The organism is Nitrosospira sp. NRS527, from assembly GCF_018406445.1.
Classification (GTDB): Bacteria; Pseudomonadota; Gammaproteobacteria; order Burkholderiales; family Nitrosomonadaceae; genus Nitrosospira; species Nitrosospira briensis.
On the sequence record NZ_AP024515.1, the window covers coordinates 1,440,958 to 1,671,643 of the forward strand.

The window sequence follows — 230,686 nt, forward strand, 5'->3', positions numbered from 1 at the left end:
GTCATACAAGGGCTAAGCCAGTATTTTCAATTTTGCCATATGAGCGGGAAAGAAGAAGTTTCGATGCCTTCCCGCGTGGTGGATTGCGCCTGGCACGAATTCATTCTGATCACACGATCTTACGAGCGTTTCTGCTGGAGTACCATGGGTCGTTTTCTCCATCATGTCCCTGCAAGCGAGGCAAGTTCGCCGACTTCCTTTGCCGAGGGCATAAGCAGAGCATGGCGATTGGCCTGTGATTGGGAGGGAATAAATCAGTACTCGCCTGAGCGGCTCCCACTTCTGTTCGCGATTGATAACACGCTGAAGATACCTGCCGGATTCAACCATGTCCTGGACAATGACTACGCCATCGGTGGCGAGCGGCATGATGATGCTTCAGAAGGTGGTTGCGGAGGTGATGGGGATGGTTGCTCAGGTGATGGAGGTGGTTGTGGAGGGGGTTGCGGAGGTGGTGGTTAAACAGGAACCGAGAGCCACCTCTGCATAGCTCCGAGTTCACGTTGTAGAAGGCGTTACGAACCTTTATAAGGCTGAAATAAAACTTATTGCAAGTACCTCGGCCCTTGGCGATGCGCAGGCGCGCGCTATTGCATGCGCCCTGACGCGGAGACACTCAATGGCAAGCGCGACCTGGTCACTCTCTCCACTTTGCTCTACCATGGCATCCGGCGCGCGGAGCTTGGCAAAACTGAAAGTGTAGGCGGTGGCGCATCTGCGGATCAGGGCCGCAAGATGCGCTTCATGCCCCCACCTATCTCGGCAGGCTTACGACGATCTATGACCACCGTAAGACCCTGCCGGAAGGTGGTTCGACATTTAAGGTGAGTTACTGAAACCACCCTTAATGTTGTCTCGACTTAAAATCTACCAATATCTACCAATATCTACCAATAGTGCGCTTAAAGTGCCGGGCTCTGATTTCCTGACGTCGCATGGTTTTCGTCGAGTTTTGAAGCCATTTGACGATGCAAAGCGGCTTCTTGCATATCTGCTGCGATAGTGCGCTCGTAATTCCGAATTAACGCTTCAGTATGGGCTTGCAAGTCTTGCGCCCGCCGACCATAGAGATAGCTTTTATTCTGATATTGTTCCAGCAACTCCTTTTGTTCCTTTACCTTTGCCTGCATCTGCGAAGCCGCGTCTTCATAATATATTGCTATGGCCTCATGATCGCTCCGGGTGGTGGCATTCTGAATCGCCGCACGGATTTCAGGAGTGTCGGCAGAATTATCAACTGCAGTAGCGGGGGCGCTTAGCGAAGCCAACAGCCCTATCATCGATATCGCGGCAAGGAACTTTCCAGATTTTGTTTTCATAATAGTAATGAACCCAAATAGATTAGTTGACCCTATCCTAGCTCGATTAGTACTATGAGTATATTGGGGAAACTCTGGTTTTATGCTAAGAGAAACTCTTAGGGGTCTCTTGACACGACAATTGCCTGCGCCAACTCGGGCGGTGGATAAGCCTGCAAGGTCGCAACCATACTAAAACCGTTTACGAATCTGAATACCCGGCCGGTTATGAGTCACTGGTCACGACGGCCTCATTATTCATGGCAAAGAATGCCTCCACCTCAGCCAGTTCTCGCGTGCGCTTCATCGGCGGCAGGCTTTGCCAGATCTTTTTTCCATACGATTTGGTTATAAGGCGCGGGTCGCAAATCATCAGTACGCCACGATCGGTTTCATCGCGGATCAATCTGCCCGCGCCTTGCTTGAGGTTGATGACCGCGCGGGGCAGTTGATATTCCATGAAGGCATTGCGTCCTTCCTTGTTGATTTTGTCTATGCGCGCGGCGAGCACCGGGTCGTCTGGCGGGGCAAAGGGCAGCTTGTCGATTATCACGACCGACAACGCCTCACCGCGTACATCCACGCCTTCCCAGAAGGATTGACTGCCGATAAGTATGGCATTGCCCATTTTACGGAAGCGTTCCAGCATATGGGAGCGCGAGCCCTGGCCTTGCAGCAGTATGGGATAGTCGAGTTTCTCCCGCTCGAATGCCTCCAGCAGCAGTTCGTGCGCGCGTTTCATTGCGCGCAGGCTGGTGCACAGGAAAAACGCACGGCCACGGCTGGCTTTCACTACCGGCAGTGCGGCTTTTATCACTTCTTCGGTATATTCCCGGCTGTTGGGTTCGGGCATGCCGGTGGGTACATAAAGCAGGGATTGGTTGGCAAAGTCGAATGGGCTCTCCCAGCAGGCTGACTGTGCGGGATTCAATTCCGTATCCAGGCCCATTTCGTTTTTGTAGTGCGAGAAATCGCCTTTTACCGAAAGCGTGGCGGAAGTGAATACCCATGCGCGGGGAGACCCGCTCAACTGTTTGTTGAAAATTTCCGCGATGGAAAGCGGCGTGGCGTTGAGCTGCAGCGCGTGACTGAACACTTCCACCCACCGCACAAACCCTTCGGCCTCTGCCTGGTCACGCCAGCGTTTTATGTTGCTGGAAATCTCTCGCGCACGTTGCCAGCAGTTCTCAAGTCCTTCTGAGCGCTCTGCCTGGCTTTCCAGCATATCTACCAGCGCATCGAGTTTTTTCAGCAGTTCATCCAGCGCACTGCCGAATTTGGCATTCTTCATCGTAGCGGCCAGCGGCAGGCGCGTATTCTCGCCCTCGATAGTCAGCCGAAAGTCGCGTGCCGCTTTTTCCATTGCCGCTATGGCCGGGGGCAGGGCGGTAAAATCTTTTGCGCCCCGTACCGCTTCCGCTTCGGAGTCGCGAGCAAGCTCCAGCAATTGACTGGTGCTTACCGATTCTCCAAAAAACAGGCTGGCGGTTTCCGGCAACTGGTGGGCTTCGTCGAATATTACTGTGTTGCAGGCGGGGAGCAGTTCCGTCAGGCCTTCATCGCGCAACATGACGTCTGCGAAGAACAGATGATGGTTGACTACGACCACATCCGCTGCAAGCGCCTGCTTGCGGGCTTCCATGACAAAGCAATTCTTGTGATGCGGGCATTCCGAACCGAGACAATTGTCGCGTGTGGAAGTCACCTGCTGCCAGACCGCGGCGTTTTCCGGCACTTCGCTCAATCCGCTTTTATCACCGCTTTTGGTGACGGCGGCGTAGCGTTCAATCAGCTTCAGATACTTCACCTCTTCACGGCTGGCAAGGATGGCGCGACCCTCCTGCACCGTGCGCTCCAGGTGGTAATGACAGACGTAGTTGGCTCGTCCTTTCAATAACGCCACGGTGACCGGGGCCTTGAGCGCCGTCCGCACGGTAGGAATGTCGCGGTTGAAGAGCTGATCTTGCAGGGTCTTGGTGCCGGTGGAGATAATCACTTTGCCGCCAGCCAGCAACGCCGGGACCAGATACGCAAAGGTTTTGCCTGTGCCTGTGCCTGCCTCGGCAACGAGAAGAGAATTTGCGGCGATGGTTTCCGCTATTGCCTGCGCCATTTCAAGTTGCTGCGCGCGCGCGCTGTAACCCGGCACGGTGCGGGCAAGCGCGCCAGCAGCGGAAAAGAAGGTTTCGATATCAGGCATGGAGGGGAGGTAAGTGAACTGCCGCCATGATAACGCAGTGCTTTGTATAAGGCACCGCTAAACCCTGATCGGTTGCTGGTTTAATTCCTGTCGTCGGTCCGATTGTTCAGCAAAGGTTGCATACTTCCCATACTTCCGGTTCAAACATCCTCATCCGCTCCTGTAAATAGCCGGGTGTCAGTATTTTGTTCGCCAGATGATTTAACGTTGGTCTAAACGCTTTTTTGCCTTTAACCGTTTTGATCTTTTCTGGTAGCGTGCTTTCGTGAGGCAAATCGTGGCCGGCATGATAGGTTTTTTTCCATAATGCCTCGGTGCACAACGGATCGCTGAAAAAATCCCTTTTCTGGGCGATATTCCTCGCCAGCCCGTTCAACGCAGCGATACTGATCAAGGTAAAGATAACAAGAATTACGAGCGGGAGGCACTTCTTTATCAATGACAGCAACGATGCTTCCCTGCATATTAGCCAGATTGATTTCATATTCATCGTTTAACGTCACCTTCTAATAGCCCTGATTCGGCTGCTATCGGCGACCTTGAATTGCGGGTCTACAAATATGGCAAAAACGGTCGCCTTGATACGTTTACCTCAATTGTTTTTCAGTAGTTTTAGGATTATTGGCGGGTGTTATCTGTTTGCCGGATAAAAGTACCATGATCATCCTGCTTGAGTTTTGCCGCCATTTGCCGGTGAGCCGCTGCTTTACTGAGGCTTGTCTTTGCCGCTTGTTCATACCGGTGCATTAAAGCCCAGGTATGCGATTTCCGGTCCTGCGCTTGTCTCCCGTAGAGATAGCTTTTTTCCTGATAATGCTCAAGTAATCTTTTCTGTTCCTCTGCTTTCATGCGCATTTCCTTGGCGAGATTTTCAAAACGCTTTGCCAAGGCATTGTGGTCGCCATATGTTCTGGCATTCTGAACGGCTTTAAGGATCGCGGGACTTTTAACCGCTTCATATCGGCTCATCGGTGCACAGGCAACCAATAAACCGAAAGTAGATATCATTGCCAGAGACCTGTTTATTATCATGCGAAAGCTGCGAAGAGTCTGAATTGACGCCGCGACATTCGCTGTATGCAAACCCGGCCACCAGGAGATAGAGTACTAACTGCATGGCACTTTGTCAACTTTGCTATGTTAAAAGTATCTCGGTTATCGCCAGAATATTTATTGTTGTAGCATATTCAGTGGTTTGTGAAAATTGAATGGGCCACCGCCTGGTGGGAACGCGGAAAACAGTAGTCCTTTCCGGTTCACCGCGCCAGCGGCGCAGTGGGATGTGGGTGATAGCGGCAAAATTACCGGCCGTGTTGATATATTCACGGTGTTGCCAGTGACATTGCGGTTAGCGCCGGCAAGCTCCAGAGTGCTGAGACGGTACTGCCAATTTGAGTTTGGTTTTCGTTACGAAGCCAGCAGGCCTTTCTCGATGGATGAGATCGCAAATGGGGTAACGATCTGCGGATCCGAAAGAATCAGCCGCTCGTCCTTGTCTGCGTAATCAAGCCGGCTGAGTATATCCTTGATGACGTTGAGCCGCGTCAGCGGTTTGTCGTCGGCATGCACAATTATCCATGGCGATATAAAACTGTGCGTGTTGGCCAGCATTTTGTCGCGCGCAAGGCTGTATTGATCCCACTTCTTTAGCGCATGCTTGTCTAGCCCGCTGATTTTCCATTGAGCGAGCGGATCTTTCTTGCGCTCATCCAACCGCTTTGCCTGTTCAGTTTTGCTGATGTCGAGGTAATACTTGAGGAGCTTGATGCCGGAACGGATCAGCATATGCTCGAAATCCAGCACCGAGTTCATGAACTCTTCATACTCGGCTTCAGTACAGAAACCCATTACCTTTTCCACACCCGCCCGGTTGTACCAGCTGCGGTTAAACAGCACGAGCTCTCGCGCTGCGGGCAGATATGGAACATAACGTTGAAAATACCAGGAACTCCGATCCCGATCCGAGGGGATGCCGAGGGCGACCACGCGTGTCTCGCGCGGACTCAGATGCTCAGTGATACGCTTGATCGTGCCATCCTTTCCGGCCGCATCCCGGCCCTCGAAGATGACCAGAATCCTGTCGTCACACTTGATGAAGTGCCGCTGCAGCTTGACGAGTTCAATCTGCAGTTTGTATAGCGTGTCCTCATAGGTTTTTTTGGATATATCGGACACGGACTTGTCCGTTTCTTTTTCTTTTTTGTCGGCTTTTTTGTTCATGGCTGGAAGACCTCGATTTTATAGCGCATACTTGCTCTACATGGAAGAAATACGCATACTAGATGACATGATGTTGCGGACACACACGTTTATACTGATTCTAATCATGTTGGCACTGCCGCTGCAAGGTGCGCTCGCTGCCATTATGCCGTTGTGTGCGCAAGCCAGGAATATGTCAGCCGGGCTTGAAGCTCACGTAGTTCAACTCTCTTCCGCCATTCCATCCGCGAGTCCCCAGTTTGCCTGCAGCCAGCATGGCGGCAGTAGTCATGAGCAACTGCATGGCGATTATGACGCCGAAAGTGAAGCGGGCTTCGTCCTTTCCTGCGATGGAGTTGTTTGCCACATCAGCGGCAACGGCCTGCCTTCGGCACCTGCGGCTCTGAATTTCGCCGGCGGATTTTCTTATGCTACCTCTTTTAATTCTCATTTTTTCTCCTTCAGTCTGCAGCAACCGCAGCGTCCTCCCCTCGCTTAATTCTTCAACAGAAGAAATCCGCCTGTTGCATCGGCAATCGTTTACCTAATTCATACTTAAGATTTTTTGCGGTAGCGCCTCATGGCGGTTGCAGTTGCCGAGAGCGCTAACGGAAACCGCTAGCCGATGTACTGCCTTATCGGCTGCTCTGCCACCATATGTTAAGGAAATCAGGATGAACCTCTCATTCCCTGTTGCATCGCAGCGACTCGGCGTTGAAAAACTCGGGGCGCTCCCAAAGGAAATGCCGTCCGCAGCCATTCAGATTCCAGTTACTCATGCTCAGCGGCGTCTTGCCGCGAGAAGCCTGTGCAAAATCGCAAAGAGCACTGGAAGCGCCAGATCAATAGATGCCGGAAAACCGGCCGGAATGATTCAAAGCGCGGCAACCGCCGCATTTTTTGCCATGGCTATATTTTCAGCGAATGTAAAAGCAGAAGCCCCCGTTAGCGCCGTTGTGCCAGAGAGTACCTCGACTACTTTTGGACCTGCCATGGAAGCATCCGCAACAAATGGCGCTACCGCTTTGGCTGCACTGATCGCGGAAGCAATGGAAAGCAATCCGGAAATCCGGTCTGCTTTGCGGGAGCACGAGGCCGCCAGCCAGAGAATAGCCCCGGCCGAAGCGCTCGACGACCCCATTCTCGAAGCAGGGGTGATCAATGCGCCGCTGGTATCATCAACTTTCAATCGCGATGACATGACCATGAAAATGATCGGTCTGTCCCAGCGCGTGCCGTTCCCCGGTAAGCGCGGTTTGCGCAAGGATGTCGCAATGCAGGACGCGCAGAGTGTTGGCCATGGTTACCAGGAAACCGTGAACCGTGTAGCACGCGATATCAAGGCAGCTTATTTCGAGCTGGGGCTCATCCTTGAAAAGACTCGGCTGGTCGAGAAAAACAAGCTGATCCTGGAAGATATGCGCCACATTGCCGAGCAACACTACGGGGTAGGCATGGGAAGCCAAGCCGATGCACTGAAGGCGCAGACGCAAGTATCCAGAATGCTGGACGAACTGCTCAAGCTCGGGCGTGAACGACCGACAGTTGAGGCCGAGCTCATTCGCGCACTAGGCCGCAATGCAATCCTTACATCACCTGTGCCTGAGCCGCCGCAATTGCGCGAAGAAACCTTGAGTCTGGAATCGTTGCGAGAAACTGCTCTTTCGCAGCGACCGCAATTGCTGGCGCTGCAAAGTATTGTGGCACGTAACGAAAAAGCGCTGGATCTTGCGCGCAAAAATTACTACCCCGACTTCGATGTACGCCTGGCGTACGGTCAGCGCGATAATATGCTGGACGGCAGTAGGCGCCCCGACATGATAACCCTGACTGTAGCAGTCAATCTGCCGGTGTGGCGCGAAAACAAGCTCGCGCCGCGCGTTGCGGAAGCCCTGGCGAAGCGCGATCAGGCCCAGAGCATGTACGAGGCGCAGCGCAATGAGGTAGCCGCCAGCCTGCGTCAGCAGATGGCGCTGGCCGAGCAAAACCTGCAATCGGCGCGGCTCTACCAGACCGCCATCCTGCCACAGGCCCGACTTACGGTTGAATCGGCAATGTCCGCGTACCAGGTCAACCGTGTCGACTTTCTCACGCTGCTCGATAGCCAGATGACGGTATTCAACTATGAGATCAGTCTGGCGACAGCCATGGCGGGTTATAACAAGGCGTTGGCGGAAATTGATTTACTCACCGGCAAACCGCCGTCACCAGGCCACCTGCCCATCCCGGCGGAGCCTCTGTGAAAACCATCACCAGATTGATAGCGGTTATCGCCTTGATCGCGGCGGCCTTGGCCGCAGGATATTGGTGGGGCAGCGCTAAATCCGTAACCCCTACGTCTACGGTTGAGTCGCAAAAGTCCGGGACGTCGACACCTAAGCCGAAGATTCTCTATTACCGCAATCCGATGGGACACCCTGACACATCGCCGGTACCGAAGAAAGACTCCATGGGCATGGACTACCTCCCGGTTTACGAGGGCGAAGAATCCCCATCTGATAGCTCCATGGTGAAGATCAGTACCGAAAAAATACAAAAGCTGGGCGTGAGAACCGAGATTGTCGCGCTGCGCGAACTCATCCGTACCGTGAGGGCGGTGGCAACGGTACAGGCGGATGAGCGGCGGCTATATACCGTGGCGCCCAAGTTCGAGGGCTGGATCCAGCGGCTTTATGTGAATACCACCGGCCAGGCGGTGAAAAAAGGCGAGGCGTTGATGGATGTGTACAGTCCTGAACTGATCACAGCACAACATGAATACCTTATTGCCAGGAAAGGGATGCGGTCGGTCGAGGGAAGCGGGCCGGAGGTTCGGGCGGGCATGCAGCGCCTGTCAGAGAATGCCTTGCAGAGGCTGCGCAACTGGGACATATCGGATTTCGACCTGCAAGCGCTGCAGGAAGAAGGCCGGATCAAACGGTATGTCACCTTGCGTTCCCCAGCCAGCGGCGCAGTGATCGAAAAACCCGCAATCCAGGGAAAGCGCTTCATGGCCGGCGAAGCACTGTACCAGATTGCCGATCTCTCCAAGGTATGGGTGCTGGCGGATGTGTTCGAACAGGATCTGGGAATAATGCAGCGGGGCCAGAGCGCCACCATCAGGATGGATGCGTATCCGGATAAAGTGTTCAACGGCGAGGTCACGTTCATCTATCCCACGGTAATGCCCGAAACCCGTACCGCAAAAGTACGTATCGAACTTTCCAACGTTCAGGGATTGCTCAAGCCTGCCATGTACGGCAGGGTGGAGTTAGCCTCGACTCACAGTAAAAACAAGGTGCTTACCGTGCCGGATTCGGCTGTGCTTGACAGCGGCACACGGCGGCTGGTGTTGGTTGATTTGGGCGAAGGCCGGTTTGAGCCGCGCACGGTAAAACTGGGCATCCACGCCGATGGCTATGTTGAAGTGCTGGGGGGATTGGAAGCTGGGGAAACGGTTGTGGTCAGCGCGAACTTTCTGATCGACGCGGAGAGTAACCTCAAGGCGGCGCTAGGCGGCTTCGGCCACCACCAGGGTTCCATACCCGGCGAGAACGGACAGGTCACGCCCGCCACATCCATGACCACACCGGGGGTCGCACCTGTGCCGGCGAGTCATCATGGCGTAGGCAGTATTAAAGAAATGGATTGGGCGCATGCGACAGTAACGATTGCACATGATCCGATCGTCAGCCTCGACTGGCCAGCGATGACCATGGATTTCCGTGCCGGGGATCCGGCATTGCTGCAGTCGCTGAAGCCCGGCCAGAAGGTCGATTTCGAGATAGTCGAGGAGTCGGCTGGCGAATATGTCATCGTTCGCATCCAGCCGCTGCATGCCAGCCCAACTGCCAGTCCCGCTGTCAGTCCCGCTGTCAACGATCAGCGGGGGCACTGACATGCTGGGCCGAATTATCGAATGGTCCGCACGCAACGTGTTCCTGGTGTTGCTGGGGACCGCGTTCGTGATCGGCCTGGGCATCTACGCCGTGATCCGCATGCCCCTGGACGCGATTCCGGATCTCTCGGACGTACAGGTCATCATCTACACGGAATACCCGGGGCAGGCGCCGCAGGTGGTCGAAGACCAGGTTACCTATCCCTTGAGCACGGCCATGCTGGCGGTGCCCAAATCCAAGGTGGTGCGGGGCCTGTCGGTGTTCGGCGCATCCTTTATCTACGTCATTTTCGAGGATCACACCGACATCTACTGGGCGCGCACACGGGTACTCGAATACCTTAATTTTGCATCGGGGCGCATGCCGCGCGGTGTTACCCCGACCTTGGGACCGGACGCTACCGGTGTCGGTTGGGTGTATCAATATGTTGTGGTGGCTGCCCAGCATACGCTCGCGGAACTGCGCACCATACAAGACTGGTTCGTGCGTTATCAACTTACCAAAGCCCAAGGTGTGGCCGAAGTGGCGAGCGTGGGCGGATTCGTCAAAACCTATCAGGTTACTGTGGAACCGCGCAAGCTGCAGGCCTATGGGATTTCCCTCAACCAGGTCGCAGCGGTGATCCGCGCGAGCAACCGCGACGTGGGCGGGCGGGTGATCGAGATGGCTGAGACCGAATATGTGGTGCGAGGCCGAGGGTACCTGCGCGGTATTTCCGATATCGAAAATCTCGTGGTCAAGGCTACGGAAGGCACGCCGGTGCTGATCCGCGACGTGGCGCGAGTCGAGTTGGCACCGGATGAGCGGCGCGGGATCGCCGAACTGAATGGTGAGGGCGAAGTGGTTTCCGGCATCGCCGTGGCGCGTTACGGCCAGAATGCGCTTGACGTCATTGACAACCTGAAAAGCAAGATCAAGGAAATCTCCAGCGGTTTGCCGGAAGGCGTGTCGCTACAGGCTGTTTATGACCGTTCGGACCTGATCCATCGCGCCATCGACAATCTGAAACGGGTCCTGATCGAGGAAAGTATCATTGTGGGGGTGGTCTGCATTGTATTTCTCATGCATGCAAGGAGTGCGCTCGTCGCCATCGTCATGCTGCCCATCGGCGTGCTCATCGCGCTCACCGCCATGCACATGCTGGGGCTCAATTCCAACATCATGAGCCTGGGGGGTATCGCCATTGCCATCGGCGCCATGGTAGATGCGGCCATCGTCATGATAGAGAATGCCCACAAGCATCTCGAGCGCGCGCCGCCCGGTGCGCCACGCCTTCAGATAGTGATTGACGCCTGTCGGGAAGTTGGACCCGCATTGTTCTTCAGCCTGCTCATCATCACCGTTTCCTTCCTGCCGGTATTTACGCTGGAAGCGCAGGAAGGACGGATGTTCGCGCCGCTCGCCTACACCAAAACTTTTGCGATGGCGGGCGCGGCACTATTGTCCATCACGCTGGTGCCGGTGCTGATGTTTCTGTTCATTCGCGGCAAGATCATGCCCGAGCAGAAAAATCCAATTAACCGCTTTCTGATATGGATCTACCGCCCCGTCATTGCCTGGGTCATGCGCTGGAAGAAACTCACCATAGCCATGGCGGTTATTACGCTCGCGCTTTCAGTATTCCCGGCGATGAAGCTGGGCAGTGAATTCATGCCCACGCTGAACGAGGGAAGCTTGTTGTTTATGCCGATCACTTTGCCGGCATTGTCGGTCACGAAATCCGCTGAGCTGTTGCAGACCCAGGACAGGATCATCAAGACCTTCCCCGAAGTCGAGTCAGTGTTCGGCAAGGCGGGACGCGCCAATACCGCCACCGACCCGGCCCCGCTGGAAATGGCGGAGACGATCATCAACCTGAAGCCGGAAAGTGAATGGCGTGCTGGCGTAACCATAGACAGTCTGATAGCAGAACTGGATCAGGCATTGCAAATACCGGGAGTCAGCAATGCCTGGACCATGCCGATCAAGAACAGGATCGACATGCTCGCCACCGGCATCCGCACACCGATCGGCATCAAGGTGTTTGGTAAGGACTTGGGCGAAATGGAGGAGCTCGCCAGGCAGATCGAGACTGTCGTCAAAACGGTGCCCGGAACGACCAGTGCCTACGCGGAACGCACGACCGGCGGGTACTACCTCGATATCGAACCCGACCGTATCGAGCTTGCGCGATACGGGTTATCGGTCGGCGACCTGCTGGAAGTGATTTCGGTGGCGCTTGGCAGCGAGATGCTGACAACCACGGTAGAGGGCCGCGAGCGTTTCGGTGTTACCGTACGCTATCCGCGCGAACTGCGGCAAGATCCTCTTACCATCGCCACTCAGGTCCTGGTGCCTCTCCCGAACGGCGGCATGATCCCATTGGGACAGGTGGCAAGCGTCAAGACGATCAAGGGGCCACCCAGCATTCGTACCGAAAACGCGCTGCTGTCAGCGTACATCTTCATCGATATTCGCAACCGCGATATCGGCGGTTACGTGACCGAGGCACAAAAGGCGGTGCGCGAGCAGGTGAAATTCCCGCCCGGATATTACGCGACCTGGAGCGGCCAGTTCGAATATATGGAACGCGCCAAGCAGAAGCTGAAGGTGGTCGTGCCGCTTACCCTGGCGATCATTTTTATGCTTCTCTACCTTAATTTCCGACGGTTCACCGAAACCTTCATCGTCATGCTGTCAGTCCCCTTTTCATTGGTGGGAGGTATCTGGCTGATATGGCTGCTTGGCTACAATCTCAGCGTTGCGGTAGCAGTGGGCTTCATTGCACTCGCGGGCGTTGCCGCAGAGACGGGCGTCGTGATGCTGATCTATCTTGATCACGCCTGGGATGCAATAAAGGCGAAACGTGCATCCACTGGCGACCGGCCGACGGTGACCGACCTCTATGCAGCAGTGATGGAAGGTGCGGTGGAGCGCGTGCGGCCAAAGATCATGACTGTGGTGGCGATCATGGCGGGCCTGTTGCCGATCATGTGGGGCACCGGCACCGGTTCGGAAGTGATGCGGCGCATTGCCGCGCCTATGGTCGGGGGCATGGTGTCGTCCACGCTGCTTACCTTGATCGTCATCCCCGCCATTTATGCAATTGTCAAAGAATGGAGCTTGCACAAACAAATAGATATATGACATTTAATTGATGCTGCTTTCACAAGGTCATAAATTGACCTACTTTACCAGGTGTTTCACTCGCAGAGTTCTCTTTAACTTTAATATATAATATTATGAAAATAATGATATATATACTATGGTCGATATGGATGAAGTGAAGCGTAATCCATCAAAGACCGGTTCGGTAGGGCGGGTTGAGCGAAGCGGAACCCGCCAAAACAGCTGATCATTTTTAACCAACCCACAAAGGAGAGTGCTGTGACATTCACCTTAGCTATCGCTTCGATTCTCGCCTAATGGCAGCCACCAAACCGGTAAGGGGCGAGCTAAGGATGCTCGTTCGGAAATGGACACACGCAATGAGATAGCCGGCGAGGTCATCGATTGGTATCAGGATGCATCGGAGTTCCGGGCCGAAACCCGGATCTACCGATGTTTCGAAAGCGACACTAACTGCCAGATTCAGGATCAGTTTTCATAAAAACGGGCCTCTCGCTGGAGCAGATCGTCGATTGTGATGCCTACCGGCAAAAAACCGTCGAATACCGTTCCCAACCTCTTCGTCTTGAAGAATTCCGTATCGGCTCTATAAGCTCTGGGGGGTAGCGGGAAATATTGGGCGCCTCTCACTAGGGCGGAGGCATTTTTGATATAGAACGTAACAAACTCCTTGACTTCAGGTTTCTCTGCTTTCTTCATGTTCACGTAGATAAAAATGGGCCGGGACAAAGGCCGATAGGTTCCATCTTCCACCGTTTCGACGGATGGAATGATTCCTTCGCCTCTACCATCGTCTATGGCGACAGCCCTGACTTTCTCCTGATTCTCTACATAGTATCCAAAACCGAAGAACCCCAACGCGTTCTTGTCGCTTGCCACACCCTGGACCAACACGTTGTCGTCCTCGGATGCCGTAAAGTCGCCGCGGATGGATCTTGCCTTGCCGACGATGGCCTGCGTAAAATAATCAAACGTGCCGGAATTCACACCGGCGCCGTAGAGCTTGAATGCCTCATCTGGCCATGCCGGATTTACCTGGCTCCATCTGGTGATTTTACCTTGAGCGGCGGGGCTCCATATTTTCTTCAATTCGGCCACAGTCATGGTTTTGGCCCAGTCATTCTTCGGATTTACCGCTACTGTTATTGCATCAAACGCCACCGGCAATTCGACATATTCCACGTCGGCCTTATTGCAAACCTTCATTTCCTTTCCCTGAATGGGACGGGAAGCATTGACGATGTCTATTTGACCGCGGCAGAATTTCATGAAGCCGCCACCCGTGCCGGAGACGCCGACCGCTACTTTGATCGCATTTTTTTGGGTTGCCTGGAAATTTTTAGCCACCGCTTCGGTAATGGGATACATGGTACTCGACCCGTCAATTTTTATGACCGCATCGGCGCCCGCAACGCCAGCAGTGGTTAATACACCCGATACAGCGGTCATGCCTAACACTTTAACGATACGTGATATCAACATTTTTTCCTCCACTCGGTTAACTCGGATTAGTCGCCACACATCACCGTCTAAGGCCCTTGTTACTCCGCCCAGCGTTTTCATACAGTTCATGTAAATGCATGAAGCGTATGAAATAGCTGGCGAGGCGCTTGTCAGCTGAAAAATATCAGCGTGACTTTCTCATCATGGCAGCGTTCGAGCAAAACGTCGAGAAATTCCTCCTGCCGCCGACGTAAACTCATCACAAGGTTCCGCTCGGAGTGCCCGATGCACGTAACTAACTGGCAACAGATAATTCCCCTTCAAATTATTCAAATATCAAAAATTGGCCTAATATGAATCAGGGCCGAGAAAAATTCGTTTATTCCGGTTTAATTCGGCACATTCTGCCAGCACCGCTTGGAAGCCTATTCCACTATCAGTGATGATTTCCAAGAATCAGCAATGAACACAGATCTGAAACATTCGCACCCGCCACACGCTCACGATCAGAATCATCAGGATTCTGCGCCCCCAGGTGTTAAAGCAGCAGCGGGAGCCCAATGGACGTGTCCGATGCATCCGGAGATCGTGCGCGGTGCACCCGGCGATTGCCCTATCTGCGGCATGGCGCTGGTGCACATTGCCGGTACAGGTGCGGGTGCGGGCGAAGCGGATGATTCCGAGTTGCATGATCTCGCACGGCGATTATGGGTCGGTGTCGCATTGTCATTTCCGCTGGTACTGGTCGCAATGTCGCCAATGATCGGCATTCGTGAACCGTTCGGACTCGAGCCGCATTCACGTGGGTGGATCGAATTCTTGCTGGGGACACCGGTTGTGTTGTGGGTTGGATGGCCGATCCTGCACAAATTCTGGTTGTCGCTTACCCAACGCGCGCTCAATATGTATACGCTGATCGGTCTGGGAGTGGGACTGGCTTATCTTTTCAGTCTGGCTGCCGTGCTTGCGCCAGGCTGGTTCCCGTCAGAGTTCCGCGGGCACGGCGGCGCGGTAAGTACCTATTTTGAGGCTGCGGCTGTTATTGTAACGCTGGTGATACTCGGCGAATATCTCCAGACGCGAGCGATGGGGCAGACCAGCCGGGCCATCCAGCAATTGCTGACGCTTGCGCCCAATCAAGCCTGGCGTCTGCGCGAAGATGGGATGGAAGAACAGGTGCCACTTGAGGCGGTGGCGGTGGGAAACCGGTTGCGTGTAAAGCCGGGAGAGAAAATTCCGGTCGATGGTACTGTGCTGGAAGGCGCCAGCCGAGTGGATGAGTCGATGATAACCGGCGAGCCCATGCCGGTAGCCAAGGCTGAGGGCGATAAAATCACCGCCGCGACTATGAACAGTAATGGCTCATTGGTCATCCGCGCTGAACGCATAGGCGCAGACACGCTGCTTGGGCGTATTGTTCGCATGGTTGGCGAGGCGCAGCGTACCCGTGCACCGATACAACGGCTTGCCGACACCATCGCGGGGTATTTTGTCCAAACCGTTATCGCTATTGCCATCGTTACCGCGCTTGCCTGGTGGTTTCTCGGCCCGGAGCCAAGATTCAGCTATGCGTTTATCAACGCCATTGCGGTCCTTATCATTGCCTGCCCGTGTGCCGTCGGTCTCGCTACGCCCATCTCGATGACAGTGGCGATGGGGCAGGGCGCCCGAGCGGGCATTCTGTTCCGTAATGCGGAAGCAATCGAACGCATGCGTGATATCGATACCGTCGTGGTGGACAAGACTGGTACGCTGACCCTGGGCCGGCCTACGTTAACGGATTTTGATGTGGAAGGCATTGCACATGACGAGGCGCTTGCGCTCATGGCAGGGGTGGAGCAGCTTTCCGAGCATCCAATAGGGCAAGCAATCGTCGAGGGCGCCAAGGCTCGCAACTTGAAACCCGGAGCCGCGGAAGCTTTCAATGCAGTCAATGGCCTCGGTGTGCAGGCCGATATCGATGGCAAGCGCGTGCTTGTCGGTAGCCGCAATTTTCTCGCACAGCACGATATTGATACGCAGCGCTGGGAAGAGTGGGGGGAAGCCTGGCGGATCGAAGCCAAGACGGTAGTGTTCCTTGCTATCGATGGCATCGCCGCCGGCATTGCCGCAGTTGCCGATCCGGTCAAGGATGGTACGCCTGCAGCCATCGCGACGCTTCGCAGCATGGGCGTGCATATCATAATGCTGACGGGCGATTCAAAACGCACAGCCGAGGCGATCGCCCGAAAACTCGGTATTGATGAGGTGCTGGCCGAAGTGCTTCCCGAGCACAAGGCCGATCACATAAAGCGGCTACAGGTGGAGGGGCATAAAGTGGCGATGGCGGGGGATGGCATCAATGATGCGCCTGCGCTGGCGCAAGCAGATGTGGGGATTGCAATGGGTACCGGCACCGATGTGGCCATGGAGAGCGCGGGCGTTACCCTTGTCAAGGGCGATCTGCGCGGTATCGCGCGTGCCATGGTGTTGTCGCGTGCCACCATGCGCAACATTCGCCAGAACCTTACCTTTGCATTTGGCTATAACGCCCTTGGCATCCCGCTTGCAGCCGGTGTGTTTTATCCCGCTTTCGGTCTGTTGCTATCACCGATGTTTGCCGGTGCAGCCATGGCGATGAGTTCGGTATCCGTGGTTACCAATGCCTTGCGGCTTGATCGCGTCAAACTATGAAAAAACGGGTCGCCAGATGGCCGAGCAGATGAAGAAATAGAATTTGATAACCAGCATGGAGACCATCATGAGATCACGCATATTTTTTGCCGTTCTGGTTGCTCTCGCACTGTCGGCCTGCGCGCATATCGATCCTCATCCGATGGATATGAGCAGCGCTGTCCGCAGCGCCAGGACCAAAGCAGACCATAACGCGCTGGCTAAACACTACGAAGCCGCAGCGGAAGCCATGCGTGCGCGAGCACAAGAACAGAAAAATGGTCTCGCGGAATACCGGGAGCATGGGTACTACTATGGTAGGCAAACTGAAGATCTGAAAGAGCATACCGAGGCTTTGGTGCGCTTGTATGAAGAAGCCGCAGAGGCAAACATGAGCATGGCGAAAGTTCATCGCGAGATGGCAGAGGAGGCGCGATGATGCCGGCAATAGGCTTTGCCTATCATCGGCCTGGCTCATGAATGAAACAGGAACAGTCCTGGATCCCGTACTGATGATTGAAATGCCAATTCTGGAGTCGATACTGACGTGCCCCTGCTGCGGGTACGTCAAACGCGAGATAATGCCGACGGACGCCTGCCAGTTCTATTATGAATGTGACGGCTGCCGATCCCTGCTGCGTCCCATCCCTGGCGATTGCTGTGTCTTTTGTTCTTTTGGGACTGCCAAATGCCCGCCGGTCCAGATGCAATCATGCCGCTGCGGATAACAAGCAGGGAACTCAATAAAAACCGGCAGGATCAGGCTGGATTGTTACAGGTATTTTGCTATTGGACGCAAGCCAGACGGCGATCGGATGCAAGTCTGAATGAGTTACAAGGCTCATGATCAATAACGCCCCATAACAGAATGGCTAGCGATGCCTGCCGAAGCAGATCATCGCTAGCCTATCGAAGCTGGCGACGGAGCTTGATGCCTCCCCCATGAAGGACTTCGCCAGCGCATCGACACCTACCCGTGTCATCGTAGCTTGTGCTTTATCATCACCTTAGCATATCCTGGCGCACTTTCCAGTAAAGCTCTACGATAACGCAGAATCCGTGATGTAAGCTTCTGCCTCGCTTTTGTCAGCTTCCTTGTTTGCCAGCTTCTTTGGCTGAGTCATATCTCATGTCATGTAACAGGAAACAATTTTCTTTTCCATTCCTGCTTTGCCGCCGAAATAGCCTAGGGGCGGCGGGACGCACGCCACTGCTTCATCCGCTTCGAGTGCATGACTTTATACCCGAGCAAGCTCAATAGAAGCACCACGATCAGTGGCCCTATCGCGGCACGAAAAGTTTTCGCATAATTAACCAGCTCTACGCGCAACGGATATTGATAACGCACAGGAGGTACCGCCTCCCCCGTAATGAATACCGTATATTCACCCTTATCCAGACTGGTCTCTCCCTTGATCACACCGTCAGGGTGGTAGGTCGGATGCAAATAGGTCACTGTTTCATCTTCTGTCTCGTGGCTACCTTTGACGATGCGCACACCAATCGGTATGTCACGGAGCGCGGGATCCACGAGGTCCACCACCAGAAAAGTGTCGCCCCCCTTCGGGATTTCGGTGCAGTACTGATCGCTGGGCTCGTACTGAGGCTGGTAGGCGCTTAGATGCACCATGCTGTTGTCGCCAAGCCGGCGCATGCACGTGTCTTCTTCCATGGAGACTCTTCCATGCGCAGCCACCACACCGCTGTAGAGCGCTGCGGCGAGCGCAAGAGTCGATACGCCGACCCGTATCACTTCCTTGATCATCATTGAATTACTCCTCTCTGTTTATGACGCTCGCCCCTGCAATGAACCCTTCTATGAGTTACGATTTAGCAGAGGCCAAGCCATTGTCTGGTGGAAGAAATCTCACTCGCACCAGCCATAATGATTTTTCCGGAAAAGCCCGGATAAAGTAAAATGCGCTTTGAATCCTTTACAGCAGCATTAGCTGCCTTGCCGGCTTGGCAGGATAATTTTAAGACGCTCTACATCTGCGAAAATTCGCCCCGCCGCCAAGTTTATTTTATCCTGTATATGAGTTGCGCAAGGAAAGTATAATTGATTAATTGCATAGTGCAACTAAAATAATACGCTGAGGTTGTCATGGTTAAACAAGATCAGATCAAACGCTCTTCCTGTCCGGTCAGTTGTGCGCTCGATATCTTGGGCGACAAGTGGACCCTGCTTGTCATTCGCGACATCATGTTTATGCGCAAGCAGTATTTTGGGGATTTTTTGACATCGCCGGAGAAGATCGCTTCCAACATACTTTCCGACCGGCTAAGAAAACTGGAAGAGTCCAATATCGTTTTGCGCCAGCGCGATCCCGGCAATGCGCGTAGAGTGATTTATACACTCACCGAGAAAGGCCATGATCTGTCGCCAGCAATCCTGGAGTTGTTGCGCTGGGGCTCCAAGCACGATCCCGCGAGTGATGCGCAAGAATTTTTGAGCCAGCACTCAAATGCGACCTCTCACAATTAGTAGTTGACGCAAGATCAAGCTCGCTATGGATTGCGTGGAAGAGGGCAGTCTGTGGCAGGGTCTTTGAGCGCGCACGTTATAAAACTTCGGTAAAAAATCATATCCGTTTTACTTGCCGATTTCTCGTTCCACGGGGGTAATTTATGACCCATCAGTCGGAAAAACACAAAATGCTCACCGGACAGTTGTACCGGTCCAGCGATGAGTTGCTGTGCAGGGAAAGAAGGCACGCCAAAAATTGCTGAAGACATTCAATGATACCTCGCCGGACGAGCTTGATAAGCGATCGATCATTCTGAGGGAGCTACTCAGTACGCTAGGCCAGCGTGCGGTGATTGAGCCGCCTTTTTTTTGCGATTACGGCTATAACATCCACATCGGCGATAACTTTTATGCCAATTTTAACTGTGTGGTGCTCGATTGCGCAGAAGTCACCATAGGCGATAACGTGTTTCTGGGTCCCGGTGTTCAGATCTATACCGCAACGCATCCGCTGGTGGCGGAAGAGCGTAATACCGGGCTGGAAGCGGCTAAACCCATTGTACTGGGAGATAGCGTCTGGATTGGCGGCGGTGCGATTATCAATCCTGGTTTGACGATTGGCCGAGGCACAACCATTGGATCGGGCAGCGTCGTAACCAAAAATATCCCGCCGAACGTTTTTGCTGCCGGGAACCCTTGCAAAGTAATACGGTATCTTGGTTAACCGGCATTTCCGCTGGATATACACGTCTGAAGCGCTTTTTCTTATAAACCGGAGAACCAGGAACAAGGTTGGGAGTTGCTGCAAGGGTAATACCGGGATTTTTATTTGCCACAGTCTAAAATTACCGGCGACCTCGTCGCCGCTTACCGCTCAGCTCACTATCGGGTTGACCAGCAGGTTGACCACCGGACAGGCCCCGGTGCGATTATCTTGCGCGTAGATCAGTATTCCGAGCCGCTATCGCAGCTTTTCTCTGCTTCGGGTCATCGATGTACTGCGTTCATCACTGCTTGCAATCCATTCGGCCAAATTCAGAGTCCTGAGACAAATCGGGAGGCTTGTGCGCATCTTTTCGGCAAACTGCGCAGCCTGGTCGGGCCCGGCCGGATTATCGAGGGTGAAGGCTTCGATCCCTCCGGGAAGTGGCCAGCGGAGAAAAGCTTTATTGCGCTTGGGCTGGATCTTGAGGCATCGTGTGCGCTTGGGAAAGAGTTTGGCCAGAACGCTATAGTATGGGCTGGCGCCGACGCCGTCCCCAGACTGATCTTGCTCCGATAATCTCCTCATAGGTTTTAATGATATTAGAATAAGTGATGATATCAAGAAAAAGCCTTCCAAACAAATCGTTGGAATGTTATTATCAGGTTGTTTCTATCTAGTCGAACCCAGATAAAACCCGAATGGAATAAAACAATGAATATAGAACAACTGAATGCCGAATACGGAATTGCCGACCAGGTCAAATTCATCGAAGGTGTGGGAGGATTCCCTTTCATCAAGATTGATAACGTCAAGGCAAGCGCTCTGATCTCTATCTATGGCGGCCAGGTCTTGTCCTTTCAGCCTGCCAATGAGCCGTATAACCTGATGTTTCTCAGCGACGCTGCATATTATCAGGCGGGTAAGAGCATCAAGGGCGGAGCGCCGATCTGCTGGCCCTGGTTCGGGCCGGACCCCGAGCAATTGGGGCGCCCAGCCCATGGTTTTGTGCGAAACCGGCTCTGGAGTGTGATGGAAACTGAAGTCACCACGAATGGGGAGTGCAAGATTACCCTGGGTCTGACAGATACACCCGAAACACAGGCGATATGGCCGCATTCATTCAAACTTTCGCTGGAAATTACTGTTGGGGAATCGCTGAACTTGGAATTGATTACGCACAACCCGACAGCCCATACATTTCACATAACTCAGGCGTTGCATACTTATTTCAAAGTAGGGCATATCGATCAGGTAGCGATATCGGGCCTGGAGGGGATCAAGTATATCGATAAAGTGGATAATGGCCTTCAAAAGTTCCAGGCAGGTTCGATAATAATCGATACGGAAGTCGACCGTATCTATCAGGGCATACATTGTGAGGTGCTGATTGATGACGCAGGCCTCGGCCGCCGGATACGAATTACATCCACAGGGAGCAAAACGGCGGTAGTGTGGAACCCTTGGGCAAAAATTTCCGCGGAAATGGGCGACTTGAAAGATGACGATTACGAACGCTTTGTGTGCGTAGAAACCGCCAATGCGGGCGTGGATATCATGCAAGTCGATCCAGGCATGGAAGTGCGATTGGCGGCAAACTATCGCATAGAACAGCATTTGACGGAGTTCGGAAGTGAATTTCCATCTGCCGCTTAGCTGAATACTGTCAAGGTACCGCGCCGATTCAAGCGCTTATTTCTTCCCACAGTTTCTGTAGCCGTTTAGCGGAAACGGGGTAGGGCGTTTTCAACTCCTGCGCAAATAGCGAGATGCGTAGCTCCTCGATTTGCCAGCGGAATCCGGCCAGGGCCGGATCGTGGATTCCGGCCTTGAGTTGCTTTTCAATACGCTGCTCATACTGGTTCCATAGCCCGGCAATAACCGCGCCGTGGCGTGCGTCACGCTCCGGGTTGGCCGCGTATTTGTCCAACCGCAAAACCATGCCTTTCAAATAACGCGGTAAATGTGCCAACTGCTCCCATGGGGTGGCATTTAAAAACCCGGGATAAACGAGGCTGCGCAGTTGAATGGAAAGCTTGTCCTTAAGCTTAGGAGTAGCCGATCCCGCTGTGGAAAGACTGCTCGACAATGCCTGGCATTCACCCGCGATACTTTGTACTGTCCGGATAACAGCTTCAGTCACGGCAGGTAGTCGTGCTCTCGCCCGTTGCCGCTGGGCAATAAACTCTTTTTCGCTACGCGGCAGCGCATCGTCGCCGATGAAAGCGCGGTCGGCGATAGCGTCTAGCATGTCTTCCCTGAGTAGTTGGGGGCTGATAAGGGTTTGCAATTGCAATACAGCCTGGTTCTGGTATCGATTTTGTCCTGATAAATCTTTTTCCAATCGCTTCATTTGCTCCTTGAGTTCGAAGCGCAGCAACTGCCGCATTCCTCCGCGCATATTTGCTTGTGCCGCATGGCGCGTATCGAACAAATGGATGGCTACTTTTTCCTCTTGCGTGACCAGCGCCGGATAGCCGGTCAGTTTCTTCCCATTCCGGATAAAAGTGATTTCTTCGGGCAGGTCACCAAAATCCCAGCGTTTCACATCGTCACGCTCGATGGGGCTGCGCTCGCCCGAATCGAGCTGGGCGAATGTCAGTTGCGCGGCTTGGCCAAGCTGTGCCTTGAGTTGCGCGAGATCACGACTCATCGCCAGTTCGCGCCCTGCATCGTCTACAACGTTATAATTCATCAGCAGATGCAGCGGGGGCTTTTCGTCGTGCCACCTATCCCGCGGAACGGTGATTCCTGTCTTGAACGAGATAAAATCCGCCAATGCTTCAGTCAGAGGCGTAGGTAAAGGCACAAGGGGGGAAGCTGTAACCGTTGACTCATGGCGTTCCAGAAACTGCGTCACGAAATCCGGTATCGGTACCAGGTGACGGCGTATCTGTTTGGGAAGGGCTTTCAAATACCAGGTTATTTTTTCGCGGATCAGCCCCGGGACGAGGCTGTCGAACCGGGCCGCCTGAAGCTTGTTAAGCAGCGGTAACGGCACGGTAATGGTGACGCCATCCAATAGATGCCCCGGCTCGAAGCGATAGGCAAACGGCAGCCGTACACTATCCACGACCGTGCTATCGGGAAAACGCGCTTCCGTAACGTTACCCGCCTCATGACGCATCAGGTATTCCCTGGTGAGATAGAGCAGGCGCGGGTTTTCGCGCTCAGCCTGCCTGCGCCATTTTTCAAACGTTGCGCCATTGCATATCCCGCCAGGGATGAGGTCGTCGTAAAACGCAACGATTTCCGCTTCATCCACGAGCACATCCGGGCGGCGTGTCTTGTGCTCCAGCGCTGCGACATCGGCGATGAGTTTGCGGTTATGCTGGTAAAACGGTGCCTGGGTCACGTATTCACCCGCCACCAGTGCCGAGCGTATAAAAATTTCGCGCGCTTCCTTCGGATTGATGGCGCCGTAATAAATCCGCCGCTTCGGCATGATCGTCAAACCGTACAGTGTTATGCGCTCGAATGCTGACACCTGTGCGGGTGTCTTCTCCCAATGGGGGTCGAAATAGTGCTTCTTGCACAACCCGCCTGCGATTTTTTCCACCCAAAGGGGGTCGATCCTGGCGACGCTACGTGCGTAGAGTTTTTTGGTTTCGGTCAGTTCGGCAGCCATGATCCATTTAGGTTTGGCTTTTTTGAGCACCGAACCCGGAAAAATAGAAAACTTGATTCCACGCGCTCCCAGATACTCGCCATCCTCGTCGGCCTTGAAGCCGATATTGCCGAGCAACCCCGCCAGAAGTGCGCGATGGATTTCGTCATAACTCGCGGGAATCTCGTTTGGTCTCAGCCCGAATTCGGCCACCAAGGTATGTAGCTGACCATGGATTTCACGCCACTCCCGCATTCTGCGGTGGGATATAAAATTTTCCTGGCACTGCTCCATCAGTTTTCGATTGGATTTTTTATGTTTCAACAATTCATCGAAGAAATCCCACAGCTTCAGGTAGCCGATGAAGTCGGATCGCTCATCCTGAAAGCGCTGATGCGCCCTGTCGGCGGCCTCTTGCCGCTCGAACGGCCGGTCGCGCGGATCTTGCATGCTCAAGCCGGACGCGATGATCAGCACTTCACTCAGGCAGTTCTCTTCTTTCCCAGCCAGGATCATACGTGCAATCTTAGGATCGATAGGAAACTTGGCCAATTGCCAGCCTATGCCGGTCAGCGAATTGCTGTCGTCAACAGCACCGAGTTCCGCCAGTAATTGGTAGCCATCCGCGATCATTCGGGGCAGGGGCGGATCGAGGAACGGAAAATTCTGTACTTCTCCAATTTTGAGAGACTTCATGCGCAAAATCACGGCTGCCAGCGATGAGCGCAGGATTTCCGGATCGGTAAATTCCGGACGCGCAAGGTAATCCTCTTCCGAATAAAGACGGATGCAGACGCCGCTCATCACGCGGCCACAGCGCCCCGCTCGCTGATTGGCGGAAGCACGTGAAATTTTCTCGACCTGTAATTGCTCCACTTTGTTGCGATAACTATAGCGATTGAGCCGCGCAAATCCTGTATCGATCACATAGCGAATACCGGGAACGGTGAGCGAAGTTTCCGCTACGTTGGTAGCCAGCACGACACGTCTCAAATTGCTGCCACCGGGTTTGAACACCCGCTCCTGCTCGGCATAGGACAATCGCGCGAACAAAGGCAGAATTTCCATACCGGATATGGCGGCGCCACGGGGGCCGGGCCTGCTCATGCCATGCTTGCGCAGTGCCTCGGCAGTCTCGCGGATTTCCCGCTCGCCGGGGAGGAATATCAACACGTCACCAGTACTGGAACCGGCGGAGCCGGTGATCTCATCCATTGCATCAAGGATGGATTGTTCAATATCGTCTTCTTCCTTATCCTCATTCTGGGCTTCATCCTTACTTCGGTTTTTCGCCTGATATTCAGGATCAATGGAATCGCGCGATCGGATGGGCCGGTAGCGCACTTCCACCGGATACACTCTGCCCGATACTTCAACCACTGGCGCATCATCGAAGTGGGCTGAAAAGCGTTGCGCGTTGATGGTGGCGGAAGTGACGATCAGTTTCAGATCGGGCCGCGCGGGTAGCAACTGCTTGAGATAGCCGAGCAGAAAGTCAATATTGAGGCTTCGTTCATGTGCCTCATCAATGATGATAGTGTCGTAGGCCAGCAGGAAGTGGTCACCTTGGGTTTCCGCCAGGAGAATTCCGTCGGTCATGAGTTTGATATAAGTTTCCGAACTCACTTTGTCGGAAAAACGCACCTTATAGCCTACCGCGTGCCCCAGCGGACTATTGAGTTCCGAAGCGATCCGGGCTGCCACTGTGCGTGCCGCGATGCGCCGAGGCTGCGTATGACCGATCATGCCGGCAACCCCACGCCCGAGTTCAAGGCAAATTTTGGGTAACTGCGTAGTCTTGCCCGAACCGGTCTCGCCGCACACAATTACCACCTGGTTTTCCCGGATTGCGCGCGTTATCTCGTGGCGCCGCGCAACCACAGGCAGATCTTCCGGATAGACCGGTTTAGGCAGATTGGCGAGGCGCCGCTCAGCATCGATCACAGAAATGGCAGGAAGTTTTTTCATCAACCGGTTATTCAAGAGAAGACACGTATTTTAACGCAGTGAAAGGGCCGGGTACGAAACGCGGGATCGGGCAGCGGAAAGCGATTTATTCTTGATTTCTCATTCTCGTCAGCTATGTTTAAAACGGTGGTGCGTCAATCGGCCGCACCCATTTGGATAATACGTAAATAAATATATGTCTGCGTTATACCGGGCAACTGGTTTGTGATGAGGCGACAGTCATGCCATTACCTGAACCGCTATAGATAAGGTAGCATGACTGAACATATTTACGCTTCGATAAACTACCCAAGGTTGGTCCAGGTTCCCGATGAGCTGGAGCTTCTTTTCGAACTGTCCGGGCTAGCCTGAAAAGATCAGCCGGCCGAACATGGAGCGCCGCCTTATCGACCTTATCGAAGCGAAGCCATGCTTATATAAGGCACTCATTTTTTATCCAGGAAAAATCCAATATGCGGGCTGCCATTCAGTTTATCCAACCGGACAGGAAACTGGCTATCCTTACGAAACTGCTGGGCATCATTCAAGGTATCGGCAGTTTGCGGCAGCATATACTGGCGCATGGCGTATTACTGGACAAATTGAATAAAAACGATCTGGAGATATTAAAAAAAGCGCTAACAAACCTGGGGTATTCGAGTTATATCGCCACAGACAGTACCATTCGCCTGCTTATCGCCAATGGTGAATTACGTACCCTGTTTGGGCTGGTGATGCCCATCGGACGTAGACAAAACGCTTTTGCGGAAATCTTTTGGGAACGTGGTTTTACAATTGAGAATCTTCCACCCGATCAAGCCGAGGACCTGAGAAAACGGCTCGAAACCATTGCTACCGTTATTACTGCACCGGACATCCCACAGCCATCTATTCATACAGTTTGCGGCCACGTCAGCCACCCAGACGGTACCCCGATCAGCACTATCGGCTTTACCGCGCGCGTTTTCGATGCGCTGTCGCCAACAAATCTTGTCCCACGCGGAAATACGGTTGCACTTCAGACCAATGGAAATTATCGCATCGATTTTGCCTGGCAGTCAGACAGCAGAAAAGGGCCCAATCTACTGGTTCATGTCTTTGATCCGCAAGGAAATGTCGTTGCGGAAGGTAGAAAAACCTCAGCGGCTATTCAGGAATTCCTCGACATTACGGTCCACCACTTCGAACCTGAAACCTATGCGTTGACAATAACGGTTAAAAACCATGCGACGGATGCTTCTTTGCCCAGGATACAGGTTGACGCCGTATTCCAGATTAACGGCCAGCAACTGATTCGCTCAGGCACGACAGATGCCGAAGGCATGACGCTTATCCCGGTTGATGAATCTTTTTTCGGCACAGGACATACTGTCGAGGTTCTGTTCCGTGTACATCAGGATGATCAAGCGCTCGATACCGATACCTTTATTGAAAACCTTCTACCTGGAAACCAGGCGGTGGAAATTCTGGTTACGGTGCCGAAAGCCGGGGGAGAACTGTGTATCGTCCGAGGCGCCGTTCGACAGACGGATGGCTTCCCTTTGCCGGATGTCATCGTGCAGGCATTCGACCGGGATATGCGGACAGAGACGTTGCTTGGACAGGCGGTGGCCGATACTCAAGGGTTCTATGAGATTGCCTATACCACCGGCCAGTTGCGGCGGCCGGAAAAAGCGCGGGCCGATCTGGTCATCCGCGCGTTCGAACCCCAAGGGAAGGGGGGTGAAATCGCTGTGTCAGGTATTATATTCAACGTTTCGCCGCAACAAACTGTCGATCTTGAGGTTGAACTGGAAAAATTTCGCGGGCCGTCGGAGTACGAGCGATATCTTGCCGAGCTGCAACCGCTGATCGAAAGCGTGCTAATTCACGAATTAACGAAGGAGGATTTGCATTTCCTGGGCGGCAAAACGGGCATTTCGTCCAAACAGCTCAATTATTTGCGGCTGGATGCGCAATGGTCATTTCAACATATGCTGTTATCCGCGGTACCCTACGCTCTTTTTCGCCAAGGGTTGCCGACAGATTTGCACTGTTTGCTGGCAGAAAAACCGTTACGCTTACAGGAAGCACTTAAGGCATCGCTGGCGCAGAACATCGTTCCGGCGGCAATAACTCCCCAAATTGATCAGGTTATTGAGCAGCTTTTATCCCTTGATGATTCGCTGAGCTTCGAACTGGAGCTGGAGGCGGAGGCCAGGCAAGGTGCAGTCAGCGGAGGATGACACCCAAGCTTCGGGCTTGCTTTACGAAACCATGGAAATGCATGTTTATTGCATACGCCTGGATTCCAGCATTCGTTGGAATGATGGCATTTTTCCGAGTGGGGTCTATAGTGATATCATCTTATCCACGATAGGTTTCCAAATCATGCCCAGAAATCGTCGCACTAAACGATTTTTATCCGTTTTGCTGCTTATACTTGGTGGCATGATGATGTTCCTGGCGCCGGAAAACATCTGGATCGGCGCCATTCTTTTCATGCTTGGTCTCGCCCTGGAAATAGCAGGGCTGGTGCTCAGGCGCGATAAATAACGAAACAACTAATAATATCTGGACTGCCAAGGCTAACGACATCCCGCAAAAAGTCATCCGAGCCCAATCGTCATTTAGTTCCAAACAGAATGACTCACTACACTAGGTCATCTTTTTTCCATTCCCTTAATGAATGATAAGGACGTTATCATTCATTAATGTGTATTTTAAAGTGGCCGAAATATTATTTCATATCCATGTTGGGGCTGGACAATCTCAATCTGAATGATTAGTATTGATTGAGATTGTTTCAATTGGATTAAATATGAATACACGTGTCGTCACCGCTCACATTCCTAATGAACTTGCGGAACAAATTGATCAACTCTCTGCTCGACTTGATCGTCCCAAGGGCTGGATCGTAAAACAAGCGTTGACCTCTTGGGTTGCTCTTGAAGTAAAACGCCACCAGCTTACCTTGGAAGGAATGGCAGATGTCGATGCCGGACGCTTGGTGGATCATGCTTCGATTGATGCTTGGGCTACGAGCCTCGACAAGCCGGCTTAATTCATGACGCTTAAATGGACGGTTAGTGCTGAGCGCGATCTTGCTCGCCTTCACGCCTTACTCGCTCCAGTAAATTCTAAAGTTGCGGCAAAAGTGGTGAAGCAACTGGTAGCAGGCGTGCAGCAGCTTCTTGCTTATCCGCAGATTGGAGTGCCGCTCGACGAATTTGCACCCCGTGATGTACGTCGAGTAATTGTGGGGGATTACGAAGTACGTTATGAAGTTGTCGACAGCATGATTTATATCCTTCGCCTCTGGCACGCTCGGGAAGATCAATGATGACACACGCGCCAACCTATCCGCTTCACGGATCAGTGGCACTGTCGGCGTTATTTTTCCCCACCCCGGATGCTGTCGCGTGTAAAACCCCTGCATGCGATCTGCGCTTCTATTGTAAGAATTTAAATCCGGGGAAATTTAGCGGTCATAAAAAAACCCGAAGACGGACGGGCCGGGTTCGGGTTTAGAGTTTCCACTTACAAAGGAGGGATCACTTATCCAACGACTACATGATAAAACTCCCAGAAATAAAGTCAAGCATTTTTGCGGCATATCCCAATCAGCGAAATCAGACCGGGGCATGCCGATTTATGTCGATCAGCCGATAAAAACCCGGGATCTTTCTCTTCCCTTCCTAAATCAAAGCGCGGCGTCGGATCAGCAGACCCAATACCCCAAGCCCAACGAGCATCATTGCATAGGTTGATGGCTCCGGAACCGGTGTCAGAACGCCAAATAACCCGTGGGCTTCGTCATTGGGCCCAGCGGTGAAATACAACAGGTGGCTGCTCCCGGCCAACGTATCGTTTCCAGGGGAAAGTGCCCATAATCCATCGACCGCCAGCGGTTTATTGCTGGCATCGAGCACTTGTCCAAGAAACGCATGAGTATTCGGGTCGTAAATGTTTATGTGCCCGTCGCCGAAATTACCCACCAGCAGGTCGCCCGCCATCGGGCCGAACGAAGATGGCGCGGTAGCTACCCCCCAAGGCGCGTTTAATGTTCCACCCGACGCAACGCGTCCCGCGAGGTCGCCGTTCAGGTTATATTTGTCGACAAAACCGAATCCCAAGCCTGCGACATCATCCTTCTTGGTTGCATCCTGCAAGGCATAGGTGACATAGAGCGAGCCATTGAGATTCTGAACATTGAAAGGAGCATATCCCGCGGGAAGGCTCGGGTCCGTGAATGAACCTGTCAACGCTGGGGCCGAGGTGGTGCCCTTGTAGACATCAATGGTGCCGGCTCTGAAGTTGGCTGCGTACAGGTAATCCTGTCCCGAAACGCTGCCGATGGCTGCGCCCTTGTAAACATTATTCGTTGAGGCCGGGGCGATGGTGTCGGCATTCACCAATCCTGTTGTACCCAGCGCCGGGCGCCAACCGGAAACGCTACCGTTTTCACTGACGAACAAAAAGCGATTGCCATTGAATGATGCGGTGCTGTTGAATACTTGCCCGGTAACGCCGCCGCCAGGGATTGAAATTGTCAGCGCTTGCTTGGCAGTGGCTTGTGTTGCAGGGTTCACGCTATATAAAGGCGATGTTCCAGTACCATTTGCGGAGACCCAGAACGGACCGGTTGGCGCGTATGACATCCCCCATGCATTCTGGAGGCCGGGATCGGTAAGTTGTGCGGGATTCGCCGCCTGGTCGTCGGTCACAAGACCGGTCGCTGTGAATGAAACAGCCCAAGCAGGGATAGAGAGCAGAGATACCACTATCCCTGCTGCGAGTGAAGGCAAAAAGGATCGAACTTGTCGCATGATATTTCCCCTAAGATAATTATAAGAACTCGATGCCACGCTAGTTTGTTCCCTCTCTATTCTTCTCTATCCCGTTCTGTCCCTTACTTTTTTCTCTTGAAAATAAAAGCTTGCGACCTGTAGAATCGACATTGCGTAAAATTGTCCATGACCGCTCGGGTGCAGGCTTTTCCGGGATGAGAAGCGTAGTTCTCATTTAACACAGCCCGTGTGATGAAATTATTGTTTTACTATAAAATTTTTGTGAAATTTCAATCCGGTCACTTTTCGAAAGGCGATTTCGGCGGGGTGGATTTCTCGCTGGAAAGCGGAAATTGATATATAACCTTCGTCTAGCCCTCGAGGTGCGAAAGCCTGTTCCAGGCATCAGAACTCTTGTCCGAAGGCCTCCACTATGGGCTTGAAAGTCTTTGTCACCGGAGCCGGCGGTTATCTCGGAAATGTGCTCGTTGCTCATCTGGCCGCTATGCCGGGGGTCGAGCGCGTAACCGGCCTGATTAACAACACATTGCCGCCAGCACCCCTGTCGGCTAAAGTAAATCTCGTCAAGATGGATATTCGCTCACCGGAACTGGCGAGCGTGATGGCCGGGCATGAGGTCGTTGTACACACTGCGTTCCTTGTCCAGTGGACATCCAGGATGCCAGCGGCAGTTCGCGATGACATCAATTTGAGAGGCACGCGGAATTTGGCTCGGGCGGCGATCGAAAGCCGTGCTCAAAAGTTTATCTATGCCAGCAGTATCTCGGCGTACGACCCCATCCTGGTGCAAGGAACAGATAACGTAAAGGAAGAATTTCCTACCGGAAAAGGCGATTCCTCCATGTATTACTGGAATAATAAGGCGATTGCGGAGAAGATACTGACAGAGATTCTGGAACCGTCCGGAATCGTGTTGACCTTGCTTCGCCTCAGCTACATCATTGGTCCGCGCAATCGCGTGACAGTGGCGGGGTTTCGCGAGAATGCAGCAAATTTCCCAGGCCGGGATCCACGCGCGCAATTTGTGCATGAAGAGGATGTGGCTGAAGCTTTTGGGCAGGCAGTGCGCACTGAAATGCCTGGCGCCTTTAACGCTGTTCCAGATGGCAACATCCGGCTCAGTGAGGTCTATAAAATTATCGGTGCGAAGCCCATACTCGCCCCATTATGGTTGGCGCACCTGATAACATTCGTTCGCTGGGAATATCTCGGTTCGCCCATACATCCATCCTGGATCCGGTCGGCTCTGGTGGATGCGACCTTGAGTAATGCAAAACTGAAAGCTACGGGATGGCGCCCGCGATATAGCAGCAGGGATGCCATCCTCGCCGCCATCGAAAAATAACGGATTTTCTCAATCATTCCATTTGGAAAACATCGAAGGGAACTTGTTCAGACCCTGAAGAACCATAACTGCGCGTACACGGTCAAAGTTTATAATAACCGAAGGAGGATCCCATGAATCGACGCGCCGTACTGCAAAGTCTCGCCACGCTGGCGGGGCTGCCGTTGATTTCGGCATGCTCAAGCAGCAAAACAGCGGTAAATACGCCAACTGCGATAACGGTAAAACCCCTGAACAAACCGCATGAAGACTGGCGAGGCCTGGTTTCGCCCGCCGCTTATAAGGTATTGTTTGAAGAAGATACGGAGCCTCCGGGCAGTAGCGCGTTGAATCGTGAAGACCGGGAAGGCACTTTTATTTGCGCCGCGTGCTATCTGCCGATGTTCGATAGTGCGAATAAATTTGAAAGCGGCACGGGATGGCCCAGTTTCACCCAGCCCATCGCAGGACATATGGAAACAAGGCGCGATTTCAAGATGATTCTGCCGCGCACGGAATACCATTGCGCGCGCTGCGGAGGTCACCAAGGCCATGTATTTAACGATGGGCCCCTTCCCAGGGGAGAGCGCTGGTGTAACAATGGCCTGGCCCTCCGATTCGTGCTGAAAGGTGAACAACTGCCGGCCCTCAGAGGTTGATTAACCCCCAGCCCCGGACTATGTTCAAGCCATTTATATTTTACGCCATGCCTCACGCCCATCCTGTCCGCCGGATGTTCGACGCTATGATGATGGGCGTGATGCTGATTATGTTAGCCGCATGCGAACCGCCGGGTGCACACATCAACGCCTCGGCCGCCAGCCCATCAGCGAGTCATGCCAACTCGCCCACCGCGTCTTCCGTTACGGATATCGCCATTTTCGCTGGCGGTTGCTTCTGGTGTACGGAAGCGGATTTTGACGAGGTGCCCGGCGTCATATCCACTACATCCGGTTATATCGGCGGCAAGGTGGCCAATCCAACTTATAAGCAGGTATCTTCAGGAAAAACCGGTCACATTGAAGCAGTGCAGGTGCGCTTCGATCCGGAAAAGACCAATTTCGCCAAGCTGCTGGCTGCATTCTGGCCGACGATCGACCCCCTCACTCCCAACGGTCAATTCTGTGATGAAGGCTCGCAATATCGCAGTGCAATCTTTTATTATGATGCCGGTCAAAAGCGGCAGGCCGAGGCATCCAAAGCCGAGCTCGAAGCCTCTGGTCGTTTTACACAGCCTATCGTGACCGAGATTTTACCCGCCACGAAGTTTTACCCGGCGGAGGAATACCATCAAGATTATTACATCAAAAATCCCCTCCGCTATTCCTATTACCGCAGCAGCTGTGGTCGCGATGCGCGTCTAGTCCAGGTATGGGGTATTCGCAAATAGCCGGGGAGGCGGTAGCTCTATCCTTTAACTCACTTTGAGACTCGGTTGTAGGCAGCGTGCCTGCAACCTTTTACCTCCCAGACCTCTCGAATAACTGGCAATTCTCCCCTTATTTTCCTATCCTGCTTTCGTGGGATCAGGTGTGAGTTTCTACAAGAGGTTGCACAAGATGTCTTAGTGCACAGCGTTCAAGGCTGGGCTCGATGCTGGGCTTGGAGTCAAGCCCGGATTCGAACGACCGCTCCCGTCGCGCCTTTCCCTGAGTTCCATGGTATCGATATCCATGATTCGGGGATCTTTAGCCGTATTATCGTCGGCCTCCAGATATTGCACCCCGGATTCTCTGGTTTTTACCTTTGTTCCCTTCTGGTCTTTCGCCTTCGAGGTCCTTAGCTTTGCAGGCTGCGTCTTTGCATCTTTACGGCCTTCGGCTGTATCCTGCGGATTCTTCGAAATGTCGGCGGTATCATGCCTGGCTTTGAGATTGGCGCTCATGGCCATATAGTTGCGATACTCATTCTGCATCTGGGAGTGCAATTGCGAATATTGACTGCTGTAGGAGCTCCGCGTGCTTTCCAATTGCTTTAGTTTTGTTTCCAACAGGCGCCGGTTATGGGAATTATCTTTTGCCTCGACAGTTTTTACCGCCAGCGAGACCTCCTGGATTTTTTGATTCAGTTGCTTGAACAACTGGGCCATACCATTGGCAGCATTGCTGTAGCGCCGGTGGTACAACTCCAGTTTCTCGAAATCGGTCAGCGGTTCTCCGATAGGACGTGAAGCGTCTTCGGGCACATCATTTGCCGACGGCTCCTGCTCTACCTGTTCTGCGAAAGCATTCGGCAAGGATAGCCCCAACGCCAGAGCAATCATAGCCGCGTATCGCGTCCATAAGCGCCTCATATGCCATGTCATGGATGAGCTCCTGAGTATGTTGTTTCGTCGAATATGATGGTATACCTGTTTAACGCGCGACTCCAATTTCTGGTGCTTATCGTTTAGCTTAGGGGTCGGCTTTGAGCTTGGTAAAATCAGGATATCAGACAAGGCTACTGCTGTTTGCGAGTATAAGTTAAACTGCGCGGAGAGTAACAATACGGGAAAAAAATGGAAAGCAGTCTTCTAATACACCGGTCATCCGCCTGATCAGCAATCCCGAGAATGACAGTTTCCAAATTATCCAAGAGTAAATTCATTACCCTGGAAGGCATAGACGGTGCAGGCAAGAGTACCCACCTTGGCTGGCTTGCGAACCTTTTGCGTAGCAGGGGAAAAAGCGTAGTTGTGACACGCGAGCCGGGCGGCACCCGTCTGGGTGAAGGTTTGCGCGAGCTTCTGCTTGACAGCGACCAGGCCATGCATGCGGAAACCGAGGCTCTGCTGATGTTCGCAGCACGGAGGGAGCACCTGGACAAGGTTATCTTCCCGGCCCTGGGTCGCGGCGATTGGGTGATTTCAGACCGGTTCACCGATGCCAGCTTCGCCTATCAGGGCGGTGGCAGGGGCCTGCCAACGGAGAAACTCGATAAGCTCGAGCATTGGGTGCAAGGAGAATTTCAACCTGATCTCACGCTTTATTTCGACGTAACAGTCGAATTAGGCAGGCAACGAATAGATGCCATCAAGCCGGCCGATCGGTTCGAAGCGGAGCAGGATGAGTTTTTCCGGAGAGTGCGAAATGCATACCTGGAGAGGGCCCGTCGGTTTCCGCGACGTATCTCTGTGATAGATGCAAACCAGCCTCTTGAGGAAGTTAAGAAATCAGTTGAAAAAATCATTTTATCCTTCTGTTAATGAATAACATCTATTCATGGCAAAAAGAAGCTTGGCGGAGATTGGCCCTGGACGTTCAAGGAAGCGGGAGGGCATCAGCCCATGCCTTGCTGCTGAGGGGCAGAAAGGGCTTGGGCAAACTTGCATTCGGCCGTTACCTGGCCAAATCCAGGCTCTGCGAGCATCCATCTGCTGAAGGCGAGGCATGCCAAACTTGTGCAAGCTGCCGATGGTTTGAACAAGGTAGTCATCCGGATTATCGCCTGATCGAGCCGGAAGCCATATCGGCGCCATCCACAATGGCGGGATCGCCCGATGATAACGGGGACGATGAAAGCAGCGATATCAGGCCGAGCTCCACGCCTGGGTCCACCTCGGGCGCTACAACAGAGGCCGGCGGCACGAAATCCAGGAAAAAACCAAGCAAACAGATCAGTGTCACGCAAATACGGGATCTGGCCGATTTCATCAATATATCCAGCCATCAGAACGGTTACAAGATCATCTTGCTTCATCCGGCGGAAACCATGAATGCAGCTGCTGCCAATGCGCTACTGAAGAACCTGGAAGAACCGCCGCCCCGAACACTTTTCATCCTCGTTACCCATCACGCGCAGTATTTGCTGCCGACCATACGCAGCCGGTGCCTGCAAGTTGCAATGCCCGTGCCTGATCCGGCAACCGCCATTGCCTGGCTTCAACAGCAGGGGATCAAGGATCCGGAAGCATGTCTGGCTTCCGCTGGATATGCGCCTTTGTTGGCACTGGAATTCAACGATGACGATTATCTGAAGCGGCATAGCAACTTTATCGGACAAATCAGTATGCCCACGGATATCAGTCCGATTGCGCTGGCAGAAGAGTTGCAAAAATCAGACTTGCCCACGGTGGTCAACTGGATGCAGAAATGGTGCTACGACTTGATGAGTTTTCGCACAACCGGCAAGGTTCGCTATCATCTGGATAGGCTGGCCGCCATAAAATTGCTGGCGTCAGGGATCGAGCCGCGTTCACTGGCAGCGTACTCGCGGACCCTGGCCGACGCGCAACTGCTGGCAAACCATCCCCTCAATACTCGATTATTCCTGGAAGAGTTGCTGTTTTCCTATGTCATTGCGCTATCAGCGGCATCACCATCATCTCAAGTGGAAGCATAAGCAGCCATACTTGACTTGGACTGGGGCAATATCCACGCCCAATGCGTTGCACTCCTCGGCATCGTAGACTAAGCTATCCCTTTCGTCGTACGCTTGCAATCACCCCGGGTTTGCGGCCAGCTACCGCCGATAGTCCACGGGAAGTACTTGTTCAGAGGTTCCATAGTCATGTTTGTTGATTCTCATTGCCATCTGGATTTTCCTGATCTGTCGAGCAACCTCAACGAGTTGCTGGAGAAAATGCGGGCGAACGATGTTAGCCATGCGCTCTGCGTGAGCGTTAACCTGGAAGACTTTCCTCGAGTGCTTGCGTTGGCGGAAGCCCATCCGAACCTGTTTGCCTCAGTGGGTGTTCATCCTGATTATGAAAATCTGGCCGAGCCACAAGCAGCGCAACTTGCATCCCTGGCCGAACATTCCCGAATAGTCGCCATCGGCGAGACGGGGCTGGATTACTTTCGCCTGAAGGGCGATCTGGAATGGCAGCGGGAACGCTTCCGCCAGCATATCCGCGCTGCCAGGCAGTGTGGTAAACCGCTCATCATTCATACACGCGAGGCAGCTGCCGATACGTTGCGTATCATGGCGGAGGAGGGCGCGGATAGTGTCGGCGGGGTGATGCATTGCTTCACGGAAAGCTGGGAAGTGGCCCAGCAGGCGATGGAAATGAATTTTTATATTTCTTTTTCCGGGATTGTCACTTTCAAGAATGCCGTTGCTTTAAAGGATGTGGCGAAGAGAATCAAACTGGAGAGAATGCTCATAGAAACAGATTCGCCATATCTCGCGCCGGTGCCGCATCGGGGCAAAATGAACCAGCCTGCCTTTGTGCGGCATGTGGCGGGGGAAATAGCCGCATTGCGCGGTATCAGCATCGACGAAGTGGGCACAGCCACGACCGAAAATTTTTTCAACTTATTCAAGGCGGCCTGAACGATGAGTTTACCAGGAAAATTCTTTTTTACTGCTGGTCTGGTGCTTGCTGTCAACTTGTGGCAGCAGCCGGTTGCTTTGGCAGGAGCCTATGAGGATTTACGTTGGGCGGCTGAAGACAACAACACCACAGACATGGCGAAGTTGCTTGTCAAGGGTGCCGACCCTAACACACCCGATGCGCAGGGAAACACGCTTTTGATGGTTGCAGTGCGCAACAAAAATGTCGAACTCGTTGATCTGCTGATAAAGGCTGGCGCAAAGCTCAATTTGCGCAATAAATATGGCGAAACCGCCATTATGCTCGCCAGCTATAACGGGCTTGGGAATATTGTCGAGAAACTGTATGTCAAGGGCGCGGAAATCAACCATAAGGGGTGGAATCCGCTGCTTTATGCCGCAATCGCTGGTCACACGAAAATCGTCCAATTATTGCTGGAAGGCGGCGCGGAAAGCAATTCGATATCCGACAACGGATCAACCCCATTAATGATGGCGGCCAGAGGCAATCATGTGGATACCGCAAAGGTACTCCTGGAAAACGGCGCCGATCCAAACATCAGGAACGAGTCGGGAAAAACGGCATTGGACTGGGCTTTGGGCAAAGATCATCAGAAAGTCGCTGAATTGTTGAAAACCAATGGAGCGAAGGAATAACCGAGTTCTCCCAGGTAAACCGGTAATTGTCAGGAACGACATGAGCACGATTGGATTCAATCATTATAATTTGCGCGGTCCGCGCGAGCTGATAGACGAGCTCAAGGATTTCTATTGCGAAATAGTGGGACTCGCGCAAGGGCAGCGTCCATCTTTTGAGAGCTTTGGGTATTGGCTTTACGCAGGCGAGCAATGTGTTCTCCACTTGAGCCAGGCACGCCCGGATGAAGTGCGCCTTATGCATATCGCCACCACCTTTGATCACGTGGCGTTTACCTGTACCGATCGCCCCGAAATGGAGGCGCGCCTGAAGCGGCACAATGTCGAATTCCGGAGAGGCCAGGTACCTTCTCTTGGCATCGCCCAGCTATTTTTCAAGGACCCGTCAGGGAACGGAATAGAATTAAGCTTTGCCGAAGACCAAGTCCAGCCTGACGGAATTAATCGCTAACTGATGCTGCGTTACAAGCGACAACACAGATAGCAGAGGCAGCGAAAACAAGTGCCACGCGCGGAACAGTGCCGTATTTGGCATTCACCCGGAAACACTGTAATGAAAAAACCGCTTCAGGATAAAGTTGCCATTGTCACCGGTTCGTCGCGGGGCATCGGCGCGGAAATTGCCCGCACGCTGGCTGGTGCGGGCGCAAAGGTCGTGGTTAATTTTGCCGCGAACCCGAGTGCCGCCGAAGCGGTATGCGCTGCGATAGCGCAAGCAGGCGGCGAATCGCTGGCGGTCAAGGCAGACATCAGTGACTCCGCTCAGGTTCGAATGTTGTTTGATACCACAATCGAACGTTTCAAACGCCTTGACATTCTTGTCAATAATGCGGGTGTGCTTCTGTCCAGGCAAATTGCCGACATCAGCGATGAAGAATTTGACCGCGTCCTGAACATCAACATAAAAGGCGTTTTTTATGCCCTGCGGGAGGCTGCCAGGCGAATCGCGGACGATGGACGCGTGGTCAGCCTCTCCAGCACTGTTACCCGGCTTATGCTGCCGAACTACGGTGCATATGCGGCGAGCAAGGGCGCTGTCGAGCAATTGACGCGCGTCTTTGCAAAGGAAATGGGAGAACGGGGCGTTACAGCCAATATCGTTTCACCGGGGCCGGTCAATACCGAAATGTTTATTTCGGGAAAAAATAAGGAAACGATCGAACGGATGGCCGCAATGTCCTTCCAGGGTCGCATCGGCGAACCGGAAGACATTGCGCGCCTGGTACTCTTTCTGGTCAGCGAAGAAGCGGGCTGGGTTACGGGGCAGAATATCAGCGCCAGCGGCGGAGCTGGATGATCTCCAGGGCAAGCTTATCAGTGCACCAGGCTAATGAATATAACGTCAAGCCAATTCCAGCTTTTGCACTCTCTCTTAGGTGTAACAGCCTGCATTTGAAACTGTCACCTTGCGTCGGCTACAGCAGATTCTGAAGGATGAAAATCGCGTGGCCGTCGCCAAATCGCTATCGGTGGAAAAGCATAGCATCAAGCTCGCGACCCTAATTACGGCACTCTTCTATAACTTGGCACAGGACAAGCTGGTACAGATTCCCAAGCAGGGCGAGCGACGCGAGCGCGAATTGCAGGAACTGCTGAAGAAGGGAAAATGCTCGGTAGCGCTGTTCGTTGATGAAGCGCATGACCTGAATGGGCACACGCTCATTGGCCCTAAAGCATTTTCGGATGGGCACGTCTGATACCGGTAGTGTGGACATAGCTGAATTGACGATTCCGGTAATTCCTAGACCCAACTGCCGATGAGTGAACTAAGTCAGTCGCACTTATTTCTGGTTCGCGAGAATCAAATGCAGGTGGCGGGGATAAATGCAGGTCATTTGCAGTTAATCCAGTTTGCGGGATGGATAGTCGCAGTTATTTCTGGTTCAAAATTGTGTTGAATGCTTGTTGACGCTGTTTCAAATGTAGGTCGTTACACCTGCCTGAATCTGCGGAGGGTGCTGACACGGTCGATCAATTATTTCTTGATAGGTTCAACCTTTTCTGCCGAACCAGATTGATCAGGCTGCCCGCCAGCACCATTTCCACTTGGCGCGGCGTCATCGGGTGCTCGGTCTCATAGGTCTCGTTCTTAGTCAGATTGATCACCCTCACCCGATTTCCTTTACGGATGGCATTTCGCACATCCGGGATGGAAAGCACATCGCCTTGAGCGATCTTTTTACAATCCTCCGGATCGACAAAGGTCAATGGCAGGATGCCAAAGTTGCTCAAATTCTGCAGGTGTATCCGGGCAAAACTTTTCGCAAGCACCGCCTTGAGGCCCAAATAGCGGGGTCCCAGGGCCGCGTGCTCGCGACTCGAACCCTGGCCATAATTGGCGCCGCCCACGACGAATGAGCCCCGCTTTTGACAGCCCATGGCTCTTGCGTAGTAGGTCTCGTCGATCTGGCTGAAAGCAAACTTGCTGAGTTCCGGGATATTGCTGCGGAGGGACAGCACCTTGGCTCCGGCTGGCATGATTCCGTCCGTGGAAATATTGTCCGCTACTTTCAATAGAACCGGCCCTTCGAGTTGATCGGGCAGGGGCTCCAGAGTCGGCAGCGGTTTTATATTGGGGCCCTTCTCCAGCTCATACGGCGCGCCTTCCGATGTGGGAGGAACCAGCATCTCGGTATTGAGTCGGTTGGTCTCCGGCTCCTTGAAGCGGGGGTACGCCATGTCCAGCATGCGCGGATCGGTGATGACGCCGGTCAGGGCCGAGGCGGCGGCGGTTTCCGGACTGCACAGATAAACCTGATCTTCCTTGGTGCCCGAGCGACCAGGGAAATTCCGCGGAACGGTGCGCAGGCTAATACGTCCGGTGGCTGGCGCCTGTCCCATGCCGATACAGCCGCCGCAACCTGCCTGGTGCAGACGCGCACCGGCACGGATGAGTTTTCCGAGAATTCCCAATTCGATCATGTTCTCTAAAATCTGCCGGGAGGTGGGGTTGACGTCGAAGGAAACGCGGTCGTGTACCTGTTTGCCATCCACGATGAAGGCGGCAATGGCAAAGTCCCGGAGCCCCGGATTGGCGGACGATCCGATGTAGGACTGGTAGATTTCCCTGCCTGCCACCTCGCGCACCGGCACCACATTACCCGGACTGCTGGGCAGCGCGATAAGCGGCTCAAGCTCTGATAGGTTGATTTCGGTGTGTTCGTCGTATGCCGCATTTTCGTCTGCGAGGATTTCCCGCCAGGCATCACCCCGTCCCTGGCTCTTCAGGAACTCCTTGACCGCCTCGTCCGATGGAAAGACTGTCGCGGTGGCGCCCAGTTCGGCCCCCATATTGGCGATCACGTGCCGGTCCATGGCGCTCAGGGCCATCAATCCGGGACCGTAATACTCGATGATCTTGCCGATCCCGCCATCCACATCGTGCCGGCGCAGCATTTCCAAGATCACATCCTTGGCGCTCACCCAGTCAGGAAGCTCCCCGACCAGCTTGACGCCCCAGATTTTCGGCATTTTGATGTGAAATGGCTCCCCCGCCATCGCCATCGCCACCTCCAGGCCGCCCGCCCCGATGGCGAGCATCCCTAACGAGCCGGCTGCACAGGTGTGGCTGTCCGAGCCCAATAAGGTTTTCCCCGGCACACCGAAGCGCTCCATATGTACGGGATGGCTCACGCCGTTACCGGGGCGGCTGTACCAAAGGCCGAACTTCTTGCAGGCGCTACGCAGAAACAGATGGTCGTCGGGATTCTTGAAGTCTTCCTGGAAGAGGTTATGGTCCACATACTGGGCGGAAAGCTCGGTCCGGACGCGCGGAATTCCCAGGGCTTCAAATTCCAGCATAACCAAGGTGCCGGTTGCGTCCTGGGTCAGTGTTTGATCGATTTTCAAACCGATCTCTTCGCCGACCCTCATACCGCCTTCAACCAAGTGACTTGCGATCAACTTCTGCGTTACGTTTTTGGCCATTGCCGGATACTCCCGTAGGTTGTATCAATAAACTGCTGTAAATTGCTGCGGAACCAGTTGGACGAGAGCATGGGCTGGGCATCAAGCTACGCAAGCGTTTTACGCCAAAACAAAATGGCAACGAAAGTGGCACCCAATTCTTCCCCAACCTCTATCACAATGTGATCCCCGGGTTGCCCGATCAAGCCTGGGTCGCTAATATTACGTTCGTCCGTATTCAGACGGGTTTCGTCTACGTGGCGGTGATCCTGGATGCCTGCAGCCGCAACAGTGGGCTATGCGATTTCGCGACAGATTGACACAGATCTGACACCGGCCGCGTTAAAAGCCGCTGTGCGAACTCGCCAACCGGCCCCAACAACGTGTATCCACCCTACAGACCGTGGAAGTCAATACGCCAGTTGGCGTTATCGCCAGGCGTTAAGCGAATACGGGCTGACGGATTTCATGAGTGCGCCTGGAAATCCCGATCACAACGCCCAAACCCCGAAAGCTTTATGAAAACCTTGAAAGTGGAGGAGGTATATTTGGCCGGCTACCGGACGTTTGCCGACGTCACGTCACGTCTACTGCGCTTTATTGAGGAAGTTTACAATGCCAGATGGGATGCACTCTGTCTTAGGCTATGTATCGCCAGAACAGTTTGAATCACAACTTGCCAGGCAAGCGGCTTAAATTCTTTATCGCAAGTCGTCCAGTTCCAAGGGTTTATTCCAAAAGTGTATCAGTTTTAAATCGGCGTTGACACTTCCCAACCCCCGATACAGGATCATTATGGCCCTGCTGAGGAAATTGAGGAAATCACGTCATGATCAAAGGTAAAACCACGCACGCCGGAAAAAAATTGCGTGCATTCCTGCCAGCGAATCCTTGACGATTAATGCCACTACCACTAGTCTAAAACAGCGTGGTTGCCTAGTTATGCCGCGGCAGCTATCGCGTCGCGTCGCGTCGCGTTGCGTGATTTTGTGTGGCGAAGGAGATCAGGTTTGACTGAACGGCAGACAACAGAACAAGCAGTAACCACGGAAGATGCGGCTGGCATTCTACTGGAAACCGTGCGGCAGCTAGCAGCCGAATCACACGTGCATTCCAGTGAAGAAATCTCGGCAACGCTGGACGACTCCCTGGAACGGGATCTGGGTTTTGACAGTCTCGGGCGCGTAGAACTGATCGCACGCACTGAGCACATCTTCGGAATCAGTCTACCGGAACAAGTGCTGGCCAATGCTGAAACGCCGCGCGATCTGCTGCAAGCGGTGTTGACTGCTGCGCCCTCAGCGGCGCCGCTGGGGGAAAAGCAGCGAAGCGAAGCCCCAGTTCGGGTGCAAGACGAGCCGTCAGATGCGCTTACTCTGCCGGAAGTTCTTGATTGGCACGTGCACGCCCATCCGCAACGGACGCATATTACGTTGCTGGACGAAGCGGGCAACGAAGCCGGAATCTCTTACGCCGATTTGCAGAAAAGCGCCGTGGAGATCGCATCGGGACTGCTGAAATATGGATTGCAGCCCGGGCAGTCCGTGGCAATCATGCTGCCGACCAGCCGCGACTATTTCTCCTGCTTCTTCGGGGCGCTGCTGGCGGGTGGAGTACCCGTGCCAATTTATCCGCCTGCTCGCGTCTCACAGATCGAGGATCATCTGCGTCGGCATGCTGGCATTCTGTCCAACGCACTCGCTGCAGTCCTGATTACGATGCCCGAGGCGAAGCCTGTGGCGAGGCTGCTCCAGGCACAAGTTGAGACATTGCGCGCAGTTACCACCGTGACCGAACTGTCCGTTCCCGGGCAGGCGCCGGGGTATCCTATCCAGCCCGGGCAGGTTGCGCTGCTCCAGTACACTTCCGGCAGTACTGCCAACCCGAAGGGCGTTACCCTGACACATACAAATCTACTGGCCAATATCCGCGCGATGGGACAGGTGACGCAGGTCACTTCCACGGACGTGTTTGTCAGTTGGTTGCCGCTGTACCATGACATGGGATTGATCGGCGCCTGGCTGGGCAGCCTGTACTATGCCTGCCCATTGGTAGTGATGTCGCCCATCACGTTTCTGGCGCGGCCGGAGCGCTGGCTGTGGGCAATCCATCAGCACCGCGGCACACTTTCGGCCTCCCCCAATTTCGGCTATGAGCTGTGCCTGCGCAAGATCCCGGACAATGTTCTCGACGGATTGGATCTGTCGAGTTGGCGTATGGCTTTCAACGGCGCCGAGCCGGTAAGTCCCGAGACCATCGTCAATTTCACGCAGCGCTTCGCCCGCTATGGGCTACATCCGGAAGCGATTGCACCGGTATACGGATTGGCGGAATGTTCAGTAGGACTGGCTTTTCCACCTCCAGGGCGCCGGCCGCTGATCGACCGTATTAAACGGAACAAATTCACGCGTTCCGGTCAGGCCGATCCGGCAGGCAGTGAGGAGGCGGATGCGCTACGCTTCGTGGCCTGCGGTCCGCCACTTCCCGGCCACCAGGTCAAAATCGTTGATGCCACGGGCAGTGAAGTGGGGGAGCGGGTGGAAGGCCGCTTGGAATTCAAAGGGCCGTCCGCTACTAGCGGTTACTTCCGTAACCCCGAGCAGAACCGCCAGTTATTCCACGACGGCTGGCTGGATTCTGGCGACTTCGCCTACATTGCTGCAGGTGATCTTTATCTGACCGGACGCGCAAAGGACATCATCATCCGCGCCGGGCGCAATATCTACCCCCATGAACTGGAGGAGGCTGTGGGCAATATTCCCGGCATTCGCAAGGGGTGCGTCGCGGTTTTTGGCAGTCCGGATCCAGTTTCCGGCACGGAGCGCTTGGTGGTGCTAGCCGAAGTACGCGATGACGATTCCGGGAAGCATGAGGAATTGCGTGGCCAGATTAATGCCCTGACTCTGGATATGCTGGAAACGCCAGCAGACGATATCGTGCTGGCGCCCGTTCATAGTGTGCTCAAAACTTCAAGTGGCAAGGTCCGCCGGGCGGCCTGCCGTGAGCTATATGAAAAGGGGGCGGCCCCCCCGCTCCCGGTGTGGTGGCAGTTGATCCGGTTGGCGTACACTGGCGTGCTGCCTCAGTTACGCCGCGGCAGCAGGGTGGCGTCCGACATTCTCTACGCCGCATATGTGTGGGTACTATTCTCCCTGCTGGCACCAGCAACCTGGCTGGCAACCGCGCTGTTTCCCCGTCCCGCCTGGGGTTGGGCGGTGAGCCGCGGGAGCGCACACCTCCTTACACGCCTGTCGGGAACGCCATTAGCAGTTCACGGATTGGAAAATCTGCCCCGTAAAACGCCTTGCGTGCTGGTGGCAAACCATGCCAGCTATCTTGATGGAATCGTGCTCGTCGCGGCCCTACCGGGCAAATTCAGTGCTAAGGGGTATTTCAGTTTTGTGGCCAAGCGTGAGCTGCTGAACGGCATCGTTTCGCGCCTGTATCTGCGGCATATCGGATCGGATTTCGTCGAGCGCTTTGATCCGGAACGCGGTGTGGAGGAATTGAAGCAGGTGGCACTCTCACTGCAGTCTGGCCGCTGTCCGATATTTTTCCCAGAGGGCACATTCAACCGGATGCCCGGCTTGTTACCGTTTCGCATGGGCGCATTTGTAGTTGCGGCCGAGGCGGGTGTACCCATAGTGCCTATAAACATTCGTGGCACCCGCTCCATCCTTGGCGCCGACCGCTGGTTTCCACGCCGCGGAGCTATCACCATCATGATCAGCAAGCCAATCGTGCCGGATGGAATGGACTGGGCTGCCGCCATTCGTTTGCGGGACGCAGCTCGCACGGAAATCTTACGTCTGTGCGGAGAGCCGGACCTCGCGCCGAGAGTTTAGGCCATGCACGCTTCGAATAAACAGCACATGTGGAAAAATAAGGGCATCAGGAAAAATAGGGTCAGACAGGGGTATCGCCCCGCTACCTATGCTCTTTCGTTCGCTGGCAGAGGCAGTTAAGGACGGATATCATTAAATAGCAGAGCTCAGCCGTTTAATAGCTGTAAAATCTTACAGGTGAGCTAAAGCTAGCCCGGCTGGTTCATGCAGCTTTTTTCGAGTGGAAACTTGATGGCCCCAAGCAGGGGATGGTTTAGCCAAGGATGGGCCTAGGCAAAAAAAAGAGGATTCCCAAGAATCCCCCTCGTGCATCGAGTAATTACCGGTAGATACCGCTACTGGCGGCCTCTACATCAATAGCCGGTCTACTTCCGTTATTGCAGCGTCCTCTATTCCCTTGATTCCGTGGGATTTGACTATATCCATCATCAAGCAGAAGTCCCTCATTTGCATGCAATCCAGTGCCCATTCTCCAGGTTCCGATTCGTATACCGCGTCTTCCATCGTCGATGCAGCGGCAGCCCAGTGACCATGTGCAATCTCCAGCATGGCAATCTTGCACCGCGTTACTTGCGTCGGCGGCGCTGCCATCAATATCTCATGCATTGTTTTCATGGCGATCTCCTTGCCAAAAAAATCTCACCTATACTGAATTTGACAGCATTACCTCGATCGAGTGCCACAGGTCGAAATTTTTTATACAATGGGTGTTGTCATGCCACTATTCGTTATCCAGTTATCACAAAAACAATTACTTTCAGAAGCTTAAAGGATAATCATCATCATTAGGATTAACAGCAGATATGATGCTTGACGGCACAGGCTGAAGGCTGTGACTATTCGCTCAGTTGGTTGTCCAGGATCACAATCGTGGAGTCCATTATGAACATCGATGGCGATTTCCTGATAATCGCCATGCATCTTGTCGCAGCGTTGGTGGCAGGAGGTGCCATCGGCATGGAAAGAAGCTTGCACGGTCATCCTGCCGGTTTCAGAACGCATGCGCTCGTCAGTCTCGCCTCCAGTTTGCTGATGCTGATCACCTTATATCAGTGGAAATGGCTCCCGAATGTTCCGATCGACGCCATCAGAATGGACCCGACCCGAATGGCTCAGGGAATTATGACGGGTATAGGTTTTCTGGGCGCGGGTGTGATTTTCAAGGAGGGTTTGAGCGTTCGCGGCCTGACCACCGCCGCTTCGATCTGGATCACGGCAGGCATCGGCATTTTGATGGGTATAGGATTTTTTCTTCCCGGTATTCTTGGAACCATCCTCACTCTCGGTATTCTGTCTTTGTTCCGCTTGATCGAGGACAGACTCCCCCGTCAGCTATATGCTCAATATCATGTCAGCTTTGATCGCAGCAACATCATGTCGGAAAGCGAAATCCGAAAACTCGTGGTTGACCACGGGTTTGAAATTGTCACCATGAGTTATCGCATCACTTCAGCGGCCTTGTTTGAATACCGCATGGATATTCGAACCACAGACCTTGGCAGAACTTCGGCACTTGCGGATGTGATGCGTGAAATGGAATCAGTCCGCGAATTCCGCATCTCGACGACCGGTAACTGATGGCATGCATGCTCACTCTCATTGGTGGGGAGCAAAAGGAACTGAGAACAATAAGCTGGATGAGATGCGCTGGATAATCTACCGTAATCAGAACGGAGGATGAGAATTGAGCATGTGCAAGAATACGTTTCGGTCTCGTTCAGCAGGAGAATGCCGAGTAATTGCTCGGCATCAGGCATGGCATTCAAAGTCGAGGCGATGCCAAGCTGGCCTTGAGGTAACCCTCGTTAAGTCTCACGCGATAGAGACTGAATCCGAAATTCGTCAACTCTAAATTAAATGGAGAAATTACCATGCAATTCATGATCTTGCTCAAGGCCGATAAAAATACCGAAGCGGGCGTTATGCCAGGCGAAAAACTCCTCGCCGAGATGAGCAAGTATAACGAAGAGCTCCTTGACGCTGGCGTGTTGCTTGCGGGCGAGGGGCTGCACCCAAGTTCGAAGGGTGCGCGCGTGAAATTCTCGGATGGGAAGAGAACCGTAATTGAAGGACCCTTTCCCGAGGTGAAAGAGCTGATTGCCGGCTTTTGGCTGCTCCAGGTAAAATCCAGGGAAGAGGCGATAGAGTGGGTTAAACGCTGTCCCAATCCCCTTGAAGGAGAGGCTGAGATAGAAATTCGTCAGATATTTGAAGCAAGCGACTTCGGTGCGGAGTTCACTCCCGAACTGAGGGAGCAGGAGGAGCGTATGCGAGCGCAGCTGGCGGGAAAGGCGAACTTGAAACCTGACGGAACCTCCCGCCCGGAATAACGCACATCGTGGCCGACGCGGCGCTACAAAAACCGGAGGCGGGCGCTTGCTGGATAATAATGGATTCAGCGCGATTTATCGAATCATCAACCACCCCTAAGGAGCGTTCTATGCAACTGAATCCTTATCTTATTTTCAACGGTCAATGCGAGGCAGCGTTCAAATTCTACGAGGAGCGTCTGGGCGGAAAAATCGTAGTAATGCTCACCCACGGAAGCTCACCAATGGCAGAACAAGGGCCACCCGAATGGCGCAACAAAATCATGCATGCTCGCCTAACGGTGGGAGATGCAGTATTGATGGGTTCCGACAGCCCACCCGATCACCATGAGGAGATGAAAGGTTTTTACGTAGCGCTGAATACCGAGGCTCCGGCAGATGCAGAACGTATTTTCCACGCATTGGCGGAAAATGGAACAGTGCGCATGCCGTTACAGGAAACTTTTTGGGCGGCCCGGTTTGGCATGCTTGTCGATCAATTCGGCGTGCCATGGATGATTAACTGCGAGTAAATCGGCAATGTAAATCGCGTGTAGCCAACGCATTTACTGAAGCAACGAATTGGCGAAAGCGGTTGACCGGGCGCAGTATGAGATATGGGAACAAGATGTTCGACGTTGGGGCTGCACTCGCGCAGGATTGACACCGCGCAGCCATATGATCAGCCTATCGCAGAGTGTATTCCACCTAACTTACTACAACGTGTAATTGGAGGAGAGGGCGATAATGTTGTGTTTGTCTGCCAGCTCTTTCAACTGGAACCAGGGCGAGCCCATCTTGATCCCAATTTCTTTCTACTCCAGATTATTTAGAATTGAAATGTTTATTTGCAAGTTCCCAGACTAAAGTGCATCTTTAGTATAGAACTTCAATTCAACATGATCATTAGACCTGGCCACCGCGCAGCCGTCATTGTTGGAGAGCACGACTACCAGCCGGTTTTCAAGGGTCGGATTGAACACCCGCTCGCAGCTGACGTAAAAATTATTGACGTCCACCAGCGCAAAAATCTGCTGGCTCGCAACTGGGGGCGTCCATGCATAATCTCGCCATTCAGGACGCTGCTAAGGAAGAGCGATATCGCTTGCATCCCTCCCTTTGACCGCTCGGATATCAATGAGCGCTCAAATTCAGCCAGGGCGCCCATGATGTGAAAACCTGCTTCCCGCCAGCGGTCGTGGTGTTGCTACCATCCGCGAGACTTTCAAATCCCGCTTGGTCTTTTCGTAACTTATCGATCAACTCTATTAGGAAACTCAGCGACCGGCCTAGCCGGTCGAGTTTCCACACCACCAGCACGTCACTTTTTCCGACCGCTGCAATCGCTTAGGACAGTCCCTCACGCTCGATAGTAGCCCCGCTGATACCCTGGTCGGTGAATATACGTTCACATCCTGCCTTGTTTAAAGCGTCCATCTGCAAGTCCAGATTTTGGTCATCGGTGGATACACGCGCATAGCCGATTTTCACGCTTGGTTTCTCCATTCTTTTCGCCATAGTCTTTCGCCACAGCCTTTCGCCACACTGCGAAGGCAAAAAACAACGCATTAGCATTGTCATTTTTACTGTAGCAAAAGGGAAGCCTTATGTTCAAAGAGGCATCATTGGAATTATTCGCTTGATCGAGAGCATATCTTCACATAAACTTCACAAAAATATCACACAAACTTCATATTTATTATGAAGTTTGTGAAAATAGAGGCGAATTAGCTTCTAGTTATTCATTATTGGATAGGAGGACACCATGGGAAGATTTGTCGGAACGTTATATATGTTTGCCATGGCAACAGCGCTGATGTCATCCGCTGGAGCGATGGCAGATATGCCTGCTCATGTCGCAAGCCAAAGTGTCATGACGCCATGCTGTCATGAGGAGCTGGTAAGTTTCTATGAAGATGCTGCCAGGGATCTGCAGACCAAAGCGCAGAAAAAAACGCAGTTGCTCGAGCAGTATCAAAACAAGAGCTATCTATATGGCAGGCAAGCACAGGATCTGCAGGCCCAAACCCATGCGTTGATTCGCAAGTACGAACAAGCCGCGAAGGTAAAAATGGGAAAAGCGGCAGAGCACCGACAAATGGCAGTCGAGCTTGAGGAAAACACCTATTGTGTTGCGCCCAAAAGGTTCGTGAACTGCTGATAAGATTCGGCATCATTCAAGGATGCGATGGAATCTTACGGACGAAGATCCGCATCCTTGAAACGGCTAGAATCGTCACCGGTGAATTTTTTTACACGGAAAATTAGTCCCAATCCAGGCTCATCTCACGCATGAGCCTTTTTGCATCTTCCCAGATTGAGCCCAATGCTCGACCGCATCCGGTCCAAAACGACGGGCCTTGCCTCTCTTTTCAATCGATTGAAGTAAGCTATGACGGCCAGGAAAGTCTCCGTACGCGGGTCGAATTGATCAAATCGGTGATGGGTGGTTCTTCGGATGCACTGCTCAAGGGGGAGGTGGATCTGGCAATTTCGCCGCAGCTGTCGCCCGGATTTCTAGGCGCATCTCCTGATGCGGATACGATTGATTGCGGTGGCGCATGCCAATCATCCCTTGCATCATCTCGGTCGGAATTTGACCTATTGGGACCTGCGAGCCTATTGCCATTTGGTGGTACGGGATTCAGGTGCCAAGCGCGATCAACATGTGGTAACCGTCGAGGTGGATCAGCGTTGGACGGTGAGCCAGGTCGCCACGTCGATCCAGGCAGTCTGCATGGGATATGGCTTTGCCTGGCTGCCGGAGGAGCATATTCGCTAGGAATTGTGGGCGGGGATGCTCCGGCCGTTGCCGTTGTGGGAAGGTGGGACGCGCGAGGTGACGCTCTACCTGGTTCTGGCCAATTCGGACTTTGCCGGTCCCGGGATAAAACGTCTGGTGGAGATCATCAGGAAGTCGGTAGAAGAGGAATAAGTATCGGAACAATCAGAATCCTCAGTATCTTAATGAGTAACCCCCCCGCACCATTACTGGCTTTGCATACCGTCACTTATTGCAGAGAATGAGCGAATTTCTTTGCGAGCAATGGTGATGAATACAGATTTTGGCCAGCTGGTTCTTGATGAAATGCCCGACGGAATTGTGATTACGACACTCGACGGCATTGTTGTTTACTGGAACAAAGGCGCGGAATCGGTATTCGGCTATACCGTTGCAGAGGCCTTGCGGCATTCGTTTGAGGAGCTTATCAGTACTCCCGATCATCAGTGGGGAATGCAAGATGAGATCAAGGATCTTTTGCAAACCGAGGTTTCTGTACACGAAGCATTGTGCCGGAAAAAAGACGGCGCTCTGATCCATGTAAACCTTTCATTCAAGGTTCTGTCACCCGAACAGCAGCAGGATAGATATGTATTGATCAGCAGTACAGACATCACCCACCTGAAAGCATTGCGTGATGCCAAGCTGATTGGGGCCAAATTCGGCAACCTGCTCGATTCGACCCCCGACGGAATAGTGATAGTGAATTCGACAGGTCGCATCGTGCTGGTCAACATGCAGGCCGAGAAGCTGTTCGGCTATCAAAAGCGAGAATTACAAGGTCAGACGATAGAAACGCTATTACCGCAGCGCTATCGCAGCCTTCATGTTGGACATCGCGCTAATTACTTTACCCAGCCCCGTACCCGCACCATGGGTGCCGGACTAGAGCTATACGGTTTGCACAAGGATGGCATCGAGTTTCCGGTCGAGATCAGCCTGAGTCCCATTGAAACGGACGAAGGGGTTTTTAGCATGAGTGCGATTCGCGATACCAGCGAACGCAAAAAAGCGGAACAGAAATTCCGTGACCTATTGGAAGCCGCACCGGACGCGATCGTGATCGTCAATAATAAAGGCGAGATCGTGTTGGTCAACTCGCAAACCGAAAAGCTTTTTGGCTATCCGCGCGAACAGCTTCTGGGCAACAAGATCGAGATGCTGATTCCCGCCCGTTACAGGGAGAAACATCCGGGTTTTCGCAACAATTTCGCTAGTGCGCCGCGAACACGGCCAATGGGGATTGGGCTGGAACTGTATGGACTGCGCCGGGATGGCACTGAATTTCCTGTTGAAATTAGCCTTAGTCCCCTTGAAACCGGAGAGGGCACTCTAATATCCAGCGCCATTCGCGATGTCACCGAACGCAAGCGGGTCAAGGAAATACAAACACAGCTCCGGCGCGATCTTACAGAACGCGAGATTGCCGAAAAAGCACTACATGAAGAGAAGGAGCGCCTGCGCGTAACGCTCAGCTGCATCGGTGACGCCGTTATCACGACCGATGTGACTGGAAAAGTGACTTATCTGAATCCTGTTGCAGAAACCATGACTGGCTGGACTTCGGAGGAAGCGAACGGTCTCCGGTTGTCCGACGTATGCCAAATAGTCAACGCGCAAGCCAATGAACCGGCTCACAACCCGATTGAACGAGTTCTCTGCGATAAGGAAACCCGCCACGATGCGCATACGCTTCTAATACAGCGAAACGGCAAAACTTTTCCGATTGAAAAATCTGTTGCCCCCATACGCGATCAACATGGGAAAATTATCGGCGCTGTGCTCGTGTTCCACGATGTTACCCATGCACAGAGAATGGCAACGCAGATGACATATCAGGCAACCCACGATGCGTTAACCGGCCTGATTAACAGGCATGAGTTTGAGCGCCGCCTGAAGCACGCACTGCGGACTGGTAAACAGGACGGCACCGAGCACACGTTACTCTATCTTGATCTTGATCAGTTCAAGATAGTAAATGATACTTGCGGCCACATCGCCGGCGACGAGCTGTTGAAACAACTCAGTGGCGTACTGCAAACCAGGCTCCGTAGGAACGACACCCTGGCGCGCCTTGGAGGAGACGAATTCGGCGTATTATTGGAGAGTTGCCCCACGAAGCCTGCGTTGATTCTGGCTGACCAGTTGAGGCAGACAGTGCGGGACTTTCGTTTTATTTGGGAAGACAGGATATTCCGGCTTGGTGCCAGTATCGGACTGGTTACATTCAGTGATGGCGAGGAAACTATTACAGATATTCTGCGCATGGCTGATTCAGCCTGTTTTCTTGCCAAGGACAAGGGACGCAACAAGATCCAGCTCTATACTTCCGAAGATGAAGGCCTTGAGAAACGCCGAGGCGAGATGGGGTGGGTCGGGCGTATTCACAAGGCACTGGAAGAACAACGGTTTGTGCTGTACTCGCAAAAAATACTAAGGCTCTCGGACAGTTCCGGAAATGGCAGTCACTATGAAATGCTGTTGCGCATGAAGGACGAAGACGGGATGTTGGTACCACCCATGGCATTTATCCCGGCTGCCGAACGCTACGGGGTCATGAACCAACTCGACAGGTGGGTAATCGCTACTGCCTTTGCACAATATGCGAAATGGCATCCGTCCGGTAATGCGAACAGCATATGCTTTATTAATCTCTCCGGCGTATCCATCTGCGACGAGCTTTTGTATGAATATATGGTGGAGCAATTAAATCTATATCAGATTCCACCTGGCGGAATTTGTTTCGAAATTACGGAAACCGCGGCAATTGCAAACTTGACGCAAGCCGCCGTGTTGATTCGCAAATTAAAAGCGCTGGGGTGCCGTTTTTCACTCGATGATTTTGGAAGCGGGATGTCCTCCTTTAATTATCTCAAGCATTTGCCGGTTGATTATTTGAAAATTGATGGTGGATTCGTGAAAGATATGATCGAAGATCCAATCGACCATGCCATGGTCAGGGCGATAAACAACATAGGACATGTCATGCATATAGAGACGATTGCCGAGTCGGTAGAGAACGATTCGATCCTTGAGGCACTACGAAGGATGGGCGTCGACTTCGCACAGGGATATGGAATTGAAAGACCGCATTTGAGCAGTCTATGATGTTCTATCATTGAAGTTGTAGCTAGAGCAAGGCATTATCTAGCAGGAACGAACCAGCAGTTCGATCGATAGTTGATGTTCTCCGTAGCCAATGATCATTTGCTCTCACAAGATTCAAGGACGATGTGATAGAGAGCCGATCATTAATCAAATAAATGTCTATTGATAGGATTTTGGGGGATTAAGTTATCTTTCACTAGGGCTAGCTCTAGTGAAAGATCTTTCGTGCCATCGAGTAGTCCGCTTGTGGCCCCAAGCGGACTACTCGACCCCTATCAGCGCTGAATCTGCTGGTTGAATTGCGATTACTAGTGCGCCAGCTTGAGTGTCACGACGCCGGCGACAATTAGCGCCACACCCACGTACCTGGCAAAGGACGCCGGGTCGCCGTAGTGCAGGACGCCAACGAGGAACGTTCCTGCAGCGCCGATACCCGTCCAGACCGCATAGGCAGTTCCAATCGGGATGTGTCGCTGCGCAAGCCATAGCAAGAAGCCGCTGACGGATATGAACCCAACAGCCACGATGATCCCGATCCAGCGCGTCTCCAACTCTTGGGCCATCTTCAGGCCGACCGGCCAGCCAATCTCGAACAGACCGGCGAGAACGAGGTACACCCAACTCATCTGTCCTTCTCCTATCTGTGAACGGTTATTGGTCAAGGGGACTTTATCACTCCCACATAAGCATTCACCAGCAGTATGGGGCATGTCATCCGGATTACACCCCGAGGTTCAGCTTTTCACTTCATTTATAGATGAGAAAAAAAGAAAACAAAGTAATGATGAGAGAGAGTTTCTTTCTCACTATTTACCCTTGATAACATATTTTATAATATGGTGAATTAGGATAAGCTCGGCCAGCATAGCCGGATAGATTACAACGCGGATTCCGCAGCTTTACACATGACTACCTGGTCAGTTCCAAAGTCAGTTCCAAGATCAGGGAAATGAATCTTTAGTTTCGCATGCGAAACTTTTAATGTTTGAGAGGTTCGCTGCACGAACACGGCTTAACCGGGTTGCGCTTCGCTCTATTCCTTCGGAACGGCTTTGCCGCCCAATTCTCTCTTCTTTACGGCTCAGGTTCACTCACCCGTAGCGTACTCCGTTCATAAGCACGTTTTATGGGATTATAATTCAAACGTATTGGCGCGATCATTCGCCGCCGCATTTTGCACGCAAGATATGCAGGGAAACAAGTAGCGGACACCGTTACCGATAATCTTCATGACTGCTATCGTCCATAAGACCGCACCACGCCACACGGGATGCGGTGTTCGTGTTCCCGTCTCCAGACGGGAATGGCGCCACGGTTTCCGCGGTGATGGGTGCCCGCATGGATGCGCCTCACCCAGGGTTGCTCACCTGGGACAGCGTATCTCCAGACATTGACGATGGCCATGTGGCACTTGCAGAAGGAGCTAAGGACAGGTCCGATTGGGGTGCTATGGCGCCTTCATGGGCCGTTAGTAGATAGGCGTTTTAAAACTCGGGGGGGTTCCCAGTAGTATGTTACTTGGTTGCGGCTTCTGGTGCATACGATCCATTACTATCTGACGGACGATCGCCTGCGCCTTTTCCTCCTGATGATTGCGTTCCGTTTTGCGCGTCTGCTCCCTTGGCATATCGTTGCCATTTTGCTGATCGGCTGGGTCAGAGTCATGTAACTGGGCGTTTGTGGCCATCGGAAAGGCTGCCTGAATACTTGCTACCCGCTGCTCTAACGCTTCAGCTTCGCTAACTCGGTTTGTTGCTCGATAGAGTCCCGCGAGATTGTTCAGGCTTTGGGCTACATCGGGATGACCGGGTCCAAGTGTGCCCTCCCTAATTGCCAATGATCGCTTATAGAGCGGCTCGGCTTGCGAGTATTCCCCTTGGTTGTCATACAGTAACGCGAGGTTGTTGAGGCTGGTGGCCACATTGGGATGATCGGGTCCGAGTGTTTTCTCCCTGATCCCCAGTGCTTGTTTATGGAGCGGCTCAGCCTGTGCGTATTGACCTTGGGCTCGATACAGTTCCGCGAGGTTGTTGAGGCTGGTGGCCACATCGGGATGATCGGATCCGAGTGTTTTCTCCCTGATTCCCAGCGATTGTTTATAGAGCGGCTCGGCCTGTGCGTACTGCCCCTGGTCGCTATACAGCGACGCGAGATTGTTGAGGATTAAGGCGACTTCAGGATGATCGGGTCCGAACACTTTTTCCTTAATTGCCAGTGATTGCTTATAGAGCGGCTCAGCCTGTGCGCGTTGCCCCTGGATATCATACAGAGACGCGAGGTTATTCAAGCTGGCTGCCACATTGGGATGATCGGGTCCGAGCGTCCTCTCCCAGATTCCCAGAGATCGCTTGTAGAGCGGCTCAGCCTGTGCGTATTGCCCTTGGGCTCGATACAGTTCCGCAAGGTTGTTCAGGCTTTCGGCCACATCGGGATGATCGGATCCAAGTGTTTTCTCCCTGATCGACAACGATTGCTTGAAGAGGGGTTCCGCTTTGGCATATTGGCCTTGAGAAGTGTACAGTGCCGCGAGGTTGCTCAGGCTTTGAGCCACATAGGGATGATCGGATCCAAGTGTTTTTTTTCTGATCGCCAATGATCGCTTATAGAGCGGCTCGGCCTGCGCGTATTGCCCTTGGACGCGATACAAAAACCCGAGGTTGTTCAGGCTCAAAGCCGCATTAGAATGATTGGATCCAAACGTTTTCTCCGCCACCGCAAGTGCCTTTTTGGCAACTATTGTCGCCTTGTCGTACTGGCCTTTTTGGTAAAGCAACCCTGCTTCATTCTCTAGTTTTACCCATTCGTTTGACTGTGCGCCTGCAATAGCACTGAATCCAAAAAGCAGGAGAAAAAGAATTACAAGATTTTTAATGGGTGTCATGTTATGGCTCATAGGAGAGTCGCGAGAGAGTAAAAAGCCAAGATGATTCGGGGTAGCGGGTTGGGTTAATAGTGATCTAGTCATCTGTCCAATAATTATCCCAAGACCTTTTTATCTTTTATGTTTCCTTCATATATCTTCTTCGGTTCGGGCATGGCGCATCCTGAGAGAAATAGCGCCATGAGAAAACCCGACACATCCGGTTAAAGACAAGATTCATGCGATCTGCTTGAGGAAAAGTAGACGGACGGGATTTTATCAGGATATTGCTGAGCTGGCGCATGGGCTGATATAGCTTCGCCACCTGCTCTCGCTCCGGCCACATTCCTTTCCCTGACAAACCTTGAGAGCTCGATGGTGGTGTACGGAAATGCAAGGGGAAGCGCTGACTAGCTTGCGATCGCTTAGTTGAATCGGCTTTATCGCCCCATCAGAAATCGCTGGACCGAATCGATATTCAGTTTTGCGCTTCCCTTTGACTCGTAAAAATGCTTGTAGCAGCCCTCGTGGCGGTAATGCCACCAATTAGCGGGATTAACTCCAAGGCAGCGCAAGAGAGAAGGGCAGTAACTTCAGGCCGATGTTCCAGAGCCATTTGCCTGCATGGCAGCGGTCGTCAAAACGAGTTTTCCAATATGTGTGCCGGATTCCATCAGCGTATGGGCCTCGGCTGCGTCCTCCAGCCTGAAGGTGCGGAAGATCAGGGGCTTCAGCTTTCCCTGATGCAACATCGGCCAGACTTGCTGTTCCAGTTCCTGCGCAATCTGCGCTTTCTCCAAAACGTTGCGGGATCGTAATGTGGAACCGGTATGCGTTAGCCGTTTTTTCAGCATGATCATGAGGTTCAGGTCTTTGGCAGGACCATTCTGGACGCCGATCTGGACAATACGGCCATTCAGCGCAGCCGCCTTATAGTTTCGGGCGACATAGTCACCGGCAATGATATCAACAATGACATCGACTCCTGCGCCAGCCGTGAATTTTTCAGCTTCCGCGACGAAATCATGCGTGCGGTAATTGATGGCCAGATCTGCGCCCAGCGCCAGACAGGCCTGTCGTTTCTCTTCCGAACCCGCCGTGACCAGCACGACGGCGCCGAATGCCTTGGCCAACATCGTCGCGGTGGTGCCGATACCCGATGTCCCGCCATGTATTAACACGGTTTCGCCGGCTTTGAGCTTGCCGCGCTGGAAGAGGTTGGTCCAGACCGTGAAGAAGGTTTCCGGCAAGGCCGCGGCTTCTATCATGCTGAGCCCTTGCGGCACCGGCAGCGCATTACTTTCGTGCACAGTGCAGTATTCGGCGTAACCCCCTCCTGCAATGAGTGCGCATACCTTGTCGCCTATCTCGAAGCACACGGTTCCTTTACCCAACGCAACAATCTCCCCGGCGATTTCGAGCCCTGGAATCTCGGAAGCCCCTGGCGGCGGTGGGTACAGTCCGCGCCGCTGTAGAATGTCCGGACGGTTGACCCCAGCCGCCTCGATTTTGATCAGGATCTCTCCACTCGCGGGTTGAGGAATAGGGTGTAACGCGCACATCAATACCTCCGGGCCTCCTGGATTCCGGATATCGATGGCCAGCATTGTCTGCTTGCTGCCGAGTTTGAAAGTCATGCCTATTCCTGTTATATGTAATACATGCTTGGTGGTGGGTCAGAGCGCCAAGGCGTTATCCGCTCGGCTCTCAAGATAGCTCAGAGATTCAGCTATTGTCGTTCCTGCTTGCGGCAAAGTCCTACAGGCTTGCCAACCCATGATGCGATGGCCTTCCGGCAAGTGAACTTGAAAAACTATACGCTTGAATTCTGACAGTCGCCAATCACGTCCTTGAGACCGTATTGTCTCTTGCTAATCGTCAGGGCGAGCGAAATATGAGCCAGCAGACGCTTTTGCAGCTGATTTCCTTTAAGTCCGGCAGATTGCTAGATCCTGCAGTTGGACGGAGCGGATTCAGGATAATGGCTTTCTAACCAGAAGGAGGTGTGTGATGAAGATTCTCATTGTTATGACATCCCACGATCAGCTTGGCAATACGGGAAAGAAAACAGGCCTCTGGCTGGAAGAGTTCGCCGCACCGTATTATTTACTGAAGGACGCTGGAGCATTGATCAAGCTGGCCTCGCCAAAAGGTGGCCAACCGCCGCTTGATCCAAAAAGCGAATTACCGGAAAACCAAACTCACGCGACAAAGCGTTTCCGGACAGACGGCGCCGCACAGGCTGAGTTGGCGAATACGGAAGAGCTGGTTTATCTTTTGGCAAGCGATTTTGACGCGGTATTTTATCCTGGCGGCCACGGCCCGATGTGGGACATGCCTGATAACGCGGCATCCATTGCGCTGATCGAAGATTTCGTAAAGGCCGGCAAACCCGTTGCAGCAGTGTGTCACGCGCCCGTCGCGCTGGTCAATGTGCGCGGGAAAGACGGCGAATATCTGGTTAAAGGAAAGCGCGTGACCGGGTTTTCAAATGCGGAGGAAGAGGCCGTGGGCTTGACCACGGTCGTGCCTTTCCTGCTGGAAGACCGGCTAAGGGAGTTGGGCGGAAACTACAGCAAGACCGGTAACTGGACGCCCTACGTCCAGGTGGACGGTAACCTGGTGACTGGTCAAAACCCCGCCTCTTCGGGACCCGCGGCGGAAGCGCTGTTGGAATTGCTTCGTCGCTCCACCGGAACCAGTGCATCCACGGGCAAAACCAGTCGTTAAAAACGCTAGTAGCCTGTCGGACTTGAAGAATCGCAGCGAAAAAGTGACTGGGTGAGGGCAGATTTTGAAGATTTTGAAGGTCAATAGTTATTCTATTGGCCGAAAAAGCGGCGAAATATGAACCGCACAGACGTTTTTGCAGCCGATTTCCTTTAAGTCCGACAGGCTGTTAGACCGGGAATATACGCGTTTGGGCCATTCGTGATGATGAAGAGCCCAAGCAGTCCAGTTATCCTGAGATGAAGCAAATCCCCTGAGGCAAGGATTCGGATTCAAAGGGGGCAGGGCGGAGTGTTCGACAATTTGTGGCGGGAACCAGCGACCCGGCACAGCAGCAGTGACATCGATGGAGCAATCAGCGTGGACAACAGCGAATGGTATTATCAAGTGGGGTACGTGGAGGTTTTGTACGCAGCAATGGTGGTGGGCATTATTATTGCCTTATATCTTTTTCGCCGTCTTGATCGCGTGTCTGCCTTAACAGCTAATCTGATGGGGGAGAGCGGCCGTCTGCTCGGCTTGCTTACGCTGGCCGTGATGCTTTTTGTGATTAACAGAGTGCTGGGAGATCTATGGTAATCCGGCCTATCCGTGACAGCCTGCATTTGAAATAACGTCCGATCCCATTCAGCGTGTTCGGGCAACCCGAGGTCCAAGCCGCGCATACATCATGCGCAGCACTTCAAACGCTTGCACCTGTTCAACCGCGTTTCCCGACAGGTTGCAGCCTGCTTAATTTCCACCCCATTTGCGCGTTGCCCAATTAGACAGGTCGTCCAGGTAGGAGTAGATCACCGGCACCACCAGCAGGGTCAGCAGCGTGGAGGTGACAAGGCCCCCGATGACGGCGTGGGCCATGGGCGAGCGTTGTTCGCCGCCTTCACCCAGGCCAAGGGCGAGCGGCAGCATGCCGAAGATCATTGCCATGGTGGTCATGAGGATGGGGCGAAGGCGCACGTTGCCGGATTCGATAATTGCCTCGTGGCGATCCTTGCCCGCCTTGACGGCCTGATTGATGAAATCGACCAGCAGAATGGCGTTCTTGGTAACCAGACCCATCAGCATGATGAAGCCGATGATGGAAAAAATATTGAGCGTACTGCCCGTGATCAGCAGCGCGAGAAATACGCCGATCAGCGAGAGCGGTAGCGAGACCATGATCGCCACGGGTTGAAGGAAGCTGCCGAACTGCGAAGCCAGGATCAGGTAAATGAAGATAACCGCCAAAGCGAGCGCGATAGCGGCGTAGCCCATGGTCTCCTGCAGATCCTTGTTCGCCCCGCCGATCACGAACCGATATCCCGGCGGCACCTCGATATCCTTTAGCGCAATACCGAGTTCCCGGCCCAGATCGCCCGGCGGCCGACCGGAGGGATTGGCGCCGATCAGGACTTCGCGATGCAAATCTTTGCGGTTGATCTGGGAGACGCCGAGCGTCGGCACGAACTCGGCAATCTGCCGCAGGGACACCATGCGCGGGCTGCCGTCGGCATCGACAAGCGTGCTGGTCAGATAGAGCCTGTCCAGGTTGGCTGCCCGTGCGCGCTCCTCGCGCGGCAGGCGCACCGTTACATCGTAGTTCTCCCCGTCCGGCGCTTTCCAGGCGCCGGCGATTTCACCGGCGACGAGCGGGCGCAGGGCATTGGCAATCTGTTCAACCCCGAGCCCCAGATCGCTGGCCAGTTCGCGATTGATGTCCACTGCCAGCGTCGGTTTCGCTGCCTCCAGACTGGAATCGATATCGACGAGACCGGGAATCCTGTGCATGGTCGCCATTACTGCTTGCGACAGCTTCTCCAGTTGCGCAATGTCGGCCCCTTGTATGCTTACCTGGATCGGCTTGCCGCCACCCAGACCACCCGGCGCGCCGACGCTGATCTCGATGCCGGCGATACGGTTCAGGCGCTCGCGGATCGGGTCCTGCAACTGCTTCTGGCTGCGGCTTCGCTGCTTATGATCGGTGAGATGCACATAAATGGTTGCTGAATTCTTTCCCACGGCACCGCCGCTGTTTACGGTAGCGTAGGAATATTCAACTTCCGGAAATTCGGCCAGTGCCGCCTGCGCCTGTTGCACCTTGGCTCGCGTGTATTCGATGGACGAACCGACGCGCGTCTTGATAGTGACCTGGGCTTCGCCGAGATCGGCTTGGGGCGCGAACTCGGAGCCGATCAGCGGCACCAGCGCGAAGCTGCCGAAGAAGGTGACGAAGGCCAGCGCCAAGATCCATAAGCGATGCCTCATCGCCCAGTGCAACAAAGTGCCGTACACGGCATGAATACCATCGAGCAGTGCGTCACGGCCGGCTTGCAACCGGCCCAGTACGGGTCGGGGCTTGCCTTCCTGGGTCGCCGGGTCGGGCCAGACGCTGGACAGCATCGGGTCGAGGGTGAAACTGACGAAAAGAGAGAGCAGCACCGCTGCGGAAACCGTGACGCCGAACTGGAAAAAGAAACGCCCTATAATGCCACCCATGAAAGCCACCGGCAGGAATACCGCGACAATGGTGAAGGTGGTGGCGAGCACCGCGAGACCGATTTCCTGCGTGCCTTCGAGTGCTGCCTGGCGATGATTCTTGCCCATCATGAGGTGGCGCACGATGTTTTCGCGCACTACGATGGCGTCGTCGATCAGCAATCCCACGCTGAGCGAGAGCGCCATCAAGGTCATGGTGTTAAGCGTGTAGCCGAATGCATACATGGCAAGAAACGTTCCAACCAGTGCGATCGGCAGGGTCAGGCCGGTGATCACTGTGCTGCGCCAGGAATTGAAGAATAAGAACACGATTGCGATGGTGAGCGCCGCCCCCTCGATCAGTGTCGCCTTGACATCCGCCACTGAATTGCGGATGCCGGTGGAACTGTCGCGCACAACACTGAGTTTTACATCGGGCGGCAGTATGCTGCGCAGTTCGGCCGCTGCCGCGCGCACGCCGTCGGCTACCACGATGGTATTGGATCCCCGTACTTTGACGATATCGATGCTCAGAGCGGGTTTGCCATCCACCAGGGCTACCGTGGTCATTTCCTGACGGCCGTCTTCGATGCTTGCCACCTGATCGAGGCGCACCGGCGCGCCGCCGCGCTGCGCCACGATCAGGCTGCCGAACTGGTGAGGTTCGGCGATGCGCCCGCGCACCTGGACCATGGTGTCCTCTCGGCCAGTAGAAATGCTGCCAGCGGGGAGTTCCTGGTTTTCTCGTTTTATGGTCTCGAGGATCTTGTCTACGCCGACGCCGAGTGCGCGCATCTGGTCGGGCTTGAGGTAGATCTTTACCTCGCGCATGATTCCGCCAACGAGCGTTGCCTGGCCCACGCCGCGAACGGTTTCCAGTCGCTTGCGGATGATGTGGTCGGCCAAAGTGGTGAGCTCGCGCAAGTTACGCGTACTGGAATCCAGCGCCAGGGAGATAATGGGCGTGTCGTCCGGGTTGAAACGGCTGATCTTGGGTTCCTTGACTTCACGCCGGAAGCCGGGGCGCACCAGGGCTATCTTGTCGCGCACGTCTTGTGCGGCCACTGCCGGGTCCGTGGTCAGGTCGAACTCCGCCATTACGCGCGAGCTGCCTTCGAAAGAGCGCGAACTGACGGTCTTGATGCCGCTGACCGTATTCACGGCTTCCTCGATCTTGCGCGTGACATCCGACTCCACCGTCTCGGGGGATGCGCCCGGATATTCCGTTTGCACGACAACGATTGGAAAACTGACATCCGGAAACTGGTCGACATTGAGGCGTTGGTAAGAAAACAGCCCGAGCACCAGCAGCGCCGCCATCATCATGGTGGCGAAAACAGGGTTATTGATACTGATGCGAGTGATCCACATGGCTATGCGCTGAAGGGTGCGTTATGGGTTTTATGAATGCTCAAGCAGCGATGGTTTTTTCGAAATTCGGGCTGCGGACGTCATTCGTCGGGGACATTCATAACGCGTACCGGTTGCCCCGTATGCAGGTTCACCAGGTTGCCTACCACCACCCTGGCGCCGGAAGAAAGGCCTGACCTGATTTCAATGGTGTCGGTCGCCGCATCTCGCATGCCGGTTTCCACGCGCTGTTCGGTCAGTGCGCCCGCCTCAATGCAAAAAACGGAGGCGTGGCCGCCTTGCTCGCGCACCGCGGCCTGTGGCACGACAATGGCGGAAACGATGCTCGACACACCCAACGTGCCTTGGGCGAACATTCCTCCCTTCAGTTGGCCGTCCGTGTTGTCGATCAGCAGGTGCACCATGATCGAGCGCGACCCTTGTTCGGTCGAAGGATTGATCCGGTCCACCTTTCCAATAAAAACGCGTTCGCCGAATCCCTCGATCAGTAATCGGGCCTCCTGTCCCACTTGTACCGAGGGAATGTCGCGAGCCGGGACCAGGGCTTCGATACTCATCAGGGAAAGATCGTGTACGGTGAAGAGTTTCGTGTGGACTGCGACCGCAAGACCCGGTTGCGCCACGCGTTCGGCGATTACGCCGGCAATCGGCGAGCGGATGACGGCATGAGCAAGCGCTTTGCGTGCCTGTTCAACCTGGGCCTGAAGCGAAACCAGCGTCGCTTCACCGATATGAAAACTGCTTTGTAAATTGTCGAAGGCGGTTTGAGAAATGAAATTACGCTCCAGCAGTAACTTATTAGCGTGGAGGTTCTTTCTGGCAAGCGCCAGCTGCGCTTTGCCCACGTCCAGCGCGCCGAGCTTGTCGCGCAGCTTGGCTTCGAGGTCTGTAGTGTCGAGCCGGGCGAGAACCTGTCCTTTTTCCACCGGCTCGCCCTCGCGAACCAGCACTTCCTGGATTTCGGCGGCCTGCTGCGATCTGATCTCCGTTTGATTCAGCGGCTGAATCGTGCCCGTGAGAGGAATAGTTCGCTGCAGTGCCTGTACCGTTGCCTCCGCGACGTCCCGCGGCAGCAATTCCAGCGCCGCAGCCGCTTTGGGGGCGGGAGCGGCGGAATTAGTCCCCACATAGCCGAAGATATGCAGTGCACCCGCGATGCACAGCAGCAGGATCAGCACGACGGCTACGATACGCGCAGCGCGACGCGCGCTGGATACTTTTTGCCGGGTGTCGCCCGGGAGAGGCCGTTCGCTGCCGGTATGGTCAATATCCATCATGGGAATCTGTGGTATGTCCGTTGGTCGTATTTGGACTATTGGTCATATAGATAAGAATGAAGCACTCTTCCGTCTACAGGCGCCGGTCCTGGTAGATCAGGCCCGTCAATATGAAGTTGGTAATTTCGTCGCAATACCTCGCCTTGTCGTGCTCGTTCAGATAGCCACTCCAGATCAGTTGAACCGCTCCCCAGAAAGCCGATTGCGCTCCGAACATCAGCATGTCCAGAGGCTTACGTGGAAACAGGCCTTCCTCGACGCCTTGCATGATAGCGGCATTAATCGCCTTGTTTGTCGCTGCCTCGACCGCCTTGAGTTCCTCGCTGATCCGCGCGGGCAGGTTTCGCCTGAACTCAGCACGCCCGCAGTAGAGCACTACACGGTGAAGTTCCTTGCTTGAAAGATGGGCCTCCCACGCAACCCGGGTCATTTCGCGAAAGCGCGCAATCACGGGCAATATATTCGTTTTCTGGATTTGCGCCAGCAACTTGCGATTGAATTCCAGTGCAAGCCGCGCATAAATTTCATCCTTACTCTCGAAGTGTTTGTAGATCGTGCCCTTGCCAACCTCGGCTTTTCGGGAGATTTCTTCAACCGTTACCAATTCCCAGTCGGCACGGCCGAAGAGGGCCAGCGCCGCGGTGAGGATTTCACTTTCCCGGCGATTGAATTCCCGTGCTTTTCGTTCCTGGATGCTCACGGTGTCGAAACTCCTATAAGTGACCGCTGGTCATTATACGACTGCTCGCCTGAATATCTCATAAATTGTGATTTCACCAAATTTGGTTTTTGGGTTGGAAGGGGGTTGTGTGGTGATTCTTACCCAGGACGTTATTTGTCCCAGCGTTACCTAAAACCGGCTTTTTGATTACCGCCAACAAGAAGAACAATGTGCTAGCAGCTTATCGTGCTTGAAGAATCGTAGCGAAAAAAGTGAATAGGTGAGGGCAGATTAAGGATAGATTTTGAGGATTTTGAAGGCCAGCAGTTATTCTATTGACTGAAAAAGCGGCGAGGTATAAACCGGCCAGACGCTTTTGCAGTCGATTTCCTTTAAGTCCGACAGACTGCTAGAGGGGGAGAACAGGCAGCGAAACGAATAATGGGGGGACAACATCAGCAGATCGATCGGGCGCAGGCCGGGCAGGCGAGTGGTCGATTTCTTCCTGGAGATCGCGGTGTGGGGCGCCAATCTTGTCAGTTGCAGTTGATCTTAGCTCAAAGTCGCGCTGGATGTGTCACGTTATTTCAACTGCAGGTTGCGAAGAACGATTGTTTTTTAACGCCGCCCGTCATACCAGACCGGTAACTGCTTTTTGTCTTGCAACGACCGGCGCGGGTGTAGCATAACGCGCAGGATCTGGCCGGTAATCTCTCCCGCGGAGTAAAGCTGCACCTTGCGCGGTGACGACTCCAGGGGATGTTTGGTCAAGATGACGAATTGAAGCCCGCGCTGTTGTCCCCATTTTCTGAGTTTCTGACTCAAGCCTATCTCGTCGGCAGCGTAAAGTTCCTGGTCGAAGCCGCCGACGTCGCGAAACGCATCGCTGCGGGATACGACCAGCGCCCCGGCCGCCCAGCCAAATAGAACCGATGTACCTGTCCAGAGCTTCAAAGTCGCGCTCGCCCACCACGGCAATCCCGGCATTTGTATCGTGCTGCCACAGCCCACGCTCTTGCCTTCTTCGATAAGCCGCAGGATATCGGCCAGCAGCCCAGTATTTAGATAACTATCCGCATCCACAAACAACAACCAGTCGCCTGTTGCCTCAGCCGCGCCGGTATTGCGTGCCCGGCCGATCTGATTGACCGGCTCAAACACAACCCGGGCGCCTGCCTGTCTTGCCAGATTGGCCGTGTTGTCAGTGGAGTTGTTGTCCACCACAATAATCTCCGATGTGAAACCGGGTTTGTAATTTGCGGCGAGTGATGTAGAAATGGATTGCAAACATTCTTCAATCAGACGCTCTTCATTAAAAGCCGGAATGATAATTGAGAGGTGCATGGAAGGATTATGATTTGTCCAGTTGGAACGCCCATTATCCCGCAAAATATCGCTCCATACGAAAAAGACACGGAAGATATTTGCGCAAAGAATGGAATGGGAGAGCTCGGGCGAGTTTGCCCATGAACCGGATTTTTCGGATTTTCCAGATTATTTAAGCGTATCTTTGGCTCAACAAGACCTGCTTTAAACGCTAATTATTGGGCACGGCGAGCTCGAGCGAGAAAATCAAAAACTTATGAATCTTCATCATCCTGAGATGAACAATTCGTTCGGAGGTCATCTGAGCGAATTCGGAGTTTTACAATGGCTGGGGTAGCACGAGGTTGTGCCACTAGTCGCCATTTGAATGAGTCGGTGTCGTTAAGTTGGCATAGGGCAGGCTTTCCGGGCTCGGTCAACTGAAAGAGTGGTTTCTTGTACTCGTTCCAGTGCCTTTTTATAGCAGGCTACCATCTTAATTCTCTGCCGGGGTCCATTATAGGTACGATGCTGACAGAACCTCCAGTAGTTGGATTTGTCAGACCGACTAATTGGAGCTGATCTTCGGTTGGGGTCAATTTGACCATAAGATCAACTGAGGCTGTTGCCCCTTCCAGGACATGAAAGGTGTACGGAAAAGTATTACCCACGAAGCTCACGATATCAGCATTGGCTTCAGGGGTGCCGATGTTTGGATTGCTGATATTTAGCGTATTGTTGATGCTCAGACTTGTGTGATAGGTAAAATTTCTGCTTGTGTCGTCAAAGTTGAGCGGGATATCTAACCCGATTCCGGTAACGTCTGTTCCTGAAATCGTTGCGCCGTTATGATAGGTTAATGTTCCTAATTTGAAAGTCTCTCCTGCCGAAGGAGAAAAACTATCTCCAACAAAGGTCAGGTTACCTTGTGAACCAAGAAGATCAGACGTAGGCTCACCCCAATTAAAAGAATTCATTTCTACCCCGCTACAAGTTGCAGGAGGGCATGACGGTGTCGGGTCGAGAAAAATTCCGACCGAGGTTCCGGCATCGGTCGCGTGTCCGTAAGCTGGCGCAAGCGCTACCACTATAATGAGACTTAACCACATTGATTTGCAACGATGTGACTTATCAAGTTTGAGGTTCATTATTCCTCCCCGTTTTTTTGACTCTAAACCATGGACCTATAGGTATACGACATGGAATTTTGGAGAAAAATACTCTGTTGTGAGTTGAACCCAGATATTCATTAGGCGACTCTACGAGCCTATGCGAGTGCTGGCGGTCAGTTTTCGGCCATTTTCGCCGCCATTTTTGCTACCTGCGCGGCGTCCATAGATCAAGCTATGGACTTCTCTCAACCGAAAAGCTGTCTCGCAACCTGCCTCATCATCATCTTGCGTCCTAATGGATTATCTGGGTTGAAATGACTTACATTGTTTATAGCTAAAAAAACGGGAAAGACAAGAAATCTTTCCGCGACACGAACCAGCCGATCAGGCCGTTCATTTACCAGGAGCGGAAGGCACCTGAATGTGTCTCACAAACCAGCATCAGCGCGGATGGGGTTTTCAGCCGCAAGAAGTTCAAGTTCGTGCCGGAAGCATAAGAGGATTAGTTAATTTAACATAATATACATTATGCGCAAATTAAATAAAATTATCTTCGCGGGTGTGGTCTGTATATAAATTATTCACTTATGTGCGGTTGGGAACAGAGGGATTAAAGCCGATTGAGCAAACTATCATCAGACGTCTACTTTTTTCTCCCTCTTGTAGTAGGCGTCTCTGGCCCGGCAAGGCCAACTACTCCTTGCCGGGCCTTTTTCTGGGCAACGCTTCAGCATGAGGGTTTTCATTCTTGAATATTCAGACTTGCAATGTAAAAGTTGGCTGGATCGACAAGCATTTAGCGCGATTCTAAGCAAGGAATAACTGCGACCTAGAGCTGTTCCCAATCGTTGAACAACGATCTGAGTATTTTAAGTGGAATCTCATATGCGAAAACATGCTCCGGATCGGTTGGTCTGGCTGACGAGGCCGTCAACCGGTAAGTGAGGTGGTTTTCCTGTTCTATTCCTCAATTTGATTTTGGCTCTGAATTGGTAGCCTCCATGAACCAGGCGGTTGGACAACCATTAAAGATGGGCATCCAGACTGGGCTGTAAGTTCCACGCTTGGAATTAACTAAAAAGGAAAATAAGGTGGCTACCGCTCATGAAAATTTTGTATTTTTTGATATAAACGGCATGAAAGCTTTTAGTTTTACAGAAACAAGCCACTCGATAACATCGGGGCAGCCATATTACGGCGTTACATCCGGCATAAAAAAGGAGGATGGCCATGATCAAGCCTACATCATGGTTAATGCTGGGAGAAAGAAAACGACTGCCGTTGCAAACTGGTTTAAATCAGCAACCGGTAATGGCCAGACTGTAGTATGCGATAGCGCTGGAACTTACCCCAATGAACTGAACTTTGCCGTGCAAGGCACCATGAAGATCACGAATCAATCCAACCAGGTAATAGTTGTTGAGAATTTTATTGTTGCCCAGGGACATTTTGTTTTGACCAATAACTGGTGGATCTCAAGCCCCACTATGCAGGGTATTCATGTATCCATCTCAGGGGCGGCCACGCAAGTGTGCTCCATGGAAGATAGTGTTATACCGGTAATAGTGACTTTTAGTCCAAAGACGCCCTGCGTCAATCATTTCAGCATCGGCATATAGAAACCAAGACGACTTTTCGGAGTGCAGGTCAATTCCGTGATCCTGAATTTTCGCATATATGTTCTCTTTCCTCTTGCCGCTACAGATCCGGATAAGAGTCTGTAGCGGCAAGTTTTAAGATTATTCCTGTGGTGCCTGCACATCGAGATTACCCGCGGTAACCAGTGCAAGCCAGATAATTTTGCATTCGCCAACTCGACCAGTTCACCCTTTTTGATCTTCGTTAGCGTCTGCGCTACTTGAGGATAAACCACCTCTCCCACCACCTCAAGAATCCGGTCTTTGGACATGCGCGAAAGTAGTTCTCCGGCGTGGTTCCCACCAGCCAGCCGTGCCCAGATTTGACGCATTCACGAATGCCGACACGTCTTTCGATGGCGCGTTCTCATGGCTTGAAACGGTATTGACCGAAAACCGCCACACATAAAGCCAATAAGTCCATTCGTGCGATTTGGATCCGACTTGAAACCGTTCGGCTGTCTTTATTCTTTCACTTTTCAACTTGTTGAAAACGGCTTATGATTGAACGAGTAAATAAGCGTTACAAATTTTTTAGGGCGCCGTCTTATAATTCTCAAACTCCATTCATTGAAAGGAGAAAACATGAAACTTATAGTTCTGGCTATTTTTACCGCGATCATTTCAACCGTCGCATTAGCGGCGGATACGCCTCCGATATTTGAAAAGCCGGACCCCCAAAGCAAGTTCAAGGACGCACAGCTTCACGTGAAAGAACTGATGAAAGCAGGTCAGTACAAAGAAGCGTCTGAATATATGGCTGTCTATCAAAGATTGAGCTGTGAAGCGGCGGAGCAGAAAGCAGGAACCAGCATAGAGGAAGGAACTGCAATTTGCGCGCGTAAATACCATCAGGCGGGTGTCAACGCCATCAGTGCCCAGTCTGCGACAGACTCGCTGTCTTCAAGTACGCTTGCCCCTGGCATCATGGTGATGCCTCGTACCCTGCCTGGTTCGCCGACGGCGCTGGATGGTGGTTCCACACCCTCCCTTTTTGTCTTTGATCCTCGATCTACCCCTGGGCAAGCGGGTCCTCCGCCTGATCGCAAGGTTGATCCCTGGACTGGAAGCCCTTGATTTTCTTTCTTCTCAGCAAAAAATAAGCATCTGAAGCAGTACGCTCCCCAAGCGAGACAATTTTTTCGGTTGGAACCTCAGGAATTGAGGTGTATGATTTCGTCCTGCCAATATTATCGATTCTGGAGACAATTTTGAGAATATCCCACCTAACGGTAGCTTTTTCCATCGGACTCATGCTGCTGAGCCCGTTACATGTGCTGGCGGAAACAGCAGGTACCAGTACTGCGAGCGCGGCCGCGGGAATGCCGAGCAATGAAGGCAAAGTGCTTTCTACGCTGGATGCGCCAGGTTATACCTATATGGAGTTGGCCAATACTGAAAAACGTTTCTGGATCGCCGCTCCGACTACTCGAGTAAAGGTAGGTGATCGTGTTCGTTTTGAACAGAGCCTGGTTATGAAGAATTTCAATAGCAAAACGCTCAACCGAACGTTTGATCAAGTTATTTTCGTCAATTCAGCCACAATAGTGAATTAGCTTGAAACAACATTAATATTGAGAGGTAAGCGACTGATTTTCAGCGCATGTTATGCGCCCTTCCGTATTTTTTGATGTTTAATTATTTTTTCCGGATCTTTCCCGGATTCTGGTTCAATAAACCCCACGAAGAGCTTGTTTTTTAGCTTTTTTAGCTCATCCCGATATTCTGCCGCTTTTTCGAATTCCAGGTTCTTTGCGGCATCGTGCATCTGCTTCTCGAACGCCTTGATTTCCCTGGCCAGTTGCGCTTCGCTCATCGAGTCGTAGCGCGCTTGCACTTGCGCTGCCTTGAGATGCTGCTGGGCGGTTTCAATGTTGTAAACCCCATCAATCAAATCCTTCACACGCTTGTGTACGCTCCGCGGTGTAATGCCGTGTTCCTGGTTAAACAACGTTTGTTTATTGCGGCGGCGCTCGGTTTCGTCCATCGCCAGGCGCATGGAATTGGTGATCCGGTCGGCATATAAAATCGCGGTGCCATTAATGTGACGTGCGGCACGGCCGATGGTCTGTATCAGGGAACGTTCGGAACGCAGGAATCCTTCCTTGTCGGCGTCCAGTATGGCTACCAGCGATACTTCGGGTATATCCAGACCCTCTCGTAGCAAGTTGATCCCCACCAGCACGTCGAATTTACCAAGCCGCAGGTCGCGAATGATCTCCACCCGTTCCACTGTATCGATGTCCGAGTGAAGGTAGCGTACTTTGATACCGTGATCGGAAAAATAATCTGTCAAATCCTCGGACATGCGTTTGGTCAGTGTCGTTACCAAGACCCGTTCGCCTTTGGCCGTGCGCAGGCTGACTTCCGACATGAGATTATCGACCTGGGTTGTAGCGGGACGAACCTCGATCTGCGGATCCACCAGGCCGGTGGGCCGTACCACCTGCTCCACGACTTGCCCGCTGTGCACCCGTTCAAACTCCGCGGGGGTCGCGGAAACAAACACCGTTTGAGGCATCATCTTCCTGAATTCGTCAAACCGCAGTGGGCGGTTGTCCAGCGCAGAAGGCAGGCGGAAGCCGTATTCCACCAGATTTTCCTTACGTGAACGGTCTCCCTTGTACATGCCTCCTATCTGAGGGACTGTGACGTGGCTCTCGTCGATTACCATCAATGTATTGGGCGGCAGGTAGTCCAGCAACGTAGGCGGAGGTTCACCCTCTTTTTTTCCGGACAAATGCCGCGAATAGTTCTCAATGCCTTTGCAGAAACCCAATTCGTTAAGCATCTCCAGGTCGAAACGAGTGCGCTGTTCGATACGCTGGAGCTCCACCAATTTGTTGTGCAGGTGAAAATAATCTATGCGTTCCCGCAATTCGGCCTTGATCGTTTCGATCGCGCGTAATGTGGTACTTCGTGGCGTTACATAATGGCTGGACGGATAAACCGTATAACGAGACACTTTTTTCAACGTATGCCCGGTGAGCGGATCAAACAGCGTCATACTTTCCACTTCGTCATCGAATAGCGATACGCGCACTGCGGTTTCCGAACTTTCAGCGGGAAATATGTCGAGTACGTCTCCCCTCACCCTGAAGGTTCCACGCGCGAACTCAAAGTCGTTGCGTTCGTACTGCATTTCGATCAAACGCTGTATGGCCTGGCGCTGGGTAATTTTTTCGTGTTCGCGCAAATGCAGGATCATGCCGTGGTAATCCACCGGATCGCCGATACCATATATACATGAAACCGAGGCGATGATTATGGTGTCGTTTCGCTCAAGCAGCGCCTTGGTCGCGGACAAACGCATTTGCTCGATGTGCTCATTGATCGCGGAATCCTTTTCGATAAACAGATCACGCGAAGGAACATAGGCCTCCGGCTGATAATAGTCGTAATAGGATACGAAGTACTCAACGGCGTTTTCCGGAAAGAATTCGCGCATTTCCGCATAAAGCTGAGCTGCGAGTGTTTTATTGGGTGCCATGATAATCGCGGGACGCCCCAGCAGAGCGATTACATGGGCCATGGTGAAGGTCTTGCCGGAACCCGTTACACCTAGCAATGTCTGGAACGCGAGGCCGTCCTCGATCCCTTCCACCAGCTTGTCGATCGCTTCAGGCTGATCGCCGGCAGGCTTGAACAACTGATGCAGTTTGTAAGGACTATTGGGGAAGGTCTGGATCACAGGTATAATCGCGGGCTCAGTTATTTCGGATCATTCTCCGGCTATCCAACTAATTTTACCATGCGGGCGCAGCCGGCATCAGCGTAAGGACATTATCGTGGAACTTTCAAAGCGCGTTCAGGCCATCAAGCCCTCCCCTACCTTGGCGGTCACCGCCCGGGCTGCACGGCTCAAGGCAGAGGGCAAGGACATCATCGGGCTGGGTGCCGGCGAGCCGGATTTCGATACCCCGCAGCATATCAAGGATGCCGCCATAGCCGCCATCAACAGGGGTTTTACAAAGTATACGGCAGTAGGCGGCACTCCCGGCCTCAAGAATGCGATCGTTGCCAAATTCAAGCGCGACAACGGTTTTGACTATACTGCCCGCCAGATCCTGGTTTCGTGCGGCGGAAAGCAGAGCTTTTTCAATCTGGTGCTTTCCGTCATCAACCCCGGCGATGAAGTCATCATACCCGCGCCCTACTGGGTGTCCTATCCCGACATTATTCTTATCGCAGAAGGCAAACCGGTAATCGTCGAAGCCGGCATCGAGCAGGATTTCAAGATAACCGCGGCGCAACTGGAAAAAGCCATCACGCCCAGAACCCGGATGTTCGTCATCAACAGCCCCAGCAACCCTTCGGGCGGGGTTTATACGCTGGATGAGCTCAAAGCCCTGGGCGAAGTTCTGCTCAGGCATCCCGATATTCTTGTGGCCACCGACGATATGTACGAACATATTCTGCTTTCCGGCGGAAAATTCGTAAATATACTCAACGCATGCCCCGAGCTATATCCGCGCGCCATCGTGCTCAATGGCGTATCCAAGGCCTACGCCATGACGGGCTGGCGCATCGGCTACTGCGCGGGAGCGGCACATATCATTACCGCCATGGAGAACATTCAGTCGCAGAGTACGTCCAACCCCACTTCCATTTCGCAGGTCGCTGCGGAAACAGCCCTTAACGGTGATCAAGCCTGCATTCAACCCATGGTGGCCGCGTTCAGGGAACGTAACCGGTTCGTCACCGACGCGCTCAACGCCATTCCCGGTATCAAGTGCCTTTTGTCCGAGGGCGCATTCTACGCTTTCGCCGATGTCCGGAAGGCGATAAGTGAATTGCATGCCAAAGGCGATATCAAGGATGGCAGCGATATCGCCTTCAGCGAATATCTTCTGGAACACGGTGGCGTGGCGGTGGTGCCGGGTTCAGCGTTTGGAAGCGAAGGATATATTCGTCTTTCCTTCGCCACTACCATGGCCAACCTGGAAAACGCACTCGGACGCATCGCGAAAGTGCTCGCCTGAAAAAACGCGGGTGATAGTGAGGGTGAAGGTGCCTCATCAATTCCGGGAAGCAGGGGGAGGCTCTTCAGGGAGGTGTACAAGCTCAGGATATTTTTCCAGTGCTCGCTTGCGGTCGTACCTCAGAAGGTCTTTCGCAGCTGCGCTGAAAGCCTGCTGACTATCGGTCTGCGGATCAAGCTGCGGTGCCTGCGCTGTCGTGCTGGAAATCGTCTCCTGTGGCGGTGGCGGGATGTCGGTCCTTGGTTGGGCAAGTGAATCGGCGAGTACCTGCGACACGCTTTGTATCCCCAGTTTTCTCCTTCGCGCGACCTCATCGTTATAGTCCGGCGTGCCGGCGAACTTCTCGGACAGTAATTGCAGGATCGATGTGTGATCCATCGATCCCTTGAAAACAGTACCCGGCCGGATCCATGGTGATGCGATAAGCGCCGGAACCCTCGGGCCAGTGCTCCCAAACGCGGTTGAGAATAGCGAATGAGGCGGAACCACGGCAGGGATCGCGAGCGGCGGAACATGATCGAAGAATCCGCCATGCTCATCATGCATAGTGATCAACAGCGTACGGTTCCATTTTGCACTGTCCCGAGTCAGCAGGCTGTAAATATCCCGCAGGAAGTTTTCGCCAGGTCCGATAGGCGTGGGAGGATGGTTGTCGTTGGGTATCCAACCGAAATGGACAGGAGAATCAGTATACTCAGGCTCGATGAATATCACGCTCGGCATCTCCGAGACTGATTCCGACTCGAAATCTGCCGGAAAATGCCTGAAGCTGCGGAAATCAGGCCCAAGTACCTCTTCATGAAAACGATCGAAAAGAGTGAAGAATGAAACCCCGCAGTGATAGACGCGCCAACTGACATTGCGGGAATTCAGCCACTCAAAAATAAAACTTCCCTTCACTGTTGGGATGGGGCGCGGTTTCGTGTCGTCGATCATGCTGTAGCCGCTGTACGCCACTGAACGATTCGGCTGAGTATCCGTCGGAAGCGGAGCAAACCAGTTATCGCACACGGCATACTGCGTCGCAAGAAAATTCGATATCGGCGTATCGCCAGGCGATAGAAATCCCAATGATGGTGGGTCCTTGATCTTGCTGCCTGTCGCCTGGAAATAGGCATCGGCAAAACCGCTCATTGTGAAACGCGAACCGGCCTTTGCCAGTTGAGTTGCTACACGAGCCCTGCTGTGAGGCAGGTCATGCAACAGAGGTCCATCCTTCAATTCGAAAGGTTGATAACCCTGGCCGTCCAGGAAATTGGTATAGTCGAGGTTCGTTTCGGGATCAATCAACCCTTCCACGTCCTTCCGATTGCCAAAGCGAGCCATGCTGAGGTGCCCGAGAACGTGATCGAAGGATCGGTTTTCCATCATTACGATCACGATGGTCTGAAACTGGTCAAGGGCCGCCATTAGGTCTCTCCTCGCAGCTCATCTGCGTTCTGATGGTTAATCGGCCCCGTACCGCGTCGAGCGCATTATCGCAAGTTTCATCCGGAGCCAATGGGGTACGAACCGTCCATGTACCGATAACGGACGCATTCTTGAAGCGATCTGTCGTACCATTCGGTGGTATCTCCACTTCAATGTCTTCCTTGCTGACAGCCAACTGCCGATTATAGTTATTTGCAATCGACACGGCTCGGACCTGTGAAGAGGTGTCTTTTTGCTGCAGTGTGAACGATGTCGATACGGATTGGGGACTGCCGCCACACTGGGCAACGCCTCCCAGCAGTCCGGTACTCTGGCTGGGTATCACCTGGACATCCCACTCGCGCTGAGCGCCCTTGAGCAGGCCTGGAACCTTGATCGTAAACCGGGTATTCTCCGTTGGAGCGAAAGATCGCGAGCCTTCCGTGGGCCCTTCCCCTGTCCCCTCCAATGGAGGTGCCGCATCCAGGGCGATTTTGTCTGAAGCCTTCCAGTCGATCTCGACAGTTTCCCCAGGGCATACAATGCTCGGGGTTACGGAAAAAGATTTGATCTGAGCACATCCTGCGACCAGCGGCGCAATAAGCAACGTGGTCAATACTAGAAATCTGTCATGCATTTGCTATCTCCCCGAGACGACCTGCGCTGTCCGCCAAACGTGTCCATGTTCTTTCCCTTTATGCTTTAGCGTTTCAAGCGAACAGATCATCAGACCCAGTGCCCAGTGGGATAGCAACAGTTGGGGCGTGCTGATTAAGTCCGGCTTCCCGCATCCAGCCTCTTGGCGGCCTTACCAATATCCCGGCGGCACCAGGTAAAGTCCCGTGTCCCATTTCCATTGCCGGACGGGGTTCTCGGTCATCGCGTCTTTGTCATCAGGCTGCGCAGTCCAATGAAAATCGCACACGCTCCCTTTGTGCCCTACGAACGTATGTATGCCGCCATTCGCGACACCGACGAAGAAAGGTATATTTTCCAGTTTTTCCAGCATCATCAAGGTATTGCGATCCGGCGTGACGCCGCGGTAGCCCGTAATGACTGCATCGCAGTGCACGCCATTCGATCCTGGAATCGGTGATTTCCATACGCGCGTGCCCGCCTTCGCCATATTAAGCGCGCCCAACTTCTCGCGCTCGTTTGAATCCGCCAGGTCTTCGGCGGTTCTCGGGCAATAAAAAATGGCGGTCCAGCCGTCTTTCTGCAATTCCTCGCAGAGCACGGTACCGCGCAGATCGGCGTCCTTTACTCTGCTGTTGATCTCGGCGAAACGCCCGCCATAGCCGCCCCCCTCGTAGGCTGCTCTCACGTTTTCCATTACCCAGCCGATACACGAACTTTCCTTAAGCCGCGCAGCCTGTCCGGATGTACTTTCTATAATAACCGATCCAGGCTCGATCGATCCCATTTGCCAATTTCCCATGCTCATGGCATCTATTTCCGTTCGCAGGGCTGGCCGGTCGCCTCTCAGGATAGCATCATGGAAAGGTGAGTGGTCGCCGTAGTAGAGGCCGATACCGGTATTGTCGATAGCGGCCTTATGCGCATTGCTATTGTCGGTGATACTCTTGTCACCCAGTTCCGCAACCTTCTTCCAGCTCAACGCCTCGTTTCTTCCCGGCGCGAGGCTCCCCGTTTTTGAGAACAACCATTGAGCAATGGCCAAGGCCGGCGGGTCAGAGATTGTATTAACGTTGCCGTCATGGTCATAATTATCGATGACCTCCCACAACTTCTCAAGGTTTTGGGTCGTGCCCTCGATAACCCCGTTACTGGATATACGCCGCACATTCAAATCCGGGTGAGCACTTTGAAGCTCGGCGGTATTGATGAATTTTCCCCTCAAGCGATTAACGAAGGTGTTGTGGTCGAGTATGGGCATTTCGTAGCTCCTAGCGATAACCGGACAAGATCGAAATGGCGGAGATTTCAGCTTCCAGTTTTCCTCGCCCTATAAATTCACTTTAGCAGCAATTGCGAAAAGTTCAATTTCCTTCAAGTCGGAATCAGTGCTGCTCTACCGGTTAAGGCGCTGTCTATATGGATCATATGAGCCATATGAGTATATTGTCATGGGAGACGCGGGTGTATAAGGATTGAATGTTTCAGAGCTTGTTCGGCATTAATAGGAGATTGAGTAGCCTCAGCTCGGGCTCATGCATATAAGCCTTGTGCTGGCACCCAATAGAGCCCGCCAAGCCGACAAGTTGGAAGCCCGCATGAAGTACGAGCCACATCGTATTGAATATGTTTGGTAATTTTGGTTGACGCAGAAGGTCAGGCATTATAAATTTGCGCTGGGACAAGCTTACATTTCAGTTGACTACCGAAATTCTGACGCGTTGTGCTTACTGCTCACTTGAAAGGAGTTAACTTGAAAACAGTCAGTTCAAATTTAATCATGCACTTCACGGCATCCGCTTTGGCAATCGCATCTGTTGTTGCGCCGTTGACTGCCGAGAGCGCGCTGTTGTTGATTAGTGGAATCACGCACGAACAAACAGGGTATAGACCCAATTGCGCTTCGGGTTTCGGTGGCACGACTACGGGTGCCGGGGTCAGTTCGCTCCTGGGAGCAGTTTCCCTTAAGGCTAACGATTGCATCACTCCTGTTGCAACTTACTTTTCTTTTACCGGAGAAATGGTATTTACGGTATCGGGTGGAGATGAACTGTTTGCCGACTATAGTGGTTCCTTCACTCCGACGGCTTTCCCATCCATTTTTTCGTTAACTGATTCTATCTTCAAGATAACGGGGGGTACGGGAAATTTCTTGCGAGCAACGGGGGGTGGAACATTGCAGGGGGTTCAGAACATCGCGAACGGTTGGGGAGTAATGCAGCTCACGGGGCAGATAGCCAATATCAAGAAAGATGGGGGTAAATCACAGTCTTTATTTTATCAACATGCCAGCGATAGCCCGGACGATTTGGCAATGATTTATACCGGTTCCGATAACAGTTTGTTTCCAGGTTCGACTACGCTCGGTGATTATTTTTATCAGGATCAGAATGGACAGCTACTCGCCATAAATTTGCTACCCGCATCCGGCTCATTGAGCTTACTGGCTGTCGGCCTCTTCAGTTTCATAGTCATGCGCCGCCGCAAGATATCAAATTCGTGAAATAGCTTTAGTAACCGTATCTTGCCGGCGATGCGGTATATTAACTGTAGAGCGCGCCGAGCCGGTTTTGAGCGCTGCGCGTAGCGTTGCACTTGGGAAGCGATCAGGATGGGGGCGATCCTCCCGGTGACGGAGGGCGGGCATCATGCGCTATCCGCAGCATGGTTTCCAGTCCTTCCGTGATCAAATGTTCGATCACTGGTATAAAGTAAGGCAGCGACAGCATCAATATTACCATTCCTACCATCAGCGTGATCGGGAAGCCGACAGCAAAAACATTGAGCTGGGGTGAGGCACGCGTCAGGATACCAAGCGCCAGATTGACAATCAGCAATGCTGCAACGACCGGCAGCGCAAGCTGTAGGCCTGCCAGGAAAATAGTGCCTCCCCACTCGGCGAGCCTTCTCCATCCCCCGGCTGAAAAGGGTTCGGCCGAGATGGGAAATGCGCTGAAACTTTCGGCCAGCACAGACAGCATCAGCAGATGACCATTTAACGACAGGAACACAAGCGTCGCCAGCAGCCCGAGAAATTTGCCCACTACCAGCGTACTGCCATCGCTGTGCGGTGTGAAGAAGGTGGCGAAACCCAGGCCCATCTGCAAACCCGCAATCTCTCCCGCCAATTCCACGGCACTGAACACGATACGCATGGCAAAGCCCATCGCCAGTCCGATTACGACCTGCTGGCTCAGCACCAGCAGTCCTGCGGGCGAGGCCGGCTTTAGGCCTGGAAGCGGTCCTATGGCAGGCGCCAGGATCAATGTAATGAAAACGCCCAATCCGATCTTCACCCGCATGGGTATGGCCGTATTGCCGAGTACCGGCGCAGCTGCCAACAGCGCCAGGATGCGGACAAGCGGCCATAGGAACGAGGTCATCCAAGCGTCAAGATTGGCAGAACTGAAGGTAATCACTAGGGGTATCTTTAACTTGAATCCGGTAGTTGAACGGCGCTATTCAATCCGTCCCCCAGGGAGCTCACCAAAAAGGTGAAGCTCACGGAGTACGAAAAATTCTTTTTGGTGATAGCGCTTGGTTGACAAATAAGCGGTCGCCTGCCGGATTCAGGCTCAAGGATGCGCTTCGTTCATTGTCGCCGGGCAAGCTGCAAGCCAGCATGGATTGCTAGCTCACCAATGCTGGAATTCCCTCAAATACCTGCCGCATGTAGTCGAGCATCACCGAGAGCATCCATGGCCCAGCCAGTACTAGGGCCGTAAATAGCGCCACCAGCTTTGGAATGAAGGATAAGGTCATCTCGTTAATCTGCGTGGCGGCCTGGAAGATGCTTACCAGCAGCCCGGTCGCCAGGGCAACCAGCAATAGCGGAGCAGAAATCATCAGTGTTACCTCCATGGCTTTCTGGCCCAGGGTCATTACGCTTTCAGGGGTCATCGTTTCATCCTTAAAGGTCGATATGGCGCGAATTGACCTACTAACCGCCACAAATATTTTTGCTCGATCATTTCTCACCGATCGGAGAAGATTTCAAAACAGGTTACCTGCCGACCGTAAAGCCATACTCCACCGTCATTGGTAGAAGCTCTCCGCAAGCGAGCCGATCAGCATGTGCCAGCCGTCGACCAGCACGAACAGCATGATCTTGAACGGCAATGCCACAAGGGCGGGTGATACCATCATCATGCCCATGGACATGAGCACCGACGCCACAACCATATCGATAATGAGAAAGGGAATAAATACCGCAAAGCCGATCTGGAAGGCAGTTTTCAGTTCGCTTGTGACAAAGGCCGGGACGAGTACGCGCAATGGCACGTCTTCCGGGCCGTTCAGTTGCTGGCCGCCGGAGAGCTTGACGAACAGCGCCAAATCCGCTTCCCGCGTCTGCTTCATCATGAACGCCTTGAGCGGTGAAGCGCCCCTGTCCAAGGCCTCCGACATTGTTATCTTATTGCTGGTATAGGGTTCGTAGGCATTCTCGTAGATTTTGTCGAAAACCGGTCCCATGACGAAAAAGGTAAGAAACAGCGCAAGCCCGACGAGTACCTGGTTTGGCGGCGAAGACTGCGTGCCGAGTGCCTGGCGCAGCAGCGAGAGCACGATGATGATACGGGTAAAGCCGGTCATCATCAGCAGCCCCGCCGGCAGAAAGGTGAGCGATGTCAGCAGCAGCAGGGTTTGCAGGCTCAGGGTATAATTTTGTCCTCCGCCTAGGGTTGGTGTGCTGGTGAATGCGGGCAAACCGGGATTCTGCGCCAGCGCGAGTAAGGGCGCGACCAATAGCACTGTTCCGAGCGCGATCCCCGGCACGGCGCGTGTCGCGGACGAAAAGTTGTTATTTGCCATGCTGCTCACCATCACGTTTCGCCGTCACCTGCCGGAACCAGGCGGAGAAATGGTGATCCGTGCTGGCGCCGCCGACGATATCGGCAGTGCCGGTAGTGATCTCGCCCTTGGGCATGCTATGCAATGCGGTGACATGACCCGGCGCGACGCCTATCACCAGCCAGGTATCAGCGACTTCCACCAGCACCACCCGCTCGCGCTGACCGACAGCCGAGCTGCCGATTACCTTGATACCGCCACCGGGCCTACGCTGGAGGCCGCCAAAACGCCTCAGCAGCCATGCGGAACCCGCCATTACGGCGAGTACCAATCCCAGGCCAAGTATGACCTGAAGCATGCTGCCGCCGGAAGCGGCACCCGTTGTATCTGTTGCTACGGTTTGTGCCATGGTAGTCACTGGCAATGTCCACAATATCAATGACAACGGAGCCAGAAAAGGTATCGGTCCAGCCGAAAAGCCTTTGGGGTGGCGCGCGAGGTCAACGCGATAGGGTGAGTTTATAAAACATGCGCACTTGCCATGAAAATGCGCAAATATGCTGTTGCGGATGCCGCCGGTTTTCATCTCATCCATACCTGAATTCGTGGTCTTTGAACCTAGCAACCTGTCGGACTTAAAGGAAGTCGGCTGCAAAAGCGTCTGGCCGGTTCATATTTCGCCGCTTTTTCGGCCAATAGAATAACTTTTGGCCTTAAAAATCGTCAAAATCTGCCCTCGCCCAGTCACTTTTTCGCTGCGATTCTGCAAGTCCGACGGGCTGCTAGCGGTTTAATTTACGGATACGCTCGCTCGGCGTGATGATATCGGTCAAGCGAATACCAAATTTCTCGTTGACCACTACAACCTCGCCTTGGGCGATCAAATAACCATTGACCAGCACGTCCATCGGCTCGCCTGCCAGGCCGTCCAGCTCTACGACCGAACCTTGTGCCAGTTGAAGCAGATTCTTGATGGCTATTTTGGTACGCCCCAATTGCACGGTGAGTTGAACGGGTATATCCATGATCATGTCGATGTCATTATGAATCTGCATCTTCTGACCGGGGGTAAACTCCTCGAAAATTGGAGGTGGAGCGCCTTCTGCCACAGCGGCTGCAGCAGTTTCCTGCTCAGTCATTCGTGATTCGGAATTGGCTTGATTTGCGTGCACGTTCATCTCCTCGGATTTATTCGTAAAGGGTCGCCTGGACAGATCGCGGCGTTCATCGGAGCTCATTCGTTGCTCGCGGAGCCAAGCATTTTTTCCATGCGCAGCGCGTACCTGCCGTTTGAAACGCCATAACGGCATTCCATTACCGGTACGCTGTCGACGCTGGCGGTGACAAACTCGGGGATATCCAACGGAATTACATCACCTACCTGCATATTGAGTATTTGATCGAGGGTAACGTGCACATGCGCCAGGTCCACCAGCATCGTCACCTCAGCCGACTGTACCTGTTTTGACAGGCGGCCAACCCACCGCTTGTCGACCTCCAGCGCCTCACCCTGCATGCTGCTGGAAAGCAGGTCACGTATCGGCTCAAGAATGGAATATGGGATGCAAATATGCATCTCTCCTGCGATGGTGCCGAAGTTGACCTCGAACGTAGTGGCGACAACCACTTCATTGGGTGTCGCCACGTTGGCGAACTGCGTGTTCGTCTCGGCACGCACATATTCGAACTCGATTGGATATACGGGATGCCAGGACTTTCCGTAGCTGTCGAACACCAGATTGAGCAGGCGCTGGATGATGCGCTGCTCGGTTTGGGTGAAGTCGCGCCCTTCCGCCGTGGGAAGAAGACGGCCATCGCCGCCGAACAGGTTGTCGACCACCAGAAACACCAGGGTAGGATCGAACACGAATAGCGATGTACCACGTAGCGGCTTGACGTGCACGAGGTTCAGATTGCTCGGCACTACCAGGTTGCGCACGAATTCGCTGAATTTGATGACCCGGACCGGGCCTGCAGTGACATTTGCGCTCCGGCGCATGAAATTGAACAGGCCAAGCCGTAAAAGCCGGGCAAAACGCTCGTTGATAATTTCAAGCGTAGGCATGCGCCCACGCACGATACGCTCTTGAGTCGCCAGGTTATATGGACGGAAACCTGAAGGTCGGGCCTCCTGCCGAGTTTCGTCCGCACCGCCTCTGATCCCTTTGAGCAGCGCATCCACTTCTTCCTGCGAGAGAAAGTCGTTACTCATGAGGCATTCACTGGATCACGAAAGAAGTAAAAAGTACGCTTTCGACGACTTTTCCCGTGTTTTCTTCATCGAACGGCTGATTGATCTCGGCGAGCAATTCGGCGGCAAGCTCTTTTTTGCCGTCTGTGGCAATAATTTGTGAAGCCGCCTTGCTGGAAAGGAGCAGCAAAATCCGGTTGCGCACCTCCGGCATATGCAGCTTGATCAAGCCTACCGCTTCGATATTTTCAACCTTCAAGGTCAGATTGGTCTGAAGGTGCTGCTCGCTGTGCTCGGGCTGCAGATTGACGGTAAACGTGTCCAGGCTGACGAATACAGGCGGCTTCTTTACAGGAGTTGCCCCGTCCTGGATCTGGCTGAAATACCATGCTGCACCACCGGCACCGGCGCCGAGCAGCAGTACGGCCGAAGCAATTATCAGGATCAACTTATTGCCTTTGGGCTTTTGCTTCGGATCGACGACAGCGGACTCGCGATATTCTCTTTCCTGTTTGTTCAGCCTGGTTGCCATGACTCGTCCTGTTCCTAAGTATGAATACCGTTACAAAGTATAAATACCATTATCACAGTAGTAGTGTTGCGGCAGCACGGCGAACAGAAGGACAAAAACCGGCCATCTCGGAATTTGATGTGTGGGACTAAATCCACCAGCGATTAAACTAAATCCGGTAGTTGACCGCTCTTTCAAGAAAAGGCTCGATGATGGTTACGCTCCGCTAGTAGGTCGGGCTATGCCCGACATCATTTTTACGATCGTCGGGCGCAGCCCGACCTACCTTGGCATAATCCTATAAATAATCAGTGTCCTGATTAACAACAATATTTCATATTATTTGGTGCTCACCTTCCAGGTGAGGTCGCTTCGGGGTCGCACCATCCTGCGGAAGGCGCTGCTTCGCCCTGCACGGTCACATTTCGCGTCGTTGCGCCTTGTCCTGCACCCCAAAAACCGTACACTTCACCCCGTCCAACTACCAGATTTAGGTTGATCCTGAATCCGGACGTCCAACTATCGGATTCAGGTTGAAGGAGCGACGAAAATAAGGCGCGAAAAATTCTGCCAGTTGCGGCTTTGCACTTTTACAAGCTAAGCGAACGTATCCACCAGACTGTTTCCCCGGGAACGAATAGGGTTTGCACCCGCATCCATCCCCGGCATGGTCATTTGACCGCTGCCCTTACCGTATCGTGCACCTGAATGGTTTTGCTGTTCAGACTCTGCCTGTTGCCGGGTAGAATCGGCACTCACGGTCGTATTGCTTAGATTGATCCCACTGTCCGCCATCATTTCCTTGAGTCGCGGAAGTGCAGCTTCCAGCGCTTGCCGCACATCAGCCTGTTGCGAAATGAACATTGCGCTGACCTGGTCATCGGAGATGGATAGTACGACTTGCAAGGGGCCCAGATCGGGCGGGTTGAGGCTCAGCTCCGCAACCTGCTGCTGATTGGAAACCATCCAGACGACTTTTTGACCCAGCGCATTATCCCAGCCGGCAGCACCGAGGCGGGGTTCCAGCCTAGGCGTGGCGTGAACAGGCGTGCCTGCCGCGGCCTCCGAAGCTGCGGATATGGCTGCCGATATGGAACCGCGCTCAGGTACGGCTACTGCCGCCCCCGCCTCTGCCTGTGCGGCGGACAAGTTGTGCTGTGCAACTTCGAGCATGGATTTTTCGAGTTGTTGGGTTTCACCCACCAAGCTGAATTTCGGCAAGCCGAACTCCCGTTGCGGTACAGTGCTCTGTCTCCCATCCTGGGATGGCTTGATTGGGGCATCATCATTAGTAACGGAAGCCTTGGTAACCAAAGTCTCGTCCGGAATAACCGGATCGCCATCACCGCCCTGCCCCGCTTTGGTTGCTATCCTGGCTATTACGCCAGACGCGACGGTAGTGAGCGCGTCAGATGGTAATCTTGCGTTCCGGGACGTGCCCGCATCGGCGGCGGCCGTGGCCGCCCTCGTGCCAATGTCGATGCCGGTGCTGTCTGAAATTCCGGCCGACCGTGCGGTAACCGGGCTGAACTGCGAAACCATCAACCCTGCATGCTGCGCCGCAGCAGTGGCGAGCTCGGCCGGGGACATGCTGGCCAGGGTATCGGCGGGGTCATTGTGCTGGTGCTGGGTATCGGCCTGGACATCGGCTCGCGCATCGATTCCAGCATCGGTTCGGGAACTCAGCGTGCAAGCGGCCGCCAGACCGGGCAATATTTCCGTCATATTCACGGGCTGAAGCGCCGCAGCAATCACAACTACAACCACATTACTTTCCTTTTCCTTTATATTTTTCTTTACTTCCGCATTTCGCGCTTCCATTTCCCCCGCGCTGATGACCCTGCCATCGGGATCTTTGCCTGGGGCTGTTTTCTCATCGGGTAGCCCAACATCGGCGCGGCCCTTTCCGCTCATTTCTTGCGCAAGCACTTCGCTAAAACCAGCAGTAGCGGCTGCTTGCCCCGCCTCCTGTGCATCAGTAACGTGAGCAAGATTCTTGAGCGGAGATACGGCGGATGAAGGCGTATTTTGGAGTGCGGACAAGGTCAGCATAATGTTGGTCCCGATATTTTTCGATGGTGATGGTTAAGAAGGAAGCGATTAGCGCGATGGATTCTGGCGGGCGGCGGCGTTGACCGTATGCTCGTCGGTTTCACGCTGTTCGCGCTTTGTGGCACGCAGCAATTCCGCGCGAGCCTGGCGTTGCGCGAGCGTGTCATAAGAATTGAAAGTGCGCTTGGCCGACTGCCACGCAACTTTGCCCGCTGCGACGCGCTGCTGCGCCGAGGCCAGGGTTTCGCGCTGTTGGGTGATTGCGGCGTCGAGCTTGTCAATAAACTCCTGGTAGTTGCGCCAGTCGGATGCCGTTAGCCCTTGCCGCATCGACACCTGAAAGCGAGCACAGTAGTCATCCCGATATTGCAGCAGCAACTGGAGCTTGGCTTCTACCTGCACACCTTGTTTGCACAGCATCCCCAAGCGTTTTGCCGCATCGTCCGTGCGTGTCTGCGCCAGTTCGATCAATGTATCCAAAGCAGATGGTTTCGCCATTTTCTTCTTTTCCGGTCAGAGGGTTGGTTAGGGCCAAGTTTGGGCTAATTCAGTCAGATCACGCTAAGCCGGACCAGGTCAGGTTGGCCGGGGCTGTTCGCCGAGCAGCACGCCCAGTTTAGCGGCACTGTCCGCATAATCCGCACGCTCAAACATGCCTTGCTGAAGGAATGCTTCCAGTTGAGGATATAGCGTGATCGCACGGTCCAGCAGCGGGTCGCTCCCGGACGAGTAAGCCCCTACGCTTATCAGATCGCGTGAACGTTGATAACGCGAATAGAGTTGCTTGAAGCCACGTACCTGCTCGAAATATTGCGGCGAAATCAATCCGGTCATGGCCCGGCTGATCGAAGCTTCTATATCGATGGCGGGATAATGCCCCGCTTCCGCAAGGTGGCGCGACAGCACGATATGCCCGTCGAGGATTGCACGGGCTGCATCCGCGATGGGGTCCTGCTGGTCGTCCCCCTCGGTCAACACGGTGTAGAACGCGGTAATCGAACCTCCTCCCTTGATGCCGTTGCCGGCCCGTTCTACCAGTTGCGGCAATCGGGCGAACACGGAAGGCGGATAACCTTTCGTTGCGGGCGGCTCTCCAATTGCCAGCGCTATTTCTCGCTGCGCCATGGCATAGCGCGTAAGCGAATCCATGATCAGCAGGACATTCTTGCCCTGATCCCGAAAATATTCGGCGATGGACGTGGCATAGGAAGCGCCTTGTAATCGCATCAACGGCCAGGTATCGGCCGGGGCGGCCACCACCACTGAGCGGGCCAGCCCTTCTGGACCCAGGATTTGTTCGATAAATTCCTTGACCTCGCGGCCTCGCTCACCGATCAGACCCACCACAATCACATCGGCGCTGGTGTAGCGCGCCATCATGCCGAGCAGGACGCTCTTGCCCACCCCGGAACCGGCAAACAGGCCCATGCGCTGGCCGCGTCCAACAGTAAGCAGCGCATTGATGGCGCGTACTCCGACATCCAGTGTCTGATTTATCGGATCTCGATCGAGCGGATTGAGCGGTTTGTTGACGAGCGGCGCGCCATGCTCCGCCTGCAGCGGTCCCAAACCATCCAGCGGCCGTCCGGCGCCGTCCAGCACGCGCCCCAGTAACCCGTTTCCCACCGGGAAACGCTTGAGTCGGTCGGAGGCGCGACGTCGTGGCTGGCCAGCGTCATCCAGCACCGGCAATGCGCCTGTGTTGCTCCAGGGGATCACCTTCGCGCCGGGTGTCAGGCCAAACACATCGGTGTTGGGCATCAGATAAAGCCGGTCGCCTTGAAAGCCTACTACCTCCGCCTCTACCCTGTTGCCATTGGGCGTCAGCACAGTGCAACCGCTTCCCACTGCAAGTTTGAGCCCTACTGCTTCCATTACCAGTCCCGTAACCCGAGTAAGACTACCGGAAACCTGGAAGGGCTGAGCGTTGACGGCCATATCACCGCAGCTCTTAAGAAACTTGCGCCACTGGTCTGTGTGAGGGTCTGTGTGAGAGGAAGCTTGCATGGGTTTGTCCTGAAATCTGCCTAACGAACTATCAAAAAGGTGAAGGTCAAGCGTTCCATCAGTTCCAGCAAGTCATCACCTGGCTGAAAAATGAGCGGTAAACCGTGGGCTCGGGTTACTCCAGCCAATTGCTGCTTTGCCCCAGCGTTTGAACCATGCGCTGCCAACGCGTCGCCAGGGTGGCGTCGATCTGGCCACTGCCCGTCTTGATCCGGCAACTGCCGCGGTCCAGGCTGGAATCAACGCAAACCGTGCAATCATTGAGTTCGTGGTGCAGATGTTCGCGCACCAGCGCGGCATCATCCGGATGCAAAAATAGTTGTAGCGGTTGGCTGAATGCGGCATCATTTTGCAGGCAATCGCGCACCACCCCGAGCATGAGCTCCGGCCTCACCTTCAAGGCTTCACGCAACATTTGCCTGGCGAGGCATAGGGCCAGAGTGAGCAAGTTATCAGAGATGGTCTGATCGGCATTTGTCAATTCCCGCTGGAAATTATGCAGCAGCGCCTGCAATTTGCCGACCTCCGCCGTGCCTAGCGCACTGGCTGCCTGATAGCCGGCCTCTTGGCCCGTGGCAAAGCCGGCTTCATATCCAGCGGCGTAGCCTTCCTGCCGTGCTTGCTGATGAATCTGTTCAATCTGCTCGACCGTAGGCAGAATTACTGCCGTGCTGGAGTTATCCGCACTCTCGTGCTTTCCTTTGCCAGGTTCGGGTGTCGATACCCCGGCAGGCTCGAAAGTATCCATTTCCCAACGCTGATAGGCAGCAAGACGTTCCTTATGAATAATCCGGCTGGCCATGGTCCTCATTCATCCTTTTTTCACCTTATCTATCCGGCTGAGCGCGTGAGCGAAAGCGGCGCCCAGGTATTGCTGCGGGATAAATTAGAAATACATCAGCGCTCGCTCATTGCGTATTTGACAGCCAAAAAGTTTCAGTAATGCAGGTATCGCAATATCGGATTTTGAGATTCCGTTTACCTGACAGCCTGTCGGATTTGAAGGGAATAGGCTGCGATTCTTCAAGTCCGGTAGACAGTTAGATATAACTTTCTTCTTTCTTGCTGCCGAATACGATCCGGCCTTCGTCGGCAAGCCGGCGAACAACTTGCAATATTTGCTTCTGCTGGGCTTCTACCTCACTCACCCTCACCGGACCCATGACTTCCAGGTCTTCACGCAGCGTTTCTGAAGCCCTGTTTGACATGTTTCTGAATATTTTTTCGCGAAGTTCCTCCGCCGCGCCCTTCAGCGCGATGACGAGAGATCCCGAATCGGTTTCACGCAGTACGAGTTGAATGCCACGGTCGTCTATGTCCATCAGGTTCTCGAAGACGATCATCTGGTCCATTATTTTTTGCGCCAGATCCTCGTCGAACTCGCGTAAATTGCCAAGCACGGAAGTCTCGGCTGCGCTACCCATGAAGTTGATGATTTCGGCTGCCGTCCGGATTCCCCCTACAGGGCTTTTGTTGATATTTTCGCTCCCAGAGAGCAGGTCGGTCAGCACATCGTTGAGTTCGCGCAATGCGTAGGGTTGAATGCCCTCGAGCGTGGCGATACGGAGTAATACATCATTACGCAGTTGCTCGGTGAGCTGGCCCAGGATATCGCTTGCCTGATTGCGATCCAGATGCACCAGGATGGTGGCAATGATTTGTGGATGCTCGCCCTTGATCAGCTCCGCGACCGATTGTGAATCGATCCATTTGAGCCCCTCTATACCGCTGGTGTCGTTACCTTCCAGAATACGGCTGATAATGTCCGTGGACTTGTCCTCGCCCAACGCCCTTTCAAGTACCGCTCGGGTATAACTTTCGGAGTCGAGATCCATAAGAAGGTTTTCACCGTGGGCGCGGCTGCAAAAATCGCTGAGCACAGCATTGATTTGCTCCTGACTCACGTTTTTGACTTTTGCCATTGCGATGCCCAGCTTCTGCACCTCAAGGGGGTTCAGATGCTTAAGTACCTTCACTGCCTCATCCTCGCCAAGCGATAGAAGCAGGATCGCGCCCTTGCTGATGCCCTCCTCATTCATTGCCTGTCACCCACTGTTTGACAATACCCGCCACCAGCTTCGGGTCATCCTTGGCCAATTGCCGGGCAAGCGCCAGGTTTTGCTCATAAGCGGAGAATCGCGCCGCGGTAGCCAGAGCCGGAGCGGGTTGTTGCCCGATTTTATCCTCGTTATTCTCGGTGGAATCCGTCAGCAAGGGGGGCTGCGGCTGATTTGCGCGCTTCAGCATCGGTCGCAATACGCCCAGTACCAGGTATAGAATCAGTGCCCCGATCAGCAAATTCTTCCCGATCTGCTGGGCAAGATCAATCATTTCAGGCTGTTTCCAGAGCGGCAGCTCGGGCAAAACATCCTGCTCGATGTCCGTAAATGGACTGTTGACCACATTCAGTGTGTCGCCACGCTCATTGCTGAAGCCCATGGCTTCCTTCACCAGATCCGTGATCTGTACCTTTTGAGCATCGCTGAGCGGCTGGTTGCTGACCGATCCATTCTGATCCGTCACCTTGCGGTGGTTGACAACTACCGCTACGGACAGGCGTTTTATGCCACCCACCGGCCTGCGCACATGCTGGATCCTCTTGTCCACCTCATAGTTGATGGTGGCGTCCTTGCGGGTGTTGGTACTGGTTTGAACAGGAGGCGTTACAGGCTGCGTGGCACCGGTCGTGGGCGTCTGGCTGAGGGGCGAGCCGGGCGGTGTCGTGATCGGAGCCGTTGCCGGCATGGGAGGCTGATTGGAAAGAGCTCCCGGCACGCCTCCCTCCTGGCCCGTCCCATTGGCTGATTCCGAGGTCTGCTGGCTGCGTACCGTGGAACTGCCCGGGTCCTGGTTGGGTTTATAAATCTCATCCATTTGCTCGGAGTGCGCAAAATCGACATCGGCGGTAACCTGGGCGCGAACGTTTTCCTTTCCCACGATGGGCGCGATGATAGCTTCGATACGCTTGATATAGCTTTGCTCCAACGCCAGCAAATACTTCAACTGGTTGGGGTTCAAGCCCGTACTGGTGTCCGATTCCTCAATTTTGCTCAACAGGTTGCCCTGCTGGTCCACAACCGTGACATTGCTGACAGGCAGGTTCGGGACGCTGCTGGAAACCAAGTGTATGATTGCGTTTACCTGCTGCTGGTCGAGCACGCGGCCGGGGTAGAGATTTACCAAAACCGAGGCGCTTGGTTTTTGTTGTTCGCGCATGAACACCGATTGCTTCCCGATGGCCAGATGGACCCGCGCGCTATCGACTGCTGAAACTGCCTGGATCGAGCGGGCAAGCTCCCCTTCCAGCGCCCGCTGGAAGTTGACCTGCTCTAGAAACTGGCTGGTGCCGAACTTCTGGTTTTCCATCAGCTCGAAGCCGACCAGGCCGCCCTTGGGCAAGCCCTGCGCAGCGAGTTTGAGGCGGACGTCGTGAACCTGATTGGCAGGTACGAGAATCGCTCCACCTCCATCGGCAAACTTGTGGGGTACATTCATTTGCTGCAGGGACGCAATGATGGCTCCGCCGTCACGGTCGGATACGTTGCTGAACAGCACTTTGTAGTCGGGAACCTGACTCCACATCCAGCCGCCTGCCAGCAAAGCGACAATGGCCGAGACAGCCAGCATCAGGCCCATTTTCTGCTGACTGGACATCCGCGCCAAAAAACCCTGCGCGAAAGTCTGAACTCCGCCCGGTGCAGTGGCTTCCGCAACTACCGACATGGTGTCTCCAGCGATTCGATATGCATAGAATAGGTTTTTTTATTGTTCGTCATATAAGCCCAACTTGGCATTCAACCTGAATCCGACGGCTGTAGTGAGATAGCAAAGTAGTAAGTTCACCAGGAAGGTGAGGCTAAGCGACGCGGGAAATCTTTATGGGTCATAGGTGCTGAATTTAAAAATGCGCTGTCAGCTACTGGATTTGGGTTTAGGCGAATTCGAGCATTATCAACATGCACACAGGTTTTAAAACAAGGAATAGAAGCAGGTTTTACAGCCTTTTCAGCGAACGGATCCGAGGTAGCGCCGTGTTATCGTGCACACTTTCCAGAAAAGCATAAAAAACGGGGATCAGATGGATGTATCGAAAATAGACGCAATGCTCGCCCAATTGCAAACCGGTGCTGCGCTCGCGGCGGGGAAGCCGGCGTCGGCAATAGCCGGCGCTCACGGTGGCGGCGGTGAAGGTATGGGTGTCGATTTCACCACCGTATTCAGGAAATCGCTGGATCAGGTGAATAACATCCAGCAGCATGCGGCAAAGCTTGCGCGGGATTTCGAACTAGGCGCGCCCGATGCAAATCTTACCGAGGCAATGATATCGATGCAGAAGGCCTCCATCTCATTCCAATATACTCTGCAAGTACGCAACAAGATGGTATCGGCGTATCAAGATATCATGAACATGCCGGTATGAATGTCAACTTGGATACCGGGCCTTTATCCGCTTTGCCCTAATTGAATTGCTGCCGCCATTCATCCTCGCATCGGCCTGTATAACTATCTTGTCGATCTGATGGCATCTGATGGCATCTGATGGCGAAGGGCAGACCACGCGTTTAACGGGATGAACGAGATATCGGATCGGGTCGGGCAAGTGCCGAGATTTCCGTTCCGGTCTCCATTCCAGCTTCCATCTTATAAAGCCAGGCGAGCAGTTCCGCTACCGCGCGGTAGAGCTGCGGTGGGATATACTGGTCCAGATCTACCTGCATCAGCAGGGATACCAGGTCGGCTGATTCGTGCACGTAAATACCATGGGCTCGTGCTTCGCTGATGATGGTTTCGGCGATGAGCCCACGGCCTTTTGCGACAATTTGCGGCGCAGTCCGGCCGGCGCGATAAGCCAGCGCCACTGCCACCCCCTGCACCTTGGACGGATCGGGTTTATTCATCCAGTTCGACCCTCATTCCGCGCAGATTGATGCCGGCGGAATCCAGGCCGTTCGCGAGCGGCGTCGCACCCGCTCGTAGCATGAACGCCGTAACAGGGCTCGCCGTGGTAAGCCGTACTTCGACCCCACGCGCGTCAAAGCGCAGGTTGGCCGAGACTTGACCCAAATTAGGCATGGTCAGATTCAGGCGCGTTTGCCAGGCGGCGTGGGCATTGCCGGGTTCATCGGATTCATCAAACTCGCCGGGTTCGCCGGTATCCGCGGGTTTTTCCTCGAAAATCTCCCATTCGATCTTCTGGCCAGGCCAAGCCACGCCCTGCCAGGTGATATGGCGTGTTTCGAAAACTTCCAGTTGCTGCCGCACCAGGGCTAAAGTATCGGAATGAACCGGCACATTCGCATCGGCAGCATTATCGCGTGCCATACCGGTCATTACGGACGCGTTGGACTGCGCGGCTGAATCAGGCAGACGTGCTCTCAACCCGAATAGCGGCGCCTGCGGCTCCAGCAGCAATTCCGCCAGCGGCCTTTCACCTGCTACCCATTGAGCCTGATGAGACTCGTAGAACAGGCCGCTTTGGCCCAGCGTGCGGGCCAGAATCGCAGCCAATTGAATACCGTCTGCGGGCGGCGCTACAAGTAGCGGAGAAGTGCCGGATAACGTTGTGAGGCTGCCCGGAGGGGTCGAGCGGCTTAACAAATCGCTGATGAAACGTCCGGTCTCACTGAGCGGTGCGGAAACCGCGGCTGAAGAAGACTCGGCCATGAGCATGAATGTGGGCCGGGGATTTCGTGAGACGAAAACCAGGTTCACCGCGTCGCCCGGGCGTATATCCGCAGGCAACCTCATGTGTAATAGTTGGGCATCCGCCGTGTCTTTTGCACCTACCGTCACCAGAAACTCGCCGTTCGGAAGACGGGATTGTACTGAAGCTCGCAGATGCCGGCCTGCTTCGAGTCCCGCCAGGAACGCGGTATACCCTGGCTGCCTGTGGAAGGATGAACCACTGGCGTGGACTTGAACCACTTCGTTAAGCGGATTGATCGCGGACATATCGAGGTTTTCTCCCCTGGCCTTTATTTTTTATGTCTCTATATGATCTGGCAGAGGTAGGTCGGGCTCTGCCCGACGATTAAATTGTATCGGGTAGGTCGGGCTATGCCCGACGATCGTAAAAATGATGTCGGGCAGAGCCCGACCTACTAGCGAAGCGTCACCATCATCGAGCCTTTTCTTGCTCCATATCTTGATGGGTTGCGCTTTGCTCATCCATCCTGCAAAAGCCACAAAAGCTGTGCATATTTCGGTGGAACAGAAGAAATAATAAAGCAGGCCGAGCTATGCCCGGCATCACTTTTTGATCATCGGGCGCAGCCTCATTCACTTTGGGGCCATCTCCATAAACGCTGCGGCATCTCTGTAAAGGTTGGGTACTATGCTCATCCTTTCGTGAAAGAGGTGGTGGCAATCTGGAGCATGTTCAATTCCAGCGTGCATTCTCCAACCACCGGGCCTGGCCGTCTCTACGTATGGGTGTCGTACGCTTGATGTACCCGCCGGGCCATTCCGGCATTGCCAAGCAAAGTCTGAACGCTTTTCATCCAGGGCTCGGTGTGCGTTCGTATCTCCGCATCGTCGGCCAGTATCTTGTGGATCAGCTCTACTTTTTGTTGTTGCATATCGGCTGTAAGCCGAACCGGTGGCGCCGCTCGGAGTTGCGTCACCACGGTGGCGCAGCGATGCTCCAGCATTTCCAGTTTTTCCCAGTCGCTGGCGCGGGCAGCTTTCACCATTTCGCCGGTAAGATTGGAAATCGATTGATACGCGGCGATTTTTTCTGCGCTGTTCATCACGCTTGACCGAAATCGTTGGCGGCTCTGGAACCTGGCGGAACCGAGGAATTGATCTGTTCGGCACTCTCATCGGGCGGTATGCGCGAACCAATCGCTTCCCAGGCCTCACTCAACTCGCCAAGGAGGCGGGCCACTTCTTCGATGTATTCAGGTTTGTTATGCAGATTGGCCTCCAACAGGCGGCGGCTCATATACTCATACAGCGCATTCAGCTGTTGGGCCAGTTCGCCGCCGGCCTCAACATCGAGACTGGCTTGCAGGCCGGAACTGATAATAGCGATTGCCTTGGAAACGGCCTCTCCCTTGGCAGTGATCTGGCCGGTTTTCATATGCGCAAGGGCAGAAGACAATGCAACGTGCGCGCCCTGAAACAGCATCAGGATGAGTTTGTGCGGATTGGCTGCGATGACTCCGGTCTCGAGGCCAACGCGGGCATAGGCGTTTACGCCGCAGCGGGATGCTGAATACATATCGAATGGCTCCTTCGGCAATTATTTTTCGTTCAGGAATTGTTTTTTGGCAAAGTGGCCAGTTGCTGGGTTAGAAACTGGCTGGTCTGATTCAGACTGCTAAGCATCGTGTCCAGCGCGGTGAATTGCGCCCGATAACGCGCCTCGATCGTAGCCATGCGCCGATGGAATACTTCCTGGCGGCGATCAATAGTCTTGATGCTCCCGGCGAGCCCATCGACACGGCTTGCAAGGATGCCATCGGCGGTCAGCAGGTCTCCCGCAAGTTTGTTCAAGCGGTCGGCGGAACCGCGTGAGAAGTCCACCACTCCACGTGTACCCAACAGGCCGCCTTTGATGATAAGGCTCAAGCCTTCCGATGCCGTGCCAGCCATGGACGTGAGTGTCTGCCCTGTTCCGAGAGCGGCCACGCCATTGATGGTGCCGGCTACATCCGCGCCTACTGTGGTTATCGGACTTGCGCCCAGAAGATTGCCGGCGCCATTGCCGCCGGTGACAGTGACACTGGATGCGGAACCGTAGCGTGCCGAGGAGATGGCAAGCACGCCGCCGGATTGCGAAACTACAACCGAACTGCCTGCCGCTGTCAGGCTGGCGGCGCCATTCAACTTGCTTTGCACCTCGGCCGCCAGCGCATCGGCCGATGCGTAAATTCCCGCCGCAAGCGTAATGCTGGCAGCCACCCCATCGGCCGTGATATCGATTCGATCATTGATGCCGGCGGTAATGGTCAGCCCTGCTGCCTGGCTCCCGGTGAGGCTACCCGTGGTAGCCAACTGGGCGATTGTTACGGCGTAGTTTCCGGCCGCTGTCTTGCCGGTCGCGCCACTATAGGCGATCAGACTATCGGTCGATTTGCCATTCGCGGCGAAGAGGCTGGCGATCTGGTCGAAGCCGGCATCCATTGCAGCTTGGAGCCGGGTAGAATCCAGCGCCAGGCTACCGTCTTTCTGGAAGGCGACACCAATTTGCGACAATGAGGTAAAACTGCCTGCCGCGCCGCTCGTGCTTCCCGTTGCGGCCGATACCGTGGCGCGGAGCCAGCGCTGGATGGACAACGCTGCCGAATCTCCCTGCAACGCCCCACCCTTGTTGGCCACCGTGTTGTACGAACTGAGGTCTGCGAGCGTCTGATTAACAGCATTGAACGATTTGACGAATGCGTCCACCGACGCCTTGACGCCCGTTGTGTTGCGCGCCACATCAAGTATGGTTGGCGTGCCCGCGTTGTTCTTGAGCAGGTTGAGTGTCACACCCTCGATCGCATCGGTAATCGTGTTCGAGTTCTTGCTGATGGCGATTCCGTCGATCTGGAACTTGGCGTCCTGCGCCGCCTGGACTTGCGTCAGATTCTTGCCTGAGCCCGCGGCAGCTGTGGGGTCGAAGGCAAGCTGAGACAGGCCGGCATTATCCAGGTCAACCCCGTCGTCGTCGCTCGCGATGATCTTGATGCTGCTGGCTGCACCGGCATCCTTGGCCGTCAATACCAGCCGGTTGCTGCTGCCATCGTTAATGATTGTCGCGCTAACGCCGATATTGGCTGCATTAATTGCGTCGCGCACCCCCGAAAGCGTATTGTTGGCGGGGTCGATGGTCAGCGTCTGTGCGGGTTTTGCGTTGTTCAGCGTAAAAGTGTTCAGGCCGCTATCATAGTTGCCATATTGAATGGTCAGGGTGCCGCTACCAACCGTACTGTTGGTGCTGGCAAATCCCTCCGAGCGGATTTTCTGTTGTTGCGCCAGTTGCTGCACTTCCACCGAGTAACTGCCCGGTACAGCCTTACCCATACTATTAGTAGCAGCAGTCAGTATGGAAGTATCCGCCACACTGGTTGTGGCAGCCTGGAATCTGGCGGGATCAGCGAGCCCTTGCATTGCGGTCTGGAATGCAGCCAATGCACCCTTCAGCGTCCCATAGGCAGACAGCTTGGCCTGATAATCGGCTTCGCGGCGGTCCAGCAGCGCAAGGGGTTGCCGTTCGACCGCCATCAGTTGGCTGACAATGCTGTTCACATCCAGATTCGAGCCCATGCCTGGCGCGGTGATACCCATATATGCCTCCCGTTTTGTGCTGTTAGTCAAATTCTGGCCTCGGAGGCCGGTTAAACTTTCGTGTTCAACAACAGGCCTTTTAAACGGCCCAGTGCCTTGGCCAGAGCCAGCATCTCCTCCATGGGAATCTGCCGCACTAATTCCCGCGTTGTGCTATCGATGATCTTTACCACCACCTTGTCGCTCTCGGCGTCAATGCTGAATTCCAGTGTCGCGGTAGCTGGCTGGCTGATTTCCTGCGCCGGTTGCACACTTGCCGGCGATGGCGCACGGTCCAAGCGGTTTTGTACGTCATCGGACGCCGGCATCAGGTTGCGTTCCAGCAAATTTACGGAGATAACCGCGGCTTGACTGCCAGCTCCAATGTGCTTGATTTCCATGGGGGATTCCGGAAGGGATTGAAAAAGGAAACCCGGGGCGCCGCCCCGGATTCCTTATTGCAACAAACTTTGAGTCAATTTCGCTGATCGAAAATCTGATAATTCCTGTTAGCCTCTCAGCAGCGCGAGCACGCTCTGCGGAAGTGCATTGGCCTGGGCCAGCATCGCCGTACCTGCTTGCTGCAGTACCTGGTTCCGCGAAAGAATAGCGGTTTCAGCGGCAAAATCGGTATCGACGATACGGCTGCGGGAAGCAGACAGATTTTCTGCAGTGGTTTGCAGGTTCGAAACCGCCGATGAGAAGCGGTTCTGATAGGCACCCAGGTCGGCACGGGCCGCATTAAGCGCGCTCAGTGCGGAATCCATCGAGGAAATGGCATTTTGAGCCCCCGCAGTGGTGCTGACGTTCACTCCCGCAAAACCAACGACGCTGGCGGTCGTGACTGCCGTAGTGGCGGCTGTCAGGCCAGTCCGCGCCGTCGTGGCTGTGCCGCTCATGGTCACAACTGTGGTGCTACCTGAAGTGTTGGTCAGCGTCACCAGGCCAGCAGCATCGGCTGTGGCGGTAACGTTGCTTGTACCCGACACCAGGTTGATGGCCGCCGCGACGGCTGCTCCCTGAAGGGGGGCAGTGCCACCAGCGGTAATGGCGCCCACATCTACACCGTTGATTTTGAGGGCGCCCGCGGCGATGTCATCCGTTGTAGCCGTGAACGCGGTTGCGGCAATGCCGGTTACATTGGCGGTGGTAGTGGTGCTGGTACCCAAGGACGCGCTTTGTGCATTGACCAAGCCGCTGATGGTAATGGTCTCACCCACGTTGGCACCAACCTGGAATGCCTGATTGGTAAAGGTGCCATCAAGTAGTTTGATGCCGTTGAACGCGGTCGTTGAAGCCACCCGGTCAATTTCAGCTTTGAGCTGCTGTACTTCATTGTTGAGCGCGGTACGGTCGCTTACGCTGTTGCTCGCATTGCCCGATTGCACGGCCAGCTCGCGGATGCGTTGCAGGTTATTGCCGATCTCGCCCAGTGCGCCTTCGGCGGTCTGCGACATCGAGATACCGTCGTTGGCATTGCGGACAGCCTGGTTCAGGCCACGGATCTGCGACGTCATGCGCTCGGAAATCGCCAATCCTGCGGCGTCGTCCTTGGCGCTGTTGATACGCAGGCCCGAGGACAAACGTTGCAGTGTCGTGGCAAGCGCGTTTTGTGAACTGTTGAGATTGCGTTGCGCATTCAATGCAATCACGTTGGTGTTGATAATTGCAGCCATGTGAATCTCCTTGACTAGACTAGTGTTATGGATTACGCCGTATGGCGTTAACTTTGGTTTGCCTCGCTTACACGAGGCTGATCAACCGCTGTTATGCTTATTAACGGAGGGTCACGAAAAACATTTAGCCGGTTCGTCAAGTTTTTCTTGGCGCGATATTTTTATTCCTGTGGATAGATTTAGAGTGAAAAAATGGATAGCCATTTTTCCCTGGGCAAGTCATTACAATCAAGGAGCGAGCGAGTCTTTCGGTATAGTCTTTCGCAAGCAGGAATCCACTGCCGAATTACACATGATAAGTGGAGGAGAGCGTGCGCGATTCGCCGATCAACGGCTGATCTATGTCTTATATCGAAACTTTACCCTGCGAGTGCAGTGTTCGGGGCGCTATAAGTCCTGATACGATGGGAGCGAGGAGCCCTATGATAAATAGACTGGCAGAGGGGACAGGTGGGCCGGGAAAAATACACCTCCTGAATCCAGCCCGGATTCAGGCCAGGCCATTCTTGATTGCGTAGTGAGTCAACTCGGCGTTGTTCTTGAGTTTCATCTTTTCCAGCAGGCGGCTGCGATACACGCTGACAGTCTTGACAGACAGGCACATTTCATCAGCCGCATCGGTAAGGCTTTTACCTGAGGCGATCAGGCATAGCGTCTGGTATTCCCTGTCGGACAAGGCTTCATGAGGCGGCCGGTCGTGGTCGGCGCCGAGGTTGTCCGCCATCGCCTCGGCCAAGCTTGTCGTAAGATATTTGCGCCCCCTCGAGACCTGGTGAATAGCAGCCATCAACTCGCTCGGGGCGCTTTGCTTGGTGATATAGCCGGATGCACCCGCCTTTAGCGCCCGAATGGCATATAAACCTTCCTCATGCATGCTGAGCATGAGTACGCGAGTTTCAGGATGTTCCTTCTTGATGTGCTTCAGGACTTCGATGCCATTCCTGTCTGGCAGCGATATATCCAGTACGACAACGTTCCAGTCGCCCTCGCGTACTTGCCGCATGGCCTCCGAGCCGCAATCCGCTTCCCCGATAAGCATGACCTTCTCGCTCTCCAGCAGGATCTGCCGCAGACCCTGACGTACGATGGCGTGGTCATCGACAATCAGTACATTCATGGCTGCCGCGCCTTTGATAGCAGGATGACTGATTCCGCCACCGGGTCGCCTGGTTCCGGCACGAGCGGAATTGATAAAAGCACCGTCGTACCTTGTTTCTGTCCCCCGCCAACCGTCAGTTTTCCGTCGAGAAGGCGGGCACGCTCGATCATGCCGCGAATGCCGAACGAGTCAAGCTTCATGCGATCCGGCAGCATAATGCCGCAACCGTTATCGCGCACCTCCAGTTCCAGTTGCCCCTGAGCTGCATGCAGGTTTACCCAGACACATGAAGCATGCGCATGCTTGCTGATATTGGTGAGGGCTTCCTGAAAAATACGGAACACGGCAACCGCGATATCCGGCTCCAGGTCGATATCCTGTTCAGCGCACACCACCTCGCACGGGATGCCGAGCCGTTTGGCAAATTCGCCCGATTCCCATTCGATCGCTGCAACAATGCCGAAATCCATGATACCGGGGCGCAAATCACGACAGATGCGCTGTATCGAATGCATCGTACGATCCACCATGTGAGATACGGTACGGACTTTTGCCTGTAAGGCCGCACCTTCCTTACTGCCGTCGCTGCTGCCCTCCCCTGCATGTCGCGCCAGCCAATCGAGGTCGATCTTGATAGCGGTGAGATTGCCGCCCAGGTCATCATGAATTTCACGGGCGATGCGGATGCGCTCGTGTTCCCGTACCGCCATGACGTGGGATGATACTTCCTTCAGGCGTTCGTGCGATTCCTTGAGTTCCGTCTCCCTGCGCCTGCTTTGGGTAACGTTGATGATGATTCCTTCCCAGATTACACCGACTCCCGGTTCCCGGCGCGGGCTGGCTCGCAGGCTGACCCATTTTGTATCGCGGTACGACTCGATCCACAGGCGGCCTTCCCAGTTCCATGTCGTCAGGCTGGCGGCTGAGTGCGCCCTTGATTGGCGCAGGCTCTCGCGGTCCTCGTCCGGCAGCACAAGATCCAGCAGCAGCGCGGGGTTCGCTTGCAATTCCTTGACTGCGATATCAAGCAGATTCACACACTGGTCGCTTACGAATGGCATTGAGTGATTGCCATCCTCATGCAGAACATATTGGAATACCATGCCTGGGGCATTTGAAATGACAGCCGGCGGATACGCTTCTCCCCTTCCTGCCTGCCCCGATCCCTCTGGCCTCTTCCCTTGTACAACCTGACCGCCGATTTCGCCAGTGAAGTGCCTGGTGATATCGTTGGCAAGAATGATAAGCAACGATTTGCCGGCGCCTTGCCATAAGTGCAAACGTACCGCTACCGGAAAAATAGTGCCGTCCTTGCGCCTGAAGTATGTCTTGCCCTTCACCTCCTGCTTTTCACCTGCATGCAACGGAGACTGCATGGACCACAGGCTTTCCGCTGCGAAGCCCGGGATATCATCGCGCGGCATGAGCTCGCATAATTCAGCCATCGAATATTGCAAATCTCGCTGGGCCGCTACATTGGCGTATTCGCATCTGAGCGTATCGGCATCGAGCAGATACACTGCGGCGTCGAGATGGGAAAACCGGGAAATGGGAGGACTCATGCTTGAATCAGGTTTAGAAACAGGAAGAGTGTTTAGCTGAATTATTCAAGCGTTATGGGAGCTTATCACTATGCGGAAAGGAAAAAAATGGAATATATACCGCCACAAACTTCGGACAGGATGGGTCAAGCGTAGCGCAACCCATCAAAATGGAGTAACCCTCGGTATTTTTTAGATTGAAGCGAGCTGTAAGCTTACAGCTTTTATCAACATTGATGGGTTGCGCTACGCTTGACCCATCCTGCTCAATACAAATACAGCCTGTTCCCGTCTGAATACCAGGTTACTCCTGTCGTGGTGCGGACGACCGCATGCACCCAGGAAAGCAGGCTTCACGATACTTTATCGAGATCATCCAGGGCTTTGCTGATCGCGGCAGAATCGACAGGCCGAACCAGGCGGGCAATCTCCTTCCCGTGGTGCAAAAAGATCAGGGTTGGCCAGAGCTTCACTCTAAAGGAACGCCCAAGCGGACGACCCTTGCCATCTTCGATCTTGATATGGCGTATGGAAGGATGGTTGGAGAAGGCTGAAGCAATCAGCGGTTGGGCGGCACGGCAGTATCCGCACCACGGAGCGCCAAACTCCATGAGAACGGGCGCTTCGAGTGAATCAATCTCGGCACGCGGCGGCTCAATGGCTGCATAGGCGTTAATCATACCCATATTATAGTCCGCTTCAGGTGCACAGACCGTCTGCCGCGCTGGATGATGCCCGGTCATCGCTACGGCAATGGCAGCTCATTATCATGAATCGAATGCGTAAGCACGGCATATCAATTGTGCCTGATCCTCTGCCATTCTTGTGATTCTTGTAATTGGTATGAATTCTTCACCTTGCATAAATTCTTCACACAACAATGACAATTTTATCACGCCCGGCATGCTAGATTACTGTGTAATTCTGCTGTCACTGTTTCAAATTTCAGCGTCATGTTTCTTAAGCGACCCAAGGATCAGACATTAACGCCGACAATTATAAAATTCAAGCCGCAGCGAGTTTTCCAGCGCACCCGGATCTTTCCCGGTGAGCTAGGCCAGGCAAAAGGACGGTTCGGGATTTCCATTCACTACTGTGGAGGTTCATATGCTTACCGAGACTCGTCACCTGCAACCACATTCGTTGGAAATTGCGGCGGGAAGGAGGCGGCGGCACCCGCCGCTACAAGGTAGTGAAGGTAGCGAGGGCTGTAAAGGCAGCGGTCATGCTCTTGCGCAAGAGCATCGTCATGGGGCGAAATTCAACTGGCTGCGCGCCGCTCACTCCCGAGTTAAACACCATTTTCGCTTAGGGCGCACAAGCCCATCCACACTGCCCGTTGCCCCTATCGAATCTCGGCTTGAGATTTTGAGGGCGGATGGCCGTACCACTTTCCGTTTGCCCCATGCGTCGCCGATATGTGCTGCCGGCACTCTTTCTCTTCGTCCCTCCTCGCATAGCCGCCTTGATGTCGACGAGCTGCTGATCAAGGGCATCCGTCGAGACGGCTCGACTTTTCGCCCTAGCGACTGGGCTGAACGGTTGTGCGGCGTGGCAGCGATATTGCATTCGGATGCGATAGCGCTCTCACGCGAGCATTATGCCGCCCGCCCCTGTTTCGACTGTTCTCTCCTTGTCCGGCCCGCTATCATTTGCGGTGTCCTTTGTGTAATCGTCGACCTGGGGTTGCGCAACCTCGAGCCTTGCGCCTGGAATTTCGTCAGCGGTTTTGCGCGCGACAACGACCTCGTCACCTTGGAGGTACTATCAAGTTGCCGAGGAAACTGAGTTCGAAAGAATAAAAAAGGATAAAAAAAGAGAGAAGAGAACAGAGAGAAGCACAGGGTCAGGAACCAGATTGGATCTATTGATATGCTATCTCTTCAAATTGCAGGCACTCCTGCTGCGAATGCCGCATTAAGTCAGACTGGTTGCCGATTTACAGAAGCCGGTACTGATATTTTTGCGTCAGGGCGTTCGCTCAGAGTGGAAGCGGTATTGCCTTCAGCTTGCGGAATTCGGGGAAGCGCTACCTGGGCTTCGCCAGCGCCAGGAGCGGCATAATCCCGCCGAGCTCCATTGTTCGATTAACCCTACCGAATATAATCAAACAGCGACAACCCCTGCACTTTCAAAAACGCTTTCTGCGTCGCTTCCAGATAAGTCTGCTGCTGCGTCAAATCGCTGATGACTTTGGCGTAATCGACTCCCCGCAGGTCGGATAGCTGTTGTTTGTACTGAATATCCAATTCCTCGCCGCTGTTGTTGAGCGTATCCACTTCTTTCATGCGCGTGCCTACCGACGCGTGGACTCGCAGCACATTGTCTAGCGCGTTGGAGAGGTTGTTTTGGGCAGTGCTCAAGCCGTTGGCGAGCGCGGTCTTGCTGGCGTCATCGGTCACGGGGGTTTCAAGCACATCGATCAGGTCGGAGAGTGTCTTGAACATGCTCTGGTACCCTCCCCCGTCGGCCGGAATTCGCTCGAATACTTCTCGTCCCGATTCGTTCACGGCAAGCTGGCGGGATGAGCTGGCCTGGATCATGCGGAGGCCTTCGTCGCCGTGATACTGTATGCCGCTGCCCGTGTCGGTGAATGGCTTGGTAGCGCCCTGGAAGCCGGAAAAAAGGTATTGCCCGTTCCCGTCGGTGCGATTTGCAAGGCCCTGCAGTTCTTCAAGATTCCCGCGTAATTCCGTTGCGATGGCGCTGCGTCCGCTGTCGGTAAGGGTGCCGTTAACCGCATACACGGCCAGTCCCTGCGCGTTCTGCAATAAATTCGTTACATCTCCGAGAGTCGCTTCCAGCATCCCGAAACTGGCGGCGGCGTTCTGCCGGTTTATCGCGTATTGCATATTGGCTGAATCGGCCTGGGATACTTCAAGCGCCCGGACATAGGCCGCGGGATTCTCGGAAGGCGTCAGTGCGCGCTGTCCGCTGCTTATCTGTTGCAGGGCTTTTACCTGCGCGGCCTGCTGCCGGTTGAGGGCGGCGATGCCAAGTTCATAGCTGGTGTTACTGCTGATACGCATGAGGACTCCTTTTTGGTGATTCTATCTCTATCCGGCCTTATCGCAGGTTATCCATCAGTCCGATGGCGCATGCCTGTATCCGCTCGTTACCTTGTAATATCAAGCAGCGCGTCGAACATCTGGTTGGCCGTCTGTATCACCTTGCTGGCGGCGAGATACGCCTGCTGGTAGCGCATCAGATTGGCGGCTTCTTCATCCAGATTCACGCCCGATTCGGATTGCTGCAAAGCTTGTGCCTGGCTCAGGAGTGCCGACTGGGCGCTACTGGTGACGTCCAGTTCACGGGTCTTGTTACCTATCAGGCTGACCACCTGACTATAGGCGCCCTGATAATTCGCCGTACCACCCGCTAAAGTGCGGCTACTCTGCAATGCACCCAGCAGCAACCCATTGCGATTGTCCGTCGTCACGTTGTCGTTGGGGCCGATGCTGAACGTATCTCCCGGTTTGGGTATTCCCGTGAGGGTCACGGTCCATCCGTTGAAACTGATCGGGCTGCCGGAAGTGAACGCAATACCGGTCGGGTTACCGGTTCCGTTCCCGCTCACGTCGAAGGTCGTAGCGCTGGTGAAGGTAAAGGTGACCGGTTCTTTAAGATTGGGGTTGGGCGGCGGCGGGGCATCGACACTGCCGGCGCTGATGCGTCCGGTGCCGGCGTTGGCAAGCGGAGTGTCGGTCCGGATCGGTGCGGCCACGGCGATCAGATCGGTATCCTGGATGGCCACCTCAATTTGCCCCGCGCCGTTTATCGTGGGCCGGATCAGAAATTCATCGCCTGCAACAGCAGTGCCGAAAGCAATATTCAAACGCACGCCATCCACAGTCTGCGGGAGTGTTGCAAAGGTTTGGGCGACGCCGTCGTTAAGCCGCATGAGGGTGTAGTTGGTGCCATCGTACCGCAGCCGATAATCGCTGGTGGTAAGGGCGTTGTAGCCCGTGATATCAGCGGCAACGACCGCGCTGCCGGTATTCTTTGCCGATGCCGCGACCGATGGGCTCGGTATCGTAAAGAATTCGCCACCCAGGTTGCCGTGCACATCCTGCCCCAGCCGATGCTGGTCGTTGAATGTGCCCGCCAGACCGATAGCAACGCGCCCCAGGCCGTTGCGGGCTGCATTGAGTTCGCCGTTGCGAAATTGCAGCAGCCCGCCCAGCTTGCCCCCATCCAGGCTCGATTCCTTGATTGGTAAAGTATTACCACCGGTAACATAACCTATTTCGAGGCGTTGCGGATCCACTGGAGAAGCTGTCGTAGCGAGCTGGAAAGCGGTTGAACCCACGACCAGGGACTGGCCCGTGCCGATGAAGATGCTATAGCTGCCATCGCTCTGTTCAACGACCTTGGCGCGAACTTCATTGTTGAGCTGCATGACCAGTTCGTCGCGCTGGTCTCGCAAGTCATTTGCCGGTTGGCCGCCTGCGCTGCCCTCGGCCAGGCTGATGGTTGCATTCAACTCGCCAATTTTCGCACCCAGCGTATTGATGAGCGAGACACTATTCTCGATCTGTGCGTTCACCCCATCCTGGATTTTATCCAGGCTGTCGTTCAGCGACTGGAAACGCCGTACCAGCACCTCGGCGTTGGACAGCATGGATTGCCGGGAAGCGATGTCGGATGGACTGGTGGCAACGTCTTGCACGCCACCGAAAAAATCTTGCAGCGCCGGCGCCAGGCCCAGCCGGCCGGTCGGGTCCGCCAGTAGCGTATCTATCTGGCCCATCTGCGCAAAGTAGGTGTCGAGCTGGGCCGATTCCGTTTTTGCCTGTGCAACCTGGCTTACCAGCAACTGGTTATATACGCGCTTAACCGTATCGACCTGCACCCCACGCCCGATGAAGCCGCTGCCGGTGGCTTGCGCGCCGCTCGCCGACTGTACGGTTTGCTGGCGAGTGTAGCCGGGCGTGGCTGCATTGCTGACGTTGTGGCCGGAAACGAGCAACCCTTGCTGAGCCGCGTTGAGCGCGCTGAGACCGATACCAAAAATGCCGTTAGCCATATTGTCTCCAGATCTTCTTGTCCGTATTCATGCGATATTAACGACTCAGGATCAAAAATATTTAGTCCGTTTAGTCCAACTTGGCAGTGTGCAGGACAGCGAGGGGAAATATCGGCAGTGGCGCTTACAGCGGTGCTTCGCCGGACCACTGGGTGGTCCTGATGATCTGGCTCAGCTTGTCCGCATAATCCGGGTCGGTTGCATATCCCGCCTGTTGCAGGCCTTGCGCGAAACTTTCTGCATCAAGGCCTTGCACCGCCTGTGCCAGCACTTGCGCATAGCGCGGGTTGCTGCGCAGAAGATTGGCATAGTCGCCGAAGGCATCCGCATAAGAACTGTAAGCCCGGAATTTTTCCACGCCCTTGCGAGCCACGCCGTTGACGTATTCCGTCGTTACGGATTCCACTACAGGGCCTTTCCAGTTGGCGCCGGCCTTTACGCCGAACAGGTTGTAGCTGGGTGTGCCATCTAACCCGCGAAGCTCGCGTTTGCCCCATCCGCTTTCCAGTGCAGCCTGCCCCAGCATGAACAGCGCGGGTATGCCAGTCGCCTGGCTGGCCTGCTGCGCGTACGGCATCAGCTTGGCCTGAAACTCCATCACATGTGAGTGCGCTCCGGGTTGAGCCACTACCGGAGTGAGCGATTCCGCTCTCGGGTTTGCCGGTGGTGCCAATGGACTCGATGGACTCGACAGCCTCTGTTCGGCTGCGGAGGCCGGTGGCTGCGCACGTTGCTGGGTAATCGGGTTTGATTTTAATCGCACCAGGGACGAAATATCCCCGGCAGGCCGGTGACCCTCGATGGCGGAAGCCGGTCCAGATGTTTCCTGTTTCGGTTCCGGCGGCAATCCGCCACGCAGTTGCCGTATCATGACATCGGCCAGACCCACGCCACGGGAGGCCATGCTCTGCGAGAGCTGCTGGTCGAGCATCGACGTGTAAAGGCGGCTCTGCTCGCTGTCCATCAAGTCATCCTGCGGTGTGGCGTCGCGCATGGCTTTCAGCATCATGTTCATGAACAGGGCTTCAAACTGCCGGGCTGCGGCTTCAAGACCGGCCTGACCATCTTTTTTTGACGCAATGCGTAACTCATCGACCGCCTGCACATCCAGGGCGAATTTGGTAGACAGATCAGCCGAGGCAACCATCAGATGACCTCCAGTTCCGCCCTTAGCGCGCCAGCCGACTTCATCGCCTGAAGAATCGACAGCAGATCCTGCGGCGTCGCGCCGATAGCATTCAATGCCTTCACCACTTCGGCCAGCGATGCACCTTCAACCATTGTCAGCATCCCCGACTCCTGCTTGATCTCGATCGTCGAGCGCTGCGCCTGCACCGTTTGCCCGCTGGAAAACGGTCCGGGCTGGCTGATCACCGGTTCGGTGCTGATGACTACCGATAAATTCCCGTGGGCAATGGCGCAGGCATCAACCGTGGCCGACTGGTTCATGACCACCGAGCCGGTGCGGCTGTTGACGATAACTCTTGCCTGAGCCGGCGCAGGACTAATATTCATGCTTTCCACTTCCGCGATAAATGCCACGCGCTGGTCGCTGCCCTCGGGTGCTCGCACCTGAATCGCCCGGCCATCCATTGCCAAGGCGGTGCCCTCACCGAAGCGGCCGTTGATCGCCTCCACTATCCGCCTGGTCGTGGAAAAATCGGTAGTGTTAAGGTCGAGCCGTATGCCATTGCCCTGAGTCAGCACTACAGGTACCGCCCGTTCGACCGTTGCACCGCCAGAGATACGTCCGGCATTCAAATGGTTGACCTGTACCTTGCTGCCGCTGGCGGCAGCACCGATTCCGCCAACCAGCAAGTTGCCCTGAGCCATCCCATAGACTTCGCCGTCAGCACCCTTGAGCGGCGTCATCAGCAATGTGCCGCCGCGCAGGCTTCTGGCATTGCCCATGCTGGAGACCGTCACGTCGATAATCTGGCCGGGCTGAGCAAACGACGGCAGCACGGCCGTTACCATTACGGCAGCCACGTTTCTCAAGCGCATGTTGGTGCCGGGCGGTACGTTGATGCCCATCTGCATCAGCATGCTGTTGAGCGTCTGTATGGTAAATGGCGTCTGGATAGTCTGATCGCCCGTGCCGTCCAGTCCCACAACCAGTCCGTAGCCGACAAGCTGGTTTGTGCGCATCCCCTGGACCGAGGCAAGATCCTTGATGCGCTCGGCGTGTGCCGGGCCCGCCATGGCGCAGCATCCGATCCACAGAATAGATAGTAAGTGAACGACAGACTTGAAGAATGGAGGGATCATGGAATCGCTGGGACCACGGTAATCATTCAATTTTTAGCGCAATAATTCATGCGTTTATTAAAACGGTGAGACAGTCAGGAAAAAGCGCGAGAGCCAGCCCATGGTCTGTGCCTCATCGATGTAGCCGTTGGCCTTGTACTCGATTTTTGCGTCAGCCACCTGCACGGACGAAACCATGTTGTTGATGACGGTCTCGGGACGGACCACGCCGGAGAAACGGATGTACTCGGTGCCCTGCGTCATGGATAGTTGCTTTTCGCCGCTTACCACCAGGTTGCGGTTCGGCAGCACTTCAAGCACGGTAACGGTAATCGTGCCGGTAAAATTGTTGGCGGAAGCCGCTTCGCCTTTACCTGCAAAATCATTGGCGGTAGAGGCGCCCATGTCCACTTTTTTAGTGATGGGAACACCAAATACAATAGGCGGGATACCCACATTTACCTCGCCGTTTTTATTGACACTACTATTGGATTTCTTGCTTGCGTTGGTTTTTTCGTTGAGGACGATCACTATCGTATCGCCCACCTGGCGCGCACGGCGATCTTCAAATAACGGCCGGTGCTGAATGCCCGCCTGATAAATCGCTCCATTGGCCGGCGGTATCCCTGCCTGCGCCGCGCGGGAAGATAGCGGCTGCTGCACGATCGATGCGGGGGCCGGGAGGGTTATGCACCCTGACAGCCCGAACAGAATGGCAACCATAAGCACGAGAGATGCCGCCAACTGTTCGCTTCGTGCGGCGAAAATATTTGCAGTCATCGGGCTGCCCGCATGCTCACGGCATATGGCCGCTCGCCAGTCATTGTTTCTATAATTTGCCACATTACATTTGTGACAGGCGCTGCAGCATCTGATCCGAGGTCTGGACCGCCTTGCTGTTAATCTCATAGGCACGCTGGGTCTGTATCATGTTTACCAGCTCCTCCACTACGTTGACGTTGGAAGTTTCCACGTAGCCCTGGTTCAGCAATCCGGTGCCATCCGCACCCGGCGTGTTGAGGTTGGGGGTGCCGCTGGAACCGGTTTCGATAAAGAGATTCTCACCGACAGCCTGCAAACCCACCGGATTGATGAAAGTAACAAGCTGCAGCGAACCTACCTGGGCCGGGAGAGGAGCATTCTGCTGGGTTATGGTGACAACGCCATCGCGGCCAATGGTAACGCTCTGAGCATTGGGAGGAATGGTGATGGCGGGCTGAATCTGATACCCGCTCGACGTGACGAGCTGCCCCTCGGCATCAATCTGGAACGAACCATCACGCGTGTAGGCTGTCGAGCCATCCGGCCGCAATACCTGGAAGAATCCCTGGCCGTTGATCGCCACATCCTTCCAGTTGCCGGTCTGCTGCAAGTTGCCCTGGGTATACACGCGCTCCGTGGCGACCGGCCTTACGCCGGTACCGATCTGCAGGCCGGATGGCAATTGCGTCTGCTGCGATGATTGCGCGCCAGGCTGGCGCAACGTCTGGTATATCAGGTCCTCGAACACGGCGCGCGAGCGCTTGAACCCATTAGTGCTGACATTTGCCAGATTGTTGGCGATGACATCCATCTGGGTCTGTTGTGCATCCAGACCGGTCTTTGAAATCCAGAGTGAGCGAATCAAGTGGTTCTCCTGAAGGTTAAGCGGTAAGGGCGCTGTGCAGCCACTAACCGAGGTGCGATATTTGCGACATCGTATAACAGCGCCGAGATGGCCAGCGCGTGGAAAAGAGGGTCAATTCCGTGTTTCTTCCCGGTTTCATCTTGATTCGATACGACGAAATCGTCCTGTGCATAACGCAAATTGATCGATGTTGGATTAGGCGTAATGCGCTATGCGCAAGTAGGTCGGGCTCCGCCCGACAATCAAAAACGATGTCGGGCGGAGCCCGACCTACTTGTGGATTATTGCAAGGATTACAGTGGAGTCTGGCGTTCGGGTATCAGCCGTTTACCGACAGGAGGACACTGGCGCGTTGAGCATTACCCTCGGCATTCTTGAGCATCTTCATGTGCATTTCAAACTGGCGCGAAAGCGAGATCATGTCGACCAAAGCCTCGACTACATTGACGTTGCTGCCCTCCAGCGCGCCGCTGCTGAGCGTGACCTCGACATCGGCCTCGGACTCGCCGCCACCCACTAGTCGGAACAGCCCATCCAGGCCACGCGTGAGTTGGGCCTCGGGAGGATTGACCAGCTTGATGCGGCCAATTGTGGAGGAGATACTCGGTTCATTCGCGCCTGCGCCTGCCGGCACGGTGGAGACCGTCCCGTCCCTCCCCATCGTGACGACGGTATTTGGGGGAATGGAAATCGGTCCGCCGTCGCCCTGTATATTCAGGCCGTTGCGAGTCTGCAATATCCCGCTGGAGCTGATATGCAGGCTGCCGTTGCGTGTGTACGCTTCGCTCCCATCTTCCAGTTGCACGGCGATCCATCCCGGTCCCTGTATTGCTACGTCGAGTTCACGCCCGGTATGCTGCTCGGTACCGGGGCGAAAATCCGCGCCAGCGCTGGAATCCACCACGAATGCCCGTGTTGCCAGCGTATTACCGAGGATCGGCACGGCCCGTAACACACTGGTCTCGGCACGGTAGCCAGTCGTGTTTGCGTTCGCCAGATTGTGCGACATGGCGGCCTGTTGCCCCAGCGTATGCTTTGCGCCGGTCATGGAAACATAGATCATTCGATCCATGATTACTCCTGTGGTAGGTGGATTTTTTAAGTAGGGTTAGAAACCCATGTGGCAGGTTGAGCAGCCTCTGAAACGAACCTCGATTGCAGATATCGCCGTGCATCACGTTTTCGCAACGGTGAAATACGAAATCGAGGTCTAGCGGCCTGTCGGGCTTAAAGGAAATCGGCTGCTAGCAGTTGCGGTCGCTTATGCCCTCATGCTTACCATCATTTCAGATTCACTATCGTCTGTAATAGCTGGTCTTGTGTCTTGATGGTTTGGGCATTGGCCTGGTAGATTCGCTGGGCAGTAATCATATTGACGAGCTCCGAGGTAAGCTCCACGTTCGAATCCTCAACTGCGCCGGATTGCAATACACCCAACCCTCCAGTATTGGGTACGCCCACCAATGCAGCGCCAGAGGCGGCGCTTTCTTTCCAGGTATTATTACCGCGCAATTCCAGACCCTGGGGATTGGCGAAATTGGCTAGCGCCACCTGTCCCAGGGTTAAAAATTTTCCGCTCGAATAGCTGCCGCGGATTATGCCGTCGGCCCCGACGGCAAACCCGGTGAGCCGACCTGAGGTATAACCGTCCTGCTCCAGCGCGTTGATGCCGAAGCTGGATCCAAACTGGGTCGTGCCGGTGAAATCAAGATTGAAAGCCAGAGGATTGGCACCGGTGCTGACCGGCGCCGCTACACTGAATATACTGGAACTTAGCGGGTCGAGCGCGCCGTTGGACAAGAAATTCAACGCGCCCACCGATGCGCCGCCATTGAGCAAAGCGCCATCATTGGCCGCAAAGACATCCCAACTATTGGTGCCTGTCTTGAGGAAATAGGCCGACAGTGTGCTCGGGTTGCCCAGGCTGTCGTGAATCGGCAGAAAGGTTGAACCATGGTACGTTGTCGGATCAACCAGGTTGAAGGCAGCGGAACTGAGTGTCGGTTCGCGCGAATCCAGGTTAACAAGGGCGCTCACCAGCGTGGTTGCCGCGGGCGGCAGGTCGGCCGTCGAGATCTGCAAATCGGTTGGCGCGGCGGTACTGACCACGCCGGTTGCGTTCGCCGTATACCCGGTGAGGCGCTGGCCGCTGCTGTTAACGATGAACCCATCCTTATCCGGATGGAATTGACCGTTGCGCGAATAGTTGATGGTGCCCTGATCGCTCAGGCGAAAAAAGCCGCCGCCGTTGATCGCAACATCGAGCGGATTGCTGGATGCGGTAATGCTGCCCTGATTGAACTGCTGCGCGATTGCGGCAACCTTGACGCCGATGCCGGACTGAACGCTGCTGCCGCCCGAAAGTGAATTGGCGAACACATCCGCAAACTGGGCCTGAGACTGCTTGAACCCCACCGTATTGGCATTAGCCACGTTGTTGCCGATCACATCCAGGTTTTTCGATGCTGCGTTCAAACCACTTAAGCCTTGCTGGAAACTCATGATAACTCCTTGGATAGCGCCTCATCCATGAGGCGGAATACTCGATAATGCCCGGTTTAAAAAATCTGTTTGATATCGGTCAACCCCACCATTCCAAGCGTTCCGACATTCAGCCGGACGCCTTCATTTCCCTGGGAAACGCCCTGAACAGAGCCGAAGGCCAGCGGTTGCGCATCGATCTTCTGGTCACCGCGCGACGCTGCTACGCTGAAGCTGTACGTACCATCGGCGGCCTGGACACCCTCGGTGGTCTTGCCGTCCCATGCCAAGGCCAAGGGACCGGCTGGCAGCGCATCCAGATCCATAACCCGGATTGCGCGGCCTGAGGCATCGTGTATCGTTACTTTCACCTGATCCGCCGCTTGCGCCAGTTCCACGCCGAATATTCCGCCGCCACCCGCCAACCTTAGATCGGACCCGGGCACGAGCACGTCTTTACCGATCATGGTGGCAGCCTGCAGAGATTGTCCCGCGTTAAAGTTGCTCGCCATGGCCTGGATAGTGGCATTAAGCTTTTCGATACCGTTGACCGTACTGATTTGCGCCAGTTGCGAAGTCACTTGAGCGTTATCAAGTGGGTTGAGAGGATCCTGATTCTTCATCTGCGTAACCAGCAGCTTGAGAAACCGGTCCTGGGGATCATCCGCCGCCGGTTTGGCCGTATTTTTTGCACCATACGTTGCAAAAAGATTTGAGGCCGATTGTGTATCCTGGATTGTGCTCATGGTTTTTCCTTGTTGTGCGATTGCTTATTGCCCGATGCTTAGAGTCTTCAGCAGCAGGGTCTTTGCGGTATTCATCATATCCACATTATTCTGATACGAACGCGAGGCGGAGATCATATCGACCATTTCCTCCACCACATTCACATTCGGCATGGTCACGAAACCTTCCTCGTTTGCCATCGGATGGCTGGGTTCGTATATCAGCTTCATCGGTGATTGATCCTCGACTACCCCCGACACCTTTACCCCATTGGATGCGTTGTTGGGATCGGCGCCGGCTACTGACGGGATACTCATGAACAGCACCTGTTTGGCCCTGTATGGCTGGCCATTGGAACTCACCGCGCTATCGGCGTTGGCGAGGTTGCTCGCCACCACGTTCAGGCGTTGATTCTGGGCTGTCATCGCCGAACCGGCGACGGTAAAAATATTGAACAGGGACATGATGCAATCTCTCCTTAACCTTGAATGGCAGCCCGCATGATTTTGATCTGGTCGCTGATGAATGTGAGGTTGGCCTCGTAGTGGATAGCGTTGTCAGCAAACTGACTGCGCTCGATATCCATATCTACCGTATTGCCATCCACGCTTCCCTGTATGGCGGCGCGATACATCAACGGCGCGCCGGCTGCGGCTGCCCCGCCGCCACTGCTTGGCGACGCAATATGATTCGGAACATTTGTTGCCAGTTTGACGACCTTGTTGCCGCCGGTATTCTCCAGCGCGTCCTTGAAACTGATGTCGCGCGCCTTAAAGTTCGGCGTATCCACGTTGGCGATGTTGGACGCGATCAATTGCTGGCGATGGGCCCGCAGATTGGCGGCATCCTCGTAAAAGCGAAATGTCGCGTCAAGTTTGTTTATCATGAATTCTCCTCAAGTACATGCTTCCGATACCGGTATTGATTGGAAATTGCGCTGCTGCCATGGTATTTCACTCCTGATCGGTCCAAAAGAAAGATCAGCAGGGTTAAAACCCTTTATCTTCGGGTTTAAGCGATCTTTCGCTTTCTAAGTCCTTTCCAGTAATGGGCCTTCCCCTGTGATGCGAGGCTGCCTCGCCAACTATTCCGCAGCCACAGGACCACAAATCCAGTCTGCTTGTCGAAAGGAAGAAATGGGAGGAGGCAATCAATGCCGTTTTCCTGCAGGATCAAGAGGTCCGGATCAGGTTGATTGCGTTAAACATGATGCGTTGTCATGCATGCGGGCAATTCATCAAATAACGGCCCAAACCCGCCTCAGTTCGACATGCTGCCGAGGTGGCCCGCAGACTAGAATTGCGGCCAACCCCGGTTCACCCTGATCCAGGACATTTTTTTGAGGAATTCGCCATGCCCATCGTGTCTCGCCATGTACTTTCCTGCGGCCTGAGCTTTGTCGCCCTTCTCTCCCTGTCCGCTGCGGCATTGGGCTCGGCTTCGGCATCGGCGAACGCTAGGCAGGATCCGCGTCTTGTCCAGGATATTGTCTTGAACTTCCTGCATACCCAGTCGGCCGGTCTGCCCGGTCAGCCTGAAATTACGCTGGGTGCAATCGATCCCCGGATCAACCTGCCCGCCTGCGCCGCACTTGAGCCGTCCTTGCCGCCCGGCAGCCGGCCGTGGGGCAATACCACTGTGATAGTGCGTTGCACCGTGCCATATCAATGGACGATTTACATACGCGCCATGGTAAAAGTCATTGCGGATTATGTTGTCAGCGCCAAGCCTCTGACGCAAGGACATATGCTTACCGCGGCGGATCTGGCCACCCGCAGCGGCGATCTGGCGCAGCTTCCGCCGGGTGTTGTCACTGACCCGAATCTGGCTTTGGGTAGAACGCTCTCCGGCAGCATTTCTTTCGGAAGCCCGTTACGCCAGGACATGCTGCGCGCACGAGCGGCAGTGATGCAGAATCAAAATGTGAAACTGGTCTCCAGCGGACGTGGATTCAGCGTAACGGCGGATGGTAGAGCGCTCAATAACGCCGCTGAGGGACAGCTGGTGCAGGTTCGTATTGCTTCGGGTTCGGTGGTGAGCGGGACCGCCCGGGCCGGAGCAATAGTGGAAGTAAGTTATTGATGGACCGCAGACTGTAGACTGTAGGGCCGTAGGATGGGTGGAGCAGAGCGCAACCCATCACGTTCGTTTCATGAAAGCAACTTTCCAGCCGTGATAAATTGCATTATCGGCTCAGCCATGGGTTTGCCATATGGGGCCAGACGCAAATTCTGATGGGTTATGCTCTGCTCCACCCATCCTACGAACTATTGCACCCATCCTGTGAACTATTGATGGATCGTAGAACTGCAATGAGAATTTGGTCAAATGTGTGATGGTTTTTGCCACTGATATAAAAGGCTTTTCAGGTTGAACCTGTTGTGCCACAGATTTTGGCAAAAAAACTCAAGTTTCTTCCGAGGTCTCCGTTACACTGCTTACAATCAATTGTAGGAGCAAATCCGTGCAGATAGAAAATAACATCAAAACCAACGCTACCAAGCCCATCGGCGAGGCGAGCGCTGGCAAACCCGGGCAAATGGCAGTGGGCAGCGTGCCTTCAAAAAGCCAGAATGCTTCAGTGGGCGGAAAAGATAGCGTTCAACTGAGCATACAATTGCAAAGCATCGAAAAAAAATTGGGGGATGTCGAAGTTTTCGACGCCGTCAGGGTAGAGGAAATCAAACGGGCAATCAGCGAGGGCCACTTCACCGTAAACCCCGGCAAGGTCGCCGATGGTTTGCTCGACACAGTGCGCGACCTGATCCATAGGGGGAAGGGTTAACTTGACCAACAGTATTTTCGATCCCGTTGCCTGCATCAGCCGCGAGCGCGACGCAACGCGGGACTTCATCGATATTTTGCGCCGGGAGCAAGCTGCATTACAGCAGCCGGGCGCATCTCTGCTGCTGTTGATCGCCAACGAAAAAGCGCATCAGGCCCAACAATTGGCTCAACTGTCGGATGCGCGCAACTACTGGTTGAGAAAGCTCGGCTATACTCAAGACCACATCGGCATGGAACGCGGTTTACGCGATAGCCCCGCTGCTGTCGGTGCGTGGGAGGAATTGCTTCAATTGGCGGAAACAGCCAGTCAGCTCAACAAGATCAACGGCATCCTTGTCGGTCAGCGCCTGCGCTACATCCAGCAGGCGATATCGGTATTACAGACCTCGACCCATGGCGGGCAAAGCGCGAGGCTGTATTGTTCGGATGGCCAACCCCAGCCGTTTTTCGGTGGTCGCCAGCTTGGCGAGGGCTGAGTCGATCAGTAAGCTTTCCGATACGGCGCAGTGTGCCAGGCCAACGTACCCAATCAGGTGTCTATCAAGGTAGCAGGTACGGTATTGGATAGGCCGGGTATCGCATCAGGTGAAGCCCCGGTTGAAGTGTCGGATGAACCCTCAGATGAATTCCCGGATAAAATCCCGGCTGAGATATCGGGAAGGCTGGACAGGATCATGATTGTGACTCGCCGGTTTCGCATACGGCCCTCCTCCGTGTCGTTCGGTCCGACAGGGCGATTTTCGCCATATCCCGCTGCCGTAAGCCGCGTGGCATCCACGCCATTGCCGATCATCAACCTCACCACGCTGCTGGCACGCACGGCCGACAGTTCCCAGTTGGAGGGAAATTTTTCGGTGATGATCGGTATATTGTCGGTATGGCCTTCCACCTGAATCGCATGGCTGTCGTTCTTCAACACCTGCGCCACCGCCTCGATCACTCTGCTGGAATCTTGCTGCAATAGCGCCTGGCCGGGCGAAAATAATACGCTGGCATTGATCTCCACTCCCAGGCCCAGGTTGCTGTGAATTACCCTTACCTGCCCATCTTCCACCAGCGAACCGAATACGGCCGTGATTTCGCGGGCGATGATATCCATTTGGTCCTTCTGCTGGCGTTGCGCTTCCACAAATCGACGTGCTTTTTTTACCGCAAGCTCATCGTCCGGCGTTGGAAGGGTCGAAGCGGTAATCGGAGTAGTTTTCGGTGCACGTTTCGGCAATATGACGTCAGGCGTCAGGACTGCCTTATCGCGCCCGTCCGGTTGTGCACCGAACGCACTGACGAACGACCCCGTCAGCACCTGGTCATACTGGCCGTCATTCAAGCGGGAGGCTGCATACATCACAACAAACAGCGCAAGCAGCAGGGTAATGAAGTCGGCGTAGGATACCAGCCACCGCTCGTGATTTTCACGCTCTTCCGATCTGTGTCTGCGCGGCATTTAAGGATTCAAGTGTGGGGTTATGGATGAGTGGTGTTCCGTTCTAGCAGCCTGTCGGACTTAAAGAATCGCAGCGAAAAAGTGACTGGTGAGGGCAGATTTTGGGGATTTTGAAGGCCAATAGTTGTTCTATTGGTCGAAAAGCACCGATATGAAACAGTCAGACACTTTTTCAGCCGATTTCCTTTAAATCTGACAGGCTGCTAGGCCTTGGCGCCCTTTCCTTTATCGGTCGCCCGTCGCCCTGCTATCCGGCGATTCGGATTGCGCCTGTCAGGATTGTTCGCTCCTGGGCTATTCGGGTCGCGACGTTCTGCACCAAGCCGTCTTTCCCCCTGCCGCCTCTCTGGACGCTCCATATCTTTCAATGGCGCTCCCTGGTCATCATCCGGGTTAACTGAATCCTCGATTCTGCTTGTTGTCGTGGTGCGGTGATCTTCTTTCATTATTGCCTTTTGAATGTGTATAAAAATTTGTGTTGCCGTTGGGTATTGCCTTTGGGTGTTACCCTTCTTGCAGCAATAATATTCATTAATGTTTTAGGGTCACGCCAAGTACCCGTTGAGGCGTCCAGTGATCAACCTCGGGTTCTCGCCTTTGGCAATACCGACCAACCCGTCCACCAGCATTTCGCGCATCAGTACCTGACGGCCGATGAGCGTTTTCAGTTTGTTGGCGATGGGCAGGAATGCCAGATTTGCGAGCCCCACGCCATAAATAGTGGCCACGAACGCCACGGCGATCCCATTGCCCAGATGGGCAGGGTCCGACAAATTCTCCATCACCTGTATAAGACCTATCACGGCACCCAGAATGCCGATGGTCGGCGCGTAGCCGCCTGCGGCTTCCCATACTCTTGCGCCTTGGTGATGAAAGTCTTCGAATGTATCGATCTCTACTTCCAGCATGCGCTTCAATACCAGCGGCTCCGTACCGTCCAGCACCAGTTGCAATCCTTTTTTTACGAAAGGATCATCAATACCTTCCACATGCGTATCGAGCGACAGTAAGCCCTCCTTGCGGACAGTGGTGCTCCATATGGCGATATGCTCTACCAATATACCCGCGTCGAGTACCGGTGGAACAAATACCCAGCGGCTCATCTTCATGCCGAGTACGAACTGGCGCACCGGGCTTTGCAACAGTACCGCTCCCAATGTACCCCCCAGCACGATAAGAAGCGGGGTAAACTGGACAAGTGAGCCGAGATGGCCGCCTTCCAGCGCTTGCCCGCCAAAGATGGCAATCAAAGCGACGGCAATTCCGATTATGCTGTTGAAGTCCATGCGCATTCCTTGAGTTTGGCGCGTAAACGCGCAACTGCCTGGCTATGTATCTGACATACCCTGGATTCGGATACGCCGAGAACCGCGCCGATCTCCTTGAAATTCAGCTCCTGCTCATAGTAGAGCCCCATCAATGTTTTTTCTCGATCCGGCAAGCCGCTTATGGCGCCGATCAGCACTTGCCTCAGGTCGCCGTTCAACAGGCTCGCCAGTGGATCACCGCTGGTGTCGACGCAGTTGCGCTCCAGGAAATCGTCATTTTCGCTATCGGAGAAATCTTCATAATGGATCAGCTGCGCACCCCGCGCATCGAGCAGCATTTCGTGGTAGCCTTCGATTGGCACCTCGAGTTCCTTGGCTATTTCCGGTTCCGTGGGCGCACGGCCGAGGCGTTGCTGCAGTGCGTTGATTGCTGTTTCGATTTGACGCATATTCCTGCGCGCCCCCCGCGGCAGCCAATCCATCTGGCGTAATTCGTCCAGCATGGCGCCGCGTATGCGCTGCTGCGCATATGTCGCAAACTGCGCCCCCGGTATTTCCTGGTAGCGATTCAGCGCATCCATCAAACCCATCATGCCGACCTGGATGAGGTCATCCGCTTCCACGCTACCCGGCAGCCTGGACATCATGTGATGCGCGATGCGTTTGACGAGTGGGGCAAACTCGGCAAGATGCTGCTGTTTATCGATTACGCCGGCTGAGGTATACATCATCTGGCTCATCTCGCACCTGCGGCGGTGGCGGTGACGGCGGCATCGGCACTGTTGTTCTGGCTGCTTAGCAGCAGGCATTCCATGAAGCGTTCCAGGCCTGTCTCCTCGTCATCCGGGCAGGGCCAGTCAGCCAGTGATTCCGCTATCCGGCTGAATGCGGCGGCTGAAGCCGTAGCGGGAATGGCGCCGGTTACACGCCGGCCGAGGCAGAGCTTGCCGTCTTGCGGCACAAAACCCATGAAATCGAGTGAAACCGAGAGATGACGCCTGGCTACGTCAGCCATGTTGTCGAAAATCATCTTCGCCTGGGTCTCGGTTCCAGCCTTGTTGACCATTACGTGAAAATGCTGTTTATCCTGATGATGACTACAGGTATGCTTGATCAACGCATAGGCCGCGGTAATCGAAGCGGGCTCGGGGGAAACGACGACCACGATTTCATGAATGGAATGGGCAAGCGTAAGCATCTGGCTGGATCGGCCCGGTGCGGCATCGATGAGTATTACGTCGATCGGTTGAGCAAGTTGCGCGAAACAGCTGATCACATGAGCCTGGTCGGCCGCGCTCAGCTTTCCTAGAACACGCATACCGCGCCCAGCCGGCAGGATGAAAAACCCTCCGGGGCCAGGAATGATCACTTCATCCAGCGTCTTGTCGCGCCGGATTACATCGAGCAAATCACGATGGGCGCTGATACCCAGCGTAGCGCTGACGTTATTGGCGCCCGCATTTTCATCGATTACCAGTACATGCTTGCCGCTGCGTGCAAGGGCGGCCGCCAGACTGATTACCGTAGTTGTCTTGCCTGTGCCCGTGCCACCGGAAGTGATGGTGAGAACATTAAGAAAATTCTGTACCAGCAAGCGACGGAGTCCCTCTGCCTGGTCATGGATGGGCTCAGCCAAGACGGGCCTCGCTTTTATCCGGGTTGCCCGCGCCGATATTGTGGTCCATCACGATCGAGGGGAACGCATCTTCCGACATAGCGCAGGAAGATTCGTCAGGTAGATTATCCAGCGCGCGATTCACCAGAGCCCGGGAGTCAGCCATTTCAAGATCTTCCGGAACGCGCTGGCCGCCCGCTACATAATAAAGCGGCAAGCGATGACGGATTGCGGTGTCGAGCGCGCAGCCAATGGTGACCGCTTCATCCAGTTTGGTGATGATTGCACCCGCCAGGCCGTCCCCCTGATAGGCGTGAGCCACCTCGTCGAGTGTATGCCGGTTGGAAGCGGCATTGAGCAGCAGCAGCCGTTTGACCGGGGTGCCGCAACCTGCCAGCATCGCAACCTGTTCGGCCACCATCTGGTCGCGCTGACCCATGCCCACGGTGTCGATCAGAACCATATGCTTGCCCCGCAACTCAGCCAAGGCGAGGCTCAGGTCCTGCGCGTCCCTCACGGCAAGCACGGTAACCCCAAGGATCTTGCCATAAATCCGCAATTGCTCATGCCCGCCAATGCGGTAACTGTCGGTAGTGAGCAGCGCAAGCTTGTCTGCGCCGTGGCGCACCACGCAACGCGCCGCCAGTTTTGCGGTAGTCGTCGTCTTGCCCACCCCGGTAGGACCCACCAGTGCATAAACACCGCCCTTCTCCAGAATTTCGCGCTCGTCGCCAATGCTCCGGAGATTGGAAGTCAGCACGTTTTTTATCCAGTTCATCGTGTCTTTTTCGCCTTTTCCGGTATTTTCCGCAGGCAGTTGTTCCAGCAGGCTGTGCGCGAGGGAACGGCTGAAGCCTGCCGCCAATACCTGGCGCAGCAGTCCTCCGTGGACCGGGTCGCGTTTTTCCTGATTATTCCAGTTCAGCGCGGAGAATTGCTGTTCCATAGTGCCGCGCAGCGACCTGATCTCTTTGAGCACACTCGCGGCCACCGCGTCTGCCATTTGAAGGGGATCGATTACAGGCGGATTCTTTTTACTGGAAGTATTCTCATCCGGAATAATTTTGCCGGGTGCTTTACGGGTATTTCGGCCCCGTTTTGCGGAACCGGAAACGGAAACCTCCGGCACGGCGGCCTCATTCGTCACGCGTGCCGGCTGGCCGGAATCAATTGTAGAGTGGTTTGTTTTTCTGCCGATTGCCGGGTCCGGTATTGGTTGTGCTACCGGTGCCGTCATTTGAGGGGTTTCAGCAGCCGGAATCGGGGTTACCCTGTCGTTTTCAATTACCGCCGCGCCTGCCCATTGCGCTTGTTTTTCATTAGAAAGACCCGTATCAGGTCGAGCCAGGTTCTTGAAGTCTGTATCAGCTTCAAGGGCATACTTCAGAGCGTTTTTCCTGGCGGAAGGAAGAAGCGCCTGCTTGTGACACCAGAACTCGTCTGCCTCCTGTTCCCGATGTACTTGTGGTGCCGATTCTGCTTTTTCAGACTCGGGCGGCGGTATCATGGCCGTCATGTCATTATTGCTCAAGGCCAATATCTCGACGCCGCCATCCGCCGCACGGTTGGATAGAATTACCCCATCGGAACCAAGTGCATCGCGAACCTTGCGCAATGCCTCACTGGTCGTTTTACCAAAAAATCGTTTGATGCTCATGCTCGGGCTCCCAGAATAGACGTGACTTTAATGTTGCTGGAATCGGGTACTTCGGCGTGTGACAATATCTTGAGCTGCGGAACGGTACGGCGCAGGAACCGGGCCAGCAGTGTTCGCAGCGGTGCGGGCACCAGCAGTACCGGCACGAGGCCTACCTGTTCCTGGCGACGGCTAGCGCCGGAGGCTTCGCGTAGCAGCGTATCGGCCAGGCCTGGCTCTATGCCGACTCCGTTCGGGCTGGCTTGCAAAGCTTGTGTCAGCAGCCTTTCAAGCCCGGAATCCAAGGCGATGACCTGCAAATCGCCCGGCTGCGGCCAAATCTGCTGGACAATCGCCCGACCTAAAGCGATGCGAACCAGCGCGGTCAGTTCGTGCGGGTCCTGAATCCGGACGGCGTGCTCCGCCAGCGCGTCGACGATAGTCCGCATATCGCGGATGTGCACATTCTCTTCGAGCAGATTCTGCAGGATCTTCTGAAGGGTGGAGAGCGGCAGCAGCTTCGGGATCAGATCTTCTACCAGCTTGGGCGAATCCTTCGCGAGACGGTCCAGTAATTGCTGTACCTCCATGCGGCCCAGCAGTTCCGCCGAATGGCCATGTACCAGATGGTTAAGATGCGTTGCGACGACTGTGCCGGCATCCACCACGGTATAACCCAGGGTCTGGGCATACTCGCGCTGACTGGCGTCGATCCAGACCGAGGGCAATCCAAATGCGGGATCGCTGGTCAGGAGGCCAGGCAAACTGGCGGATACCGTACCCGGATTGATCGCCAGGTATTGACCGACGTTGACCTCGCCCGCGCCAATCACAACGCCTTTGAGCGTGAGCCGGTAACCATTGGGCCGCAGTTCCAGATTGTCGCGAATGTGTACCGGTGGCGGAAGGTACCCGATTTCCTGGGCGAATTTCTTGCGTACGCCCTTGATCCGCCGCAGCAGTTCTCCGTCCTGCGCGTTGTCTACCAGCGGGATCAGCCGGTACCCGACCTCGAGCCCCAGGATATCCACGGGCATTACGTCATCCCAACTCGCATCCTGGATTTCCGGCTGTGCAGCGGGCGCGGCCGCGGCGGGAACCGCCGCCTGCCTGTTGCGCTGAATCAGCAGGTAGGCTCCGCCACCCAGCACAGCCGCCAGCAGCAGAAAGGCAATGTGGGGCATACCCGGTATCATGCCCATCAGGCCGATGATCGTCGCGGTCAGGATCAGCACCTGCGGCCTTGAAAAGAGCTGGCCCGCCAGTTGGGTGCTGATATTCTCGTCGGTACCCACGCGGCTTACCACCAGGCCGGCCGCGGTGGAGATGATGAGCGCGGGAATTTGTGCGACCAGCCCATCTCCAATGGCGAGCAGGGTATAGTTTTTAGCCGCGGTAGCAAGGTCCAGGTCGTGCTGCAGCGTGCCGATGATCAATCCACCGACCACGTTGATGATCAGGATCAGGATGCCCGCGATTGCATCCCCCCTCACGAATTTGCTCGCGCCGTCCATCGAACCATAGAATTCTGCTTCCTGAGCGATGGTGGTGCGACGCTTGCCGGCTTCTTCCTCACCGATGAGGCCGGCATTCAGGTCCGCGTCAATCGCCATCTGCTTGCCGGGCATGGCATCCAAGGTGAAGCGCGCGGCAACCTCGGCGATGCGCCCTGCCCCCTTGGTAATCACGATAAAATTGATCACCACGAGAATGATGAACACCACGATCCCTACCGTGTAGTTGCCGCCGACCAGATAGTGGCCAAATGCTTCGATTACCTTTCCCGCCGCATCGGGTCCGGTATGGCCTTCCATCAGTACGATGCGGGTGGATGCCACGTTGAGCGACAGCCGCAATAGCGTTGAAAGCAGCAAAACCGTGGGAAATACCGCGAAATCAAGCGGCTTGAGCGTATGGATGCTGACCAGCAATACCATGATGGAAAGCGCGATGTTGAAGGTAAACATCATGTCCAGCAGGAAGGCGGGCAGCGGCAGCACCATCATGCCAAGAATCATTAATATCAGCAGTGGCCCGGCCAGGCTGTGCACGCTCACGCCACTAAAGAGGTAAGTCAGTTTCTTGATCGAATTCATGGTTTATTCAGGTTTTTCTCATGTTTCTGGGAGGCGGTATTTTCCGGGTCCATTTCAGCCGGTACTGGCAGCGCATCGGGCGGGAGCGGAGCCTTGCCGCCGGATTGGCCGTATGCTTGGTGGCGGCGCAACTGGTAAATATAGGCCAGCACTTCAGCAACGGCGTTATACAGCGCTTGCGGAATTTCATCTCCCAGCTCGGCGTGATGATATAAAGCGCGGGCGAGCGGCGGCGCTTCGAGCAGCGGCACGTGATTCTGCTCACCAATATCGCGGATCTTCTGTGCCAACAGGTGCGCACCCTTGGCAACGACTTTAGGCGCACGCATCTTGCCGTCTTCGTACCTCAACGCAACCGCATAATGGGTCGGATTCGTCACGATCACGTCAGCCTTGGGAATCTCGCTCATCATGCGTTTTCTGGCCATGGCGTGCTGCTGGGCACGGATGCGGGATTTGACGTGCGGGTCGCCTTCTGTTTCCTTGTTTTCCTGGCGCAGCTCTTCCTTGGTCATCTTGAGCTTGCGGTAGTGATCCCAGAGCTTGAATGGTACGTCTACCGCTGCGATCAGCACCATCGTTCCCGCGATGGCCATAAAACTCATGATGGTCAGTTCAGCTATGTGACCGGCGCTTGCCGCAAGCGGCGCTGAAATCAGTGACAGCACTGCTTCTTTTTGATGCCAAACGGTCCAGATCGCCATCGTGCCGATCAACGTGGCTTTAAGGAGCGCCTTGACCAGCTCGACCAGACTGTTCAGCGAAAACATGCGAACCAGGCCTTTCATAGGATTAAGCCGGCTGGGGTCGGGGGTAAGGGACTTCCAGGTAAAAAGCCAGCCGGAGAGCAGCATGGGCGCGAGCAGCGCCACGAGGAACATCAGAATCAGAAATGGGGACAATGCAAAGAGGGCGTGCAAAGACTGGTCGAGCATACGCTCGGTGAGCAAGCCGGAATTGAAGCCGATCTCAGGCGGCACCATCATCCCGTCTTTCATCAGGCTCGCAAGCTCTCGCCCAAGATGACCACCCATCAGCAACAGGCCAGCGCCGGCGGCGATCAAGGCCATGAATGTGGACAGTTCCGTGGAGCGCGGTACTTGTCCATCGTCGCGGGCTTTCTCAAGCCGCTTCTGCGACGCAGGTTCCGTCCGTTCAAGATCGCTATCTTCGCTCACCGCTGACTCCCTGAGGCACATCCATAATCGTGCATATGCCAATTATCGGGTGCTTCAGGAATAGGTCATCGGCGGAAAAGAGCGAACTTCCGCCCGCAATTCCGTTTTAACCTGAATCCAGGCGTCGCCTGGAGTCAGGTTAAAGTATTTGAACGGCTTTTATTAGCGTCGGACCTGGAGGTCTTTAACTGCTATCGGCCAAGCGTAGCGCTTGCGAATTCACTACCGTGCCGCTTTTGATTTTTTTGGTTTCACCACCTTCCTTGTCAAGAGCCGCCGTGGCTTTTTTACTCATTACGATAATGCTGATGCGGCGGTTGATGGGATTAACCGGGTCATCCTTATCGAAAAGCGCAGCGGAACTTAAACCGACCACCCGCATGATCTTTTGCTCGCTCATGCCGCCCGCGACAAGTTCACGCCGCGAGGCATTGGCCCGGTCCGCCGACAGTTCCCAATTGCTGTAGTGCTTCTCGCCGCTCGCATAGGGCGTTGCGTCCGTATGACCCGAGAGGCTGACCTTGTTCGGCATCTCGTTCAGCACGTCGCCGAGCTTTTGCAGGATATCCCTGGTATGAGGTTCCAGTTCAGCCCTGGCGAGCGCGAACATGGGGCGGTTCCGGTCGTCGACAATCTGGATACGCAGCCCTTCAGTGGTAATATCCACCAGCAACTGCTTCCTGAACTGGCGCATGGTCGGGTTGGATTCTATCAACCGTTCCAGCCGGTCCTTCAAATCCTCGAGTCTGAGCTTATCGAGGCGCTCCAGTTCAGCCTGCGCGGCCTTGAGATTGAGAGGCTTCGTGTCAGCGTCGGAAGGGTATCTTTTGAGCTGCCCCTTCTGTTTCGCCAGATCCTGGCCTCCTCCCTGAATGATGCTTGTGCCATCGTGAGTGCCATGGCCTCTCGAGGGCATGACCTGCAGCGGCGTCTGAAAATACTCGGAAATGCCTTGCAGTTCGGCCTTGCTGGAGGTGCTGAGTAACCACATGAGCAGGAAAAATGCCATCATTGCGGTGACGAAATCCGCGTATGCAATCTTCCATTGGCCGCCGTGATGGACACTACGCCTTGTAATTTTTTTGATTACAATGGGACGAATCTGGTTAGCCATGGGTGCTTCCGGTCATCTGACTTTAGCCTGTCTGACACAATCTTCCAGCTCGCTGAAGCTGGGCCGTTCGGTCGAATAGAGTACCTTGCGGCCAAATTCAACCGCCAACGCCGGCGCATAGCCGTTAATACTCGAAAGCAGCGTAACCCGGATACATTGCAACATCTTGGTGGACTCTCCGAGCTTCTGCTCCAGCACTGAGGCAAGCGGCCCCACCAAGCCGTAGCCCAGCAGGATGCCGAGAAAGGTGCCGACTAGCGCCTGGGCAATCAATATGCCTAACTCGGACGGGGGAAGGCCCACCGAGGCCATGGTGTGCACCACGCCCATCACAGCCGCAACAATGCCGAAGGCCGGCATGCTGTCGGCCATTTTGTTGATGCATTGCACCGGTATTTCACCTTCCTGATGATGAGTCTCGATCTCGTTATCCATCAGGTTTTCAAGCTCGAACGCGTTGAGATTGCCGCCCACCATCAGGCGCAGATAGTCTGTCATGAACTCCAGCACCTGCTGATCCGCCAGGATATTCGGATAATTCGCAAAAATGGCGCTTTCGTGCGGTTCATCCACATCGTGTTCTATTGACATCAACCCTTCCTTGCGCGCTCTGGCAAGAAGATCGTAGAGGAGAGCCATGAGATCCATATACATGGCTTTGGTGTACTTGGGACGCTCCATGATTTTCGGCAGCGCCTTGAGCGTGGCTTTCTGCGCCTTGCCTGTATTGCCCAGTACAAAGGCGCCCAATGCGGCGCCACCGATAATCAGCAGTTCGACCGGTTGGAACAGTGCGGCAAGGTGTCCGCCCGCAAGAGCATACCCGCCGAACACTGATCCGAGAACGACGAGAGTTCCGATTATTATTAGCATATCTCCGACACTTCCCCAGTTCGAATTGTTGTGCTGATTGCATAATCAGCGTTGCTGGTATTGGCAGCCATTGCCCAGCCATTGCCGGTTATTGCGTGCAGTATGCAGCCTGATTCACCAGCATTGGAGCAACGGCAATTCCACTGAAATACCCCACCTTTGTAACGGCCGGAACCCGGTAAACTTTAGGAGAGGAAGTAGCGAAAAACGGGGAGAGAAACGAGAGAGAAGTGTCGGGAAAGAAAAGATTCCAACCAGAAGGGGAAAGAACCTCCCGGATCGATGACGCCGGGAGGTTGGCCGGCAGCAGCCTGTCGAACTTAAAGGAAATCGGCTGGCCGGTTCATTTTTTGCTGCGATTCTTCAATCGCCCGGCAGCCTGCTAGGCGAGCACCTCAGTGAACATTTGCGCCCGTGGTTTATTGGTTTTGCCGGCGCGTGACGGCGTGTTGCATAATCCGCACACGTAGCGGTGATGAAGGTCATTGGCATGTACGACGAAGTGTCCGCTGCACTGCATGCACGGCGCGGTTTGCAGAATATTTCCCTCGAAGAAGCGCACCAGTGTCCAGGCACGAGTCAGGCTCAACACCGGTTCCATTTCGCTTATCTCGCAATGCTCCAGGTAGAGTTTGTAGCTTTTGATGATGGCTTTGATACCACGGCAATCGGCATGCGTGATCAGGTAGCGGTAAATATCGGCAAATACGGAAGAGTGAATGTTGGGCTGCCAGGTCAGAAACCAGTCGGCGGAAAAGGGCAGCATCCCTTTAGGAGGGGAAACGCCTTTCAATTCCTTGTAGAGCTTGATAAGACGCTCCCGGCTCAGGCTGGTTTCGCTCTCCAGCAATTGCAGGCGCGCACCCAGGTCGATCATCTCGATTGAGGCCTGAATCTCGCGGGCTTCCGATATGACGCTCTTTTTACGCATGATGACGCTCCAATGTCCAGTATCCGGTAATTCGGGAAATATGTTCGATCGGGGAATTTTCCTGATGCCAGGAATCGAACCGATGTCAGGAAATTTCTTCTACAGGCTGACCTGCCAACAGAATCGCCGCATGGGACTGGGCCATGGTCTTGCCTTTACTGTAATTGGCAAGCATGCCGAAGATCAGGCTGTCATCGAAACGTATACGGCACAGCATCATATTGGAATTGGAGAGCTTGAGTATCTGTCCGGGTGTCAAAACCTCCAGTATTTCAGCGATATCCTTGCTTATCCCCAACCGGAAGATCGCCATATCCTTATCCGCGATGACCATCTGCTGGGCCAGCATCAGGTAGGTCAGGTTGAGCTCCTTGATTTCGGATGTCAGTTCGTAAGCTTTCATTTTTCCTCCATCGTTGTAATGCCTGAATTGTGCAGGGTTGCACGATGCGGAAAAACCCGAATCCATCCGATTTACGTGTAGGAAACTGCTGGGGATCCATGTAGGAAATTTTCCTACATGGATATTTGACAGCCCGGTATTTCCGGGCCGAGCGGAACGGCAATAGTGCTGAAATCCTGACGGTGCTTTTTTTAACGCCGAGTCTGAGTCAACGGGCGTCCTGTGCAAAACTTTAGTCGCAACAGAAATATTTTTTTACTGGCTAGGGTTAATTACCGAAAATTTCTATCCAACGCATTGTAAAAAGATTTGATCTGTTCTTTTATGCTTCTTGCTCCACTTTGATCTTCGTTGGCTAAATTATCCACCAGAGCCTCGATACCAGAGCGTTTTTCCTTGAACTCGGCCACGACCACGGAAATATCTGCCGGCTTGTAAAAATTGTTATCGAAACTGGGCAATTCCGGAGGAGAGTTATCCAACTTCACCCATGCGGCCAAATCATAATCATAAGGAAAAACGATCCACTTATGGTCGGCTTCGACAACTTTAATATTCCAGAGGCTACCGGAGTCATCGGAATCATCACGAGAAATACGCAAATGCCAATCGTAATTTCCGACCAGAGCCTGGAACAACATGATACGGATGATAGCTTTAGGATCAATAGGACCGATCACCGAACCGGCAGCACGCGCATCTCTTGGAGCATCGACAATGCTCGTGAAAATGTATGGCTTGTCCGGATCTTTAAAGCGGGAGTCTGCGGACCGAATTTCCTTCCCATCCGCATACTTCACAAAAGTATTGATATTCTCCAGAAAAAAAGCGGGCATCGGGCGGTTCACGGCAAATCCGCTGGGCTGCGGCTCCACCGGTCCCCTGCCGGTGTTGCGGTCGATATAGCTGAAGGTTGTCGCTGAAGCTTGATAACCTGGGATGGAAAGGAGTTCCTGTGCTTTATATACCAGGGCTTCCCGATGCGGGGACTGCCCTCCCCACACGCGGCGGAATCGCACCGAAGCGCCGGGTTTGCCGCCACAATGCGTGCCAATTCCGATAGACTTCAGACCATCGAACAGCGTCCCTTTCGAGACTCTTTCGTCTGTCGCCCGATCTTTTTCAAAATTTAGGGTCATTTTTGGGAAAGGGCACTGCAATTCAGACTGGCTGGTGTTGCCTCGCAATTGCACGAGTACCGGAAGATCATGCTTGCCGGTCCTGTCTTCCCAAGTCAGGCGTCCGGGCGTTTCAAACTCTTTTATTTCCTCTGGCACCTCTGCGTTGGCGGGTGCGCGGTGCTTCCATAAATCAACAAAGTCCGTTTCCAGATTAAAGACGATTTTTTCCTTGTTTGAAAAAATCGGGGCCTTGCTATGGCCGATAGCTGAATTCGCAGCCGTGTCGGCCAGTGCCGGATAAGAAGACCAAACGGCTAAAGCGACGAACACAACCCAGTTGATGAGATATTTTTTCATGCAACCTCCCCGGAAATATTAGCCAAAAACGGTAAAGAGCCAGCTATTGCAGAACTCGCCGACAACGGCAAGGTCAACTGCCGATTCATAGGTGGCTGATTGCTCAGTCACCGGTTGAGCCGTTGGGATCCGAGCATGCGGTGCAAGCGTAAGACTGATAGAAGAAATATAGACGAGAATTACAAGAGATGCGTCAACAGGAGAAAATGCGGGCGAGAATTACAACAAATCGTTTATTCCCAATTTTGATTCGATGCCTGCTCTTGGCGGTTCCCCGCCCGGTATTCATCTACTGGGCAGTAAATTATTGGCAAATGGCAAATAATTTTGCAGAAAATATAAAAAAAATGAATGGGGAGATAAAGCCATCTGGTATCGCCGGTTGCACCGGCGGCATCTGGTTCGGCAATCTCGAGTAAGTGCCCGCATGAAAAAGTATGCTCCATGGGTCTTGGGTACGATAATTGCTTGATGCTTATTGCAAAGACGGTCTGCTTGCGTGCTGAAAAATTCAAAAAGGAGTGATAAAAGGAGCGATATTAAGGATGGTTTTGAGGCGGCAATGGATGGCCTTTAGCAATTCCCTATTTTTTAGAAGCAGCCGATATGCCTGCCTATTCCTGAGCTCGGTGCGTGGTTTATGCGATGTAACGCACAGATGCAATTGGGAAAAATCAAAATGATGACGTTTTGATCGACCTCAGAAGGAGGGGCAGACCATGGAGAAGAAAAATCAAAATAATGACGTTTTGATCGACCTTCAGAAGAACGGGCAGACCATGGAGAAGAAAGAGGTGCAGACCGTGGAGAAGAAAGAGGTGCAGACCGTGGAGAAGAAAGAGGTGCAGACCATGGAGAAGATTTTATTATTTTGTTACAACTCTATTCTTTTATACTGGACTGGTTGGGTAGCATACGGACTGGCAACCAATCTGGCAACCTATCTGGGACCTTAAAAAACAGTATACGCAGGGCAATAAAAGCCCGAGGAAGTCGGTTTTTGGATTGGCCATCAGAGGTGTGTAATACGCTTTAGCTATAGCAAAGTTTTAATGTAAGGTGTTTCCCGGTTCCTGCGTTAATTTATTGGGCCTTGCTGAGCCCAACGCTAATAACGGTTGCCGCGTGGCCGGCCATCTGACGGGATGGTCAAGTGCCGGGCGCATTATCTCCTTCAGAAACAACCTCCACGGAAAGCAGAGAGCGTCGGCCAGATTAAGAAACATCCCCACGGGCGTGGGCTTCGAAGATAATGACTATTGGACTTTGGGGTACACCTATCAGACTAGGTGTGTAAGGATAATGTTGACTTGCGAGCTAAACTGGTGGAGTAGGAGGCTTGATTTTGCTACGCGGGAGGAACGCGCAAGGTAAGGCTCTAATTCATACTCAAGGCAACCGATAAAATCAACACTTGAAACGGTAGCCGAGAGGATCATTTTCTGGATGTAGTTGAAGCAAACCCAGTCGATACAATGATTTTTGGGTGTGATAAAATCAACCCCGTTTTCAGCTGAAGACTTTCCTTTTGCATTGCTTTATTGCCGGACGCAGGGAAGTCAACCGAACTTTGTCTGAAAATAATGAATAAGATCAATTGCCCGGATGGTGAAATTGGTAGACACAAGGGACTTAAAATCCCTCGGGCTTAATCGCCCATGCCGGTTCGATTCCGGCTCCGGGCACCAATCGCTTGTTCCAAACAGGTCCAGGTAGCACCAAATACTGTTGTAAATCATAAGGTTATAACAAAAACCTAACCCATGATGTTCTACACGGGTCTCAACAAATCCCAACATTGCGTGTACCTAATGTGTACCCTAGACTGGATGTACCTTGATTTTTTTCTTAGGGGTACACACGATGGGATTCCTGACCGACTTAAAGATCCGCACCGCCGTGCCACGTGGCAAAGAATACTTGATTGCCGATGGCGACGGCCTCTACTTGCGTATCCGCGAGACACGCAAAAACTGGCTCTATCGTTACAAGACCGGCACAAAACAGTTCAAGATCGGGTTTGGCGTCTACCCCATCGTCACGCTGGCTATGGCGCGCGACAAAGCCAGGGAAGCGAATACGCTGCCTTTCGCTGAGGCTGTGTGAAAACACGGCTATAGCTTATTTCCATGGGTGCTCTTACCATTCCCGAGCACGAGATAATTGAATGTCGAGCGTTCTGGTGCGTCAATTTTTTCAAGCGTGGTTCATTTCTGCGTTTTGACACAGCCTCGACCCAAGCAGAAGTTTGGTCTCGCTGTTGTGATGATGGTGTTGCAGCGTGTCGACGTCGGTAGATGTGCTCGGCTGCATTTGCAGTCTGGCCACTTGACGGTATCCGCTGGTGCGGGCGGCAGCGCGCAAACCCAAGTTCGAATTACTGGTAAGAATTTCCTCGTCTGTGCGCCTTGAGGTTAGTTGATATTTCCTGTTTTTGAACCTCAACATGAGGTATACTTTCCGGAAATTTGAAAGGAAAGTGCCATGCGGAACTTTAAGCTAACTGCCTCCAACGCTCTCGCTCGCCGAGCAACGATCATCGATGATCCTGCGCACGTGGAAGCACGACTGCGGGAACTGCATCCGGACCTGAAGATATCTCTGTTTCGCGATGCTATCATGGGCGGACTCGGTGGGCGTAATGAAGTCACACGTGCTTCAGCTCCGACCGCGGGTGGTGTGCAGCAATGGTTCAAAACCGTGGAGGACCTGCGTACCTTGTTGGCGACAGTCCAATGGCACATCCATGAGCAACAGAACTGCCCCTTTATCAGTTCGCCTGATCGTGCCATTTCCATTGTGGTGATGACCGGCAACATCGAAACTGGCAAAAATGGCTTTGAGGATCCCACCAATCAAGCCGAGAAAGGTGCGGTCGCTGAAAATTTCGTTCAAAAAAATATCCAGCTTGAACTATTCAATCGCAAATCGTTTAAGCTCGCCAAAGAAAATAAGAAAGAAACCCAGGTTTGGGTATTGCTCTACCACTACGACAAGGCGCTCAAGGAGGTTCGCTTTGAACTGTCCTTGCCGACCGGTTTCGACAATAAGAAAATCACCGAATGGGAAGAGCGTCTTGTCTTGGGCAGTATCCCCAACAATCCTGCTGACTTCACGATTCGAAAGGACGAACCCAACGCCCCTGCTACTGTAGATGTAGAGCCTAAGACAGGCACCTTTTGAGTAAGTAACCATGTCCGAAATCAACCCCAAGCAAATCACATTTGCCAGGGTGCGAAGGCGCTTAACCAAAGCGCAGTTAGCCAAGGAGTTGGGTGTCACCAGCCGTAGCCTGCAAAACTACGAAACTGGAGCATCCGCTCCTGATCTAGAAACTCTGGCAAAAATTGCAAAACTGCTGCATTTTCCTCAGCAGTTTTTTTTTATTGACGAGGACATGCCAGAGATAAAAGAGCATGCGGTAAGTTTTCGCAAACTCTCAAAAATGACAGATGCAATGAAGGCCTGCACCTTTGCGGCTGGTGCCATTGCCTTCAAGGTCAACCAATGGGTCGAGGAACGGTTCAGCCTGCCACAGGCAGACTTGCCCGATCTGAGCGACCTTGAACCTGAAGAGGCTGCGGCCACGCTACGCCGTGTGTGGGGCTTGGGCAATGCTCCCATTCCTAACATGATTCACTTGCTGGAGTCCAAAGGCATACGCGTCTTTTCCTTGACCGAGGAAACCCGAGAGGTGGATGCTTTCTGCACGTGGTACGAAGGAAAGCCCTTTGTCTTCCTTAATACCATCAAATCCGCTGAGCGCAGCCGTTTCGATACGGCGCATGAGCTCGGCCACCTGGTGCGCGACGTATACACCATGCAGCACGGCCAGGCCCACGGTCCTGAAATAGAGCGACAGGCCGACGCATTTGCCGCAGCCTTTCTGATGCCCAAGGAAAGCGTGGCCGCTAACCAGCCGCCCGCCTACACCATCAAGTACCTGATGAAGCTTAAGCACTATTGGGGGGTATCGCTGGCCGCGCTGGCATATCGATTTAATTCGCTAGGGTTAGTCAGCGAGTGGAATTACCGCAGCCTGTGTATAGAGATTGCCAAAAGCGGCTACCGCACTAATGAGCCGGAGCCAATGGAGCGAGAAACTTCGCAACTGCTGACGAAAGTGCTGGACATCCTACATAGCCGAAAGCAAGGGCGCCGTGAAATTGCAGAGAGTCTGAGCCTTAGTGTGGATGAAATTAATGCCCTTACGTTCCAGCTAACTAGATTGTCAGTGGTGTCTGGGAATGCATCTACCGACTCGAAATTCAGAGATCCACCAAAGTTACGGCTGATATAGAAAAAAGCTTCAACGAAATAGAGCTGGGTCTGTCTGAATGAACACTCTGAGAGAAATCTGGCTGCAAGGGCCGCTCTTGGCCGAGGCTGTGTCAAAACGCAGAAATAAACCACGCTTGAAAAAATTGACGCACCAGAACGCTCGACATTCAATTATCTCGTGCTCGGGAATGGTAAAAGCACCCATGGAAATAAGCTATAGCTGTGTTTTCACACAACATGATCACAATTGAAGCGACAAAAAACGAACGCCAGCCAAAATATTCGGCGATCAGCCCAGAGAACGTTCGTGCCAACAGGATGCCGATGACCAAGCCGCTCATGACAGTGCCTATGGCATGACCACGTTGGGCGGGTGGCGCAAGCTCTGCCGCGAAGGGGCCAACCTGCTGAGGACTTGAAAATCAATATTTAGTGAGCTGACTATATCTCAAGCCTCTAATTTACAATCCTGCACCACGGCAAACCAAAATGGTAACATGCAGCAACTATACGAAACGATTGAAACCCTTACGATAAGTCAGAGTCACTGGAAGAAGCTAGGTAGGGAATTAACACATCGGACTGTTGACCCTTAGAACCACCCTTAAAGCAGTAGTCAATGGTGGATAAAATGGATCATTTCTCTTCCTCGGCCGCCCCTGCGCTTGGGTATTATTAGCGGTGCTTCCTTTCCCCTACGTCATTCTTGACCTGGAAACCACGGGCACCACGCCCCTGCATGACCGCATTATCGAAATTGCGCTCATCCGCTTCGAAGAGGGGATGGAAAGCGACCGCTGGGAAACGCTGGTCAATCCAGGCATGCCCATTCCACCTTTCATCACTCGCCTGACCGGCATCAGCAATGGAATGGTGCAGGATGCGCCGTCATTTGAAGAAGTCGCGCACAAACTCTACAGTTTTCTTGAGGGGGCGGTGCTGGCCGCGCATAATGTGCGCTTCGACTACGGTTTCCTCAAGAACGAATACCGGCGCATAGGCGCCCTGCTCCAGCATCGGGTGCTATGCACCGTCCGGCTCTCGCGCAAGCTCTATCCCCAACACAAGGGTCACGGGCTTGATGCCATTGTGCAGCGTCATGGGCTCCATACCGATGTGCGCCACCGGGCGATGGGTGATGTGGAACTGGTGGTGGCCTATTTGGAGGTAGCCCGGCGCGAACTGGGTTCAAGGCAGTTGCTTGACGCGGCCAGTGCGCTGCTGAAAGATCCCAGCCTACCGGCAAGACTGGATGCGGCGGTGGTTGACCGTATTCCCGACAGCCCCGGCGTCTATTTCTTCTACGGCAAAAATGACCTTCCGCTCTATATCGGCAAGAGCGTTACGCTAAGATCCCGGGTGATGTCCCATTTCAGCAATGATCATGCCTCTTCCGGCGATATGCGCATTGCTCAGGAGGTCGAGCGGGTCGAATGGACGGAAACAGCCGGAGAGCTGGGGGCCCTTCTCCTGGAATCAAGATTGATCAAGGAACACCAGCCGATACACAACAAACGGCTGCGACGTTCCTGCACGCTCTTTTCCCTGGCGGTGGCCGATGGGCCGGGCAAGATCCCGCTGGTCAATATCGTAACGGAAGAGGACATCTGCCCAGAAGTGTTCGAACATTTGTATGGACTGTTCCGCTCGAAAACGAAGGCGGTCGATGCGCTACGCGAAATTATCCGGGAAAACAGGCTGTGTCCCCGGCTCGTAGGCCTGGAAAAAGGGCATGGGGCCTGTTTTTCCCATCAGCTCAAACGCTGCAACGGAGTCTGCGCCGGCAGAGAGGCGCCTGAGCTGCATTTTCTGCGGCTGAAACAGGCGCTGATTCCGCTCAGGCTCAAGTCATGGCCTTATCCGGGACAGATCGGCATTCGCGAATACTGCAAATCGTCCGGACGCGCGCAACTGCATGTCTTTAACTACTGGTGCCACCTGGGAACAGTGGACAACGAATGCGATCTGGATGAGATGCTGAATGTCCGCTCCGCCATGAAGTTCGATCTGGATACCTACAAATTGCTGCTAAAGACCCTGGGGAAGCAAGTCAGCGTCATTTTGCTTGGGCCGCAAGCAAATTAATTCATGAGTTAGAGATATTTACATTTTACGGAGGTGAAGATCCGACCCGGCAAAACTTTATGACCTCATGGAAAGGATGGGCCGAGTGGAAAGGATGGGCCGAGCCCGACTGTTTCTGCAGACGATACAAGCACGCGAATCTCGGACTCCCAGTCTTTGAGTTTCTTCATGGCATGTTTTCGCTGTGCTGCGGTCGTCGTGTTATGGAGATTTGCCACAAAGGCGCAGTTATAAACCCACACTTGCTCTGCGTACTTCCTGTAGTCATCACTCGGCGAGCTATAAATACGTTCCACATAAGCCCGGAGCGCCATTTGTGCCTTATCCTGGCTCGACTTATCCGCGTTCAACCGCCGCAGTAGCTGCACAAGATCTTGCTGGCGCCGATGGCGCTCGGTATTCCAGATATTGACTTCATAGGGTGAGAGTGTCACCCACCGCGTAATAAGCTCTTGTTGCGCGTTGTCGAGGTTACCGTAGAAGAATTCAGCTCGCTCAGCTGTGCGCTTGATCGATTTCTTGAGACGCCGCGACGCATCGCCCTGAAGGTGTTCGTCGCGAAACTCCTCATTAATTTCGGCGTATCGCAGCTCTATATTCTGTATCTGCTGTGGCGTCAGCGTTAACATTATTTCAGCCGTCATTGGCAGGGCACGATCGAAAGCGCTGTCCATAAATCCGCGCAAGTCAGTCCACAAACCACATGTACGCTCGGCCGTAATATCTTCCAGTACGAGATTCTGCGAGTTTGCAAGTAAATTGGCGTACCCAGGCAAGTGCGCACGCCGATGCCAGGCAAACCATTTCGCGAGTGCTTCACGGGCTCGCGGTTTCTGCACATCGTTGAAATCGACAAACCGGTCAAGCCACCAGTAAGTCAAATGATTTGCCTGGTTATAACCAAAACGGACTAGGCTGCATCCTGCAAACGTGGATAGCACCAAAATCAGCACGGCGATAACCGGCAGCTTCAAAGAAGATGTAGTCATGACACGCAGCATTCGAGGCTCTTATCCAATAAGAATTTTGACACTACGCTGGAGCAAGCATCGGAAACAGTCCACGTAATCCGGTGGCCATCATTTCTATGGCCATCGCCGCAAGGATGAATCCTCCGACGCGCTGTATTACATCCAAAGTGGATTGACGAATCTTCTTTTCCGCCTGACAAGCCATATAAAAAGTTATCCAGCACACGATACCTACGATAAGGATAGGCACCACCACATGAATCAGATCGGCAGAGGTATGCCATGCACTATTTCCCATGACATAGCTGAATGCCGCCGGACCGGCTAGCAGTGGCACAGCCAGAGGAACGATTGCGGCTTCCTGAACCCCATCTTCATTAGCAATACTGGGCGATCCCTTGAAGGTTGATTCTTTCCCAAGAACCATTGCTATTGCCAGCAATAAGACGATAACTCCTCCGCCAACCTGCATTGCCCCCAGCGATACGCCGAGCAATCCTAAAATAGGCATCCCCAGAAATGTTGCCACCAGCAACGCCACCGTGACGCTCAACCCGATAGTCCTGGCAAAGCGGCCCTTGCTGCGTAAATCAAAACCCTCCGTAGCGGCGAGAAAAACCGGGATCATGGAAACAGGCCCCATCAGCACGAACAGCGTGATGGTTTTCTTGATGGTTAGAGCCAAAATTGAAAGCATTATCTAGTGGGGATGGGTGAAATATGTGCGTTCATACAAACGCGGAATGGGTGGTTTATTCTTCTCGAAGCGGGCGCTCAATGTTTGATATTAGCGTACGAGTTGGGATTCTCTGTTTGCTTCTGTTCTCCGTTTTATCGCATTGTACGCTTCCGCTGCCCCAAGGATTTTACGGACTCGGCAATATTGGATAGTGGCCCAAGGCACACCACACCGGGTCGTGTAAGATTTCTCTCGGACGACGAACGCCACCGCTTATTAAAAGCCTGCAGGAATCCAGTAATCTCTAATTGGTCGAGCCGGCGCAATGCCACCCGACAAGGACCAATATCGTAGACGAGCATGAAGTCAGGCTTGATGATGCAAAAAAACAAGGGGCACGAAGGCCCCCTGTCAGTATGTTGCTGAAGTACGAGTTCGGGTCAAACACGACGGCGGCGTGCGACCGCGCTTATTATGGCAAGACCGGCAAGTAGCATCGCATAGGTCTCGGGTTCGGGTACGGGTGCAAGGAAACCGCGTATCTCGCCCATTGGAAACATGGTGCTATGGATATTTGAATAGGCGCCGCCAGTATTCAGCCCTGTCAGCAGTGCGCTGAATGCACCATCAACGTTATTTCCATTGGCCGCGACGAAAGCAGGGTTATAATTCGATGCATCCTTCATATCAAAGGTATGGTCATAGACGCCCTCCCTCACACCCGACGGAAAATCCGGAAATGTGGGGATTGCGGTTGCCACGCCTGCGGTGCCGCTGTTTGGTACAGTGGTGCAGCAATGGATATGTGAAACTGTGGTATCTGCCATGAGCCCGCTAAAGCTTTCATGAATGTGCATTGTGCGAAGATCGGTGTCTATGCTGACCATTGCCATACCGGTACCGGGAGAAGCATTAGGCGGAGCCTCGCTGGGGCCATCAAGCTTGGCTTGGTAAAATACCTGATCAGCGGCAGCGGGAACGGCTACTGCCGCCGCCAGAAGACCTCCTGCAAATAAGGCTTTGAGTTTCATGATTGTTACCTCCTTCAAAAACGATTGAATTGCGAGGTGTTACGGATACCGCAATAGAAAGGGCGAATGTGTACGAACAATGACTGTGTATCGAGGTGCGAAGAGCTAATGGAATTGTACATATCGGCGATCGTCGCTCAATAGGCCGTGTGGTAGGGGTGACGGTTGATGGACAGCTACAGCTTGAGTCGGTGCAAGCCGATTAATGGGCTATTTAAACGATGTTTGAGATTTGGAGGCTATTCGCTTCTTCATCAAAATAATAATTTTTTGGATCTGCTCAGCCCGCCGATACCGCTGAACGACGAGGCATTGTCAAATTAAATTAAAAGATATTTTTCACTTTCGGCTCATACAGGTAATATCAAAGTCTTTGGTACAAGACGAAAGATAAGATGTTTTCCATTTTGAGTAATCCGGGTCAATATGTTTAAGAACCTGACCATCAAATCGCGCTTGATCTTCATTCTTTCCTTCCTGCTGATCTTTGTATTAGGAATTCAAGTAGTTGGCTTGTTTGGTATGAGCAGCGCGATAGGCGGCCTGAAAACCGTCTATCATGACAGGGCCATCCCTCTGAGCCAGGTGACGCATATCGAGTCGCTTCTGCTGCACAATCGGCTCGCCATCACGTCGGCTCTGGTCATGCCGACGCCCGAGATTATCGAGACCAAAACGGCAATGGTCGAGAAAAATATTGGGACGATTACCAGAACCTGGGAGGCTTACATTGCGACAAACTTGACCCCGATGGAAAGTAAGCTGGCCAATAAATTCGCTTTAGACCACAAGAAATATGTCTCCGAAGGCATCTTGCCGGCAGTAGCCGCTTTACGTGCAAATAAAATCGGCGAAGCGAACCGGATTCTGGTCGAAAAAATCCGCCCTCTCTATCCGTCTGTGGGCGAAACCATTGACGCACTTGTCTTGCTGCAAATTGATGAGACCAAAATAAAATATACGCAGGAACAAAAACGCTACCAAACCATTCGCAATATCCTCGTTGCGTCGATAGTTCTGGCCCTGGTGCTGGCTGCATTGTTCAGCCTCGTTTTCATCCGCGCCATTTTCCGTCCACTGGAAGACGTAGTGAGCATTGCGCGGAGTGTGGCCGCAGGCAATTTAAGGCAGGAAATCCAGGTCCGATCGAAAGATGAAATCGGCCAGCTCATGCAAGCGCTGAAGGAAATGCGGGACAGCCTGGTAGATACCATCGGTCAGGTTCGCGACAGCGAAGCCCATACCCGCGCCTTACTGAACAACCTGATCGTCGGCGTTACATCGGTTGATGAACAGGGCGTGATCAGAACCTTCAATCCCGCTGCCGAGAGGATTTTTGGTTACCCGGAGAGCGAGATTATCGGGCAAAATATCGAGTTGCTATTCCCACAGCAGGATCAGGGTCAGGGTCGGCACATCGATTATCTTGAAAATTACTTGAAAACAGGTTCCAAAGCGCTTGGTGTGACTACTGAAGTGGCAGGGCTGCGCAGGAATGGCGCAACGTTCCCATTGGACATTGCCGTAGTCGAAATGCAGGGGGGGGAGCGCCGCATGTTCGTGGTCATTTTGCGCGACATCAGCGAGCGCAAGCTCGTGGAGGAGCAAAAAGCCAGTTTAATGGCCGACCTGGAAAGCGCCAATGAAGAACTGAAAAGCTTCGCCTACGTAGTCTCTCACGATCTAAAGGCGCCGCTGCGGGCCATAGGTGCATTGGCGGATTGGCTTTCCACCGATTATGTGGACAAATTCGATGACGAAGGCAGAGAGCATATGCGCCTTCTTGTCAGTAGAGTACACCGCATGGGAAACTTGATCGATGGCATTTTGCAATATTCTCGCGTAGGCCGGGTAAGAGAGACACCGGTCGCGGTGGATGTCGGTGAGGTAGTGGAGGATGTGATTGAGCTTCTTGCCCCCCCGCCGAATATCAATATTACTGTAGAAAATCACTTGCCCACCGTAGTCATAGAGCCGACCCGTATACAGCAAATACTTCAGAACTTAATTTCAAACGCCATTAAATACATGGATAAGCCCCGGGGCGAGATTCGCATCACCTGTATCGCTGAAGGCGAGCAGTGGAAGTTCAGCGTCGTCGACAACGGCCCCGGTATCGAATCACGCCATTTCGAAAGGATTTTTCAACTATTCCAGACGCTCGCACCTCGGGACCGTATAGAAAGCACCGGCGTCGGCTTGGCCCTGGTGAAAAAAATTGTGGAAATGTATGGCGGTAGCGTCTGGGTAGAGTCCACAATGGGTAAGGGCAGCACATTTTTCTTCACCTTACCCCAAACTTCATCAATTGATAACTCAACTAAAGGAACAGCAGCGTGAAAGTAACTAACAAACCCATTCTCCTGGTGGAAGACGATCAAGTGGATACCATGACGGTTATACGCGCGCTCAAGGAAATCCACGTAACGAATCGGCTCGTACATGTGGAGAACGGGGAGGAAGCGGTAAGCTATCTTCGAGATCCGGAAAGCGAAAAACCATGCATCATCTTGCTTGACCTGAACATGCCTATCATGAACGGGATTGAGTTTCTGCACGTGGTGAAAAGTGATGACTATTTAAGGCGTATTCCGGTAGTAGTATTGACTACATCGGAGGAACAACAGGATAAAGTGAACAGCTTCAACATGGGGGTGGCAGGCTATATGGCCAAGCCGGTCGATTATCGGCAATTCGTCGAAGTCATGCGTTCGATCGATGCCTACTGGACCATAAGCGAGATGCCATGATAAGGACTTCGGTGAAAGACTTCCAGATTTTCACCATCAGCTGATTATTCTATGATCAAACCGCTGATTCGCGTACTCCTCGTCGAAGACGACGCCGTGGATCGCATGGCCTGTCGCCGTGCCCTTGCGCGAAACCCGGACTACGATTTCGTGCTTTCCGAAGCCGAATCAGGTCGCGAAGGGCTCCAGCTTGCCCATGAGCAAAAGCCGGATTGCGTTTTGCTCGACTACCACTTGCCGGACCTGAATGGTTTGGAATTTCTGGCTGCCCTGACCGACGAGGCGGGCGACGTTGCCATCCCCGTCATGATGCTTACCGGCACGGACAATGCCGCTATCGCGGTCGAGGCCATGAAACGTGGCGCCAGGGATTATCTCATCAAGGATATGGAGCACCAGTACCTGGAATTGCTGCCTGCCATCATCCAACGCGTACTGAGCGAGCGGCGGATGAGGATGGAAAAGAAGCTGGCTGAAGACAAGCTGGCCCAGGCCGAAGCCAAATATCGCTCGCTGGTGGAGACAATTCCGGCAATCGTATATATCGCTACGCTGGATGGCACTAATCGCTTTCTTTACGTCAGTTCCCGGATTAAAACACTGGGATTTCCTTCGGACGAATGGTTGAACGATCCGGACATACTTCTTGCCCGAACTTACGCGGAAGATCGGCGGCATATGCTCGACGAACGCGCAAGAAGTCGCGCTACCGGCGCACCCTTGCGCTGCGAATACCGCCTGCTTTCCCGTGATGGATCAGTTTTATGGTTTCGCGATGAAGCGAGCGTGGTTCGGGATGAGTCGGGACGTTCGTTATTCCTCCAGGGTATTCTGGTTGATATTACAGAGAGCAAACTGGCGGAAGCTGAACTACGGCAACATCGTTATCGTCTCGAAGAATTGGTGGCGAAGCGGACAGATGAATTGGCAAGGCTTAACGAAGAATTACGCCGTGATATTGCCCAACGAAAGCTGATTGAAACGGAACTGACCAAAGCCAAGACTGATGCGGAAAAAGCCAATCTCGCCAAATCGGACTTCCTCTCCAGCATGAGTCATGAGTTGCGATCTCCGCTCAATGTCATGCTCGGCTTTGCGCAATTGATGGAATCCAGTTCGCCACCGCCAACGTTCACCCAGATGACCATGCTCAAGGAGATCAATGCCGCGGGATGGTACTTGCTGGAACTGATCAACAAAATCCTCGATCTGGCTACGATTGAATCGGGCAAGCTCGTGGTTTCTCAAGAACCTATGTGTATGGGGGATGTCATGGTCGAATGCCGGACCATGGTGGAACCGCAAGCGCAGGAGCGCAATATCCAGCTGATATTTCCGCCGGCGGATATGCATTTCTTTGTGAGAGCGGATCGAACGCGGGTGAAGCAGGTACTGATTAACCTTCTGTCCAATGCAATCAAATATAATCGCGAGGGTGGAACGGTTGAAGTAAAGTGTAATGCGACTGCGCCGCACCGTATCCGTATCAGTGTCACGGATACCGGCGCCGGATTGCCACCCGAAAAGCTGACGCAGCTTTTCCAGCAATTCAATCGACTTGGCCAGGAGGACGGTTCGGTTGAAGGTACAGGCATCGGCCTCGTCGTGACCAAGCAATTGATCGAGCTGATGGGAGGCGAAATCGGCGTGGAAAGTACGGTCGGTGAAGGCAGCGTGTTCTGGTTTGAACTGACTGCGGACGATGTGCCCAAAAATTTGCAAGGAACGTTGTGAAAACAAGGAACTCCGGGCTGAATAACGGTTGTGTCTGTTAGTTCAGCATGGTTATCTATAACGACACTGCGCCGGGCTCGTAATATTTTATCTTCAGTCCCGTCGTCCCATCTCTGATTCGTCCGTTCTCATTTCTCATATGTTAGTCCTGACACTACATCTTGCCTCGGCAATGTAGCAGCAGCGATCGGTACACCTAATAACCCTCCCTCCGCATACGGGAACGGTGCAATCCATTCCTCACCACACCCTATGACAACTTACCGCACCTTACCGCGTTACTTTCCATATTTGATTGCCTTGATCATGCCACTGCCAGTATTGTAATCTAGTACCTGGCGCCCATTTTGTGCCTTCCCACGTTAAGCAATGAGACTGATCACGCACGGTAGGAATACCTAAATTACCACCTAGAGGAGCAACCCTCCAAAGGTAACTGTCGTCCCAAATGAACTGGCGCAACTTCGGGTATTTCTCACCAGATGGTGCACTAAGCGCAAATGTGGTGTTATTAATATCAATTAGTAGCGCGACAGCATCTTTTTCAGGGTAGTAAATAAGCCGCCATTGCTGATGTGGGTTTAAGATATTTGGTACTTGGGCATAGCAGTACATATCTGGGCCAGCCTCAATCGCAAAACTCTCGCTGGTGATTATTACCTTGGGTGCTGGAGACATAAGTTATTCACTCCTCTGTTGTTTAAACGACAGCATTAAGCGCTTGAATGGATGAGTTGGATAGCTGTAAGAATATACAGCTTGCAAATCCGAATGAAAGTGGCTCCTTTTTAGATAGCGACCGCGTATTGCCTCAAGGTAGACCTGTAGTAGCCCCCAATGCATCCGTGTCCGGTTGAATTAGGGGCTACTACACGATTTGACCTTCCGCTGCCTTGACAAAAATGACAAAGACTTATATCGCCCAACTTATGAATCTGCTCCACACATGATCATCCAAGGATGGGCGGAGATAGAGCGAGGTAGCCTGTACGAAGCTGACTCTAAAACCGCTTGGCCGAAGCGCCCTCGGCAAGTGCTTGCGGTCTCGTTCGCCTAGGCCGGCAGTTGGTCCTCGGCATGCCTGCGCTTATTTTGATTTCTTTCCCTTAACCGGCGGCGTTGCGGGCTTAGCCTCGCCCTCGGCGGCGTGAAGCGCCGCCAGGGCACGCATAAGGTCGGCGGCTTGAGGTCTGCAATACCTCCACCTGGCCGCGCAGTCTGGCACCTTCCTCACGGGCGGTGGCGGCCTCCTTGCGGATGGTGTCGCGCTCGGTTTCCGCCTGGATCATGCGCTCGGCCGCGCGGTGAGCTTCCTGGATGGAGGCACGCCTGACGCGCAACGGTTACGACGTCAAGCAGTTGACAGACATACTCACCGCCAAACCAAAGGAAATTCGGGCTTTCCTGAACGGGCAGCTGCCGCCTGAGCGAACCCAGGAACTCCACGATCAATTGCTCGCTGCCGGCGTACCACTATAATATGGAATATTGGCAACTTTTCCCATTCTCAGCTAATGTGGTTCCTGGCGGATGTTATCGGGCTGTTCTCAATTAATGTGGTCTCATTCTCACTTAATGCGGGCCAGAGTGCTTCGATATTCTCACCGAATGTGGTCCCGAAAAATTGATGTAATCAGTTCCTGCGATTTATGTTATCGGGCCGCTACAGGTACTGTTCAATCCGATCTGCCATTTTTTATTGCCCCTCTCCAAAGCTATAAGCTTTTTAGATTTATTTGACCTATAAAGAAAGTTATTTCCTGGCAAATAAATTTATAAGCCACTGGCCCTGCTACATGAAGGCTACTTCAGGAAGCTCGTTGCATCCCGCGGAGCGAGCGGGTGACACAATCGAAGCCCTGCGTAAAGCGGCAATGGACTGTCGCGCTTGCCCACTGTGGGAGCATGCAACCCAAACCGTTTTTGGCGAAGGTCCTTCGCATGCATCGATCATGTTCGTCGGCGAGCAGCCTGGCGACCGGGAAGATCTGGCAGGCCGCCCGTTCGTCGGTCCAGCCGGCCAGCTTCTGGCACGGGCGTTGGCAACGGTCGAGATACCGCATGAAGATGTTTATATTACCAACGCTGTCAAGCACTTCAAATTCGAGGTTCGCGGGAAGCGTCGTATGCACAAAAAACCTGCCGACGCAGAAATTGCCGCGTGTTACCACTGGCTTAAGCGCGAAATTGAGCTGGTCGCCCCTCGCCTTCTTATCGCACTGGGTGCGACGGCTTTACGCTCACTGCTGGGCCGCGCAACACCGATTACGATTAATCGGGGAAAACTACATGAATATGCACCAGGTATATCGCTGCTGATTACGGTTCATCCCTCGTTCTTGTTGCGCGTGCCCGAGCGAGACAGGGATGAGGAATATGACCGCTTTGTCGACGATCTCAAGCTGGCAAGGCCTTTTCTGCGCTGATATTCCAACAGGATCAGGCGCAGTGGGTTTGATCCAGCATACTGATGAGTATGCTGGGCGCGATCTCTTTCTCTAAAGTGCGCGAAACCGTGTCACTTTCCGGCTGTCCAATTTTTTCTTTGACGCAGGAAGCGCAGATGAAAATGAAGAACCTGACATTCGAAAGGGGGTTTCGCGTGGTCCTTGGCAACGAGGGTTCTCAGGCAGCGGAGATGGTTCTGCCGCCCGGTGATGCGGAAGGCGGCCCGGAAAATCGTCATCGTGACGCTGATCAATGGCTGTACGTACTGTCGGGAACCGGTATTGCGACAGTAAACGGCAAGCGCCATGAACTGGGCCAAGGCGTGCTCATGCTCATTGAGCGCGGCGATGAGCATGAAATCCGCAATACCGGTGATGACCTGCTCCGGACGCTCAATTTCTACGTGCCGCCGGCTTATACTATCAGCGGTGAAGAACTGCCGCGCGGGCAGGACGCCTAGTACCGTGAGCGGGACATTTGTCGGGATTTCCGGTTGGCGCTACCCGCCATGGCGAGGAGTTTTCTATCCTTCTGGCCTTCCGCAGGATCGAGAGCTCGAATATGCTTCCAGAGCACTGCCAACCATAGAGATAAACGGAACGTTTTACTCGTTACAGAAACCGGAGAGCTTCCAGCATTGGTATGAAGCTACCCCTCCGGGCTTCATTTTCAGCGTCAAGGGGCCACGCTACATTACTCATGTGCGACGCCTCCGCGATGTTCACGGCCCGCTCGCCAACTTCTTTGCTTCCGGATTATTCAACCTTCGAGAAAAACTCGGGCCTATCCTCTGGCAGTTCCCGCCAAGCTTTCGCTATGATCCCGAAAAAATGAAACTTTTTTTTGAGCTTTTGCCGCACGATACCCAACACGCGCTGAGCCTTGCTCGCCGTCGTGAGCACCGCATGACAGGTCGCGCACGGCTGGCGGTCGATGCCATCCGTACCGTTCGGCACGCTATCGAGATTCGCCACGAAAGTTTCATCGACGAATCCTTTATCCAAATGCTGCGAGAACACAACATTGCGTTCGTCGTTGCCGACACTGCCGGAAAATGGCCCTACCGGGAAGACGTTACCGCGGATTTTCTCTATCTCCGCTTGCATGGCGACAAGGAACTGTATGCGAGTGGGTACACGGATGAGGCGCTGGTGCGCTGGGCAGCGAGGATTCGCGCCTGGCGCACCGGGTCCCAGCCGGACGATGCGCACCTCATCTCGGCTCAATCTCCGTTACAACTTCATACGCGTGATGTCTATTGCTACTTTGACAATGATATCAAGGTAAAGGCGCCGTTTGATGCCAAGGCCCTGATGGCAAAACTATAAGGAATAAAAACACAGTTGACTCGCGGTCCATGATTTGATCGTACAAATTCAACCGATGGCATTCCAGACCGGAGTCAATCCGCTGGGTAACTGTGCGGGGTGCTCCAAAAATACAAGAAGAGCAGACGAAAATATTCTCCAAAATCAAAAAACGGATCTCAAGGAAATTGCTCTGAAAGGACCGGACGCGAAGAAAAATGCCGGAAAACGATAATGATGTGTAGCAGCCACAGTTGAGACTACTACACATCAATGAAAGTTGAAGCGCAAAGACAAACTGACCCTCATCACGCTGGGCCGCTATTTATTTTTATGGCTTTGGCTACCGGCTTTGGCATGTTGCTCTGATGTTCCACCCCGAGTTGAATGAGAGGAACTCTTATCATCCGAGCTGCCTTTTCCACGAGATTCTCCACCTTTCCGGCCCGCTTCGCGAGCTTCCTTCGAATCAAACTCGTGCGCAGTACCCTTATCATGAGCTGCCTTGCCACCTTTGCTACCGGCTTCACGAGCCTCCTCCGAATCAAACTCGTGTGCGGTACCCTTCTCATGAGCCGCTTTTCCACCCTTCCTGCCAGCTTCGCGAGCTTCTTCCGAATCAAACTCGTGTGCGGTACCCTTTTCATGAGCGGCTTTGCCGCCCTGGCTGGCTATTTCGCGTTGTCTAGCTTCATCCATGGAAGCAAAACCGCGCTTGCTTTCGCGACCGCTGCTCCGGTCGTCACTTTTTACTTTATCTGAAGCCATCATGAATCTCCTATTATCGATATCTCAAAAGTTTCCCTCCGACATGCAATCTCTCAAACCCAATGTCTTCGGGGTTCTTGTCTCTGTTAATGGAGTTAAACACAACAGAGAGTGACTGCATCCTAATAGGGAAAATCGCTTCACTCTGTTCGGAAGCATACATAACCTGAGCTGTGGAACCAGGGGGTACCGGATAAGATATGGTTAAATTCGGGAACGTTAAGCTGCCACGAGCTGTGGCAATCTGCCGATCAAGCAGTTGATCAGCCAATAACCGCTGCGTATACATGCCGAGCCGGTTTTTGCCACCCTCGCTGCCATCCTTGCTTGCGGCTTGGCCGCATTCATGAGGATGAGCCTGGAACCGTGGAGGACGTGAAATAAGGGGAGTATCAGGAGATTTTTTAGGTCTGCAGGGTCTGCCTCAAGGCTTGAGGGAGTCTGCCCTAAGGGTTGAGTCACTACCGGTTAAGCCACTACCGGTCACTACCAAGATATCCTAAAAAGAAGCCGGTGCGCCGGACAGCATAGGCGTCACATGAGCACCGGCTCGTTGAGTATTAGCCCTGAATTCTGTATGTTGTCTCAGACAATATTCCTTTTTCAGTAGCTCTACTCAAGTATCTAATGGGTTTTATTCTTTCCGTCCGCCGTCCTTAGTCATAAAGAACCAAACAGCAACGGCACCTATACCTACTATGAGAATTGCCATTTCCATGATAACCTCCTTTAAAAATTAAGATGATTCAAGAGTTGACAACTTGACGGCCGAGTACCACAGTGCACTTCTCTCGGTTTTCGTCAGCAAGCACCTTCAGAAACATCCTGCAGTTAAAGAACCCTATCCGCGAATGAAACTCGTCGTACCATCCGCCAACCTTCGACCTAAGTGCAAATAAAAAGTTCTAGCTTCAAGCATCAAGAACTGTCTCTGAAGCCATAATAATCCTACTCTCTTTGTGGATACAAGATATGTGCGGTTTCGCACGTTAGGAGGCCGTCGGTATTTTTTTATTCAGGATGCAGGCTGTGCCTCGGTCATATCCACTGTATGGAATATAAGCTTGGCACTGGTTGCAACGTCGGCAGTAAGCACGGCTTGGATGCCGGCGACTTAAGGTCTGTCTGTTCGCCACGGTATATGCCTGCGCCCTTTTCTAAACAGGTGGCATATCGACCTGTGTCCAGCTAGCGGATACAATTTCTATTATCAGTTTTTGAAACATCGGATAGAAATATCGCTTATGCGATTATTTGCAATCGCCCATGCAATATCTTTTTGTATCACAATTGCGATAATGAAAAGACTTAAAGCAGCTCGGCTGACGCACAAGCCCAAGAGGCTGACGCTGAAGGATGTTGCTGCTCGCGCAAAAATCTCTTACAGGAACAGTTTTAATCCATGATCCGCACGGGTGATCTCAACGGGCAACGATGCCAGTTGGTGATCAAGAGCATGGAAACGATGGTAGGAGTGCTGGATGGTATCATTCAAGGCTCATTCAAGGCTGAATGATGAGACCAGTCATTAGAAAGGTAGAGTATGAGCAACGAAGATGATAAGCGGCAACGCGATGACGTTAAGTTCGATAATAATAAAATTTCAGACCTTTGGTCCAGCGAACTTAAGCGATCTCATTTCATTCTTGAGGGTGTTATGGCTTTGCTGTCTCCCGGCGCCCGACAGGAACTTTCAGCGATACTGGAAATTCTAGCTGTAGATGGTGATTCCCAAGAATTGCATTCCGTTCGGCAGCAAGCACTACAGCTTGTAACCGAGGTTTGCAGGCAAGATGTCCCTGACGAAACTACGCAATATGGATCTGAGCGAAGAACAGGCGACAGACGGCAGCGTGATAGGAGACAGCATTCCCGCAATCATGGCAGTCCATGGTCAACCGAAGATATTAGAATCCTGCAAACGTTCGCTGAGCAAAATGTTCCGGTGAGGCGAATCGCGCTAAAACTAGGTAGAACTTCAACCGCAGTCGAAAGTAAGGCCAAAGAGATTGGTGTCCCGCTAAGACTCATAAAAATACTGAGGTCTTGACCTGCACCTACCGCTTCAACAGTAATATTTCGATTCAATTTCCCATCACTTTCTTAGCTTGAACGGTAGCGTTGGACAAGTCTCTACCGCCTTGTTTAGCGGCAGCACGACGCTTGATGAGGATTCTACGAGGGAACGGGCGCTGGTAAGTTCTTGTGATGTCCCGGGTGTGTGGCGTCAGCGATAGAGATACCTTCTACACTTCTGGCGGTTCGAGACTCAGACCCGACATTACCATGATTTCCATTGGCGCGAAATGGCTCAGGTTGGACGCTCTTGCTATCACGTCCTGTTCCTGCAAAAGCTGGTACTGAAACACTTCCTCGTACATATCCTGGATCAGAAGATTCACGACCCTTTTTGGCCACCCCATCATCCACCGGTTTGCGATCTCGATCCCGATTTCCCCCGATTGCAATATCATTTCCTGGACTTGATCCGGATATATGTCCGGGTTGTACAGTAACTGCATTTTTGTTCTCCTGATTCGTTTCAGGTGTTTTAACATACTGCGTCGGTTCTTGCTTAATCAGATACTCTCCACGCTCCACCATCGCTTCTTCCACCGGACTGGCCTCGACGGATCCATTCTCGCCTGCCACAGCAATCGCAGCCTGTTCAACTTTTGGTCTTCCATCGGTAATCATATACGAGGCGGTTCAGTTCCAATACCGAGCAATTTCAGGCACTCTCCCGATATGGTTCCCCGTCAGCATCAGCCACCGGATGATTTTGAGATATTACCGGCGCGCCCTGGCTGAGATAGGAAGGGATGATCTGAAGGTTCCGTGATTTATGCCATGTTTACGGATCGTGGCTTGTCCAAAACGGCGTAGATCTGTATCCGGGCGGAAAGTTACCCATCCGCTTCATTTCTTTTGCAAACTTCTTTTCTGATAAACACAGTCCGATATAGAGCGGATTGTGAATTAGTTCTCTATCGCTGTTAGCGCCGATGTAATACTGACCCACTGAGCCGGAGTAAAACTGACCCGCTTGCGTGAACATGGTGATTTTTGGCTGCCAATTATGTTGACTCAGGAGGAAGCAGTGGAAATCAAGGTATTACGCCGCAAATAACGGGGCGGCGGCATGAACACGGGTTTTCCACGGCACCGGCCGCCTCTGGTGATAGAGGAACCGCCGGCGACCGGTGCCGTGGAAAACCCTGCGGCATAGCAGCACAACGGCAGCAAACTTCAAGGAGAACCACCGATTGCATAGGCAATCATGACGTGATGGCGAGACAGGTCAGACCGTGGCCGGCAAAGCCCGTAGAAGTTAGGGCACTTTCAAGTGCGCTCTGCTGATTGAGGCGCCGGCCAGCGAATTCCATCAGGGACAGAGGCTGCGACCTCGATCGAAGTCCGGATCTATGGCTGCAATCTCCACCTTCCTCACCGTCACCCTTTCGGGCACAAGATGAGATCTCCCCAGGTAAGAACGCGCTCCTTTCCCGCACAACCGCCGGATCTACGCCACCTGCCTTGATCACGAGAGCTTTGCGGTTATTGGCCCGCTCGCCCTGCGAGGCCACGCCTTCTATCCGGTTCTTGTTCATCGGCTCGCAGTTTCGCTTAACGCTTTTTCCCCACACTCAATCACCCTCATGCAGTTGCGCTTCGCTACGTTTGCTGTGATCAACTTACGGTGGGACTTGCACCCACAAGAGTGCGCCCATGCTGGGCGCACCAAAAAAACCCACCAAGAAGGTGGGTTAGTTTCTTATCACGTAAGATTTAAATATCAGCTAACTGAACCTTGTTGATCTATGAATTGGCTCTTCTGACGTCCCAGGAAGCCAATTAATCCAAGTCCAGCTAGAAGCATGGCATAGGTTTCTGGCTCTGGAACGGCCGCGACAGTGAAGCTAAGGTTATCAAACGTCGCAACGGCATTAGTCTCGGGAAAACCGAACAAGTTTTTACCATAAATACCTGTTGAAATTCCCAATTCCAAGATGCCGTTAGTAAAACTGGGATGCTGCGTTTTATCTACTACGACAGTGCTAAAGTCAGTAAGAAGCCCGAAATCCGTTGCCTTAAGCCCAATGGAATGTCCGCTATTAAAGCTATCGCCTAGAACAACAGGCGGGCCGGCAACGCCGAGTGTATTTGAGTAAAGATGTCCGCCTTGGTTTATCAATACTTGTAAACCACCCTTGCTACCGCCAACAGGATTGAAAGGAACAGAAGTTCCATTTTGGAATATTTCGCCGCGGAAATCAGCTGATGCGTCTATCGAGTTTATCGCTCCCTGAACGCTGGGATCATAGCGAAAAGTAGTGTTTATTATGTATTGCGTTGCATGAATCACACTTTCAAATGTTCTCGGGACATGCATGTCAATTTGGAGAGCCGTACCCGGATTTCCTGATGAAGTTTGACTTACCTTAACGTCTGTTCCATCTGTTTGATATTTTGAAATTGAATAATCAGAAAGATTGAAAGTGCTATCTAAAAAAGTCACATTTGCTGAAGCGAAATTTGAAACCATGCAGCCCATCAACGACGTAAACAAAATTGCGGATAGCTTAATATTGGTTTTCATTACTGCTCCGAATAGAAGGTTTGCGTATGACCTGCGCTCAAAATCCTCATTGGTTTGGCGCGCAACAATAATAGAGCAGTTTTTTATTTCTTGCTTCTCATTTAACAGAAGGCTTGCTGGGAAAAGGCATAACAAAACCCACCGGGTTAAGGGTGGGTTTTGTTTCGGAGTGAGTGTTCCGCACTCGATAGATGTAGTGACCTGCATTCGAAACCGCCCCAACCAGCATTCAGTGCGAATTTGAGCCAGAAATAACCGCGACCAGCGACCCTGATTACGGCGCTCTTCTATGACTTGGCGCAGGACAAGCTGGTACAGATTCCCAAGCAAGGCGAGCGACGTGAGCGCGAATTGCAGGAGCTGGTGAAGAAGGGAAAACGCCCGGTGGCACTGTTCGTTGATGAAGCGCATGACCTGAATGGTCACACGCTCATTGGCCTCAAGCGTCTGATGGAAGTCGTGGAAGATGGGGGTGGCCGTCTGTCGGTGATCCTGGCCGGCCATCCAAAACCACGCAATGACCTGCGGCGGCCGACGATGGAGGAAATTGGCTACCGTACCGATATCTTCACACTGGACAGCATTGCCGGGAGCCAGCGCGAATACATTCACTGGCTGCTCGGCGCGAGCTTTGTTACCAAAACCAAGCCAGAGTCAATCCTGACGACCGAAGCGATCGACATGCTGGCCACCAGGCTGCGCACCCCTCTGCAAGTCCAGCTGCACCTGACATTAGCACTGGAAGCCGGCTTCCAGACGGGTGAAAAACCAGTTACGGCGGAACTGGTGGAAACCGTGCTACGCTTTGGCGACGGCCACGCGATTTTCATCCTTCAGAATCTGCTGCAGCCGCCGCAAGGTCACCGTCTTGCCGCTGCCCACGACGCCACAGACCGCTATCAGCCGCCCTTCAAGGATCGCGCCCTTGATATCCTTGATGAGCTGCTTATGATGATCGGTTTCATAGTAGCCCGCTTGGCTGAGCGGTTGTGTCAGTCCGTAATACTGCATTACTTCAACTCGCATGATCCTCTCCTGATTTTTTGTTGCGGAAATAATCTCGGATGCGTGCCAGCACAATGCGGCGTGTCAACGTCTCGCTCAATACCTGGTCGATGAAGGCGCGATCCGCCGACGCGAGCTTAGCCAGTGGTTGCGCCAAGTCGTCGGCAATCGCAAGCTTGGCGGCGATAATGCTGGCGAAATGGTATTCGTGCGCTTCTGCATCAAATGGCTGTTTCGGCAATTCGCCAGGCAGATTCAGGGGAGCGAGCCGTATCTCTTCCCCCGCTAGCGCAGCAATCGGCAGCTTGAGCTGGTCAGCAAGTGAGCGGATGCGGTCTGCGCGCTCGCCGGCAGCGCCACGCTTGAATGCTCTGTATCTGTTTAACGGAATCGGGCCGGACACCGGATAGTAAGGACCGGTCCGCGTACCCTCATATTCGACGTACAATTCACTGTCAAACAAGCCCCACAACAACAGCACCGTTTTGCCGGCCAGGTCAGGCTCTATCTCGTAGGCGGTACCCTCCACCGAAACACGCGCATCGATGCCGACTTTACGCCGCTCGGGTTCACGGGCGAAACGGCAGAACTGCTCCCAGGCGCACATCTCGCGGATGCCATCCGGCGGGAAGTTGGCAAGCCAGTCCTCAATGCGGGAGTGTGGTTCAGAACGATGGTCCTGGCGGTTGTAACGGAGCAGGTAGCGCATCAGCCACTCGTTGGCCTGTTGTTCTGTTTCCGGTTTGTGGAAGTGGTACAGCGTTTCATGCGCTTCTTTCACCGTGCGAAACGGTCGTTCGACCTTTCCTTTCGAACGTGCGGTTACGCGTTCGCCATCCTTGCCGGCAGGGACATGCGTTTGCCATTCAATTCCGAGCGCCAGCATCACATTTTGGAATACACGACTTTTGGCGACCGGTCCGTTATCGAGGTAGATCAGTATTGGCCTTCCCTGAAACGGGGATTCCGCCTCACTCTTCGGCGCCATTGCGTTGAACAGGAAATGTAGCGCGGATTCCGCATCCTCGCCATAGACGCAGTGGTATTCCTGGTAAGCCACGCCGCTACGGTCATCCACTACGCTGAATAACATCAGCGTCGGTTCGCCTTTTTCAGGATCGATCCAGTCAGGTTTCTCGATGCGCTTGAGATCGGACGGCGACATGTCGAACTGCCAGCAGTCGTTACTACGCTCAGCCTGGAACCGTACAGCGGGCGGCTGCCGGCACAGGCGGGTCTGGTCAAGATGCCAGCGAGTGAGATATTCGTTGACCGTGCTGCGTGTCAGGATGCCTTGAGGCACCCGCACCATGCCTTGCTCTGTTTCGACGCCATACTCTTCCAGCAATTCGATTGCGCGCTTGGTAGACAGATGACGGCCTTGCTTGTTGGTGGTTCTCAGTTTGAGCGCCGCAACCACCTCGCAGTAGCGTTCCAGCTCCGATTTCGGCAGTACGCGCGGCTTGCCGTGATCGACACGGTGTGTCACGCGGGGCTTAAGGAAGTCTGTGAGTGCGCGATACACCGAGCTGGTCGAAAGGCCATATAGTTCGGCTACGGCCCGCACCTGTACCGCCCGCTCCGGACTTTTGCGCGGCAGACGGTCCAGCCGTTGCCGCAATTGCAGTAGCGCATCGGTGGGAATCTGCTTACGCCATCCCGATGACATCGCTGTCAGCCTTATCGAGATAGTTGTACAGCGTTGATTTGGAAATACCCATCATTCTGCAAATTTCTTCGATGGTGTGGCTGCGTTCGTGATGAAGCTTCAGCGCGAGCGCCCGTTTGGTGGGGTCGAGCCGCTTCGGTCGCCCACCCATACGGCCACGCGCACGCGCTGCGAGCAAGCCAGCCTGGGTGCGCTCGCGAATCAGGTTGCGCTCGAACTCGGCCAGTGCGCCGAACAGATGGAACACCAAGCGGCCCCCGCTGGAGGTGGTATCGATGTTTTCTTGCAGGCTGCGCAGTCCTACCTTGACGGTTTCGAGACGTTCCACTAATTGGATCAGGTTCTTGAGCGAGCGGCCCAGCCGGTCCAGCCGCCATATGACGACCGTATCGCCGGCACGCAACACGTTCATGAGTGCGGCCAGACCAATACGATCCGCCTTGGCGCCACTCACCGTGTCCTCAAAAATGCGTTCGCATCCGACCCCCTTCAGGGCGTCCCGTTGCAAGTCGAGGTTCTGGTCATCGGTCGATACCCGAGCGTAGCCGATCAGCATGGCAGCAAGTCCAATAAATCACGGAATTCAAGTATAGCTAGAATTTGAATATTGGAAAGAGATTATGGAGTGCCGGAATGCGGGTTGCAGCGCATTTGCGCGAGGTTGTGATAGATTCCAACAAACGGACGTTTGTTGGACTGGTGCCTGCCGCTCATTTTGATTTGCAGATAATTCTGGCGGATGGCCTGTATGACAGGTCAATGCGGCCAAATGCCGATCGGCTGTTTCAAATGCAGTTTGTCACACTTAAGTGTATTTGACGTTCCACCCCCAGTAATAGAAACTAAAAATAAGAACGCAGCGCAACCATCGACCTCGCTTGATTACCTTGCCTTCAACGGATGATTTGGATGAGAAACAAACAAAATAGGAAATCGAATTAGTAATAAACTCGACTCGTGATTACATCTGGCGGCAGAGTAAGTAGATCGAGCGGAGCAAATTCTAGTCGGTTCAAGTTTCTTATGAAATTTGCTTCTTGCGACGAACAATGCAACCGACCAAACCTAGGCCAGCCAGCATCAGGGCATAGGATTCGGGTTCGGGAATGGGGGAAAGCAGATAGGTGTGGCCATCGCTGGCCCGAGCGACGATCTGGCCCAGATCATTTATCGCACGTGCCTCGCTAAAGGTAAGATTGTTATTTGCCAGGTTCACAAAGCTATTGAGATCCATCATGCCTGCACCGTCCACGCCGGCAATGAAGGCACGCATTTGATACGAACCAGTCGGCTCGCTGGGTCTTATTATAGAAGTCCCCACCACCCAGCCCGAAGCATTTATACCATACGCCTGACTATCATCTGTCCCATACAGCGTACCGAGGTCTGTTATTCCTACACCGTTAGCGCCGGTAATAAAAACATGTGCATTATAATTACTACCAGACGTAGACGTAACGAAGAATCCTGCCACTTGTCCCGCATCGTTGATAGCTGTCGCGTAGCTGCTGGATTCATCTTTCTGAGCAAAGAGATCAATCATCCCCGCGCCGTTGGGATCGGCAAAGAACGCGTGCGGTCCAGTAGTTGTGCCATCATCATCAGACCTGTAAGAACGGCCTGCGACTTGCCCGGAAGCGTTGACGGCGGTGGCTACACTTAGGCTCCCTCCTACAGTGCCGAGGTCAGTCAAGCCCACGCCACTGGGGCCGGTAATGAAAGCATGGATATCTCCCGAGGTAGTATAAGAGCTTCCCACCACCTGCCCAATATTGTTGATATCGTAAGCTGAATTGCCACCAACGCCGCCGAAGGATGAAAGATACATCTTACCCACGCCATTGGGGCCCGTGAAGAAAGCAGTAGTCGGATAAGGCCAGGACCCTTGTATACCTGCTACTTGACCTGAGTCGTTTATGCCGCCGACGAAATCCACATCAAATAAGTTGGTCTGGCCGGTAATCCCGGTTATAACACCCATGGTAAGAGAAACAAACGGATTGGTGGCAGTGCCTGCCACTTGGCCATTGTTATTAATACCTGTGGGAAAGATTGTACCCAGATCCAGAGCTGTGTAATTTGCAGCCGATGCGGCCAGCGAGAATGTAAGGCCGGCACTCAAGGTCGCGACCAATATGAAAGAGCGAGTAGTGTTCACAGAAAAGCATTCCTATAAGCGGTTTCGTTCAAGAGGACAAAAGTTATTTATTACGTAAGTATTCTTGATCATGTCGGAAAAGAATATCAGCATTGGCTAAAGCTATAGATAAGCAAGCAATATCCATGCCCTAGCAGAAGCTCTATGCTTATCAATTTCTTACCCGCGCCCATACAATTTCGTTAGCTCAACCGTAATAAATTTCGACAATAAAATGACGTTCAGGCTGCGTAGCGAAGATGCAGTCTTTCAGGCAGGCGAACTCATTTTGTCGAATGCTGGGTTTACTCAAGTGGAAAAAATCGTAACTATCCGGTCCAGTAAACAGTCGGATTTGGGATCCCTTCGTTCTCAGTACAATAACTGAGTTGACGATTCCGTTAGTTCCTAGACCTCAGGTCAATCGCAGTTATTTCTGGTTTTCGCCGATCAAATGCAGGTCGGGGGGGATAAATGCAGGTTACTACAGATAGGCATACATCACCGGACCGTTTCAGTATACTTTCGCCGCGCTCTGGCTGAGATAGGTCGGGATGATTTGAGATTTCATGACTTGCGCCATGCGTACGGCAGTTGGTTGGTACAGAACGGCGTTGACCTATACCTGACTGGAAAATTATTGAGGCACAAATCGCTGGCATCGACAAAACGATATGCTCATTTTGCGGATAGCCAGAAGCAAGACGCGGTCAAAAAAGCGTTCGGGTGATTACTCTTTATTTACTCTAAGACAGAGCAAATAAAACCGCGGATACTACCAAGAACCGCATGAATACTGGAGGCGGGGGTCGGAATCGAACCGGCGTCCACGGCTTTGCAGGCCGCTGCATGACCACTCTGCCACCCCGCCATTGCTGCGTAACGCGAATTGGTTACGTTGCACCGTTGCAGTGCGATAGGGAAAACTAAAAAGGGAAAACGGATTCAGCAAGGGCGCGGAATATGCAAACGATGCCTCATGCAGATGAATCCATTTTCCCACTGACTGGAGCGGGAAACGAGGCTCGAACTCGCGACCCCAACCTTGGCAAGGTTGTGCTCTACCACTGAGCTATTCCCGCAAAAAAACAATCTGGCATTATAAGGATGCTGCTGTCTTTGTCAAGAAAAGGCGATGCAAGAGCAGGGTTGGGACATTTCAGCCATGCTTCAACGCCTGGGGTATCGCGACTTTAAGATAGTAGGCCATAGACCATAATGTCAGTACTGCCGCCAGATAGATCAGCCATGTTCCCACTTCCTGCGGGTTGAAGCTTTCACCTATCTTTTCATGATACAACAGCAGCGGAATAGCCGCCATTTGTGAGGCGGTTTTCAATTTTCCTAAAAAGGAAACCGCCAGATTTTTTCCTTTACCAATTTGCGCCATCCACTCGCGCAGTGCTGAAATGGTAATTTCGCGGCCGATAATGATAAAGGCGATAAGTGCGTCAAGCCTGCTCAGGTAGACCAGAACGATCAACGCTGCCGCCACCATCAACTTATCCGCCACCGGGTCAAGAAATGCGCCGAAAGCCGAAGTCTGGCGGAGTACTCTCGCCAGGTAACCATCCAGCCAATCGGTGATGGCGGCCACGGTAAAGATAATGGTGGAGATGAGGTTCTGCTCGGATGGGGACAACCATGTCGAGGGAAAGTAGAATATGCCCACGAATAGCGGAATCGCCAGGATGCGCATCCACGTCAGCACGTTGGGCAGGTTAAGAGGCATAAGGATCAGTATATGCCATTAAGGTGCTGCTTCGATGAACCCGGTTGCGAACCTTCGATTCAAATTGTATTGTTGCCCTGCCTCGTCGCGACACTACTTTTTGCTCAAATAAATATTCCCTCTCATATTAGTCTATGGGGGGTCAACATTTTTGGATACGCCTCAGCGGCAATATGCTGTCCCAAGTTCGGGACGTCTATATGGCTGGAACTGGAATAGGCTCTTTGCAATCAGTGCACCTCTGCAATCAGTGCAATTCCCTGTAAATTTTCTCTGCCAGCGCACGGCTGATGCCATCCGCTTGCTGCAATTCTTCAATGCTTGCGGTCTGCACGCCTTTCAGCCCGCCAAACCGCGCCAGCAAGCTTTGACGGCGCTTGGCGCCGACGCCATCAATTTTCTGTAAACTTGAGCTGGTGCGTGATTTACCAAGTTTGGCGCGGTGGCCGTAAATTGCAAAACGGTGAGCTTCATCCCGAATCTGCTGAATCAGATGCAACCCGGGATGGTCCCTTGCCAATTGTAGCGGCTTTTCCGCTCCCGGGAAAATCAATTGTTCCAGTCCGGGCTTGCGCGCCTCACCTTTAGCTACGCCCAAAAGATTCGCGTCATTCAGTCCAAGCTCCACCAGTACATCTCGCGCAACGCTGACCTGGCCTCTGCCGCCATCGATCAGAATCAGGTCAGGAAGACTTCCCTCGCCTTCGGCAACTTTATGATAGCGCCGGGAAAGGACATCGCGCATCGCGGCGTAATCATCTCCCGGCGTAATGCCGGTGATGTTATAGCGGCGATATTCGCTGTTGCGCATGGCGAAGTTGTCATAAACCACGCAGGATGCGATAGTCGCTTCGCCCAGCGTATGACTGATGTCAAAACACTCGATGCGGGCAAGACCGGACATATCCAGGGCCTGTTGCAAGGCTTGCAGACGCTCCTCCTGGCTGGCCTGCCGGCTCAGCATCTGCTCCAGCGCCAGCCGCGCGTTTTCCGCTGCCATATCCAGCCATATACGCCTTTCGCCGATCGGATTGCAGTTGATAACTACCTTATGGCCGGATTGCTCGGCGAGCGCAGCTTGAAGTATGTCCCGCTGAACTTTCTCGCCGACGATGATAAGATTCGGCACGCTCCGATTTAAATAATGCTGGGTCAAAAAAGCCTCCACCATTTCGGGCGGGTCGTACCCTTCCGCATTTTGGGGAAAAAAACTCTTGTCTCCGAGATGGCGCCCTCCCCTTACCATGGCAAGATTGACGCAGGCTCTTCCCCCACTGTTAGTCTCGGCAACGCAGGCAACCACATCGGCGTCCAGCGCCTTGCCGCTATCAACGAACTGCTTTTCCCGAATTTTTCGCAGTGACTGAATCTGGTCGCGGAACAATGCAGCCTGCTCATACTCCTGGGAATCCGCGGCTTCCCGCATTTTTCTGGCAATGCTTTCCAGAACCTCGGTCTGCTTGCCCTGCAAGAAAAGCTCAGCGTCTCTGGCATCCTCCTTATACGCTTGCGCTGTGATCAGATCGACGCAGGGCCCGCTGCAACGCTTGATCTGATAGAGAAGACAAGGGCGGGTACGGTTGCTGAATACGCTATCCTCGCAAGTGCGAATCCGAAATACTTTTTGCAGAAGCTGTATGCTCTCTCTCACCATTCCCGCATTTGGAAACGGGCCAAAATAATGATGGTTCTTATCCAGTGCGCCGCGGTGAAACCCAAGCCGGGGAAAACGATGACCGCTCAATATCACGTACGGATATGATTTATCATCTCTAAACAGAATGTTAAAGCGAGGAGTTAAATTTTTTATTAAGTTGTTTTCGAGCAACAGTGCTTCCGCTTCAGAGCGGGTCACCGTGGTTTCTATCCCCGTGATTTGGGAAACCATCAATTGCATGCGGGGCCCCAGGCCGCTTTTCTGAAAATACGATGAAACACGTTTTCTGAGATCGATGGCCTTGCCGACATAAATCACCTGGCCTGCCGCATTCATCATGCGATAGACTCCCGGCTGCGATGGCAGGCTCGAGTAAAATGCCTTGGCGTCGAAAGCAGGCTCTACCGCCAAGGCGATCAGTCCCCCTCACCCAGCAGTTTGCCCCCGATGGCCCAACTTTCGTGAGGCAATTCATCGAAAGCAATATAGGTATAGGATTTCGGCTTGTGCGCGACTCGCTCGAGCGTATCGGTTATTTCCTGAGCAATCTGTTTCTTCTGCTCGCGGCTGAGGGTGCCGGCAATGCGTATATTGACGTAGGGCATGGGTTAGTTAGTCTCCAGTTTGCTGATGAAAAGCCAGGTCACTGCAAATTTTCGCGAATACCTGTTCGAACATTTCTGCAGTCAGACGCCGGGTCTGGGTATTGTAACGGCTGCAATGGTAGCTGTCATATAGTGTCAGGCTGCTGGGTTTCACGCTATCGGATGCCGGCCCGGCAGTTAATTCATGGATGGCGCCATGGCCGAAAGGATAAGCTTTTTGCTTGAGCCCCAGTGCCATGAACGCTGCCCGATGAGCGACCCCGCCGAGAGCGAGCAGCGCCGTGCCGCCGTCTTTTGCGAAATTAGCGATCTCGGCCGCCAGGTATCCATTACATTGCCTGATCTCACCTGGCTCGGGTTTGTTTTCGGGGGGAAGGCACTTGACGGCGTTGGTAATGCGGCAATGCATGAGCTGCAAATTATCTTCCACCGAAGCCGAACCTTCATGGTTGGCGAAGCCGAATTTATATAAGGTCTGGTATAACAAAATCCCGGCAAAATCACCGGTAAAGGGTCGGCCGGTACGATTTGCGCCGTGCATTCCGGGAGCGAGACCGATAATGAGGAGCTTGGGCGTTACATCACCAAAAGCCGGCACGGGACGGGCGTGATAATCCGGATAACGAATTTTCACCTCGTCAAGGAATCGGGCCAATCGGTGGCACTGGCGGCAATCCGCCGAGAACATTGATTGCATGGGGTTATCGAGAGCTTTTTATAGTAAGATGCGCGTTTTCTTGATTCATTGGAACAATAATGGCTAAAGTTCTTGCAACGGAAATCCGCGTCGGCAACCTGATCGAATGGGACAAGCGCATCTGGCGCGTCCTGAAATGTTACCACGTTCATGTTGGAGGCCGAGGTGGGGCATTCATGCAGGTAGAGATGAAGGATATCGAAGCAGGCACTAAAACCAACCAGCGCATCCGTACCGACGACAAAGTGGAACGCGCTTTCGTCGAACCGCGCGACATGACGTTTCTCTATCAGGAAGGTGACAATTATATTTTCATGGATAAGGAAAACTACGAACAATTGGGCCTGTCGCAGGAATTTCTTGAGGGCCAGTATGAATACCTGCTGCCAAACACGGACGTGCAAGTCAATTTTCACCATGATCGCGCGATCGGCGTACAGCTTCCCTCCAGCGTAGTGCTGACTATCACAGATACCGAACCCAACTTGAAAGGGGCCACCGCCACCAGTTCTTACAAGCCCGCCACGATGGAGACCGGCCTTGTTGTCATGGTTCCGCCATTCGTCCTCCAGGGCGAGAAGATCAAAATCAATACGGACAGCGGCGAATATATCGAACGGATGTAATAAGACAACTTACTCTCCCCCGCTTCTCGCCCTCATCAAAAACTTAGCTGGGTGCGAAAGGAAATAACGGAAGGACTGTCCTTACGGTTCGGTGTGCCGGGGCCGGCATTTCCGATTTCCGCTTCGGTAAGATAATAATTGAGCATTAATCGTACCCCTTCCCGAACATACCAGTTCACTCCCAGCGTGAGTACCTGAACCTGGCATTTGGTTGTGCCGGTACCGCACGGATTCTCAACCAGGCTTTGATCCTTATTTTCGACTGCGTCATAACGCGCAGCCAGTTCGATTGCCCCCCATTTCCTGATCGGCTTGGGCTTGCCGAAAGCCCCGCGCTCTTTCCTGTAGATTGTTTTTTCACCGGTGATAAACCAGCTAGCCTGTACATAGTATGCCTGTACATGAGAGTCCTTCTGCGTCCCCGCCAATAGATGAGTATTGTCGAGTTTTACGGCGGCGTATTCTCCTTGCAGGTTGACAGGCCCAATCGCATAAGCTGCTTCCAGCGCCCACGTAGTCTCGCTATGATGGCCGGATAAGCCCGCAGCAGCACCGGCGGAACCGAAGGATTGGCTAAAACCGCGTCGTCCCCCATAAATATCAACTACTTTTGCAGAAAGTGATCCGGCAGCTTCCGTATCGATACTGTATGAGAAACCAAAGTGGAGGGTATCGCCTTCCTGCGAGCGGGGCACCCAAAATAGCCGGCCGCCATAGCTTGAGCCTTTGACAGGCATACCGGTATGCGTCAGGCTCATGATATTGACAGCATAACCGAGCTGGTCTGCAAAAATACCCTTGTAACCGACCCCCATCAGCCACTGCCGCCCCGCATAAATGCCGGTGGACGAGGTCGAGGGACGCTCCATCATCGTGGTTTCATTTGAGCTGGTCAGTTCTTCCATGCCGCGATAAGCCTTGAACTGGCCGACCGTAAGTTGACCGGGGCCGATTTTGGCTGCGACCCAGGCTTCGCGAAGGCTGCCGGGAAATGTCCCGGCCGCAAAATCGTTCTGAAATTTAAGGCTCAGGTCATAAAATCGGGCGGTTACATCGGTATAACCGCGGCGAAAATTGAAACCGCTGCGCGGCTGACCATCGTCTACCTGGCTTCCAAAAGCGGGATGGCCGGGATCAGCTTTGTCGTTGTCGAATGAGTGCACGTCGAGATGAGCGCGAGCACCGAAAACCATTTCAAAATTGCCATCATTTGTCTTGATTTTAGGGCTACCTTTGGTATCAATGACAAATGGATGGGTCCATCCTACGTTCGCGCTTATCGACACAACCAGGGCGCAACATTTCAAAATGTTATTTATCGATTCGGCTGTGAATTTAATTGGATGACCCCGATTGCTTTGTCTCTTTGTCTTTGTGATGCTGAATCGCATAATTCGTATATATGCAACCCGGCCTTGGAATGCCTGCCTGCCACAGGCCCATCATATTACTTGGGTGTGAGTGTAGTGAGTAATAGAACGCTGGACGATGGCGCACTGAACATTTGAGATGCGCCGTCCAATGTCGTCATGCCAGATCCATACGGCGCCCGGCATAAGAACAGTTCCCTCAACTTTTTCCAATATTATCAGTAAAAACATTGGCATTGAATTGGTGCACCGGCTTCCAGCGCAGCGAGTATTGTATGATGCCCGGTTATCATGGAATCGACAGCGTTTTTGGTGTGGTACCGCACTGAAGCGTTGCGAGACGGCACGTAACCTTTCAAACACAGCAATATTGCTGGATAAACAAGAAGGAACAGCCATGAAATTATTCTCTATATCATCTTTTTTAACCTTGGCCAGCGCGGCGATATTCAGCGTCGCGGGTATAGCGCAGGCCCAATACGGCGGTAGCACATCCGGCCAGGGAAGTTCAGCCGGACAGAGCGGTTCTACGGGTAGCAGCAGCGCTTCTGGCCAGGGTAAGTCCCGATCCACTCAAGGTGGGACTACCAACGATGGAATGGATATGGGATATGTGGATCAGCAAAAAAGAGAGGAACGGAGCAAAGATGCAGGATCGCCGAGCAAAGATACCCACGTCCCCGACTTCCCTGTGGATAAGGAAGGAAAGCCGAAAAAAGACCCAAAGTATGAACAAGGTGGATCTATAGGGCCAAATTAATTCGACGATATGGCTAAAAATCACCGTGGAATTTCAGACGTGGATACCCTGATTGCTGCGGCCGAGTGAATTCGGGCCGCAGCGCTATTCTGTACGTCAGACTGCTTCCTGGTTGGACGTCAGCCTTGAGGTCTCCTGGAGCGATAAGCGTGCTTGTTGTCAGCCGCTTATTTTCGCGCCCGCACTACTCAATTAAGAAAAAGTGAAAAAATTAATTTATATTTTCTTGGTAGGTTTCGGTCTCCTTCCAAACACATTTTCGTTTGCCGAGAACGATAATGAGGCCGGTGCCGTTATTATTCGCGTCGGCAGTACCAATGACAACGTGGATAACGCATCGCTGGAATTGGTCCGAAAGGTGATCGGTAACGCCATCGCCTCTGATACCGTCGATACTTTCGATGTTTATTATCCCAGAGTGGGTGGCCCGACATCAACCAAGGTGGGTTTATCCGCTTGCGCGGAAGCAGGCCTTAGCTCAACACCGCTTGAATTTCGCAATTTCGTCGAGCAACTGCGTTCTATTCGTCCGAAACCCGGAACCTTTGTCAAGGTGGAATTAACGGACCGCTGCAAGGAAATCGAACCCATTGAACCATTGGATTGTGGCGGACTTCTAGGAACGTTATGCCCCGACGCGCAATACTGTGAGGTCGGTGCCGGGCAATGCAAAATTCGCGATGCGCAGGGAACCTGCAAGGCCATACCCAGTATCTGTACCAAAGAGCACAGACCTGTTTGCGGCTGCGACGGCAAGACCTACGGAAACGCATGTGAAGCGGCACGCGCGGGCGTCTCTGTGGAGCATCACCAGAAATGCGAGCTCGAAGAATTGGTGCGATGACGTTGCAGCGAGCAGATGCGATAAAAGTAAAGGCGAGAGTGAATGCAGCAGCTCGTTTATAAGTATTTTTTGCTCTTGGGCGATTGGTATATTCCTGTCGGCTTCGAAAACAATCGTGTCCACTAGTTGTAACGGCTCGCATTTGAAACCGGCCAAGCTCGCATTTGAGGCCGTTTCTGGCTCAGAATAACTGTAAATGAAATAACCAGCGGACTCACATTATCTGCAAATGAGCTTGCATTTATCCGCGCCGGCTCGCATTCCATTGTCGTGGGCTCACATTAATTGCAAATGAATTGCCTGGCTTCAGAACATTTACAATCAACGCAATTTAGTAAGTCCCGCTTTATGATAGGTTACACTTGGTTTCGGAAAGCCAAACGATCACCTCATCAACATTTTTAAGCTGCAGCCCTTCGAGGATTTTATCCTGCGCCTCGATTTCCTGCTCCCACATCCCCGAGGCAACAACAACGATAACTCAGGCGTGTTCGTTCGTTTCCGCGATCCGCGCCTACCTGATCCCGCGCCTGATCCTATCGATCCGACAAACAACGCTGCCTTCGTTGCGGTACATACCGGGTTTGAAATTCAGATCGATGAAGAAGCACGCGGAGACAAGCGTTTCGGTGAGCCAGATGGTTCATTCTTCGCCAGGACTGGAGCCATTTATAAAATTAAATCGCTGGGCACGGGCCAGGGGCAGCAGGATTACAAGAACAATCAGAATCTCGCAGCGGAGCAATGGAACAGCTACGAAATCGAAGTGAACAATCAGGACTACATTGTCCGCCTCAACGGCCAGGAAGCGACCCGGTTCCGGCGCGGTGCCACCGATACCGTTCGGGGAAAACCGCCCAGCGTCGATTCCAACTCAGGCTTTATCGGTCTGCAGACGCACACCGGCAACGTAGCCTTTGCGAATGTCCGAATCAAAACGTAGGTGTAACGGCTCGCCTTTGAAACCGGTCGGGCTTGCATTTGGCGCTATTTTCAGCTCGAATTAATTGCAAATAAAATGACACTCCGGCTCACATTATCTGCAAAACTAGTGATTTCATCGCGGCTGGATCAAGGAACCCTGACAAGGTATCGGTGCTCAATGGTGTTTGCTGTCATTCACACGCCGTCGCATTTGCTGATTGGCTTGGAAGCGCCGGCAGACTGACGTAATTTTGCAGCCATTATACCGGCGGCCACTATCAAGCCCATACCGAGCAGCGCCATGCCCGTCACCGGATCGCTGAATAGCAGCACCCCATATACGTAGGACCACGCAATACTCAGGTATTGGAGGCTGGCATTGACGAGTATGCGGCCGGTAGCGTAGGCGCGCGTCATCAGCAGTTGTGCGAATGTTGCCAGCAAACCGATAGCGAGCAGCATGCCCAGGCCTCTGAGAGTATGGGTATGCCAGCCGCTAGCCAGCGGCACGACCGCGGCACCGGCGCAGATACTGCACAGCGAGAAATAAAACACGACACGAGCCTCCGGTTCACCGGCCCTGCCAAGAGCGACCACCTGCAGGTAAGCGAGCGCGGTAAGCAGACCCGAGAGCAGGCCCATCAGGCCCGCCCTTAGCTGATCCCCTGCCATTGTTGGCTGGAGGATACAGATCACGCCGGCGAAACCGGCAAGCACTGTACCTGCCAAACGACTATCAACCTTGCTGCCTCCACCGAGAGTGGCCCTGACGAGAAGCAGCAGCGTCATCCAGATAGGCGACATGTAGTTCAATGTCACCGCCGTGGAAAGCGGTAAAGCGCTGATTGCATAAAACCAGAGGCCAAGCGCACACACGCCTGCCAGGCTCCTCCCGAAGTGCATCGCGGGCAGACGGGTGCGAAGCGTTTGGCCATGTGTGCGCGTAAGCAGTATCATGGTGGCTGCCCCTATGACGCCACGGTAGAACACGATTTCGGCCGTACTATAGTCTGCGGAAGCGAACTTCACACACATACCCATCGTTGCAAAAAGCAACGTTGCGGCAATCATCAGCATGGGTGACGACATTCTTCCTTCCTTTTCGGAGATGCGCGTTTTGACCCTCACCGCGCCGTAAACGCGGTTGATATCGGCTAGCCTGTAAGATATTACAGCTATTCATGCCGGCCAATCCCGAGTTAAATGGCCGTCATTGTGGAAACCGTTCACAAGCTGCAACCATTGTGGAGGTATAGTGAAGGCGGATAAGCAAGGGAATCCCCTGCGCGCTACCGCGGCCTCGAGGAATTCTCCGCAAAATGCGGGGAATGCCCCTGCAGTGCATTATCCTGGACCGGTCACCGCACGGGACAATCCAGTAATGATGCATTATGCGGGAAAGAAACGTACTGAAAACGAAACGCTTCTGGAAGAAGCGCTGCTGTTGTGGAAACAGCGCTGCGGCGGGTGCGATCTCGATATAGCAGCAAGCCTGAGCAATCTGGCCGAGATTCACCACGCGCAGGGAAACCTTGAGCTGGCTGCGCCACTTTTTCTCCGTGCATTGAATATTCGGGAAAAAGCCCTGGAGCCGAATCATCCCGAGATTGCTGTGAGCCTGCATAACCTGGCTACGCTCTACCGCGATCAAAAGTACTATGCGCAAGCCGAGCATCTCCTTCAGCGTGCGCTGGAGATTTCGGAAAGCAGGTTCGGCCCCAATAATCCGGTTGTAGCGATCTGCCTGAACAACCTGGCTGAGATGCAGCGCGAATTGGGGCAGCTTCAAAACGCAGCAACCCTTCTTGCACGCGCATTGCAAATTGGTGAGAAAATCTTGGGCCGGCACCATCCCGATGTTGCCACGAATTTAAATAATCTTGCATTGCTGCATCTCGCGCAGCGGCAGTATGCCCAGGCCGAACCACTTCTTAAGCGCGTGCTGAAGATTTCAAGGAAAGCCCTGGGTCCGCATCATCCCGATGTTGCCACCACACTGCACAATCAGGGTGCGCTTTATGCGGGTCAAGCTCGATATACGCAAGCGGAGCGGCTTTATAAGCGGGCGCTGAGGATAAATGAAAAGAGCCTCGGCCCAAACCATTTGAGCGTAGCTATAACGCTGAAGAGTCTGGCCACACTATATCGGCGTACACATCAGCCAGAGAAAGCGGAGTCTTTCGAAAAGCGGGCATCGGCTATTTCATCGATACGAAGATAGCCAGGTAGATAATGGCACGAATCTTCCATAAGCCGGCCGGATTTAGGTTCATGCGTCAGGAGGCGGTATCGATTCTCAGGCTATCCGTATAAAATTGCCGACATGAATACAATCTCGCCATCATTTATTGATTTTTCCGCCCCATCCGTTGATGTGGCTCGGTCTCTGATAGGCGCAACCCTACTCCTCGATGGCATCGGGGGACGCATTGTGGAGACGGAAGCATATGATCACGAAGATCCTGCGTCACACAGTTTTGGCGGTCCCACCAAGCGTAATAGTGTGATGTTCGGCCCGCCCTGTCGAGCCTACATCTATCGCTCCTACGGAATTCACTGGTGCCTCAATTTCGTTTGCCGCACGGAAGGACATGGCGCGGGTGTTCTGATTCGCGCAATCGAACCGCTCGCAGGGCTGGAGACCATGCGGGCGCGGCGCGGTCTCAATGATGTGCGCCTCCTGTGCTCCGGACCGGGGCGTGTCTGCCAGGCGCTCGGTATAACGAGTGAGCATGGCGGTATGCCCATCGACTCACCACCATTTCAACTTACACTCCCCAATTCCGGGGAACAGATTCCAATCGTGACAGGCCCGCGCATCGGTATTTCAAAAGCCGTGGATGTGCCTTGGCGGTTCGGTCTTGCCGGGTCCCGCTTTCTGAGCCGTCCGTTTCGTTGACCGATCATGACTGCTTATCTCCCTATCTCCCTATCTCAGGTAATGGGAAATTCATCACCACAAAAAATCCCCTTCTAATCGCCGCTTTCTTCTCTTTTTTTCTAATCGCTGACGTTTTGGCTTAAATACTCCCCGTTTTCTGCTTGAAGTCGTGAACCTGTGCTGATAATCGCAGACTGAACAGAACCTGCCTGAATCGTGTCCTTGTCAGCCTTTTTGGCCCAATGGTAGCGATTGCGTATTGCCTCACGATACATCCGTTTCTCACGTTTACCCATGTCGATACCGCCTCGATCCGTTACCGGCATTTTGCGGCAGCGCAGCGTATCCTCTTGGGACATTCCTTTTTTATTGAGGTAACGCACTACTTGGCTTGCTATTTTAATTCTGTGATCTATAAAACAAAGAAGGATGTTTTATACCCCTTTGAAAATATAAACATGCAGTCGAAGGCGCTTGCCCGCTTGCTCCGATAGTAAAAGTAAATTTTTAACACGCCGATCAACGAGGAATCAGCCATGGCAACCAAGTACCTCAGTAATTATTACAGCTACAAAGTCGTCCCGCAGGTTTTCGGCTTCCAGGTGGCCGAAGTTGATCCGAAACTGGCGCTGGAAAAACAGGTGCAGGGGCATCTCGCGAACGGACATCGTTATTTTTTCCAGGACGAGTTCCAGAACGCCCTGAGCGAGTATCAGACGGCTTATTCCCTGCTGCACAAGTTCCTTCATCCCTATTTTCCGGTTGACGTCACTGCAATCACTACCTCGGTGCTCAAGCAGATGCAGTTGACCGATATGATGGTTACTGCCACTGCTCAGGTTGCAAAATACCGCTCCGTCGTGGGGGAGCGTCCGATAGTATCGCCCGATAATCCCCCGCAGGAAATCTCGTCCATCGTGCAGAAGTTCGGTGGCACGGGCAGCACGGTGGTGGCATCGCCTGCGTCCGTCCTTTATGAACAAGCTTCGACGTATCTTCAGGCTGGAGCTACCGCCGAAGCCCGGCCCATCATTCGCCAGGCGCTCGAACTCAATGGCGGAAGGAACCGCGAACTGGAATCGAATCTCATGGTCGCATCCGGCATAGCGGCCGTGCAGCAAAGCGAATTCGATAACGCGCGCGACAGTTTTGCGAAAGCATTCCAGCTTGCGCAGCGTCCGGGCGTGGGTATTGGGCCGGCGAACATACCCGGGGTACCCGGCGCCGTGGGCGCGCCCGGAACGCCTGGTGCAGCCGCAGCCGTGGCGGGACAATCGCCGCAAACCCCGGAACTCGGGGCAATCAGCAACAATCTCGGTGTCGTGGCGGCCCTGGTCGGGGATGCGCGCAGCTCCGGTGCCGCTTTCCAGGCGGCGGGCGACTCCGTTCCCCTGTCGTTCGGACGCACGCTTTCGCAGCCGCTCAATCCCGGTACAGCCACCGCAATGCAGAGGCCGATGGGCAGTGAGGGACTCGGCTTCATCCTTAATTCACCGTCAGGTTCCAGCCAATATTTGGACGTATCGCCCGCAGTTTCCCTCGCCAGCGGCGCTCAGCAATTCGGAGTGTTCAAAGGCGACCAGATTGTCAGTGTCGATCTTCAGGTCAATGCGGCCGCAAACCTGACGGCAAGCATCTATCAGCCGCGAATCAGCGCTAGCACACTCGCAGCACTCGCTACTTTCGAGATCATCGACACCAATTTCATCGCCTATATCCCGCACACTTATGGCTTCACCATTCCGTTGAGTCTTGGCGATTGCCATCTGGAGCTGGGCGATTATGAAGAAGCCATCACCTGGTACGAAAAGGCTCGCGACTATCAATACCTGAACCAGGCCATTGAGGCGCCTATGGTCTGGCTGAAGCTGGCCAATGCCTACACCAGGTGGGGAAATTTCCTGTTCGAAGCCGGTGAGAAGGCTGAAGCCAGAACAAGGTATGAACAGATTGTGCGCCTGACCGATCCCATCCTGGATCCAGCTTCGGCGCTCTACAAGTCGCCGGTGTTCGATGGACTTACGGCGCAGGTACAGGCCATTCTCGCCGCGCCGCAGCCCCTGGATGCCGACGTGCACAATCCGTCCATCGCAGCGGTGGTATTGCTTGCCAAACTCAATATTCAGAACATCGAAGATGGGATCGATTTTCCATTGCTCAGCCTGGCGCGCGAGCAGATCCCGGTGTTTCGTTTCGACTACTTGCAAAATACCGCGCGTTATTTCGCCGAGCATGCGATTCAGGCGGAGCAGACTTACATCAATTTCAAGACCAGTGCTGAGCAGGAGCAGTTCCAGCGGTCGATGCTGGAGAATGCGGTCGACCTGGAGGCTGCGAACGAACAACTCGAGATCAAGAAGGTAGAGATAGCAAAAGAACAGAAGGAAGCGATCGAGGCGAACCAGGCTTATGCGAATACGCAGCTCGAAAACGCCAGGGATTTGAAAACGGAATACACGGATGTGAGTCTCGAAGAGATGGCTTTGGACTCCGAAATCACGTATGTCGGCGCGCCTACGACCGAGTACGACTTCTCCGGCTATGGGGGATATGGAATCTCGGACGGAACCCACCGTGTCGACGAAGTGCTCCGTACGCTGACACGCCGGCGCAGCGAGATCTCGCGCGAGTTCGAACTCAATAACATGGATCGCCGGATCAGCGAACTGGAAGCTGCGAAGAAAGTCGCGGATGAGCAGGTGGACATTGCGACCAAACAGAAGGAGGCCGCCGATATCCAGAAGAACATCGCCACGCTGCGCAAGCAGCAGGCCGAGCAGCAACTGGCGCTGTTCGACTCGCAGGAGTTTACGCCCGATCTCTGGAACCGCTTGGCAAATGAGATTCGCCAGATCTCCAAGTCATATCTCAGTCAAGCTATCGTCATAGCCCGGCTGATGGAGCAGGCTTACGAGTATGAGGTGGGCAAGGCGGTGAATATCATCAAACCCGCGTATAACCGGAACGATCTGGCAGGTCTTCTAGGCGGCGATTTTCTGCTTCGCGACATCGATTCGTTCACTTTCATGCGGATTATCCTGGGCGAAAAAAAACAGCCGATGAAGGAAATCATCTCTCTGGCGGATCGCTACCCGGTCCAGTTCCTCCGCGATTTTCAGCGGACGGGAACCATGGGTTTCCGTACCGAGCTGAGCGATTTCGACCGGAACTACCCCGGCGCCTACCTGCAGCGCATCAAGCGCGCCGAGGTGATTGTCGAAGGATTGATCGGCCGTGGTGGAATACACGCGAGCCTGACCAACACCGGGCTCTGCCTGTCGCGAATGCGCAACGGAGGCATCAAGATGCGGCTGCTACAGCCGGAAACGCTGCTGGTGTCGCAATACCGCATTGCTGCGGACGCCGTGATCTTCACGCCGGATGTGGAGATGCTGGCGATCTTCGAAAACAGCCCGGTCTCGACCTCATGGGTATTCGAGCTTAACCCCGCCGCAAACGACATCATCCTGAACTACATTACCGACATAAAGCTCGTGCTCTACTACGAGTCGTTCTTCGATCCGAACCTGAAGCCGAAGATACTGGAAGAGCTCGCGGTCGAGCAGATGAATGCCGGACGCCGCACCGTCGCGCTCCGGTACGAGCTTTTCGACGAGTTCTTCGCTTTCCAGGATACCGGCGAGGTAACGTTCACGCTTCGATCGACCATGCTGCCTTTCTACCACCTGGATCCGCGCGTACGCGAACTCACCTTCCTGATTGAAACGGACGAGGGCGTATCACCCGAAAACCTGGTCGTCAAGGTATCCGCTGCCGATGGCACTACTGCCACCCAGACCACGACCGCGGACGGTGCGCTTTCGACGGGTGGGTCGAACCCGCTCAACGCGTTCATCGGCAAACCGTGGTTGCAGGAGTGGAAGATTGTGATTCCGATGGCGGAGAACCAGGCCCGGTTCGATGCCGGCTTTGAATGGTCGCAAGTGCAAAATATCATAATGACTACGGAGTACGAGTTCACCCCCCGCCGCATCCCCGGCCAGCCTTACCTGTTGCTGCTGGATCGCTTCGATGCGGACACGCTTGCGGATTTCGACATTGTCGACGATCCACAGGCCACGGTATCCGCACCATCGGAGTGGGTCTTCAATGCTGAAGCGCGTCGCATCGATCAGCTATCGGATATACACGGGGGTGCGTTCGGAACCGGTGCGACCGGACCCGATAAGCCCGGTACCTACCTCGTTCGAAAAACAACGACCGCACTGCCGGCAGTCCAGAATTGCATCGTGGTCGTCGACGTCAGCTCGGAAGACAACGACGGTATCGGTGTCGTGTTCCGCTGGCAGGACGCGGACAACTTCTATTACTTCCTGATGGACCAGCAGCGCAACTATCGTCGGATGGGGAAGAAAGTCGCCGGCGTATTCCAGGAACTCGATACCGCCGCACTCGATGCGACTCACGGATACGAGACCGGTAAGAGCTATTCGTTGAAGATACGCATCAGTGGGACACAGTTGAACGCGTACCTGAATGACGAATTGGTATTGTCGGGGCAGGATGCGTCGCTACCCAACGCAGGGCGTGCCGGGCTTTTCTGCTGGGGCAGCGCGGGAGCACACTTCGACAACTTCCGCATCGTCGATCTCTGACATAAGAGGATAGCCTGTGGCCAACAAATCGCCTGTCAATCGTCAATCTGCGTCCAATCCGGCCGGCGGCGGCGACGTTCGCGGTCTCGGCGAGACGTTTCAGCCGGACCTGAATTCCGGTGTCGGCAACTATCGGGTTCCGCTTGACCTGTTGCCGGGTATCCGAAACTTTCAACCCAGCCTCGCTCTCGGCTACAGTACAGGCGCCGGGAACGGCGCCTGGGGCTTGGGTTGGTCGCTGCCTTTTGCCGTCATCAGTCGTCGCACGTTTCGAGGTACACCCGCCTACACAGATAACGACACATTCCTGTTCGCCGGACAAACGGAACTCCTCCCCGTGGGCTCCGACAACTTCAGGGCGTCAATCGAGAACGGATTCGAGCAGTTCAGCCGCACGGCGTCCGGGTGGCAGGTCGCGGAGAAGTCCGGCATGCGCCACACCTTCGGGACCACGGCCGAAAGCAGGATCGAATTCGACGATAATGGGACGACCCGGGAGTTCGCATGGCTTATCGAACGCACAGAGGATACTGCGGGCAACACCATTACCTACCGGTATCGAACGGAAGAAGGCCAGCGATATATCGAGGAGATACGCTACGCTGTCTATGCGGTCCGGTTCGAATATGAAGCCCGCCCCGACCCGTTCTCGGATTTTCGCAGCGGCTTTGAAATGCGCACCGCCCTGCGCTGCTCACGTATCACGCTTCACGTCGAGCCGCTGGGTCCGGCTGCTGTGCGGACATGGGCGCTGGCGTACGATACGGAGCCCTTCTCCGGTTTATCGCTTCTTCGGTCGGTTACTTTTTCAGGCAACGATCCGGAAACAGGGGAGTCGGCGTCACTTCCGCCGTTGGAATTTTCCTATACCGAATTCGCTCCCTCCAGTCGCCGCCTGAGGAAGTTCCTGGCTCAAGCCGGCACAGCGCCGCCCGGCCTTGACCAGCCGAACCTGGAGCTGATCGATCTGGACGGCCGTGGTCTCCCCGGTATTCTTTCGATTGAAAATGGCGTGGCGCGATACTGGTCCAATACGGGTGGACTCAGGTGGAGCCCACCCCGTTCCTTGCCGCAGTTCCCGGCTGTTTTCTCCACCGCTGAAGATCGCGTGCAATTCGCCGACATGGACGGAAACGGTGCGGCGGATGTGCTCGTCGGCAGCGGGACACTGAGCGGCTTCTACCGCAATGAAGGGACTGGCGCTTTCGCCGATTTCAACCAGTACGTCCGGCAACCCCAGCTCGCTTTTGAAACCGGTGGTTTGCAGTTGATGGATGTCAATGGCGATGGTCTCGTTGACGCGGTGCATGACGGTAGCACCGGTCTTCAGGTATACGACAATCTGGGGTCCGCAGGGTGGAAACCTCCGAGACTGGTGCCAAAGGACGACCTGCCGACGCCGGTTCCTAATTTATCTTCCGGCGACCCCCGCGTCCGTGTTGCCGACATCAATGGCGACGGATTTGCGGATGTGGTGTTATTCAGCAGTGGGTATTTCGAATACTGGCCCTCGCGCGGCGGAGGCCACTTCTCCGAATCGCGCAAGATGATCGCCGCGCCGAGATTCCCCTATCCGTTCGATCCGGCGCGAGTGTTCATTGTCGATATCAACGGGGATAGCCTGGCCGATGTCGTTTTTGTCGGCTATGACGAAGTAACGTACTGGATCAATCAGTCGGGGAACTCGTTCAGCGCTCCGCAGACGATTCGCTACACCCCGCCAACCTCGCGCGCCGATACCTTGCGAATCGCCGACATGAGCGGAACCGGAACGGCGGGGATCTTGTGGACGAGTCCATATCCGGACTATCGCTACCTCGACTTCACCGGCGACGTGAAGCCCGGCCTGCTCTCGCGCATCGATAACGGACTTGGCCGCATCACGACCATTAAGTACACCACCTCGACCGAAGAGGCAAGGCGCGACCGCGAACAGAGGGAACCATGGGCGTCATTTCTTCCGTTTCCTGTGCAGGTGGTTTCCGCCGTTGCGGTCGATGATTCGATCAGCGGCCTGCACAACGTGACCCGCTACCGTTATCACGAAGGCCACTATGACGGACATCGACGGGAATTCGACGGATTCGGCCGATCCGAGCAGATTGAAGAAGGCGATGACTCGATTCCTTCGTGTCGCACCGTCTTTCATTACCACACCGAAGCTTCCGGGCGGCCGACCGTTCCCGATCCCGAGTTTCGGCGTAGCCTGAAACGCAAACTTTTTCGGGTAGAGGTATTCGGAGAGGACGGCGGTCCGCTGGCAGCGACCCCATACCGGGTGGAGGAGAGCCGATGGACCGTACGTGTCGAGCAAACGCTTCCGGATAGCCGGCGAGTTCTGTTCCCCTTCATTGAGGAGACGACCACGTCGACGTTCGAGCGGACGCCCGACGCCCGCATCGAGCGGCGCCTGCTCACGTTCGATATATCCGGAAATGTGACAAGCGAAGAGCGTCGTGGAGAAGGAGGGGCGGGCGCACCTATCGCTATCGTTGTAACGACCCACGCCGAGTATGCGCTGGACCCGGCAGGGCGCGTTCGCGACCGTGTCTCCCGCATTGTCCAGCGTGACGGCGACGGCAACTTGCTCAACGAAGTGCGCCAATACTATGACGGGGCCGCATTCCAGGGCCTGGCGCTCGGCCAGGTCACAAATGGACTGCTCACCCGCACCGAAAAGGTTGCGCTGCACAAGGATGTGGCCGCATCCACATACGGTGCCCATGAGCCTGACTTTTCCGCGTTGGGGTATCGCGACGGAGAGGATCAAGATGGCAAGCCTGCCTGGCTGTACGATCATAGACGGGTCAGTCTCGATGAGCGCGGCAACGTTCTGGTCAGCCGGGATGCACGCGGGAACGACACGATCTACACCTTCGACGAGTTCGGTCTATTTGCTACGTCGATCACTGATGCAAAAGGTTTTGTTGCGACGGTCGAGCACGATCTTAGGGTAGCGAGGCCCCGGCGGATGGTGAATCCCAACGGCGGCGTGACCGAGTCGCGCTACGATCCCTTGTCACGTATCGCCGTGGTAGTGGCGCCCGACGATACGCTCGCCATCCCCACCGTCACCTATTCATATGAGACAGCGACGCTGCCCGCGCTTCGTGCTGCCCATTATCGCGTCGTTTCGGGTGATACTCGTACCATCTCCGTCAACGAATATCTCGATGGAGCCGGCGCCCTGTTCCAGCGCCGGACCGAACATGACGGCAATACGGTATCCGTCAGCGGACAGGTCGTCCCCAACGCTCGGGGGAAAACGGCCGAAAAGTTTGAATCCTTCTATGCCGAAGGATTAGAGTTCCAGCCATATTCGGCTGATCCTTCCGCGCCAAGGCGCAGCTTTTTCTTTGACCCATTGGGCCGTGCGATCCGCACATTGCATCCGGATGGCGGCCAATCCGGCGCGGAATATGGAACGTTCGACACGCTGTTTTCCGATGCAGGGGATAATGACCCTGCCCTGGCGGATTCGTTCGGGACACCACGACGCGAGATCTATGACACGTGGTATCGCTTGGTGGCAGTGGAAGAACGCGACCAGGCATCGGTCCGCACCACCAGCTACGAACTTGACGCCACCGGCCGTTTGCGGCAGATTACCGATCCCCGCGGGGTGATCCTTAGCCGCATCACTCGCGATCTGACGGGACAGGAGATCTCAATCGATCACGTGGATGGGGGGCGTCGTCTGCTGGCTTATGATGCCGCCGGCAACCTCGCGTTACAGGTGGATGGAGCTGGCGAGCCGATCAATCGCCGCTACGATGAACTGAATCGCATCATCGGGACGGCTTATGGGGGAGCCGAGCCGGAAACCTACTTCTACGACGCCGGGGCAGGCGCAAATCTGACAGGCCGGTTGGCACGTTCGATCGATCCCGCCGGCGAGACCACCTACAGCTACGATTCCCGTGGCAACGTCGTCGAACGTTCGCGCCTGGCGCCGGGCCAGACCGAGGCCCTGGCGCTGACCTACTCATTCGACCGCATCGGCCGCATGACCCGGTTGACCTATCCCGATGAAGCCGCTATCGATTTCGAGTATTACTCGGGATTTCTGCTTCAGAGTATCCCGGGATTTGTGGACGCAATCGAATACACAGCCGCCGGTGTGCGAACGGGGATGGATTATCAAAACGGCGTCCGGACTGAATACGGCTATGACCCGGCTTCTCTTCGCCTGCGTGAAATCCGGACATTCCGGCCCGATACCGGAGCCGTGTACTTTCATACCCGTTACGACATCAATACGGTCGGCAATGTTGCGTCAATCGAGGATCTGCGGCCCGGTACCCCGGGATTTGTGCGGACGCAGAGCTTCGGATACGATGCATTCCACAATCTGCTGGAGGCTTCCAGTCCCGATCCGGTGGCAGGGTACTCGCATATCTACGAGTATGACGCGGCGGCAAATTTTATTCGCAATCCGCTGATCAGCCCCAACCCGCTCTTTTATGAAAATGGCGGCAACAGCAACCGGCTGAGCGGCCACCTGGACAACGGCGGCATCAATCCCGTCAGCCTGTTCGGGTACGACCTGAACGGCAATGTCGTGTCCATGCCGGGGCGCACCCTGACGTTTGACGCGAAGCAGCAGCTCGCGCGGGTGCAACTGGACAGCGGCGCCGATGTGGCTTTTTTCTACGACCACAAAGGCGTGCTGAGCCGGCGCGAAGCGACCGAAGCCGGCTCGACAGAGGTGACGCACTACGTTGACAATCTGTTCGAGTCGCGCGATGGTTCAGACATGCGTTGGGTGATGGCGGGAGATCTGCCGGTCGCCCGTATCTCCGGCGGGACGACCGTATTCATACACAATGACCATCTGGGCAGTGCGGTCATCTATACCGATACGGATGGTAATCTTCTGACCGAGACCGCGTTCCACCCATTCGGGAGCGTGCTCATTGCACCGTCCGGTACGCTGCCCCCCGCGTTCGCGACGAAAAGACTGGATGCCGATATCGGCCTGTACTACTTCAACGCACGCTGGTACTCGCCGACGATGGGCCGCTTCATTTCACCGGACCCGCTCTACCTGTACCAGCCGGAACAGGGGCTTCAGGAACCGAAGCGCCTGAACCCTTACGCATACGCCGGCAATAATCCGGTGCGCTATGTCGACCCGAGCGGCCTCGGCTTCTGGGATGTGCTGGGCGCGATCGTTATCGCCATTGCCGTGGTGGTGGCGGTCGTTGCTGTTTCGGTGCTGACCTTCGGCGTTGGGACCGCAATCGGGTTCGGCACGCTCCTGGCTTATGCTGCCGTTGCGGGACTTGCGGGCGCCGCAATTGGGGCTGTCGTGGGCGGCATTGCCTACGGTAGCTGGGAAGGTGCATTGCGCGGCGCGCTGATAGGTTTTACCGCAGGCGCCAATGCCATGATCGGCGGCATGATCTTCGGGCCGATCATCGGCGCCGCGCTTGGCGTCATCACCTTCCTCTCGGTCATTCCGCCGGTGGCAAAGAGCGATGTCTACCAGGGCATACTCGGCTGGACCAGCTATCTGATGCCGATGAGCTGGCCGGGTCATGCGATTGGCCTTACCCTGTTCGCCCTGAATGTCATCGGTTATCTGGTCACGTTCGGGCAGGTGGATGCGCTGCGGATTCGCGACATGCAGGTCGACTGGAAAACGGGAAACATTTTCACGGTAGGCGGATGGGTCGGTCAGCTGGACGGAAGAGCGTTCAACTTCGGCGCATTCAGTTTCGTGAACACATCTCGCTATGTCGGCGGGGAAATCATACCGGCCACGTTCGAGCATGAATCGGGGCATATGCTGAGCAATGCGGCATTCGGTTTCTTCCAGGCAACGCGCGTGTTCGAAGGAAACGGGCTGGACAGCTTCTGGGAGCGCATTGCCGAAAGCAATGTGCCCCCGGGGCTGCGCGGCAGCGACCCCGTCACACCGGAACCCGACCGCCCCAAGATCCCGCAATGGGGTTGATTCGAGGCATCCGGGCCATGCGCTAAGCTCGAGTGTTGGGGGGTGTGGGTGCTGGGCGAGGGTCAGTTGGGAATTCTTCGCTCTGACCATGAAGTTTCGGCGTCAGCGCTTGTAATACCAATGCGGATACCGTACTGATAAACTTCTCTTTATGATGCTGATTCCATGCGAACGCCGCCATAAGAGCCATTTGCGAAGTGGTTATCATTGTTCTTTTTCTCAAGATACATAGCCTCGTCGGCATGTCTGAGAAGTTGGTGCGCCTCCTCACCATGATCGGGGTAGAGTGCGATCCCGATGCTCGGCAGTATGCAGAGGCTGCAGCTCTCTATTTTTATGGGTTGGCTGATAACACTGCGGATTTTTTTGGCTACATTCGAGGCGTGCTCGGGCAACTCGATGTTTTCGAGCAGCACCACAAACTCATCGCCGCCCATGCGCGCGACGGTATCCAAATTGCGTACGCACTGCTGCAGGCGATTGGCGATCACCTGCAGCAGTTCATCCCCTGCAACATGACCCAAAGAGTCGTTGACTTGTTTGAAATTGTTCAAGTCCAGGTAGAGCAGGGACATTTGTCCTTGTTCCCGTCGTGTTCTTGCCAGCGCCATTTTCAGGCGATCATATAAAAGTCCTCGGTTGGGCAGCCCCGTCAACCCGTCGTATTGCGCCATGTGCTTCAGTCGAGCGTGTAACTGTTTGCGCTCGATAGCGGTGGCAACTTGAGTAGAGACAAATTGCAGCAGTTCCTTGTCCTTTTCGGTGTAGCACGTACCGTTCGAGTTGCTTTTCAAAATCAGGGCTCCGATAGTACCCTTGTGTGAGTTGAGCGGAACGACCAGCCAGCCCACCACATTGCTTTCGTTGGCAGATCGTAATTCCTCGGGAAGGCTAGCCAGCGACTCAGGCCCCAGCAGCAAGGGCTGCCTGGTGCGAATGACTTCTGCGCAGAGGGTTCTTACGGCTGTTTGCTGCAGTTCGGACGCCTTGTCATAGCCGCAGGTGTAGGGAAAGCTCAGCTGATCATTGTTCTCATCGTACATTGCCACAGAAAAATGAGTGGCTGACAGTAGCTTGCCGATTATTTGATGAATTAGCTGAAATAAAGAGAGTAGATCCTCTGCAGTATGCGCAGCTTCGGAAATGGCATAGAGCGCTGCCTGCATCGATTCGGCGTGCTTGCGCTCGGTGATGTCTCGTGCAACGGCAATTCTCAGCTGATCGGCTTCGGACCAGCGAGCGGACCACATGATGTGCACTACTCGTCCATCCTTGCGTATATAGCGGTTCTCAAAATCAAGGGTGGGATGCCCTGATATGATTTCATTGGCCGCCTGGAGAGTTCTCGCTCGATCCTCAGGTACCACCATCTCCAACATAACCTTGCCGATCATTTCTTTCGGCGTGTAGCCAAAAATACGTTCGCATGCTGCACTGACAAAGATAAAACGCCCCCCTCCATCAACAACGCAAATAGCGTCGAGTAGTTGATCTATAAATCTAGTCAGAGGTGGATAAGTTTTTGTCATATGTGAAGGGTATTATATTACCTGGGCTAGCTCTGGCCAAGGTTATTCAGTCCACGCTTGACCATGTTTTCCTGTGCGCGCTTCCTCTCGCTTGACGCTCCTCGCAGAGGGTGGGATATGACTAGGGATGGCACAACAGGATCTGACCTGTGCCGTTAGCAGGTTTGAAGGGTTTAAGTTGTCTGCGGCCGGAAGAGCTGCAAGGTTTTCGGAGACAAGGCTTCTCATGCAAGACCAGAGGATGGAGATTTAATAGCAGGACGTGCTCAATTTGTGTCAAGCATCGTAGAGCTACGTGATTTAATCCGTGACACCATGATACCCGGGGAAGTAATACTTCTAAAAGGATCAGCAAACATCGATCACCTGGAACGAGTCGCTATAGACTACGATAAAAAAGTTACTTGCTGGAATAACACCTGCCGCATGAAGAACGAATATTTTAGATGTGAGAGATGCTACTAAATTCTTAGACTCTCTACCGCCCAACGTGCGCATCGGTCGGACCCAGTTCGGTAATACCCTCACTCAGCCATTGATATCTAAGTCCAGTTGTTTTCTCAGCAATTAGAGCTAGGGAGCGTGTGATCACAAAACGGATTAAGCCCGCTTGAGTTTACCCCAGAGGTACAAAAAAATTCACCGGCATCTTGCGCTATACCGCGAGCGGTGGGGGCACGAAATTACCTGACGCAACAAGCTGAACGATGCCCTGATGCTGCTGGGTCAGAATCCAAAGCTGGGGCGCCAAAGCAGGGAATGCTTGATACAACAATACACAACGGCTTACTTTGCCGGTTCTCATGTCATCGTGTACGGAACGCAGCAAGATACAACCGAGGTGGGGCGTATCCTACATTAACGCATAAGCATTAGGCAGCATAGGAAGGGTGAAACAATGAGTATGACCAAATCCGCCACATTGTATTTCAGCTATTGGATGTCCTCCTGAAATACCATAATGCTATCCTGGCGCTTAGTTTTGATCGCACTCGCCTCTTCCAGCATAAGTTCCTCAAATTGATCTAGTGGCAGAGGCGGACTGAACAGATAGCCCTGATAAACACTGCATCCATTCCACGCGAGAAAATCCTTTTGTGCTCCGGTTTCCACTCCCTCGGCAATTACCGCTAACCCCATGCTTTTTGCAAGGAGCAGAATGGCGCGGACGATTGTTGCGTCGTTATTATCAGTCAACACGTCTCTCACAAATGACTTATCGATTTTTAACCAGTCGAACGGCAGGCGTTTCAGATAGTAGAGCGAGGAATAGCCGACACCAAAGTCATCCAGGGCGAAGCCCACACCCTTGGCTTTCAGCGCCATCATTTTTGTAATAGTATCGTCCATGTTGTGGACTAGGATGCTCTCGGTAAGCTCAAGCTTGAGTCTTTGCGGATTGGCGCCGGTTCGATCGAGCGCAGAAACCACCTGCTCAACAAAGTCTGGCTGACAGAACTGTCGAGGGCTTATATTCACGGCCAGATTGAGCTGAGCTGTCTCGCACCGCCCGGACCAATTTACAAGCTGGCTACACGCAGTTTCCAGCACCCAGGCACCCAAAGGAAGGATCAGGCCGCTTTCCTCTGTCTGAGGGATAAATTCGGACGGAGACAAAAGGCCACGTCGAGGGTGCTGCCATCGTACAAGCGCTTCGACGCCTATAACTCCATGATTATCCACCTGGGGCTGATAGTGGAGAACAAACTCGTTTCTCTCCCAGCTTTTGTGTAAGTCCGACTCCAGAGCCGCGCGAGCATTCATTACCACTTGCATGTCGGGATCGAAAAAGCGCATGGCGTTCCGGCCTGATGCTTTTGCCTGATACATCGCCAGATCCGCATGTCTGAGCAATTCGTCTGTTGTGTGTGACTGATCGCTAAATAGCGCGACACCGATGCTTGGCGTAGTATGATGTTTGTGTGCACCTAGACTGAAAGGTTGATTGAACGCGCTGCGGATCCTCTCACAGATGGTTTCTACCTGAGTAACGGCTTCGTCATAATCTTCGGTAAAGTCTGTTTCCAGTATTATTACGAACTCGTCGCCTCCGAGACGAGCGACAGTGTCGCTTTCGCGGACGCAGGAGATCAGGCGAGGAGCGATTTGCTGTAGCAACAGGTCACCCAGGCCATGGCCGAACGTATCATTGAGCAATTTGAAGTTATCGAGGTCGATGAACAGTAATGCGCCCATACGCCGATTACCGGCCCGCGCTGCGAGCGCGTGTCGCAGTCGGTCAAGCAGGAGCTGCCTGTTGGGTAATCCGGTCAAAGAATCGTAGAATGCCAGATGCTTGATTTCGTTCTCAGCGCTCTTGCGCTGGGTAATATCGCGAAAATAAATAGCAAGACCTTCTTCCGAAGGATAGGCGTGTACCTCGAACCATTTGCCAAGGGGGACATAGAACTCTTCAAACGTCACCGCAGTGTTTTCCACGAGCGCCCGATGGTATTCACGATCAAAAGTTGTTCCTACCGCCTCCTTAAATTCTTCCCAGACCATGCTGCCCAGAAGATCGTCGCGGCGGCGCAGTAGCAGATTTTCTGCCTCCTTATTTACATAGGTAAAGTGCCATTTCCGGTCCAGGGTATAGAAAGCCTCGGTAATGCTTTCCAAAATCCTCTCTATTCGAAGCTTTGAGTTTGAAAGTTGGAGTGTTGTTGTCTTCTGCTCCTCCATGGCCGACACCAATCTTTTATTTACACGTCCTAACGCCACAGCTTTCTCCTTGTTCGCTGAAAGGACAAAAGAAACCATGGCGGTCAAAATACTCACCAGAATTCCACCTAACAGAACGAGAAACGGCTCGTAACTTTCTATGGCTTTTTCAAACGCAGGACGTGAAGACGCCTCGATCGCCCAGGTCTGTCCATACATAGATATAGGTATGACTCGCTTAAATTCAGGTGTGCCAGGTGTGCCTGGCGATCTAGGTCGATGTTTTTCGCTATCAAAGAGAAGGGAATTCTCTTCCCTTATTTCACCAGTAAATATTCTGAAATCGAGAACATTAAGCTCCGTGCGAAAAACGGACCGCATAAAGTCATCCATTCTGAATGTCGCATGTACATAACCAACAAGCGACGCGCGCCTTTCTTCCAGCGTTCCCGGCAGATTTGTGGCCCCGTAGTAGGGAACATACATCAGAACACCGGCTTGAACATCGTCCCCGGTTTCCTGGACGAGCTTTACCTTGGCGGAGAGTGTGGTTTCTCCCGTATCGCGCGCCCGGAACAAAGCCGCCCGTCGAACGGCATCTGAATACATATCATATCCATGAGCGCGTAAATTTCTTCCGGAAAAGGGTTCGAGATATACGATCGGGACGTACTTTTGCTGAACGTTTTCCGGCCAGACCTTGTAGTCAGGGAACCCTTCCGCGCGTACTTCTTCAATGTGGTCAGCGAGCTCCGAGGGAGAGATATTTTTTGCGAAACCGACGCCGAGAATTCCTGGATATCTATCGTTTATCCGCAAGGCATCCACATATGTCCGCCACGCCTCTCGTGAAACCGAATCAGAGGCGAGCAAGAATCCCATCCCCCCCTTCAACACCTGTTCATATCCTAAAAAGTGGTGCTCGATTTTGTGGGTAGCCTCTACTATCACGTTGTCGAACCGAGCATTTTCGTTCTTCTCTTCTAGATCTTTCACAATCAACCACCCTATCAGGGTAAGCGATATAAAAAACGCAAATGTTAGAGTAGCGATAGCCGGCCGAGAGAGAGAGCGTTCGAAAAGGAGGCTATGTTTGTCGGTTTCTGCCTCCATCTCTAAAACACCGCGAATCTCTTCGATATATGATCGGTTTGCGCTTGGAGGCGAACCAGGATATTGCCGCCCCAGGGGGTGTACTTGGCGGCATTATTTAGCAGGTTGGCTATCACCTGCACCAATCGCTTGGGGTCGCACAGAACCGGAAAGACTGAATTGTCTGAGGAAATGCAAGCTGGTGCCTGCGCCTTTCTATACTTTCTATAGGACGCACCTGCTTGACGGCCTCGGTTAACAGGGCTCCGAGGTCGACTTGTTGCTCATCGAGGGATATGTGCCCGCGAGTAACGCGGGCGGCAGCAAGAAGGTCATCAATCATGTATGTCATATGCTGACCTGGCGTTTAATGATTTCACTCGCCTGTTTTACGCGAGCCTCATCATTCTTAAAGTTGCTTAAGATTTAAGCAGCTGCACTGATAGGTGCAAGAGGATTGCGCAGTTCATGTGCTAGCATCGCCAGAAACTCATCCTTACGTCGATCAGTTTCTTGCAGCTTCTCTTTGGCGCACATTCGCTCCGTAACATCCAAAGCAACGCCGCGAATGGATATTCCTGACAGGAGCTATAAGACTATAAAATGCGAGGATTAAATAGCTGTAAGATTTAACAGGTAGGCAAGTGAAAATTAGGAACATAGACTGTAGATCTTCGAGAATCCGACCGTTTATTTGTTCTCTATATCTGTCTATTTACAGTTGATAGACATTTGAAGGCTGAAGAACTTGCTCGATGCGTCCAATTACAAATGGAACAGGCTCCCGTCGGGGTCTGTAGTGAAAGGAGGGAATATTTTCGCACATGCGAAAATATTAGGAAGCTTGTGGCCTACGTTTACGCAACGCTGTTTGAAATTAACGATCCTACAGCGGTCGAACGGTAGAGGCAGTCAGTATTGATGAGGGGTAATGTGTGCTCGCCCAGGTTTGGGAGTGTCGGTGCCGCTGGCTAGCTTGATGCAGTCGACTAAAGTCGTCTGCATCAAGCTAAACGCGCATGAGTCAACACATTTAAAGTTAAAACCACCGTCTAAAGACGGTGGTTTTAACTAATTTTATTGAAATAAAAGAAAGGCTAAGGAGTAACGCCGCAGTTGAACGCGAGCAATTTCTCGCTGCCGGGCACGGACAACTGCGGCGCGAATATTAGCCGGAATATTCGCAAGGCTTTTTAACAGCCGGATCAATTGGCATAAAAGGTCACTTCATCAACATGCAGCCGAGAATCAATCGAATTTGATCCTGTTGATTATTTTTAATCGACTTTTTCATGTTTTATCTTGATGAGCTCGCCATCTTCGCCGACGTCGATCTCAATCTCCTTGCCATCTGGTTTTTCTACCTCGGCTTCATAAACAGTAACAGTTTTGGGGCTGTCGAAATGAAGGATTCGAACGTTCTGTGTTATCGTTTCCTTCTCAATTTCCTCGATTTTTCCGCCGCCTGCGTGATCAGTTATCGTTTTCTGAACTGCAGACGGTACATCCGTCCTGAATTCTCTCCTGTCTTCCAGCAAAAGCCGAGGTTGCGAATACCATCGCAGCGGGCAGAACAACTGACATGAATAATTTCGTTTCCATTTGTGACCTCCTATTTCATTCCAAGAAACATACTCGCCAGAACATTCTATTTGCATAGGGTCCTTGGAATAATGGGCGCGAATCAGAAAGTGGTCTGTGCGATACCGCTCTTAATCCTGTTTTGAAAAAGGTTAAAGGATGAGCCTCTTGCAAAAGTCAGAGATCGGAATTGCTCCGGTCGCCTATCACCACCCTGCAGGCCCTACCCGTCTTTTCTATGAGTAAATGCACGTGGTTGGTCATCAGCACATAGACGTGAATGCCACAGCCATGCTGCTCACAGGCTAACCACAATTATTTATCTATATAAAACCGATAATCCACCTCTACACAGAAAATCGTAGTCCAATTATTGCCATGTAAAATCATGTGCTGCGGTTACCATTCTGATCTTTCGCATCACTTTATTTATAATTCCAGTATGCGCTCGCGTAATAAGATAATAATTGGCAGGTTGAATACTGGACTTGTCGAAACAGCCTTGCTTAAACCTGAAGCGGTGAAAGTATTCCTGATCAATTTCAAAACCAACACTGCGATAAAAAGATAAATGAATCATCTCATCACCCCCTGGAACAGATAATGAATCATCTAATCACTAAGCTCGGCTGGTTGGCGTTCGCCGCGCTTGGCGCGTTTGCATTCGCCTTCATTGCGCTGCACCATGGCGAATCGATAGGCGCCATCTGGATTGTTATCGCCACCGTTTGTCTCTACATCATTGCCTATCGCTTCTACAGCCAGTTCATTGCCAGCCGGGTGCTGAGACTGGACCCCACTCGCATGACGCCGGCTTACAAATTCAATGACGGCCTGGATTATGTGCCGACCAATAAATACGTATTGTTCGGGCACCATTTCGCCGCGATCGCCGGCGCTGGTCCCCTCGTTGGTCCAATTCTGGCGGCGCAGATGGGTTATATGCCGGGCATGTTATGGCTGCTGGCGGGCGTCGTCTTCGCTGGCGCGGTACAGGATTTCGTTGTGCTATTCATTTCCACGCGGCGTGACGGCCGCTCGCTGGGTGATCTGATCAAATCGGAACTGGGGCAGATACCCGGCATGATCGCCCTCTTTGGCACCTTTTTCATCATGTTGATCCTGCTGGCGGTATTGGCGCTGATCGTGGTCAAAGCGCTGGCGGAATCGCCATGGGGCACCTTTACGGTAGCGGCTACCATGCCCATTGCCTTGTTCATGGGCGTATACGCGCGTTATATCCGCCCTGGTGCGATCGGCGAAGTGTCATTGATTGGTTTTGTTTTATTGATGCTGTCGATCATCGGCGGGCAATACGTGCAGGAAGTTCCCGCGCTGGCGGTGATGTTCACCCTGACGGGTGAACAATTGACCTGGATACTGATCGCCTACGGCTTCATCGCTTCCGTACTGCCGGTCTGGCTCTTGCTGGCACCGCGCGACTATCTGTCCACCTTCCTCAAGATCGGAACGATTGTCGGCCTGGCCATTGGCGTCATCTTCATTTCGCCCACGCTTAAAATGCCCGCGTTCACCCAATTTGTGGATGGCTCCGGCCCGGTCTGGTCGGGCAGCCTGTTCCCCTTCCTGTTCATTACCATCGCCTGTGGCGCGGTATCCGGTTTTCATTCGCTCATCTCATCCGGCACCACCCCCAAGATGATCCGCAACGAGACCGATGCCCGCTTCATCGGCTACGGGGCGATGCTGATGGAATCGTTTGTCGCCATCATGGCCCTGATTGCCGCCTCGACGCTAGAGCCCGGGGTGTATTTCGCCATGAATAGCCCGGCCGCGATCATTGGCACCACAGCGGAATCGGCTGCGCAAACCATATCGCAATGGGGTTTCTATCTCACACCCGAGATGGTCACGCAGACCGCACAGGATGTGGGCGAACACACCATTATTTCTCGTACTGGCGGCGCACCGACGCTGGCGGTGGGCATGGCGCAAATCCTGTCGGAGTTTGCCGGCGGCAAGGCGATGATGGCGTTCTGGTATCACTTCGCGATCCTGTTCGAGGCGCTGTTCATCCTGACCGCGGTCGATGCGGGAACCCGTGCCGGACGCTTCATGTTGCAGGATTTGCTGGGCACCTTCATCCCGTCGATGAAGCGTACCGATTCACTGGTTGCCAGCCTGATCGCGACCGGTATCTGCGTTGCCGGCTGGGGATATTTTCTGTACCAGGGCGTGGTTGATCCGCTGGGCGGGATCAATACGCTATGGCCGCTGTTCGGCATTTCGAACCAGATGCTCGCCGGCATTGCGTTGATTCTCTGCACCGGCGTGCTGTTCAAGATGAAGCTTGATCGTTTTGCCTGGGTGACGATCGTGCCTGCCACATGGGTGCTGGTGTGTACGCTGACCGCCGCCTGGCAGAAAATATTCGATGTCAATCCGCGCATCGGTTTTCTGGCGCATGCCGGCAAATACAAGGATGCTGTCGCGGACGGCGTGCTCCTTGCGCCAGCCAAGTCACTGGAGCAGATGCAGCAGGTGATTTTTAACGACTATGTGAATGCATCGCTCGCGGGCTTGTTCATGCTGGTACTGATCAGCATCCTCTTTTTTGGTATCCAGACGGTACTACGCGCACGTGCCACGGGCAGACCTACCGCTAAAGAAGCACCATTCGAATTGTTGCCTGTCGAGACGGCAAGAACGTGAGGGGTCACCCATGCTAAATAAAATAAGCAGAACGGTTCGGTATTTGGGACAGAGCATGCGGCTCATGGTTGGCGTGCCCGAATACAGCACTTATGTCGACCACATGAAAAATACGCATCCGGACAAGCCGATCATGTCTTACCAGGAATTCTTCCGGGAGCGCCAGGAAGCGCGCTACGGCGGCAATGGTAAGGTTACCCGCTGTTGCTAAGCACCGTCCAAAGCTGAAGCTGCCGCATACATGATAAGGATTGCGTAATGATACTGATAGTCGGAATATGACGACGGGCCTATCGCTGCCCCCCTCCCCGCAACATTGGTATCGATCAGCCCCGGATAACTCAAAGTCTGGCTCGAAATGCCTCCTCCTTTTCCCAAGTTGTCACGCACAATCCATCTGCTTGGCAATTAACCCGGCAAAAAAATTGCGTATCAAGGGACGCCCGAACGAATGCCGGATGAGTTCCGTTTTAACTTCCTGTCTGTTCGCTGAACGGCCGAAAATAAAAAAGCTTCAATTCAAAATGAAGATTCAGCAATTCCGATCTTGCTTTGCTGAACCGTGAAGTAATCATGAATTTTATTTTCGATGCCAGGGAGGTTATATGAACCATCTGATAAAACATGGACTTTTGGTAACAGCATGCTCAATCGGAGTTGGACTGAGCCAATCGTCAGTTGCAGCCAACACCACAGCGCCGATCGCAGCGACCGCTACTATCGACTGGAGCAAGCTCCAGCTATCGGTTACGGGTGTCAACGATACAGTACCCACAGTGACATTTTCAGGTCAAAACACGTCGCTGAGCTCATACGCGTCGTCTCCCGGGCAGTACGAAAATGATTCGAAGGCAATCAATAACTGGACAGACACCAAGGGTGCCAACGCAGATGCCGGAACCACATTTGCCAACGCGTTAGCCTCCACGCTAAATTTTTCGGGGGACGCAAACGCGATGCAGTCTGGCTCTGCAAGTTCTTCAGGCACCCGAACGGAACAATTCACTTTTGACGGGCCGGGCGTGCTGACTGTAACCGTTCCTTATACTATCAGCTTAAACGGGGAGACTCCCAATTACTGCTATTATTGCTACAATTACGACCACGCATCAGTCAGCGGGAGTGCGTCATTTGACAGCTACGTACACAATGGGAGCTCCAGTACTTATTCCAATTCTTCGTTTTCGCTGCATAATTACTATGGGACTCCACCTTCACAATCACAATCGGGAACCCTGGTATTTGGTATTTTCGCCAGTGGCGCTGGCAGCGGTTCACTCAACGTTAACTTCGATCTATCGGCGCACTCTCCAATCAGCTCAGTGCCAGAACCCGAATCCTATGCGATGTTGCTGGCTGGCCTAGGGCTGATGGGCGCAATGGTCCGGCGACGAGGCAATAACAGGAACGCCTGAATTTCCCGTTATCTCAGGAATCGGTCTTCAAAGGATAAGAGGACTGTCCAGCCTCCTTCGGGAGGCTTTTTTGTATCAACTCGAAAACAAAAACCTGAGGTTTGGGGCTTTATCGCGTTGGGCAATGCGTGGTTTTTACGTAGCTATCCCATTCATAAGGCCCGGTTTCAGATACTCATGACCCCCTATGCTCATGATTCATAACCTATCTAAAAGTTGGCAACGACCGTCAAGCGAAAAATGCGGGGCGCACCCGGCGTTATGTTGTTATTGCTGTTGGCTGACGCAACATAATTGACATTGGCTATATTTTCGATATTTGCTTGCACCCGCAGGGTCTTGTTGAGGCGGACGAATACGGCCGTATCCAGTCGCGTGAAGCCGGGCAGGAGCACGGTGTTGTCTACTGCAGCATACATGCTGCTGCGATGGATCACACCCAGACCCAGTCCGATAAACGGCGTGAAATCATAACGGTTCCACACGGAAACTGTGTGCTTGGGAACTTGTGCCACAACCGAGCCGGCCGGGGTAGTGCTCCCTGAGGTGGTGACTAACGCCTTGCTAATTTCCGCATCAGTATAAGCATATCCCCCCATCACGCTCCACTGCGGAGTGATGCGGCCCATCAAACCTATCTCCGCCCCCCGGGCACGCTGGCCATCGACCAGGTTTGTCCGGCTGAGATCGTTGGGATCCTGAGTAATTACATTGCTGCGGTCCAATTGATACAGCGCCGTGGTCAGCGAAAGATCAGGGCGAATATCCCACTTTGCGCCCAGTTCCAGGTTCATGAAACTTTCGGGCTTGAGCGCCGCGTTGCTCAACGTTAACGAACTGAGCTGATCACCCGCACGCGGTACATAAGCCAGACTATAGTTGCCGTAAATGGATACTTCTTCGATCGGTTTATATATCAATCCGACCCGAGGCGAAACCAGTCCATCATTGGTATGTATCCGCTGGCCGTTGCGATTATTGACAAAATTCGCATCGAAATTATCGTAGCGTATGCCCAGGACCGCCTTCAATTGGGGGAGGAGCGTAATCTGATCCTGTAAATAGATTCCCACCACCTCTACCACACCGTGATTATTGGCATCAGTGGAGCTCTGTGAGAAGGAGACCGGACCCAGAAAAGTGGGGTTAAGAAAGGATACTCGATTATTGAGCGGGCTGATAACTCCGCTATTGCGGAAGTTGTCCGAAACCTGGCGGCCATATTCCACGCCCGTCATGAACTCATGCTTCACACCCCAAGTATCGAGGTTGTATAGAAAGTCTGTCTGAGTGAAAAGATTCTGGCGCTGGGTTGCATTGTTGTAGGCCGAAATCGCTACTGTTCCCGTAGCATCTTCGGCCGAAGCAGCACTTCCGGCAAATACGTTCTGGTAGAACTTGTCGTAACTGGCATAACGGGTACGGTTACGGACTTTAAGATTGTTATCGAACCTGTGCTCGATGAGCGAATTTAGCGACCAGGCATCGACATTCGTCGGACTATTTTCCGCGTTGCCAAAGAAAGTCGAGCGATCCGTATTGGCTGGGCGCCCCATGAAAGAAGGAATGCCGCGGTCTGCGGTACGCCGATCGAAGAAGTATTCTCCGCTCAGTACGACCTTGGTTTGAGCAGTCGGCTTGAATGTAAACGTGGGATTGACTCCGCCTCGCTCAAGGTCGACGCCGTTACGATAGCTATTCGAGTGTTCGTACATCGCGTTGAGCCGGAAGGCGGCCACATCGTTAATGGCCTGGCCGATGTCGACTGCAATCCGCTTATGGCTGAAGGATCCATACTGCGCCGTAATTTCACGTATCGGCGTCCAACCGGCTTCCTTGATGACGCGATTGATCACGCCACCCGCACCGCCCCGCCCGAAAATCATCCCATTGGATCCTTTCAGGACCTCGACCCGGTCTACATTGTAGAGATCGCGAAAATACTGAACGTCATCGCGTAACCCATCGACATAAAAATCGCCCGTCGAGCTGCTACCACGAAAAATCACGGTATCGCGATTGCCCTCCCCTTGTGATGGGTTGACACCCGGCACATAACGCACCACGTCGCCGATACTCAGCATGGTCTGATCCTTGATCATCTCCTGCGTTACAACAGTGATGGATTGCGGTACATCACGCAGCGGAGTATCGGTTCGGGTGGCGCTAAAACTTTTTGTGGCCATATAACCATCCGTCGGGCTGGTTATAGTGCTTGCAGAGACGTTTATAGGCGGTAGCGCCGCAGGTTGATCAGCCACTGTCGCGGGTAGCTTCCTTACAATGTACCCATTAGCCTGCGGTACCGCCTCGAGGCCGCTCCCAATCAGAAGACGGTTCAATCCGCCCTGTACCGAGAAATTGCCGTTCAGCCCTTGCGTGGTGATATCTTTTACATCGGCGGCAGCGAAGGAGAGCTTGACCCGTGTCTGCCTTACAAAATTATTGAGCGCTTCTTCCAGTGGGCCAGCGGAAATATTGTATGGCTGCGCATGAGCGCTGTCGCCAACGCCAGACTCGGCAAAAGCCGCATGAGGCAAGGCTATCGCAGCTGTGCCAAGAAAAAGCAGCGCACCCTGTATTACCGCTGCGAGGGAAGATCGATATAAGTTGGATTTTTCTTTCCTGCCATTGTGCTTTCGTACCACGTCGTGGTTTTCGGAGCGAATCGCACAGAGGGGGGTATTCTTGAGTTCATCAGCGTTAACCGAACAGGCGATAAGCCGGGACGCAACAATGTTCGCGCTACTTTTATATTTATTTTTCACAGCCAATAATTCCAGTAGATTGGATAAAAATTGGCTGGCTTGCCGAATGGCTGGCGGGCTATAAGAATGCCGCTGGTTTAGGCACTAATTCTCCTATCCCAGCGGCGGTGAAATCATTTCTCGGCTTTGCAGCCGGTTCTCAATACGGTATCGCCTCGGAATGGCGCCTTCCATACCCCATTCTGATGAATGGGTTTACGATTGTCGCCTAGTTCGATGCGCCGGAATACGGTATGAGATTGTGAGTAATTCTTTCTTTATCTTAAGAAATGATAACGGTTCTCATTATATTTCAGCCGCGCCCGAAAGGCAATAACATTAATAGGGTTTATGGCTTTCCCGGCACAGCTTTGCGGCTGATGAAAAGACAATCGGCATGGATGTCATGAACCATCCGGGATTTCGACCTGGTAATAGGAAGTCGGATGGGCTTGAGCGTATCAGGAAACCCTACTTGTCATGTCGCAGTATGGAAGAGTTGGGAACCGGATTTTTAGAAGCCTCTTTACCCAGATGTTTCATAAATTTGCGTGATGATTGCGCAGGATTTTGTTTTGTAGGGAGATTTTGTGAAAGAGTGGCGTAGTTATTCATACGCCCGACTGAACGAAATTTTCATACGAAACAAAAGACCAGCAAGGGCGCGCATCAATTTATGAAACATCCGGGTTTATATGCTCTCGCTTTCGTTCGATTCCTCCACATGATATAGCCAGTAACAAATAGCACAAGCGGCGAAAATCCTATGATCACTTGTAAAATTCGGGTGAACGTTCCCCCCACGACACCGATATGAAGCGGGTAAAACAAGTTATAAACCCGGGTTCCTGAAGGCGCTGCCGAAGCATTTTCAATACGCAATACTTCTCCCGTGTACTGATCGAAATAGATGAAGCTTCTTCCATTCGGATGGAATTCTTCCGGCATTTTTTTGCGCACCACCAGAGGCGCCCGGGGCGTTTGCGGAAGGTTGATCCAGGTAGTAGGCCCCGAGAGGATGCTGTCGGCCTGATGCAGCAGGTCGTCCAGCGGAGGAATCATTCCTGCGGCACCGAGAGGATCGGAATGAGGCGGGACCGGTCTTGGCACGCTCGCTGTCAGGAAATTAGTAAGCTCAACCATGGTTTTATTGAACACGAGGGAGACACCGGTGAAGGCAATAATCATGAGAAAAACGATAGTGTAGGCGCCTGATGCGCGATGCAGATCAAAAATAACTTTTTTCCACGGCGCAGACCAACCGACCTTGAAACCCCGCGCAAACTTCCCTATTCCCTTTCCATTGGGCGGCCACCAAAGGAAGAAGCCGGTGATGCTCATGCAAATCAGCAGTAAGGCGCTGACGCCGAGAATGGTTTTACCGCGCTCCCCAATCAGAAGTTCGGTATGCAACAGGGCGACCCACCCTATAAAAGTGTCTTCCTGCCGATGGGCGCCGAGCAACTCACCATTGTAAGGATCCGCATAAACGAATAGCCCATGCGGCTCGTTCATTTTCAGCAGGTAAGTCTGCTTCGGCGTGCGCGGCATGCGAACAGAAAACACCGTGTCGTCAGGGTACGCCTGACTGACCGCATTCAGCACGGTTTGCAGAGGGACCCGCTCGCCGTTCACTGCTGCTTCCATCAATTCGGGATGCAAAAGCGCTTCGATCTCCTCGCGAAACACGATCATGCTACCGGTCAAGCCGCTCAATACCAGGAACAGTCCAGCCGCCAACCCGATATAAAGATGAAAATTGAAGACGACCCTTCGTATTTTCATGATGAATACCTCATCTGGATATTTAACCCGGATATTTCATAAATTGACGCACGCCCTTGCTGGTTTTTTGTTTCGTATGAAAATTTCGTTCAGTCGGGCGTATGAATAACTACGCCACTTTTTCACAAAATCTCCCTACAAAACAAAACCCTGCGCAATCATCACGCGAATTTGTGAAACATCCGGGTAGGTACCCCAAGAGCGTGCGCCCCAGCTTCAGGAATTCGGCTTCCCGAATACTCTCCTGGAACCCGGTTATCAGAACTCGACCCGAGACACGACCTTCATAAGAATCGGGGCGCCGACACCCAACAATCCGTTGCCCGCAGTACTCCAATAATTGCTGTTGGCCGCATTATCCACGACTGCCTGGATCATGGTGCGTTTGCCCGCAATACGGGTTGTGTAGCGTGCGCCCAGGGAAAGTATCGCGTAATCATCCACGAAGGCCTGGTTGGCGCTGTTCACGGGCCGTCTCCCCACGTAATGCACGCCGCTGCTGAGCGCCAGTCCAGGTATGCTGGTGGGGCGGTATTCGGCAAAGAGGCTGGCCGTGCGTTGCGGCGTGTTATCCGGTATCTTGCCGAACGTCTCGGCATTGGCTCTGTTCAATTGTTCCGCCTCCATGAACAGGGCCGAGCCGATGAGCGACAATTGCTTCGTTATCTCGCCAGAAGCTGACAACTCAAAGCCGCTGTACCGGGCCATGCCGTTGAGAACAAAACGATTGGCCGCGTCAATGGTGGTTGAGGCGCGCTTGATGTCGAAGTATGCCACCTGAAGCAATATGCCCTGCGCGACAAGCGCCTTGACGCCCACTTCCTTTTGCTTCGATACCGCCGGCGCCAGGATCTCCCCACTATTGGCACGATTGGCGGGCGCCTGCCCGCTTTCCTCGACCCCTTCAATGTAGCTCGCGTATATCGATACGTTGGGGATGGGCTTATACATCAGGGACAATGACGGGTTGACCCTGTCGGCTTTATAGTGAGTGGTCGCAGCGACACTCTCATAGAAGCTGCTGCGTACCCCCAGCATGACCTGCAACCTGCCGCCAATCAAGATTCGATCCGATATATACAGGCCGAAATCGGTTATTTTTGATCGGTTTGCGCTAAATGGCGTGGTGGGAGACCGCTGCGCAATATCGATGGGGTTGTACAGATTCTGCGTGGTATTGAATGTGGATGAGGTGCGAGGATCCTGCCTGCGCTCGTTCCCGGTAAAACCCACGGATACCTCATGGGTAATAGCCTGACCTGGAAACCGCCCGAATACTTCGGCGCGAATATTCTGGTTATCCCAATGCTGGCCACGGTTGAAGAAAGTTTGCAGAGTTCCCTCGCCGGTGGCGAGGTTGTAATTCTGGAACTGGGAGAAATTGCGGTCCCGCCTGGTTTGCGCCTTGCCGATCTCGAATAGCACCCCCCAATTGTCGCTTATTGCATAATCAGCGCGCAGCAACAGGTTGGTTGCCTCGGCGTCATACTTCTGCCATTCCCCAGCAAGATTACGGCGGGCATTCGGAACAGGGGGTAATGTGATCACGCCATTGACCGCTGGAAGAATCTTTATCGCCGCTTGCTCGGAAACCTCCTTACGGTAATGCTCCACATCAAATTTGACGGAAAGGCTATCCGTAACCCGCCAGTCGAAAGCACCCGACATCAGGGCGCGATAACCGGAAAAATTGTGGATGCCGATATCTTCGCGCCCGGCAAGCAGATTGATGCGCGCCCCGAACTGCTGCTCGCTGCCGAAGCGCCGCCCCAGATCGATATGCGTATTGGCGCCGCCATACATATTTGCCATCAACGAGACATTTGTAATGGGATCCTTGCCCGCACGTTTGGTTACCAGATTGACGATGCCGGATGGCGGCACGAAACCATAATATAGCGATGAAGCGCCTTTGAGCACCTCGACGCGCTCCTTGTTCTCCATGGGGATATCGATCAGGTTGATGATCGGCAGGGATCCGTTGAGCCGGTAATTGCTGCGGTTTTCCACGAGAATGCCGCGAATCGCAATATTGTCGTAAGTTGAACCGTTCAATTGCGAACGCGTAACACCTGCCGTATTACGCAATGCGCCAAATACACCGGTTATGGCCTGTGCATCGAGCACTTCCCGTGTGATCACATTACTGGTCTGTGGCACATCGATTGGCGCCATATCCCGGAATGTTCCAACCTGAACCGAATCGGAGTTGAAACTCCCTACCCGCTCGCCGGTCACGGTGACGGCGGGCAGCTTTTTCCCCGCCTCGGATTGCTCTGCCTTGGATTGCTCTGCCTTGGATTGCTCTGCCTTGGATTGCTCTGCCTTGGATTGCTCTGCCTTGGATTCAGCAGGCGGAGTCTCCGCTTCCGCCTGCTGAATCCAGAACGTCGATGAAAGTGCAACAATCGCCGAGTACAAATTGATTTTCATGATGCCAATGCCTCTCTCCATGAACCAGTATTTACGTTTCACGTTAAGTCCTTATTCATGGTCGGATGTTGCCCATCAACCGCCGTTGCCATACTGATTTCATATCGGGACATGAAACACGTGGATGCAGGCAAGGAAGATACGACAGCCGGATCCTGTAGCAACGGTACCGAAATATTGCAAATGGGAAACGGCGATGAAAACCGGTGGTGGGTGGTTTTCGGTGGGTATAACTCGCCGGTTCTGGCGCGGCGCACGATTTCATGCGGATTGACCAGGTAGCCCTGGCGCGTTGCATCGACTTTTACGCAATCGTAGTCGAGCAGCAGGCAGGGAATATACTTCAGCCTGAGCCGACGCGCGGCCTCCAGGCGATGGTGACCATCCATGACAGCCAGGCTGGTACGTTCCACGGCGATGGGGATGCGCCAGAGCTGTTCACGCAAAATGGTATCCGCCAGGGTCACCGCGTGATTGGAATAGTGGCACTCATTCGGGCGAACCCGCTTGACCTGTACAAAATGAATAGGGAGCGAACAGAGCATCGTGAATCCTTTTTAACAATTGTCCAGAAACACACGTTCGGGATGAGGGTGGCTTAAAAAATCGTGATGGGAGATGTGCCAGCCATAGGCGCCGGCCAGCAGGAAGGCGACACAATCCCCGGCTCGAAGCTGTTTGACATGGACATCGCGTGCAAGGGTGTCCTTCGGCGTGCATAGCTCGCCGCAAAGCGTGACCGGGGCATCGAGAACTGAAGGACGCGAAAAAGGGTAGTGCCAGCTTTCGCGCTCCAATATCATGAAAGGATGGTTGTGCTGCCACGAAACCGGCAGCCGGAAGTGGTGCGAGCCCCCACGGAGGATGGCGAAGTGCTTGCCATAGGCAGTTTTCACGTCAATGACTTCGCTCATGTAGCAACCGCAGTCCGCGGCGAGAAAACGCCCGCACTCGAATACGACCTGAAACCCAGGCTGGCGCGCGGCGATGAGTACCGACAGGCCTGCACAGAAGCTTTCCCAATCGAAAGACGAATCCGGATCAGCATAATTAACGCCAATGCCGCCGCCGACATTCAGCCAGTCGAACTTCAGCCCATAGTGGCGCTGCCACGCCTCTGCCAGGTCAAAGTAATGCTCCATCAGGGCGAGGTGGGTATCCGGATTGAGGTTGTTGGAAATGGCATGGATGTGCAGACCCTTGAGGCGAATGCCCGGCAAGGTCCGGATGAGTTCGAGCAGGGCGGGAATTTGTGCCTCTTCAATGCCAAACTGGGTCGCCTGTCCGCCCATGCGCAATGTTGCCTCTTGCGGCACATGAGCCGGGTTCACACGGAGCAGGATATCCGCCACCTCGTGACGGCATCGCGCTATCCAGTCGAGGCGCCGCAACTGATGCTCGCTTTCCACATGGATCAGCATGATTCGGTGGTCAAGCGCACCTTCCAGTTCGGCGTCACTTTTGCCGGGACCGCCGAATACCATGGGAACGGCATCATCGATGGCGCGCACACGCCGGATTTCGCCCAGCGATGCCACTTCGAATCCGTCGGTGTGGTTGAGCAGCGCTTTCAATACCGGCTCGTCGCTATTGGCTTTGATGGCGTAAAAAAGCTGGCATTGTGAAGGCAGGCTGCGGCGCAGCATGTCGGCGCGCCGCCGTAAATGTGCCAGATCATAAATATAAGCGCATACGGGCTGAATATCGGGCGAGTCGGACTGGGCGCGACCATGCAGATAGTCGTGCAGGTGTTGCGGGTTCATTGCTCGAGCACCTTGGCCTGGTGCTGTACCAGATGCGACGCCATGGCGCGCCGCGTAATACCGCGATCATCGCCAAGAATGAACATTCGAACCGAGCTGCGATAATCGGATTCGAAATCCCCCGGTATCCGCGGCAAGGAGCAGAACATCTTGCTGTGGCGTTCTGCCGCGGCGCGGACAAGAGATACCGCTTCACGTACGTCCGGATGATGGGTTTCCCAGGGCAAGTCCAGCGATTGCGAGAGATCGGCCGCACCCGCCAGCAATACGTCTACCCCTTCCACCACCGCAATTTCATCGACATTTTCCATCCCTTTGCGATCTTCGATCATCGCTATCACTAAGGTGCATTCCCGCGCGGCACTCGTGAATCTTGCTAGGTCATCGCGCCCGTAACGGGTATGCAAGGTAGCGTTCAGGCCACGCTCCCCGAGCGGGGCGAAATGACAGAGGCGTACCGCATCCCGTGCTTCCTGCGCCGAGCGAATATGCGGAAATACAACGCCTTCCGCCCCGGCATCCAGTACCTGAAGAATTTGATGAGGCGAAGCTACCCGGACCAGCGCCGCAATGCTGCTGGCGCGGGCTGCCAGCAGCATTGCGGCAAGCTGTCCGGAGCTGATCAGTGTGTGTTCCAGGTCGATCACGACGAAGTCATAGCCGGCCGCTGCGATTATTTCCACGCTCAGCGCGGCGGGGGTGGAACAGAACAAGCCATAGACGATGCCGCCTGCCTCCAGGCGCGTCTTCAGACACATGACGGCTCCTCGACTTTTGCAAGGGGGTTCTGCGCAGGCCGCGTACGTAACCGGATTTCCGACTGGAAACGCCGACTGGCAAGTAACTCGACGCCCACCTCATCGGCAAAGCAGTCGAACAACAAATAACGCGCCTCACTCTGAGGATGACGTTTCTGATGTGCCTGCACCACCTCGCCGGTGATTTTCCAGAACCGCTTTTCCGCTATACCGTAGTGGCGCAGGAACAGCCAGGCAAGTTCCGCCAGATTGACGAAAAATAGCGCATCGAAGGTGAAATCCCGTAACTCCTCGGCGTTTTCGCTTTCCAGAAAGGAATTGGGATTGATCTGCGCATGCTCAGGCGGCGGTGCGGTGAGCACAGGCGCAGGCGCGGATAATAGCGCTCTGCTGAAGCGTACCCCATCATGGAAGTCCTTGAGTGCTACGCGCGCCGGCAGCCCCTCCTCCACCAGCAGGACCATATTCTGGGCATGCGACTCCAATGCGGTCCCATGTTCCCAGAGCAGATGCAGTACCGGCAAGAATGCCCGCTCCACCAGCCGCTTTAGCCATTGCTCGGGTCCATGGCGCCGAACCCACGGATCGATGAAGGGCCTCCCGTCGATATCGATATGCGTGACGGCGGTCATCGGCACCGCTCTTTCACCCGGACGCAAATAGTTATGCACGCTTTCGCGCCAGATGCACGACAGCGCGCCATATTGGCCATGAGCCAAGGCCACTGGCGTGAAACTCACGCCGGCCACTTCGCGCAACAGCACGGGGCGCGCCAGGGGCAATGGCCAGTCGGTTCGTTCCGCCAACCCATGCAACCAGTCGCTGATGACGGGCGCATTCTGCACGGTGTGCGGCGCCAGCACCCGCGAGGTGGATGTATTGACGAGGCTCATCGAAAGCTTGAGCGACAGTCGGTTGCGGTCGCTCAAATTACTTAGGGTACGGATCGATTGCTGAGGCAGATACCGGTCAGGCAACAGGCCCAGCGCAAACAGTTCGCCTCGCGCCAGGGCCTGGTGATAGCCGGGTAGGACAACTTCGTCCCATTGCCACGGATGAACCGGTAGCGGCAGATAATCGTCGGGCTGCAACGAGCGCTGGGATAACTGATCGCAAAAGTACCGCCAACCGGGCTCACCCAGCAACGCAACGCCCCTTTCCGCATCATTATTCAGCGTTTTACTAACCGCCCAGCGGCAACGATCCCGGCGTACGGCGAGTAGCAGCGGCCTTACTAAGGCCGCGATTTCAGGCGCATACATTCCGTTGTCATCCAGCGTGAAGCCTATCCGCGACTTGTAGACCGGATGATAGAGATGACCATCGGTCAGCCTTGCTTCCAGCGTGTCATAGTCCGCATCGCGCAACGGCTTGCCGCTGTGTGCGGATAATGTTTGCGCATCCTTGATCTGCGTAGCCAGCAGTTCGGATGCAAATTGGCTGAGCCGTAGTTCGTCGGCAACCAGCCAGGGCGCAATTTCCGTCAGGAACAACGCAGGGTCGCAAGCCTCATGGGTAATGCCGCCATCGATGCGCAGCAGCGGCGTAGTGATGCGCACGCGGCCAAAACTGATGGTTTGGCGGGCCTGGCATTGATAGCTGACGGGAACGTTATCCGCACGGAGGCCCGGCAAATTCAGTGTTTCGCCATCCCAGGTGCAATGCGGTACCGCACGCTCAAATAGCAGCGCCTCCAGGAGTTGGCGTAACACGCGGCGGCTCGCCTGGCGGTAAGCCGGACTATCAATCAGGTTTTCATAGTCGAGTGGATTCATTGGTTTACTTTTGCAATCAATGGATTGGGTATCTCAACCCATGATGGGTTTTCTCCCTGCTGGTGGAAGCTGCTGAGCATATTGGCCTTGGCCGGCAAGGTCGGCTGTATGAGCAATCGGCTTATCAGCGGGTCGTCAATCGAGCTCAATATCGATGCGGTGTCGCGCCACAATGCCGCCTCGGTAGTCAGCCCGGTGCGAGCCAGACAGGCGGCCACATGGCCTATATGATTAACCAGCACGTAATACTGAAATCGGTGCCAGGCCTGTTCCTCCGCGTAGAGAACCGGGCTGTCGCCGTGCAGGCGGTCGAGGAATTGGAAACGTGTGCGGCTGATGCTGACGCCCTCCATGTCTCGCGCGTAGCCACGAGATGGCCAGCCATCGTGGAAGGAGATCAGGGTATTTTGCAGGTGGGCTTCAAGGCTGATGCCATGCTCCAGAAAGAGATGCAGCAGCGGCAACAGAGTGACATCCAGATAGCATTTCCACCACATGCGTATCAATTCCTCGCTGAGCGGTTTTCCCCTGGCAGACAGCCGCAACAAGGCCAGCAATGGAATTTCTCCATCGGCAGGCTCTTCCAGTACCGCCACGATTGTCTGGACGTGCCCTGCCTCGATTACTGGCATCGCCTGCCGGTATACCACTGCACAGGCAGCGCGCAAGGCCTCATCCGGCAGCCTCAGCGTCTGGCTCGCCAATTCGGGCAGGATGCGAAATGCCGATTGCTCGGAGATATGACGTGGTAGTAACGACAGAGCCAGGCTGGCATCCAGCGCCCGCCTGACCTGTTCGGATGGGTTGTTGCGTATGAAATTGGTGATACGGATATTGAGCGATAGTTTAAGAAACAAATTTTGGCGGGGTAGCCAGACGGTGCGAACCGAAGATGTGGGCCAGGCCACTTCACCCATCGGTCCGAGCGAAACCAGCTTTCCTTGATTTATCAGCACGCTGATTTCGGGCAGACCCAGCAAATAATTGGCTTGCCAGGGATGGCAAGGCAAGAGCCGGAAATCACCATCGGCAAGCAGATCGCGGGCGAACAATGCTACTTCCGGGTCGATCGCGGGCTGTTTCTCATTGATAGTACGGGTCTCCAGCATGTCGGCCGCGACCGCGAAGTAGTGCAGGCGAAATGACGCACCCAGCTCAGGCGCGTAACGCTGCATGTCTTCTTCGCTGAAACCTTCCGCAGCCTTGGAGGTAACATGAAAAATGTGACCAAAGCGCAGTCCCTGCTCGGCAGAGAGGAAAGACGGGCGTTCCCCGGTGGGTTTATGCAAATGGAAGCGGCGGACCTGGGCTATGCTGTTCCGCATCAGCGTTTTTAACCGGACACGGCTGTGATCGGCCGTGTCCGCAGGCTGATCGGCGCCCGCAGCGAGCGCATCGGCGATCAGATCGGCCAGCAACGCCGCATCTGTGGTCAAGGGTTGCCAGTTACCGCGCCATCCAATCCAGGCGAATGGCGCCAAGCGGTGGTAGCCAACCGGCGAAAAGTAGGCAAACGCCCCCGCTAGCTGGTACTCGGTTTTTGCAAGCGAAACCAGATACGGCGCCGATCCGGCGGCACGCCAGGCCCTGATATGCGAATGAAGTTCAACTGGCCCTGCGTCATCCGCTGCGAGACGTGGATCGAAACAACCTGTTTCCCGGCAATAGGTGTTGACATACTGCTCCGCCAGGCGCCGCTCTATGGGTGCCATTTCCAGCAGATGTGAAGGCATCGGAATCATTTTTTTAACTCCGCAAATGAAAAACCAGCGGTACGATCGCTGAAAACCAGTAACCCGCCCGCGAAGAACAGCATGGCAACTGGCCAGATAAGATTGATGGGAGAAAGGAATGGCAGCAGGAATAAAATGAGTAACGGGCCGACTAACTGGCCGACAACCATAAAGCTCCTGCTTAATCCCGTCACATAACCATATGCCGAGATGGGTAGCTGGCGGCTGCAAGCCAGCAATACCGACTGCATCAATGCTGCGTAACAGGCACCCTGGGTTATCCGCAACAGCGCGACAATCCAGATCTGATCGATAAGGATCAGCAACCCGGTCGATAGCGCGCACCCCATGGCAGCGAACGTGAAGTAGCGTCGCGGTTCACCGCGATCGTTCAGACGGCCCCACCATGGAGCGGCCAGCATCGTCGCAAGCCAGCCCAGCGCGTGCAGGAACCCGATCTTGCTCGCCATTGCCTCGGCAGCAGGAAAACGTGCCGTCAGATAGAGTGCGAAGACATTGACAAAGGCGAATGCAGCCGCCTGAATAAAACAGGCTGCAAGCATCCAGTTGCGCAGATTGCTGTCGCCAAGCACGGTGCGCAACCCGGAAAAGGGCAAGCCGGGGATTCCTGCAACTTTTTGCGGTTCGCTGAGTTGAGTCCACAGTATTCCGCCCGCTATACCCGTGAGTACGGCACTCGTCAGCAGCAGTGGCTTGAGCGACCAATAGTCCAGCATCATGCCGCCCAATAACGGGCCAGTCAGCGCCCCGCACGCAATGGCGCTTTCCTGCAAACCCAGCGAGCGCCCGCGTGAAGTGTCATCGCTGACATAGCCGATGAAGGCGGTGAGCACCACGCCTATGGTACTTATGCCCTGCAGCAGACGGCCCAGCATGAAGCCGTGCACACCCGGGCTCAGCGCCATCAACAGCATGCTGGCGGTGAATACGGCCAACGATGCCAGCAGCATCCGCTTGTAGCCGAAACGATCGCAGCACTTGCCGACGTAAGGAGCGAAACACAACGTACCTATGGCGGGTGCCGCCAGTGCAAGACTGCTCCAGTGCGCGGCACCCACGGCATCCATCTGTTCCAGCGTTGCAATATATAACGGCATGATGGGCACGAAGACCATCAGCCCAAGCGTGGTAACAGCCTGGCAGACCAGTAGCAACGTGAGGTTATTCATGCCTGTTATCACCGTGCCTGTCTGTCTTCTTCCGGCCACGATGGACTGCCGGCTAATAGAGGATTGGGCAGACGACCCATTGCGCTGGGCATACCGGTACCGAAACTAGTGACATTGAATAGCGGAGCAAGTAACTGCTTGAAGGGCCACTCCGCCTCCTCCAGCAGCATTTTTCTTGCCTGCCCGGCGATTTCAACCGGCAGCGGAGCACGTACCAGACAGATTTCGAGCGCTTGGCGGACAACACCCCAGCCATGCGCTTCGTCCCGGCCATAATATGTGGCCAGCGCAGCGAGAATCGCATACAGATTGACCTCGATCGCCAGGGTTTGCAGATAGGCCAGCAGTTCCCGCGGGGTATTCAGTTCCAGTGTATTAGGCGTGCTGCGATCGATTACGTAGTCCGGGATCGTGACGCCCTGGGCCTGCATCAATGGATGGCACACACGCAATGTGTCATGATCACGCAGCACCAGCGCGGCAATTTGCCGGTCCTTGAAGGCCAGCAATACATTTTGCCCGTGCAACTCCGGCATGACGCCGTGCGCAAAACAGCGCAGTCCCAGCTCGAGTAAAGCCCCGGCAATGTCGCCGAGCAGGCGCCAGGCGGCTTCTTCCGGCGCTGCGACGCCGATCAGGTGATCGAATGCCGGCAACTTGCCATCAGCCGAGACTGCCGGCAACGCTGCCATCGGGATCAGTGTTGCGCCGGGGAGCGTCGGATAGCGGCGAATCATGCAGGCCAGCTCACCCGGTTCAGCGTCGAGTGCGTCGCATTGGCTCAATGCCCACCACTTGTCCTCATCGCACAACAACAAGTGAGCAGCCAACCAGTCGTCGCGCTGACGCAAGGATTCCAGGCAAGCGCTGGCAAGTATGCCGTTATGTAGATAGCGTGGCGGCAGAGCGCGAGTTGCCCCCAGCGTACGAACGGAGAGTGCGAGCTTCAGATGCGTGCCGGGATTTCCGGTGACGGCAAGCGAACGCAACGACGCAGTGGGAACCGCCGTTCCGGGCCCCATACTCAAATAAATGCATTCGCTGAGCCTCAGGGGAATTGACCGGTTGAGCCAGGCCCACTGCCATGGATGGACCGGCATCCATAACCAGTTCTCGCCATCGACATGGCCAGCGCGAGCAGCGCTCGCCAAGTTGTCTTGCTGGCCAGGGTCAAGCAGACTCTCCGCCAGGGGCTGGCCGGTGAGCGGAGCCGCCGGTGCACTTACGATACAATTGCGCGGTACCGCCACCCAGTGAAGCGGAAGCGATGCCATCGTTTCCGTGGCATAACCATAGCCATGGTCCCCATTCCAATCCTTGGCACGGGCCAAGGGGTGAAACGGCCGGTCTTTAAGGCAGCTCAACGCTTCCCAGGGCAGCAAGTTTTCGGGCGCAGCCATGAGATTTTCCAGGATATTTTGCTCATGCACTGCCGCAAATGCGGCCTGATCATAGGCAAGCGTGAAGAACCGGGTAAAACGGCCTGTCCGGTCACGCCACCAGTCTGCCGTCTGCAAGACTTCGACAATCTTGCTGAGCTCGAGATTGGTCGTATTCGTAGCCGTATGCAAAACCGCGTTTGAACCCAGCACCCGAAACGGGCGTAAGCCATCCGCCCTCTGCCCTTGCCAGCGTAACGACCGCGTTTCGTCAAGCGCAATTTCCATCACTATTTTTCCATTGACCACCGGATGCATGAGGCAATGCCCGCGAAAACCGTAAAGGTTCTCCAGCCAGAGCGCATCGAACAGGTCCTGAGCCAACCGGCTCGCATACGGATGAGGTGGGATGATCTGCATGCGGTTCAGCCGTATAGCGGCAGCCGGGTACCGGTTCCACGCTCATGCGCAAGGCGGTAAAAGTGGCGCGCGCAGATGATGTCGTCGATGGCCATGCCCATGGGGTTGAGCAAAATGATTTCGTCTTCGTTCTCCCGGCCCGGCCTATCTCCGATAACGATCTCCCCAAGCTCCGCATGCAACTGTTCACGACTGAAGCGTCCTTCCAGCACCAACTGATTGATGATCTTCTTTTCGCGATTTGACTGATCCCAATCATCCACCACCACCTTGTCAGCCCTCTCATAGACATCCTTGTGAACATCCATGATGGATATATTGCTGATGAAAGCGCCAGGTTTAAGCCAATCGAAGGCCAGGTAAGGTGTACTGGTTACGGTACAGGTCACAATCACGTCAGCCGCTCTCACTGCGGATTCCGCCGAGTCTGCGCTGATAAAATCCACATCCGGATTGCTTTCCGCCAATAGAGTACCCAGCGATTTGGCCGCTTCAGGGGACAAGTCAAACAGATGAATACGCTCGATATCCGGAAACTGCTCCAGCAGCGTCTGCATCTGCATACGCGCTATCGGGCCGCATCCGATACAGGCAACATCGGTAAAGCCACCACGTGCCAGGTAGCGGGTACCCACCGCGGTAATGGCCGCCGTGCGCATGCCGCTGATCAACCCGCCCTCAAGGATCGCGACCGGATAATTGGTCTCCGCATCATTCAGCACAATAACCGCGCTGGCACGCTCAAGACCGAAGTGAACCGGATTGTGCTGGCGGCTACCCACCCATTTCAGGCCGGCGACCGGTTGCTCGCCGCCCAGATAACAAGGCATGGCAATAATACGGTCGGCGATGTGATCCGCCCCTGGCCAGCGCAGATAGGGTTTGAGCGGTTGCACGTAGTCGCCGCGAGCATGCACCGCCAATCCATCCAATATCGCATCTACATAAGGTTGCGAGTGGCTGCCTCCCAGTGAGCTGAGGTCGCTGCGGCTAAGGTAGAGCAAATCAGGTGAGATATCCGGCATGCTCATGCTGTTTGCTCCTGAGGCGTGCCCGTAAATCCTTTTGTCATGCGTGCAAAATGGCGTTCCCTCATGCGCAACAGCCACTGGTCGTTGTATACCGTGTCCAGATAGCGCTCGCCCCGATCGGGCAGGATGGTCAGGATGCGTGCCGGTTGCAACAGGCGGGCGGAAAGGCGCTGGATAGCGGCGATTACGGAGCCGGATGATCCTCCGGCAAAGATTCCTTCACGCTTTACCAATTGCCGGCATGCCACGGCGGATTCATAGTCGTCGATCTGGATGACCTCGCCGAGCTCATCGCGCTTCAATAATTCGGGTACGCGGCTTGCGCCAAGCCCGGGTAATTCGCGAACCGCCGGTGAAGTACCAAACAGTACGGAACCAAATGCATCCACGGGGATGACCTTCAGGGCGGGCCAGGCCTCGCGCAGACGCCGGGTAATGCCGTGGATGGTTCCCGAGGTGCTGACGCCCAGTACCAGATAATCCACGGGCCGATCCAGGTCGCGCAGGATTTCCTCGCCCTCGCCGTGATAATGGCTTTGCCAATTACGCTCGTTGGCATATTGATTCGTCCATACCGCATCGGGTTGCTCGCGCAGCATGTGCTTGACCCGCTCGATGCGGGTTTCCAGATAACCACCCTGGCGATCCTTTTCGGTGACAAGCTCGATATTGCCGCCGTAACATTGAATGATCTGGCGGTTCACAGGTGAGAGTTTTGGATCCACCACCGCCGTGAAACGTAGCCCGTGCATACTGCAGACCATGGCCAGCGCAATGGCAAAATTGCCGGAGGAGCTTTCGATAATATGCGACCTGGAACTTATGGAACCATCCGCCAACCCGCGCTCGACAATATGGTGTGCCGGCCTGTCCTTGATGCTGCCACATGGATTGAACATCTCCAGCTTTGCCAGCACTTCACACCGCGAATCGTTGAACATACGAGAGAGGTTGACTATTGGCGTCTTCCCTATGCCATCAAGAATACTGTGAAGGATCATTTTGGTGCCTTCCATTAGATAATAATAATGATTAAGTAAATAAGAACGATAACGCGAGTAATAATCATTACTTCACGATGCAAAGGCTTGGATCAGCCTTCTCTGCTTTGTTCTACTTCTAGAGTTTGATTTCGACCAGAAACCGGCCTTCGCAAGGCTCGGCCGGACGATGTGATCCAGCCAGGCTGGTTGTCAGGCTATGTTGGCTTCGGCTGAACTCCTGCGGCCGCCCGGCTAAAAGTTATTATGTGATGCTGATTACGTCGGAAGCAGCCAAGGCGTGGCGATGCGTGCAGTACTATTGTTGATATTTCCATAGCCAATATTCCCGATAGATAGGGTTAAAAGATTGGCTGGCTTGCCCAGGACGGGCTGGCGAGCTATAGAACTGTAGAACTGTAGAAGAATGCGTGAAAAATTATTCACAACGAATAGCCCGTGATTTCTTGGCCGGCTTTACGTCATTCCTTGACGAAGCGCAAATAGGGTGTATTTCTTCTTATGGATCGGTTTTGCGCTCCCTCTTTCCATGAATTTGCATCTACGACCGAATGTCGAAAAATCGGCTGGGGATGTACTACTATTACCTGATGGTTTTTATACTTGTAAACGGGAATGATTCTTATTATATTTAATCACAACTGAAAAGCAAGTCTTTTCATCAAACATTTTCACATAGACGTAACAATAATGCCGTATCAACGTTTCAGTGACTTATCGATGCAACGCCAATCATGAGCCCGCCTCGCAAGGATACCAGCACTTCTCCAGCCGCGTATGCCGGGAAAAATGCTTATGGGGATTTGCTGCAGGAATTGACGACATTGCGGCAGGAGTTGATGACGCTCGAAGCCGAATCGGCCGAAATACTGCGCATGGTGGATGCGCGCCATCTGGCTAGCGCGGCTAATCTGATACATTATCTCGCCTTGCGGCGGCGCGATATGCGCCCCCTGCAGGAAAAACTCGCGGCAGCCGGTTTGTCTTCTATGGGGCGTGCGGAATCGCATGTCCTGAGCAATCTGCACGCCATCATCACTTTATTGCAGCACGCGCTTGGAAAAAAAACACGGCAAGCGCCCGCTTCCCTCATCGCATCTTCCATAACCGGCCCGGATCTGCTGGAAATCAATACCAATAGCCTGCTCGGCAAGCCGCCGGCGCACAGATGCGTACGCATCATGGTCACGTTTCCGAGCGAAGCCGCGGATGACTACCCATTGGTCAAGGAGATGCTTTTGCAGGGCATGGACTGTGCCCGCATCAATTGCGCGCATGACGATGCTGGCGTCTGGAAGCGCATGATCAAGCACATAAAACTTGCGCGCCGTGAAACAGGTCGTCCTTGCCGCATCCTTATGGATCTGGGCGGCCCCAAACTACGCACCGGAGAGATCGCATCAGGCTTGCCGGTGCTCAAATGGCAACCGCAGCGCAACATGTACGGCAAAGTGACGGCGCCTGCCCGAATCTGGATATACCCGCAGAATGATGGTTCCACCTGTCCGGCGCATGCCCATGCGTGCCTTCCTGTCAAAGGAAACTGGCTGGCCCAGGTAACTTCACTGGACAGGCTTGAATTCCGCGACGCCAGGGGAGCACTGCGCAGCCTGCAAGTGGTAGAAAAGGTTAACGGAGGCTATTGGGCGGAGTCTACGCAGACCACTTATGTCAAGCCTGGCCTGAAGCTTTACCTGTTGAGGGTGACCGATTCCGGCGTAATACGAAGAGCCGGTCACGCCGGTGAAATAGGTGCGCTGCCGCAGATGCCTGGAACGATTCGGTTGCACCGCGGAGATAACCTGATTGTGACGCGTGAACCGATTCCCGGGCACCCCGTCCAGTTCGGTGAAGATGGGCAGTTGTTGCGTGCCGCCAGCATTGCCTGTTCGTTATCGGAAATCTTTGCCAGCGTGCATCCCGGTGAGCGAATCCTGATCGACGACGGTCGTATCGGCGGCGTGATACGCAACGTCAACACCGAGGAAATCCTGGTTGAGATCACACAGGCCCGCGATAGTGGGGAAAAATTATTGGCTGACAAGGGCATCAACCTGCCGGATAGCCATCTCGATCTGGACGGTGTCACGGCCACGGATATCGAGCACCTCGAATTTGTTGCCCGTAATGCGGACATGGTTGGGCTTTCCTTTGTGCGAAAGGCCGCCGATGTCGCGCTGCTGCAGGCGCACCTCAAGCGTCTTGATGCCAATAAACTGGGAATCGTAATCAAGATCGAGACACGCGCTGCTTTCGAGCAGTTGCCGGAGTTGATGTTTACGCTGCTACGCTCGCGGATTGTCGGGGTCATGATTGCACGCGGCGACCTGGCCGTGGAATGCGGTTACGAAAGGCTGGCGGAATTGCAGGAAGAAATTCTATGGCTGGCGGAGGCCGCGCATATCCCGGTAATCTGGGCTACCCAGGTACTGGAAGGATTAGCTAAGACCGGTAAACCGAGCCGGGCCGAAGTGACCGATGCCGCCATGGGCGAGCGGGCGGAGTGCGTCATGCTGAACAAGGGCCCCCACGTCATTAAAGCCATTCAGATGCTGGACAACATTCTTCAACGCATGCAAGGACACCAGCAAAAAAAGCGCGCATTATTACGCCGCCTGCATTGGTAGCGCCCAAATACCGCAATTCATCTCCGCAGGGTCATGGCGAAGCCAAAATATCGAGCTGAACAGAAGATGGCAACGGGGAAGTGCAACCTCTGCCCTCCCCCATTGCCATCAGATGTGCCTGAGACCTCCTCCAGTTAACCCTTCCTCGCGCTAACCGTTAGAGGAGTATCTTCCGCGGCGAACCACGGCGCCCATCAATCCAAGACCTGCCAGCATCATGGCATAAGTATCCGCCTCAGGCACGGCGGAAATCTGGATCATGCGGTCTACATCGCTTCCGGGATGCTGGATGTTCACATACGCGATGTTGTGATTGAACTTGTCGAAATACAGACCCGTAGGCTCGGCGTCGACAGTTGACATCGATGCCCAGCGGCCAATTGATTCGGCTACGCCATCACGATCCGCATCCTTCGCAAACCAGATATCCGCCTGTCCGCCCGGTTGATCTTCAATAATGTATATATTACCTTGGGCGTCAATGGCGAGATTATCCGGAGAGTTGAATGCCTCCCCGACGGGCGAATGGGTTACTTGATCAAAGGTAGCCTGGGATGCAAAAACTTTTGCCGTATTGGTGTCCAGATTGAAAGAATACACTTCATGAGTTGTGGTGGTTGCGGCATAGATTACTTGATTGCCGTTGGCAAGCGTCTGGATTTCAACGTCTTCCGGGCGCTGATACCGGGTTCCCAGAGCGTTACTGGCTGATGCACGACCGTCGATTGCACCGTCCTCGGCAAGGACCGATACACCGGCCAGCGCAACCCCGTTAACGTCCGTGATCGCGGCCCAGGCGATGGCGCCTGTCGCGTTTGCGTTATTGCCGCCAGCGACTTGCATGGCGAAGGTCTGGCCAGCCGCGAAGTAGCCATCGCCGCTCGATGCCTTTGGGTTGGCAGAGACATATTTGTAAATGCTGCCGCCGTTCGATTCATCAATGAAATATAGATTGTTGTTTTTGTCAAACGCCAGACCTTCGTGAGATACGTGCGGCACGACGGTACGTTGTATGAAATTTGAAGTTGCCGGGCCGGTGGTTGTGGTCGGATTAGTCAGTTCAAATAGACGGCCCTTGGTGCTGCCCTTGCCCCAGGACTCTTCGGCTGTCAGATAGCTCCCCCAAGGGGTCCAGCGCGAGGCATCGCCGGAAACAAAATTTTGGGTGCCGTTCGCTACAACGGTCAGGGACGTATTGGTCAGCCGATCGAAACGCTTCACGCCCGACATATTGTTTTCGAAAGGACTGAACAGGTAGCGGCCGGCGTCGGCACCTGTTTCGTTGGCGGTAATCATATCCCAGTTATAGCCGCGACGGCCGGCAACCGATATATTGGCATCAAGTGTACGTTGCGTAAACAGCGGGTTGGAGAGTTGGAAAGGCGTTGCCTCCGGGAGAGAACCAGCCGCAACACTGCTGGGCAAAGCCGTGAAGTTGTCGAAATTAGTGCTTGCGGCGATAGTTTCAGTGAGCCCACCCAAGGCAATGAATGTGCCGGGAACCAGAAAACCCAATTTTATGTGCTTAAGCATACCGTTCTCCCAAGAAATTGATAGGGCGTCGATCTACGAAGTACTGCATATCCTGGTTGCATATAATCGGCGAGTCTTCCGATTTTTTCTGCCGAATCAGGTGCCGGTGCTTCTAACCGTGCAGCAGGATGAAAATATAACGCGTAAATATGACAAGCTTGCTTCGCAGCCTGTAATCACCTTTATTACGTTTGACCCGCTGCACGCATTGGATCCGTTGCTGAAAAGCGCCTTAATCCTGGCTGGCTTGGCGTCAAATTGCTCCATCAAATCTTTAAGGCGGCACCCATTTCGTGTCGGTGTCGACTCCAAGTCGTCAAGCTACCGCGATAGGACCGACTCAACCATTTCGGCAGATATGGGTTAATTCTGATGGGGCGGTAAGGCAGTTTTTGGGATTAAATCAACTCTAAAAAGGTGGATCAGTTGCGGATAGTCAGGGTGAGCGATGAGTGGTTCTGAACCTGGTTTGCACTGAACTTCGCTGCGCTCGAACAGGGCCATTACCGATTCATTATTATATTGATGGCTCATATATAGAATGCCATCTGCTTCAGGTACTTGGCTGTGTAATGCTGCGGATATTTGCATTGAATGGGTATAATCATCGGATGCGCTGAGATCGCTGTTTAGTCCCAGCACTTTAAGATCGCGGCCAGTGAGTTTAGCCAGCTTCAGGGGTATTCCATTCGCCCGATCGAAGTGAGCAATATATCTCTCATTAACGCGCGCCTGCTCGATGATCCATCGGTTGTCTCTGTAGCAGCCCTGTTCATGTAGAACGGTTTCCGCAAAAGCGACCTCTAATTTTTGGGCTGCATAAGTGACTCCAAAGGTTGCCGCAGGGTCGTCAAAACGGTACTTTATGTTCTTTCCTCAATGCAGCTCGGAATTTGGGAACCTGGTTAAACGCAAAAGCGTCCTGGCGTCAATATCTATTAACGATAAGTTGCCTTCCGCCCATATGGCAGCGAAGTCCGGCAGATGCATCAGTCCCGACCCCACCCGCTCGCCAAGCGTATGATGTCATTAAGCATGTCGCCGGCAGCGTCGGCAGGTGTCCGGCCTTTTAGGGCTCCGTGTTTATGCAGCAGAAATACGAACTTACTCGAAGAGATTTGGATCTCAAACATCGCTACGACTCGAATTTCCACCCACTTCAGGATTTGATTTGAGGCTTATACGGACTCCAGGGCCGGCAAGGCTGTTTTCAAGGTTTGTATTCCAGGCACAACCACGATCACTGCCGGTATCCAACGTGCCGAAGCGTGCCTATAGTGAAGCACTCCTTGGTTACTTTTTTGTTGGGGCAATTCGCATGCGGCGCTATTACTTGCTTTTTCAACGCCCTGATCTATATTAAAGAATCCTTTGAATAGCTCGGTCTATGGTACCGATTCAAGCGTTGAAATGCTAAACAGGAGATGAGCCATGCCAAACCAGAACCAAATTAGCCGGCCAACCATGAAGTCAATAAGTTCATACGTCAAAAAGCATGCCCCTCAAGTGGAGGAAGCCCAGAGGCACCAGCACGAGGCATCTGAAACTGTCCGCGAAGCGGACTATGAAGGCCATCATATCGTTGTTCGCACAACTTATCAGATAGAGGTCGATGGGGTACCGGTTACCGGACACCTCGGGGTAACCGACGACGGGCAAGTCCATTATCACCCCATACCGAACATGAGCTTCGCTTCCGCCCTGGACATGGTCAGGCAGTTGATCGATGTCTTCCCTGATGACTTCGTTGATAAGGGGGGTATGCCCGCTGGGCATGATGGACATGAGGGCCATGGCGCCCCGGGCCGATCTCGCACCAAATCCGCGCCGAAGACCCATCGCACCAGGAAAACCCATAATAATCACGAATAGACGCCGGAGAACGCCATGGCCATACGAGAAAATATTCTGACTAGCGCGGCCGCGCGCGACAAGTATATAAAGGGTGTAAAGTTACTGAAGAACGAGTTCCCAGGGCCAACCACGGCAAGCCTCGGCATCGGGGGTCTCTCTCAGCCAGTCAGCACCTACGATCTGTTTGTAGTTTGGCACCATATTGCGATGACAACGTTCACTCCGCCCACGCAGAGTGACAGAAACGCAGCCCATCGCGGCCCTGTCTTTCTTCCGTGGCATCGATTCATGCTGATGCAACTGGAAATGAATCTCCAGCGCGTGCTTGGCGATGACTTGACCTTTGGATTGCCATACTGGGACTGGGCGCAAGATGGCCAATTGTCGCCGGCACGTCAGAGAAGGGCCGCCGTCTGGGCCAGCAACTGCATGGGAGGTAGCGGAGTTCCGGTAACTACAGGCCCGTTCGCGTTCGAACCCGGCGATCCAGGCGCTTGGCGCGTTCACATCACAACAAATGTCAACGGACAACTGGTTCAGGTAAACCGCGGCTTGCGCCGGCAACTGGGAACGCAGACAACCCGCCTGCCGAAAAAAGCACATACGGCGACCGCCCTTGGTCAGCCCATCTATGACACTGCTCCATGGAACACGACTTCCGCCGGTTTTCGCAATCTCGTCGAGGGCTGGCAAGACCAGCCGCAAATTCCATCTCCGAGCCTGCACAACCGTGTCCATGTGTTCGTGGGAGGAGACATGTCGCCTTCAACTTCGCCCAACGACCCGGTGTTTTATCTCAACCATTGCAATGTAGACCGCATTTGGGAAAGCTGGATGCAGCCGGCACCGAAAGGTCATGGCCGCGCTTATGTCCCGGCGCAATCGGCACCCGCCAGCTTGAAGGGCCATCGCCTCAACGATACCTTGAACTCCCTTTTGTCCGGAACCACTACTCCTGCGGAAATGCTGGATATCAGTGAACTGTATACCTACGACTCGCTGAGTGTGTGAAGTCATAAAATGCCCCCAGGCTGCTGGAAGAATCGTAACGACCTGATACAAACCATTCGAGAAGATATAATCCAGGGTGATAAAGATATAAAGGATATAAAGCGCGAGCGGTATATTTTGTCCTATAATACCGCGCAATCCGCATGCAGGTTCAGATGCTGAGGACGCCCTGCATCCAGACTACTTCGCTAAAAGCCGAGATTCAATCACGACGGCTCATCGCGATAAGTTCATAGTAGGTAGCAGGCGCAAAGAACGAACCTGAATCCCTGCAGCAAGGTGATCCATTTTGCTTGCTGGTGGTGGGAGTGATCAAGGCTATTTTGATACTTTAACAAGAAACATGTCATTGATCAGCCACCCCTTCATTACTGAGTTCCTGCAATTGCCAGTCCCCTCGCCTTTGAGCCAGAGCGTCGGCTTGATATACGTCAGCCATGAAACCGGGCAGCGCATCCTTATACTCAAACAGGCACTGCCGTCGTGGCCAGCTGCCATGTCATTTCCCTAGAGTAATCAATGTATTCGACAAGAGTTCATGCACAACGCACGAGCTTGTTATTCAGCGGACGCCATTGATGTGCTCAGCATCCTGAACGCTGCATCAAAATCAGGTATTTTTTTTGGCCTGCTGCTCGCCTCATGCGCCATGGCGCTACAGGCACAAACAATGTCCGCTGAGGTGGCGGGACAACTCGCCATTACTGAACAACAGGCCATCGCGTTGTTCTATCAACGCAATCTTGGTTTGATTGCGGCACGCCTCAACATCGATAGTGCCGAGGCTGAGCAAATTATTGCCGCCGCGATTCCTAACCCGGTGTTCAGCCTCAACACTTCAGAACTGGCCCCGAAAGCATTTGCGCGGGAAAGTCGTCATCTGGCAGTCCCGGCGATAATGCCGCAGATTGAACAACTGATTATAACCGCTGGGAAACGCCGGCTGCGGATAGAGAGCAGCGAACTGGCTACCGAGGCAGTGCACTTTGATGTGCAAGATGTTGCGCGGGTACTCACCAACGCCGTACGGCGCAGTTATTACAATCTTTTGCTGGCGCAAAAGACACTTGAAGTGGCAAGCGCTAATTTTGAGCGCTATCGGAAAATTTTGCGGGTCAATGAAATCAGGCTCAAGGTAGGGGATGTAGCAGCAGTCGACTTTATCCGTATTGAGGTTGAAAGCCTGAAGGTTCAAGGTGATCAGGATCAGGCACGGGCTGCGTTGAACGAGGCGCGAGCCGATCTGCTGCTGCTACTGGGATGGCCAGAAAACAGTGTAGAAATCAGTGCGGTGGAAATCTGGCCTGAAGCAGCTCCCGAAATTGCGCTGGCAGGACAGGATCAGTTGGTTGGACGCGCGCTGGAACGACGGCCGGATATGCGCGCGGCGAAGGTGCGCATAGCGCAGGCCAAGAAGATGCTGACTCTGGCGCAGCGGCAGATCATCCCCGATGTGACCATAACCGCTTTTTATGAACAGGATGCGGGTAACCAATTCCCGCGCACGGGCGGCGTCGGTATCAGCCTGCCACTTCCCTTGTTTTATCAACAAAAAGGCGAAATTTCCAAAGCTCGTGTGGGTGTAACCAACTCTGAACTGGCGCTAGCGCAAGCCAAGCAAGACATCCGGGCCGAAGTGATGAAAGCTTCGGCATCCTGGCAAAGTGCCGATGCCATAGCCCGTCGCTTTGAGACTTCGGTAGTCAAGCGAATTGAGACATTACGCAACGCACAGGAAATCGCGTATCAAAAGGGGGCGATAAATGTACTGGATCTGATCGATGCCGAGCGCAGCTACAAGGCAATAATGCTGGATTATTACACCGCTCTGGCGAACCGCAGCAAAGCCTGGGCAGATCTCCTTATGGCATATGGAGAAGAAATGAGAAACCCTTCAAGTAATCATCCGAGTGGAGATGGTTAATCCATCTGCTGTCATCCTGTGCGAGATGCCTGCAATCGTAGCGGATCAAGTATCTGGTTGAGAATCCTTTTACGATACCTCTTTTACATCGTGTCAATTAATCACATCCACACCCACATAAAATTATATAAAGAAATACATAAAGAACCGGGTTGAATAATGAGCAAGAAACTTATCAATATCACTCATCTGGCTGCCGGCCTGTTGAGTTTATCGCTCTTGGCCTGCCAGCCGCAAAAAGACGAACAGCCGCAGCAAATCGTCGACCACCCCAAAGACGAAGTCATACTCAGCGAGAATTCACCCAAGCGCGAGTATATCAAGGAAACCATTGTCGAATTGGTTCAGCGCCCGCTGATGGATCCAGTAACAGGCAAGATCACTTATGACGAAACTCGTACTGCCCGTGTTTCCTCGCCGATAGCCGGACGGGTGATTGGTGCTATTGCGGCGCTGGGCATGCATGTTCGGATAGGTAATGCGCTGGTGGAATTGGATAGCCCGGAACTGGGAGCAGCACAATCAGCCTATGCGGAAGCAATGTCCGATTTGAATTTAGCCAACCGTGCTTTTCAGCGGATACAGGAGTTGTACGATAATGGCATTGCTCCCCGTAAAGAGCAGGAGCAGGCGGAAGATAATCTGGCACGTGCGCGGAGTGAGGCGGAACGAGCCAGACTTAAACTGGCGAACCTGGGGTCACGTCCTGGGCGTATGGATAACCGCTTTATTTTGCATGCTCCCATCTCAGGAGTAGTTACCGAACGCAATATCAACCCTGGCATGGAAGTCAGGTCCGATCTGGCCGCACCGTTGTTTGTCATTTCTGATCTGAGCGACTTATGGGTCCAGATAGATCTATTCGAGAAGGATATTGGTCTGATTCATGTCGGCACAAAGGTGTTGCTGCATGTGCCTGCCTATCCTGCTGAAAGTTTCATGGCGACGGTCAGTTACATTAGTCAGGTAGTGGATGAGACTTCGCGTACGGTGAAAGTGCGCTGTATTTTACCCAATGCGGACGGACGGCTGCTGCCAGCCATGTTCGCTGCTATCGAAGTGCAAAGCGACCCGGATGATCTGGCGGTTGTTGTGCCATTGACTGCATTATTCACTGAGGATGAATCCGACTGGCTATACGTAAATATAGGGGAGTTTCATTATCAGAAACGTCCCGTTAAAGTGGGTTTACGCCTCAAGGACCAAGCAGTGATTCTTGAAGGTTTGAAACCCGGGGAGCGTCTCGTGATACATGGCGCCCTGCTGTTGCGCACCGAGCAGGATGCTGAGCATCAAACTGGAGAAAGTGCGCAGTGACATACAAAATAATTGCGTTCTGCCTGCAGCAACGCGTGACGATTCTTGTCGCATCAGTGTTGTTGGCTGCCATTGGTATTCTATCGTTTGATCGTCTGCCGATACAACCTTTCCCTGATGTGCAGAATGTTTTTGTGCAGGTGGTAACCCAATATCCCGGTCAAGCGCCGGAAGAAGTGGAAAAACTGGTCAGCCTGCCGATCGAAAAAGAAATGAATGGCCTGCCACATTTGATCAATATGCGTTCGGTGTCCATTTTTGGCTTGTCTGTGGTAACCCTGACCTTCGATGACGACGCCGAGGATTATTTTTCGCGGCAGCAGGTACTGGAACGATTGAGATCCGTTAGTTTGCCTGGGGGACTTGAACCATTGCTGGGACCCTTGTCCACCGGCATAGGTGAAATTTATCGTTATCGCATCGAAGCGCCTGGCATGCCACTTGTGGAACAGCGCGCGCTACAGGACTGGGTGATCGAGCGCACGCTTCGCTCCGTCCACGGCGTCGCCGATGTTGTAGCCTTCGGTGGCGGCATCAAGGAATACCAGGTGCAGGTCGATCCCAACAAGCTGAGGAATTACCAACTGACACTCCCTGAAGCCTATACGGCCATTACCGTCAACAATGCCAACATCGGTGGTGGCTATATCGATCACGGCAGCGAGGCGTTGGTCATTCGCGGTGCCGGTTTGTTGAAGTCCATAGCTGAAATCAGCAACATCGTCGTTACCAGCCAGGATGGTATCCCTGTTTTTGTCAAGAATGTCGCCGATGTGGTCATCGGCCCCCAGCCGCATAAGGGTCTTGTCGGTTACAACGAGCACGATAATGTAGTTGAAGGCATCGTTTTACTTATAAAAGGCTCGGATGCCAACGTAGTGTTGAAAGGAGTGAAGGGTAAAATCGAGCACCTTAATAGCCACGGATTACCTCCGGGTGTCAAGATCATCCCCTTTTATGACCGCACTGACCTGGTGCGGCACACCCTTCATACGGTCGAGCACAATATGCTGGTCGGCGTGATACTGGTTCTGGCAATCCTGGTTATTTTTCTGCGTCGAGTGTGGGCTGCGGCGGTGGTTATCCTTGTCATTCCAATGTCCTTGCTGTTCGCCTTTATTCTGATTGAAAACGCACATATTTCCGCCAATCTGATTTCCCTTGGCGCGATCGATTTTGGCCTTATCGTGGATGCCTCGATTGTGCTGGTTGAAGCGGTCATGGTCAAGATAACATTAGAAATGCGGCAGCAGGCCGGGATGGCGCACATGCGTCAATCCATGCTCATGACAGCGGCAGAGATGTCCCGGCCGATGCTGTTTTCTCAAGCAATTGTTATCGTCGCCTTTATACCCATTTTCACCTTTGAGCGCGTCGAAGCAAAGATTTTCTCTCCAATGGCATATGCGCTCAGCTTTGCTTTGGCAGGCTCGCTGATTATCAGCTTAACCTTGGTACCGGTGCTGCTGAGTTACTTGCTGGGACCAAAGCTCACCGAGTCTCACAACCCACTTGTAGACGCCATGGAGCGGCGCTACCACACATTGCTGGAAGCGGTGCTGCGCAGCCCTCGCAAATTATTCATAGGTGCGGGGCTGGCACTGGCCTTGATGGTGGGTTCTTCACCGCTGATCGGCACGGAGTTCATGCCCAAACTGGACGAAGGCAATATCTGGTTGACAATTACCATGCCTACGCCGGTCTCACTGGACAGGGCTAAATTACTGGAACAAGATATACGTGCCAGAATACGCGAGTTCAGCGAGGTCAAATCAGTACTCACGCAACTGGGGCGCCCAGAGGATGGCACTGACCCCAAGGGCTTCAATAACCTGGAAATTCTCGTCGATCTCAAGCCGAAGGAAACCTGGCGTTTCAGCAACAAGGACGACTTGGTGAAAGCCATGAATAAACGCTTGTCCGTGTTTCCAGGCTTGCAGTTCAATTTCTCACAGGTAATCCAGGACAATGTGGAAGAAGCTATTTCCGGCGTCAAAGGCGAGATCGCCATCAAGATCTTTGGCGAAGACCTTAAAATTCTCCAGGAAAAAGCCAACCAGATCACCAATATTCTGCGCTCCATAAAAGGTGCGACTGATGTGGCTGCCGAGCAGCAATCGGGTCTGGCTCAGCTGGTTATATCCATAGACCGGGCGAAAATCGCCCGGTATGGGATCAGCGTGTCCGATGTGGAAGACGTGATCGCCATGGCGGTGGGGGGTAAAGCCGCGACACAAATGCTGGAAGGTGAACGCCGCTTTGACGTCACGGTGCGACTGACCAGCACGGCACGCGATTCAGTGGGAGCAATTGAAGATATAACTGTTTTGTCCCCAAATGGGGGTCGCATTCCATTAGCTGAATTAGCCGAGATCAAGGTCAACCAAGGCGCCTCCCGCATCACCCGCGAAGATAATATGCGCCGTATCGCTATTAAATGTAACCTGATCGGGCGCGATCAGGGTAGTTTCGTAGCGGAGGCACAAAAAAAGGTCGCTCAACAGGTTCAACTTGACCCGGGTTACAATATCGTCTGGAGCGGTCAATTTGAGAACCAGCAGAGGGCTATGAAGCGGCTTTCCTTTATCGTTCCCGTTAGCCTGATGTTGATTTTTTTACTGTTATTCTGGGCCTTTCAGTCACTCAAACATGCCTCGCTGATTGTAATGAACGTGCCATTCTCTCTAATCGGCGGATTGCTAGCCCTGCTGCTCACTGGCATACACCTAAGCGTTTCCGCAGCGGTCGGGTTTATCGCATTATTCGGCATCGCTGTGCAGAACGGTGTAATCCTGTTATCCAAAATCAACTTTCTCAGGCGCGAAGGTATTCCGTTATACGAGGCCGTTCTGCAGGGCTCCGTCAGTCGCGTGCGTCCGGTAATGATGACGGCGCTGGTAGCGATGCTTGGGTTATTGCCTGCTGCGCTCTCAACCAGTGTTGGATCGGAAGCCGTCAAACCTTTTGCCGTAGTCATTATTGGCGGGCTTGTGTCAGCCACGTTGCTAACTTTGACCATGCTTCCTGCGCTCTACTGCTATTTTGAAAAACAACACAAAACGTGAGGCATGCCCCATGAAAGAAATCCGCGCTTATATTGAGTCCTTCATGCTACCGAAACTCACCCAGGCACTGCTTGATGAGATACCCGATTTCCCGGGCATGAGCGTGTCCGATTGCGAAGGTTTTGGGGAAGTTAAACTTATCTCTGGACGAGACTTCACACCGTACATGCCGAAAAAACGCATTGAAATTTTTGCTCCCGATGAATTGACGGAGATTATTTTTGATACGTTGATGACGGCCGCAAATACTCACCAGCATGGCGCCGGCAAGGTTTATGTCATCGACGTGATTAAAAGCGGAAAGATAAGCACGGGGGTACGAAAAGATGAATATCTTCCATGAATTTGCGAATAATTTACTTGGCTGGCGCGGATTATATTGAGTTGATAACCACCCACACCCTTAATCGGTCTGCCCTCAAGTCAGGCAGACCTGTTTCTTTTGCTCAATCGTATTCAAACTTGATAAGTTTGCCGTTTTCGCGAACTTTAATCTCTATCTTCGCACCGTCTGCTCTTATCACATCGGCTTCGTAAATAGTAATTGTTTTACCGTTTTTGGTTTTTGTTTTCTTCTCGATCTCCTGAACGTCTCCCCCTTCTGCGTGGTGCGTTATTGTTTTCTGAGCCTCGATCGGTACATCATCCCACTGAACCTTCTCTTCATTACTGCCGGCAAAAGCCGAGGTTGCAAATACCATCGCAGCCGATAGAACCATAGATAGAATTAGTCTGTTTTTCATTTTAATATCTCCTTGGTTTATATTAGACACGGCATCAGAATAGCCGGAAACCCAAGCCTCAATCTGTACGGTAACGCACGAAGAAGCGCTCGAACAGGTCCATTATCATTATAAATGCACCGGAATAACGGCATTGAAAACAAAGTGACAACCAGGTTGGTGAAATCCGGATAATCGCGAACGGGCCCAATGGCGTAAAACTTTCCCGCGCGTACCGCACATAGCAGCAGACTTGATGGTTGGAGCCATCCGCTCATACCAGTTAATATAGCCGTTCTATAACGAACATATTCCAAAGCGTGCCGACATTTACCAGTCCGCCCGGCCTCATGCAAAGCGTCCTCACCTGGCGCGATGCGCTGGCGAAGTTTGCTCTCCTCTTTTTCGGTGTCGCGCTGTGGTACAAGGGGTTGAGTTTTTATGCCTACTATCTCTTGCCAGTTGCCTGGGTTCTCGACGGAGGCATGCGCCGTTTTGGAGAGATAATTTACGAGCCATTGGTTGGCGCCCTGCTTCTTTTGTGTCTTGTCCTCGCTCTTGGCATTCTCTGGAGCGATTCCCCCACACTTGGCTTCAAGGTCTGGCGAAGGTACTTCGCTTTCCTCGTTTTTATTCCTTATCTGGGCCTTCTGAATAAGGCGCGGTTACCATGGGCGATAGGTGGCCTGCTCATCGGTTACCTGGGAGCGCTGGTCATGGGGGTTTATCAATGGGTAGTCCTGGGCGTTCAAGGCATTCCACCTCTTGGCATGCCTTACCTGCATTTTTCTTCGATGTTGGGGATAGGGGCCATACTGTCGCTCTACTTTGCCGGTATGAACAGAAACAAAAAAGCTAAAACAATTTTGTGGTGTCTTGCAGTTTTTTTACTCTTTCTTCAATTCAATCAGAATGCGCGCGGCATTCTTGCAGCCACGCTCATCTCATCCGCATTTTTATTGCTGCTGCTTCATAAAAAAGAAATCCGGACGCTTTTCGCACTGATGGCATCGTTGACGATTATCCTCGGTGTTTTCGCATCCAGCAGTACAAACTTTCAGGAAAGACTGGTTCAAGCCCGGCATGACATGGAAATGTCCACGCAGGGACGATATGACACCAGCCTGGGATATCGCATCGCAATATGGGATGTAGGCTTGCACGGTATCGCCAAAAGCCCTTTTTTCGGCCATGGCACCGGGATGGCTGCGAGCTATTTCGACCGAACTATCGAGACATACAAGGGCGGCCTCTACAAGGAGTTGCCAAACTTCATTCCAACCACCTATCATTATCATAATGACTGGATCGAGATCGGCATGCAGATCGGCGCGTTGGGTCTAATGGCTTATGCGTATTTCTTGTGGAGCTGGTTCCAAACGTTCAAAGCACATCAGTTGAAGATCCTGGGAACCGCGCTGGTGTCTTTTGTCTTTTTATCGGGTCTGACGGACAACCTCGTTTTCTTCAGGCAAACTTTTTACCTGCTTCTCATCATTACCGCTATAGGTATCGGTTGGCATACAGCGTATACAGCCGGCTTCACTCAAGCAAAAGAACTTCGGTAAACGAGCAGCAGGGTTTTCTGGGATAATTGCCTTCAAAATGGCACATCCGTCATGTCGCATCCTCCGATGGCAGTAACATGAAGACACGGCTCTCATTATCCATTGCGCTGGCAAGCTATAATGGCGAGCGCTATATCGCAGAGCAGCTCGACAGCATTGCACGCCAAACCCGGCTGCCGGATGAGCTGATTATCTCTGACGATGCCTCCAGTGATGCCACCCCGGCAATCGCGCTGGATTTCGCGCGGCGAGCACCATTTCCCGTAAGGGTCCTTCAAAATAGCGAACGTGCCGGTTCCACCCGCAATTTCGAGATTGCCATCCGTGCGTGCAAGGGCGACATCATCTTTCTATGCGACCAGGACGATGTCTGGTATCCAGATAAAATCAGCCTCGTCGAAGAGCGTTTCATCAATAATCCGGATGCAGGCGTTGTATTCACAGATGCCGACGTCGTCGACGAGAATTTGCATCCGATCGGGCGACGGCTATGGCAAATCTATAAATTTGGTCCCGATAAACAGGCGCGCTTTATGGCCAACGATGCGCTCGGGGTGCTGCTCAAGCAACCCGTGGTGACGGGCGCCACCATGGCCTTCCGCTCCAGCTATCGTGATCTGGTGCTGCCCATACCGAAAACCTGGCATGATGCCTGGATCGCTTTGCTGATGGGCGCCACATCGCATCTGGACGCGTTACCGGTGCAGTTGATTGCCTATCGCCAGCATGGCCAAAATCAGCTCGGCATACCGCGCGCCGGGCGAAACCGCGGCAAAAGCTGTGCGGCAATCTATGGGCCGCGGGTTTTGCTCTTTGAGGCTATTCGCAAGCGTCTTGAAGAGTCCGCAGAACGCTTTCGCGTGAGCGAGCAGACGATTCACCGTTTCGAGGAAAAACTGGTTTTTTTGCGGGCCAGCGCAGCGCTACCCCAGCCCCGCTGGCGCCGCTTGCCGGTTGCCCTGCATGAACTCCTGGCATTACGCTATCATAGTTACGCGCATGGATTGACCACCTTTTGCAAGGATCTGTTGCGCTAGGCAGCGCGGGATTACAATGGTGTAACTGACAGAAAATTCATTGGTGATCCCCGCCTATAGTTCTTCATGCGTTACCCCATGTCCATTTGTTAATAACACTTCTCTTGCTTTCCTTCGGGAAGCATTTTGGCTGTTCCTTGTCCCAGCCATTCCTAAAAAGATGAGTGGAACAGTTCTCTAACAGGCAGCAACCGCTATAGGAGTACTAAGTGCGCGTGTGCTTCGTGTCTCATTCGGCCGGCAAGGGCGGAGCTGAGTTCGCTCTGCTGGAACTGTTACAAGGGCTGATCGTAGAAGGCGTCGATTGCAAGGTGCTGGTTCCAAAGAAAGGTCCCTTGTTGGCAGCTCTCGACCAATTGCATATCGAGTGGAAAATCATTGGTTACCCTCCATGGTGGGTGACTCGCGTACGACGACGATGGATGCCAGGTCGTATTCTCCGCACGGTAAGGACGTTATTACTGGCGGTTCCAATGGCAAAAATCATTGCAAAATGGGAATGTGACCTGGTTTACTCTAATACGGTGGCTGCTGGAGCCGGTGCGCTGGCGGCGCGATTGGCGAAGCGTCCGCACGTCTGGCACCTGCACGAGTTCGGGTACCGCGATCCCAATCTGTTATTTGACTTGGGCAAGCGCCGCACGGCACACATGATGGACCGGCTTTCCACAATTTTTATCGCTAACTCCTACGCAGTGGTTAATGATTATGCTCGATACATTAACCGGGATAAAATGAAGGTAATTTATCAGGCGGTGACATTACCTAACGAGACCGAAAGTTCGCGAGGTGATCATACTACTGATAGATCATGTTTTACGTGTGTCATCGTTGGTTCGCTGCACATTGCGAAAGGCCAGGACGAAGCCATCCGTGCATTGGCCGAGGTAGTACGCCGGGGAATCGACGCTGAACTGCTTCTCATCGGAGGTAGTGGTAGGCGATTTCGCAAAGCCCTAGCTCAGCAAGCCAGAGATTTCAATTTGGAACAGCGAGTCAGATTTATCGGATATGTGGAAAATCCTATACCCTATATTCGAATGGCGGATGTTGTGCTGGTTTGCTCTCGCTGGGAAGCTTTCGGACGAGCAACGGTGGAAGCCATGCTTACGGGTAAGCCCATTATCGCTACAGCCAATAGCGGCGGTACCACCGAATTGATCCATAACGGGAAAACGGGACTCCTGTACGAAGCAGGCGATCACGTCGAGCTTGCCGACAAAATTCAGCACCTGTATCAGAGCCCGGAGGAAGGAGCAAGGTTGGGCACGGCTGCGCACATATGGGCGACGGGCCGCTTTACTCAACAAAGATATGCTAAAGAAGTGCTTAATTTGTTGAGTGAAGCACTGACGGAAGGATGCGCGGCGCCAGCCAACAACCAACTTGAACAGTCGGACGATTAATGATTCGTCGCGGGGTCAGGGTATACACAGCTGTTAATAGATTGAAGATCCATTAACTAACGAAAAAAATCGCTATTTTAGGAAACTTGAAATGGCAATGAAAAATGCAATGCAATGCAATGCAATCGCCACAAAGGCCCAACCCAAGTGCGGTCTGTGCAACGGACATGGTGAAGTAATTTACCGTGATTTGGAAGATCGCCTCTTCGATGCAACTGGACGTTGGAGCCTCAAACAATGCTCCGGATCAGGTTGCGGCCTTATTTGGTTAGACCCCATGCCTACGGAGGAAGATATCGGAAAAGCTTACCTCAACTACTATACGCACGAAGATGAGAATATCCCAAAGCCGAAGAGGCGTCGTGGCATTTTGGGGCAACTCAAGCGATCGTTCTTTACGGCGCGCAGCACAGGATATCTGGCTCTCAAGTATGGTGCAGTGAGTGGTGCGTCGTCTTTGGCGAAGCTGGTTGGCCTATCTGCATACTTTCAACCAATACTCAAATCAAAGTTGGACTTCAACGCAATGTATCTGCGGGTTCGATCTGGCGCTAAGCTTCTGGAGATCGGTTGCGGCAGCGGACGCCAACTGGAATTTCTACGAAAGCTGGGTTGGCAAGCGGAAGGGCTTGATCTGGACCCAAGAGCGGTCGAAGTGGCTTCTGCGCGCGGTCTAACGATTCACCTCGGTAGCTTGGAGGAACAACGCTTTCCAGGTCGAACCTTCGATGCGGTTGTCTCCAGCCACGTCATCGAACACGTACATGACCCTGTAGGTCTGCTGCGTGAGTGTGGGCGAATTCTTAGATCCGACGGCAAGCTCGTCATCATTACGCCAAACACCTCAAGTTGGGGTCACGGGTGGTTTCGTAACCACTGGCTTTCGCTAGATCCTCCGCGTCATCTGCACCTGTTCAACTCTATCTCACTACGTCGAGCCGCCGAGGAGGCGGACCTTAAAGTATTGCGGCTTACCTCGACCGTGCGCGATGCAGATGGACTATTTCGGGCTAGCCGTGACATTCAGAGAACTAAGCGGCATGTTTGGGGTATCCGCCACCCTTTGGGATTGCGTCGCTGGTCAAGAGTCCTTCAATGGGTGGAATGATTGCTGCTCCAAGTAGGACTGGATCGAGGCGAGGAGCTAATGATGATCTGTGAACCCAACGACGAAAGTATGCGGCACTGTTTCAGATGAAAGCACAACCACAGCTGTCTATCGCTCTAGCTAGTTATAATGGGGAGCATTATATAAGTGAGCAGCTTAATAGCCTTATGCGCCAAACCCGTCTGCCAGACGAGTTGGTAATATCTGATGATGCCTCAGTTGATGCGACGCGGGAAATCATAGCCGACTTTACTCGGCATGCGCCCTTTCCTGTGCGAATCCAGGCAAACGATAAGCGACTTGGTTCAACGCGCAACTTCGAAATGGCGATCCGCGCATGCCGAGGAGAGATCATTTTTCTTTGCGACCAAGATGATGTTTGGTATCCAGATAAGATAGCAGTCATTGAGGAGCGTTTTAACAGTGTTCCAAGCATAGGTGCAGTATTTACCGAGGCTGATGTAGTCGATCAGGATCTGCACCCGCTCGCAAAACGACTATGGAGCGCCTCCAAGTTCAGTCCAAAGGAACAGGCACAGGTTGCAGCATCAGATGCGCTCGGGGTGCTACTCAGACACCCTGTGGCCACCGGCGCAACCATGGCTTTCCGGTCCACTTATCGTAACCTCGTCCTACCAATACCGGAAATAATATGGCATGACGCCTGGATTTCATTGCTTATCAGTATTACGTCATACCTGGAGGCAGTGCCCACCCCACTGATTGCCTATCGTCAGCATAGTGCCAATCAGATTGGCATACGCCGGGACCACCATGGCCAAAGCTGTTCTGCATTGTATGGGCCGCGGGCTTTACTTTATGGATCGGCTCACAGGCGCCTACTGGAATCTACGAAACACTTTTCTGCTGGAGAACAAAAACTTCATCGTCTTGATGAGGCGTTTCGTTTCTTCAGTACTCGCGCTGCTCTACCAGAGTCCCGATGGCGCCGGGTGCCAATTGCATTACATGAGCTTATGGCATTACGTTATCATCGGTACGCGCATGGATTAGCAACTTTCTTCAAAGATCTGCGACGTTGAGTTTGGGCGAAAAACCACGGCATGCGGTTCGACAATCTATAATTTTCTCAGGATTGATATCAGTAAGATACTGAGGAATCCTGACCATTGAATATTTTACTGCGAATTCTCAAGACGTAATTTCAAACTGACAAATAACACCTCTCGCATAATCTCTGAGTGTCAACTTGAGAGTTTTTTTAAGAGCAAAGCGTACTTATCAAAGTTTTAAGCCCAGTTTGAATGGTTGGTACCAATAAATGATATCAAATGCGGTTCCAGCATAATTTATATCTTCACATACACGAGATGCGACCAAGCCCAGCATGCCTTTTCGAATACGCTGTTGGAGAGGGCAATCGACATATTACTTATTAGGCTTTTTAATTCCTGTCTGTAAGCCGTAATAAACTTCTGGAAAAAATTTGATAGCCAGCTTCTTTAGATCGATATCCTTTTGCGCACCTTTCAAAAAATTGAATCTCCAGACATGTTCGAGTGTATCTTCATTATAAACTTGCACCGGATCAGCCAAAAGATTCACGCCCCCTTTTTCCAAAATTTCCCTGGCGCCTTTCGAATCTCCATTCAATAAGAAATGCAACGCATCAGGGATACGGCTTTTCTTGGCTGCGTAGACCTGGTTCATCCAGGGCGTCATCTCTTCCAGAAGGCCATATTTCTCATAAATGCGTGCTATCCGTGTCAGCTCATCCGGGTCTTCCAGAAGATTGCTGGTCAGCATGCGCATGCCGATCATTTCATCGGATGACATCGTTGGCTGCGCCAATGGCTTGTTCATGCTGGAAAGCCCGGCAGCTCTTGTATCGACAACCATAGGCATCTGTACCGATATCTCGCTCAGCCCCGGCGCTGCGGATTGTGCCGGCTGAGTAGTTGGGACCTGCTGATTATGCTGCCAGCCGGCAACTATTTCATCGTTGGCGTTCCGCAGCCGGTTCCGCTTTTCGCTGTCGAAACCAGCCTCTTCCATTTTCGCCTGATGCAATTCTGTTTTGCGCAGACCGGATTTTTTCTGTTCGCTGATGTATTGGCGCCGCAAATTGATATCCTGCCCGGCGCCCAAACCTTTCGCGAGCCCGCCCGCAAATGCGCCCAGTCCATTAATCATGCCCGACCTCCCCGTTTTTTTTATCGACAGCGCGGTTGCGCTTCAACATAGCCAAGCTTCCGCTATTGATTCGATGGATAAAATCCTCCCCTACCAGCGCTATGGCTTCCTTGTTCAATACTGCTTCGCCATTGGATAAACGGATAGGCTTGATCCCTTCAATGCTTGCCTGGATGGAATCGCTCGTGCCGGTGCCCGGGCCTTTTATCATGCCGCCCTTCAAATAGCCTTTGCGCTTCAGCAAACCCGGGCCATAAGGAGTTCCGTTTTTTATGATGCCGCCTTTGCGAAGTCCTG

Annotated in this window: 193 protein-coding genes, 3 tRNA genes and 6 pseudogenes (1 of these 202 cut by a window edge); 86 read left to right on the forward strand and 116 right to left on the reverse strand. The window is 53.6% G+C overall.

Annotated elements, in window-relative coordinates; genetic code table 11:
* Positions 1 to 328: 328 nt before the first annotated feature.
* Both KJS40_RS06415 and KJS40_RS06420 read left to right on the forward strand, forming a co-directional pair.
* Entirely contained in the window at positions 329 to 490 is a 162-nt protein-coding gene (locus KJS40_RS06415; protein WP_213539513.1) for a hypothetical protein, read from the forward strand.
* Positions 491 to 594: 104 nt separating this feature from the next.
* A complete protein-coding gene (locus KJS40_RS06420; protein WP_213539514.1) occupies positions 595 to 828 on the forward strand; it encodes a hypothetical protein in 234 nt (77 codons plus the stop codon).
* Between the two features lie 74 nt (positions 829 to 902).
* Here the strand turns inward: KJS40_RS06420 and KJS40_RS06425 are convergent, their stop codons facing one another.
* The 6 genes from KJS40_RS06425 to KJS40_RS06450 form a co-directional block, all read right to left on the reverse strand.
* Entirely contained in the window at positions 903 to 1,319 is a 417-nt protein-coding gene (locus tag KJS40_RS06425; RefSeq protein WP_213539515.1) for a hypothetical protein, read from the reverse strand.
* 205 nt (positions 1,320 to 1,524) lie between these two features.
* The gene (locus KJS40_RS06430; protein WP_213539516.1) at positions 1,525 to 3,498 is read right to left on the reverse strand and encodes an ATP-dependent DNA helicase; all 1,974 of its coding nucleotides are present in this window, start codon (positions 3,496 to 3,498) and stop codon (positions 1,525 to 1,527) included.
* A gap of 106 nt (positions 3,499 to 3,604) precedes the next feature.
* Complete coding sequence (locus tag KJS40_RS06435; protein ID WP_213539517.1) at positions 3,605 to 3,892, reverse strand: hypothetical protein; 288 nt, start codon at positions 3,890 to 3,892, stop codon at positions 3,605 to 3,607.
* Between the two features lie 224 nt (positions 3,893 to 4,116).
* The gene (locus KJS40_RS06440; RefSeq protein ID WP_244859732.1) at positions 4,117 to 4,467 is read right to left on the reverse strand and encodes a hypothetical protein; all 351 of its coding nucleotides are present in this window, start codon (positions 4,465 to 4,467) and stop codon (positions 4,117 to 4,119) included.
* A 438-nt stretch (positions 4,468 to 4,905) separates the two neighbouring features.
* Positions 4,906 to 5,718 (reverse strand): polyphosphate kinase 2, encoded by an 813-nt coding sequence (gene ppk2 / locus KJS40_RS06445; protein ID WP_213539519.1) that lies wholly within the window; start codon positions 5,716 to 5,718, stop codon positions 4,906 to 4,908.
* A 175-nt stretch (positions 5,719 to 5,893) separates the two neighbouring features.
* The gene (locus tag KJS40_RS06450; protein WP_213539520.1) at positions 5,894 to 6,148 is read right to left on the reverse strand and encodes a hypothetical protein; all 255 of its coding nucleotides are present in this window, start codon (positions 6,146 to 6,148) and stop codon (positions 5,894 to 5,896) included.
* 223 nt (positions 6,149 to 6,371) lie between these two features.
* On the opposite strand from KJS40_RS06450, the gene KJS40_RS06455 reads away from it, so the two are divergent.
* From KJS40_RS06455 to KJS40_RS06465, 3 genes are read left to right on the forward strand one after another with little or no spacing between them, the layout of a single operon-like run.
* The gene (locus KJS40_RS06455) at positions 6,372 to 7,940 is read left to right on the forward strand and encodes a TolC family protein (protein WP_244859733.1); all 1,569 of its coding nucleotides are present in this window, start codon (positions 6,372 to 6,374) and stop codon (positions 7,938 to 7,940) included.
* Entirely contained in the window at positions 7,937 to 9,574 is a 1,638-nt protein-coding gene (locus KJS40_RS06460; RefSeq protein ID WP_213539521.1) for an efflux RND transporter periplasmic adaptor subunit, read from the forward strand. Before KJS40_RS06455 ends, KJS40_RS06460 begins: the two co-directional genes overlap by 4 nt.
* Before the next feature lies 1 nt (position 9,575).
* Positions 9,576 to 12,701, forward strand: a complete 3,126-nt coding sequence (locus KJS40_RS06465; RefSeq protein ID WP_213539522.1) for an efflux RND transporter permease subunit — start codon at positions 9,576 to 9,578, stop codon at positions 12,699 to 12,701.
* Positions 12,702 to 13,151: 450 nt separating this feature from the next.
* Here the strand turns inward: KJS40_RS06465 and KJS40_RS06470 are convergent, their stop codons facing one another.
* Positions 13,152 to 14,165: a PstS family phosphate ABC transporter substrate-binding protein gene (locus KJS40_RS06470; protein WP_213539523.1), complete on the reverse strand. Its 1,014-nt coding sequence runs from the start codon at positions 14,163 to 14,165 to the stop codon at positions 13,152 to 13,154.
* Between the two features lie 423 nt (positions 14,166 to 14,588).
* On the opposite strand from KJS40_RS06470, the gene KJS40_RS06475 reads away from it, so the two are divergent.
* From KJS40_RS06475 to KJS40_RS15240, 3 genes are all read left to right on the forward strand, one after another.
* Positions 14,589 to 16,799: a copper-translocating P-type ATPase gene (locus tag KJS40_RS06475; RefSeq protein ID WP_213539524.1), complete on the forward strand. Its 2,211-nt coding sequence runs from the start codon at positions 14,589 to 14,591 to the stop codon at positions 16,797 to 16,799.
* A 67-nt stretch (positions 16,800 to 16,866) separates the two neighbouring features.
* The gene (locus KJS40_RS06480; RefSeq protein ID WP_213539525.1) at positions 16,867 to 17,217 is read left to right on the forward strand and encodes a hypothetical protein; all 351 of its coding nucleotides are present in this window, start codon (positions 16,867 to 16,869) and stop codon (positions 17,215 to 17,217) included.
* Between the two features lie 76 nt (positions 17,218 to 17,293).
* Positions 17,294 to 17,506 (forward strand): GDCCVxC domain-containing (seleno)protein, encoded by a 213-nt coding sequence (locus KJS40_RS15240; RefSeq protein ID WP_244859771.1) that lies wholly within the window; start codon positions 17,294 to 17,296, stop codon positions 17,504 to 17,506.
* Positions 17,507 to 17,964: 458 nt separating this feature from the next.
* On the opposite strand, the gene KJS40_RS06485 is transcribed toward KJS40_RS15240, so the two are convergent.
* On the reverse strand, positions 17,965 to 18,546 hold the full coding sequence (locus tag KJS40_RS06485) for a hypothetical protein (RefSeq protein WP_348529550.1): 582 nt from the start codon (positions 18,544 to 18,546) through the stop codon (positions 17,965 to 17,967).
* Positions 18,547 to 18,882: 336 nt separating this feature from the next.
* On the opposite strand from KJS40_RS06485, the gene KJS40_RS06490 reads away from it, so the two are divergent.
* From KJS40_RS06490 to KJS40_RS06505, 4 genes are all read left to right on the forward strand, one after another.
* A complete protein-coding gene (locus KJS40_RS06490) occupies positions 18,883 to 19,263 on the forward strand; it encodes a helix-turn-helix domain-containing protein (RefSeq protein ID WP_025039642.1) in 381 nt (126 codons plus the stop codon).
* A gap of 211 nt (positions 19,264 to 19,474) precedes the next feature.
* Entirely contained in the window at positions 19,475 to 19,969 is a 495-nt protein-coding gene (locus tag KJS40_RS06495; protein ID WP_280520252.1) for a sugar O-acetyltransferase, read from the forward strand.
* Positions 19,970 to 20,074: 105 nt separating this feature from the next.
* Positions 20,075 to 20,527 (forward strand): DUF3293 domain-containing protein, encoded by a 453-nt coding sequence (locus KJS40_RS06500; protein WP_213539526.1) that lies wholly within the window; start codon positions 20,075 to 20,077, stop codon positions 20,525 to 20,527.
* 135 nt (positions 20,528 to 20,662) lie between these two features.
* Positions 20,663 to 21,604 carry a D-hexose-6-phosphate mutarotase gene (locus KJS40_RS06505; protein WP_213539527.1) on the forward strand — a complete coding sequence of 314 codons (942 nt, stop codon included), beginning with the start codon at positions 20,663 to 20,665 and terminating at the stop codon, positions 21,602 to 21,604.
* A gap of 28 nt (positions 21,605 to 21,632) precedes the next feature.
* Here the strand turns inward: KJS40_RS06505 and hrpA are convergent, their stop codons facing one another.
* On the reverse strand, positions 21,633 to 25,523 hold the full coding sequence (gene hrpA / locus KJS40_RS06510) for an ATP-dependent RNA helicase HrpA (RefSeq protein ID WP_213539528.1): 3,891 nt from the start codon (positions 25,521 to 25,523) through the stop codon (positions 21,633 to 21,635).
* A 452-nt stretch (positions 25,524 to 25,975) separates the two neighbouring features.
* Between hrpA and KJS40_RS06515 the strand changes: the two genes are divergently transcribed.
* The 4 genes from KJS40_RS06515 (at position 25,976) to KJS40_RS06530 (ending at position 28,824) form a co-directional block, all read left to right on the forward strand.
* On the forward strand, positions 25,976 to 27,727 hold the full coding sequence (locus KJS40_RS06515) for a hypothetical protein (protein ID WP_213539529.1): 1,752 nt from the start codon (positions 25,976 to 25,978) through the stop codon (positions 27,725 to 27,727).
* Between the two features lie 145 nt (positions 27,728 to 27,872).
* The gene (locus tag KJS40_RS06520) at positions 27,873 to 28,037 is read left to right on the forward strand and encodes a hypothetical protein (RefSeq protein WP_213539530.1); all 165 of its coding nucleotides are present in this window, start codon (positions 27,873 to 27,875) and stop codon (positions 28,035 to 28,037) included.
* A 235-nt stretch (positions 28,038 to 28,272) separates the two neighbouring features.
* Positions 28,273 to 28,545 (forward strand): ribbon-helix-helix domain-containing protein, encoded by a 273-nt coding sequence (locus KJS40_RS06525; protein WP_244859734.1) that lies wholly within the window; start codon positions 28,273 to 28,275, stop codon positions 28,543 to 28,545.
* Positions 28,546 to 28,548: 3 nt separating this feature from the next.
* Positions 28,549 to 28,824, forward strand: coding sequence for a type II toxin-antitoxin system RelE/ParE family toxin (locus KJS40_RS06530; RefSeq protein ID WP_213539531.1), 276 nt, complete (start codon positions 28,549 to 28,551; stop codon positions 28,822 to 28,824).
* 355 nt (positions 28,825 to 29,179) lie between these two features.
* Here the strand turns inward: KJS40_RS06530 and KJS40_RS06535 are convergent, their stop codons facing one another.
* The gene (locus KJS40_RS06535; protein WP_213539532.1) at positions 29,180 to 30,310 is read right to left on the reverse strand and encodes a TIGR03118 family protein; all 1,131 of its coding nucleotides are present in this window, start codon (positions 30,308 to 30,310) and stop codon (positions 29,180 to 29,182) included.
* A 394-nt stretch (positions 30,311 to 30,704) separates the two neighbouring features.
* On the opposite strand from KJS40_RS06535, the gene KJS40_RS06540 reads away from it, so the two are divergent.
* The 3 genes from KJS40_RS06540 (at position 30,705) to msrA (ending at position 33,006) form a co-directional block, all read left to right on the forward strand.
* The gene (locus KJS40_RS06540) at positions 30,705 to 31,637 is read left to right on the forward strand and encodes an NAD-dependent epimerase/dehydratase family protein (protein ID WP_213539533.1); all 933 of its coding nucleotides are present in this window, start codon (positions 30,705 to 30,707) and stop codon (positions 31,635 to 31,637) included.
* 113 nt (positions 31,638 to 31,750) lie between these two features.
* A complete protein-coding gene (msrB, locus tag KJS40_RS06545) occupies positions 31,751 to 32,275 on the forward strand; it encodes a peptide-methionine (R)-S-oxide reductase MsrB (RefSeq protein ID WP_025039653.1) in 525 nt (174 codons plus the stop codon).
* A gap of 20 nt (positions 32,276 to 32,295) precedes the next feature.
* A complete protein-coding gene (gene msrA, locus KJS40_RS06550) occupies positions 32,296 to 33,006 on the forward strand; it encodes a peptide-methionine (S)-S-oxide reductase MsrA (RefSeq protein ID WP_244859735.1) in 711 nt (236 codons plus the stop codon).
* A 174-nt stretch (positions 33,007 to 33,180) separates the two neighbouring features.
* Here msrA and KJS40_RS06555 read toward each other — a convergent pair whose 3' ends face one another.
* Positions 33,181 to 33,921 carry a hypothetical protein gene (locus tag KJS40_RS06555; protein WP_213539534.1) on the reverse strand — a complete coding sequence of 247 codons (741 nt, stop codon included), beginning with the start codon at positions 33,919 to 33,921 and terminating at the stop codon, positions 33,181 to 33,183.
* 246 nt (positions 33,922 to 34,167) lie between these two features.
* Between KJS40_RS06555 and tmk the strand changes: the two genes are divergently transcribed.
* The 7 genes and pseudogenes from tmk to KJS40_RS06590 all read left to right on the forward strand — a co-directional run.
* Entirely contained in the window at positions 34,168 to 34,800 is a 633-nt protein-coding gene (tmk, locus tag KJS40_RS06560) for a dTMP kinase (RefSeq protein WP_213539535.1), read from the forward strand.
* A complete protein-coding gene (gene holB / locus KJS40_RS06565; protein ID WP_213539536.1) occupies positions 34,800 to 35,936 on the forward strand; it encodes a DNA polymerase III subunit delta' in 1,137 nt (378 codons plus the stop codon). Before tmk ends, holB begins: the two co-directional genes overlap by 1 nt.
* A gap of 168 nt (positions 35,937 to 36,104) precedes the next feature.
* The gene (locus KJS40_RS06570) at positions 36,105 to 36,869 is read left to right on the forward strand and encodes a TatD family hydrolase (RefSeq protein ID WP_213539537.1); all 765 of its coding nucleotides are present in this window, start codon (positions 36,105 to 36,107) and stop codon (positions 36,867 to 36,869) included.
* 3 nt (positions 36,870 to 36,872) lie between these two features.
* The gene (locus tag KJS40_RS06575) at positions 36,873 to 37,526 is read left to right on the forward strand and encodes an ankyrin repeat domain-containing protein (protein ID WP_213539538.1); all 654 of its coding nucleotides are present in this window, start codon (positions 36,873 to 36,875) and stop codon (positions 37,524 to 37,526) included.
* Between the two features lie 40 nt (positions 37,527 to 37,566).
* Positions 37,567 to 37,977 carry a VOC family protein gene (locus tag KJS40_RS06580; RefSeq protein WP_213539539.1) on the forward strand — a complete coding sequence of 137 codons (411 nt, stop codon included), beginning with the start codon at positions 37,567 to 37,569 and terminating at the stop codon, positions 37,975 to 37,977.
* A 102-nt stretch (positions 37,978 to 38,079) separates the two neighbouring features.
* The gene (locus KJS40_RS06585; RefSeq protein ID WP_213539540.1) at positions 38,080 to 38,823 is read left to right on the forward strand and encodes an SDR family oxidoreductase; all 744 of its coding nucleotides are present in this window, start codon (positions 38,080 to 38,082) and stop codon (positions 38,821 to 38,823) included.
* A 97-nt stretch (positions 38,824 to 38,920) separates the two neighbouring features.
* Positions 38,921 to 39,187 (forward strand): annotated as a pseudogene (locus KJS40_RS06590) (AAA family ATPase); the annotation flags it as partial.
* A 310-nt stretch (positions 39,188 to 39,497) separates the two neighbouring features.
* Here the strand turns inward: KJS40_RS06590 and KJS40_RS06595 are convergent.
* On the reverse strand, positions 39,498 to 41,453 hold the full coding sequence (locus tag KJS40_RS06595; RefSeq protein ID WP_213539541.1) for an aconitate hydratase: 1,956 nt from the start codon (positions 41,451 to 41,453) through the stop codon (positions 39,498 to 39,500).
* Between the two features lie 989 nt (positions 41,454 to 42,442).
* On the opposite strand from KJS40_RS06595, the gene KJS40_RS06605 reads away from it, so the two are divergent.
* On the forward strand, positions 42,443 to 45,277 hold the full coding sequence (locus tag KJS40_RS06605) for an AMP-binding protein (RefSeq protein ID WP_213539543.1): 2,835 nt from the start codon (positions 42,443 to 42,445) through the stop codon (positions 45,275 to 45,277).
* A 348-nt stretch (positions 45,278 to 45,625) separates the two neighbouring features.
* Here KJS40_RS06605 and KJS40_RS06610 read toward each other — a convergent pair whose 3' ends face one another.
* On the reverse strand, positions 45,626 to 45,892 hold the full coding sequence (locus KJS40_RS06610) for a hypothetical protein (protein ID WP_213539544.1): 267 nt from the start codon (positions 45,890 to 45,892) through the stop codon (positions 45,626 to 45,628).
* A gap of 267 nt (positions 45,893 to 46,159) precedes the next feature.
* On the opposite strand from KJS40_RS06610, the gene KJS40_RS06615 reads away from it, so the two are divergent.
* From KJS40_RS06615 to KJS40_RS06625, 3 genes are all read left to right on the forward strand, one after another.
* Complete coding sequence (locus KJS40_RS06615; protein WP_213539545.1) at positions 46,160 to 46,855, forward strand: MgtC/SapB family protein; 696 nt, start codon at positions 46,160 to 46,162, stop codon at positions 46,853 to 46,855.
* A gap of 293 nt (positions 46,856 to 47,148) precedes the next feature.
* Positions 47,149 to 47,607: a YciI family protein gene (locus KJS40_RS06620; RefSeq protein ID WP_213539546.1), complete on the forward strand. Its 459-nt coding sequence runs from the start codon at positions 47,149 to 47,151 to the stop codon at positions 47,605 to 47,607.
* A gap of 110 nt (positions 47,608 to 47,717) precedes the next feature.
* Complete coding sequence (locus KJS40_RS06625; RefSeq protein ID WP_213539547.1) at positions 47,718 to 48,119, forward strand: VOC family protein; 402 nt, start codon at positions 47,718 to 47,720, stop codon at positions 48,117 to 48,119.
* A gap of 186 nt (positions 48,120 to 48,305) precedes the next feature.
* Here KJS40_RS06625 and KJS40_RS06630 read toward each other — a convergent pair.
* Positions 48,306 to 48,605 (reverse strand): annotated as a pseudogene (locus KJS40_RS06630) (hypothetical protein); the annotation flags it as partial.
* Between KJS40_RS06630 and KJS40_RS15245 the strand changes: the two are divergent.
* Positions 48,486 to 48,761, forward strand: a complete 276-nt coding sequence (locus KJS40_RS15245; RefSeq protein WP_244859792.1) for a hypothetical protein — start codon at positions 48,486 to 48,488, stop codon at positions 48,759 to 48,761. The pseudogene KJS40_RS06630 and the gene KJS40_RS15245 overlap by 120 nt on opposite strands.
* Here KJS40_RS15245 and KJS40_RS15250 read toward each other — a convergent pair.
* Positions 48,721 to 49,167: pseudogene (locus tag KJS40_RS15250) on the reverse strand (recombinase family protein). The gene KJS40_RS15245 and the pseudogene KJS40_RS15250 sit on opposite strands and share 41 nt — an antisense overlap.
* A gap of 184 nt (positions 49,168 to 49,351) precedes the next feature.
* Here KJS40_RS15250 and KJS40_RS06645 point away from each other — a divergent pair.
* From KJS40_RS06645 to KJS40_RS06655, 4 genes are all read left to right on the forward strand, one after another.
* Positions 49,352 to 49,747: a hypothetical protein gene (locus tag KJS40_RS06645; RefSeq protein ID WP_213539550.1), complete on the forward strand. Its 396-nt coding sequence runs from the start codon at positions 49,352 to 49,354 to the stop codon at positions 49,745 to 49,747.
* Between the two features lie 372 nt (positions 49,748 to 50,119).
* Positions 50,120 to 50,368: a LysR substrate-binding domain-containing protein gene (locus tag KJS40_RS15255; RefSeq protein WP_244859736.1), complete on the forward strand. Its 249-nt coding sequence runs from the start codon at positions 50,120 to 50,122 to the stop codon at positions 50,366 to 50,368.
* 15 nt (positions 50,369 to 50,383) lie between these two features.
* Positions 50,384 to 50,521 (forward strand): hypothetical protein, encoded by a 138-nt coding sequence (locus tag KJS40_RS15260; protein ID WP_244859737.1) that lies wholly within the window; start codon positions 50,384 to 50,386, stop codon positions 50,519 to 50,521.
* A gap of 117 nt (positions 50,522 to 50,638) precedes the next feature.
* On the forward strand, positions 50,639 to 53,476 hold the full coding sequence (locus KJS40_RS06655; RefSeq protein ID WP_213539551.1) for a PAS domain S-box protein: 2,838 nt from the start codon (positions 50,639 to 50,641) through the stop codon (positions 53,474 to 53,476).
* A 308-nt stretch (positions 53,477 to 53,784) separates the two neighbouring features.
* On the opposite strand, the gene KJS40_RS06660 is transcribed toward KJS40_RS06655, so the two are convergent.
* The 3 genes from KJS40_RS06660 to KJS40_RS06670 form a co-directional block, all read right to left on the reverse strand.
* Positions 53,785 to 54,102: a multidrug efflux SMR transporter gene (locus tag KJS40_RS06660; protein ID WP_213539552.1), complete on the reverse strand. Its 318-nt coding sequence runs from the start codon at positions 54,100 to 54,102 to the stop codon at positions 53,785 to 53,787.
* 842 nt (positions 54,103 to 54,944) lie between these two features.
* The gene (locus tag KJS40_RS06665) at positions 54,945 to 56,357 is read right to left on the reverse strand and encodes a tetratricopeptide repeat protein (RefSeq protein WP_213539553.1); all 1,413 of its coding nucleotides are present in this window, start codon (positions 56,355 to 56,357) and stop codon (positions 54,945 to 54,947) included.
* Positions 56,358 to 56,929: 572 nt separating this feature from the next.
* Positions 56,930 to 57,973 carry an NAD(P)H-quinone oxidoreductase gene (locus KJS40_RS06670; RefSeq protein WP_244859738.1) on the reverse strand — a complete coding sequence of 348 codons (1,044 nt, stop codon included), beginning with the start codon at positions 57,971 to 57,973 and terminating at the stop codon, positions 56,930 to 56,932.
* Between the two features lie 373 nt (positions 57,974 to 58,346).
* Between KJS40_RS06670 and KJS40_RS06675 the strand changes: the two genes are divergently transcribed.
* Positions 58,347 to 59,066 carry a type 1 glutamine amidotransferase domain-containing protein gene (locus KJS40_RS06675; RefSeq protein WP_213539554.1) on the forward strand — a complete coding sequence of 240 codons (720 nt, stop codon included), beginning with the start codon at positions 58,347 to 58,349 and terminating at the stop codon, positions 59,064 to 59,066.
* A gap of 360 nt (positions 59,067 to 59,426) precedes the next feature.
* A complete protein-coding gene (locus KJS40_RS06680; protein ID WP_025039675.1) occupies positions 59,427 to 59,645 on the forward strand; it encodes a hypothetical protein in 219 nt (72 codons plus the stop codon).
* Positions 59,646 to 59,798: 153 nt separating this feature from the next.
* On the opposite strand, the gene KJS40_RS06685 is transcribed toward KJS40_RS06680, so the two are convergent.
* From KJS40_RS06685 to KJS40_RS06705, 5 genes are all read right to left on the reverse strand, one after another.
* The gene (locus tag KJS40_RS06685) at positions 59,799 to 62,891 is read right to left on the reverse strand and encodes an efflux RND transporter permease subunit (protein WP_213539555.1); all 3,093 of its coding nucleotides are present in this window, start codon (positions 62,889 to 62,891) and stop codon (positions 59,799 to 59,801) included.
* Positions 62,892 to 62,971: 80 nt separating this feature from the next.
* Entirely contained in the window at positions 62,972 to 64,168 is a 1,197-nt protein-coding gene (locus tag KJS40_RS06690) for an efflux RND transporter periplasmic adaptor subunit (RefSeq protein WP_213539556.1), read from the reverse strand.
* 73 nt (positions 64,169 to 64,241) lie between these two features.
* Positions 64,242 to 64,868 (reverse strand): TetR/AcrR family transcriptional regulator, encoded by a 627-nt coding sequence (locus tag KJS40_RS06695; RefSeq protein WP_213539557.1) that lies wholly within the window; start codon positions 64,866 to 64,868, stop codon positions 64,242 to 64,244.
* A gap of 579 nt (positions 64,869 to 65,447) precedes the next feature.
* Complete coding sequence (locus tag KJS40_RS06700) at positions 65,448 to 66,173, reverse strand: glycosyltransferase (protein WP_090457218.1); 726 nt, start codon at positions 66,171 to 66,173, stop codon at positions 65,448 to 65,450.
* 449 nt (positions 66,174 to 66,622) lie between these two features.
* Positions 66,623 to 67,282 (reverse strand): choice-of-anchor K domain-containing protein, encoded by a 660-nt coding sequence (locus KJS40_RS06705; protein ID WP_213539558.1) that lies wholly within the window; start codon positions 67,280 to 67,282, stop codon positions 66,623 to 66,625.
* A 1,028-nt stretch (positions 67,283 to 68,310) separates the two neighbouring features.
* Between KJS40_RS06705 and KJS40_RS06715 the strand changes: the two genes are divergently transcribed.
* The 3 genes from KJS40_RS06715 (at position 68,311) to KJS40_RS06725 (ending at position 70,439) form a co-directional block, all read left to right on the forward strand.
* Entirely contained in the window at positions 68,311 to 68,865 is a 555-nt protein-coding gene (locus KJS40_RS06715; RefSeq protein WP_213539559.1) for a hypothetical protein, read from the forward strand.
* A 603-nt stretch (positions 68,866 to 69,468) separates the two neighbouring features.
* The gene (locus KJS40_RS06720) at positions 69,469 to 69,960 is read left to right on the forward strand and encodes a hypothetical protein (protein ID WP_213539560.1); all 492 of its coding nucleotides are present in this window, start codon (positions 69,469 to 69,471) and stop codon (positions 69,958 to 69,960) included.
* Positions 69,961 to 70,094: 134 nt separating this feature from the next.
* A complete protein-coding gene (locus KJS40_RS06725) occupies positions 70,095 to 70,439 on the forward strand; it encodes an NrfJ-related protein (protein WP_213539561.1) in 345 nt (114 codons plus the stop codon).
* A 50-nt stretch (positions 70,440 to 70,489) separates the two neighbouring features.
* Here the strand turns inward: KJS40_RS06725 and uvrB are convergent, their stop codons facing one another.
* Positions 70,490 to 72,574: an excinuclease ABC subunit UvrB gene (uvrB, locus tag KJS40_RS06730; RefSeq protein WP_213539562.1), complete on the reverse strand. Its 2,085-nt coding sequence runs from the start codon at positions 72,572 to 72,574 to the stop codon at positions 70,490 to 70,492.
* Positions 72,575 to 72,671: 97 nt separating this feature from the next.
* On the opposite strand from uvrB, the gene KJS40_RS06735 reads away from it, so the two are divergent.
* On the forward strand, positions 72,672 to 73,865 hold the full coding sequence (locus tag KJS40_RS06735) for a pyridoxal phosphate-dependent aminotransferase (protein WP_213539563.1): 1,194 nt from the start codon (positions 72,672 to 72,674) through the stop codon (positions 73,863 to 73,865).
* A gap of 36 nt (positions 73,866 to 73,901) precedes the next feature.
* Here KJS40_RS06735 and KJS40_RS06740 read toward each other — a convergent pair whose 3' ends face one another.
* From KJS40_RS06740 to KJS40_RS06750, 3 genes are all read right to left on the reverse strand, one after another.
* Positions 73,902 to 75,275, reverse strand: coding sequence for an alkaline phosphatase family protein (locus KJS40_RS06740; protein WP_213539564.1), 1,374 nt, complete (start codon positions 75,273 to 75,275; stop codon positions 73,902 to 73,904).
* Entirely contained in the window at positions 75,262 to 75,912 is a 651-nt protein-coding gene (locus KJS40_RS06745; RefSeq protein ID WP_213539565.1) for a hypothetical protein, read from the reverse strand. The genes KJS40_RS06740 and KJS40_RS06745 overlap by 14 nt, the downstream gene beginning before the upstream one ends.
* Before the next feature lie 171 nt (positions 75,913 to 76,083).
* The gene (locus KJS40_RS06750) at positions 76,084 to 77,172 is read right to left on the reverse strand and encodes a hypothetical protein (protein WP_213539566.1); all 1,089 of its coding nucleotides are present in this window, start codon (positions 77,170 to 77,172) and stop codon (positions 76,084 to 76,086) included.
* 492 nt (positions 77,173 to 77,664) lie between these two features.
* Here KJS40_RS06750 and KJS40_RS06755 point away from each other — a divergent pair, with 492 nt between their 5' ends.
* A complete protein-coding gene (locus KJS40_RS06755) occupies positions 77,665 to 78,414 on the forward strand; it encodes a hypothetical protein (RefSeq protein WP_213539567.1) in 750 nt (249 codons plus the stop codon).
* Between the two features lie 103 nt (positions 78,415 to 78,517).
* On the opposite strand, the gene fliR is transcribed toward KJS40_RS06755, so the two are convergent.
* The 13 genes from fliR to fliF all read right to left on the reverse strand — a co-directional run bounded on the left by fliR (position 78,518) and on the right by fliF (position 91,186).
* Positions 78,518 to 79,330, reverse strand: a complete 813-nt coding sequence (gene fliR, locus KJS40_RS06760; RefSeq protein ID WP_213539568.1) for a flagellar biosynthetic protein FliR — start codon at positions 79,328 to 79,330, stop codon at positions 78,518 to 78,520.
* Positions 79,331 to 79,541: 211 nt separating this feature from the next.
* Complete coding sequence (gene fliQ / locus KJS40_RS06765; protein WP_025039698.1) at positions 79,542 to 79,811, reverse strand: flagellar biosynthesis protein FliQ; 270 nt, start codon at positions 79,809 to 79,811, stop codon at positions 79,542 to 79,544.
* Between the two features lie 135 nt (positions 79,812 to 79,946).
* Positions 79,947 to 80,723, reverse strand: a complete 777-nt coding sequence (gene fliP, locus KJS40_RS06770) for a flagellar type III secretion system pore protein FliP (RefSeq protein WP_213539569.1) — start codon at positions 80,721 to 80,723, stop codon at positions 79,947 to 79,949.
* Positions 80,713 to 81,297, reverse strand: a complete 585-nt coding sequence (gene fliO, locus KJS40_RS06775) for a flagellar biosynthetic protein FliO (RefSeq protein ID WP_244859739.1) — start codon at positions 81,295 to 81,297, stop codon at positions 80,713 to 80,715. The genes fliP and fliO overlap by 11 nt, the downstream gene beginning before the upstream one ends.
* Positions 81,298 to 81,484: 187 nt before the next feature.
* Entirely contained in the window at positions 81,485 to 81,880 is a 396-nt protein-coding gene (fliN, locus tag KJS40_RS06780; RefSeq protein ID WP_244859772.1) for a flagellar motor switch protein FliN, read from the reverse strand.
* Between the two features lie 56 nt (positions 81,881 to 81,936).
* Entirely contained in the window at positions 81,937 to 82,914 is a 978-nt protein-coding gene (gene fliM / locus KJS40_RS06785) for a flagellar motor switch protein FliM (protein ID WP_213539571.1), read from the reverse strand.
* Positions 82,915 to 82,921: 7 nt separating this feature from the next.
* Complete coding sequence (fliL, locus tag KJS40_RS06790) at positions 82,922 to 83,425, reverse strand: flagellar basal body-associated protein FliL (protein ID WP_213539572.1); 504 nt, start codon at positions 83,423 to 83,425, stop codon at positions 82,922 to 82,924.
* Positions 83,426 to 84,001: 576 nt separating this feature from the next.
* Complete coding sequence (locus KJS40_RS06795) at positions 84,002 to 85,456, reverse strand: flagellar hook-length control protein FliK (RefSeq protein ID WP_213539573.1); 1,455 nt, start codon at positions 85,454 to 85,456, stop codon at positions 84,002 to 84,004.
* A 48-nt stretch (positions 85,457 to 85,504) separates the two neighbouring features.
* Positions 85,505 to 85,954 (reverse strand): flagellar export protein FliJ, encoded by a 450-nt coding sequence (gene fliJ, locus KJS40_RS06800; protein WP_213539574.1) that lies wholly within the window; start codon positions 85,952 to 85,954, stop codon positions 85,505 to 85,507.
* 78 nt (positions 85,955 to 86,032) lie between these two features.
* Positions 86,033 to 87,394: a flagellar protein export ATPase FliI gene (gene fliI / locus KJS40_RS06805; protein ID WP_178297915.1), complete on the reverse strand. Its 1,362-nt coding sequence runs from the start codon at positions 87,392 to 87,394 to the stop codon at positions 86,033 to 86,035.
* 184 nt (positions 87,395 to 87,578) lie between these two features.
* On the reverse strand, positions 87,579 to 88,265 hold the full coding sequence (locus tag KJS40_RS06810) for a flagellar assembly protein FliH (protein WP_213539575.1): 687 nt from the start codon (positions 88,263 to 88,265) through the stop codon (positions 87,579 to 87,581).
* A 238-nt stretch (positions 88,266 to 88,503) separates the two neighbouring features.
* Positions 88,504 to 89,502: a flagellar motor switch protein FliG gene (gene fliG, locus KJS40_RS06815; protein WP_213539576.1), complete on the reverse strand. Its 999-nt coding sequence runs from the start codon at positions 89,500 to 89,502 to the stop codon at positions 88,504 to 88,506.
* The gene (gene fliF, locus KJS40_RS06820) at positions 89,495 to 91,186 is read right to left on the reverse strand and encodes a flagellar basal-body MS-ring/collar protein FliF (protein WP_213539577.1); all 1,692 of its coding nucleotides are present in this window, start codon (positions 91,184 to 91,186) and stop codon (positions 89,495 to 89,497) included. Before fliF ends, fliG begins: the two co-directional genes overlap by 8 nt.
* 355 nt (positions 91,187 to 91,541) lie before the next feature.
* Between fliF and fliE the strand changes: the two genes are divergently transcribed.
* Complete coding sequence (fliE, locus tag KJS40_RS06825; RefSeq protein WP_213539578.1) at positions 91,542 to 91,883, forward strand: flagellar hook-basal body complex protein FliE; 342 nt, start codon at positions 91,542 to 91,544, stop codon at positions 91,881 to 91,883.
* A 142-nt stretch (positions 91,884 to 92,025) separates the two neighbouring features.
* Here the strand turns inward: fliE and KJS40_RS06830 are convergent, their stop codons facing one another.
* From KJS40_RS06830 to KJS40_RS06875, 10 genes are all read right to left on the reverse strand, one after another.
* Positions 92,026 to 92,361 (reverse strand): EscU/YscU/HrcU family type III secretion system export apparatus switch protein, encoded by a 336-nt coding sequence (locus tag KJS40_RS06830; protein ID WP_213539579.1) that lies wholly within the window; start codon positions 92,359 to 92,361, stop codon positions 92,026 to 92,028.
* Positions 92,354 to 93,415, reverse strand: coding sequence for a flagellar hook-length control protein FliK (locus KJS40_RS06835; RefSeq protein WP_213539580.1), 1,062 nt, complete (start codon positions 93,413 to 93,415; stop codon positions 92,354 to 92,356). The genes KJS40_RS06830 and KJS40_RS06835 overlap by 8 nt, the downstream gene beginning before the upstream one ends.
* Before the next feature lie 470 nt (positions 93,416 to 93,885).
* Positions 93,886 to 94,212 (reverse strand): flagellar protein FliT, encoded by a 327-nt coding sequence (locus KJS40_RS06840; protein ID WP_213539581.1) that lies wholly within the window; start codon positions 94,210 to 94,212, stop codon positions 93,886 to 93,888.
* Complete coding sequence (fliS, locus tag KJS40_RS06845) at positions 94,212 to 94,685, reverse strand: flagellar export chaperone FliS (protein ID WP_213539582.1); 474 nt, start codon at positions 94,683 to 94,685, stop codon at positions 94,212 to 94,214. Before fliS ends, KJS40_RS06840 begins: the two co-directional genes overlap by 1 nt.
* Before the next feature lie 32 nt (positions 94,686 to 94,717).
* Entirely contained in the window at positions 94,718 to 96,736 is a 2,019-nt protein-coding gene (gene fliD / locus KJS40_RS06850) for a flagellar filament capping protein FliD (RefSeq protein ID WP_213539583.1), read from the reverse strand.
* 50 nt (positions 96,737 to 96,786) lie between these two features.
* Positions 96,787 to 97,116 (reverse strand): flagellar protein FlaG, encoded by a 330-nt coding sequence (locus KJS40_RS06855; RefSeq protein ID WP_213539584.1) that lies wholly within the window; start codon positions 97,114 to 97,116, stop codon positions 96,787 to 96,789.
* 108 nt (positions 97,117 to 97,224) lie between these two features.
* Complete coding sequence (locus KJS40_RS06860; RefSeq protein WP_213539585.1) at positions 97,225 to 98,391, reverse strand: flagellin; 1,167 nt, start codon at positions 98,389 to 98,391, stop codon at positions 97,225 to 97,227.
* A 490-nt stretch (positions 98,392 to 98,881) separates the two neighbouring features.
* Positions 98,882 to 99,508 carry a response regulator transcription factor gene (locus KJS40_RS06865; RefSeq protein ID WP_213539586.1) on the reverse strand — a complete coding sequence of 209 codons (627 nt, stop codon included), beginning with the start codon at positions 99,506 to 99,508 and terminating at the stop codon, positions 98,882 to 98,884.
* Complete coding sequence (locus tag KJS40_RS06870; RefSeq protein ID WP_244859740.1) at positions 99,505 to 101,052, reverse strand: sensor histidine kinase; 1,548 nt, start codon at positions 101,050 to 101,052, stop codon at positions 99,505 to 99,507. The genes KJS40_RS06865 and KJS40_RS06870 overlap by 4 nt, the downstream gene beginning before the upstream one ends.
* 332 nt (positions 101,053 to 101,384) lie before the next feature.
* The gene (locus KJS40_RS06875) at positions 101,385 to 101,711 is read right to left on the reverse strand and encodes a thioredoxin family protein (RefSeq protein ID WP_213539748.1); all 327 of its coding nucleotides are present in this window, start codon (positions 101,709 to 101,711) and stop codon (positions 101,385 to 101,387) included.
* 427 nt (positions 101,712 to 102,138) lie between these two features.
* Between KJS40_RS06875 and KJS40_RS06880 the strand changes: the two genes are divergently transcribed.
* Positions 102,139 to 102,819 (forward strand): DUF3579 domain-containing protein, encoded by a 681-nt coding sequence (locus tag KJS40_RS06880; protein WP_213539587.1) that lies wholly within the window; start codon positions 102,139 to 102,141, stop codon positions 102,817 to 102,819.
* A gap of 305 nt (positions 102,820 to 103,124) precedes the next feature.
* On the opposite strand, the gene flgL is transcribed toward KJS40_RS06880, so the two are convergent.
* The 11 genes from flgL to flgB all read right to left on the reverse strand — a co-directional run bounded on the left by flgL (position 103,125) and on the right by flgB (position 114,024).
* Positions 103,125 to 104,060, reverse strand: coding sequence for a flagellar hook-associated protein FlgL (gene flgL / locus KJS40_RS06885; protein WP_213539588.1), 936 nt, complete (start codon positions 104,058 to 104,060; stop codon positions 103,125 to 103,127).
* Positions 104,061 to 104,146: 86 nt separating this feature from the next.
* Positions 104,147 to 106,057: a flagellar hook-associated protein FlgK gene (gene flgK, locus KJS40_RS06890; RefSeq protein ID WP_213539589.1), complete on the reverse strand. Its 1,911-nt coding sequence runs from the start codon at positions 106,055 to 106,057 to the stop codon at positions 104,147 to 104,149.
* Between the two features lie 124 nt (positions 106,058 to 106,181).
* Positions 106,182 to 107,204: a flagellar assembly peptidoglycan hydrolase FlgJ gene (flgJ, locus tag KJS40_RS06895; protein WP_213539590.1), complete on the reverse strand. Its 1,023-nt coding sequence runs from the start codon at positions 107,202 to 107,204 to the stop codon at positions 106,182 to 106,184.
* Positions 107,204 to 108,259 carry a flagellar basal body P-ring protein FlgI gene (locus tag KJS40_RS06900; protein WP_244859741.1) on the reverse strand — a complete coding sequence of 352 codons (1,056 nt, stop codon included), beginning with the start codon at positions 108,257 to 108,259 and terminating at the stop codon, positions 107,204 to 107,206. Before KJS40_RS06900 ends, flgJ begins: the two co-directional genes overlap by 1 nt.
* Positions 108,260 to 108,382: 123 nt before the next feature.
* Complete coding sequence (locus KJS40_RS06905; RefSeq protein ID WP_213539592.1) at positions 108,383 to 109,084, reverse strand: flagellar basal body L-ring protein FlgH; 702 nt, start codon at positions 109,082 to 109,084, stop codon at positions 108,383 to 108,385.
* A 64-nt stretch (positions 109,085 to 109,148) separates the two neighbouring features.
* Positions 109,149 to 109,931, reverse strand: a complete 783-nt coding sequence (gene flgG, locus KJS40_RS06910; RefSeq protein WP_213539593.1) for a flagellar basal-body rod protein FlgG — start codon at positions 109,929 to 109,931, stop codon at positions 109,149 to 109,151.
* A gap of 319 nt (positions 109,932 to 110,250) precedes the next feature.
* Positions 110,251 to 111,003: a flagellar basal body rod protein FlgF gene (locus KJS40_RS06915; RefSeq protein WP_213539594.1), complete on the reverse strand. Its 753-nt coding sequence runs from the start codon at positions 111,001 to 111,003 to the stop codon at positions 110,251 to 110,253.
* Positions 111,004 to 111,212: 209 nt separating this feature from the next.
* The gene (flgE, locus tag KJS40_RS06920) at positions 111,213 to 112,433 is read right to left on the reverse strand and encodes a flagellar hook protein FlgE (protein WP_213539595.1); all 1,221 of its coding nucleotides are present in this window, start codon (positions 112,431 to 112,433) and stop codon (positions 111,213 to 111,215) included.
* A gap of 56 nt (positions 112,434 to 112,489) precedes the next feature.
* A complete protein-coding gene (gene flgD / locus KJS40_RS06925; RefSeq protein WP_213539596.1) occupies positions 112,490 to 113,158 on the reverse strand; it encodes a flagellar hook assembly protein FlgD in 669 nt (222 codons plus the stop codon).
* Positions 113,159 to 113,182: 24 nt separating this feature from the next.
* The gene (gene flgC / locus KJS40_RS06930; protein ID WP_213539597.1) at positions 113,183 to 113,602 is read right to left on the reverse strand and encodes a flagellar basal body rod protein FlgC; all 420 of its coding nucleotides are present in this window, start codon (positions 113,600 to 113,602) and stop codon (positions 113,183 to 113,185) included.
* Positions 113,603 to 113,616: 14 nt separating this feature from the next.
* Positions 113,617 to 114,024 (reverse strand): flagellar basal body rod protein FlgB, encoded by a 408-nt coding sequence (gene flgB / locus KJS40_RS06935; RefSeq protein WP_213539598.1) that lies wholly within the window; start codon positions 114,022 to 114,024, stop codon positions 113,617 to 113,619.
* Positions 114,025 to 114,491: 467 nt separating this feature from the next.
* Here flgB and flgA point away from each other — a divergent pair, with 467 nt between their 5' ends.
* The 3 genes from flgA (at position 114,492) to KJS40_RS06950 (ending at position 116,401) form a co-directional block, all read left to right on the forward strand.
* Entirely contained in the window at positions 114,492 to 115,220 is a 729-nt protein-coding gene (gene flgA / locus KJS40_RS06940) for a flagellar basal body P-ring formation chaperone FlgA (protein WP_213539599.1), read from the forward strand.
* Positions 115,221 to 115,602: 382 nt separating this feature from the next.
* On the forward strand, positions 115,603 to 115,923 hold the full coding sequence (flgM, locus tag KJS40_RS06945; RefSeq protein ID WP_244859742.1) for a flagellar biosynthesis anti-sigma factor FlgM: 321 nt from the start codon (positions 115,603 to 115,605) through the stop codon (positions 115,921 to 115,923).
* A 1-nt stretch (position 115,924) separates the two neighbouring features.
* Positions 115,925 to 116,401: a flagellar protein FlgN gene (locus tag KJS40_RS06950; protein WP_213539600.1), complete on the forward strand. Its 477-nt coding sequence runs from the start codon at positions 115,925 to 115,927 to the stop codon at positions 116,399 to 116,401.
* Positions 116,402 to 116,454: 53 nt separating this feature from the next.
* Here KJS40_RS06950 and motD read toward each other — a convergent pair whose 3' ends face one another.
* From motD to KJS40_RS07015, 13 genes are all read right to left on the reverse strand, one after another.
* Positions 116,455 to 117,369, reverse strand: coding sequence for a flagellar motor protein MotD (gene motD, locus KJS40_RS06955; protein WP_213539601.1), 915 nt, complete (start codon positions 117,367 to 117,369; stop codon positions 116,455 to 116,457).
* 203 nt (positions 117,370 to 117,572) lie between these two features.
* On the reverse strand, positions 117,573 to 117,815 hold the full coding sequence (locus KJS40_RS06960) for a hypothetical protein (protein ID WP_213539602.1): 243 nt from the start codon (positions 117,813 to 117,815) through the stop codon (positions 117,573 to 117,575).
* A 99-nt stretch (positions 117,816 to 117,914) separates the two neighbouring features.
* Positions 117,915 to 118,655 (reverse strand): flagellar motor protein, encoded by a 741-nt coding sequence (locus tag KJS40_RS06965; RefSeq protein ID WP_213539603.1) that lies wholly within the window; start codon positions 118,653 to 118,655, stop codon positions 117,915 to 117,917.
* Positions 118,637 to 119,365 (reverse strand): RNA polymerase sigma factor FliA, encoded by a 729-nt coding sequence (locus tag KJS40_RS06970; protein WP_213539750.1) that lies wholly within the window; start codon positions 119,363 to 119,365, stop codon positions 118,637 to 118,639. Before KJS40_RS06970 ends, KJS40_RS06965 begins: the two co-directional genes overlap by 19 nt.
* Before the next feature lie 8 nt (positions 119,366 to 119,373).
* Entirely contained in the window at positions 119,374 to 120,273 is a 900-nt protein-coding gene (locus KJS40_RS06975) for an AAA family ATPase (RefSeq protein WP_213539604.1), read from the reverse strand.
* Positions 120,266 to 121,909 carry a flagellar biosynthesis protein FlhF gene (flhF, locus tag KJS40_RS06980; RefSeq protein ID WP_213539605.1) on the reverse strand — a complete coding sequence of 548 codons (1,644 nt, stop codon included), beginning with the start codon at positions 121,907 to 121,909 and terminating at the stop codon, positions 120,266 to 120,268. Before flhF ends, KJS40_RS06975 begins: the two co-directional genes overlap by 8 nt.
* Positions 121,906 to 123,984, reverse strand: a complete 2,079-nt coding sequence (gene flhA / locus KJS40_RS06985) for a flagellar biosynthesis protein FlhA (protein WP_213539606.1) — start codon at positions 123,982 to 123,984, stop codon at positions 121,906 to 121,908. The genes flhF and flhA overlap by 4 nt, the downstream gene beginning before the upstream one ends.
* On the reverse strand, positions 123,981 to 125,162 hold the full coding sequence (gene flhB / locus KJS40_RS06990) for a flagellar biosynthesis protein FlhB (protein WP_213539607.1): 1,182 nt from the start codon (positions 125,160 to 125,162) through the stop codon (positions 123,981 to 123,983). The genes flhA and flhB overlap by 4 nt, the downstream gene beginning before the upstream one ends.
* A gap of 184 nt (positions 125,163 to 125,346) precedes the next feature.
* Positions 125,347 to 126,276, reverse strand: coding sequence for a flagellar motor protein MotB (motB, locus tag KJS40_RS06995; protein WP_213539608.1), 930 nt, complete (start codon positions 126,274 to 126,276; stop codon positions 125,347 to 125,349).
* Positions 126,277 to 126,288: 12 nt separating this feature from the next.
* Positions 126,289 to 127,149, reverse strand: coding sequence for a flagellar motor stator protein MotA (motA, locus tag KJS40_RS07000; RefSeq protein ID WP_213539609.1), 861 nt, complete (start codon positions 127,147 to 127,149; stop codon positions 126,289 to 126,291).
* Between the two features lie 382 nt (positions 127,150 to 127,531).
* Entirely contained in the window at positions 127,532 to 128,080 is a 549-nt protein-coding gene (flhC, locus tag KJS40_RS07005; RefSeq protein WP_213539610.1) for a flagellar transcriptional regulator FlhC, read from the reverse strand.
* 85 nt (positions 128,081 to 128,165) lie between these two features.
* Positions 128,166 to 128,483, reverse strand: a complete 318-nt coding sequence (flhD, locus tag KJS40_RS07010) for a flagellar transcriptional regulator FlhD (protein ID WP_107729427.1) — start codon at positions 128,481 to 128,483, stop codon at positions 128,166 to 128,168.
* A gap of 272 nt (positions 128,484 to 128,755) precedes the next feature.
* Positions 128,756 to 129,961 (reverse strand): hypothetical protein, encoded by a 1,206-nt coding sequence (locus KJS40_RS07015; protein ID WP_213539611.1) that lies wholly within the window; start codon positions 129,959 to 129,961, stop codon positions 128,756 to 128,758.
* Positions 129,962 to 130,149: 188 nt separating this feature from the next.
* Between KJS40_RS07015 and KJS40_RS07020 the strand changes: the two genes are divergently transcribed.
* The 8 genes from KJS40_RS07020 (at position 130,150) to KJS40_RS07055 (ending at position 136,327) form a co-directional block, all read left to right on the forward strand.
* Complete coding sequence (locus KJS40_RS07020) at positions 130,150 to 130,380, forward strand: hypothetical protein (RefSeq protein ID WP_213539612.1); 231 nt, start codon at positions 130,150 to 130,152, stop codon at positions 130,378 to 130,380.
* A gap of 300 nt (positions 130,381 to 130,680) precedes the next feature.
* Positions 130,681 to 130,917: a hypothetical protein gene (locus KJS40_RS07025; RefSeq protein ID WP_213539613.1), complete on the forward strand. Its 237-nt coding sequence runs from the start codon at positions 130,681 to 130,683 to the stop codon at positions 130,915 to 130,917.
* Positions 130,918 to 131,560: 643 nt separating this feature from the next.
* Positions 131,561 to 131,649 (forward strand) — tRNA-Leu (locus KJS40_RS07030).
* A gap of 148 nt (positions 131,650 to 131,797) precedes the next feature.
* Complete coding sequence (locus KJS40_RS07035; protein ID WP_213539614.1) at positions 131,798 to 132,067, forward strand: Arm DNA-binding domain-containing protein; 270 nt, start codon at positions 131,798 to 131,800, stop codon at positions 132,065 to 132,067.
* Between the two features lie 450 nt (positions 132,068 to 132,517).
* On the forward strand, positions 132,518 to 133,144 hold the full coding sequence (locus tag KJS40_RS07040; protein ID WP_213539615.1) for a hypothetical protein: 627 nt from the start codon (positions 132,518 to 132,520) through the stop codon (positions 133,142 to 133,144).
* A gap of 10 nt (positions 133,145 to 133,154) precedes the next feature.
* Positions 133,155 to 134,261: an XRE family transcriptional regulator gene (locus KJS40_RS07045; RefSeq protein ID WP_213539616.1), complete on the forward strand. Its 1,107-nt coding sequence runs from the start codon at positions 133,155 to 133,157 to the stop codon at positions 134,259 to 134,261.
* Between the two features lie 218 nt (positions 134,262 to 134,479).
* The gene (locus KJS40_RS15465; RefSeq protein ID WP_280520253.1) at positions 134,480 to 134,602 is read left to right on the forward strand and encodes a hypothetical protein; all 123 of its coding nucleotides are present in this window, start codon (positions 134,480 to 134,482) and stop codon (positions 134,600 to 134,602) included.
* A 321-nt stretch (positions 134,603 to 134,923) separates the two neighbouring features.
* Complete coding sequence (locus KJS40_RS07055) at positions 134,924 to 136,327, forward strand: exonuclease domain-containing protein (RefSeq protein WP_213539617.1); 1,404 nt, start codon at positions 134,924 to 134,926, stop codon at positions 136,325 to 136,327.
* A 65-nt stretch (positions 136,328 to 136,392) separates the two neighbouring features.
* On the opposite strand, the gene KJS40_RS07060 is transcribed toward KJS40_RS07055, so the two are convergent.
* The 3 genes from KJS40_RS07060 to KJS40_RS15265 form a co-directional block, all read right to left on the reverse strand.
* Complete coding sequence (locus tag KJS40_RS07060) at positions 136,393 to 137,316, reverse strand: DUF6279 family lipoprotein (protein WP_213539618.1); 924 nt, start codon at positions 137,314 to 137,316, stop codon at positions 136,393 to 136,395.
* A 43-nt stretch (positions 137,317 to 137,359) separates the two neighbouring features.
* The gene (locus tag KJS40_RS07065; RefSeq protein ID WP_025039778.1) at positions 137,360 to 137,995 is read right to left on the reverse strand and encodes a MarC family protein; all 636 of its coding nucleotides are present in this window, start codon (positions 137,993 to 137,995) and stop codon (positions 137,360 to 137,362) included.
* 422 nt (positions 137,996 to 138,417) lie between these two features.
* The gene (locus tag KJS40_RS15265; RefSeq protein WP_244859743.1) at positions 138,418 to 139,008 is read right to left on the reverse strand and encodes a CHRD domain-containing protein; all 591 of its coding nucleotides are present in this window, start codon (positions 139,006 to 139,008) and stop codon (positions 138,418 to 138,420) included.
* Positions 139,009 to 139,434: 426 nt separating this feature from the next.
* Between KJS40_RS15265 and KJS40_RS07075 the strand changes: the two genes are divergently transcribed.
* From KJS40_RS07075 to KJS40_RS07085, 3 genes are read left to right on the forward strand one after another with little or no spacing between them, the layout of a single operon-like run.
* Positions 139,435 to 141,348: a Tar ligand binding domain-containing protein gene (locus tag KJS40_RS07075; protein WP_213539619.1), complete on the forward strand. Its 1,914-nt coding sequence runs from the start codon at positions 139,435 to 139,437 to the stop codon at positions 141,346 to 141,348.
* Positions 141,345 to 141,758 (forward strand): response regulator, encoded by a 414-nt coding sequence (locus tag KJS40_RS07080; RefSeq protein WP_025039781.1) that lies wholly within the window; start codon positions 141,345 to 141,347, stop codon positions 141,756 to 141,758. Before KJS40_RS07075 ends, KJS40_RS07080 begins: the two co-directional genes overlap by 4 nt.
* Before the next feature lie 51 nt (positions 141,759 to 141,809).
* On the forward strand, positions 141,810 to 143,492 hold the full coding sequence (locus KJS40_RS07085) for an ATP-binding protein (RefSeq protein WP_213539620.1): 1,683 nt from the start codon (positions 141,810 to 141,812) through the stop codon (positions 143,490 to 143,492).
* A 270-nt stretch (positions 143,493 to 143,762) separates the two neighbouring features.
* Here KJS40_RS07085 and KJS40_RS07090 read toward each other — a convergent pair whose 3' ends face one another.
* Positions 143,763 to 144,170, reverse strand: coding sequence for a hypothetical protein (locus tag KJS40_RS07090; RefSeq protein ID WP_213539621.1), 408 nt, complete (start codon positions 144,168 to 144,170; stop codon positions 143,763 to 143,765).
* Between the two features lie 449 nt (positions 144,171 to 144,619).
* Complete coding sequence (locus KJS40_RS07095; RefSeq protein WP_213539622.1) at positions 144,620 to 144,832, reverse strand: hypothetical protein; 213 nt, start codon at positions 144,830 to 144,832, stop codon at positions 144,620 to 144,622.
* A gap of 480 nt (positions 144,833 to 145,312) precedes the next feature.
* Here KJS40_RS07095 and KJS40_RS07100 point away from each other — a divergent pair, with 480 nt between their 5' ends.
* The 3 genes from KJS40_RS07100 to KJS40_RS07110 are packed head-to-tail and all read left to right on the forward strand — an operon-like array spanning position 145,313 to position 147,268.
* Entirely contained in the window at positions 145,313 to 145,918 is a 606-nt protein-coding gene (locus tag KJS40_RS07100) for a UdgX family uracil-DNA binding protein (protein WP_244859744.1), read from the forward strand.
* Between the two features lie 50 nt (positions 145,919 to 145,968).
* Positions 145,969 to 146,400, forward strand: coding sequence for a cupin domain-containing protein (locus KJS40_RS07105; protein ID WP_244859745.1), 432 nt, complete (start codon positions 145,969 to 145,971; stop codon positions 146,398 to 146,400).
* A gap of 4 nt (positions 146,401 to 146,404) precedes the next feature.
* A complete protein-coding gene (locus tag KJS40_RS07110) occupies positions 146,405 to 147,268 on the forward strand; it encodes a DUF72 domain-containing protein (protein ID WP_244859746.1) in 864 nt (287 codons plus the stop codon).
* A gap of 300 nt (positions 147,269 to 147,568) precedes the next feature.
* On the opposite strand, the gene KJS40_RS07115 is transcribed toward KJS40_RS07110, so the two are convergent.
* Positions 147,569 to 148,015 (reverse strand): KGG domain-containing protein, encoded by a 447-nt coding sequence (locus tag KJS40_RS07115; protein ID WP_213539624.1) that lies wholly within the window; start codon positions 148,013 to 148,015, stop codon positions 147,569 to 147,571.
* A gap of 1,543 nt (positions 148,016 to 149,558) precedes the next feature.
* Here KJS40_RS07115 and KJS40_RS07120 point away from each other — a divergent pair.
* Positions 149,559 to 150,065 carry a hypothetical protein gene (locus KJS40_RS07120; protein ID WP_213539625.1) on the forward strand — a complete coding sequence of 169 codons (507 nt, stop codon included), beginning with the start codon at positions 149,559 to 149,561 and terminating at the stop codon, positions 150,063 to 150,065.
* Between the two features lie 196 nt (positions 150,066 to 150,261).
* Here the strand turns inward: KJS40_RS07120 and KJS40_RS07125 are convergent, their stop codons facing one another.
* Both KJS40_RS07125 and KJS40_RS07130 read right to left on the reverse strand, forming a co-directional pair.
* On the reverse strand, positions 150,262 to 150,537 hold the full coding sequence (locus KJS40_RS07125) for a hypothetical protein (protein WP_213539626.1): 276 nt from the start codon (positions 150,535 to 150,537) through the stop codon (positions 150,262 to 150,264).
* Between the two features lie 1,274 nt (positions 150,538 to 151,811).
* Complete coding sequence (locus KJS40_RS07130) at positions 151,812 to 152,615, reverse strand: PEP-CTERM sorting domain-containing protein (protein ID WP_244859747.1); 804 nt, start codon at positions 152,613 to 152,615, stop codon at positions 151,812 to 151,814.
* Between the two features lie 231 nt (positions 152,616 to 152,846).
* On the opposite strand from KJS40_RS07130, the pseudogene KJS40_RS07135 reads away from it, so the two are divergent.
* Positions 152,847 to 153,416 (forward strand): annotated as a pseudogene (locus KJS40_RS07135) (AAA family ATPase); the annotation flags it as partial.
* On the opposite strand, the pseudogene KJS40_RS07140 reads toward KJS40_RS07135, so the two are convergent.
* The 10 genes and pseudogenes from KJS40_RS07140 to KJS40_RS07190 form a co-directional block, all read right to left on the reverse strand.
* Positions 153,417 to 153,641 (reverse strand): annotated as a pseudogene (locus KJS40_RS07140) (AAA family ATPase); the annotation flags it as partial.
* A complete protein-coding gene (locus KJS40_RS07145) occupies positions 153,631 to 155,265 on the reverse strand; it encodes a DDE-type integrase/transposase/recombinase (RefSeq protein ID WP_213539755.1) in 1,635 nt (544 codons plus the stop codon). The gene KJS40_RS07145 and the pseudogene KJS40_RS07140, both read right to left, overlap by 11 nt.
* Before the next feature lie 4 nt (positions 155,266 to 155,269).
* Positions 155,270 to 155,845 carry a recombinase family protein gene (locus KJS40_RS07150; RefSeq protein WP_213539627.1) on the reverse strand — a complete coding sequence of 192 codons (576 nt, stop codon included), beginning with the start codon at positions 155,843 to 155,845 and terminating at the stop codon, positions 155,270 to 155,272.
* A 465-nt stretch (positions 155,846 to 156,310) separates the two neighbouring features.
* Complete coding sequence (locus KJS40_RS07155; protein WP_213539628.1) at positions 156,311 to 157,447, reverse strand: PEP-CTERM sorting domain-containing protein; 1,137 nt, start codon at positions 157,445 to 157,447, stop codon at positions 156,311 to 156,313.
* Between the two features lie 776 nt (positions 157,448 to 158,223).
* A tRNA-Cys gene (locus KJS40_RS07165) sits at positions 158,224 to 158,297 on the reverse strand.
* 136 nt (positions 158,298 to 158,433) lie between these two features.
* A tRNA-Gly gene (locus KJS40_RS07170) sits at positions 158,434 to 158,508 on the reverse strand.
* Between the two features lie 77 nt (positions 158,509 to 158,585).
* Positions 158,586 to 159,158, reverse strand: a complete 573-nt coding sequence (pgsA, locus tag KJS40_RS07175; protein ID WP_107729159.1) for a CDP-diacylglycerol--glycerol-3-phosphate 3-phosphatidyltransferase — start codon at positions 159,156 to 159,158, stop codon at positions 158,586 to 158,588.
* A gap of 247 nt (positions 159,159 to 159,405) precedes the next feature.
* Positions 159,406 to 161,154, reverse strand: a complete 1,749-nt coding sequence (gene uvrC / locus KJS40_RS07180; RefSeq protein WP_244859773.1) for an excinuclease ABC subunit UvrC — start codon at positions 161,152 to 161,154, stop codon at positions 159,406 to 159,408.
* Between the two features lie 77 nt (positions 161,155 to 161,231).
* A complete protein-coding gene (locus tag KJS40_RS07185) occupies positions 161,232 to 161,420 on the reverse strand; it encodes a 4-oxalocrotonate tautomerase family protein (RefSeq protein ID WP_025039800.1) in 189 nt (62 codons plus the stop codon).
* A gap of 7 nt (positions 161,421 to 161,427) precedes the next feature.
* On the reverse strand, positions 161,428 to 162,117 hold the full coding sequence (locus KJS40_RS07190; RefSeq protein ID WP_213539631.1) for a uracil-DNA glycosylase: 690 nt from the start codon (positions 162,115 to 162,117) through the stop codon (positions 161,428 to 161,430).
* Positions 162,118 to 162,176: 59 nt separating this feature from the next.
* On the opposite strand from KJS40_RS07190, the gene efp reads away from it, so the two are divergent.
* Positions 162,177 to 162,743, forward strand: coding sequence for an elongation factor P (gene efp, locus KJS40_RS07195; protein WP_090459631.1), 567 nt, complete (start codon positions 162,177 to 162,179; stop codon positions 162,741 to 162,743).
* A gap of 35 nt (positions 162,744 to 162,778) precedes the next feature.
* On the opposite strand, the gene KJS40_RS07200 is transcribed toward efp, so the two are convergent.
* Positions 162,779 to 163,936 carry a porin gene (locus KJS40_RS07200; protein ID WP_244859748.1) on the reverse strand — a complete coding sequence of 386 codons (1,158 nt, stop codon included), beginning with the start codon at positions 163,934 to 163,936 and terminating at the stop codon, positions 162,779 to 162,781.
* A 316-nt stretch (positions 163,937 to 164,252) separates the two neighbouring features.
* On the opposite strand from KJS40_RS07200, the gene KJS40_RS15270 reads away from it, so the two are divergent.
* The 3 genes from KJS40_RS15270 to KJS40_RS07215 all read left to right on the forward strand — a co-directional run bounded on the left by KJS40_RS15270 (position 164,253) and on the right by KJS40_RS07215 (position 166,660).
* Positions 164,253 to 164,873 (forward strand): hypothetical protein, encoded by a 621-nt coding sequence (locus tag KJS40_RS15270; protein WP_244859749.1) that lies wholly within the window; start codon positions 164,253 to 164,255, stop codon positions 164,871 to 164,873.
* A 202-nt stretch (positions 164,874 to 165,075) separates the two neighbouring features.
* The gene (locus tag KJS40_RS07210) at positions 165,076 to 165,717 is read left to right on the forward strand and encodes a Kazal-type serine protease inhibitor family protein (RefSeq protein ID WP_213539633.1); all 642 of its coding nucleotides are present in this window, start codon (positions 165,076 to 165,078) and stop codon (positions 165,715 to 165,717) included.
* A gap of 445 nt (positions 165,718 to 166,162) precedes the next feature.
* Positions 166,163 to 166,660 carry a DUF1080 domain-containing protein gene (locus KJS40_RS07215; RefSeq protein ID WP_244859774.1) on the forward strand — a complete coding sequence of 166 codons (498 nt, stop codon included), beginning with the start codon at positions 166,163 to 166,165 and terminating at the stop codon, positions 166,658 to 166,660.
* A 176-nt stretch (positions 166,661 to 166,836) separates the two neighbouring features.
* Here KJS40_RS07215 and KJS40_RS07220 read toward each other — a convergent pair whose 3' ends face one another.
* Positions 166,837 to 167,730, reverse strand: coding sequence for a DMT family transporter (locus tag KJS40_RS07220; protein ID WP_244859750.1), 894 nt, complete (start codon positions 167,728 to 167,730; stop codon positions 166,837 to 166,839).
* A gap of 166 nt (positions 167,731 to 167,896) precedes the next feature.
* On the opposite strand from KJS40_RS07220, the gene KJS40_RS07225 reads away from it, so the two are divergent.
* The gene (locus tag KJS40_RS07225) at positions 167,897 to 168,862 is read left to right on the forward strand and encodes a tetratricopeptide repeat protein (RefSeq protein ID WP_244859751.1); all 966 of its coding nucleotides are present in this window, start codon (positions 167,897 to 167,899) and stop codon (positions 168,860 to 168,862) included.
* A gap of 102 nt (positions 168,863 to 168,964) precedes the next feature.
* Complete coding sequence (locus KJS40_RS07230; RefSeq protein WP_213539634.1) at positions 168,965 to 169,540, forward strand: DNA-3-methyladenine glycosylase; 576 nt, start codon at positions 168,965 to 168,967, stop codon at positions 169,538 to 169,540.
* Between the two features lie 101 nt (positions 169,541 to 169,641).
* On the opposite strand, the gene KJS40_RS07235 is transcribed toward KJS40_RS07230, so the two are convergent.
* Positions 169,642 to 169,905, reverse strand: a complete 264-nt coding sequence (locus tag KJS40_RS07235; RefSeq protein WP_213539635.1) for a hypothetical protein — start codon at positions 169,903 to 169,905, stop codon at positions 169,642 to 169,644.
* A 153-nt stretch (positions 169,906 to 170,058) separates the two neighbouring features.
* Between KJS40_RS07235 and KJS40_RS07240 the strand changes: the two genes are divergently transcribed.
* Positions 170,059 to 174,138: a tetratricopeptide repeat protein gene (locus KJS40_RS07240; protein ID WP_213539636.1), complete on the forward strand. Its 4,080-nt coding sequence runs from the start codon at positions 170,059 to 170,061 to the stop codon at positions 174,136 to 174,138.
* Positions 174,139 to 174,154: 16 nt separating this feature from the next.
* Positions 174,155 to 180,097: a toxin TcdB middle/N-terminal domain-containing protein gene (locus KJS40_RS07245; protein WP_213539637.1), complete on the forward strand. Its 5,943-nt coding sequence runs from the start codon at positions 174,155 to 174,157 to the stop codon at positions 180,095 to 180,097.
* 149 nt (positions 180,098 to 180,246) lie between these two features.
* Here KJS40_RS07245 and KJS40_RS07250 read toward each other — a convergent pair whose 3' ends face one another.
* The 3 genes from KJS40_RS07250 to KJS40_RS07270 form a co-directional block, all read right to left on the reverse strand.
* On the reverse strand, positions 180,247 to 181,626 hold the full coding sequence (locus tag KJS40_RS07250) for a GGDEF domain-containing protein (protein ID WP_213539638.1): 1,380 nt from the start codon (positions 181,624 to 181,626) through the stop codon (positions 180,247 to 180,249).
* A 933-nt stretch (positions 181,627 to 182,559) separates the two neighbouring features.
* On the reverse strand, positions 182,560 to 185,283 hold the full coding sequence (locus KJS40_RS07260; RefSeq protein WP_244859752.1) for an EAL domain-containing protein: 2,724 nt from the start codon (positions 185,281 to 185,283) through the stop codon (positions 182,560 to 182,562).
* A 1,373-nt stretch (positions 185,284 to 186,656) separates the two neighbouring features.
* A complete protein-coding gene (locus tag KJS40_RS07270; RefSeq protein ID WP_244859753.1) occupies positions 186,657 to 187,037 on the reverse strand; it encodes a hypothetical protein in 381 nt (126 codons plus the stop codon).
* A 526-nt stretch (positions 187,038 to 187,563) separates the two neighbouring features.
* Here KJS40_RS07270 and KJS40_RS07275 point away from each other — a divergent pair.
* From KJS40_RS07275 to KJS40_RS15275, 3 genes are all read left to right on the forward strand, one after another.
* Complete coding sequence (locus tag KJS40_RS07275; protein ID WP_213539641.1) at positions 187,564 to 189,633, forward strand: carbon starvation CstA family protein; 2,070 nt, start codon at positions 187,564 to 187,566, stop codon at positions 189,631 to 189,633.
* A 10-nt stretch (positions 189,634 to 189,643) separates the two neighbouring features.
* Complete coding sequence (locus KJS40_RS07280; protein WP_213539642.1) at positions 189,644 to 189,844, forward strand: YbdD/YjiX family protein; 201 nt, start codon at positions 189,644 to 189,646, stop codon at positions 189,842 to 189,844.
* Between the two features lie 394 nt (positions 189,845 to 190,238).
* On the forward strand, positions 190,239 to 191,048 hold the full coding sequence (locus KJS40_RS15275; RefSeq protein ID WP_244859754.1) for a PEP-CTERM sorting domain-containing protein: 810 nt from the start codon (positions 190,239 to 190,241) through the stop codon (positions 191,046 to 191,048).
* Positions 191,049 to 191,257: 209 nt separating this feature from the next.
* Here the strand turns inward: KJS40_RS15275 and KJS40_RS07290 are convergent, their stop codons facing one another.
* The 12 genes from KJS40_RS07290 to sbnA all read right to left on the reverse strand — a co-directional run bounded on the left by KJS40_RS07290 (position 191,258) and on the right by sbnA (position 209,063).
* Positions 191,258 to 193,816: a TonB-dependent siderophore receptor gene (locus KJS40_RS07290; RefSeq protein ID WP_244859755.1), complete on the reverse strand. Its 2,559-nt coding sequence runs from the start codon at positions 193,814 to 193,816 to the stop codon at positions 191,258 to 191,260.
* Between the two features lie 648 nt (positions 193,817 to 194,464).
* Positions 194,465 to 195,580, reverse strand: a complete 1,116-nt coding sequence (locus KJS40_RS07295) for a PepSY-associated TM helix domain-containing protein (RefSeq protein ID WP_213539643.1) — start codon at positions 195,578 to 195,580, stop codon at positions 194,465 to 194,467.
* Between the two features lie 258 nt (positions 195,581 to 195,838).
* The gene (locus tag KJS40_RS07300) at positions 195,839 to 198,055 is read right to left on the reverse strand and encodes a TonB-dependent siderophore receptor (protein ID WP_244859756.1); all 2,217 of its coding nucleotides are present in this window, start codon (positions 198,053 to 198,055) and stop codon (positions 195,839 to 195,841) included.
* A complete protein-coding gene (locus KJS40_RS07305) occupies positions 198,052 to 198,558 on the reverse strand; it encodes a ParB N-terminal domain-containing protein (RefSeq protein ID WP_213536921.1) in 507 nt (168 codons plus the stop codon). The genes KJS40_RS07300 and KJS40_RS07305 overlap by 4 nt, the downstream gene beginning before the upstream one ends.
* A 12-nt stretch (positions 198,559 to 198,570) precedes the next feature.
* Positions 198,571 to 199,776 carry a type III PLP-dependent enzyme gene (locus KJS40_RS07310; RefSeq protein ID WP_244859481.1) on the reverse strand — a complete coding sequence of 402 codons (1,206 nt, stop codon included), beginning with the start codon at positions 199,774 to 199,776 and terminating at the stop codon, positions 198,571 to 198,573.
* Positions 199,773 to 200,534 carry an aldolase/citrate lyase family protein gene (locus KJS40_RS07315; protein WP_213536922.1) on the reverse strand — a complete coding sequence of 254 codons (762 nt, stop codon included), beginning with the start codon at positions 200,532 to 200,534 and terminating at the stop codon, positions 199,773 to 199,775. Before KJS40_RS07315 ends, KJS40_RS07310 begins: the two co-directional genes overlap by 4 nt.
* Positions 200,525 to 202,309 carry an IucA/IucC family protein gene (locus KJS40_RS07320; protein ID WP_213536923.1) on the reverse strand — a complete coding sequence of 595 codons (1,785 nt, stop codon included), beginning with the start codon at positions 202,307 to 202,309 and terminating at the stop codon, positions 200,525 to 200,527. The genes KJS40_RS07315 and KJS40_RS07320 overlap by 10 nt, the downstream gene beginning before the upstream one ends.
* Positions 202,306 to 204,051, reverse strand: coding sequence for an IucA/IucC family protein (locus KJS40_RS07325; protein WP_244859482.1), 1,746 nt, complete (start codon positions 204,049 to 204,051; stop codon positions 202,306 to 202,308). The genes KJS40_RS07320 and KJS40_RS07325 overlap by 4 nt, the downstream gene beginning before the upstream one ends.
* Positions 204,048 to 205,232, reverse strand: coding sequence for an MFS transporter (locus KJS40_RS07330; RefSeq protein WP_244859483.1), 1,185 nt, complete (start codon positions 205,230 to 205,232; stop codon positions 204,048 to 204,050). The genes KJS40_RS07325 and KJS40_RS07330 overlap by 4 nt, the downstream gene beginning before the upstream one ends.
* An 8-nt stretch (positions 205,233 to 205,240) precedes the next feature.
* Positions 205,241 to 207,031: an IucA/IucC family protein gene (locus KJS40_RS07335; RefSeq protein WP_213536924.1), complete on the reverse strand. Its 1,791-nt coding sequence runs from the start codon at positions 207,029 to 207,031 to the stop codon at positions 205,241 to 205,243.
* A 5-nt stretch (positions 207,032 to 207,036) separates the two neighbouring features.
* Positions 207,037 to 208,062, reverse strand: a complete 1,026-nt coding sequence (gene sbnB / locus KJS40_RS07340; RefSeq protein ID WP_244859484.1) for a 2,3-diaminopropionate biosynthesis protein SbnB — start codon at positions 208,060 to 208,062, stop codon at positions 207,037 to 207,039.
* The gene (gene sbnA, locus KJS40_RS07345; protein ID WP_025039830.1) at positions 208,059 to 209,063 is read right to left on the reverse strand and encodes a 2,3-diaminopropionate biosynthesis protein SbnA; all 1,005 of its coding nucleotides are present in this window, start codon (positions 209,061 to 209,063) and stop codon (positions 208,059 to 208,061) included. The genes sbnB and sbnA overlap by 4 nt, the downstream gene beginning before the upstream one ends.
* Positions 209,064 to 209,797: 734 nt before the next feature.
* Here sbnA and KJS40_RS07350 point away from each other — a divergent pair.
* Positions 209,798 to 211,690, forward strand: coding sequence for a pyruvate kinase (locus tag KJS40_RS07350; protein ID WP_213536925.1), 1,893 nt, complete (start codon positions 209,798 to 209,800; stop codon positions 211,688 to 211,690).
* Positions 211,691 to 211,840: 150 nt separating this feature from the next.
* On the opposite strand, the gene KJS40_RS07355 is transcribed toward KJS40_RS07350, so the two are convergent.
* From KJS40_RS07355 to KJS40_RS07365, 3 genes and pseudogenes are all read right to left on the reverse strand, one after another.
* Complete coding sequence (locus KJS40_RS07355; protein ID WP_213536926.1) at positions 211,841 to 213,223, reverse strand: alkaline phosphatase PhoX; 1,383 nt, start codon at positions 213,221 to 213,223, stop codon at positions 211,841 to 211,843.
* Positions 213,224 to 213,439: 216 nt separating this feature from the next.
* A pseudogene (locus KJS40_RS07360) lies at positions 213,440 to 213,586 on the reverse strand (AAA family ATPase); the annotation flags it as partial.
* Complete coding sequence (locus KJS40_RS07365) at positions 213,587 to 214,090, reverse strand: RES family NAD+ phosphorylase (RefSeq protein WP_213539766.1); 504 nt, start codon at positions 214,088 to 214,090, stop codon at positions 213,587 to 213,589.
* A 564-nt stretch (positions 214,091 to 214,654) separates the two neighbouring features.
* Here KJS40_RS07365 and KJS40_RS07370 point away from each other — a divergent pair.
* The 6 genes from KJS40_RS07370 (at position 214,655) to KJS40_RS07395 (ending at position 222,737) form a co-directional block, all read left to right on the forward strand.
* Complete coding sequence (locus tag KJS40_RS07370; RefSeq protein WP_213536927.1) at positions 214,655 to 215,095, forward strand: hypothetical protein; 441 nt, start codon at positions 214,655 to 214,657, stop codon at positions 215,093 to 215,095.
* A 15-nt stretch (positions 215,096 to 215,110) separates the two neighbouring features.
* The gene (locus tag KJS40_RS07375) at positions 215,111 to 216,088 is read left to right on the forward strand and encodes a tyrosinase family protein (RefSeq protein ID WP_213536928.1); all 978 of its coding nucleotides are present in this window, start codon (positions 215,111 to 215,113) and stop codon (positions 216,086 to 216,088) included.
* A gap of 538 nt (positions 216,089 to 216,626) precedes the next feature.
* The gene (locus KJS40_RS07380; protein ID WP_213536929.1) at positions 216,627 to 218,012 is read left to right on the forward strand and encodes a TolC family protein; all 1,386 of its coding nucleotides are present in this window, start codon (positions 216,627 to 216,629) and stop codon (positions 218,010 to 218,012) included.
* Positions 218,013 to 218,171: 159 nt separating this feature from the next.
* Entirely contained in the window at positions 218,172 to 219,329 is a 1,158-nt protein-coding gene (locus KJS40_RS07385; RefSeq protein ID WP_213536930.1) for an efflux RND transporter periplasmic adaptor subunit, read from the forward strand.
* Complete coding sequence (locus KJS40_RS07390; protein WP_213536931.1) at positions 219,326 to 222,394, forward strand: CusA/CzcA family heavy metal efflux RND transporter; 3,069 nt, start codon at positions 219,326 to 219,328, stop codon at positions 222,392 to 222,394. Before KJS40_RS07385 ends, KJS40_RS07390 begins: the two co-directional genes overlap by 4 nt.
* Positions 222,395 to 222,404: 10 nt before the next feature.
* Positions 222,405 to 222,737, forward strand: a complete 333-nt coding sequence (locus KJS40_RS07395) for a P-II family nitrogen regulator (RefSeq protein ID WP_213536932.1) — start codon at positions 222,405 to 222,407, stop codon at positions 222,735 to 222,737.
* Positions 222,738 to 222,840: 103 nt separating this feature from the next.
* Here the strand turns inward: KJS40_RS07395 and KJS40_RS07400 are convergent, their stop codons facing one another.
* Positions 222,841 to 223,137 (reverse strand): PepSY domain-containing protein, encoded by a 297-nt coding sequence (locus KJS40_RS07400; RefSeq protein ID WP_213536933.1) that lies wholly within the window; start codon positions 223,135 to 223,137, stop codon positions 222,841 to 222,843.
* A 299-nt stretch (positions 223,138 to 223,436) separates the two neighbouring features.
* Between KJS40_RS07400 and KJS40_RS07405 the strand changes: the two genes are divergently transcribed.
* The 5 genes from KJS40_RS07405 to KJS40_RS07425 all read left to right on the forward strand — a co-directional run bounded on the left by KJS40_RS07405 (position 223,437) and on the right by KJS40_RS07425 (position 229,278).
* Positions 223,437 to 224,684, forward strand: coding sequence for an O-antigen ligase family protein (locus tag KJS40_RS07405; protein WP_244859485.1), 1,248 nt, complete (start codon positions 223,437 to 223,439; stop codon positions 224,682 to 224,684).
* 77 nt (positions 224,685 to 224,761) lie between these two features.
* Positions 224,762 to 225,721: a glycosyltransferase family 2 protein gene (locus tag KJS40_RS07410; protein ID WP_213536934.1), complete on the forward strand. Its 960-nt coding sequence runs from the start codon at positions 224,762 to 224,764 to the stop codon at positions 225,719 to 225,721.
* A 209-nt stretch (positions 225,722 to 225,930) separates the two neighbouring features.
* Positions 225,931 to 227,127 carry a glycosyltransferase family 4 protein gene (locus KJS40_RS07415; protein ID WP_213536935.1) on the forward strand — a complete coding sequence of 399 codons (1,197 nt, stop codon included), beginning with the start codon at positions 225,931 to 225,933 and terminating at the stop codon, positions 227,125 to 227,127.
* Positions 227,128 to 227,218: 91 nt separating this feature from the next.
* Positions 227,219 to 228,235 carry a class I SAM-dependent methyltransferase gene (locus tag KJS40_RS07420; protein WP_213536936.1) on the forward strand — a complete coding sequence of 339 codons (1,017 nt, stop codon included), beginning with the start codon at positions 227,219 to 227,221 and terminating at the stop codon, positions 228,233 to 228,235.
* A gap of 86 nt (positions 228,236 to 228,321) precedes the next feature.
* On the forward strand, positions 228,322 to 229,278 hold the full coding sequence (locus tag KJS40_RS07425; RefSeq protein ID WP_213536937.1) for a glycosyltransferase family 2 protein: 957 nt from the start codon (positions 228,322 to 228,324) through the stop codon (positions 229,276 to 229,278).
* 346 nt (positions 229,279 to 229,624) lie between these two features.
* On the opposite strand, the gene KJS40_RS07430 is transcribed toward KJS40_RS07425, so the two are convergent.
* The gene (locus tag KJS40_RS07430; RefSeq protein WP_213536938.1) at positions 229,625 to 230,389 is read right to left on the reverse strand and encodes a hypothetical protein; all 765 of its coding nucleotides are present in this window, start codon (positions 230,387 to 230,389) and stop codon (positions 229,625 to 229,627) included.
* Positions 230,382 to 230,686, reverse strand: the 3' end of a protein-coding gene (locus KJS40_RS07435) for a hypothetical protein (protein WP_213536939.1). 820 nt of this gene lie beyond the right edge of the window; the window shows 305 of its 1,125 coding nt (coding positions 821-1,125); its start codon lies beyond the right edge, outside the window; its stop codon occupies positions 230,382 to 230,384. Before KJS40_RS07435 ends, KJS40_RS07430 begins: the two co-directional genes overlap by 8 nt.

Excerpts from the sequence above, each read along its gene's own strand:
- KJS40_RS06415 (WP_213539513.1), top strand. The coding sequence starts at position 329 with ATGTCCTGGACAATGACTACGCCATCGGTGGCGAGCGGCATGATGATG.
- KJS40_RS06420 (WP_213539514.1), top strand. The coding sequence starts at position 595 with ATGCGCCCTGACGCGGAGACACTCAATGGCAAGCGCGACCTGGTCACT.
- KJS40_RS06425 (WP_213539515.1), bottom strand. The coding sequence starts at position 1,319 with ATGAAAACAAAATCTGGAAAGTTCCTTGCCGCGATATCGATGATAGGG.
- KJS40_RS06430 (WP_213539516.1), bottom strand. The coding sequence starts at position 3,498 with ATGCCTGATATCGAAACCTTCTTTTCCGCTGCTGGCGCGCTTGCCCGC.
- KJS40_RS06440 (WP_244859732.1), bottom strand. The coding sequence starts at position 4,467 with ATGAGCCGATATGAAGCGGTTAAAAGTCCCGCGATCCTTAAAGCCGTT.
- ppk2 (WP_213539519.1), bottom strand. The coding sequence starts at position 5,718 with ATGAACAAAAAAGCCGACAAAAAAGAAAAAGAAACGGACAAGTCCGTG.
- KJS40_RS06450 (WP_213539520.1), bottom strand. The coding sequence starts at position 6,148 with ATGAGAATTAAAAGAGGTAGCATAAGAAAATCCGCCGGCGAAATTCAG.
- KJS40_RS06455 (WP_244859733.1), top strand. The coding sequence starts at position 6,372 with ATGAACCTCTCATTCCCTGTTGCATCGCAGCGACTCGGCGTTGAAAAA.
- KJS40_RS06465 (WP_213539522.1), top strand. The coding sequence starts at position 9,576 with ATGCTGGGCCGAATTATCGAATGGTCCGCACGCAACGTGTTCCTGGTG.
- KJS40_RS06470 (WP_213539523.1), bottom strand. The coding sequence starts at position 14,165 with ATGTTGATATCACGTATCGTTAAAGTGTTAGGCATGACCGCTGTATCG.
- KJS40_RS06475 (WP_213539524.1), top strand. The coding sequence starts at position 14,589 with ATGAACACAGATCTGAAACATTCGCACCCGCCACACGCTCACGATCAG.
- KJS40_RS06480 (WP_213539525.1), top strand. The coding sequence starts at position 16,867 with ATGAGATCACGCATATTTTTTGCCGTTCTGGTTGCTCTCGCACTGTCG.
- KJS40_RS06485 (WP_348529550.1), bottom strand. The coding sequence starts at position 18,546 with ATGATGATCAAGGAAGTGATACGGGTCGGCGTATCGACTCTTGCGCTC.
- KJS40_RS06490 (WP_025039642.1), top strand. The coding sequence starts at position 18,883 with ATGGTTAAACAAGATCAGATCAAACGCTCTTCCTGTCCGGTCAGTTGT.
- KJS40_RS06505 (WP_213539527.1), top strand. The coding sequence starts at position 20,663 with ATGAATATAGAACAACTGAATGCCGAATACGGAATTGCCGACCAGGTC.
- hrpA (WP_213539528.1), bottom strand. The coding sequence starts at position 25,523 with ATGAAAAAACTTCCTGCCATTTCTGTGATCGATGCTGAGCGGCGCCTC.
- KJS40_RS06515 (WP_213539529.1), top strand. The coding sequence starts at position 25,976 with ATGCGGGCTGCCATTCAGTTTATCCAACCGGACAGGAAACTGGCTATC.
- KJS40_RS06520 (WP_213539530.1), top strand. The coding sequence starts at position 27,873 with ATGCCCAGAAATCGTCGCACTAAACGATTTTTATCCGTTTTGCTGCTT.
- KJS40_RS06530 (WP_213539531.1), top strand. The coding sequence starts at position 28,549 with ATGACGCTTAAATGGACGGTTAGTGCTGAGCGCGATCTTGCTCGCCTT.
- KJS40_RS06535 (WP_213539532.1), bottom strand. The coding sequence starts at position 30,310 with ATGCGACAAGTTCGATCCTTTTTGCCTTCACTCGCAGCAGGGATAGTG.
- KJS40_RS06540 (WP_213539533.1), top strand. The coding sequence starts at position 30,705 with ATGGGCTTGAAAGTCTTTGTCACCGGAGCCGGCGGTTATCTCGGAAAT.
- msrB (WP_025039653.1), top strand. The coding sequence starts at position 31,751 with ATGAATCGACGCGCCGTACTGCAAAGTCTCGCCACGCTGGCGGGGCTG.
- msrA (WP_244859735.1), top strand. The coding sequence starts at position 32,296 with ATGTTCAAGCCATTTATATTTTACGCCATGCCTCACGCCCATCCTGTC.
- KJS40_RS06555 (WP_213539534.1), bottom strand. The coding sequence starts at position 33,921 with ATGACATGGCATATGAGGCGCTTATGGACGCGATACGCGGCTATGATT.
- tmk (WP_213539535.1), top strand. The coding sequence starts at position 34,168 with ATGACAGTTTCCAAATTATCCAAGAGTAAATTCATTACCCTGGAAGGC.
- holB (WP_213539536.1), top strand. The coding sequence starts at position 34,800 with ATGAATAACATCTATTCATGGCAAAAAGAAGCTTGGCGGAGATTGGCC.
- KJS40_RS06570 (WP_213539537.1), top strand. The coding sequence starts at position 36,105 with ATGTTTGTTGATTCTCATTGCCATCTGGATTTTCCTGATCTGTCGAGC.
- KJS40_RS06575 (WP_213539538.1), top strand. The coding sequence starts at position 36,873 with ATGAGTTTACCAGGAAAATTCTTTTTTACTGCTGGTCTGGTGCTTGCT.
- KJS40_RS06580 (WP_213539539.1), top strand. The coding sequence starts at position 37,567 with ATGAGCACGATTGGATTCAATCATTATAATTTGCGCGGTCCGCGCGAG.
- KJS40_RS06585 (WP_213539540.1), top strand. The coding sequence starts at position 38,080 with ATGAAAAAACCGCTTCAGGATAAAGTTGCCATTGTCACCGGTTCGTCG.
- KJS40_RS06595 (WP_213539541.1), bottom strand. The coding sequence starts at position 41,453 with ATGGCCAAAAACGTAACGCAGAAGTTGATCGCAAGTCACTTGGTTGAA.
- KJS40_RS06610 (WP_213539544.1), bottom strand. The coding sequence starts at position 45,892 with ATGAAAACAATGCATGAGATATTGATGGCAGCGCCGCCGACGCAAGTA.
- KJS40_RS06615 (WP_213539545.1), top strand. The coding sequence starts at position 46,160 with ATGAACATCGATGGCGATTTCCTGATAATCGCCATGCATCTTGTCGCA.
- KJS40_RS06620 (WP_213539546.1), top strand. The coding sequence starts at position 47,149 with ATGCAATTCATGATCTTGCTCAAGGCCGATAAAAATACCGAAGCGGGC.
- KJS40_RS06625 (WP_213539547.1), top strand. The coding sequence starts at position 47,718 with ATGCAACTGAATCCTTATCTTATTTTCAACGGTCAATGCGAGGCAGCG.
- KJS40_RS15245 (WP_244859792.1), top strand. The coding sequence starts at position 48,486 with ATGATCATTAGACCTGGCCACCGCGCAGCCGTCATTGTTGGAGAGCAC.
- KJS40_RS06645 (WP_213539550.1), top strand. The coding sequence starts at position 49,352 with ATGGGAAGATTTGTCGGAACGTTATATATGTTTGCCATGGCAACAGCG.
- KJS40_RS15255 (WP_244859736.1), top strand. The coding sequence starts at position 50,120 with ATGCGGATACGATTGATTGCGGTGGCGCATGCCAATCATCCCTTGCAT.
- KJS40_RS15260 (WP_244859737.1), top strand. The coding sequence starts at position 50,384 with ATGCTCCGGCCGTTGCCGTTGTGGGAAGGTGGGACGCGCGAGGTGACG.
- KJS40_RS06655 (WP_213539551.1), top strand. The coding sequence starts at position 50,639 with ATGAATACAGATTTTGGCCAGCTGGTTCTTGATGAAATGCCCGACGGA.
- KJS40_RS06660 (WP_213539552.1), bottom strand. The coding sequence starts at position 54,102 with ATGAGTTGGGTGTACCTCGTTCTCGCCGGTCTGTTCGAGATTGGCTGG.
- KJS40_RS06665 (WP_213539553.1), bottom strand. The coding sequence starts at position 56,357 with ATGACACCCATTAAAAATCTTGTAATTCTTTTTCTCCTGCTTTTTGGA.
- KJS40_RS06670 (WP_244859738.1), bottom strand. The coding sequence starts at position 57,973 with ATGACTTTCAAACTCGGCAGCAAGCAGACAATGCTGGCCATCGATATC.
- KJS40_RS06675 (WP_213539554.1), top strand. The coding sequence starts at position 58,347 with ATGAAGATTCTCATTGTTATGACATCCCACGATCAGCTTGGCAATACG.
- KJS40_RS06685 (WP_213539555.1), bottom strand. The coding sequence starts at position 62,891 with ATGTGGATCACTCGCATCAGTATCAATAACCCTGTTTTCGCCACCATG.
- KJS40_RS06690 (WP_213539556.1), bottom strand. The coding sequence starts at position 64,168 with ATGATGGATATTGACCATACCGGCAGCGAACGGCCTCTCCCGGGCGAC.
- KJS40_RS06700 (WP_090457218.1), bottom strand. The coding sequence starts at position 66,173 with ATGCACCTCTCAATTATCATTCCGGCTTTTAATGAAGAGCGTCTGATT.
- KJS40_RS06705 (WP_213539558.1), bottom strand. The coding sequence starts at position 67,282 with ATGAACCTCAAACTTGATAAGTCACATCGTTGCAAATCAATGTGGTTA.
- KJS40_RS06720 (WP_213539560.1), top strand. The coding sequence starts at position 69,469 with ATGAAACTTATAGTTCTGGCTATTTTTACCGCGATCATTTCAACCGTC.
- KJS40_RS06740 (WP_213539564.1), bottom strand. The coding sequence starts at position 75,275 with ATGGCGGCCCTTGACCAGTTTCAGACCATCGTGATCGTAATGATGGAA.
- KJS40_RS06745 (WP_213539565.1), bottom strand. The coding sequence starts at position 75,912 with ATGCATGACAGATTTCTAGTATTGACCACGTTGCTTATTGCGCCGCTG.
- KJS40_RS06750 (WP_213539566.1), bottom strand. The coding sequence starts at position 77,172 with ATGCCCATACTCGACCACAACACCTTCGTTAATCGCTTGAGGGGAAAA.
- fliQ (WP_025039698.1), bottom strand. The coding sequence starts at position 79,811 with ATGACCCCTGAAAGCGTAATGACCCTGGGCCAGAAAGCCATGGAGGTA.
- fliP (WP_213539569.1), bottom strand. The coding sequence starts at position 80,723 with ATGGCAAATAACAACTTTTCGTCCGCGACACGCGCCGTGCCGGGGATC.
- fliO (WP_244859739.1), bottom strand. The coding sequence starts at position 81,297 with ATGGATGAGATGAAAACCGGCGGCATCCGCAACAGCATATTTGCGCAT.
- fliN (WP_244859772.1), bottom strand. The coding sequence starts at position 81,880 with ATGAACGTGCACGCAAATCAAGCCAATTCCGAATCACGAATGACTGAG.
- fliM (WP_213539571.1), bottom strand. The coding sequence starts at position 82,914 with ATGAGTAACGACTTTCTCTCGCAGGAAGAAGTGGATGCGCTGCTCAAA.
- fliL (WP_213539572.1), bottom strand. The coding sequence starts at position 83,425 with ATGGCAACCAGGCTGAACAAACAGGAAAGAGAATATCGCGAGTCCGCT.
- KJS40_RS06795 (WP_213539573.1), bottom strand. The coding sequence starts at position 85,456 with ATGCTGACCTTGTCCGCACTCCAAAATACGCCTTCATCCGCCGTATCT.
- fliJ (WP_213539574.1), bottom strand. The coding sequence starts at position 85,954 with ATGGCGAAACCATCTGCTTTGGATACATTGATCGAACTGGCGCAGACA.
- fliI (WP_178297915.1), bottom strand. The coding sequence starts at position 87,394 with ATGGCCGTCAACGCTCAGCCCTTCCAGGTTTCCGGTAGTCTTACTCGG.
- KJS40_RS06810 (WP_213539575.1), bottom strand. The coding sequence starts at position 88,265 with ATGGCCAGCCGGATTATTCATAAGGAACGTCTTGCTGCCTATCAGCGT.
- fliG (WP_213539576.1), bottom strand. The coding sequence starts at position 89,502 with ATGAATGAGGAGGGCATCAGCAAGGGCGCGATCCTGCTTCTATCGCTT.
- fliF (WP_213539577.1), bottom strand. The coding sequence starts at position 91,186 with ATGTCGGTAGTTGCGGAAGCCACTGCACCGGGCGGAGTTCAGACTTTC.
- fliE (WP_213539578.1), top strand. The coding sequence starts at position 91,542 with ATGGATGTATCGAAAATAGACGCAATGCTCGCCCAATTGCAAACCGGT.
- KJS40_RS06830 (WP_213539579.1), bottom strand. The coding sequence starts at position 92,361 with ATGAATAAACCCGATCCGTCCAAGGTGCAGGGGGTGGCAGTGGCGCTG.
- KJS40_RS06835 (WP_213539580.1), bottom strand. The coding sequence starts at position 93,415 with ATGTCCGCGATCAATCCGCTTAACGAAGTGGTTCAAGTCCACGCCAGT.
- KJS40_RS06840 (WP_213539581.1), bottom strand. The coding sequence starts at position 94,212 with ATGAACAGCGCAGAAAAAATCGCCGCGTATCAATCGATTTCCAATCTT.
- fliS (WP_213539582.1), bottom strand. The coding sequence starts at position 94,685 with ATGTATTCAGCATCCCGCTGCGGCGTAAACGCCTATGCCCGCGTTGGC.
- fliD (WP_213539583.1), bottom strand. The coding sequence starts at position 96,736 with ATGGGTATCACCGCGCCAGGCATGGGCTCGAATCTGGATGTGAACAGC.
- KJS40_RS06855 (WP_213539584.1), bottom strand. The coding sequence starts at position 97,116 with ATGGAAATCAAGCACATTGGAGCTGGCAGTCAAGCCGCGGTTATCTCC.
- KJS40_RS06860 (WP_213539585.1), bottom strand. The coding sequence starts at position 98,391 with ATGGCTGCAATTATCAACACCAACGTGATTGCATTGAATGCGCAACGC.
- KJS40_RS06865 (WP_213539586.1), bottom strand. The coding sequence starts at position 99,508 with ATGAATGTACTGATTGTCGATGACCACGCCATCGTACGTCAGGGTCTG.
- KJS40_RS06870 (WP_244859740.1), bottom strand. The coding sequence starts at position 101,052 with ATGAGTCCTCCCATTTCCCGGTTTTCCCATCTCGACGCCGCAGTGTAT.
- KJS40_RS06875 (WP_213539748.1), bottom strand. The coding sequence starts at position 101,711 with ATGATTAACGCCTATGCAGCCATTGAGCCGCCGCGTGCCGAGATTGAT.
- KJS40_RS06880 (WP_213539587.1), top strand. The coding sequence starts at position 102,139 with ATGCTTACCGAGACTCGTCACCTGCAACCACATTCGTTGGAAATTGCG.
- flgL (WP_213539588.1), bottom strand. The coding sequence starts at position 104,060 with ATGCGTATCAGCAGTAACACCAGCTATGAACTTGGCATCGCCGCCCTC.
- flgK (WP_213539589.1), bottom strand. The coding sequence starts at position 106,057 with ATGGCTAACGGCATTTTTGGTATCGGTCTCAGCGCGCTCAACGCGGCT.
- flgJ (WP_213539590.1), bottom strand. The coding sequence starts at position 107,204 with ATGGTTGCCTCGGCTGATCTGTCTACCAAATTCGCCCTGGATGTGCAG.
- KJS40_RS06900 (WP_244859741.1), bottom strand. The coding sequence starts at position 108,259 with ATGGCGGGCCCGGCACACGCCGAGCGCATCAAGGATCTTGCCTCGGTC.
- KJS40_RS06905 (WP_213539592.1), bottom strand. The coding sequence starts at position 109,084 with ATGACTGCAAATATTTTCGCCGCACGAAGCGAACAGTTGGCGGCATCT.
- KJS40_RS06915 (WP_213539594.1), bottom strand. The coding sequence starts at position 111,003 with ATGGATCGAATGATCTATGTTTCCATGACCGGCGCAAAGCATACGCTG.
- flgE (WP_213539595.1), bottom strand. The coding sequence starts at position 112,433 with ATGAGTTTCCAGCAAGGCTTAAGTGGTTTGAACGCAGCATCGAAAAAC.
- flgD (WP_213539596.1), bottom strand. The coding sequence starts at position 113,158 with ATGAGCACAATCCAGGATACACAATCGGCCTCAAATCTTTTTGCAACG.
- flgC (WP_213539597.1), bottom strand. The coding sequence starts at position 113,602 with ATGTCCCTGTTCAATATTTTTACCGTCGCCGGTTCGGCGATGACAGCC.
- flgB (WP_213539598.1), bottom strand. The coding sequence starts at position 114,024 with ATGATAAACAAACTTGACGCGACATTTCGCTTTTACGAGGATGCCGCC.
- flgA (WP_213539599.1), top strand. The coding sequence starts at position 114,492 with ATGCCCATCGTGTCTCGCCATGTACTTTCCTGCGGCCTGAGCTTTGTC.
- motD (WP_213539601.1), bottom strand. The coding sequence starts at position 117,369 with ATGCCGCGCAGACACAGATCGGAAGAGCGTGAAAATCACGAGCGGTGG.
- KJS40_RS06960 (WP_213539602.1), bottom strand. The coding sequence starts at position 117,815 with ATGAAAGAAGATCACCGCACCACGACAACAAGCAGAATCGAGGATTCA.
- KJS40_RS06965 (WP_213539603.1), bottom strand. The coding sequence starts at position 118,655 with ATGGACTTCAACAGCATAATCGGAATTGCCGTCGCTTTGATTGCCATC.
- KJS40_RS06970 (WP_213539750.1), bottom strand. The coding sequence starts at position 119,365 with ATGTATACCTCAGCCGGCGTAATCGATAAACAGCAGCATCTTGCCGAG.
- flhF (WP_213539605.1), bottom strand. The coding sequence starts at position 121,909 with ATGAGCATCAAACGATTTTTTGGTAAAACGACCAGTGAGGCATTGCGC.
- flhA (WP_213539606.1), bottom strand. The coding sequence starts at position 123,984 with ATGAATTCGATCAAGAAACTGACTTACCTCTTTAGTGGCGTGAGCGTG.
- motB (WP_213539608.1), bottom strand. The coding sequence starts at position 126,276 with ATGGCTAACCAGATTCGTCCCATTGTAATCAAAAAAATTACAAGGCGT.
- motA (WP_213539609.1), bottom strand. The coding sequence starts at position 127,149 with ATGCTAATAATAATCGGAACTCTCGTCGTTCTCGGATCAGTGTTCGGC.
- flhC (WP_213539610.1), bottom strand. The coding sequence starts at position 128,080 with ATGCGTAAAAAGAGCGTCATATCGGAAGCCCGCGAGATTCAGGCCTCA.
- flhD (WP_107729427.1), bottom strand. The coding sequence starts at position 128,483 with ATGAAAGCTTACGAACTGACATCCGAAATCAAGGAGCTCAACCTGACC.
- KJS40_RS07015 (WP_213539611.1), bottom strand. The coding sequence starts at position 129,961 with ATGAAAAAATATCTCATCAACTGGGTTGTGTTCGTCGCTTTAGCCGTT.
- KJS40_RS07020 (WP_213539612.1), top strand. The coding sequence starts at position 130,150 with ATGCGTCAACAGGAGAAAATGCGGGCGAGAATTACAACAAATCGTTTA.
- KJS40_RS07025 (WP_213539613.1), top strand. The coding sequence starts at position 130,681 with ATGGAGAAGAAAAATCAAAATAATGACGTTTTGATCGACCTTCAGAAG.
- KJS40_RS07045 (WP_213539616.1), top strand. The coding sequence starts at position 133,155 with ATGTCCGAAATCAACCCCAAGCAAATCACATTTGCCAGGGTGCGAAGG.
- KJS40_RS15465 (WP_280520253.1), top strand. The coding sequence starts at position 134,480 with ATGATCACAATTGAAGCGACAAAAAACGAACGCCAGCCAAAATATTCG.
- KJS40_RS07060 (WP_213539618.1), bottom strand. The coding sequence starts at position 137,316 with ATGACTACATCTTCTTTGAAGCTGCCGGTTATCGCCGTGCTGATTTTG.
- KJS40_RS07065 (WP_025039778.1), bottom strand. The coding sequence starts at position 137,995 with ATGCTTTCAATTTTGGCTCTAACCATCAAGAAAACCATCACGCTGTTC.
- KJS40_RS15265 (WP_244859743.1), bottom strand. The coding sequence starts at position 139,008 with ATGAAACTCAAAGCCTTATTTGCAGGAGGTCTTCTGGCGGCGGCAGTA.
- KJS40_RS07075 (WP_213539619.1), top strand. The coding sequence starts at position 139,435 with ATGTTTAAGAACCTGACCATCAAATCGCGCTTGATCTTCATTCTTTCC.
- KJS40_RS07085 (WP_213539620.1), top strand. The coding sequence starts at position 141,810 with ATGATCAAACCGCTGATTCGCGTACTCCTCGTCGAAGACGACGCCGTG.
- KJS40_RS07090 (WP_213539621.1), bottom strand. The coding sequence starts at position 144,170 with ATGTCTCCAGCACCCAAGGTAATAATCACCAGCGAGAGTTTTGCGATT.
- KJS40_RS07105 (WP_244859745.1), top strand. The coding sequence starts at position 145,969 with ATGCTGGGCGCGATCTCTTTCTCTAAAGTGCGCGAAACCGTGTCACTT.
- KJS40_RS07115 (WP_213539624.1), bottom strand. The coding sequence starts at position 148,015 with ATGGCTTCAGATAAAGTAAAAAGTGACGACCGGAGCAGCGGTCGCGAA.
- KJS40_RS07120 (WP_213539625.1), top strand. The coding sequence starts at position 149,559 with ATGAGCAACGAAGATGATAAGCGGCAACGCGATGACGTTAAGTTCGAT.
- KJS40_RS07125 (WP_213539626.1), bottom strand. The coding sequence starts at position 150,537 with ATGCAGTTACTGTACAACCCGGACATATATCCGGATCAAGTCCAGGAA.
- KJS40_RS07130 (WP_244859747.1), bottom strand. The coding sequence starts at position 152,615 with ATGAAAACCAATATTAAGCTATCCGCAATTTTGTTTACGTCGTTGATG.
- KJS40_RS07150 (WP_213539627.1), bottom strand. The coding sequence starts at position 155,845 with ATGCTGATCGGCTACGCTCGGGTATCGACCGATGACCAGAACCTCGAC.
- pgsA (WP_107729159.1), bottom strand. The coding sequence starts at position 159,158 with ATGCCTCTTAACCTGCCCAACGTGCTGACGTGGATGCGCATCCTGGCG.
- uvrC (WP_244859773.1), bottom strand. The coding sequence starts at position 161,154 with ATGATGAATGCGGCAGGCCAGGTGATTTATGTCGGCAAGGCCATCGAT.
- KJS40_RS07185 (WP_025039800.1), bottom strand. The coding sequence starts at position 161,420 with ATGCCCTACGTCAATATACGCATTGCCGGCACCCTCAGCCGCGAGCAG.
- KJS40_RS07190 (WP_213539631.1), bottom strand. The coding sequence starts at position 162,117 with ATGCAATCAATGTTCTCGGCGGATTGCCGCCAGTGCCACCGATTGGCC.
- efp (WP_090459631.1), top strand. The coding sequence starts at position 162,177 with ATGGCTAAAGTTCTTGCAACGGAAATCCGCGTCGGCAACCTGATCGAA.
- KJS40_RS07200 (WP_244859748.1), bottom strand. The coding sequence starts at position 163,936 with ATGGTTTTCGGTGCTCGCGCTCATCTCGACGTGCACTCATTCGACAAC.
- KJS40_RS15270 (WP_244859749.1), top strand. The coding sequence starts at position 164,253 with ATGCGCCGTCCAATGTCGTCATGCCAGATCCATACGGCGCCCGGCATA.
- KJS40_RS07220 (WP_244859750.1), bottom strand. The coding sequence starts at position 167,730 with ATGTCGTCACCCATGCTGATGATTGCCGCAACGTTGCTTTTTGCAACG.
- KJS40_RS07230 (WP_213539634.1), top strand. The coding sequence starts at position 168,965 with ATGAATACAATCTCGCCATCATTTATTGATTTTTCCGCCCCATCCGTT.
- KJS40_RS07240 (WP_213539636.1), top strand. The coding sequence starts at position 170,059 with ATGGCAACCAAGTACCTCAGTAATTATTACAGCTACAAAGTCGTCCCG.
- KJS40_RS07250 (WP_213539638.1), bottom strand. The coding sequence starts at position 181,626 with ATGACAAAAACTTATCCACCTCTGACTAGATTTATAGATCAACTACTC.
- KJS40_RS07270 (WP_244859753.1), bottom strand. The coding sequence starts at position 187,037 with ATGCAAATAGAATGTTCTGGCGAGTATGTTTCTTGGAATGAAATAGGA.
- KJS40_RS07275 (WP_213539641.1), top strand. The coding sequence starts at position 187,564 with ATGAATCATCTAATCACTAAGCTCGGCTGGTTGGCGTTCGCCGCGCTT.
- KJS40_RS07280 (WP_213539642.1), top strand. The coding sequence starts at position 189,644 with ATGCTAAATAAAATAAGCAGAACGGTTCGGTATTTGGGACAGAGCATG.
- KJS40_RS15275 (WP_244859754.1), top strand. The coding sequence starts at position 190,239 with ATGAACCATCTGATAAAACATGGACTTTTGGTAACAGCATGCTCAATC.
- KJS40_RS07295 (WP_213539643.1), bottom strand. The coding sequence starts at position 195,580 with ATGAAAATACGAAGGGTCGTCTTCAATTTTCATCTTTATATCGGGTTG.
- KJS40_RS07305 (WP_213536921.1), bottom strand. The coding sequence starts at position 198,558 with ATGCTCTGTTCGCTCCCTATTCATTTTGTACAGGTCAAGCGGGTTCGC.
- KJS40_RS07310 (WP_244859481.1), bottom strand. The coding sequence starts at position 199,776 with ATGAACCCGCAACACCTGCACGACTATCTGCATGGTCGCGCCCAGTCC.
- KJS40_RS07315 (WP_213536922.1), bottom strand. The coding sequence starts at position 200,534 with ATGTGTCTGAAGACGCGCCTGGAGGCAGGCGGCATCGTCTATGGCTTG.
- KJS40_RS07320 (WP_213536923.1), bottom strand. The coding sequence starts at position 202,309 with ATGAATCCACTCGACTATGAAAACCTGATTGATAGTCCGGCTTACCGC.
- KJS40_RS07325 (WP_244859482.1), bottom strand. The coding sequence starts at position 204,051 with ATGATTCCGATGCCTTCACATCTGCTGGAAATGGCACCCATAGAGCGG.
- KJS40_RS07330 (WP_244859483.1), bottom strand. The coding sequence starts at position 205,232 with ATGAATAACCTCACGTTGCTACTGGTCTGCCAGGCTGTTACCACGCTT.
- KJS40_RS07335 (WP_213536924.1), bottom strand. The coding sequence starts at position 207,031 with ATGCAGATCATCCCACCTCATCCGTATGCGAGCCGGTTGGCTCAGGAC.
- sbnB (WP_244859484.1), bottom strand. The coding sequence starts at position 208,062 with ATGAGCATGCCGGATATCTCACCTGATTTGCTCTACCTTAGCCGCAGC.
- sbnA (WP_025039830.1), bottom strand. The coding sequence starts at position 209,063 with ATGATCCTTCACAGTATTCTTGATGGCATAGGGAAGACGCCAATAGTC.
- KJS40_RS07350 (WP_213536925.1), top strand. The coding sequence starts at position 209,798 with ATGAGCCCGCCTCGCAAGGATACCAGCACTTCTCCAGCCGCGTATGCC.
- KJS40_RS07355 (WP_213536926.1), bottom strand. The coding sequence starts at position 213,223 with ATGCTTAAGCACATAAAATTGGGTTTTCTGGTTCCCGGCACATTCATT.
- KJS40_RS07370 (WP_213536927.1), top strand. The coding sequence starts at position 214,655 with ATGCCAAACCAGAACCAAATTAGCCGGCCAACCATGAAGTCAATAAGT.
- KJS40_RS07375 (WP_213536928.1), top strand. The coding sequence starts at position 215,111 with ATGGCCATACGAGAAAATATTCTGACTAGCGCGGCCGCGCGCGACAAG.
- KJS40_RS07380 (WP_213536929.1), top strand. The coding sequence starts at position 216,627 with ATGCACAACGCACGAGCTTGTTATTCAGCGGACGCCATTGATGTGCTC.
- KJS40_RS07385 (WP_213536930.1), top strand. The coding sequence starts at position 218,172 with ATGAGCAAGAAACTTATCAATATCACTCATCTGGCTGCCGGCCTGTTG.
- KJS40_RS07395 (WP_213536932.1), top strand. The coding sequence starts at position 222,405 with ATGAAAGAAATCCGCGCTTATATTGAGTCCTTCATGCTACCGAAACTC.
- KJS40_RS07400 (WP_213536933.1), bottom strand. The coding sequence starts at position 223,137 with ATGAAAAACAGACTAATTCTATCTATGGTTCTATCGGCTGCGATGGTA.
- KJS40_RS07410 (WP_213536934.1), top strand. The coding sequence starts at position 224,762 with ATGAAGACACGGCTCTCATTATCCATTGCGCTGGCAAGCTATAATGGC.
- KJS40_RS07420 (WP_213536936.1), top strand. The coding sequence starts at position 227,219 with ATGGCAATGAAAAATGCAATGCAATGCAATGCAATCGCCACAAAGGCC.
- KJS40_RS07425 (WP_213536937.1), top strand. The coding sequence starts at position 228,322 with ATGAAAGCACAACCACAGCTGTCTATCGCTCTAGCTAGTTATAATGGG.
- KJS40_RS07430 (WP_213536938.1), bottom strand. The coding sequence starts at position 230,389 with ATGATTAATGGACTGGGCGCATTTGCGGGCGGGCTCGCGAAAGGTTTG.